This is a genomic window from Hansschlegelia quercus, assembly GCF_004310425.1.
In the GTDB taxonomy this organism is placed as follows: Bacteria; Pseudomonadota; Alphaproteobacteria; order Rhizobiales; family Methylopilaceae; genus Methylopila; species Methylopila quercus.
The window spans coordinates 222,842-444,179 of sequence record NZ_SIUB01000003.1 but is presented as its reverse complement, the minus strand read 5'-3'; the positions used below and the strand labels follow the sequence as shown (position 1 = coordinate 444,179).

The 221,338-nt window shown below is 68.0% G+C and carries 216 protein-coding genes, 6 tRNA genes and 1 pseudogene (2 of these 223 cut by a window edge); 100 read left to right on the top strand and 123 right to left on the bottom strand.

Annotated features, from left to right (window positions below):
- The 3 genes from sucD to EYR15_RS09145 all read left to right on the top strand — a co-directional run.
- Positions 1-873, top strand: partial view of a succinate--CoA ligase subunit alpha gene (gene sucD / locus EYR15_RS09155; RefSeq protein WP_131003209.1) — the 3' portion only. Its footprint begins 27 nt before the window's first position; the window shows 873 of its 900 coding nt (coding positions 28-900); its start codon lies off the left edge, out of view; the stop codon is at positions 871-873.
- 121 nt (positions 874-994) lie between these two features.
- Entirely contained in the window at positions 995-3,775 is a 2,781-nt protein-coding gene (locus tag EYR15_RS09150; RefSeq protein WP_131003208.1) for a phosphoenolpyruvate carboxylase, read from the top strand.
- 295 nt (positions 3,776-4,070) lie between these two features.
- Positions 4,071-5,048, top strand: coding sequence for an HpcH/HpaI aldolase/citrate lyase family protein (locus tag EYR15_RS09145; RefSeq protein WP_131003207.1), 978 nt, complete (start codon positions 4,071-4,073; stop codon positions 5,046-5,048).
- 92 nt (positions 5,049-5,140) lie between these two features.
- Here EYR15_RS09145 and EYR15_RS09140 read toward each other — a convergent pair whose 3' ends face one another.
- Both EYR15_RS09140 and EYR15_RS09135 read right to left on the bottom strand, forming a co-directional pair.
- The gene (locus EYR15_RS09140) at positions 5,141-5,413 is read right to left on the bottom strand and encodes a hypothetical protein (RefSeq protein WP_131003205.1); all 273 of its coding nucleotides are present in this window, start codon (positions 5,411-5,413) and stop codon (positions 5,141-5,143) included.
- Positions 5,414-5,537: 124 nt separating this feature from the next.
- A complete protein-coding gene (locus EYR15_RS09135) occupies positions 5,538-6,989 on the bottom strand; it encodes an amino acid permease (protein WP_131003203.1) in 1,452 nt (483 codons plus the stop codon).
- A 137-nt stretch (positions 6,990-7,126) separates the two neighbouring features.
- On the opposite strand from EYR15_RS09135, the gene EYR15_RS09130 reads away from it, so the two are divergent.
- From EYR15_RS09130 to EYR15_RS09115, 4 genes are all read left to right on the top strand, one after another.
- Positions 7,127-7,558 carry a DUF1810 domain-containing protein gene (locus EYR15_RS09130; protein ID WP_131003202.1) on the top strand — a complete coding sequence of 144 codons (432 nt, stop codon included), beginning with the start codon at positions 7,127-7,129 and terminating at the stop codon, positions 7,556-7,558.
- Positions 7,559-7,628: 70 nt separating this feature from the next.
- Positions 7,629-9,128: a CoA-acylating methylmalonate-semialdehyde dehydrogenase gene (locus EYR15_RS09125; protein WP_131003200.1), complete on the top strand. Its 1,500-nt coding sequence runs from the start codon at positions 7,629-7,631 to the stop codon at positions 9,126-9,128.
- 245 nt (positions 9,129-9,373) lie between these two features.
- Positions 9,374-9,673, top strand: coding sequence for a hypothetical protein (locus EYR15_RS09120; RefSeq protein WP_131003198.1), 300 nt, complete (start codon positions 9,374-9,376; stop codon positions 9,671-9,673).
- 467 nt (positions 9,674-10,140) lie between these two features.
- A complete protein-coding gene (locus EYR15_RS09115) occupies positions 10,141-10,332 on the top strand; it encodes a hypothetical protein (RefSeq protein WP_131003196.1) in 192 nt (63 codons plus the stop codon).
- Between the two features lie 706 nt (positions 10,333-11,038).
- Here the strand turns inward: EYR15_RS09115 and EYR15_RS09110 are convergent.
- Positions 11,039-11,115, bottom strand: a tRNA-Arg gene (locus EYR15_RS09110).
- A 214-nt stretch (positions 11,116-11,329) separates the two neighbouring features.
- Here EYR15_RS09110 and EYR15_RS09105 point away from each other — a divergent pair.
- From EYR15_RS09105 to EYR15_RS09095, 3 genes are read left to right on the top strand one after another with little or no spacing between them, the layout of a single operon-like run.
- Complete coding sequence (locus tag EYR15_RS09105; RefSeq protein WP_131003194.1) at positions 11,330-12,217, top strand: cation diffusion facilitator family transporter; 888 nt, start codon at positions 11,330-11,332, stop codon at positions 12,215-12,217.
- 48 nt (positions 12,218-12,265) lie between these two features.
- Positions 12,266-13,063 carry a thermonuclease family protein gene (locus EYR15_RS09100; RefSeq protein WP_131003192.1) on the top strand — a complete coding sequence of 266 codons (798 nt, stop codon included), beginning with the start codon at positions 12,266-12,268 and terminating at the stop codon, positions 13,061-13,063.
- Positions 13,060-14,520: a M48 family metalloprotease gene (locus EYR15_RS09095; RefSeq protein WP_131003190.1), complete on the top strand. Its 1,461-nt coding sequence runs from the start codon at positions 13,060-13,062 to the stop codon at positions 14,518-14,520. The genes EYR15_RS09100 and EYR15_RS09095 overlap by 4 nt, the downstream gene beginning before the upstream one ends.
- A gap of 969 nt (positions 14,521-15,489) precedes the next feature.
- Here the strand turns inward: EYR15_RS09095 and EYR15_RS09085 are convergent.
- Positions 15,490-15,780 carry a GIY-YIG nuclease family protein gene (locus EYR15_RS09085; protein WP_131003186.1) on the bottom strand — a complete coding sequence of 97 codons (291 nt, stop codon included), beginning with the start codon at positions 15,778-15,780 and terminating at the stop codon, positions 15,490-15,492.
- 911 nt (positions 15,781-16,691) lie between these two features.
- Between EYR15_RS09085 and EYR15_RS09080 the strand changes: the two genes are divergently transcribed.
- Positions 16,692-17,573, top strand: coding sequence for an NAD(P)-dependent oxidoreductase (locus EYR15_RS09080; protein WP_131003184.1), 882 nt, complete (start codon positions 16,692-16,694; stop codon positions 17,571-17,573).
- A 15-nt stretch (positions 17,574-17,588) separates the two neighbouring features.
- On the opposite strand, the gene ppk2 is transcribed toward EYR15_RS09080, so the two are convergent.
- Complete coding sequence (gene ppk2 / locus EYR15_RS09075) at positions 17,589-18,545, bottom strand: polyphosphate kinase 2 (protein ID WP_131003182.1); 957 nt, start codon at positions 18,543-18,545, stop codon at positions 17,589-17,591.
- 110 nt (positions 18,546-18,655) lie between these two features.
- Here ppk2 and EYR15_RS09070 point away from each other — a divergent pair, with 110 nt between their 5' ends.
- From EYR15_RS09070 to phoB, 7 genes are all read left to right on the top strand, one after another.
- Positions 18,656-19,963 carry an ATP-binding protein gene (locus EYR15_RS09070; protein WP_131003180.1) on the top strand — a complete coding sequence of 436 codons (1,308 nt, stop codon included), beginning with the start codon at positions 18,656-18,658 and terminating at the stop codon, positions 19,961-19,963.
- 165 nt (positions 19,964-20,128) lie between these two features.
- Complete coding sequence (gene pstS, locus EYR15_RS09065; protein WP_382238431.1) at positions 20,129-21,175, top strand: phosphate ABC transporter substrate-binding protein PstS; 1,047 nt, start codon at positions 20,129-20,131, stop codon at positions 21,173-21,175.
- 141 nt (positions 21,176-21,316) lie between these two features.
- The gene (pstC, locus tag EYR15_RS09060) at positions 21,317-22,312 is read left to right on the top strand and encodes a phosphate ABC transporter permease subunit PstC (protein WP_131003176.1); all 996 of its coding nucleotides are present in this window, start codon (positions 21,317-21,319) and stop codon (positions 22,310-22,312) included.
- 80 nt (positions 22,313-22,392) lie between these two features.
- The gene (pstA, locus tag EYR15_RS09055) at positions 22,393-23,190 is read left to right on the top strand and encodes a phosphate ABC transporter permease PstA (protein WP_382238681.1); all 798 of its coding nucleotides are present in this window, start codon (positions 22,393-22,395) and stop codon (positions 23,188-23,190) included.
- Positions 23,187-24,032 (top strand): phosphate ABC transporter ATP-binding protein PstB, encoded by an 846-nt coding sequence (gene pstB / locus EYR15_RS09050; RefSeq protein ID WP_131003172.1) that lies wholly within the window; start codon positions 23,187-23,189, stop codon positions 24,030-24,032. The genes pstA and pstB overlap by 4 nt, the downstream gene beginning before the upstream one ends.
- Positions 24,033-24,081: 49 nt before the next feature.
- A complete protein-coding gene (gene phoU / locus EYR15_RS09045) occupies positions 24,082-24,786 on the top strand; it encodes a phosphate signaling complex protein PhoU (RefSeq protein WP_131003170.1) in 705 nt (234 codons plus the stop codon).
- A gap of 16 nt (positions 24,787-24,802) precedes the next feature.
- Positions 24,803-25,504, top strand: a complete 702-nt coding sequence (gene phoB / locus EYR15_RS09040) for a phosphate regulon transcriptional regulator PhoB (protein WP_131003168.1) — start codon at positions 24,803-24,805, stop codon at positions 25,502-25,504.
- 97 nt (positions 25,505-25,601) lie between these two features.
- Here the strand turns inward: phoB and EYR15_RS09035 are convergent, their stop codons facing one another.
- Positions 25,602-26,144 carry a GcrA family cell cycle regulator gene (locus EYR15_RS09035; RefSeq protein ID WP_131003296.1) on the bottom strand — a complete coding sequence of 181 codons (543 nt, stop codon included), beginning with the start codon at positions 26,142-26,144 and terminating at the stop codon, positions 25,602-25,604.
- Between the two features lie 422 nt (positions 26,145-26,566).
- Here EYR15_RS09035 and EYR15_RS09030 point away from each other — a divergent pair, with 422 nt between their 5' ends.
- From EYR15_RS09030 to apaG, 4 genes are all read left to right on the top strand, one after another.
- Complete coding sequence (locus EYR15_RS09030) at positions 26,567-27,751, top strand: aspartate aminotransferase family protein (RefSeq protein WP_131003295.1); 1,185 nt, start codon at positions 26,567-26,569, stop codon at positions 27,749-27,751.
- Complete coding sequence (gene argF, locus EYR15_RS09025) at positions 27,748-28,689, top strand: ornithine carbamoyltransferase (protein WP_131003166.1); 942 nt, start codon at positions 27,748-27,750, stop codon at positions 28,687-28,689. The genes EYR15_RS09030 and argF overlap by 4 nt, the downstream gene beginning before the upstream one ends.
- Before the next feature lie 121 nt (positions 28,690-28,810).
- Positions 28,811-29,827, top strand: coding sequence for an Hsp33 family molecular chaperone (locus tag EYR15_RS09020; RefSeq protein WP_205741601.1), 1,017 nt, complete (start codon positions 28,811-28,813; stop codon positions 29,825-29,827).
- 39 nt (positions 29,828-29,866) lie between these two features.
- Entirely contained in the window at positions 29,867-30,292 is a 426-nt protein-coding gene (apaG, locus tag EYR15_RS09015) for a Co2+/Mg2+ efflux protein ApaG (protein ID WP_131003294.1), read from the top strand.
- A 23-nt stretch (positions 30,293-30,315) separates the two neighbouring features.
- Here apaG and EYR15_RS09010 read toward each other — a convergent pair whose 3' ends face one another.
- From EYR15_RS09010 to EYR15_RS08995, 4 genes are all read right to left on the bottom strand, one after another.
- Positions 30,316-31,107, bottom strand: a complete 792-nt coding sequence (locus tag EYR15_RS09010) for a DUF6030 family protein (protein ID WP_131003163.1) — start codon at positions 31,105-31,107, stop codon at positions 30,316-30,318.
- A 251-nt stretch (positions 31,108-31,358) separates the two neighbouring features.
- Positions 31,359-31,778, bottom strand: a complete 420-nt coding sequence (locus EYR15_RS09005; RefSeq protein WP_131003161.1) for a VOC family protein — start codon at positions 31,776-31,778, stop codon at positions 31,359-31,361.
- 5 nt (positions 31,779-31,783) lie between these two features.
- A complete protein-coding gene (locus tag EYR15_RS09000; protein ID WP_131003159.1) occupies positions 31,784-32,158 on the bottom strand; it encodes a response regulator in 375 nt (124 codons plus the stop codon).
- Positions 32,155-34,080, bottom strand: coding sequence for a sensor histidine kinase (locus EYR15_RS08995; protein WP_131003157.1), 1,926 nt, complete (start codon positions 34,078-34,080; stop codon positions 32,155-32,157). The genes EYR15_RS09000 and EYR15_RS08995 overlap by 4 nt, the downstream gene beginning before the upstream one ends.
- 274 nt (positions 34,081-34,354) lie before the next feature.
- Between EYR15_RS08995 and EYR15_RS08990 the strand changes: the two genes are divergently transcribed.
- Both EYR15_RS08990 and EYR15_RS08985 read left to right on the top strand, forming a co-directional pair.
- Positions 34,355-36,775 (top strand): DUF3772 domain-containing protein, encoded by a 2,421-nt coding sequence (locus EYR15_RS08990; RefSeq protein ID WP_131003156.1) that lies wholly within the window; start codon positions 34,355-34,357, stop codon positions 36,773-36,775.
- A 54-nt stretch (positions 36,776-36,829) separates the two neighbouring features.
- Complete coding sequence (locus EYR15_RS08985; RefSeq protein ID WP_131003154.1) at positions 36,830-37,453, top strand: CAP domain-containing protein; 624 nt, start codon at positions 36,830-36,832, stop codon at positions 37,451-37,453.
- A 305-nt stretch (positions 37,454-37,758) separates the two neighbouring features.
- Here the strand turns inward: EYR15_RS08985 and pgm are convergent, their stop codons facing one another.
- From pgm to EYR15_RS08960, 5 genes are all read right to left on the bottom strand, one after another.
- Positions 37,759-39,411 carry a phosphoglucomutase (alpha-D-glucose-1,6-bisphosphate-dependent) gene (pgm, locus tag EYR15_RS08980; RefSeq protein WP_131003153.1) on the bottom strand — a complete coding sequence of 551 codons (1,653 nt, stop codon included), beginning with the start codon at positions 39,409-39,411 and terminating at the stop codon, positions 37,759-37,761.
- A gap of 96 nt (positions 39,412-39,507) precedes the next feature.
- A complete protein-coding gene (locus EYR15_RS08975; RefSeq protein ID WP_245498218.1) occupies positions 39,508-39,999 on the bottom strand; it encodes a retropepsin-like aspartic protease family protein in 492 nt (163 codons plus the stop codon).
- 101 nt (positions 40,000-40,100) lie between these two features.
- Positions 40,101-42,008, bottom strand: a complete 1,908-nt coding sequence (gene cysN, locus EYR15_RS08970; protein ID WP_131003151.1) for a sulfate adenylyltransferase subunit CysN — start codon at positions 42,006-42,008, stop codon at positions 40,101-40,103.
- Positions 42,008-42,916, bottom strand: a complete 909-nt coding sequence (gene cysD, locus EYR15_RS08965) for a sulfate adenylyltransferase subunit CysD (RefSeq protein WP_131003149.1) — start codon at positions 42,914-42,916, stop codon at positions 42,008-42,010. Before cysD ends, cysN begins: the two co-directional genes overlap by 1 nt.
- 106 nt (positions 42,917-43,022) lie before the next feature.
- Positions 43,023-44,027 (bottom strand): RluA family pseudouridine synthase, encoded by a 1,005-nt coding sequence (locus EYR15_RS08960; protein WP_131003147.1) that lies wholly within the window; start codon positions 44,025-44,027, stop codon positions 43,023-43,025.
- On the opposite strand from EYR15_RS08960, the gene EYR15_RS08955 reads away from it, so the two are divergent.
- Entirely contained in the window at positions 44,026-44,412 is a 387-nt protein-coding gene (locus EYR15_RS08955; RefSeq protein ID WP_131003145.1) for a DUF6476 family protein, read from the top strand. The genes EYR15_RS08960 and EYR15_RS08955 overlap by 2 nt on opposite strands.
- A gap of 76 nt (positions 44,413-44,488) precedes the next feature.
- Positions 44,489-44,564, top strand: a tRNA-Glu gene (locus tag EYR15_RS08950).
- A 33-nt stretch (positions 44,565-44,597) separates the two neighbouring features.
- Here EYR15_RS08950 and EYR15_RS08945 read toward each other — a convergent pair.
- The 3 genes from EYR15_RS08945 to EYR15_RS08935 all read right to left on the bottom strand — a co-directional run bounded on the left by EYR15_RS08945 (position 44,598) and on the right by EYR15_RS08935 (position 47,152).
- Complete coding sequence (locus EYR15_RS08945) at positions 44,598-45,248, bottom strand: alpha/beta hydrolase (protein WP_131003143.1); 651 nt, start codon at positions 45,246-45,248, stop codon at positions 44,598-44,600.
- 49 nt (positions 45,249-45,297) lie between these two features.
- A complete protein-coding gene (locus EYR15_RS08940; protein ID WP_131003141.1) occupies positions 45,298-46,242 on the bottom strand; it encodes a ring-cleaving dioxygenase in 945 nt (314 codons plus the stop codon).
- 109 nt (positions 46,243-46,351) lie between these two features.
- On the bottom strand, positions 46,352-47,152 hold the full coding sequence (locus EYR15_RS08935; protein ID WP_245498216.1) for a L,D-transpeptidase family protein: 801 nt from the start codon (positions 47,150-47,152) through the stop codon (positions 46,352-46,354).
- A 136-nt stretch (positions 47,153-47,288) separates the two neighbouring features.
- Between EYR15_RS08935 and EYR15_RS08930 the strand changes: the two genes are divergently transcribed.
- A complete protein-coding gene (locus tag EYR15_RS08930) occupies positions 47,289-48,551 on the top strand; it encodes a DUF763 domain-containing protein (RefSeq protein ID WP_131003139.1) in 1,263 nt (420 codons plus the stop codon).
- On the opposite strand, the gene EYR15_RS08925 is transcribed toward EYR15_RS08930, so the two are convergent.
- Genes EYR15_RS08925 through EYR15_RS08915 form a run of 3 tightly spaced genes read right to left on the bottom strand, consistent with a single transcriptional unit; the run spans position 48,529 to position 50,077 of the window.
- On the bottom strand, positions 48,529-49,260 hold the full coding sequence (locus tag EYR15_RS08925; protein ID WP_131003137.1) for an LrgB family protein: 732 nt from the start codon (positions 49,258-49,260) through the stop codon (positions 48,529-48,531). The two genes, EYR15_RS08930 and EYR15_RS08925, sit on opposite strands and share 23 nt — an antisense overlap.
- The gene (locus EYR15_RS08920) at positions 49,257-49,640 is read right to left on the bottom strand and encodes a CidA/LrgA family protein (protein WP_131003136.1); all 384 of its coding nucleotides are present in this window, start codon (positions 49,638-49,640) and stop codon (positions 49,257-49,259) included. The genes EYR15_RS08925 and EYR15_RS08920 overlap by 4 nt, the downstream gene beginning before the upstream one ends.
- Positions 49,641-49,660: 20 nt before the next feature.
- Positions 49,661-50,077, bottom strand: a complete 417-nt coding sequence (locus tag EYR15_RS08915; RefSeq protein WP_245498233.1) for a CopG family ribbon-helix-helix protein — start codon at positions 50,075-50,077, stop codon at positions 49,661-49,663.
- A gap of 147 nt (positions 50,078-50,224) precedes the next feature.
- Here EYR15_RS08915 and EYR15_RS08910 point away from each other — a divergent pair, with 147 nt between their 5' ends.
- Genes EYR15_RS08910 through EYR15_RS08900 form a run of 3 tightly spaced genes read left to right on the top strand, consistent with a single transcriptional unit; the run spans position 50,225 to position 53,103 of the window.
- Complete coding sequence (locus EYR15_RS08910) at positions 50,225-51,208, top strand: ABC transporter substrate-binding protein (RefSeq protein WP_131003132.1); 984 nt, start codon at positions 50,225-50,227, stop codon at positions 51,206-51,208.
- Between the two features lie 3 nt (positions 51,209-51,211).
- A complete protein-coding gene (locus EYR15_RS08905) occupies positions 51,212-52,219 on the top strand; it encodes an ABC transporter permease (protein WP_205741600.1) in 1,008 nt (335 codons plus the stop codon).
- Positions 52,216-53,103, top strand: coding sequence for an ABC transporter ATP-binding protein (locus EYR15_RS08900; protein ID WP_131003128.1), 888 nt, complete (start codon positions 52,216-52,218; stop codon positions 53,101-53,103). The genes EYR15_RS08905 and EYR15_RS08900 overlap by 4 nt, the downstream gene beginning before the upstream one ends.
- A gap of 30 nt (positions 53,104-53,133) precedes the next feature.
- Here EYR15_RS08900 and mepA read toward each other — a convergent pair whose 3' ends face one another.
- From mepA to rsmI, 4 genes are read right to left on the bottom strand one after another with little or no spacing between them, the layout of a single operon-like run.
- Positions 53,134-54,051: a penicillin-insensitive murein endopeptidase gene (mepA, locus tag EYR15_RS08895; protein WP_131003126.1), complete on the bottom strand. Its 918-nt coding sequence runs from the start codon at positions 54,049-54,051 to the stop codon at positions 53,134-53,136.
- Entirely contained in the window at positions 54,048-54,992 is a 945-nt protein-coding gene (gene gshB, locus EYR15_RS08890) for a glutathione synthase (protein ID WP_131003124.1), read from the bottom strand. Before gshB ends, mepA begins: the two co-directional genes overlap by 4 nt.
- Before the next feature lie 12 nt (positions 54,993-55,004).
- Entirely contained in the window at positions 55,005-55,370 is a 366-nt protein-coding gene (locus EYR15_RS08885) for a YraN family protein (RefSeq protein ID WP_131003122.1), read from the bottom strand.
- Entirely contained in the window at positions 55,370-56,329 is a 960-nt protein-coding gene (gene rsmI, locus EYR15_RS08880) for a 16S rRNA (cytidine(1402)-2'-O)-methyltransferase (protein ID WP_131003120.1), read from the bottom strand. Before rsmI ends, EYR15_RS08885 begins: the two co-directional genes overlap by 1 nt.
- 104 nt (positions 56,330-56,433) lie before the next feature.
- On the opposite strand from rsmI, the gene EYR15_RS08875 reads away from it, so the two are divergent.
- Positions 56,434-57,678: a penicillin-binding protein activator gene (locus tag EYR15_RS08875; protein ID WP_131003118.1), complete on the top strand. Its 1,245-nt coding sequence runs from the start codon at positions 56,434-56,436 to the stop codon at positions 57,676-57,678.
- Positions 57,679-57,693: 15 nt separating this feature from the next.
- On the opposite strand, the gene EYR15_RS08870 is transcribed toward EYR15_RS08875, so the two are convergent.
- From EYR15_RS08870 to dapB, 3 genes are all read right to left on the bottom strand, one after another.
- A complete protein-coding gene (locus EYR15_RS08870; RefSeq protein WP_245498215.1) occupies positions 57,694-58,824 on the bottom strand; it encodes a TraB/GumN family protein in 1,131 nt (376 codons plus the stop codon).
- Positions 58,825-58,883: 59 nt separating this feature from the next.
- Entirely contained in the window at positions 58,884-59,525 is a 642-nt protein-coding gene (locus tag EYR15_RS08865; RefSeq protein ID WP_131003116.1) for a 2,3-bisphosphoglycerate-dependent phosphoglycerate mutase, read from the bottom strand.
- A gap of 89 nt (positions 59,526-59,614) precedes the next feature.
- Complete coding sequence (gene dapB, locus EYR15_RS08860; RefSeq protein WP_131003291.1) at positions 59,615-60,421, bottom strand: 4-hydroxy-tetrahydrodipicolinate reductase; 807 nt, start codon at positions 60,419-60,421, stop codon at positions 59,615-59,617.
- Between the two features lie 280 nt (positions 60,422-60,701).
- Between dapB and hemA the strand changes: the two genes are divergently transcribed.
- Both hemA and metX read left to right on the top strand, forming a co-directional pair.
- The gene (gene hemA / locus EYR15_RS08855; RefSeq protein WP_131003114.1) at positions 60,702-61,928 is read left to right on the top strand and encodes a 5-aminolevulinate synthase; all 1,227 of its coding nucleotides are present in this window, start codon (positions 60,702-60,704) and stop codon (positions 61,926-61,928) included.
- A 60-nt stretch (positions 61,929-61,988) separates the two neighbouring features.
- Positions 61,989-63,161: a homoserine O-acetyltransferase MetX gene (gene metX, locus EYR15_RS08850; RefSeq protein WP_131003112.1), complete on the top strand. Its 1,173-nt coding sequence runs from the start codon at positions 61,989-61,991 to the stop codon at positions 63,159-63,161.
- A 16-nt stretch (positions 63,162-63,177) separates the two neighbouring features.
- On the opposite strand, the gene EYR15_RS08845 is transcribed toward metX, so the two are convergent.
- From EYR15_RS08845 to EYR15_RS08835, 3 genes are all read right to left on the bottom strand, one after another.
- On the bottom strand, positions 63,178-64,326 hold the full coding sequence (locus tag EYR15_RS08845; RefSeq protein WP_165455464.1) for a polysaccharide biosynthesis/export family protein: 1,149 nt from the start codon (positions 64,324-64,326) through the stop codon (positions 63,178-63,180).
- 157 nt (positions 64,327-64,483) lie between these two features.
- Positions 64,484-65,950 carry an LTA synthase family protein gene (locus tag EYR15_RS08840; RefSeq protein WP_131003108.1) on the bottom strand — a complete coding sequence of 489 codons (1,467 nt, stop codon included), beginning with the start codon at positions 65,948-65,950 and terminating at the stop codon, positions 64,484-64,486.
- Positions 65,947-67,488: a capsular polysaccharide export protein, LipB/KpsS family gene (locus EYR15_RS08835; RefSeq protein ID WP_245498214.1), complete on the bottom strand. Its 1,542-nt coding sequence runs from the start codon at positions 67,486-67,488 to the stop codon at positions 65,947-65,949. The genes EYR15_RS08840 and EYR15_RS08835 overlap by 4 nt, the downstream gene beginning before the upstream one ends.
- 213 nt (positions 67,489-67,701) lie before the next feature.
- Here EYR15_RS08835 and EYR15_RS08830 point away from each other — a divergent pair, with 213 nt between their 5' ends.
- The 3 genes from EYR15_RS08830 to EYR15_RS08820 are packed head-to-tail and all read left to right on the top strand — an operon-like array spanning position 67,702 to position 71,482.
- On the top strand, positions 67,702-69,024 hold the full coding sequence (locus tag EYR15_RS08830) for a capsule polysaccharide biogenesis protein (RefSeq protein ID WP_131003106.1): 1,323 nt from the start codon (positions 67,702-67,704) through the stop codon (positions 69,022-69,024).
- Positions 69,021-69,809, top strand: coding sequence for an SDR family NAD(P)-dependent oxidoreductase (locus EYR15_RS08825; protein WP_131003104.1), 789 nt, complete (start codon positions 69,021-69,023; stop codon positions 69,807-69,809). The genes EYR15_RS08830 and EYR15_RS08825 overlap by 4 nt, the downstream gene beginning before the upstream one ends.
- Positions 69,806-71,482 carry a thiamine pyrophosphate-binding protein gene (locus EYR15_RS08820; RefSeq protein ID WP_131003102.1) on the top strand — a complete coding sequence of 559 codons (1,677 nt, stop codon included), beginning with the start codon at positions 69,806-69,808 and terminating at the stop codon, positions 71,480-71,482. Before EYR15_RS08825 ends, EYR15_RS08820 begins: the two co-directional genes overlap by 4 nt.
- Here EYR15_RS08820 and EYR15_RS08815 read toward each other — a convergent pair.
- Positions 71,458-72,501, bottom strand: coding sequence for a DUF2125 domain-containing protein (locus EYR15_RS08815; RefSeq protein WP_165455463.1), 1,044 nt, complete (start codon positions 72,499-72,501; stop codon positions 71,458-71,460). The genes EYR15_RS08820 and EYR15_RS08815 overlap by 25 nt on opposite strands.
- Positions 72,502-72,622: 121 nt before the next feature.
- On the opposite strand from EYR15_RS08815, the gene EYR15_RS08810 reads away from it, so the two are divergent.
- On the top strand, positions 72,623-73,165 hold the full coding sequence (locus EYR15_RS08810) for a gamma-glutamylcyclotransferase (protein WP_131003098.1): 543 nt from the start codon (positions 72,623-72,625) through the stop codon (positions 73,163-73,165).
- Here EYR15_RS08810 and EYR15_RS08805 read toward each other — a convergent pair.
- From EYR15_RS08805 to ftsE, 5 genes are all read right to left on the bottom strand, one after another.
- A complete protein-coding gene (locus EYR15_RS08805) occupies positions 73,066-73,563 on the bottom strand; it encodes a hypothetical protein (protein ID WP_131003096.1) in 498 nt (165 codons plus the stop codon). The genes EYR15_RS08810 and EYR15_RS08805 overlap by 100 nt on opposite strands.
- 59 nt (positions 73,564-73,622) lie before the next feature.
- On the bottom strand, positions 73,623-74,423 hold the full coding sequence (locus EYR15_RS08800; RefSeq protein ID WP_245498213.1) for a lysophospholipid acyltransferase family protein: 801 nt from the start codon (positions 74,421-74,423) through the stop codon (positions 73,623-73,625).
- A 14-nt stretch (positions 74,424-74,437) separates the two neighbouring features.
- Positions 74,438-75,142: a YdcF family protein gene (locus EYR15_RS08795; protein ID WP_131003094.1), complete on the bottom strand. Its 705-nt coding sequence runs from the start codon at positions 75,140-75,142 to the stop codon at positions 74,438-74,440.
- A gap of 75 nt (positions 75,143-75,217) precedes the next feature.
- Positions 75,218-76,237 (bottom strand): cell division protein FtsX, encoded by a 1,020-nt coding sequence (locus tag EYR15_RS08790; RefSeq protein WP_245498212.1) that lies wholly within the window; start codon positions 76,235-76,237, stop codon positions 75,218-75,220.
- Positions 76,234-76,893, bottom strand: coding sequence for a cell division ATP-binding protein FtsE (gene ftsE / locus EYR15_RS08785; protein WP_131003092.1), 660 nt, complete (start codon positions 76,891-76,893; stop codon positions 76,234-76,236). Before ftsE ends, EYR15_RS08790 begins: the two co-directional genes overlap by 4 nt.
- 133 nt (positions 76,894-77,026) lie before the next feature.
- Here ftsE and EYR15_RS08780 point away from each other — a divergent pair, with 133 nt between their 5' ends.
- Genes EYR15_RS08780 through EYR15_RS08755 form a run of 6 tightly spaced genes read left to right on the top strand, consistent with a single transcriptional unit; the run spans position 77,027 to position 81,688 of the window.
- Entirely contained in the window at positions 77,027-77,740 is a 714-nt protein-coding gene (locus EYR15_RS08780) for a zinc-ribbon domain-containing protein (protein WP_131003090.1), read from the top strand.
- 19 nt (positions 77,741-77,759) lie between these two features.
- Complete coding sequence (hpt, locus tag EYR15_RS08775; protein ID WP_131003088.1) at positions 77,760-78,296, top strand: hypoxanthine phosphoribosyltransferase; 537 nt, start codon at positions 77,760-77,762, stop codon at positions 78,294-78,296.
- A gap of 23 nt (positions 78,297-78,319) precedes the next feature.
- A complete protein-coding gene (locus tag EYR15_RS08770; protein WP_131003086.1) occupies positions 78,320-78,706 on the top strand; it encodes a response regulator in 387 nt (128 codons plus the stop codon).
- A 15-nt stretch (positions 78,707-78,721) separates the two neighbouring features.
- Complete coding sequence (locus EYR15_RS08765; RefSeq protein ID WP_131003084.1) at positions 78,722-79,507, top strand: ABC transporter permease; 786 nt, start codon at positions 78,722-78,724, stop codon at positions 79,505-79,507.
- A 10-nt stretch (positions 79,508-79,517) separates the two neighbouring features.
- Positions 79,518-80,192, top strand: coding sequence for a P-loop NTPase family protein (locus EYR15_RS08760; RefSeq protein ID WP_131003083.1), 675 nt, complete (start codon positions 79,518-79,520; stop codon positions 80,190-80,192).
- Positions 80,189-81,688 (top strand): KpsE/RkpR family capsule polysaccharide export protein, encoded by a 1,500-nt coding sequence (locus tag EYR15_RS08755; RefSeq protein WP_131003081.1) that lies wholly within the window; start codon positions 80,189-80,191, stop codon positions 81,686-81,688. Before EYR15_RS08760 ends, EYR15_RS08755 begins: the two co-directional genes overlap by 4 nt.
- An 11-nt stretch (positions 81,689-81,699) precedes the next feature.
- On the opposite strand, the gene EYR15_RS08750 is transcribed toward EYR15_RS08755, so the two are convergent.
- Together EYR15_RS08750 and EYR15_RS08745 are read right to left on the bottom strand one after the other, a co-directional pair.
- On the bottom strand, positions 81,700-82,953 hold the full coding sequence (locus EYR15_RS08750; protein ID WP_131003079.1) for a glycosyltransferase family 4 protein: 1,254 nt from the start codon (positions 82,951-82,953) through the stop codon (positions 81,700-81,702).
- A gap of 43 nt (positions 82,954-82,996) precedes the next feature.
- Positions 82,997-83,083: transfer RNA gene (locus EYR15_RS08745), tRNA-Leu, on the bottom strand.
- Positions 83,084-83,321: 238 nt separating this feature from the next.
- Here EYR15_RS08745 and EYR15_RS08740 point away from each other — a divergent pair.
- Both EYR15_RS08740 and EYR15_RS08735 read left to right on the top strand, forming a co-directional pair.
- Positions 83,322-83,903: a YqaA family protein gene (locus EYR15_RS08740; RefSeq protein WP_131003077.1), complete on the top strand. Its 582-nt coding sequence runs from the start codon at positions 83,322-83,324 to the stop codon at positions 83,901-83,903.
- A gap of 5 nt (positions 83,904-83,908) precedes the next feature.
- Positions 83,909-84,382 (top strand): disulfide bond formation protein B, encoded by a 474-nt coding sequence (locus EYR15_RS08735; protein WP_342635539.1) that lies wholly within the window; start codon positions 83,909-83,911, stop codon positions 84,380-84,382.
- A gap of 4 nt (positions 84,383-84,386) precedes the next feature.
- Here EYR15_RS08735 and upp read toward each other — a convergent pair whose 3' ends face one another.
- The 4 genes from upp to cdd all read right to left on the bottom strand — a co-directional run bounded on the left by upp (position 84,387) and on the right by cdd (position 88,038).
- A complete protein-coding gene (upp, locus tag EYR15_RS08730; RefSeq protein WP_131003073.1) occupies positions 84,387-85,016 on the bottom strand; it encodes a uracil phosphoribosyltransferase in 630 nt (209 codons plus the stop codon).
- 73 nt (positions 85,017-85,089) lie between these two features.
- Positions 85,090-86,307 (bottom strand): phosphopentomutase, encoded by a 1,218-nt coding sequence (locus EYR15_RS08725; RefSeq protein ID WP_131003072.1) that lies wholly within the window; start codon positions 86,305-86,307, stop codon positions 85,090-85,092.
- Positions 86,304-87,620, bottom strand: a complete 1,317-nt coding sequence (deoA, locus tag EYR15_RS08720; RefSeq protein WP_131003287.1) for a thymidine phosphorylase — start codon at positions 87,618-87,620, stop codon at positions 86,304-86,306. Before deoA ends, EYR15_RS08725 begins: the two co-directional genes overlap by 4 nt.
- Before the next feature lie 7 nt (positions 87,621-87,627).
- Entirely contained in the window at positions 87,628-88,038 is a 411-nt protein-coding gene (gene cdd, locus EYR15_RS08715) for a cytidine deaminase (protein ID WP_131003070.1), read from the bottom strand.
- A gap of 168 nt (positions 88,039-88,206) precedes the next feature.
- Here cdd and EYR15_RS08710 point away from each other — a divergent pair, with 168 nt between their 5' ends.
- The 8 genes from EYR15_RS08710 (at position 88,207) to pheT (ending at position 95,212) form a co-directional block, all read left to right on the top strand.
- Positions 88,207-89,052, top strand: coding sequence for a DUF1194 domain-containing protein (locus tag EYR15_RS08710; RefSeq protein ID WP_131003068.1), 846 nt, complete (start codon positions 88,207-88,209; stop codon positions 89,050-89,052).
- 60 nt (positions 89,053-89,112) lie between these two features.
- On the top strand, positions 89,113-89,913 hold the full coding sequence (locus EYR15_RS08705) for a TSUP family transporter (RefSeq protein WP_131003066.1): 801 nt from the start codon (positions 89,113-89,115) through the stop codon (positions 89,911-89,913).
- A 94-nt stretch (positions 89,914-90,007) separates the two neighbouring features.
- Positions 90,008-90,214 (top strand): TOBE domain-containing protein, encoded by a 207-nt coding sequence (locus EYR15_RS08700; RefSeq protein ID WP_131003064.1) that lies wholly within the window; start codon positions 90,008-90,010, stop codon positions 90,212-90,214.
- Complete coding sequence (locus tag EYR15_RS08695; protein WP_131003063.1) at positions 90,214-90,702, top strand: hypothetical protein; 489 nt, start codon at positions 90,214-90,216, stop codon at positions 90,700-90,702. The genes EYR15_RS08700 and EYR15_RS08695 overlap by 1 nt, the downstream gene beginning before the upstream one ends.
- A 191-nt stretch (positions 90,703-90,893) precedes the next feature.
- Positions 90,894-91,091: a 50S ribosomal protein L35 gene (gene rpmI, locus EYR15_RS08690; protein WP_131003061.1), complete on the top strand. Its 198-nt coding sequence runs from the start codon at positions 90,894-90,896 to the stop codon at positions 91,089-91,091.
- Positions 91,092-91,145: 54 nt separating this feature from the next.
- The gene (gene rplT, locus EYR15_RS08685) at positions 91,146-91,508 is read left to right on the top strand and encodes a 50S ribosomal protein L20 (RefSeq protein ID WP_131003059.1); all 363 of its coding nucleotides are present in this window, start codon (positions 91,146-91,148) and stop codon (positions 91,506-91,508) included.
- A 195-nt stretch (positions 91,509-91,703) separates the two neighbouring features.
- Positions 91,704-92,795 (top strand): phenylalanine--tRNA ligase subunit alpha, encoded by a 1,092-nt coding sequence (gene pheS / locus EYR15_RS08680; RefSeq protein ID WP_131003057.1) that lies wholly within the window; start codon positions 91,704-91,706, stop codon positions 92,793-92,795.
- The gene (gene pheT, locus EYR15_RS08675) at positions 92,792-95,212 is read left to right on the top strand and encodes a phenylalanine--tRNA ligase subunit beta (RefSeq protein ID WP_131003055.1); all 2,421 of its coding nucleotides are present in this window, start codon (positions 92,792-92,794) and stop codon (positions 95,210-95,212) included. Before pheS ends, pheT begins: the two co-directional genes overlap by 4 nt.
- Before the next feature lie 4 nt (positions 95,213-95,216).
- On the opposite strand, the gene EYR15_RS08670 is transcribed toward pheT, so the two are convergent.
- From EYR15_RS08670 to dnaK, 6 genes are all read right to left on the bottom strand, one after another.
- Positions 95,217-95,849 (bottom strand): response regulator transcription factor, encoded by a 633-nt coding sequence (locus EYR15_RS08670; protein ID WP_131003053.1) that lies wholly within the window; start codon positions 95,847-95,849, stop codon positions 95,217-95,219.
- Positions 95,850-96,000: 151 nt separating this feature from the next.
- Positions 96,001-96,696 (bottom strand): orotidine-5'-phosphate decarboxylase, encoded by a 696-nt coding sequence (gene pyrF / locus EYR15_RS08665; protein WP_131003051.1) that lies wholly within the window; start codon positions 96,694-96,696, stop codon positions 96,001-96,003.
- Entirely contained in the window at positions 96,693-97,268 is a 576-nt protein-coding gene (locus tag EYR15_RS08660) for an NADPH-dependent FMN reductase (RefSeq protein WP_131003049.1), read from the bottom strand. The genes pyrF and EYR15_RS08660 overlap by 4 nt, the downstream gene beginning before the upstream one ends.
- A gap of 13 nt (positions 97,269-97,281) precedes the next feature.
- The gene (locus EYR15_RS08655) at positions 97,282-97,905 is read right to left on the bottom strand and encodes a class I SAM-dependent methyltransferase (protein WP_131003047.1); all 624 of its coding nucleotides are present in this window, start codon (positions 97,903-97,905) and stop codon (positions 97,282-97,284) included.
- 89 nt (positions 97,906-97,994) lie between these two features.
- Entirely contained in the window at positions 97,995-99,119 is a 1,125-nt protein-coding gene (dnaJ, locus tag EYR15_RS08650; protein ID WP_131003045.1) for a molecular chaperone DnaJ, read from the bottom strand.
- Between the two features lie 120 nt (positions 99,120-99,239).
- Positions 99,240-101,420 carry a molecular chaperone DnaK gene (gene dnaK, locus EYR15_RS08645; protein ID WP_280987207.1) on the bottom strand — a complete coding sequence of 727 codons (2,181 nt, stop codon included), beginning with the start codon at positions 101,418-101,420 and terminating at the stop codon, positions 99,240-99,242.
- Positions 101,421-101,505: 85 nt separating this feature from the next.
- Between dnaK and EYR15_RS08640 the strand changes: the two genes are divergently transcribed.
- Together EYR15_RS08640 and EYR15_RS08635 are read left to right on the top strand one after the other, a co-directional pair.
- Entirely contained in the window at positions 101,506-102,099 is a 594-nt protein-coding gene (locus EYR15_RS08640; RefSeq protein WP_131003044.1) for an alpha-ketoglutarate-dependent dioxygenase AlkB family protein, read from the top strand.
- A gap of 139 nt (positions 102,100-102,238) precedes the next feature.
- A complete protein-coding gene (locus tag EYR15_RS08635) occupies positions 102,239-102,997 on the top strand; it encodes a hypothetical protein (RefSeq protein ID WP_131003042.1) in 759 nt (252 codons plus the stop codon).
- A gap of 348 nt (positions 102,998-103,345) precedes the next feature.
- Here EYR15_RS08635 and EYR15_RS08630 read toward each other — a convergent pair.
- The 12 genes from EYR15_RS08630 to EYR15_RS08575 all read right to left on the bottom strand — a co-directional run bounded on the left by EYR15_RS08630 (position 103,346) and on the right by EYR15_RS08575 (position 110,979).
- A tRNA-Phe gene (locus tag EYR15_RS08630) sits at positions 103,346-103,421 on the bottom strand.
- An 87-nt stretch (positions 103,422-103,508) separates the two neighbouring features.
- Positions 103,509-103,697 carry a DNA gyrase inhibitor YacG gene (locus tag EYR15_RS08625; RefSeq protein ID WP_382238483.1) on the bottom strand — a complete coding sequence of 63 codons (189 nt, stop codon included), beginning with the start codon at positions 103,695-103,697 and terminating at the stop codon, positions 103,509-103,511.
- The gene (locus tag EYR15_RS08620; protein WP_131003041.1) at positions 103,694-104,314 is read right to left on the bottom strand and encodes a Maf family nucleotide pyrophosphatase; all 621 of its coding nucleotides are present in this window, start codon (positions 104,312-104,314) and stop codon (positions 103,694-103,696) included. The genes EYR15_RS08625 and EYR15_RS08620 overlap by 4 nt, the downstream gene beginning before the upstream one ends.
- Positions 104,315-104,338: 24 nt before the next feature.
- Positions 104,339-104,557, bottom strand: a complete 219-nt coding sequence (gene infA, locus EYR15_RS08615) for a translation initiation factor IF-1 (protein ID WP_131003039.1) — start codon at positions 104,555-104,557, stop codon at positions 104,339-104,341.
- A 191-nt stretch (positions 104,558-104,748) separates the two neighbouring features.
- Entirely contained in the window at positions 104,749-105,216 is a 468-nt protein-coding gene (locus EYR15_RS08610; RefSeq protein ID WP_131003037.1) for an arsenate-mycothiol transferase ArsC, read from the bottom strand.
- A gap of 7 nt (positions 105,217-105,223) precedes the next feature.
- The gene (locus tag EYR15_RS08605) at positions 105,224-105,697 is read right to left on the bottom strand and encodes a UPF0262 family protein (RefSeq protein ID WP_131003035.1); all 474 of its coding nucleotides are present in this window, start codon (positions 105,695-105,697) and stop codon (positions 105,224-105,226) included.
- Between the two features lie 5 nt (positions 105,698-105,702).
- The gene (hisD, locus tag EYR15_RS08600) at positions 105,703-107,001 is read right to left on the bottom strand and encodes a histidinol dehydrogenase (protein WP_131003033.1); all 1,299 of its coding nucleotides are present in this window, start codon (positions 106,999-107,001) and stop codon (positions 105,703-105,705) included.
- 2 nt (positions 107,002-107,003) lie between these two features.
- The gene (locus EYR15_RS08595) at positions 107,004-107,444 is read right to left on the bottom strand and encodes a DUF2948 family protein (protein ID WP_131003031.1); all 441 of its coding nucleotides are present in this window, start codon (positions 107,442-107,444) and stop codon (positions 107,004-107,006) included.
- 83 nt (positions 107,445-107,527) lie between these two features.
- Positions 107,528-108,820, bottom strand: coding sequence for a UDP-N-acetylglucosamine 1-carboxyvinyltransferase (gene murA, locus EYR15_RS08590; RefSeq protein ID WP_131003029.1), 1,293 nt, complete (start codon positions 108,818-108,820; stop codon positions 107,528-107,530).
- Positions 108,821-108,927: 107 nt separating this feature from the next.
- Positions 108,928-109,200, bottom strand: a complete 273-nt coding sequence (locus EYR15_RS08585; protein ID WP_131003027.1) for a hypothetical protein — start codon at positions 109,198-109,200, stop codon at positions 108,928-108,930.
- A 60-nt stretch (positions 109,201-109,260) separates the two neighbouring features.
- Positions 109,261-110,202: a diacylglycerol/lipid kinase family protein gene (locus EYR15_RS08580; RefSeq protein WP_131003025.1), complete on the bottom strand. Its 942-nt coding sequence runs from the start codon at positions 110,200-110,202 to the stop codon at positions 109,261-109,263.
- 45 nt (positions 110,203-110,247) lie between these two features.
- Positions 110,248-110,979 (bottom strand): RluA family pseudouridine synthase, encoded by a 732-nt coding sequence (locus EYR15_RS08575; protein ID WP_131003023.1) that lies wholly within the window; start codon positions 110,977-110,979, stop codon positions 110,248-110,250.
- A gap of 57 nt (positions 110,980-111,036) precedes the next feature.
- On the opposite strand from EYR15_RS08575, the gene EYR15_RS08570 reads away from it, so the two are divergent.
- From EYR15_RS08570 to EYR15_RS08560, 3 genes are all read left to right on the top strand, one after another.
- On the top strand, positions 111,037-111,321 hold the full coding sequence (locus EYR15_RS08570) for an antibiotic biosynthesis monooxygenase (RefSeq protein WP_131003021.1): 285 nt from the start codon (positions 111,037-111,039) through the stop codon (positions 111,319-111,321).
- Positions 111,322-111,336: 15 nt separating this feature from the next.
- Positions 111,337-112,281: a glucokinase gene (locus EYR15_RS08565; protein WP_131003019.1), complete on the top strand. Its 945-nt coding sequence runs from the start codon at positions 111,337-111,339 to the stop codon at positions 112,279-112,281.
- A gap of 61 nt (positions 112,282-112,342) precedes the next feature.
- Complete coding sequence (locus EYR15_RS08560) at positions 112,343-112,660, top strand: hypothetical protein (protein WP_131003017.1); 318 nt, start codon at positions 112,343-112,345, stop codon at positions 112,658-112,660.
- A 55-nt stretch (positions 112,661-112,715) separates the two neighbouring features.
- On the opposite strand, the gene EYR15_RS08555 is transcribed toward EYR15_RS08560, so the two are convergent.
- Positions 112,716-113,498, bottom strand: coding sequence for a 3-hydroxybutyrate dehydrogenase (locus tag EYR15_RS08555; RefSeq protein ID WP_131003015.1), 783 nt, complete (start codon positions 113,496-113,498; stop codon positions 112,716-112,718).
- A 61-nt stretch (positions 113,499-113,559) separates the two neighbouring features.
- Between EYR15_RS08555 and EYR15_RS08550 the strand changes: the two genes are divergently transcribed.
- Positions 113,560-114,120, top strand: a complete 561-nt coding sequence (locus EYR15_RS08550; protein ID WP_131003013.1) for a transcriptional repressor — start codon at positions 113,560-113,562, stop codon at positions 114,118-114,120.
- Positions 114,110-115,390: a flavodoxin-dependent (E)-4-hydroxy-3-methylbut-2-enyl-diphosphate synthase gene (ispG, locus tag EYR15_RS08545; protein ID WP_131003011.1), complete on the top strand. Its 1,281-nt coding sequence runs from the start codon at positions 114,110-114,112 to the stop codon at positions 115,388-115,390. The genes EYR15_RS08550 and ispG overlap by 11 nt, the downstream gene beginning before the upstream one ends.
- A gap of 135 nt (positions 115,391-115,525) precedes the next feature.
- On the opposite strand, the gene EYR15_RS08540 is transcribed toward ispG, so the two are convergent.
- Genes EYR15_RS08540 through sdhC form a run of 4 tightly spaced genes read right to left on the bottom strand, consistent with a single transcriptional unit; the run spans position 115,526 to position 118,971 of the window.
- Positions 115,526-116,308, bottom strand: coding sequence for a succinate dehydrogenase iron-sulfur subunit (locus EYR15_RS08540; RefSeq protein ID WP_131003009.1), 783 nt, complete (start codon positions 116,306-116,308; stop codon positions 115,526-115,528).
- Between the two features lie 23 nt (positions 116,309-116,331).
- Positions 116,332-118,170, bottom strand: coding sequence for a succinate dehydrogenase flavoprotein subunit (gene sdhA, locus EYR15_RS08535; RefSeq protein ID WP_382238496.1), 1,839 nt, complete (start codon positions 118,168-118,170; stop codon positions 116,332-116,334).
- Between the two features lie 4 nt (positions 118,171-118,174).
- Positions 118,175-118,549 (bottom strand): succinate dehydrogenase, hydrophobic membrane anchor protein, encoded by a 375-nt coding sequence (gene sdhD / locus EYR15_RS08530; protein ID WP_131003007.1) that lies wholly within the window; start codon positions 118,547-118,549, stop codon positions 118,175-118,177.
- A 14-nt stretch (positions 118,550-118,563) separates the two neighbouring features.
- Positions 118,564-118,971, bottom strand: coding sequence for a succinate dehydrogenase, cytochrome b556 subunit (gene sdhC / locus EYR15_RS08525; RefSeq protein ID WP_131003005.1), 408 nt, complete (start codon positions 118,969-118,971; stop codon positions 118,564-118,566).
- A 193-nt stretch (positions 118,972-119,164) separates the two neighbouring features.
- Between sdhC and EYR15_RS08520 the strand changes: the two genes are divergently transcribed.
- Positions 119,165-119,887 carry a TetR/AcrR family transcriptional regulator gene (locus tag EYR15_RS08520; protein WP_131003003.1) on the top strand — a complete coding sequence of 241 codons (723 nt, stop codon included), beginning with the start codon at positions 119,165-119,167 and terminating at the stop codon, positions 119,885-119,887.
- A gap of 20 nt (positions 119,888-119,907) precedes the next feature.
- Here the strand turns inward: EYR15_RS08520 and EYR15_RS08515 are convergent, their stop codons facing one another.
- Entirely contained in the window at positions 119,908-120,951 is a 1,044-nt protein-coding gene (locus EYR15_RS08515; RefSeq protein ID WP_131003001.1) for a MaoC family dehydratase, read from the bottom strand.
- A gap of 230 nt (positions 120,952-121,181) precedes the next feature.
- Between EYR15_RS08515 and EYR15_RS08510 the strand changes: the two genes are divergently transcribed.
- Positions 121,182-121,946, top strand: coding sequence for a hypothetical protein (locus EYR15_RS08510; RefSeq protein WP_131002999.1), 765 nt, complete (start codon positions 121,182-121,184; stop codon positions 121,944-121,946).
- On the opposite strand, the gene EYR15_RS08505 is transcribed toward EYR15_RS08510, so the two are convergent.
- Both EYR15_RS08505 and EYR15_RS08500 read right to left on the bottom strand, forming a co-directional pair.
- On the bottom strand, positions 121,927-122,133 hold the full coding sequence (locus EYR15_RS08505) for a DUF1737 domain-containing protein (RefSeq protein ID WP_131002997.1): 207 nt from the start codon (positions 122,131-122,133) through the stop codon (positions 121,927-121,929). The genes EYR15_RS08510 and EYR15_RS08505 overlap by 20 nt on opposite strands.
- Before the next feature lie 4 nt (positions 122,134-122,137).
- Complete coding sequence (locus tag EYR15_RS08500; RefSeq protein WP_131002995.1) at positions 122,138-123,172, bottom strand: aspartate-semialdehyde dehydrogenase; 1,035 nt, start codon at positions 123,170-123,172, stop codon at positions 122,138-122,140.
- A 185-nt stretch (positions 123,173-123,357) separates the two neighbouring features.
- Here EYR15_RS08500 and EYR15_RS08495 point away from each other — a divergent pair, with 185 nt between their 5' ends.
- Positions 123,358-123,648, top strand: coding sequence for a hypothetical protein (locus EYR15_RS08495; protein WP_131002994.1), 291 nt, complete (start codon positions 123,358-123,360; stop codon positions 123,646-123,648).
- 80 nt (positions 123,649-123,728) lie between these two features.
- Here the strand turns inward: EYR15_RS08495 and leuB are convergent, their stop codons facing one another.
- From leuB to EYR15_RS08470, 5 genes are all read right to left on the bottom strand, one after another.
- Positions 123,729-124,844 carry a 3-isopropylmalate dehydrogenase gene (leuB, locus tag EYR15_RS08490; RefSeq protein WP_131002992.1) on the bottom strand — a complete coding sequence of 372 codons (1,116 nt, stop codon included), beginning with the start codon at positions 124,842-124,844 and terminating at the stop codon, positions 123,729-123,731.
- Between the two features lie 154 nt (positions 124,845-124,998).
- Positions 124,999-125,394 (bottom strand): VOC family protein, encoded by a 396-nt coding sequence (locus EYR15_RS08485; protein WP_131002990.1) that lies wholly within the window; start codon positions 125,392-125,394, stop codon positions 124,999-125,001.
- Between the two features lie 177 nt (positions 125,395-125,571).
- Entirely contained in the window at positions 125,572-126,129 is a 558-nt protein-coding gene (locus EYR15_RS08480) for an HNH endonuclease (RefSeq protein WP_131002988.1), read from the bottom strand.
- A 71-nt stretch (positions 126,130-126,200) separates the two neighbouring features.
- Positions 126,201-126,884 carry an alpha/beta hydrolase gene (locus EYR15_RS08475; RefSeq protein ID WP_131002986.1) on the bottom strand — a complete coding sequence of 228 codons (684 nt, stop codon included), beginning with the start codon at positions 126,882-126,884 and terminating at the stop codon, positions 126,201-126,203.
- Positions 126,881-127,561 (bottom strand): DNA-3-methyladenine glycosylase family protein, encoded by a 681-nt coding sequence (locus EYR15_RS08470; RefSeq protein WP_131002984.1) that lies wholly within the window; start codon positions 127,559-127,561, stop codon positions 126,881-126,883. Before EYR15_RS08470 ends, EYR15_RS08475 begins: the two co-directional genes overlap by 4 nt.
- Positions 127,562-127,643: 82 nt before the next feature.
- On the opposite strand from EYR15_RS08470, the pseudogene gluQRS reads away from it, so the two are divergent.
- Together gluQRS and EYR15_RS08460 are read left to right on the top strand one after the other, a co-directional pair.
- Positions 127,644-128,530 (top strand): annotated as a pseudogene (gluQRS, locus tag EYR15_RS08465) (tRNA glutamyl-Q(34) synthetase GluQRS).
- Between the two features lie 57 nt (positions 128,531-128,587).
- Complete coding sequence (locus EYR15_RS08460; RefSeq protein ID WP_131002983.1) at positions 128,588-133,390, top strand: NAD-glutamate dehydrogenase; 4,803 nt, start codon at positions 128,588-128,590, stop codon at positions 133,388-133,390.
- 19 nt (positions 133,391-133,409) lie between these two features.
- On the opposite strand, the gene EYR15_RS08455 is transcribed toward EYR15_RS08460, so the two are convergent.
- From EYR15_RS08455 to htpX, 5 genes are all read right to left on the bottom strand, one after another.
- Positions 133,410-134,186, bottom strand: a complete 777-nt coding sequence (locus EYR15_RS08455) for an SGNH/GDSL hydrolase family protein (RefSeq protein WP_131002981.1) — start codon at positions 134,184-134,186, stop codon at positions 133,410-133,412.
- A 152-nt stretch (positions 134,187-134,338) separates the two neighbouring features.
- Positions 134,339-135,925: a bifunctional phosphoribosylaminoimidazolecarboxamide formyltransferase/IMP cyclohydrolase gene (gene purH / locus EYR15_RS08450; RefSeq protein ID WP_131002979.1), complete on the bottom strand. Its 1,587-nt coding sequence runs from the start codon at positions 135,923-135,925 to the stop codon at positions 134,339-134,341.
- A gap of 76 nt (positions 135,926-136,001) precedes the next feature.
- Complete coding sequence (locus tag EYR15_RS08445) at positions 136,002-137,750, bottom strand: heparinase II/III family protein (RefSeq protein WP_131002977.1); 1,749 nt, start codon at positions 137,748-137,750, stop codon at positions 136,002-136,004.
- Between the two features lie 92 nt (positions 137,751-137,842).
- On the bottom strand, positions 137,843-139,159 hold the full coding sequence (locus tag EYR15_RS08440; RefSeq protein ID WP_131003283.1) for an RsmB/NOP family class I SAM-dependent RNA methyltransferase: 1,317 nt from the start codon (positions 139,157-139,159) through the stop codon (positions 137,843-137,845).
- 53 nt (positions 139,160-139,212) lie between these two features.
- The gene (gene htpX, locus EYR15_RS08435; protein WP_131002975.1) at positions 139,213-140,154 is read right to left on the bottom strand and encodes a zinc metalloprotease HtpX; all 942 of its coding nucleotides are present in this window, start codon (positions 140,152-140,154) and stop codon (positions 139,213-139,215) included.
- Between the two features lie 117 nt (positions 140,155-140,271).
- Between htpX and EYR15_RS08430 the strand changes: the two genes are divergently transcribed.
- The gene (locus EYR15_RS08430; protein ID WP_131002973.1) at positions 140,272-140,463 is read left to right on the top strand and encodes a DUF1674 domain-containing protein; all 192 of its coding nucleotides are present in this window, start codon (positions 140,272-140,274) and stop codon (positions 140,461-140,463) included.
- 97 nt (positions 140,464-140,560) lie between these two features.
- Positions 140,561-141,175, top strand: a complete 615-nt coding sequence (locus EYR15_RS08425) for an extensin-like domain-containing protein (protein WP_245498211.1) — start codon at positions 140,561-140,563, stop codon at positions 141,173-141,175.
- A gap of 7 nt (positions 141,176-141,182) precedes the next feature.
- Here EYR15_RS08425 and EYR15_RS08420 read toward each other — a convergent pair whose 3' ends face one another.
- Positions 141,183-141,689 (bottom strand): L,D-transpeptidase, encoded by a 507-nt coding sequence (locus EYR15_RS08420; protein WP_131002969.1) that lies wholly within the window; start codon positions 141,687-141,689, stop codon positions 141,183-141,185.
- 228 nt (positions 141,690-141,917) lie between these two features.
- Here EYR15_RS08420 and EYR15_RS08415 point away from each other — a divergent pair, with 228 nt between their 5' ends.
- Complete coding sequence (locus tag EYR15_RS08415; protein WP_205741599.1) at positions 141,918-142,436, top strand: thermonuclease family protein; 519 nt, start codon at positions 141,918-141,920, stop codon at positions 142,434-142,436.
- Between the two features lie 17 nt (positions 142,437-142,453).
- Here EYR15_RS08415 and EYR15_RS08410 read toward each other — a convergent pair whose 3' ends face one another.
- The 6 genes from EYR15_RS08410 to tsaD form a co-directional block, all read right to left on the bottom strand.
- A complete protein-coding gene (locus tag EYR15_RS08410; RefSeq protein ID WP_131002966.1) occupies positions 142,454-143,251 on the bottom strand; it encodes a GGDEF domain-containing protein in 798 nt (265 codons plus the stop codon).
- A 102-nt stretch (positions 143,252-143,353) separates the two neighbouring features.
- Positions 143,354-145,309: an acetate--CoA ligase gene (gene acs / locus EYR15_RS08405; protein ID WP_131002964.1), complete on the bottom strand. Its 1,956-nt coding sequence runs from the start codon at positions 145,307-145,309 to the stop codon at positions 143,354-143,356.
- A 136-nt stretch (positions 145,310-145,445) separates the two neighbouring features.
- Positions 145,446-146,138 (bottom strand): class I SAM-dependent methyltransferase, encoded by a 693-nt coding sequence (locus tag EYR15_RS08400; protein ID WP_131002962.1) that lies wholly within the window; start codon positions 146,136-146,138, stop codon positions 145,446-145,448.
- Entirely contained in the window at positions 146,099-146,518 is a 420-nt protein-coding gene (locus EYR15_RS08395) for an EVE domain-containing protein (RefSeq protein ID WP_131002960.1), read from the bottom strand. The genes EYR15_RS08400 and EYR15_RS08395 overlap by 40 nt, the downstream gene beginning before the upstream one ends.
- Before the next feature lie 14 nt (positions 146,519-146,532).
- The gene (locus tag EYR15_RS08390; protein ID WP_131002958.1) at positions 146,533-147,504 is read right to left on the bottom strand and encodes an NAD(P)H-dependent glycerol-3-phosphate dehydrogenase; all 972 of its coding nucleotides are present in this window, start codon (positions 147,502-147,504) and stop codon (positions 146,533-146,535) included.
- A complete protein-coding gene (tsaD, locus tag EYR15_RS08385; protein WP_131003282.1) occupies positions 147,501-148,556 on the bottom strand; it encodes a tRNA (adenosine(37)-N6)-threonylcarbamoyltransferase complex transferase subunit TsaD in 1,056 nt (351 codons plus the stop codon). Before tsaD ends, EYR15_RS08390 begins: the two co-directional genes overlap by 4 nt.
- Positions 148,557-148,669: 113 nt before the next feature.
- Between tsaD and hemC the strand changes: the two genes are divergently transcribed.
- The 6 genes from hemC to EYR15_RS08355 all read left to right on the top strand — a co-directional run bounded on the left by hemC (position 148,670) and on the right by EYR15_RS08355 (position 154,339).
- Positions 148,670-149,599: a hydroxymethylbilane synthase gene (gene hemC, locus EYR15_RS08380; protein WP_131002956.1), complete on the top strand. Its 930-nt coding sequence runs from the start codon at positions 148,670-148,672 to the stop codon at positions 149,597-149,599.
- An 11-nt stretch (positions 149,600-149,610) separates the two neighbouring features.
- Complete coding sequence (locus EYR15_RS08375) at positions 149,611-150,360, top strand: uroporphyrinogen-III synthase (protein ID WP_131002954.1); 750 nt, start codon at positions 149,611-149,613, stop codon at positions 150,358-150,360.
- Between the two features lie 57 nt (positions 150,361-150,417).
- A complete protein-coding gene (locus tag EYR15_RS08370) occupies positions 150,418-151,962 on the top strand; it encodes a COG4223 family protein (protein WP_131002952.1) in 1,545 nt (514 codons plus the stop codon).
- A gap of 12 nt (positions 151,963-151,974) precedes the next feature.
- Complete coding sequence (locus tag EYR15_RS08365) at positions 151,975-153,609, top strand: heme biosynthesis protein HemY (protein ID WP_131002951.1); 1,635 nt, start codon at positions 151,975-151,977, stop codon at positions 153,607-153,609.
- 52 nt (positions 153,610-153,661) lie between these two features.
- Positions 153,662-153,737, top strand: a tRNA-Thr gene (locus tag EYR15_RS08360).
- A 125-nt stretch (positions 153,738-153,862) separates the two neighbouring features.
- On the top strand, positions 153,863-154,339 hold the full coding sequence (locus tag EYR15_RS08355; protein WP_131002950.1) for a tellurite resistance TerB family protein: 477 nt from the start codon (positions 153,863-153,865) through the stop codon (positions 154,337-154,339).
- 275 nt (positions 154,340-154,614) lie between these two features.
- Here the strand turns inward: EYR15_RS08355 and EYR15_RS08350 are convergent, their stop codons facing one another.
- The gene (locus tag EYR15_RS08350; RefSeq protein WP_131002949.1) at positions 154,615-155,307 is read right to left on the bottom strand and encodes a YggS family pyridoxal phosphate-dependent enzyme; all 693 of its coding nucleotides are present in this window, start codon (positions 155,305-155,307) and stop codon (positions 154,615-154,617) included.
- Between the two features lie 139 nt (positions 155,308-155,446).
- Between EYR15_RS08350 and leuS the strand changes: the two genes are divergently transcribed.
- Together leuS and lptE are read left to right on the top strand one after the other, a co-directional pair.
- Complete coding sequence (leuS, locus tag EYR15_RS08345) at positions 155,447-158,041, top strand: leucine--tRNA ligase (RefSeq protein WP_131002948.1); 2,595 nt, start codon at positions 155,447-155,449, stop codon at positions 158,039-158,041.
- Entirely contained in the window at positions 158,028-158,576 is a 549-nt protein-coding gene (lptE, locus tag EYR15_RS08340) for an LPS assembly lipoprotein LptE (protein ID WP_131002946.1), read from the top strand. Before leuS ends, lptE begins: the two co-directional genes overlap by 14 nt.
- A 107-nt stretch (positions 158,577-158,683) precedes the next feature.
- On the opposite strand, the gene ppa is transcribed toward lptE, so the two are convergent.
- Positions 158,684-159,211: an inorganic diphosphatase gene (gene ppa, locus EYR15_RS08335; RefSeq protein ID WP_131002944.1), complete on the bottom strand. Its 528-nt coding sequence runs from the start codon at positions 159,209-159,211 to the stop codon at positions 158,684-158,686.
- Between the two features lie 73 nt (positions 159,212-159,284).
- Between ppa and hrpB the strand changes: the two genes are divergently transcribed.
- Positions 159,285-161,756: an ATP-dependent helicase HrpB gene (gene hrpB / locus EYR15_RS08330; protein ID WP_131002942.1), complete on the top strand. Its 2,472-nt coding sequence runs from the start codon at positions 159,285-159,287 to the stop codon at positions 161,754-161,756.
- A 4-nt stretch (positions 161,757-161,760) separates the two neighbouring features.
- On the opposite strand, the gene EYR15_RS08325 is transcribed toward hrpB, so the two are convergent.
- Positions 161,761-162,696 carry an AEC family transporter gene (locus EYR15_RS08325; RefSeq protein WP_131002940.1) on the bottom strand — a complete coding sequence of 312 codons (936 nt, stop codon included), beginning with the start codon at positions 162,694-162,696 and terminating at the stop codon, positions 161,761-161,763.
- 112 nt (positions 162,697-162,808) lie between these two features.
- Between EYR15_RS08325 and EYR15_RS08320 the strand changes: the two genes are divergently transcribed.
- Positions 162,809-163,933: a response regulator gene (locus EYR15_RS08320; protein WP_131002938.1), complete on the top strand. Its 1,125-nt coding sequence runs from the start codon at positions 162,809-162,811 to the stop codon at positions 163,931-163,933.
- A gap of 21 nt (positions 163,934-163,954) precedes the next feature.
- Here the strand turns inward: EYR15_RS08320 and EYR15_RS08315 are convergent, their stop codons facing one another.
- The 4 genes from EYR15_RS08315 to EYR15_RS08300 all read right to left on the bottom strand — a co-directional run bounded on the left by EYR15_RS08315 (position 163,955) and on the right by EYR15_RS08300 (position 167,908).
- The gene (locus EYR15_RS08315; protein ID WP_131002936.1) at positions 163,955-165,925 is read right to left on the bottom strand and encodes a protein meaA; all 1,971 of its coding nucleotides are present in this window, start codon (positions 165,923-165,925) and stop codon (positions 163,955-163,957) included.
- A gap of 103 nt (positions 165,926-166,028) precedes the next feature.
- Positions 166,029-166,766, bottom strand: a complete 738-nt coding sequence (locus EYR15_RS08310) for a cell wall hydrolase (RefSeq protein ID WP_417448568.1) — start codon at positions 166,764-166,766, stop codon at positions 166,029-166,031.
- 331 nt (positions 166,767-167,097) lie between these two features.
- Positions 167,098-167,439, bottom strand: coding sequence for a YkvA family protein (locus EYR15_RS08305; protein WP_131002932.1), 342 nt, complete (start codon positions 167,437-167,439; stop codon positions 167,098-167,100).
- Between the two features lie 46 nt (positions 167,440-167,485).
- Positions 167,486-167,908, bottom strand: a complete 423-nt coding sequence (locus EYR15_RS08300) for a metallopeptidase family protein (RefSeq protein ID WP_131002930.1) — start codon at positions 167,906-167,908, stop codon at positions 167,486-167,488.
- A 303-nt stretch (positions 167,909-168,211) separates the two neighbouring features.
- On the opposite strand from EYR15_RS08300, the gene EYR15_RS08295 reads away from it, so the two are divergent.
- The 4 genes from EYR15_RS08295 to EYR15_RS08280 all read left to right on the top strand — a co-directional run bounded on the left by EYR15_RS08295 (position 168,212) and on the right by EYR15_RS08280 (position 170,005).
- A complete protein-coding gene (locus EYR15_RS08295; protein WP_131002928.1) occupies positions 168,212-168,502 on the top strand; it encodes a hypothetical protein in 291 nt (96 codons plus the stop codon).
- Positions 168,503-168,744: 242 nt separating this feature from the next.
- Positions 168,745-169,092, top strand: a complete 348-nt coding sequence (locus tag EYR15_RS08290; protein ID WP_131002926.1) for a hypothetical protein — start codon at positions 168,745-168,747, stop codon at positions 169,090-169,092.
- Positions 169,093-169,307: 215 nt separating this feature from the next.
- Positions 169,308-169,625: a hypothetical protein gene (locus EYR15_RS08285; protein ID WP_131002924.1), complete on the top strand. Its 318-nt coding sequence runs from the start codon at positions 169,308-169,310 to the stop codon at positions 169,623-169,625.
- A gap of 107 nt (positions 169,626-169,732) precedes the next feature.
- Positions 169,733-170,005 (top strand): hypothetical protein, encoded by a 273-nt coding sequence (locus tag EYR15_RS08280; protein WP_131002922.1) that lies wholly within the window; start codon positions 169,733-169,735, stop codon positions 170,003-170,005.
- 4 nt (positions 170,006-170,009) lie between these two features.
- On the opposite strand, the gene EYR15_RS08275 is transcribed toward EYR15_RS08280, so the two are convergent.
- Together EYR15_RS08275 and leuC are read right to left on the bottom strand one after the other, a co-directional pair.
- Positions 170,010-170,474, bottom strand: coding sequence for a GNAT family N-acetyltransferase (locus EYR15_RS08275; protein WP_131002920.1), 465 nt, complete (start codon positions 170,472-170,474; stop codon positions 170,010-170,012).
- Positions 170,475-170,619: 145 nt separating this feature from the next.
- Positions 170,620-172,056: a 3-isopropylmalate dehydratase large subunit gene (gene leuC, locus EYR15_RS08270; RefSeq protein ID WP_131002918.1), complete on the bottom strand. Its 1,437-nt coding sequence runs from the start codon at positions 172,054-172,056 to the stop codon at positions 170,620-170,622.
- Between the two features lie 343 nt (positions 172,057-172,399).
- Between leuC and EYR15_RS08265 the strand changes: the two genes are divergently transcribed.
- The gene (locus tag EYR15_RS08265) at positions 172,400-173,011 is read left to right on the top strand and encodes a LemA family protein (RefSeq protein ID WP_131002916.1); all 612 of its coding nucleotides are present in this window, start codon (positions 172,400-172,402) and stop codon (positions 173,009-173,011) included.
- 234 nt (positions 173,012-173,245) lie between these two features.
- Here EYR15_RS08265 and EYR15_RS08260 read toward each other — a convergent pair whose 3' ends face one another.
- Together EYR15_RS08260 and EYR15_RS08255 are read right to left on the bottom strand one after the other, a co-directional pair.
- Entirely contained in the window at positions 173,246-173,668 is a 423-nt protein-coding gene (locus EYR15_RS08260; protein ID WP_131002914.1) for an OsmC family protein, read from the bottom strand.
- A gap of 115 nt (positions 173,669-173,783) precedes the next feature.
- Complete coding sequence (locus EYR15_RS08255; RefSeq protein ID WP_131002912.1) at positions 173,784-174,710, bottom strand: YihY/virulence factor BrkB family protein; 927 nt, start codon at positions 174,708-174,710, stop codon at positions 173,784-173,786.
- A 143-nt stretch (positions 174,711-174,853) separates the two neighbouring features.
- Here EYR15_RS08255 and EYR15_RS08250 point away from each other — a divergent pair, with 143 nt between their 5' ends.
- Both EYR15_RS08250 and EYR15_RS08245 read left to right on the top strand, forming a co-directional pair.
- On the top strand, positions 174,854-175,795 hold the full coding sequence (locus EYR15_RS08250) for a DMT family transporter (protein WP_131002910.1): 942 nt from the start codon (positions 174,854-174,856) through the stop codon (positions 175,793-175,795).
- Positions 175,796-175,838: 43 nt separating this feature from the next.
- Complete coding sequence (locus tag EYR15_RS08245; protein ID WP_131002909.1) at positions 175,839-177,518, top strand: acyl-CoA dehydrogenase family protein; 1,680 nt, start codon at positions 175,839-175,841, stop codon at positions 177,516-177,518.
- Here EYR15_RS08245 and EYR15_RS08240 read toward each other — a convergent pair.
- Together EYR15_RS08240 and EYR15_RS08235 are read right to left on the bottom strand one after the other, a co-directional pair.
- Positions 177,515-178,288: an aminoglycoside phosphotransferase family protein gene (locus tag EYR15_RS08240; protein ID WP_131002907.1), complete on the bottom strand. Its 774-nt coding sequence runs from the start codon at positions 178,286-178,288 to the stop codon at positions 177,515-177,517. The two genes, EYR15_RS08245 and EYR15_RS08240, sit on opposite strands and share 4 nt — an antisense overlap.
- The gene (locus EYR15_RS08235; RefSeq protein ID WP_131002906.1) at positions 178,285-179,688 is read right to left on the bottom strand and encodes a glutamine synthetase family protein; all 1,404 of its coding nucleotides are present in this window, start codon (positions 179,686-179,688) and stop codon (positions 178,285-178,287) included. The genes EYR15_RS08240 and EYR15_RS08235 overlap by 4 nt, the downstream gene beginning before the upstream one ends.
- A 375-nt stretch (positions 179,689-180,063) precedes the next feature.
- Here EYR15_RS08235 and EYR15_RS08230 point away from each other — a divergent pair, with 375 nt between their 5' ends.
- From EYR15_RS08230 to EYR15_RS08215, 4 genes are all read left to right on the top strand, one after another.
- Positions 180,064-181,170, top strand: a complete 1,107-nt coding sequence (locus EYR15_RS08230) for a polyamine ABC transporter substrate-binding protein (RefSeq protein WP_131002904.1) — start codon at positions 180,064-180,066, stop codon at positions 181,168-181,170.
- Between the two features lie 146 nt (positions 181,171-181,316).
- Positions 181,317-182,486, top strand: coding sequence for an ABC transporter ATP-binding protein (locus EYR15_RS08225; RefSeq protein ID WP_131002902.1), 1,170 nt, complete (start codon positions 181,317-181,319; stop codon positions 182,484-182,486).
- A 46-nt stretch (positions 182,487-182,532) separates the two neighbouring features.
- Complete coding sequence (locus tag EYR15_RS08220; protein WP_205741605.1) at positions 182,533-183,471, top strand: ABC transporter permease; 939 nt, start codon at positions 182,533-182,535, stop codon at positions 183,469-183,471.
- The gene (locus EYR15_RS08215) at positions 183,468-184,289 is read left to right on the top strand and encodes an ABC transporter permease (RefSeq protein ID WP_131002898.1); all 822 of its coding nucleotides are present in this window, start codon (positions 183,468-183,470) and stop codon (positions 184,287-184,289) included. Before EYR15_RS08220 ends, EYR15_RS08215 begins: the two co-directional genes overlap by 4 nt.
- Positions 184,290-184,305: 16 nt before the next feature.
- On the opposite strand, the gene EYR15_RS08210 is transcribed toward EYR15_RS08215, so the two are convergent.
- Entirely contained in the window at positions 184,306-185,970 is a 1,665-nt protein-coding gene (locus EYR15_RS08210) for an AsmA family protein (RefSeq protein ID WP_131002897.1), read from the bottom strand.
- A gap of 226 nt (positions 185,971-186,196) precedes the next feature.
- Between EYR15_RS08210 and EYR15_RS08205 the strand changes: the two genes are divergently transcribed.
- Both EYR15_RS08205 and EYR15_RS08200 read left to right on the top strand, forming a co-directional pair.
- Positions 186,197-188,161 (top strand): acetoacetate--CoA ligase, encoded by a 1,965-nt coding sequence (locus EYR15_RS08205; protein ID WP_131002895.1) that lies wholly within the window; start codon positions 186,197-186,199, stop codon positions 188,159-188,161.
- A gap of 110 nt (positions 188,162-188,271) precedes the next feature.
- Positions 188,272-189,270: an aldo/keto reductase gene (locus tag EYR15_RS08200; protein WP_131002893.1), complete on the top strand. Its 999-nt coding sequence runs from the start codon at positions 188,272-188,274 to the stop codon at positions 189,268-189,270.
- A gap of 7 nt (positions 189,271-189,277) precedes the next feature.
- Here EYR15_RS08200 and EYR15_RS08195 read toward each other — a convergent pair whose 3' ends face one another.
- From EYR15_RS08195 to fabA, 4 genes are all read right to left on the bottom strand, one after another.
- Positions 189,278-190,540 (bottom strand): beta/alpha barrel domain-containing protein, encoded by a 1,263-nt coding sequence (locus EYR15_RS08195; RefSeq protein ID WP_131002891.1) that lies wholly within the window; start codon positions 190,538-190,540, stop codon positions 189,278-189,280.
- A 16-nt stretch (positions 190,541-190,556) separates the two neighbouring features.
- Positions 190,557-191,393 carry an enoyl-ACP reductase FabI gene (fabI, locus tag EYR15_RS08190; RefSeq protein WP_131002889.1) on the bottom strand — a complete coding sequence of 279 codons (837 nt, stop codon included), beginning with the start codon at positions 191,391-191,393 and terminating at the stop codon, positions 190,557-190,559.
- Positions 191,394-191,530: 137 nt separating this feature from the next.
- Entirely contained in the window at positions 191,531-192,748 is a 1,218-nt protein-coding gene (gene fabB / locus EYR15_RS08185; RefSeq protein WP_131002887.1) for a beta-ketoacyl-ACP synthase I, read from the bottom strand.
- Between the two features lie 82 nt (positions 192,749-192,830).
- Positions 192,831-193,355 (bottom strand): 3-hydroxyacyl-[acyl-carrier-protein] dehydratase FabA, encoded by a 525-nt coding sequence (fabA, locus tag EYR15_RS08180; protein WP_131002885.1) that lies wholly within the window; start codon positions 193,353-193,355, stop codon positions 192,831-192,833.
- Between the two features lie 239 nt (positions 193,356-193,594).
- Between fabA and irrA the strand changes: the two genes are divergently transcribed.
- Entirely contained in the window at positions 193,595-194,086 is a 492-nt protein-coding gene (gene irrA / locus EYR15_RS08175; RefSeq protein ID WP_131002884.1) for an iron response transcriptional regulator IrrA, read from the top strand.
- A 252-nt stretch (positions 194,087-194,338) separates the two neighbouring features.
- Here the strand turns inward: irrA and EYR15_RS08170 are convergent, their stop codons facing one another.
- On the bottom strand, positions 194,339-194,881 hold the full coding sequence (locus EYR15_RS08170) for an SH3 domain-containing protein (RefSeq protein ID WP_205741598.1): 543 nt from the start codon (positions 194,879-194,881) through the stop codon (positions 194,339-194,341).
- 174 nt (positions 194,882-195,055) lie between these two features.
- On the opposite strand from EYR15_RS08170, the gene EYR15_RS08165 reads away from it, so the two are divergent.
- Positions 195,056-196,051, top strand: a complete 996-nt coding sequence (locus EYR15_RS08165) for a 2-hydroxyacid dehydrogenase (RefSeq protein WP_131002882.1) — start codon at positions 195,056-195,058, stop codon at positions 196,049-196,051.
- 124 nt (positions 196,052-196,175) lie between these two features.
- Positions 196,176-196,529 carry a hypothetical protein gene (locus EYR15_RS08160; RefSeq protein ID WP_245498209.1) on the top strand — a complete coding sequence of 118 codons (354 nt, stop codon included), beginning with the start codon at positions 196,176-196,178 and terminating at the stop codon, positions 196,527-196,529.
- 3 nt (positions 196,530-196,532) lie between these two features.
- Here the strand turns inward: EYR15_RS08160 and EYR15_RS08155 are convergent, their stop codons facing one another.
- Positions 196,533-197,342, bottom strand: coding sequence for a HesA/MoeB/ThiF family protein (locus tag EYR15_RS08155; protein ID WP_131002880.1), 810 nt, complete (start codon positions 197,340-197,342; stop codon positions 196,533-196,535).
- 127 nt (positions 197,343-197,469) lie between these two features.
- Between EYR15_RS08155 and EYR15_RS08150 the strand changes: the two genes are divergently transcribed.
- Positions 197,470-198,459, top strand: coding sequence for a TraB/GumN family protein (locus EYR15_RS08150; protein WP_131002878.1), 990 nt, complete (start codon positions 197,470-197,472; stop codon positions 198,457-198,459).
- 3 nt (positions 198,460-198,462) lie between these two features.
- Here EYR15_RS08150 and EYR15_RS08145 read toward each other — a convergent pair whose 3' ends face one another.
- Positions 198,463-199,197, bottom strand: a complete 735-nt coding sequence (locus EYR15_RS08145) for a type 1 glutamine amidotransferase (RefSeq protein WP_131002876.1) — start codon at positions 199,195-199,197, stop codon at positions 198,463-198,465.
- 76 nt (positions 199,198-199,273) lie between these two features.
- Here EYR15_RS08145 and EYR15_RS08140 point away from each other — a divergent pair, with 76 nt between their 5' ends.
- Entirely contained in the window at positions 199,274-199,600 is a 327-nt protein-coding gene (locus tag EYR15_RS08140; RefSeq protein ID WP_131002874.1) for a DUF167 domain-containing protein, read from the top strand.
- On the opposite strand, the gene EYR15_RS08135 is transcribed toward EYR15_RS08140, so the two are convergent.
- From EYR15_RS08135 to EYR15_RS08120, 4 genes are all read right to left on the bottom strand, one after another.
- Positions 199,591-200,364 carry a M48 family metallopeptidase gene (locus tag EYR15_RS08135; RefSeq protein WP_131002872.1) on the bottom strand — a complete coding sequence of 258 codons (774 nt, stop codon included), beginning with the start codon at positions 200,362-200,364 and terminating at the stop codon, positions 199,591-199,593. The two genes, EYR15_RS08140 and EYR15_RS08135, sit on opposite strands and share 10 nt — an antisense overlap.
- Positions 200,365-200,447: 83 nt before the next feature.
- Positions 200,448-201,200, bottom strand: coding sequence for an alpha/beta hydrolase (locus EYR15_RS08130; RefSeq protein WP_131002871.1), 753 nt, complete (start codon positions 201,198-201,200; stop codon positions 200,448-200,450).
- A 135-nt stretch (positions 201,201-201,335) separates the two neighbouring features.
- Entirely contained in the window at positions 201,336-203,540 is a 2,205-nt protein-coding gene (locus EYR15_RS08125) for a xanthine dehydrogenase family protein molybdopterin-binding subunit (protein WP_131002869.1), read from the bottom strand.
- 2 nt (positions 203,541-203,542) lie between these two features.
- Complete coding sequence (locus EYR15_RS08120) at positions 203,543-204,010, bottom strand: (2Fe-2S)-binding protein (RefSeq protein WP_131002867.1); 468 nt, start codon at positions 204,008-204,010, stop codon at positions 203,543-203,545.
- Positions 204,011-204,226: 216 nt separating this feature from the next.
- Here EYR15_RS08120 and EYR15_RS08115 point away from each other — a divergent pair, with 216 nt between their 5' ends.
- Entirely contained in the window at positions 204,227-205,144 is a 918-nt protein-coding gene (locus EYR15_RS08115; protein WP_131002865.1) for a ketopantoate reductase family protein, read from the top strand.
- Positions 205,145-205,147: 3 nt separating this feature from the next.
- Here the strand turns inward: EYR15_RS08115 and EYR15_RS08110 are convergent, their stop codons facing one another.
- Genes EYR15_RS08110 through EYR15_RS08100 form a run of 3 tightly spaced genes read right to left on the bottom strand, consistent with a single transcriptional unit; the run spans position 205,148 to position 210,179 of the window.
- Positions 205,148-208,282 (bottom strand): efflux RND transporter permease subunit, encoded by a 3,135-nt coding sequence (locus EYR15_RS08110; RefSeq protein ID WP_131002863.1) that lies wholly within the window; start codon positions 208,280-208,282, stop codon positions 205,148-205,150.
- Positions 208,279-209,550 (bottom strand): efflux RND transporter periplasmic adaptor subunit, encoded by a 1,272-nt coding sequence (locus EYR15_RS08105; RefSeq protein WP_131002862.1) that lies wholly within the window; start codon positions 209,548-209,550, stop codon positions 208,279-208,281. The genes EYR15_RS08110 and EYR15_RS08105 overlap by 4 nt, the downstream gene beginning before the upstream one ends.
- The gene (locus EYR15_RS08100; RefSeq protein WP_131002860.1) at positions 209,547-210,179 is read right to left on the bottom strand and encodes a TetR/AcrR family transcriptional regulator; all 633 of its coding nucleotides are present in this window, start codon (positions 210,177-210,179) and stop codon (positions 209,547-209,549) included. The genes EYR15_RS08105 and EYR15_RS08100 overlap by 4 nt, the downstream gene beginning before the upstream one ends.
- Positions 210,180-210,401: 222 nt before the next feature.
- Here EYR15_RS08100 and EYR15_RS08095 point away from each other — a divergent pair.
- A tRNA-Thr gene (locus tag EYR15_RS08095) sits at positions 210,402-210,476 on the top strand.
- A 73-nt stretch (positions 210,477-210,549) separates the two neighbouring features.
- Complete coding sequence (locus EYR15_RS08090) at positions 210,550-211,746, top strand: multidrug effflux MFS transporter (RefSeq protein ID WP_131002858.1); 1,197 nt, start codon at positions 210,550-210,552, stop codon at positions 211,744-211,746.
- 22 nt (positions 211,747-211,768) lie between these two features.
- Here the strand turns inward: EYR15_RS08090 and trmB are convergent, their stop codons facing one another.
- From trmB to miaB, 8 genes are all read right to left on the bottom strand, one after another.
- On the bottom strand, positions 211,769-212,458 hold the full coding sequence (trmB, locus tag EYR15_RS08085; RefSeq protein WP_131002856.1) for a tRNA (guanine(46)-N(7))-methyltransferase TrmB: 690 nt from the start codon (positions 212,456-212,458) through the stop codon (positions 211,769-211,771).
- Positions 212,459-212,480: 22 nt separating this feature from the next.
- On the bottom strand, positions 212,481-213,650 hold the full coding sequence (metK, locus tag EYR15_RS08080; RefSeq protein ID WP_131002854.1) for a methionine adenosyltransferase: 1,170 nt from the start codon (positions 213,648-213,650) through the stop codon (positions 212,481-212,483).
- A 129-nt stretch (positions 213,651-213,779) separates the two neighbouring features.
- Complete coding sequence (locus EYR15_RS08075) at positions 213,780-214,202, bottom strand: helix-turn-helix domain-containing protein (protein ID WP_131002852.1); 423 nt, start codon at positions 214,200-214,202, stop codon at positions 213,780-213,782.
- A gap of 146 nt (positions 214,203-214,348) precedes the next feature.
- Positions 214,349-215,950, bottom strand: a complete 1,602-nt coding sequence (lnt, locus tag EYR15_RS08070) for an apolipoprotein N-acyltransferase (protein WP_131002850.1) — start codon at positions 215,948-215,950, stop codon at positions 214,349-214,351.
- A 32-nt stretch (positions 215,951-215,982) separates the two neighbouring features.
- On the bottom strand, positions 215,983-216,975 hold the full coding sequence (locus EYR15_RS08065) for a hemolysin family protein (protein WP_131002848.1): 993 nt from the start codon (positions 216,973-216,975) through the stop codon (positions 215,983-215,985).
- Positions 216,976-217,002: 27 nt separating this feature from the next.
- A complete protein-coding gene (gene ybeY, locus EYR15_RS08060) occupies positions 217,003-217,515 on the bottom strand; it encodes an rRNA maturation RNase YbeY (RefSeq protein ID WP_131002846.1) in 513 nt (170 codons plus the stop codon).
- 10 nt (positions 217,516-217,525) lie between these two features.
- Positions 217,526-218,581, bottom strand: coding sequence for a PhoH family protein (locus tag EYR15_RS08055; protein ID WP_165455460.1), 1,056 nt, complete (start codon positions 218,579-218,581; stop codon positions 217,526-217,528).
- Positions 218,578-219,963, bottom strand: coding sequence for a tRNA (N6-isopentenyl adenosine(37)-C2)-methylthiotransferase MiaB (gene miaB / locus EYR15_RS08050; protein ID WP_131002844.1), 1,386 nt, complete (start codon positions 219,961-219,963; stop codon positions 218,578-218,580). The genes EYR15_RS08055 and miaB overlap by 4 nt, the downstream gene beginning before the upstream one ends.
- A gap of 144 nt (positions 219,964-220,107) precedes the next feature.
- Here miaB and EYR15_RS08045 point away from each other — a divergent pair, with 144 nt between their 5' ends.
- Entirely contained in the window at positions 220,108-221,175 is a 1,068-nt protein-coding gene (locus tag EYR15_RS08045) for an FUSC family protein (RefSeq protein WP_131002842.1), read from the top strand.
- Between the two features lie 6 nt (positions 221,176-221,181).
- On the opposite strand, the gene EYR15_RS08040 is transcribed toward EYR15_RS08045, so the two are convergent.
- Positions 221,182-221,338: the final stretch of a dihydrofolate reductase gene (locus EYR15_RS08040; RefSeq protein WP_131002840.1), read on the bottom strand. 254 nt of this gene lie beyond the right edge of the window; 157 of the gene's 411 nt are visible here — the last part of the coding sequence; the start codon falls outside the window, past its right edge — the gene reads right to left on this strand; it ends in the stop codon at positions 221,182-221,184.

Sequence of the window (221,338 nt, the reverse complement as noted above, 5' to 3'; positions counted from 1 at the left end):
CCGATCATCGTCCAGGGCATTACGGGCGACAAAGGCGCGTTCCACGCTCGCGAGATGATCGAGTACGGCTCGAACGTCGTGGGCGGCGTCACCCCGGGCAAAGGCGGGCGGAGCCATCTCGGCCTCCCCGTCTTCGACACGGTAAAGGACGCCGTGCGCGAAACCGGCGCTGCGGCCTCCATCGCCTTCGTCGCTCCGCCTTTCGCCGCGGACGCGATCATGGAGGCCGCCGACGCCGGGCTAAAGCTCGTCTGCTCGATCACCGACGGCATCCCCGCGCAGGACATGATGCGCGTGAAGCGCTACCTCTACCGCTATCCCAAGGAGAAGCGGACGATGGTGGTCGGCCCGAACTGCGCCGGGATCATCTCGCCGGGCAAGGCGATGCTCGGCATCATGCCCGGACACATTTACCTCCAGGGCAAGGTCGGCGTCATCTCGCGCTCCGGCACGCTCGGCTACGAGGCGGCGAGCCAGATGAAGGCGCTCGGGATCGGGGTCTCGACTTCAGTCGGCATCGGCGGCGACCCGATCAACGGCTCGTCTTTCATCGACCACCTCGCTCTGTTCGAAGAGGATCCGGAGACCGAGGCCGTGCTGATGATCGGCGAGATCGGCGGCCCGCAGGAGGCCGAGGCCTCCGCCTGGATCAAGGAGAACTTCTCAAAACCCGTCGTGGGGTTCGTGGCGGGGCTGACCGCGCCGAAGGGCCGTCGCATGGGCCATGCCGGCGCGATCATCTCGGCCGTCGGCGACAGCGCGGCGGAGAAGGCGGAGATCATGCGGTCCTATGGCTTGACCGTCGCGCCTGACCCGGGCTCCTTCGGCGCGACCGTCGCCGAGGTGCTGTCGTGCGGAAGGAAAGCCGCCTGAGCGCGACAGTCCCCGTAACGCATCGATACTGTCCACTAGCCCGGCCCGATTCTTGCCGGGCCTCGTCGTCCGTCCTTCCGCATTTGGGCGCGGGCGGCGCCCGAAAAGCTGGTGACCTCCGATGACCCCCGTACCGCACGCGGTTCCGAGCGAGAACGACACGATCTTCGCAGCCCCCGTCATCACCGGCACCTCCGGCGACGAGGCGACCGACATCCTGTTCCAGTCACTGATCGACGTCTGCCGGCGCCACCAGCCGGAGCTCGAGAGGGTGCTGCGCGGCGAGGCCAACATCTCGGAGCTGACGCCCGAGCTGATGGCGCGCGCGCTGCAGGTGCAGGGCATCTGGTTCCAGCTGCTGTCGATCGCGGAAGAGAACACCGCGATGCGCCGCCGCCGCCACACCGAGAGCACGCGCGGCCGCGCCGAGGTGAAAGGCACGTTCGCGAACGTGCTGGCGCAGGCGGTCGAGGCCGGCATCCCCGCCCACGAGCTGCACGCGCTGCTGAAGGAGCTGCGCATCCGCCCGACGCTGACGGCGCATCCGACCGAAGCCAAGCGCGTCACGATGCTGGAGAAGCTCCGCCGCATCTACCTCGTGCTGCGCGAGCTCGAGCTGCCGCGCTGGACCGAGCGCGAGCGCAACGCCCTGGTCGCCGATCTCCGCGACCAGATCGAGCTGATCTGGATGACGGGCGAGCTGCAGCTCGAGAAGACCACCGTCGTGCGCGAGGTGTCCTGGGGCCTGCACTTTTTCGACGAGTCGCTTTTCGAGACCCTGCCGGAGGTCCTGTATTCACTGGAGGAGACGCTCGCCGAATACTATCCGGACGAGCGCTTCGAGGTTCCGGCCTTCTTCCAGTTCGGCTCATGGATCGGCGGCGACCGCGACGGCAACCCCTTCGTCACCTCGGCAGTCACCCGCACCACGCTGAAGCGCAACGCACGCGCCTCGATGCGCCGCTACCGGACGCGGCTGATGGACCTCGGCCGCAGGCTCTCGATCACCGAGCGCGCGCTGCCGACCTCCGAGGGCTTCAAGGCCGAACTCGCGGAGCGGCTGGCCGCGAGCGGCGACGGCGACGCGATTGCCGGGCGCAACCCGGGCGAGCCCTACCGCCAGTTCCTGACCTGCGTGCTCGGCAAGCTCGACGCCACGATCGAGCGCAACAAGGAGGAGCCGGTCGTCCTGCCCGGCCCCTTCTACACCAACGCCGACGACCTGATCGACGACCTCAAGGCGCTGGAGCGCGGGCTCGACGGGGCCGGCTGCCGCTCGCTCGCGGTCAACATGGTGCGGCCGGTGCGCCGGATGGTGGAGATCTTCCGCTTTTCGACCGTCAGGCTCGACCTGCGCGAAAATTCGACGCGCACCACCAACACGCTGCGTGAAATGTGGGCGCTTTCGAACGACGCCAAGCCGGACGACGCGCCCGACGTCGCGAGCCGCGCGTGGCGGGACTGGCTCTCCTCCGAACTCGCGACGCCCCGCACGCCGACCCTCCCGCCGCGCAATCTCAAGGAGCTTTCCGAGGACGCGCAGGAGACGATCGCGACCTTCGCCCTGGTCGCCGAAATGCGCGCCCAGATCGACCGCGAGGCGTTCGGCGCCTTCATCCTGTCGATGACGCGCTCGGTGAACGACATCCTCGGCGCCTATCTGCTCGCGAAGGAGGCCGGCTGCTTCCTCGACGGCGCCGGCGTCGAGATCTGCCAGCTGCCGATCGTGCCTCTGTTCGAGACCATCGAGGACCTTCGCGAAGGCCCCGCCATCATGCGCGAGCTGCTGGCGATCCCGGTCGTGCGCCGCTCCACCCGCTGGCAGGGCGAGGTGCAGGAGGTAATGATCGGCTATTCGGACAGCAACAAGGACGGCGGCTATTTCGCCTCCAACTGGGAGCTCTACAAGGCCCAGGCCAAGCTCACCGAAGTCGGCCGGCAGGCCGGCGTGCCGATCGCCTTCTTCCACGGCCGCGGCGGTTCGGTCTCGCGCGGCGGCGCCCCAACGGCCCGCGCCATCGCCGCCCAGCCGCCGGGCTCGATCCGCGGCCGCTATCGCGTCACCGACCAGGGCGAAATCGTCTCGTTCAAATATTCCAACCGCGGCACCGCCGCCTACCAGATGGAGCTCACCGCCTCCTCGGTGTTCGAGCACGCGCTGATGTCGGAGCGGGAGACCCCTCGGTCGAGCCGCAACGAGTTCGACGACGCGCTCGAGGCGCTCTCCGGCGCATCGCGGGCGACCTACGGCCAGCTGATCTCCAACGAGCACCTCGTCACCTACTTCCAGCACGCGAGCCCGCTCGAGGAGCTCTCGTTGCTGAACATCGGCTCGCGGCCGGCGCGGCGCTTTGGGGCGCGCTCGCTGTCGGACCTCCGCGCCATCCCGTGGGTGTTCGCCTGGGCGCAGAACCGGCACATCATCACCGGCTGGTACGGCATCGGCTCGGCGCTGAAGAACTTCATCGAAGTCCGCGGCGAGGTCGGCGAGGCGCTTCTGCGGCGCATGTTCGAGGAATCCAAGGTGCTGCGGCTGGTGCTCGACGAGGTCGAGAAGACCCTGCGCATGGTCGATCTGTCGATCGCGCGCGAATACGCCACCCTCTGCCCCGATCAGACAGCCGTCGACACGATTTTCCCGATGATCGAGGCGGAATACGCGCTGACCTGCGAGATGGCCTTGCGGGCCAGCCGCGGCAAGGAGATCGCCGAGCGCTATCCCGCCTTCCGCGAACGCCTCGCCCAGCGCCTGCCGGTCATCAACCAGGTGAGCCGCGAGCAGGTCGAGCTTCTCCGCCGCTTCCGCGCCGAGACCGATGAGGCGCGCCGCGAGGACGACATCAAGCCGCCGCTGCTGCTCTCCATCAACTGCATCGCCAACGGGTTCGGGGCGACGGGGTGAGGCGCGCAGACATCGATTGCTGAGACGTACTGCGTGCTTAGAGACGCCAGCTGAAAGCGGGCTCCTCGGCATGAGGAAATCTCGCCAACTCAACGCTCCTCATGCTGAGGAGCGCCGAAGGCGGGTCTCGAAGCGCGCACGCCGCATCCGTCGCCTGCGGCGCAGGCGCGCATCAGACTAAGTGACAGACATATTTCACCGGCCCTAGTCCTGACGGCGAATAGTCAAGTGAACGCGATCCGTCGATTAAGTCCGTACGCCGCCGTCAGCAGGTTTTTCGACTGAGGAGAACGACATGAGCTTCACCCTGATCCAGCAGGCGACCCCCCGCCTGCATCGCTCCGAGTTGGCCGTGCCGGGCTCAAACCCGACCTTCATGGAGAAGTCGGCGCAGTCGAAGGCCGACGTCATCTTCCTCGACCTCGAAGACGCGGTCGCGCCCGATGACAAGGAGCAGGCGCGCAAGAACATCGTCCAGGCCCTGAACGAGATCGACTGGGGCACGAAGACGATGATGATCCGCATCAACGGCCTCGACACGCATTACATGTACCGCGACGTCGTCGACATCGTGGAGCAGTGCCCGCGCCTCGACATGATCCTGATCCCGAAGGTCGGCGTGCCGCAGGACGTCTACGCGATCGACGTGCTGGTCACCCAAATCGAACAGGCCAAGAAGCGCGAGAAGAAGCTCGGCTTCGAGGTGCTGATCGAGACCGCGCTTGGCATGGCGAATGTCGAGGCGATCGCGACCTCGTCGAAGCGCCTCGAGGCGATGTCCTTCGGCGTCGCGGATTACGCGGCTTCGATGCGCGCGCGCTCGACCGTGATCGGCGGCGTGAACCCGGACTATGCGGTGCTCACCGACAAGGACGACAGCGGCGCCCGCGAGACGCACTGGCAGGATCCGTGGCTCTACGCCCAGGCCCGCATGATCGTCGCCTGCCGCGCCTACGGCCTGCGGCCGATCGACGGCCCGTTCGGCGACTTCTCCGACCCCGATGGCTACGTCTCGGCCGCCCGCCGTTGCGCCGTGCTCGGCTATGAGGGCAAGTGGGCGATTCATCCGAGCCAGATCGAGCTCGCCAACGAGGTGTTCACGCCCTCGGAGGCGGAAGTCACCAAGGCTCGCCGCATTCTGGAAGCCATGGAAGAGGCGGCGAAGGCTGGCCGCGGCGCCGTCGCGCTCGACGGACGCCTGATCGACATCGCGTCCATCCGCATGGCGGAAGCGCTGATTGAGAAGGCCGACGCGATGAAACAGGCGGCCTGACTGTAAGGCCGCCTCAGACGCCGCGCGCCCATCTTTCGATAGGACGGGCGCGCGGTTCTAATTGCGTAATGCTCAGAGTGACGAGGGCGCGCCTAGGCGCCTTTGCGGACCGACTTGAGCTTGGCCACCAGGGCGCTCATGACCTCGGATCCCGACCCTTGGCCCGAACGCTCATCCTGCTCGAGCGATGAGACGAGCTCGGACAGGTAGGCGTCTCGGTCGACGCCAGGCCTCGCCAGAACAGCCTCCACCCCGGACATGAACCCGTCGATATGGGCATCGAGGTTGGATCCTCCGTCCTCCTCATAGGCCGCCTGGACGTTCCTCGCGGCCTCGACCGCTTCCTTCGGTTCAGTCGTCAGCATGCTGCTCCTCCCGTTCCGGCGGACCGGACCGGCCCGCCTTCATTGCCCCGAACGTCTGGAACTGAGGCGGAGCGGCGAAAGGGGAAGATCGCCATTTAAGCCGACGGCCATCTTCGGCTGACGTCTACGCTGTTCCCGCATGTCGCTGCGCGATGGAGCGGCGGCGGCCGTAGCCGAAGTAGACGACGAAGCCGATCACCATCCAGATCACCAGCCGCAGCCAGGTGTCGAGCGGCAGGCCGGCCATCAGCGTCAGGCAGAACAGGATGCCGAGGATCGGGACCACCGGCACGCCCGGCACGCGGAACGGGCGGCGGATGTTGCCGTCGCTGCGGCGGAGGTAGATCACCGCGCCGCAGACCAGGATGAACGCGAACAGCGTGCCGATCGAGACCATCTCGCCGAGGATCGAGATCGGCAGCACGCCCGCGATCAGCGCCACGATCGAGCCGATCATGATCTGGCTGACATAGGGGGTCCCGTAGGTCGGATGCACCTTCGAGAACATCGGCGGGATCAGCCCGTCCTTCGACATCGTGAAGAAGATCCGGGTCTGCCCGTAGAGCAGCACCAGCATGACCGTGGTGAGCCCCGCAAGCGCGCCGAACTTGATGACGGTCGAGAACCAGCCGAGGCCGATCGCGTCGACGCCCTTGGCGATGGGGTCCGGCACGTTGAGGTCGGCGTAGGGCACGATGCCGGTCAGCACGCCGGCGACGAGGATGTAGAGCAGCGTGCAGATCGCAAGCGAGCCGAGGATGCCGATCGGCATGTCGCGCTGCGGCTTCACCGCCTCCTGCGCCGTCGTGGAGACCGCGTCGAACCCGATATAGGCGTAGAACACCACAGCCGCGCCGCGCAGGACGCCGCTCCATCCGAACTCGCCAAAGGCGCCCTTGTTCTCGGGGATGAACGGCTTCCAGTGCGAGGTGTCGACATAGGCCGCGCCGATCACGATGAAGGCGAGGACGACGGCGAGCTTCACCGCCACCATGATCGTGTTCAGCCGCGCCGATTCATGCGTGCCGCGGGCGAGCAGGAAAGTGAGCAGCAGCACGATGATGGCCGCCGGCACGTTGAAGATGCCAGTCGCCATCGTCCCGTCAGCGAGCTTGACCGCTGTTCCCGTGGCGTTGGCGAATTGCGGAGGAATGTAGATCCCGACGTCGGCGAGCAGGCTGACCATGTAGCCCGACCAGCCGACCGAGACCGTCGCGGCGCCCATCGCGTATTCGAGGATCAGGTCCCAGCCAATGATCCAGGCGAACAATTCGCCCAGCGTCGCATACGTGTAGGTGTAGGCCGAACCCGAGACCGGGATCAGCGAGGCGAGCTCCGCGTAGCACAGTCCCACGAAGGCGCAGGCCACCCCGCCGAGAATGAAGGACAGGACGATGCCCGGGCCGGCGTAGTTCGCCGCGGCCGTCCCTGTCAGCACGAAGATGCCGGCGCCGATGATCGCGCCGATGCCCATCGCCATAATCGACAGCCAATTTAGCGACTTCGTCAGTTTGTGCTCGCCGTCATCCTCCGCGACGATCTCGTCGATACTCTTGCGAAGCATCAGATCGGTCATAGGTCCCGCTCCACCCGCGACCCCGCACGTTCACGGGCTCGTCATTTGACGTTCTTGCGCTGGAGAAGTTTTGGGCAAGAGCGAGGAGCGCCGCTTCTTTGGGCGAGTGGAGCGCAGAAACCGACCGGGAGGCCGCCATGCCCCACGATCCGCACCGCCTCGAACGTTTCATGGAGGCGCAGCGCCCCGTATTCGAAGCCGCGCTTGGGGAGCTGAAAGCAGGCCGAAAACGCAGCCACTGGATGTGGTTCGTCTTCCCTCAGCTCCGCGGGCTGGGCTCGTCCGGGATGGCCGACTTCTACGGGATCGCCTCGCTCGCTGAGGCGCGCGCCTATCTCGCGCACCCCGTCCTGGGCCGCCGCCTGCGCGCAGCGACCGAAGCCGTGCTGGCGATCGAAGGGGCCGACCTCCGAACGGTCTTCGGCTCGCCGGACGACATGAAGTTCCGCTCGTCGATGACGCTGTTCGAAGGCGCAGCGGACGGAGATGAAACGTTCGGCCAGGCGCTCGAGCGACTCTGCGGCGGCGTCCGCGACGACCGGACGCTCGCCTTACTCGAACAGAGTTGAGGCGCAGGCTTCCTTTCGGCGGTCGAGATGGGCCATAGCTTGCCCGCAAGACCGCGACGACGAGGGCCCCATGCCGACCGAGATTCGCCACTTCATCGCCGGCGCCGAGACGCCGGGCCGCTCGGGCCGCTTTGCGCCGGTGTTCAATCCCGCGACCGGCGAGCAGACCGGCTCGGTTGCGCTCGCGAACGGCGCGGAGGTCGATGCGGCCGTCGCCGCCGCCAAGCGCGCCTTCCCGGATTGGGCGAAGACGCCGCCTCTCCGGCGCGCGCGCATCCTCAACAAGTTCCTCGGGCTGCTCGAAGCCAACATCGACACGCTCGCTGCGGCCATCACCGCGGAGCACGGCAAGGTCCTCTCGGACGCCAAGGGGGAGATCCAGCGCGGCATAGAGGTCGTCGAGTTCGCGACCGCAGCGCCCCAGCTGCTCAAGGGTGAGTTCACCGAGAATGTCGGCACGCGCGTCGACAGCCATTCTCTGCGTCAGCCGATCGGCGTCGTGGCCGGCATCACGCCGTTCAACTTCCCGGCCATGGTGCCGATGTGGATGTTCCCCGTCGCGCTCGCGGCGGGCAATTGCTTCATCCTCAAGCCTTCGGAGCGCGACCCGTCCGCCTCGCTGCTGATCGCGGGCTGGCTGAAGGAGGCCGGCTTGCCGGACGGCGTGTTCAGTGTCGTCCAAGGCGACAAGGAGGCGGTCGACGCCCTGCTCCACCACCCCGACATCCAGGCGGTGAGCTTCGTCGGCTCGACCCCGATCGCCCGCTACATCTACCAGACCGCCGCGCAGACCGGTAAGCGCGCCCAGGCGCTCGGCGGCGCCAAGAACCACATGATCGTCATGCCGGACGCCGATCTGGATCAGACGGTCGACGCGCTGATGGGGGCGGCCTACGGCTCGGCCGGCGAGCGCTGCATGGCGATCTCGGTCGCGGTTCCCGTCGGTGAGAAGACCGCGGACGCGCTGATCGAGCGGCTGATCCCGAAAGTGCGCGCGCTCAAAGTTGGGCCCGGAACGGACCCCGAGGCCGAGATGGGCCCGCTCGTCACGGCCCAGCACCGCGACAAGGTCTCGTCCTACATCGACAAGGGCGTCGCCGAAGGCGCCGAGATCCTCGTCGACGGCCGCGGGCTGAAGCTGCAGGGCTATGAGGACGGCTACTTCCTCGGCGGCACGCTGTTCGATCGCGTGACCGAGGACATGACGATCTACAAGGAGGAGATCTTCGGCCCCGTGCTCTGCGTCGCCCGCGCGGCGGACTACGCGAGCGCCGCGCGCATGATCAATAGCCACGAGTTCGGCAACGGCGTCGCGATCTTCACCCGCGACGGCGACGCCGCGCGCGAGTTCGCCCACGACATCCAGGTCGGCATGGTCGGGATCAACGTGCCGATCCCGGTGCCGATGGCGTTCCACTCCTTCGGCGGCTGGAAGGCGTCGCTGTTCGGCGACCACCACATGCACGGAATGGAAGGCGTCCGCTTCTACACGCGCCTGAAGACCATCACGAGCCGCTGGCCGACCGGCATCCGCGCCGGCGCGGAGTTCATCATGCCCACGATGAAGTAAGGGGAGTCCAACCTCACGTCTCCGTGACCGCTCCTAATGGCCGGCGGTCGAGGCCAGCGTTCAAGGTCCGGAAATGGCGAGATCTTCCGCGCGGTCTGGACCGCCCGGCCCCTCCGCAGAAACGAGCAGAAGATGCGTACGGGGCGATCCTAAGGACTCTTAAGTCGAAGCCGGGAACTAATTCCCGGCTTGGGTCATTTACCTCGGCAAGCGCGCCCTGACGCGCGACACTGGGAGGACACTGCATGAAGTATTCAGCTGCACTGTTAGCCGTCTTGCTTTCCACCGGCGCCGCGTTCGCCCAGACCACGCCGTCGACCGTCGATCCGCCTGCGGCCGCAGGTAAGGACCCACAGTCCGATCCGAAGCAGACGTCTCCCGGCGCGACCGGAGCGATGCAGCACACCGCGCCGACCATCGCCACGAGCCCGCAGGAAGTGCGCGAGCAGAACAAGGGCACTGGCGACGCCGGAAAGGGCGCGACTTCGCCCGGCACGGTCGGCGCGACCCCGGGCGACGACCCGGCCCAGCCGAAGCCGAAGTAACCGCCTAGCGGGTTACGTAGCACCGGTAGCTTATGCAAGCGGCCCCATTCGTGGGGCCGCTTTTCGTTGTGCGAGCGGGCGGGGGCCGCAAAGAGAGGCCTACGAGCCGCACAGGCTCCAAACAAGCTTTTGGTTGTGCAATAACGTTTTAGCAACTCTTAATTGCGCACCCTATCGGCATGTGTCAGCGTATCTGTCACCCCGCAGGGACCGGATCATGGACACTTCGATCAACGCCCTCTTGGCTCCGATCCGCTTCCGTTTCGGGCGGCAGACCCCTCCCAGGGATGGCCGCTGGCACAGATACGATCCTCTTCTTCCCGTCCGACTGACGACGGGCAAGCTGTCGGCCTCTCGAGGAAAGGTCTTCTGCCGGTTCGACCCGATCGGGAGACGCTGGGAATACCAGCAGGACCCGGAGACGCTCGAAGACGTTCTCGATCGGCAGTGGTGAGGCGGGCCCGCCAATGTCGACGCACTTTCACCCAAGCCCTTCGGGCCGATCGAACCCACGCAAGCTCCGCACGCACGCCGCTCCTGAGATCGCCTCATACTCGAAGGCGACAAACGGCCAGATGCCCGGCGTGGTGAGCGCCGTCCTCATGCTTCTTGCGATGAACGGCGCGCTCATCTTTTTCGCGATCAAATACGCCGCCTGACGCAAAAGCCTCCGCGTAGGCGCGCGGAAGATGGCGCGGAGCCTGACGCGACCGAAGCCCCGGAAAGGATGGCGTCGCGAACTTCAGAAGGCTGTCTTCAGCAAGATTGCATCCATTGCGGATACAATCGTCAGCCGTCCTGAGGCTCCTACCTTCCAGGGCAGCATGTGCGCTCTGACGCTCGAATTTATTTGGCTGCTCGACGTAAGATTAGAAATCCATTGGAGATCGCCTCGGCTGAGAGCTGGCGATCCATTATACCTGCACTCGGCTCCGCCAAAAATATCAAGGTTCGCCGGCGGCATTGGCTGGAGGTTGCAGGTGCGCTCGACGAGCGCCTTCGTCAGCTCGCAGATCGCGGCCCGGCCTTCGTGAGGCTGTAGAGGTTGCACAATCTTCGCAGTTTTTGAAATTTCTAAGGGATTTCCCCTAATTCTGTGGGACACAACCTATGCGATCGTCGCGGCAACCGAAGCTGGCGGACGCGATGTTACAAATATCACCCGAGAGTGACCTTTTTTCTCAAGCATTGGAGGAGCTAGCAGGGCAGGCTCAAGAGCAAGGACACAGATTGCTCGCCTACCTGCTAGGGATGGCCGCGCTGGAGGCCGCCAATATCGAGCGCGCGGTAGAGACAGAGGTCGTCGCGCACTAGGCGGCGCTATTGGTCGGGAAACCCAGCAACTTTAAAGGCGGAAAATTCCGCTGGCGTCCCGGAAGGGATTCGAACCCCTGACCTACGGTTTAGGAAACCGTTGCTCTATCCTGCTGAGCTACCGGGACGTAACGACGCGCGATCCAGAACAAGCCTCAAATCGCGCCGCGCGCAAGTCGAAAAAATTCGTCGTGGCGCAGGTTCCGTCCGCTCCTTCGGCGCAGTCTCGCCCATTGCGATTGCAAGCGCTTCGCAGGGGCGAAGATAGCGGTTGCGCCAAGGCCCCGCTGCGGGATAACCGCTGCCGGCTCGAGGGGACGACGGGCTTACGAGGCGGGGGTCATGGACAGCATTCAGCGCCTCGCGCTCGGATCGATCGTCGTCGGGATCGTGGTGCTGGCGCTCAAGGCGGCGGCCTATCTGCTGACGGGGTCGGTCGCGCTCTATTCGGACGCGGCGGAGAGCGTCGTGAACGTCGCTGCGTCGATCGCCGTGTTCGTCGCAGTGCGCGTCGCCTCCGCGCCGCCGGACCGCGACCACCCCTACGGCCACCAGAAGGCGGAATACGTCTCCGCCGTGCTCGAGGGCGTGCTGATCGTGGCGGCCGCGGGCGCGATCCTCAACGAGGCCTGGGGCGCTTTCCTCCACCCGCGCGAGATCGACCTCACCCCGCTCGGCCTCGGCGCCAACATTCTGGCCAGCGTGATCAACGCCGCCTGGGGCCTGCTGCTGCTCCGCCGCGGCAAGGCGATACGCTCGCCCGCGATCAAAGCCGACGGCGCGCATCTGATGACGGACGTGGTCTCCTCGATCGGGGTGCTGATCGGCCTTGGGCTCGCGCTCGCGTTCCGTCAGCCCTGGCTCGACCCGGCGATCGCATGCGCGGTCGCGATCAACGTGCTCTGGTCCGGCGCGCGGCTGGTGCGGTCGTCGCTCGGCGGGCTGATGGACGAGGCCGCCTCCCCCGAGACCCAGACGCTCATCCGCCAGACCATCGCAAAGCAGGCCGAGGGCGCGATCGAAGCCCACGATCTCCGCACCCGCCATGCCGGCCGCCTGACCTTCGTGGACTTCCACCTCGTCGTCGCCGGCGACATGCGCGTCGCCGAGGCGCACGAGATCTGCGACCGCATCGAGCGCGCGCTCCACGCCGAAGACGCCGACATGCTGGTAACGATCCATATCGAGCCGGAGGACAAGGCCGAACATTCCGGCATCGTCGTGCTGTGACGCCCGCGCGTTAACCTCCCGTTCGCCAAACCGGCGCGAGGCTCGGCCGTGCGCCTGTTCATCCTCCCGACAATCCTCGCCATCTCCGCTCAAGCAGCGGCCGCCGGCCCGTGCATCCTTGCGGCGAAGCCCGAGGCCGTCGCCATCGAGCGCGCGATCGACGGCGACACCCTGCTGCTCGACGACGGCCGCGAGGCCCGGCTCGCCGGCGTCGCCGCCCCCAAAGCGCCGCCGGGGATTGCAGCCGCCGACTGGCGGATCGGGGAAGCCGCGCGCGCCGCGCTCGACAAGGCCGCCGCGGGCCGCGTGCTCGAGTTCCGGCCGGCCGCCAGCGGGCAAGACCGCTACGGCAGGCTCGTCGGCTTCCTCGCCGATTTCGACGGGGCTGATCACGCCGGCGTCTCCGCGGAGCTCGCCATGCAAGGGATGCTGCGCGTCACGGGGCGAGAGCGTGACTGCGACGCCACGCTGAAGGCAACCGAGGCCCGTGCGATCGCGCTTCGCCTTGGTTTGTGGTCCGAAACCGATTACGAGGTCCGGTCCGCGGCGGACGGCGCATCGCTCGCCTCCGCCGCGGGACGCTTCGTTGTCGCGGAGGGCCGCGTGGCGAGCGTTCGGCAGGCCGCCGGACGGCTTTATGTGAACTTTGGGGCGCGCTGGCGCGACGCGCTTTCGCTGACCCTTTCGGAGGCGGCGCTGCGCAGATTAGGCGGTCTCAACGCTCTCGACATCAAGCCCGGCGCGCTTCTGCGCGTGCGCGGGGTTGTCGACGCGCGCCGCGGCCCCGTCATCGCGATCACCGATCGCGGGCAGATCGACCGACTCGACGACGAGGCCGCCCGATGAGCGGCCTCCCCCGGCTTCTCGGCGCGTTCGGGCTGGCGGCCTCGCTCGCCGCCTGCGGCAGCCTCGGCGGCGGCGACAAGCCGGTCCCGCAGCCGCTCGTGCCGGCGGAGGCGCCGAAGGTCGCGCCCGCCCCGCCCACCGCCGTCACCGAAGAGCAGCAGCGCATCGCCGGCGCCTATGGCGGCATCTACCTCAAGCCGAACCTGACGACCCTCCTCAACGGGGTGGCCGACCGGCTCGCCGCGGCCTCCGAGCGCCCGGACCTCCGCTACAAGGTGGTCATGCTGAACTCCCCGCTGGTGAACGCCTTCGCGCTGCCGAACGGGAGCCTCTACGTCACGCGCGGCCTGCTTGCGGTGGCGAACGACTCGTCCGAGCTCGCGGCGGTGATCGCGCACGAGATGGCGCATGTCTCGGCGCGCCACGCGATCCAGCGGGCGGACGAGGAGCGCAAGGCCGTGCTCGTCTCCCGCGTCGTCTCCGACGTGCTGCAGGACAGTCAGGGCGGCGCCGTCGCGCTCGCCCGCGGAAAACTCTCGCTCGCCTCGTTCTCGCGCGCGCAGGAGCTCGAGGCCGACCGCATCGGCGTGCAGACCATCGCGCGCGCCGGCTTCGACCCCTACGGCGCCTCGCGCTTCCTGCTCTCGATGGGCCGCCAGACGGAGCTGCGCTCCGCGACGCTCGGCCAGCAGCCGCAGCAGCCCGGGCTCGACTTCCTCGCCACCCACCCCTCGACGCCCGAGCGCGTGCAGCTCGCGGTGCAGGCGGCCCGCGCGATCGGCGCGCCGGGCATCGGCGAGCGCGGCCGCGAGGCCTATCTCGACGCCGTCGACGGCATGGTCTACGGCGACGACCCCTCTCAGGGGTTCGCGCGCGGGCGGCGTTTCCTGCATCCGCGGCTCGGCTTCAGCTTCGTCGCGCCGGAAGGCTTCACGTTCGAGAACGGCGCCGACGCGCTGCTCGGCGTCGCGGCCGACGGGCGCGCGCTCCGCATGGACGCCGCCAAGCTCAGCGCCGGCCAGACGCTCGAAGGCTATATCCGCGAGAACTGGATCGAGGGCGCCGAGCCCGGCCCGGTGGAGACGCTGGAGATCAACGGCATGCCGGCGGTGACGCTGGTCGCGAAAGGCCGCGACTGGACCTTCCGCTTCGCCGCGATTCATTTCGGCACGGATGTCTACCGCCTGATCTTCGCGACGCGCGACCTGACGCCGGAGATCGACCGCGGTTTCCGCGACTCGATCACGAGCTTCCGCACGCTGAACCAGTCGGAGATCGACGCCGCGCAGCCGCTGAAGCTCGACATCGTGAGCGTGAAGCCGGGCGACACGGAAGCGGTGTTCGCCAACCGCATGGCCCTGCCGGACAGGGCGGTGGACAGGTTCGCCGTGCTGAACGGGATCGCGCCCGGCGAGCCGCTGGTGGCGGGGATGCGGGTGAAGGTGGTGGACGAGTGAGGAGCCTACGCGAGCCTTGCGCTGGCACCTGCGATAAAGATCTCGTAGCGCATCGGATTATATGAGCGCTTCTTTATGTCTTTATGACTTAGCTTCGTTTGTCAAAGACGAAAATGGACTCGCGCTGCTGCCGCGAATCAAAATACATCTCATGGTTGATCTAAGCTGATGACGGCCGCCAAGGGCTTAGGACCCCTTGACGACCGTCTTCAGACAATCCGCGCCCAACGAGTCAGGCGGCGGAAGTGGCGTGCAAGCCGAGTGGGAGGAGACTCCCGAAGGTGCCTCTGGTCAAGCCTGACTCTTGCCAGAGGAGCTATTTCAATGGCCCTGTATCAAGATGGTCAGCATCTGACCCATCAAACCCATAGTGCTTTTGACGCGGATCATTCGCCTGGGACGGTTGTGTCTAATTCAGGCGTCTACAGGTGCATCCACTGCGGTGATGAGATCGCCGCTAACAAAGGGAACCCCCTCCCTCCTCAGAACCACCACCAGCACCGGGGCGGACAGCCTATCCGGTGGAGGTTACTGGTCTGCACCGTCCAGCAATCTTAGCGCTGGCGATAATCACGGCGGCGCAGGCTGGGAGTTGTTATAGTCTGCGCCGCTCAAGTAGTCTCTGAGCATAAGTGAGCGCGTCGGCATTCAGTTGCACCGCCCAACTCCGCATCGCGAGGGCAGACGATCATATTTTATCGTCCGGTCTTAGGATGAAGTTCCTTGAAATTCCGCCCCTCCCGTGCTCACTCCGCTGACTTCTCCCTCTAGGGAAGGCGTGTTCGGACCAGCCGGCCGTACGGGGATGTAGGCGGCGCCTCCGCCGTCATGCCCGCGGCAGCCGGGTATCCACGGCTTGGAGCGTCGAGGGGCGGCAGGGCCGGCAAGTCGTGGATACCCGCGAAGGCGGGCATGACGGCGGAGGTGGCCGAACCGCGATGGGACTATCATGCTTGGCGAAGAGCGCGCCTAGCCTGAAATTTCAGGCCACAGGTCGCGCCAGTCCGGATTGTCCCGAAGGATCAGCCGGGCCTTTTCCGCGCGGGTTAAATGCTTGATCGCCTTCTCGCGGGCGATCGCGACGGCGATGTCCTCATGCGTCTCGAACCAGACGAGCGTCTTCAGTCCGTAGCGCTTGGTGAAGCCGGGAGCGGCGCCGGCGCGATGTTCGGCGACGCGGCGGACAAGATCGGTCGTGACGCCGCAATAGAGCACGCCGTTCGGCCGGTTCGTCATGAGGTAGACGAAGGAGAAGCGCATCGCCGAATGCTCGGAAGAAGCCGAGGTCTTGGCAAGAGGCGTGACAAACGACGCTCACCCGTCATGCCCGGCGGCAGCCGGGTATCCACGTCTTGGAGCGTCGAGCGGCGGGGAAGGAAGTCGTGGATACAAGCGAAGGCGGGCATGACGGTGGAGGGTGAGGCGCCGGCCGAGGGCGTCCCAAAGCGGGATAGGATCAAATTCCTTGACATTCCTTTCCTCCCATGATCCACTCCGTTGGCTTCTCCCCGTCGGGAAGGCGTGTCCGGACCGGCCGGCCATGCGGGGATGAAGGCGGCGCCTGCGGTCGGGAGGCCGGAACTTCCGATCCCGGGGCGTCGGTCGCGGGGCCCGCGCGGCTCGGCCGTTCCTTGAGAGTGAGGGCGGTTCAGGCTGCGCGCGTTAAGAGGACCGCCGGCACTAAGACCGGCGCGCCTTTCGTGGCGTCAGGGGCGCATGGCGCCAGTCTTCCGCGTCCGGCTCCGAAGGCCGGGAGATGCGGGGGCCGGCCCGAAGCGGGACTGTTGCGTTCGCCCGCGGGAACCTATGAGCGCCCTAAGAATCCGTCTGCGATCGCACGCGAAATGCCGTGCGTGGAGCGCCGGGCGACCGGCAACTACTCTACCCCCTGACGGTGGCCCGGCGCTCCCGCGCTTCCCCCGCCTAATGAGCTTCGCTGTTTGACCAGAGCGGGACTGACGCGATTTCCGGGCGACCGGAGGATGCCGCGCGTCCGTATCGCCGCGCTGCGCCGTCATGCCCCGAAGGGGTATCCACGACTTAGACGCCGAGCGGCGGCGGCAAGGTCCGTCGCGGATGCCCTAAGAAGGCATGGCGGCTATGCCGACGCGCCGCGCTTCGAACCGGCGCCGCCCCTTGGCGTTTCCCCAACCGGAATAAGGAGCAGCGCCATGCATGTCGGACTGATCGGCCTCGGAAACATGGGCGCGGGGCTCGCGCGCAACCTCATGAAGGGCGGGCACGAACTCACCGTCTGGAACCGCTCGCCCGGCCCGGTCGAGGCGCTTGTCGCCGAGGGCGCCACGCGGGCGGAAAAGCCGGCCGACGCGTTCCAGACGGACGTCACGCTGTCGATGCTCTCCCAGGACGAGGCGATCGAGGAGGTGGTGGTCGCCTCCGGCGCGCTCGACGCGGCGAAGGCCGGCTGCGTCCACGTGAACCTCTCGACCGTCTCCGTCGCCTTCGCCGACCGCATGGCGGCGCTGCATGGCGAGAAGGGCGTCGGCTATGTCGCGGCCCCCGTCCTCGGCCGGCCGGACGCGGCGGCCGCCGGCAAGCTCAACGTGCTCGCGGCGGGCGCGGCGGACTCGCTCGCCAAGGCGCGGCCGCTGCTGGAGCTGTTCGCGGCGAAGGTGTGGGAGTTCGGCGAGAAGCCCAGCCGCGCCAATGTCGTGAAGCTCGCGGTCAATTTCTCGCTCGCCAGCATGATCGAGACGCTGGGCGAGGCAGGATCGCTCGCCGAGGCCTACGGGATCGGCCGCGCCGACCTCTACGAGCTGATGACGAACACGCTGTTTTCCGCGCCCGCCTACAAGACCTATGGCGCGTTGATCGAGGACGGGACGTTCGAACCGGCCGGCTTCAAGATGACGCTCGGCCTGAAGGACGTGCGCCTCGCGCTCGCAGCCGGCGAGGCGCAAAGGACGCCGCTGCCGATCGCCTCCGTGCTGCGCGACGGCTTCATCGAGGCGATCGCCGCCGGCGACGGCGAGAAGGACTGGTCGGGGCTGGCCGGCGGCGCCTTCCGGCGCGCGGGCCGGCCATTGGGGTGAGGCGCTCCGCGCGCCCTACTCCTCCCCGCCCTCGGCCAAAAAGGCGTCGGCCCGCATCACGATCTGCTCGTCCTCGCCGCCGATCGCCGTGAGGTCGCGGCCCTTGTAGGGCACGGCGAGCAGGACATGGCGCAGCGCCGCGAGGCGCAGGCGGCGCTTGTCGTTCGCCTTGATCACCGTCCAGGGCGCTTCCGCCGTGCTGGTGACGTCAAGCATGCGCTCGGCGGCCTCGGTGTAGGCGTCCCAGAGGTTGAGGCCGGCATAGTCGATCGGCGACAGCTTCCAGCGCTTCAGCGGGTCGTGCCGGCGGGCGTGCAGCCGCTCGAGCTGCATCTCGCGGCCGACTGTCAGCCAGAACTTGAACAGCCTGACGCCGTCTTCGACCAGGAGGCGCTCCAATTTCGGCGCCGCGTCGAGGAACTTCAGCGTTTCGGCGGGCGTGCAGAAGCCCATCACCGGCTCGACGACCGCGCGGTTGTACCAGGAGCGGTCGAACAGCACGATCTCGCCGGCCGAGGGGAAGCGGCTGACATAGCGCTGGAAGTACCATTGCCCGGCCTCCGCCGGCGACGGCTTCGACAGCGCGTGCACAGTGACGCTGCGCGGGTTGAGGTGCTCGGTGAAGCTGCCGATCGTGCCGCCCTTGCCGGCGCCGTCGCGGCCTTCGAAGACGATGACGATGCGCTCGCCGGTCTGCTTCGCCCAGGCCTGCAGCTTGAGCAGCTCGATCTGGAGCGGAACGAGCGCCTTGTCGCCCGCCTTCTCGTCCATCTTCTCGTCATAAGGGTAGCGACCGCTGCGGAAGGCCGCCTTTCGGATCGCCTTCGGCAGCTCCAGATCGTCGAGGTCGACCTCGACCCCGCCGATCATCACGGCGGGCGCGTCCTCCATGCCCTCGGGGAGCGCAGGCTGGGACTCATCCCCGCGCGCCTTGTCTCCGCCGTTCTTCGCCGAATCCGCTTTCTGCGCCATGATGTCTCCCTGGGCCGCGGCCGGACGGCCTTCGTGTCGCAAAGGTGTCGCCGAGCGCGCGTGATGTGGCGAATCTCGATCTCGGAACCGGCAGGACCACCCCTAGAAGCATGAGCGACGACGAAAAACCCGAAAGCCGCGCGGCGGTGACGGAGCCTAGGCTGGAGCGCTTGGCCGCCGCGCGATGGCCGCTCGCCGCCGCGGTCGCCGCTCTCCTGCTGTTCTGGTTCAAAGGCGCCATCGGCCCCTGGGGCACGGTCTTGGCGATCGTCTTCGTCCTGTTCGCCGCCGCCTTCGCGCCGGGCCGGCGGCAGTTCGAGAGCCTCGCCCGCCCGAACGAAGGCGAGGACGTGGTCTCGCAGGAAGCGCTCGCGCTGCTCTCCGGGCTGCCGGAGCCCGTGCTGATCCTGGACCGCCGCGGCACGGTGCTCGCCTTCAACGCGGAGGCGCGGGAATGGCTCGGCGGAATCCGCAATGGCGACCCGATCTCCTTCGTGCTGAGGACGCCGGAGGTGCTCGACGCCGTGCGCGCAGCAGCGACGGGCGCTTCCGCGACCGTGCTCTATTCGGAGCGGACCCCGGTCGAGCGCTGGCGCGAGGCGCATGTCGCGACCGCCCGCGCGAACCCGGACGCAGCGCTCCACATCGTCGTCAGGCTCCGCGACCTCACCGAGCAGCGCCGGTCGGAGCGCATGCGCGCGGATTTCGTCGCGAACGCCAGCCACGAGCTCCGCACCCCGCTCGCCTCGCTGCTCGGCTTCATCGAGACCCTGCAGGGTCCTGCGAAGAACGACACGGTCGCGCGCGAAAAATTCCTCGGCATCATGCGCACGCAGGCGAACCGGATGGCGCGGCTGATCGACGACCTGCTCTCGCTCTCGCGGATCGAGCTCAAGGCCCATGTGCGGCCGGACGCGCTGGTGGACCTCGCGGCGCTTGCCGGCGGCGTCGCCGACGCCTTGGCGCCGCTTGCGGCCGAACGCGGCGTCGAGATCGTGGTGTCCGCGCCCGAGCCGCTATTCGTGCGCGGCGACCGCGACGAGCTCATTCGGGTGGCCGAGAACCTCGTCGAGAACGGCATCAAATACGGCCAGTCCGGCAAAAAGGTCGACGTGACCGTGAAATCCGGCGGCGGCCGCGAAGGCGCGCTGTTCGTCGTGCGGGACTACGGGCCAGGGGTGGCCCCCGAACATCTGCCCCGGCTGACCGAGCGCTTCTACCGCGTCGACGTCGCCGACAGTCGCGACAAAGGCGGCACGGGATTGGGCTTGGCGCTCGTCAAACACATCCTGCAGCGGCATGGCGGGCGGTTGCTGATCGACAGCGCGGCCGGCGACGGCGCCACCTTCACCGTGGCCCTTCCAGCGGCATCCGTTAACGAGCAGCCCGCCGCAGAGGGCTACAAGAAGGCCGGATAACAACGAAATCAGCGGCTTACGCCGTCATACGAGCTTCATGGCAGCGTCATAGAAGAGCGTCGTCGGACAGGTACTTCCTGTCATGGCCCTGGATCGCGCACAGCATGCTGCGGCTCCCGGAGCGCACCGATCACCGACGCAACGACGTTAGCCCAGGAGCTGCTCGTGAAGCCCTTCCGTTTCCTCGCCATTGCGGCCGCCGCCGCTCTGATGGCGACCCCCGCCCTCGCCATCGACATCTCCGGCGCCGGCGCGACCTTCCCCTATCCGGTCTACGCCAAATGGGCCGAGGCCTATAAGAAGGAGACCGGCAACGGTCTGAACTACCAGTCGATCGGCTCCGGCGGCGGGATCAAGCAGATCCAGGCCAAGACCGTCACTTTCGGCGCCACCGACGCTCCGCTCAAGGGCGAGCAGCTCGAGAAGGATGGCCTCGTCCAGTTCCCGATGGTGATGGGCGGCATCGTGCCGGTCGTGAACATCGAAGGCGTGGAGCCTGGCAAGCTGGTCCTCGACGGCCCGACCCTCGGCAAGATCTTCCTCGGCGAGATCAAGACCTGGGACGACGCCGCGATCAAGAAGCTGAACTCGGGCCTCACGCTGCCCTCGACCGCCATCGCGATCGTTCACCGTTCGGACGGCTCGGGCACCACCTTCAACTTCACGAACTACCTCTCCAAGGTCTCGCCCGAGTGGAAGGACAAGGTCGGCTCCGCGACCGCGGTCGAATGGCCGACCGGCCTCGGCGGCAAGGGCAATGAAGGCGTCGCCAACTATGTCGCGCAGACCAAGGGCGCGATCGGCTACGTCGAATACGCCTACGCCAAGCAGAACAAGCTCAGCCACGCCGCTCTCGTGAACAAGGACGGCAAGACCGTCCAGCCGGTCACCGCCTCCTTCCAGGCGGCCGCGAAGAACGCGGACTGGTCCTCCACGCCGGGCTTCGGCGTCATCCTGACCGACGAGCCGGGCGCCGAGAGCTGGCCGATCACCGCCGCGACCTTCATCCTGATCCACAAGCAGCCGCAGGATCCGGCGGCCGCGACCGAGGCGCTGAAGTTCTTCGCCTGGGCCTACAAGGGCGGCGCGCAGATGGCCGAGACGCTCGACTACATCCCGATGCCGGAGAAGGTCGTCGCCGACGTGCAGAAGGTCTGGGCGAAGGACATCAAGGGCGCCGACGGCAAAGCCCTCTACTCTTTGTCGAACTGACATCTTGATCTGAGACATGACGAACGAGCCGGTGACCCCCGCCGGCTCAACTCGGGGCGCGGCGGCGCATCCTGACGGACGCGTCGCCGCCCCTATCCCTTCCGACAGCCCTTTTCGCTTTTGAGCAGAGAACCCGTCCGGATGACCGATCTGTCGCTTCAGGCACCCTCAGGCCTTTCCGCGGCCGCCGAGGCGCGAGCTTCCAAGCTGCGGTCGTTCCGGATCAAGGACGGCGCGTTCCGCAACATCACGCTGGCCTCGGCCCTGCTGGTCCTCGCGATCCTCGGCGGCGTCATTCTCGCCCTCGTCATCGGCTCGGCGCTCGCCTTCTCGACTTTTGGCTTCGACTTCTTCGTCACCCAGGCCTGGAACCCGGTCACCGAGAAATTCGGCGCGCTCTCGCCGATCTACGGGACGCTGGTGACGTCGCTGATCGCCATGCTGATTGCGGTGCCGCTCGGGCTGGGCATCGCTATCTTCCTCACCGAGCTCTGCCCGCCGGTTCTCCGACGCCCCATCGGCGTCGCGATCGAGCTGCTCGCGGGCATTCCCTCGATCATCTACGGCATCTGGGGCCTCTTCGTCTTCGCCCCGCTCCTTCAGGAGACGGTGCAGCCGTTCCTGATCTCGGTCTTCGGCCACGTGCCGGTGCTGTCGACCCTGTTCGCCGGCCCGCCTTACGGCATCGGCATCATGACCGCCGGATTCATCCTCGCGATCATGGTCTTGCCCTTCATCACCTCGATCTCGCGCGACGTCTTCGAGACCGTCCCGCCGGTGTTGAAGGAAGCGGCCTATGGCGTGGGCTGCACCCGCTGGGAGGTCGTGCGCCAGATCGTGATCCCGTTCACCCGCGTCGGGCTCGTCGGCGGCGTGATGCTCGGCCTCGGCCGCGCGCTCGGCGAGACGATGGCGGTCACCTTCGTGATCGGCAACGCCCACAAGATCTCAGGCTCGATCCTCGCGCCCGGCACGACGATCTCGGCCTCGATCGCCAACGAATTCACGGAAGCCGTCGGCGACCTCTACACCTCGTCGTTGATCGCGCTCGGTCTGATCCTCTTCATCATCACCTTCATCGTCCTGTCGATCGCGCGGCTGATGCTCATGCGGCTCGACAAGAAGGCGGGAGTCTGAGCGCCATGACCGTTCTGGAGCCCAGCAAGCACACCGCGGACGCTCCGCTCTACCGCCGCCGTCGCGGCAAGAGCGTGCTGATGATGTCGCTGTCCTTCGCGGCCGCGTTCGTCGGTCTCGCCTTCCTCGTCGTCATCCTGCTGACGCTGCTCATCAAGGGTTTTGGCGGTCTGTCGCTCGCCGTGTTCACCGAGAACACGCCGCCCCCGGGCTCGCAGGGCGGTCTGCTGAACGCCATCGTCGGCAGCCTGATCATGACCGCGATCGGCGTGGCGCTCGGCACCCCGGTCGGCATCCTCGCCGGCACCTACATGGCCGAATATGGCAAGCACGGTAAGCTCGCCTCGATCGTGCGCTTCATCAACGATATCCTGCTCAGCGCGCCCTCGATCGTGGTCGGCCTTTTCGTCTACGAGGTGGTGGTCATCCACATGGGGCATTTCTCCGGCATCGCCGGCGCGCTGGCGCTCGCGATCATCGTGGTGCCGGTTGTCGTCCGCACCACCGAGGACATGCTGAACCTCGTTCCCAGTCAGCTTCGCGAGGCGGCCTCCTCCCTCGGCCTGCCGCGCTCCACGGTGATCCAGCGGATCTCCTACAAGGCCGCGCAGGCCGGCATGATCACCGGCGTGCTGCTCGCCATCGCCCGCGTCTCGGGCGAGACTGCGCCGCTGCTGTTCACCGCTTTGAACAACCAGTTCGGAAGCACGGACCTTAACGCCCCGATGTCGAGCCTTCCGGTCGTCATCTTCCAGTTCGCCCTCAGCCCCTACGCCGACTGGCAGGCGCTCGCCTGGACCGGCGCGCTCATCGTCACTTTCGCAGTCCTTGCGCTCAGCATCGGGGCTCGCGTCCTCTCAGCCGGAGCCCAGAAATGACCAGCATCGATTTGGCCCGCTCAAACCCGGCCGAACCCGGCCAGATCAAGATCGCCCCAGGCGCGCGGCCGATGGCCGGCGCCGGCCTTTCGGAGAAGATTTCGGTCCGGGGCCTCAAGTTCTTCTACGGCGACTCGCTTGCTCTGAAGGGCGTCGATCTGCCGATCTACGAGCGCAAGGTCACCGCCTTCATCGGACCTTCTGGCTGCGGCAAGTCCACGCTGCTGCGCATCCTCAACCGGATGTACGACCTTTATCCGAAGCAGCGCGCCGAGGGTCAGGTCCTACTCGACGGCGTCGACGTGCTGTCGCCGAAGCTCGACCTCAACCTGCTGCGCTCGCGCGTCGGCATGGTGTTCCAGAAGCCGACGCCGTTCCCGATGTCGATCTACGACAACATCGCCTTCGGCATCCGGCTCTACGAGAAAATCTCGAAGTCCGAGCTCGACGGCCGCGTCGAAGCCGCGCTGCGCCGGGCGGCGCTCTGGAACGAGGTGAAGGACAAGCTCGACGCGTCTGGCCTCTCGCTCTCCGGCGGCCAGCAGCAGCGTCTGTGCATCGCTCGCACCATCGCAGTGCGGCCCGAGGTCATCCTCCTCGACGAGCCCTGCTCCGCGCTTGACCCGATCTCAACTGCGAAGATCGAAGAGCTGATCGACGAACTGAAAGCCGACTACACGATCGCAATCGTCACGCACAACATGCAGCAGGCCTCGCGGACGTCGGAGTTCACGGCGTTCATGTATCTCGGGGAGCTCATCGAGTTCGGCGAAACCCAGCAGATCTTCATGAGCCCCCATGACCGACGCACGCAGGACTACATCACGGGCCGCTTCGGCTGAGCTGTTGAGGCGAGCGGGCTTCAACATGACGGATGAAAGCGAGAAGGCCATGACTGACCATATTGTCTCCGCGTTCGACGCGGACCTGAAGGAGCTTGGCGACAAGCTCGCCGAGATGGGCGGCCTCTGCGAAAAACTCGTCGCGGAATCCGTCGACGCGCTGCTCAGGCGCGACATCGCCCTCGCCCGGCGCGTGATCGACTGGGACCTCTCGATCGACCGGCTGCAGGCCGCGATCGAAGAGAGCGCCATCAACACGATCGCCCGCCGCGCGCCGGTCGCGGTCGATCTCCGCGAGGTGGTCGCGGCGTTGCGGGTCGCGAACGATCTTGAGCGGATCGGCGACCTGGCGAAGAACATCGCCAAACGGGTCGTTGCGCTCGAGGGCCAGTTCCAGCCCCCGAAGCTCGCCGGCGGCGTGGCGCACATCGCAGACCTGACCCTCGGCCAGCTCAAGGACGTGCTCGACGCCTACACCCGTCGTGACGAGGAGCGGGCGATGGACGTGTGGAACCGCGACGGCGAGATCGACGCGCTCTACAATTCGCTGTTCCGCGAGCTGCTGACCTACATGATGGAGGATCCGCGCAATATCGGCTTCTGCGCGCATCTTCTGTTCTGCGCGAAGAACATCGAGCGGATCGGAGACCACGCGACCAACGTTGCGGAGACCGTCTACTACCTCGTCCATGGCGTCGCGCTCGCGGAGGAGAGGCCGAAGGCCGACCTCATGAGCACGGCCGCCGGGCTTTGATCGGAGACGCCGAGCCATGAAGCCCCGCGTCATGATCGTCGAGGATGAGGAGCCGCTGATCATGCTGCTTCGCTACAACCTCGAGGCCGAGGGTTACGACGTCGACAGCGTCTCGCGCGGCGATGAAGCGGAAATCCGCCTTCAGGAAGGCGCGCCCGACCTCATCCTGCTCGACTGGATGTTGCCGGGCGTATCGGGCATCGAACTCTGCCGCCGGCTTCGGGCTCGCCCCGAAACGGAGCAGTTGCCGATCATCATGCTGACCGCCCGCGGCGAGGAAGGCGAACGCATCCGCGGCCTCGCCACCGGCGCCGACGACTATGTCGTCAAGCCATTCTCGGTGCCCGAGCTCGTCGCGCGCGTTCGCGCCCTGCTCCGGCGAGCGAAACCCGAGCACGTGTCGAAGACCTTGAGGGCCGGCGACATCGAGCTCGACCGCGAGAACCGCCGCGTGCGCCGCCACGCCCGCGAGGTGCATCTCGGCCCGACCGAGTTCCGCCTGCTCGAGTTCCTGATGCAGTCCGCAGGCCGCGTATTCTCCCGCGAGCAGCTGCTCGACGGCGTCTGGGGCCGTGACGTCTATGTCGACGAGCGCACCGTCGACGTCCATGTGGGCCGCCTGCGCAAGGCCATCAACCGCGGCCGCAAGCCCGACCCGATTCGCACCGTGCGAGGCGCGGGCTACTCGTTCGACGAGACGTTCTCACAGGCTATGTGAGATCACTTTTATCCGCGGACGAAGGTCCGGCCTTCGACGCACGAACTACAGAAACAAAAAAGGCGTCCCACGGGACGCCTTTTCTTTTCGGAAACTGTCAGTGCGCGATGGCCGGCCGGCGATCGCGGCGGCGGTCGTTAGCCGGCTGGTAGGCGATCTGCGCGTGGTGCGAGCAATAAGCGTCGCCCGGCGAGGAGCGACCGCCGCAGAAGCGGAAGTCGGTCTGGCTGGGATCGCCCAGCGGCCAGCGGCACATGTTCTCGCGCAGCTCCATGATCGTCACGCGCTCGCAGGCGAACTGAGTCTCGACGAGCTCGATCGGCGTGACCCGCGGCTGCGGCATGACGCGGGCCTGGGGCTGGGCGACGGCTTGCAGCGCGGCGCCGCCATGGCTGGCATAGACGTGTTCGCGCGGGGCGGAGGGGGCGCCGCGGCGCGCTGTCGTCGGGGCCGGTTTGACGCGGAGGCGGGCGACGCCGCTCGGCTGCGCCTTGACGCGGCCGGACAGGCCGAGGCGGTGAACCTTGCCGATGACGGCGTTGCGCGTGACGCCGCCGAGCTCGGCCGCGATCTGGCTTGCGCTCAGGCCGTCAGCCCAGCGCTTCTTGAGGAGCTCGACCCGCTCATCGGTCCACTGCATCGCATCCTCCAGTCGTGCCGTCGCCGGAATCCACGATCGTTCGCCGCGACGCGTGCTATCGCGTCGGGCGGCGAGGCCGCCGGGATTACTGGTGACAAACGTGAGCACGGACGTCGTGCTTAACGGTTCGTAAAGTACGATATGCCGCGACTCAGCGTAAAGAGTCCGAAATGCAACACGGGCGTTTTCAACAGGTCCGTGCGCGAGCGTTTTCCACACGCCGTCCACATCGCGTTCTTCGCGGGAAAACGTTGAAGACCGAGGCGCCTCAGCGTTGACATAGGCCGCGTCTTTAGATTATTGCCCGCGCACGAAGAGCCGCCCCGGCCGGAGCGGCTCTTTTCTTTTTTTCACCGCCCGATCGGTCAGCAACCGCGGGCTTCGCCGAAGGGTCCGCCCTCGTGACCGACGCCTCCGCGCTGATGCCAGTCTTCGCCCGCGCTCCGCTCGCCTTCGAGCGCGGAGAGGGCTGCTGGCTGATTACGGACGATGGCGAGCGCTATCTCGATTTCGGCTCCGGCGTCGCCGTCAACGCGCTCGGCCACGCCCATCCGCATCTCGTCGAGGCGATCCGGGCCCAAGCGGAAAAGCTCTGGCACGTCTCGAACCTCTACCAGATCCCCGACGGCGAGCGGCTTGCCCGCCGGCTGACGGACGCCAGCTTCGCCGACGTGGTGTTCTTCGCCAATTCCGGCGCCGAGGCTGTCGAGGCCTCGGTCAAGGTCGCGCGCAAGCATTTCCACGCCAAGGGCGAAGGCGAGCGCTTCCGGATCATCACCTTCGAGGGCGCCTTCCACGGCCGCACGCTCGCGACGATCGCGGCCGGCGGCCAAGCCAAATACATCGAGGGCTTCGGTCCCAAGGTCGACGGCTTCGACCAGGTTCCCTTCGGCGACCTCGAAGCCCTTAAGGCCGCAATCGGCCCCGAGACTGCAGCGATCCTGATCGAGCCGGTGCAGGGCGAAGGCGGCGTCCGCGTGGTCCCTCCCGCCTTCCTGCGCGCGCTCCGCGAGATCTGCGACGAGCGCGACCTGCTGCTGATCTTTGACGAGGTGCAGACCGGCGTCGGGCGCACCGGCACGCTGTTCGCGCATCAGCATTCGGGCGTCGAACCCGACATCATGGCGCTCGCGAAAGGCCTCGGCGGCGGCTTCCCGCTCGGCGCGTGCCTCGCGACGCGCGAAGCGGCGTCCGGCATGACCGCCGGCGTCCATGGCTCCACCTTCGGCGGCAATCCGCTCGCCATGGCGGTCGGCAACGCTGTGCTCGACGTCGTGCTGGCGCCCGGCTTCATCGAGCACGTCGCCGAGATGGGCCTGCTGCTCCGCCAGCGGCTTGCGGCGATCGTCGACGCGCATCCCGAGACTGTCGCCGAGATCCGTGGCGAGGGCCTGCTCACCGGCATCCGCTGCAAGGCGCCGAACAGCGAGGTCTCGGCCGTATTGCGTGACGAGAAGCTGCTGACGGTCGCCGCCGGCGACAATGTGGTGCGCCTGCTGCCGCCGCTGATCGTGACGGCGGACGAGATCGGCGAGGCCGTCGCGCGCATCGACAGGGGCCTTGTCGCGCTCGAGCGGAAGATGATTGGCGCCCGGGGGGACGCATGACGCACGGAACGCACGGGAGCGGGATCCGCCACTTCCTCGACATCGGCGATTTCGACGGCGGCACGCTTCGCGCGATCGCCGACGCCGGCGCCGCGATGAAGGCGCGCCGGCGTACGCCCGACGACGTCAACGACAAACCGCTCGCCGGCCGAGCCATCGCCATGGTGTTCGAGCAGCCCTCTTTGCGCACCCGCATGTCGTTCGACGTCGGCATCCGCGAGCTCGGCGGCGAGCCCGTGATGGTGACGGGCAAGGAGATCGAGCTCGGAGAGCGCGAGGCGATCGCCGACACCGCGCGCGTGCTCTCCCGCTTCGTCGACGCGATCATGATCCGCATGCTCAAGCACGATGCGCTGGTCGAGCTTGCGACCTACGCGACGGTGCCCGTTATCAACGGGCTCACCAAGAAATCGCACCCCTGCCAAGTCATGGCCGATCTGCTGACCTTCGAGGAGCGCAAGGGCCCGATCCGCGGCCGCACCGTAGCCTGGGTCGGCGACACCAACAACGTGCTCGCGTCCTGGATCCATGCGGCGGCCCGGTTCGATTTCCGGATCAACGTCGCGACGCCAAAAGAGCTCGCGCCGGGCGCGGAGATGCTGGATTGGGCGAAGCGGGAGCGCGTGGCGCTCACCCTCGGCAACGACGCCGAGGCCGCCGTGCGGGGCGCCGACGCTGTCATCACGGACAGCTGGGTCTCGATGGGAGACGCCGACGGCGAGCGCCGCCACAATCTGCTGACGCCCTTCCAAGTGAACGAGCGCCTGATGGGATCGGCCGCTCCGGACGCGATCTTCATGCACTGTCTCCCCGCCCACCGCGGCGAGGAGGTCACCGATGACGTGATCGACGGTCCGCAGTCGGTGGTGTTCGACGAAGCCGAGAACCGGCTGCACGCCCAGAAAGGCGTGCTGGCGTGGTGCTTCGGGGCGGTGTGATCGCCGCTGGATCCCGGGACAAACCGGGGGACGGCGGCATCCATCGCGAGCTGAAGAGCCGCAACCGGGCCATGCCGCCGCAAACCTTTCGCGATCCGCCTGCGGTCACTAAATAGCGATCATGACCGACATCTCTTCTTCCAGCCTCCGCGAGGACGGCGACGACCGCGTCCTGCCGTTCCAGATCGAGGCGCTCGACGTGCGCGGGCGCGTCGTCCGGCTCGGGCCGTCGATCGACAGGGTGATCGAGCGCCACGCTTATCCGCCGGCGGTCTCCAAACTGCTCGGCGAGGCCGTGGCTCTGACGGTGCTGCTTGGCTCCTCGCTCAAGATCGACGGCCGCTTTCAGCTGCAGACGCGCTCGGACGGCCCCGTCGGCATGCTGGTCGTGGATTTTGAGGCGCCAGACCGGGTGCGCGCCTGCGCGCGCTTCGATGAGAGCCGGCTCTACGACGTGCGGGGGACCGGCGCGCTGCTCGGCCACGGCCACATGGCGCTGACGATCGACCAGGGGCCGGAGATGTCGCGTTATCAGGGCGTGGTCGCGCTCGACGGCGGCTCGCTGGAGGACGCTGCGCACGCCTATTTCCGCCAGTCCGAGCAGATCCCGACCAAGGTACGGCTCGCGGTCGCCGAAACGCTCGCGCCCGGCGCCGCCCATTCCTGGCGCGCAGGCGGCCTGCTCGTGCAGTTCCTCCCCGAGGCGCCCGATCGCATGCGGATGCCTGACCTCGATCCCGGTGACGCGCCGGCCGGCTTGGAGATGCCTGAGGGCGAGGAGGACGACGCCTGGGTCGAGGCCCAGTCGCTCGTCGGCACGGTCGAGGATCATGAGCTGATCGATCCTACGCTCGAGCCCGAGCGCCTGCTGATCCGCCTGTTCAACGAGCGCGACATCCGCGTGTTCGAGAGCCGCGCCGTGCGCGAGGCCTGCCGGTGCTCGCGCGAGCGGGTTCTCGGCATGCTGAAGAGCTTCTCGCCCGAAGAGCGGCGCGACATGCGCGCGGATGACGGCTCAATCGAGGTCACCTGCGACTTCTGCTCGACGCGCTACGCCTTCTCCGTGGAGGAGGCGACGGCGATCGATGCGGAAGACGAAGAGGACGGCGAGACGCGTCAGGCGGGCCCAGCCGCTTGACGGCGCGTGCGCGCCCCGTCTTATGATTTGCGCATGACGATGGCGGCGGCTCCCGAAAAGCTCGACGGCGGTTCCTGGACCGCCACCACCCGCGCGATCCGGGTGACGGTCGCCCCGCGCTATCTCGCCGACGAATCTGCGCCCGATGAGGACCGATTTATCTTCGCCTACACGGTCGAGATCGTGAACGAGGGCGAGGAGACCGTGCGGCTGATCGCCCGACACTGGCGCATCACCGACGGACAGGGCCGCACGGAAGAGGTTCGCGGACCGGGCGTGGTCGGCGAACAGCCGACGCTCAAGCCCGGTCAGTCGTTTACCTATACATCGGGCGCCCCGCTGCCGACGCCGTCGGGCATCATGGTCGGCGACTACCACATGCTGACCGACGCCGGTCAGCCCTTCGTGGTCGCAATCCCGGCTTTCGCGCTCGAAAGCCCGCATATGGTTCGCACGCTGCACTGAGCTGACGGATGCGACTGTGCCGGCTAGGGGCGGAAGCTCGGCAGGATGCGTATGCCTTCCGGTTTCTCGATAAAGCGAGCCTCGCCGCCGTCGCCCAGTTGCTGTGGGAAGACGACGAGCAGGTTGGCGCGACGCGGGTCGCCGAACTCCTTCTTCAGCTCATAGGTCACGCCGCGATCGACCACTGCGACGTTGACGCCGAAGTTGATCGCTTGGAGCACCCGCTCCGGCGCTACGCCTCCGAACACGGCGAGCATCTGCGTCAGCACGTCCTTCGCCTTCTCGCGGGCGAGCGGCGCAGTGGCGGGATCGATAAGGTTCAGCTTGATGCGCAGCGACGAGAGCCTGTCGGCAACCTCGCCGCGCACCGTCACGAACAGGCTGGAGACGACGGATTCAGCGCCGTCGACCGGCTTCAGCATGTCGGGCACGCAGGTCCAGCCATGCGAAGGCACGGTCAGGCGCTGGAAGACCGGTTGGTTGAGGCCCGTGTTCTGGAGGGAACGGCAGAAGGTCTCGCCATCCGCCAACGCAAGGGTGATGAACTCGGTCGGGGCGTCCGGATCGGGGGAGAACGGATCACGCAAGACGATGGGCTGCGGACCCGCAGCCGGCGCCGCGTCCGGCGCGACATCGGGATCTTTTGTTTCTGGCGCCAGCTCCGGCGCGTGCGGGGCGGCATCGCCCGACAGCCACTTCGCCGCTCGCATCGGCAGTTCGGACAGCCGCAAGCTCTGTATTTCGGGCGTCGCTATAAGGCGCCTCGCCGTCTCCGTAGCGATGACGCCCGCTGCGGCGAGCGCGACGACGGCCATGGCATAGGCCGCGAGAGAAGGCAAAGTCCGCAGGAGGGTCGTCCTTGAGGCGCTACGATTTGGACCGTCGGCCGCATGCTGTCCGGGGCGACGCGATCGTAGAAGCTCTCTTCCCTGTGCGCGAGATCGATCAGCAGCGCGCAGGGCGTAAATCGCAGGAGCAGCCGACCTGCCCAGCCAGGATGCGCCTGCCTTACGAGCAGCGCCACTGGCCATCGCGTCTTGCCCGGCAGCGTTGACGCTGGACGCGCTTATGCGGCGAAGATAGCCGCGTCGTCGGCGAAGGCCTTGAACTCGAGCGCGTTGCCGGACGGGTCCATCACAAACATCGTGGCCTGCTCGCCGGGCTCGCCTTCGAACCGGATCTTCGGCCGAAGACGCCAGTCAGTGTCGGAATCAGACTCGAGCCGGGCGGCCAACGCCTTCCAGTCCGCCATCTCCAGGACCACGCCAAAATGCGGGATCGGCACCTGATCGCCATCGACGCCGCCCGAGGCGGCCGCTTCCGGCGCCGCCGGCCGCAGATGCGCCGAGAGCTGGTGCCCGAAGAGGTCGAAGTCGATCCAGCAACCGGGGCTCTCCCGGCCGATCCGGCAGCCCATGACGCCGCCATAGAAGCTGCGCGTCGCTTCGAGATCCGTCACGGGGAAGGCGAGATGGAAGGGACGCATAATGATCAAGCCCGTGCTGCGAGTCCGAGTTCGGAGAGCGCCCGTTCGAGGTCGCTCGTCACGAACGGCTTCTGCAATGTCGGCGCATGGGGATAACGGTCGCGGACGCCCGCGCCGCCATAGCCCGTCACGAACACGAAGGGAATGCTGCGCTCCTGAAGCGCGTCGGCGACGGCGAAGCTCTGCTCGCCGCCGAGATTGACGTCGAGCAGAGCGCCATGGATCTCCTCGCTCGCGATCGCGTCGAGCGCGGTCTTCACGCCGCTCGCCGGGCCGACCACGACGGCGCCGCTGTCGAGCAGCACGTCCTCGAAAAGCATCGCGATCATCGCCTCATCCTCGACGAGGAGAATCCGCAGTCCGTTAAGCGCTTCGCTCATGGCGTCATAATCTTCTCAGACAGCGGTAATTGGAAGGCGCAGGCGAGCCCGTTGGTTGCGAAATCCATAATCGCGTGTCCACCGAGTTCGCGCGGCGCGCCGCGTTCGATCAGGCGGAGGCCGAAGCCGCGCCGGCGCGGCGCGGAGACCGGCGGTCCGCCGCACTCCCGCCAGTTCAGCTCGACCGCGCCGTCGCCCCGCGCGGCGTCGACCGACCAGGTGACCACGACCCGACCCTCGGGCCGCGACAGCGCCCCGAACTTCGCGGCGTTGGTCGCAAGCTCGTGGAAGGCGAGGTTGAGCGTCACCGCCGCAGTCGGCGACAGCCGGATTTCGGGCCCGCCGAGGGTCACGCGCGAAAGACCCTCGATCTCATAAGGCGCAAGCGTGCCGGCGAGAAGATCGGAGAGCGCGGCCGACGCCCAGGTCTCGCGCATCAGCACGTCATGGGCGCGCGACAACGCCATCAGCCGCGCGTTGAACACCCGCTCGAACTCGTCGCTCGAACTGGTCGTCAGCTTGGTGTGATGGGCGAGCGACTGCACGGTGACGAGGTTGTTCCTGACGCGGTGATTGAGTTCCGCGAGCAGCCAGCTTCGGATACGCTCCTGTTCCTTGCGCTCGCCGACGTCGGTCGTGACCGCGAAGAAACCGGAGACGAGACCGGCAGCGTCAACGACGGGCGTCACGTTGGTGACGGCCCAGAACGACGATCCGTCTGGCTTGAGGTACCGCTTTTCGATCGTGTACGGCTCGCCGGTCTCCGCGCCGCGAAGGATCTCGGCGCCGGTATCGTCGACATCCTCGGGATGAGTGACGTCGGCGACGCTCATGCCGACGATGGATTCCGGGGAGCGATCGAGCAGCCGGCCCATGCTGTCGTTGACGCGCGTGAACCGACCGGCGCGATCCACCTCGGAGAGGCCGACCGACGCCTGCCCGAACAGCAAAGCGAACCTCTGCTCACTCGCCCTCAGCCGGATCGAGGCCTCCGCACGGTCGCTCGCTACCCAGATGCGTTCCGCGACGTCGCGGGCGAGTTCGGCGTCGCGCCCTGTCCAGCGCCGCGGGCCGATCGTGTTGAAGAAGATGAAGGAGAGCACACGTCCCGCCCGCACGAAGGGCGCGACCATCTGCGCGCCAACGCTGTAGGATGCGTAGCGCCTGCGCTCCTCCTCGCCATAGCGCGGGTCCGACGCGATGTTCGCGCTCGAGATCACCTCGCCGCGGAGCAGCGTCGCCATCTCCTCGGCGCCGAACTCATCAAGGGTAAAACGCTTCGCCGTGGTGTCCTCGAGCCTCGGCGTGCTCCAGGAGCGCACGACAGTCGCGACGCCGTCCTCAACCGCGGCGTAGCCGACGCGGTCGAGCCTTAGATGCGCGGCGAGCGCCTCGACCGCGCTAGCGAGCGCGCCGGCCTGGCCGTCTTCCGTCATGTCGCGGAGGCGGTCGCCGAAGGCGAGCAGGAAAGACTGGTCGCGTGATTTCAGGACGCTCTCGGTGATCTCCGCGCCCTGGTTGAACACGCCCGCGACGCCGCCGGACGCGTCGAAGATCGGCGTCAGCGAGTAGTTCCAATAGGTTTCCTCGGGAACGCCGTCACGCTTGATCGCAAGCATCTGGCCATCCGACGAGACGCCCCTGCCGCGCCCGAAAACCTCCTCGAATTGGGGACCGACAACCGGCCAAATGTCCGCCCACACCTCCTTGGCCGGGCGGCCTACGGCCCAGGGGTGACGGTCGCGCGGCACCGAGGACCACGCGTCGTTGTAGAGGAGGCGGAGCTCGGGCCCCCAATAGATCGCCGTCGGCAGGCTTGAATGCATGCAGATGCCGAGGGCGGCCTTCAGTTCGCCCGGCCACTCCTCAGGAGGACCGAGCGGGTGCCCCCTCCAGTCGAACGCCCCCAGCCGGGACGCCATCTCTCCGCCGCCGGTGAACAGACCTTCACCCTTCGTCGATCCAAGCCGCGCGCAGTCGGCCGCCGGCCGGTCGCTGCGGTTGCATTTATGGGCCCGGAGCGCTTGATGAATAGTGATCGACAGACAATCCGAGGAGGGTGCGACTTTTTTTCAACGCTGCGGCTCTGGAAGACGGCGCCCCGATACCCTGTCCGCTACTTTCACCGATAAACGCCTGCGCTTGGCCGCATTCCTTGTCGATGGAAAGGCGCCCCCTTCGAATCGAACGGCCGCAATGCTCAAGACCCTGCTTCGCATCCTGCTCCTCGCCCTAGCCCTCTCGGCCGTCACGTTGGCGCGCGCGCAGGAGGACGCGTTCAGCATTGTGGACGCCGCGCGCGCCGAGCTGGACCGCATGAAGGCGACGCTCGCCGATCCGAAGGCCGATGATCGCGACCTCGCCGGGCTGCGCGAACGCATCGACCCGCTGACGCTGAAGATCGAGGCGGCGATCGCACAGCTTGCGCCGCAACTGGAAGCGGCCGATCAGCGGCTCGCGCAGATCGGCGCCAAGCCCGCAGCCGACGCGGCCCCGGAGAGCGCCGACGTCACGCGCGAGCGCGACGCGCAGACGGCGACGCGCCAGAAGCTCGACGACACCATCAAGCGCGGCCGCCTGATCGAGGTCGAGGCGCGGCAGACCGGCGACGAGATCACCCAGCGTCGCCGCGGCCTGCTTGCGCAGAAACTGTTCGAGCGCTCCCGCTCGGTGCTCGATCCGACCCTCTGGCGCGACGTCGTGTCAGAGGCGCCGCGCGACGTCGCGAGCGTCGGCGCGCTCGGCGCGAACTGGTCCGCCGTCGTCCAGCGTAACGCCGATCCTTCCTCGCTCGCGATCGTCGCTGCTTCGCTGGTCGCGGCCTTCATCCTGCTGTTCCCTGCGCGGCGGACGCTTGCGACGCTGGGCGAGCGGATCGTCGCGAAGCAGGCGCCGAAATCCCGCCTCAGACGCTCGGCGACAGCGCTCTTCCGGGTCTTCGCGGCCACCGTTGCGCCGCTGCTTGCGGCGCTTTGCGTGTTCTGGGGCCTGAAGACCGCGGGCTGGATGCCGCTCAATCTGGAGCGCAACTTCGTCGGCCTCATCTGGGCGTCGGGCTTCCTAGGCTTCGCGCACGGGATGATGCGCGCTCTGCTCGCGCCGGGACGGCCGAGCTGGCGGCTCGCGAATTTCTCCGACGCGGCCATCGCAGAGATCAAGAACCAGCCCTTCTGGTGCATGCTGATCTTCGTGGTCGGACGGCAGGTCGACCGCTTCAACGAGACGATCGTGGCGAGCCTCTCCGCCTCGATCGCGACGACAGGGCTGTTCGCGGTCCTGAACGCGATCGCCTTCGCCATCGCGCTTCGCCGGTTCCGCGCCGCGCGGCGGGTGGAGGCCGCCGAGAAGACTGACGGCGAAGCGGTCTCGCGGCCCTGGCTCAACATCGCCCGCGGGCTAGCCGCGATCGCCGTCTTCGTCGTCCTGGTCGCGGCGGCGACCGGCTATGTCGCGCTCGCCCAGTTCCTGGCGAACCAGGTCATCTGGATCTCGTCGGTCCTTTCGCTCGCTTATCTCCTGCTGATCGTCATCGACGACCTGATCACAGCCGCCTTTTCGTCAGGCACCGGCATCGGCCGCTCGCTGAGCGAGGGCATGGGCGCCCGCCCGGAATCGCTCGAACAGATCGGCGTCGTTCTGTCCGGCCTCATCCGCGTGATCCTGATCGCGGTGGCGGCCTCCTTCGTGCTCGCGCCGTGGGGCGTGGAGTCGACCGATGTGTTCGGCTGGCTGCGCTACGGCGTCACCGGCGTCCAGCTCGGCGGCATCACCATCTCCGTCGCCGGGGTTCTTGGCGCCATCGCGCTCGTCGTGATCGGCGTCGCGCTGACCCGCGGCGTGCAGCGCTGGCTCGACCGCGACCTGCTGCCGAAGACGCGCATGGACGTCGGCCTGAAAGCCTCGATCTCGACCGGCGTCGGCTATCTCGGCGGCGTCGGCGTGATCGTGATCTCGCTCGCTTATCTCGGCTTCAGCCTCGACCGTCTGGCGATCGTCGCCGGCGCCCTCTCGGTCGGCATCGGCTTCGGCCTGCAGGCGATCATCTCGAACTTCGTGTCCGGGATCATCCTGCTCGCCGAGCGCCCCATCAAGGCGGGCGACTGGATCGTCATCGGCTCGGATCAGGGCAACGTCCGGAGGATCTCGGTGCGATCGACCGAGATCGAGCTGTTCGACCGCTCGACGTTGATCGTGCCGAACTCGGACTTCGTGACGAAGAGCGTGAAGAACGTCACCCACGGCGCTCCCACCGGTCGCGTGCAGATCGACCTCGCGGTCTCCTCGGCGATCGATCCGGCGCAGGTGAAGCGGGTCGCGATGGAGGTGGCCAAGGGCCATCCCGCGGTGCTGGGATTCCCCGAGCCGCAATTGCTGTTCAACACGCTCGGCGCTTCGACCAACAACTTTTCGTTGTTCTGCAATGTGCAGAGCCCGCGGCAGGTCGGCAGCGTGAAGAGCGACCTGAACTTCGCGCTCGTGAAAGCGTTCGCCGATGCGAAGATGCCGCTCGGAGGGCCCGACGCTCCGAGCATGGTCGACGCCGTCGATCGGGTCGCGGAAGCGCTCAAGGGCGTCGCGCTGCTCGCTCCTCCGCCCCCGGCGTCAATGAACCGTTAACCGTCGACCCGACCATTGTCGGCCGTCCAATTGTTGCGATCCCGGAGCCTGCCGATGAAGAAGCCATTCGCCCGCGCGCTTGGCCCCGCGCTGCTCGCGGCGGCGCTCGCCGGCTGCTCGACCTCGCCCACCGCACCAGTGGTTTCGACGACGCCCAGCCTCTATCAGAGCCAGTCCGCGCCGGGCGCCCGGCTCGACAAGCGAGCGGCGGCCGAGATGGTCAGCGAATATCGTCGCGGCAAGGGTCTGGGGCCGGTGACGCTCGACCCGACGCTGAATGCGATGGCGGAGGCGCAGGCGGCGGCCATGGCGCGCAACGACAAGCTCAGCCACGAGGCGGGCGGCACGTTCAAGAGCCGGATCGCAGCCTCCGGCTACCGCAACGGCGGTATGTGGGAGAACATCGGCGCCGGCCACGACACGCTGGCAGATGCCTTCACCGGCTGGCGCTCCTCGCCTCCCCACGCGAAGAACATGGCGCAGCCGAAGGCGGCCCGCATGGGCATCGCCGCCGTGCGCGCGCCGGGCTCGCGCTACGAAGTGTTCTGGGCGATGGAGCTTGCCGATCCCAACGACCCGCGGCCGATGCCCGGATCTGAGGAAGCCGAAGCCGCAAGGACCCGCGCGGCCGCCAACGCGATCCCGCTCACGATCGGCGCGCCCGTCGGCGTCCGCTGACGGCAACCAACATGTTCAGCTTTCTTTAGGATTCGCGCCGGAGCCGGCGTTCCCCTTCCGCCCCGGGGAGAACGAATCGGACGCTGCCGGTTTGTTCTCAGCTGAGCTTTGCCTCGCGCTGACGCGTCCGCGCCAGCAGGCGTGTCGAAGCACGCCGACCGGCGCCGTGCGGCCACGCGGGCGCCGGATCTAGAGCACTACCTCGTTCACTTTCCTTTAGGATTCGCTCCGAAGCGCGCGTTCCTGCTCCACCCCTGAGAGAACGAATCGAGCGCTGCCGGTTTGTTCTCTCAGGCGCCCGCCTGCTACCCGCCTAGCGCCTTCGACACGATATCCTTAGCCTCCGTCTGGATCTGAGCCAGATGGTCGGCGCCGATGAAGCTTTCCGCATAGATCTTGTAGACGTTCTCGGTGCCGGACGGCCGCGCCGCGAACCAGCCGTTCTCGGTCGAGACCTTCACCCCGCCGAAGTCGGCTCCGTTGCCGGGCGCTTTCGTCAACCGCTCACGGATCGGCTCGCCGGCGAGTTCGTCGCCGGGAATCTGCTCCGGCGACAGCTTCTTCAGCACCGCCTTCTGCTCCGGCGTCGCGGGCGCGTCGATGCGTGCGTAGATCGGGGCGCCGAGTTTTTCGGTGAGGCCGAGATAGACCTGGCCGGGGTCTTGGCCGAGTACGGCGGTCATCTCCGCCGCCAGCAGCCCGAGGATCAGGCCGTCCTTGTCGGTGGTCCAGACGCCGCCGTCGCGACGGAGGAAGGTCGCCCCGGCGCTCTCCTCGCCGACGAAGCCCAGCGAGCCATCGACGAGGCCGTCAACGAACCATTTGAAGCCGACCGGGACCTCCATCAGCGGCAGGCCGAGCGAGGAGGCCAGCCGGTCGATGATCGAACTCGAGACCAGCGTCTTGCCGATCGCGGGACGCGACCTCCAATCCGGCCGGTGGCCGTAGAGATAGGCGATCGATGCCGCCAGATAGTGGTTCGGGTTCATCAGCCCGACGGAGGGGGTGACGATCCCGTGGCGGTCGGCGTCGGGGTCGTTGGCGAAGGCGACGTCAAACCGGTCTTTCAGCCCGATGAGGTTCGCCATCGCGTAAGGCGACGAGCAGTCCATGCGGATCTTCCCGTCCCAGTCCGCGGTCATGAAGCGGAAGGTCGGATCGACGACCTCATTCACGACGGTGAGGTCTAGCCCGTAGGCCTCCGCGATCGGCCCCCAATATTCAAGCCCTGCGCCGCCCAGCGGATCGACGCCGATGCGGACGCCCGCGGCGCGGATTGCCTCCATATCGACGACCTGGCCAAGATCGCCGACGTACGACGCGACATAGTCGTGTTCTCTCGTGGTCGAGGCCTTCAGCGCTTTCTGGAGCGGCAGCCGGCGGACGTCCCTGAGGCCGTCCTCGATCAGCGCGTTCGCGGTCTTCTCGATCCAGCCGGTCGCGTCGCCGCCAGCCGGACCGCCGTTCGGCGGATTGTATTTGAAGCCGCCGTCCTCCGGCGGATTGTGCGACGGCGTGATCACGACGCCGTCGGCCAGCCCGCCCGCGCGGCCGCGATTGTAGGTGATGACCGCATGGGACACGACGGGGGTCGGAGTGAAACGGGCGTTCGAGGCCGAGACCCGGACTTCGACGCCATTGCCCGCGAACACCTCGAGCGCGGTCGCGAAGGCGGCCTCCGACAGCGCGTGCGTGTCCTTGCCGACGAACATCGGCCCATCGATGCCCGCTTTCGCGCGATGGAGGCAGATCGCCTGCGCGCTCGCCGCGATGTGGCTTTCGGTGAAGACGCCGTCCAGCGACGTGCCGCGGTGGCCGGAGGTCCCGAAGGCGACGCGCTGGGCGGCCTTGTCCATCTCCGGCTTGTTCAGGAAGTAGTCGGTGATCAGCCTCGGCACGTCGACGAGGCGGGCGGGATCGACGGGATGGCCGGCGAGCGGACTGACGTCGTCTGACATATGGGCTTTAGGCTCCGTTGGCGTCGCCTCCGATCTAGCAGGTTCAGCCGGAAGGCTCGCGCAAAATGGCGCGGCGCGGCCGATCGGCCAGCGGGATCAGCGCTCCAGCACCATCCGGTCACCCGAGGTTTCCATGCGGCGCAAGCGGCCAAGAAAGCTCATGCCGAGCAGAGCGCCGTCCATCGCGCCCTCGCTCAGCACCACCGCCGTCACGTCCTGGATCTGGACGGAGCCGACGCGTAGGTCGCGCAGCACGACGCGCTTCGCGCCGACCGTTCCGTTCGCCGTCGAGACCCGCAGATCGAAACGGTCTGCGCCGGAGATCAGGCCGAGGTCGCGCCCGTTCTCATAAGACAGCGCGACCACCGTCGCGCCGGTGTCGACCAGCATCGGCGCGCGCCGGCCGCCGATCGTAGCGTCGACGCGGAAATGACCATCGGGATCGGCGCGCAACACCACGCGGCCGGGCGTTTGCTGCTCGGGCTTCGGGGCCGGACGATTGACAGGCGCCGCCATGCGAGCGAGATCGCCGGCAAGCCAGGCTCCGCCGATCGTCAGAACGGCCGCAATGAAAGCAAGCTTGATCACGTCCGAAACGCACCCACGCCACCAGTGGGGACAAGGTGCGGCCAGCCGGTGTGTGGCCAGTTAACGCGTTAACTCCGAAGCGTCTCGCGGTTAACCCGCGGTCAAATCACCGGATCGTCGAAGGACTCGATGAAGCCCCGCTTGAGCAGCGCCTCAACGACGCGTTCGGCGAGCGCGTCGACATCGGCGTCCGCGGTCTTAAGCACGAGCTCGGCGTTCTGCGGGGCCTCATAAGGCGACGACACGCCCGTGAAGTTCGGGATGTCGCCAGCGAGCGCCCGCTTGTAGAGGCCCTTAGGGTCGCGGGCGATGCAGGTCTCGAGCGGGGTGTCGACGAAGATCTCGATGAACTCGCCTTCGCCGACGAGGTCGCGCGCCATCCGCCGCTCGCTCTCGAAAGGCGAGATGAAGCTGCAGAGCACCAGCGTGCCCGCCTCGACAAAGAGCTTTGCGACTTCGCCCACTCGCCGGATGTTCTCGACGCGGTCGGCGTCGGTGAAGCCGAGATCCTTATTTAAGCCGAACCGCACATTGTCGCCGTCGAGCAGCATGGTGTGCTGGCCGCGCCCGACGAGCATCTGCTCGACCCGGTTCGCGACGCTCGACTTGCCCGAGCCCGACAACCCCGTGAACCACAGGATCGCAGGCTTCTGGCGCTTGAGCCGCGCCCGCGCGGCCCGGTCGACCGTGGTCGCGTGGCGATGGATGTTCGTGGCGCGACGCAGGCCGTGCAGGATCATGCCCGCCGCCGCTGTGGCGTTGGTTTCGCGATCGATGAGGATGAAGGCGCCGGTCTCGCGGTTCTCGGAATAAGGATCGAACGCGATTGGCGAGGCGGTCTCGATCGTCGCCTCGGCGATCTCGTTGAGGCTCAGCGTCCTGGCCGCGAGCTCGTCGAGCGTGTTGACGTCGATCTTGTGGCGGATCGCGACGACGCTCGCGGGCGTCGTCCGGGTCGCGAGCTTGAGCAGATAGGAGCGGCCCGGGATCAGTTGCTCCTGCTCCATCCAGATGATCCGAGCGGCGAACTGGTTCGCGACCGTTGGCCGGTCGGTCGGAGGCGCCAGCACGTCGCCGCGCGCGACGTCGACCTCATCCGCCAAGGTCAATGTCACGCTGTCGCCGGCCTGGGCGAGGTCGAGATCGCCGCCCATCGCGACGATGCGGGCGACCTTCGTCGTCTTTCCCGAAGCCGCGACCGTGACCTCGTCGCCGGGCCGGATCTCGCCGGAGGCGAGCGTGCCCGCAAAGCCGCGGAAGTCGAGGTTCGGCCGGTTCACCCATTGCACCGGAAAGCGCATCGGCCGGTTCACACGGTCGGCCTCGACCGTGATCTCCTCGAGATAGGAGAGCAGCGTCGGCCCGCGATACCACGGCAGGTCAGGCGACGGCGCGGTGACGTTCGCGCCGGTCAGCGCCGACATCGGGATTGGCGTGATCGAGGCGAAGCCCAGCTTCTCGGCGAATTCACGATAGGCTTGCTCGATCTCGGCGAAGACCACGTGGCTGTAGCCGACGAGGTCGATCTTGTTCACCGCCACCACGACGTGACGGATGCCGAGCAGCGAACAGATGAAGGAGTGCCGCTTGGTCTGCGTCAGCACGCCCTTGCGGGCGTCGATCAGGATCACCGCGACGTCGGCGGTCGAGGCGCCGGTCGCCATGTTGCGGGTGTATTGTTCGTGGCCGGGCGTGTCGGCGACGATGAAGGTCCGCTTGTCCGTCGCGAAATAGCGGTAGGCGACGTCGATCGTGATGCCCTGCTCGCGCTCGGCCTCAAGTCCGTCGACGAGCAGCGCAAGGTCGATGCCGGGGCCGGTCGTGCCGTATTTCTTCGAATCCTTCTCGATGGCCGCGAGTTGGTCGTCGAAGATCAGCTTGGTGTCGTAGAGCAGCCTTCCGATCAGCGTCGACTTGCCGTCGTCCACCGACCCGCAGGTGATGAAGCGCAGCAGGCTCTTTTCGGCGACAGATTCCGCGAGCGCGGCGGTGGAGACCGGCGCGTTCATCAGAAGTAGCCCTCGCGCTTCTTCTTCTCCATCGATCCGGCCTCGTCGCTGTCGATCAGCCGGCCCTGCCGCTCCGAGGTCGTCGAGGCCAGCATTTCCGAGATGATGTCGTCGAGATCAGTCGCGTCGCTCTCGATCGCGCCGGTCAGTGGGTAGCAGCCGAGCGTCCGGAAGCGGACGCGGCGCATCTCCGGAACCTCGTCGGCTTTCAGCGGCAGCCGCTCGTCGTCGCGCATGATCAGCGCGCCGTCACGGGTCACCACCGGGCGCTCGGCCGCGAAGTACAGCGGGACGACGGGGATGTCCTCCGCCGCGACATACTGCCAGACGTCGAGTTCGGTCCAGTTCGACAGCGGGAACACGCGGATCGACTCGCCCGGCCGGACGCGCGTGTTGTAGAGGCTCCAGAGCTCCGGCCGCTGGTTGCGCGGATCCCAACCATGGTTCTCGGTGCGGAACGAGAACACCCGCTCCTTGGCGCGGCTCTTCTCCTCGTCGCGGCGCGCGCCGCCGAAGGCCGCGTCGAACTTGTACTTGTCGAGCGCCTGGCGAAGCCCTTCGGTCTTCATCACCTGAGTATGGACGTTGGAGCCCGACGCCACCGGCGAGACGCCGCGGCGCACCCCGTCCTCGTTGATGTGCACGATCAGGTCGATCCCGAGGCGCTTCGCCGTCTCGTCGCGGAACGTGATCATCTCCCGGAACTTCCACGTCGTGTCGACATGGAGCAGCGGGAACGGCGGTTTGGCCGGATAGAACGCCTTCATCGCGAGATGAAGCATCACCGACGAGTCCTTGCCGATCGAGTACAGCATGACCGGGTTTTTGAACTCGGACGCCACCTCGCGGATGATGTGAATTGACTCCGCTTCGAGCCGCTTGAGATGGGTCGACAGGCGCGTGGACATTCGGCTGGCCGCTATTCTACAATTAATTGCTGTATTGACTTATATAGTCACAGCCGAGGCCGGATTAAACGCTTTCCAAAACGCCCGCAAGGTAAGCGCCGTAAAGTCAGCCGAGCAGCGCCGCGATCAGCCGGGCCATGTCCGGCGGCGGCGCGCTTTCGAACAGCACGGTTTTGCCCGTTACGGGATGAGCGAAGCCAAGCTCGGCGGCGTGCAGCGCCTGCCGGCCGAGCGCCGAAAGCGCCTCCGCCGCCTCCGGAGCGAGCTTCGACGCCTTGGTCCGATGTCCCGCGCCATAGACCTCGTCGCCGAGCAGGGGGTGGCCGATATGGGCCATGTGGACGCGGATCTGGTGCGTGCGCCCTGTCTCCAGCCGGCACTCGATCAGGCTTGCGATCTCGAAGGTCTCGAGCGTTTCCCAATGGGTGATCGCCTCACGCCCGCCTGAGGAGACGGCGATCTTCTCGCGGTTCTTGACGCTGCGGGCGAGCGGAGCGTCAACCACGCCGCGCGGCCGGTCAGGCGCGCCCCAGACGAGCGCGAGATAGGCGCGGCGCAGTGGCCCGGTGCGGCCGTGATCGGCGAACTGCGCCGAGAGCGAACGATGCGCGGCATCTGTTTTCGCGACCACCATCAGGCCGCTGGTGTCCTTGTCCAGGCGGTGCACGATCCCCGGCCGCGCGACGCCGCCGACGCCCGAAAGGCTCGCCCCGCAATGGGCGATCAGCGCATTCACCAGCGTGCCGTCGGCATGGCCGGCGGCCGGATGCACGACGAGGCCCGCCGGCTTGTCGATCACGATCAGCGCGTCGTCCTCGAACACGACGGTGAGCGGGATCTCCTGCCCCACCGGCTCGGCCGCGACCGGCGGCGGCAGATCGACCGTGATCTCGCCCGCGTTGACCCTCGCGGAGGGGTCCTCTAGCGTCCGGCCGCCTTGGCGGACCGCGCCCTGGCGCATGAGCGCCTGGACGCGCGCCCGCGACAGCTCCGGCAGCCTGGCCGCCAGGAACTTGTCCAGCCGCTCGGCGGAATCTTCCGGGCCTGCGGCGACGACGAGCGCCGCCCCGGCGGCGGCCACGGCGGGAACTTCAGAGGACGACGAGGACATGACGGCGCAGATCGGCTCTCCCGGCCCATCGCTCGACGAGGTCGCGGACGACGAGGATCCGCGCATCCGGCGGGTCTACGCGCGTCTCAGGCGCCTGACGGTCGTCGGCGCGGTGACCATGGGCGTGGGCTTTCTCGCGCTGGTGTCGGTGATCGCGTACCGGGTCGTCAAGTCGAGCGCGCCTTCCGGCCAGATCGTCGAGCGCACGCTGGCGCTTCCGGCGGGCGCAAGAATTATATCCACGACTGCAGATAGCGGCCGCCTGATCGTCACCGTCGAGGCGGAAGGCCGCGCCACGATCCACATTGTCGACGCCGCGACGCTGGCGGAGACCGGTCGCCTGTCGCTCGCGCCCGGCGGCGCCTCCGTCCCGCCGCTGCGCTGAGCGGCCGCCGCCAAAAGACCGCCGAACCGGCTTGAAGCGAGCGCCCAACGCCGCTATACGGGCGCACCGCGCACACGCTCCCATCGTCTAGCGGTCTAGGACGTCGCCCTCTCACGGCGAAAACAGGGGTTCGAGTCCCCTTGGGAGCGCCACGGTCTCCGAACCCGCCGATCGCTTTGTTTCCGCTACGATCCGGTTTCGCCCACGGCGTCAGCGTCCGCCAGGCCGGCATACCATTCCGTCGCCGAAATGAGATCGAGACGCGTCAGGCCATGGCTCGCGGGGATCGCCTCATGCGTCACCGCCGCGCCCGAACGGCGCAACAGGGCCTCCAGTCGCGCGACGTTGTCGGGCGGCGCGACGGGGTCCGCGACGCCGGACAGGATCAGCACCGGCTTGCCCGAGAGCCGCGCATCCGACGGGCTCGACAACGGAACCATCGGCCGCAACAGAGCTGCGCCAGCGAGCGCATCAGGATGGAGCAACAGCGTGGCCGCGGCGATGTTCGCTCCGTTGGAGAAGCCGAGCGCGATCGGCGGCACGATCCCGTAGACCGCCCGCGCTTCTCCCACGAAGCGGGCGAGGTCGCGCGCGCGGCGGACGACATCCGCCTCGTCGAAGACGCCCTCCGCAAGACGACGGAAGAAGCGCGGCGCGCCGCCTTCCATCACCTGGCCGCGCGGTGAGAGCAGCGCCGCCCCCGGCGCAAGCGCTTGGCCGAGCGGGATCAGATCGCTCTCGTCACCGCCCGTGCCGTGGAGCAGAAGCAGCGGCGGAAGGCCGGCCGTAGTCGCCGGCTGGAAGACATGCACGAACGAAAGGCTGCGCGCGCTCATGGCGTCGCTCCCTCAGGTTGACGTGAAGGAAGGAGAAGTAACCCGCGCATCAGACGAGCGCGGGCAGCCCCTCCTCGATGCGGGACCGCAGGGCCTCAAATTGGGCCGGCAGCTTCAGCGCCTGGCCGAGGGTGTCGGCCGGCTCGTCGACCGCGAAGCCGGGCTGGTCTGTCGCAATCTCAAACAGAACGCCGCCGGGCTCGCGGAAGTAGACGGACCGGAAGTAATTGCGGTCCTTCTGCTCCGTTACGCCGATGCGGTGCTCGGCGACCAGCTTGCGCGCCATTTCGGCCTGCGCGGCGTCGTCGGCCGCCCGGAAGGCGACGTGATGCACGCTGCCGCCGCCCAGCCGACCGGCCAGGAAGTCGCCCGCGGCGTGCAGATCGACGTAGCGGCCATAGGCCTCTTCGCCCGCTTCAAACCGCGTGACGGCGCCTTCGCGAGCGATCTTGCGCTGGCCGAACACGTTCGACAGGATTTCGCCCGTCGGGACTGCGTCGCGGAGAAGCAGCGTCACGCCGTGGAAGCCGCGGATGGCGTGTTCGGCGGGCACGTTCTCGCTCGCCCAAGCGGCCTCACCTTCAGCGCCTTCGACGCCGACGAGGGCAAGTGAGAGGCCGCCAGGATCTTTGAAGGCGAGCGTCGCCTCGCCGAAGCGGACGAACGGCGCCTTATGGGCGACGGCGGCCTCGACGAAGCGCTGCGTCCACCAGCCGATCGAGGCGCGGGGCACGCGGAACGAGGTCCGCGACGTCTCGCCGACGCCGAGCCGGCCGGGCGCGACATGGTCCCACGCGAAGAAGGTGAGGATCGAGCCGGGCCGGCCGGCCTCGTCGCCGTAATAGAGGTGATACGTGCCGGGATCGTCGAAGTTGACGGTCTTCTTCACCAAGCGAAGCCCGAGCACGTTCGTATAGAAGCGAACGTTGCGGGCCGCCGGGCCGCTGATCGCGGTGACGTGGTGGAGGGCGGAAACAGGCGCGCTGGCGTTCATAGCGATGACCTTCGGGCTCCAACGGTGAATTCGTTAAAGCGAAGGTACGATCTGCATGAGATCTCAGAAGAGAAACGATCGAAACTGACCGTTTCTGAATCTGGGCTTCTTAGTAGCGGGCTTCGTTGCGCGCGACCGCAGCTGCAGCCTCGCAAATCTCGGAGTCCTTCGCGTTCTGCCAGCGAGGGTCGGAGGTGAACTGGTAGCCGTCGGAGCAAGGCGCCGCCCGGCCGGGACGGTTCGCGCGCGAGAACACGTCATAGCCGACCTTCAGCATCTCCCAGAACGGCATGTTGGGGTCGCCGGCGTGGCGCGCCATGTTCTCGTTCGTCATGCGGAAGGGGAACGCCTGGACCGGGATCGATTCCTGGCCCGACAGCAGCGCCTCGCGCACGAGACCGTAGATCTCCTCCATCCGCGGATGGGTCATGGCGTAGCAGCCCACCGACTTGCAGCCGCCGTGGACCATCAGGTTGCTCCCGGTCCGGCCGAGCGCGCGGTCATAGGCGTTCGGAAAGCCGATGTTGAAGGCGAGATGGTTGCGCGAGAACGGATTGAGGCTCGACTTGTCGATCTCGTAGAAGCCTTCCGGCGCCTGCCGGTCGCCCTCATACTGCTTCGGGCCGAGCCGCCCTGAGAACTTGCAGATCTCGTAGGTTCGGAGCAGCCCATACTGGCCGTTGCGCTCCTGCTTCCAGACCTCAAGCACCGCTTCTTCCTTGAAGACGCGGATCATGATCGGCGCGGCGCGCGGCATGTCGAGCTTCGACATCAGGCTGACGGTAGCCACCGAGACCGAGCCGGTCTTCACCCGCGCCTGGCGGCCGGACGAGCAGGCGGCGAGCGCCAGCGCCACGATGATGATCAGCGCGACGCCAAAAGGACGCGCGCACAGCGACGATGTACTCATATCGCCGACCTCTTCCACACATCGGCCCAATACAAAGGCCGTCCGGAAGATTGCGCCCGACAATCATAACGGGGCGTGAACGGATCGGAGGGCGGTTTCGAATCGGCTAGCGTCGGACGAATCGAGCGAGGGAACGATGGCGAGACGAACCGGCGGGGCGGACCTGCCGCTGCATGGCGGACGCGTGCCGGCTTGGCTCGGCCAGCGGATGACGCGGCTTGGCGCCGTGATGGCGGAAGCGATCGTCATCCATTACGGGCGAGACGAGCTGCTCCGACGGTTGGCGCATCCCTTCTGGTTCCAGTCCTTCGGCGCCGTGATGGGCATGGACTGGCACTCCTCCGGCGTCACCACCAGCGTCGTCGGAGCGCTCAAGCGCGGTCTTGCGCCGCTGTCCTCGGAACTCGGAATCCATGTCTGCGGCGGCCGCGGCGCGCAGTCACGCAAGACGCCGGCGGAGCTCGGCCTGATCGGCGAGCGGATCGGGATCGATGCGGAGCCGCTGACGAAAGCGAGCCGTCTGGTCGCCAAGATCGACAGCGCCGCGGTCCAGGACGGGTTTGATCTCTATCTCCACGGCTTCTTCGTCACAGACGACGGGAATTGGACCGTGGTCCAGCAGGGCATGAACGGCGACAACCGCACGGCGCGGCGCTACCACTGGCTCTCGGAAGGGCTGGAAAGCTTCGTCGACGATCCACACGCCGCGATCGACGGCGAAGCGCAGGGCCGGATCGTCAACCTTGCGGACTGCCGCGCGAAGTCGTCGCGCGATGTCCAGCTCGACCTGTTGCGAACCGTGTCGCCGGACAGGATCGCAGCGGAAGCGATCGCGCTGGAGCGTCCTTCGGTCGAGAAGACGCCCGACGCGCAGCCGATGCTGCCGCATCTCGTCATGCCGGCGCATCACGAGGTGCGTCGCCAAGACGTCGTCGAGCGGAGGCTGCAGGGCGCGATCGCAGCGGCCGCCGAGCGCGGACCGCAGGATTTTCCGGACCTGCTGCTGACGCCGGGCGTCGGCGCGCGCACGGTCCGCGCGCTGGCCCTGGTCGCCGAAGTCGTTCACGGCGCGCCCTGCCGGTTCAGCGATCCCGCGCGGTTCTCCTTCGCGCATGGCGGTAAGGATCGGCATCCCTTCCCCGTGCCGACGCGGGTCTATGACGAGACGATCGGCGTGCTGCGATCGGCCGTGGGCCGCTCCAAGCTCGGCCTCGACGACCGGCTTGACGCGCTGAAGCGGCTCGACGCGGAGGCCCGCAGGCTTGAGCGCGTCGCGACCGGACCATCGGTCGAGGCGGTGATCGCCGAGGAGCGGGCGCGATCGTACGATTATGGCGGGCGCAGCACCTTCGGCTGGGAGCCGGCGGCGCCAGCCTCTACGGAGCGAGCCAGCCGATGATCGTCGGGGCGACGAGCGCGGTGACGACGGCGTTGAGCGCCATCGCCAGCCCCGCGAAGGCGCCGGCCACGCCGTCCACCTGAAAGGCGCGCGCGGTCCCGATGCCATGCGAAGCCAGGCCCACGGCGAAGCCGCGGGCGGCGAAGTCCTTCACCCCAAGCGCGTTCATGACGGGGGTAACGAGGATCGCCCCGCTGATGCCGGTCGCGATCGCGAACACCGCTACCAGGCCGGGATCGGCGCCGATCTGGCCGGCGATGCCGAGCGCGATGCTCACCGTCACCGATTTCGGCGCAAGCGCTGTAACGATCTCGGGCGGCAACGCGAGCGCGCGGGCGATCAGGACAACGGAGACGCAGGCGACGATCGCGCCCACGACGAGCGCGGCGGCGATCGGGGCCGCGTCATGGGCGACCAGCGCCCGGTTGCGGAACAGCGAGACGGCGAGCGCCACGGTCGCCGGCCCGAGCGCGAAATGCACGAACTGCGCGCCGTCGAAATAGGTCCGGTAGTCGGTCTCGGTCACCCGCAACACGACGACGATGGCGACAATGGCGATCAGCACCGGATTGACCAGCGGGTGACGCCCCGCCGCCGCTGCAATTTGCTGCGCCGCGAGGAATGCGCCGATCGTGACGGTCAGCCAGAGCAGCGGGCTGGTGGAGAGAAAGACCCAGAGTTCGAAGAAGCGCTCGGGCGACGGCTTCATCGCGCGGCCCTGCGTTCGATCGCGCGCGCGACCAGCCGGAACACAGCGACGGTCGCGACCAGAGTTATCGCCGTCGAACCGATCAGCGCGACGGCGACGCCGAGCAGGTGACCTTGCAGCGCGTAATAGCTTTGCGCGACGCCGACGCCTGCCGGCACGAACAGCAAGCCGAGATGGCTCAGGAGCCCGTCCGCTGCCTGCTCAACCGGGAGAGGCCCTTCGTCAGGCTTCCGCATGGGCTTGAAGCGGGCGCTTAGCATGAGGGCGGCGAATAGCAGCATCACGCCGATCACCGGTCCCGGCACTGGCAGCCCCAACCCTCGCGAGATCGCCTCGCCGACGAGTTGGAACAGCAGCAGGATGAAAAGGCCCTTGAGCATGGCCGCCTCCGACCTTGGGCTCAGCGGATAAAGGGATGGATCTGCGGCATGATCGCTGCGACCACCTGCAGCCGTCCCGAGATCACCCCGCGAACGGTGATCATTTCATCGGCAATCGCCTGCAATTTGCGCGCGGGTCCTTGGAGCAGAACCACCTCCAGTGTCCTGTTTTCGTTGAGGTGCACGTGAAACGAGGCGATCACCTCGTCGATATTCGCCCGCTGGAGATCGCCCAGCCGCTGCTCGACGCCGGCCGAGGGCTGACCGTAGAACAAGGTCAGCGCGCCGCACATCACTTCGTCGCCGAACTCGCTACGATCGTCGACGAGACCGCGGTGCAGGAGCTCCGCCACGGCCTGCGAGCGGCTGGCGAAGCCGCGCCGCGCAACCGTCGCGTCGAGTTCGGCGAGAACGGTCTGCGGCAGTGAGACCGTCATGCGCTCCACGTTGAAGCGCTGGCCGCCTCCGGTCCCCGCTTTCGTCGCCGCGCTTCGAGCCATCGACGCCTCCATCTGGCATGCCTCGTGCATCGAATAGCCGTATTACGAATGTGTCAAATCGTAATACTCAGGCAGGAGATCGGCATGCGGTCCTTCCGGAAATTCATCGGCGCTGCGGCGCTGGCGCTCGCGGCGTTCGCCGCTCCCGCCTCTTCCACGCTTGCGGCCGAGCCGCTCAAGGTCGGCTATAGCGACTGGCCGGGCTGGGTCGCCTGGCAGGTCGCGATCGACAAGGGCTGGTTCAAGGAAGCCGGCGTCGACGTGCAGTTCGAGTGGTTCGACTATTCGGCCTCGATGGAGGCCTTCGGCGCCGGCAAGATCGACGCCGTGACCGTCACCAACGGCGACACGCTGGTCATGGGCTCGTCGGGCTCCAAGGGCGTGATGGTCATGCTGACGGATTACTCCAACGGCAACGACATGATCATCGGCAAGTCCGGCGTGAAGAAGCTCGCCGACCTCAAGGGCAAGAAGATCGGCCTCGAGAGCGGTCTCGTCGAGCACCTGCTGCTGCTCAACGGCCTGAAGAAGGCCAACATGAAGGACACCGACGTCGAGATCGTCAACGTCAAGACGAACGACACGCCGCAGGTGCTCGGCGACGCCGCCATCTCGGCGGTGGGCGCGTGGCAGCCGGTGGCCGGCCAGGCGATGAAGGGCTCCCCCGGCGCCCGCCCGCTCTACACCTCCGCCGATCAGCCCGGCCTGATCTACGACGTCGTGACCGTGTCGCCGACGAGCTTCGCGTCCCGCAAGGACGACTGGGCCAAGATGCTCAAGGTCTGGGACAGGGTGGTCGCCTATATCGACGACCCGAAGACGCAGCCCGACGCCGTGAAGATCATGGCGGCGCGCAGCGGCGTGCCGCCGGAGGAATATGTCCGCTACCTCAAGGGCACCAAGCTGCTGAGCGCGGTCGAGGGGGCCAAGGTGTTCAAGGACGCCGAGGGCTTCGGATCGCTCTACGGCTCCTCGCGTTACGCCGACGACTTCAACGTCAAGGCGGGCGTCTACAAGGACGCCCAAGACGTGAAGGCCTATATCGATCCGTCGATCGCGGCCAAGTAAATCTTGGAGGCGAAAGTCGTCGCGACCCCGCCGCCGACTCGGCGGCGGGCTCTCACAGCGCGGCGCCTGTTCGCCGTCGGGCGGCCGCCGGCGCCGCGCGTTCGCGCCGTGCTCGGCGTCCTCTCTTTTATTCTTCCGCTGACGCTCTGGAGTGCGATCTCCTACGCGCCTTTCCTGTGGCATCCGCTGGTCGAGATCACCGATCCCGGCGATGTGAGCTATTTCTCGGCCGGCATGCGCGCTCCGGCGGACGCCTTCGCCGAGGAGGTCGAAGCGATGACCGCCGCCGGCCAAGCGCCGCCAAGGGGCGTGCCGGCGAACCCCGTCTATCTGCCCGCCCCGCATGAGGTCGCGATCGCGCTCTGGCATGCGGCGACGCCTGCCGCCGACGCGCGCGAAGAGTTCCGGCTGAGCTCCAGCCTATGGCACTCGATCCAGATCATCTTCTGGGCGTTCCTGATCTCGTCAGCCGTGGGCGTGCCGCTCGGCATCCTGTGCGGGTCGTTTTCCGCGGTCGGGCGCCTGACCGAGCCCTTCATCGAGTTCTTCCGCTACCTGCCCGCCCCCGCCTTCGGCGCGCTTGCGGTCGCGGTGCTCGGCATCTACGACGCGCCGAAGATCGCGATCGTCGTCATCGGCACGTTCTTCCAGCAGGTGCTGATCATCGCGACGACGACGCGGCGGGTGGAATATGCCCTGCTCGAGGCCGCGCAGACGCTCGGCGCCCGCAATCTGAAGCTCGTCCGCAGGGTCGTCGTCCCCGCGATCCTGCCGGACCTCTACAACGACCAGCGCATCCTGCTCGGCTGGGCATGGACCTATCTGATCGTCGCCGAACTGGTCGGCACCTCGTCGGGGATCACCTTCTTCATCACCCAGCAGGCGCGTTACCAGCATTTCGAGAACGTCTACGCCGCGATCCTCGTGCTCGGGATCGTCGGCTTCGGCTCGGACCTCCTGCTCGCCTGGCTGGGCCGCTGGCTCTTCCCGTGGAAGAGGACCAGCGCATGAGCGATCCGTCCGCCATCGAACACCAGGTCGCCGCGCGCCTCGACCGGCTCAACGCCCGCGAGGCGATCCTTGACGTGCGCGGGCTGGTGAAGACCGTCCCGCACGGCACCTCCGAGCGGACCATTCTCAACAACGTCCACCTCAAGGTCCGCCGCCGCGAGTTCCTCTGCGTCGTCGGACCCTCCGGCTGCGGGAAGTCGACCTTGATCCGCACGATCGCCGGACTTGAGGAGGCGCAGGGCGGGGACATCCTGGTCGACGGCAAGCCCGTGCACGGCCCCGGGCCCGACCGCGCGATGGTGTTCCAGGGGTATACGCTGTTTCCGTGGCTCACCGTGCTCGGGAACGTCATGTTCGGCCTGCAGATGGCGAACAAGCCGAAGGACGAGGCGGCGCGCGAGGCGCGGCAATGGCTCGACCTCGTCGGCCTGGAGCCCTATGCCGACGCCTATCCTCACCACCTTTCCGGCGGCATGAAGCAGCGCGTCGCGATCGCCCGCGCGCTCGCGATCCAGCCGCGCATCCTGCTGATGGACGAGCCGTTCTCCGCGCTCGACGCCCGCACCCGCGCGCGGATGCAGGCCTACCTCATCGACATCTGGCGCAAGATCGACGTCACCATCGTCTTCATCACCCACGACCTCGACGAGGCCCTGCTGCTCGCCGACCGCGTGCTGGTGCTGAAGACCAATCCCGGCGAAGTCGTCGAGCTCATGGACGTGCCAGCGCTTCCCGGCGCCCGCGACCTTGATTCTCCCGCCCTCAAGGCGGCGCTGATCCGCCTCGAAGGCTTCATTCACGCGCAGGAGCAGGCGCAGGCGGCGGAGGATGAGCCGGTGACACCGATCGTCCGGCTCGCGCCGATAAAGGACGGGATCGACTGAGACTGCGGGCTGCGTGGCGCCGCCGACGTTCTACGGCGCGTTGAGCACCGCGGCGCACTCGCCGGGTAGCTTCGCGACCGTGAAGGGTGGCGGCGCCTTCGAAGGCTTCTTAGGCGAGGGATCCGGAAACAGGATCGCCCTCTGGAACCAGTAGTCGAGCTCCTTGCCGCAGCCTTCTCCCGGCACGACGTCGCGCTGAGGGCGGCAGGACTTCTCGCCGCCGCAGCCGATGCGAACGTGCATGTGATAGTCGTGGCCCCAGTTCGGGCGGACCTTCTGCAGCCATGACCGATCGCCCGTGGCCTGACGGCAGATCGCGCGCTTGATCGCCGGGTTCACCAGCACGCGCTCGACCTCCGGATCGGTCGCCACCGCCTTGATCGCCCCCAACGTGTCGGGCGTCCAATATCCGTTCACGTCGATCCGGTTTTGCGCGACGACCATCGACGACATGATCGTCTCGCGCTGCGCCATCGGGATTTCCTGGGCCGGCATCTGCCGCAGCCAGATGTCGACGTCGAGGCCGATCTGGTGCGACCCGTGCCCGCCCAGCATCGGCCCGCCGCGCGGCTGGGCCATGTCTCCGATCAGCAGGCCGGCCCAGTTCGTCTGAGCGGCGACCTTTTTCGACACCCTCTGGATCATCGCGATCAGCCGCCGCCGGCCGTAGAAGCGGTTGCGGCCGGGGCGCATGACCTGCCAAGTCGGGCCGGTCAGCGGTAGCGCGACGCCGCCCGACATGCAGCCGTTGGAATAGAAGCCGATCGAGCGGTCGGGACCTGCGTTCGGGCGCTGGACGCGCCCGAACAGCTCCTTCGCGGGCGTCATGGGCGTCGCGACCATCGGCGGCAGCGAGAAACCCGCCGGCCGGACGTCCTGGGCGTGCGCGAGGCCCGCTGAGACCCCTAGAGCGAAGAGCACGGAGACGAGCAGACGCATCGGCGTCATCCCACTTTGGCCTCGATGGCGTCCCACGTCGCGACGGCGACATCAGGCCCGCCGAGCCGCTTGATGGCGCGGATCCCGGTCGGCGAGGTCACGTTGATCTCGGTGAGGAAGCCGTCGATCACGTCGATCCCGACGAAGATCAGCCCGCGCTTCGAGAGCTCCGGCCCGATCGTCTCGCAGATCTCGTGCTCGCGGGCGCTGATCTCGGTGGTCTGCGCCGCCCCGCCGCGGATCATGTTGGAGCGCAGATCGCCCGCCGCCGGCACGCGGTTGACGGCGCCTGCGAACTTACCGTCGACCAGCAGGATGCGCTTGTCGCCCTCGGAGACCTTCGGCAGAAACTTCTGCACCATCCATGGTTCGCGGAAGCTCGTGGAGAAGAAGTCGATCAGCGACCCGTAGTTGAGGTCGTCTTCCGTGAGCCTGAAGACAGCCGCGCCGCCATTGCCGTAGAGCGGCTTCACGACGATGTCCTGATGCTCCGCACGGAACGCCGCGATCTCCGCCTTGTCGCGGGTGACAAGCGTCGGCGGCATCAGCTGCGGATATTCGAGTACGAAGATCTTTTCCGGCGCGTTCCGGACGCTCGCCGGATCGTTCACCACCAGCGTTTTGGGGTGGATGACCTCAAGCATGTGGGTCGTCGTCACGTAAGCCATGTCGAAGGGCGGGTCCTGCCGGAGCAGCACGACGTCCGCTTCGTCGCCGAGCGAAATCCGCGTCTCCTCGCCGAAAGTCACATGGTCGCCCGCGATGTCGCGCACCTCGACGGGGCGGACAAAGGCGAACACCTCGCGGCCGATCTGCGACAGGCGTTCGGGCGTATAGACGGCAAGCTCATGGCCTCGCGCCTGCGCTTCCAGCATAAGCGCAAAGGTCGAATCGCCGGCGATGTTGATCCGTTCGATGGGATCCATCTGCACGGCGACGCGAAGCGGCATGGGAGTGATTCTCTAGAGGCCGAAAGCGTTTGCAAGGTGCTGCGGCAGGCGACGCGGCGCAACCAGGATCACGTCGAACGTCACGACATATCCCGCATAAGCAGGCCTGCGCGCAAGAAAGGCTTCGGCGCCGCGACGGATGCGCGCCTGCTGTCGCGGCGTCACCGCCTCGATCGCGCGGGCGAAATCAGCGCGCGCCTTCACTTCCACAAAGGCGAGCGTGCGGCCTCGCACGGCGATCACGTCGACCTCGCCCGTGCCTTCGGTGAAGCGGCGGCCGAGAATCGACCAGCCTTTCAGCCTCAGAAGCCAGACCGCGATGGTCTCGGCGCGAAGGCCAAGCCGGAACGCGCGGAGGCGCGCGCCTGCGGCCGCCATCAGATTTTTGCCTTCGAAGAATCTTGAGCCTTCGAGAGTTCCAGGGCGCGGGCATACACCTCGCGCCGCGCGACGCCTGATGCGGCCGACACCTCCGCCACCGCGTCCTTCACCGAGGCGCGGGCGAGCGCGGCCGCGAGCAGCGCGTCGATGTCGTCCGCGGACGGCGCGGCCTCGACCGGCGGCCCGATGACCAAAACGATCTCGCCCTTCGGGTCCGGCTCGCCGGCGAGTTGAGCCGCGAGTTCGTCGAGCGGCCCACGCCGAACCTCCTCGAAGCGCTTGGTCAGTTCGCGGGCGATCGCCGCCGGCCGGGACCCAAGCCCTTCCGCAAGGTCGGCGAGCGCGTCGGCGAGCCGGGGGCCGGTCTCGAACAGCACGAGCGTCGCGGGGATGCGGGCAAGCTCCGCCGCGCGCGCCTGCCGGGCGTGGCGCTTCGGGGGCAGGAAGCCCTCGAAGAAAAAGCGGTCGGTCGGCAGTCCCGAGACCACCAGCGCAGTCAGCACCGCGGACGCGCCAGGCGCCGCGACGACGTGAACGCCCGCCTCGACCGCGTCGCGCACCAGCTTGAAGCCCGGGTCCGAGACCAGAGGAGTCCCGGCGTCGGAGATCAGCGCGACGCGCTGCCCCGCGCTGAGCCGCGCCATCACCTTCGGCCGCATCTCGGAGGCGTTATGCTCGTGATAGGCGGTGAGCGTCGCCGAGATTCCGTAATGCGAGGTCAGCTTGCGGGATACGCGCGTGTCCTCGCACAGGATGAGGTCGGCGGCGGCCAGCGTCTCCAGCGCGCGGATCGTAACGTCGGCAAGCGCCCCGATCGGCGTCGCGACAACGTGAAGGCCCGGCGCGAGCGGCGGCGCGACAAGACGCTGCCCGGCGAGGACGTAGGAGCGCCGTCCATCGACGATCTCGTCGGAGGGGGTATCCTGAGGATGTTTCTGGCGCTCCGCCCTTGGCATGCATCGGCTCGTTGGCTACTGATCAATAAACTCTATCGAGGCGCGACCCTCTCGCAAAGCGGCCCTGCAGGCCGGCGGCCTTCGCGCCAGACACGGTGAACGTCATGAACGTCCTCCCGCGGACCATCCGCAGCGCGATATTGGTCGCGGCGGCGGCGTTTGCGCTTTCCGGCTGCGACACCCCGGACAGCCCCTCCCAGGCGAAGCTCGACCCTATGCAGGGCGTGCCGACGCCGCAGGTCGAGCAGGCGCCGCTCGGCGCGCCGACGGGCGCCGCCGACATGCTCGGTCAGGGCTCGGTGAAGGTTGCGCTGGTGCTGCCGACTTCGGCCTCCGGGAACGCTGGGATGGCCGCTCAGTCCATGAAGCGGGCCGCGGAGCTCGCGATCTCCGAATCCAACGCGCCCGACATCCAGTTGGTGGTGAAGGACGACGGCGGCACCGCGCAGGGCGCGCAGGCGGCGGTCTCCCAGGCGACTGACGAGGGCGCGAAGCTCGTCATCGGGCCGCTGTTCGCCCACACCGTCGCGAGCGCCGGGCAGGTCGCGCGTCAGAAGGGCGTGCCCGTGCTCGCCTTCTCGACCGACGCCAACGTGGCCGGCCCGGGCGTGTACCTCCTGAGCTTCTTGCCGGAATCCGACGTCCAGCGAGTGGTCTCCTATGCCGCCTCGCAGGGTAAGCGGTCGTTCGCGGCGCTGCTGCCGGAAAACGGCTACGGCTCCGTCGTCGAAGGCGCCTTCCAGCAGGCGGTCGCCAAATCAGGCGGCAGGGTTGTCGGGCTGGAGCGCTACGCCGCCGACAAGACGAAGATGGCGGAGGCCGTCACCAGAATCGCCTCCGCGCTGCCCCAGGCCGACGCGCTGTTCATCCCGGCCTCCGCAGGCGACGTCCAGACGCTGATCGGCCTGCTCGCGACCAACGGCGTGAACCTCAAGCGCGTGCAATTGCTCGGAACGGGCTTGTGGGACGATCCCGCGCTCGCCCACGACGCGAGCCTCGCCGGCGCATGGTACGCCGCGCCCGACGATAGCGGCTACCGCAGCTTCGCCGCCCGCTACCGCGCCAAATACGGCGAGGACCCCGTCCGCACGGCCTCGCTCGCCTACGACGCGACCTCGCTCGCGGCGGCGCTGGTCAAGGCGCAGGGGGCAGGCGCGTTGAGCGATCAGACCTTCTCCAGCCCCTCCGGCTTCGCAGGCGTCGATGGCGCGTTCCGCTTCAAGTCGAACGGCGCCAACGAGCGCGGCCTCGCAGTCTACGAGATCGGCGGCGGGACGCCGCGTATGGTCAGCTCGCCGCCGAAGAGCTTTGGCGGACAGACCGCGCAGGCGGCGGCTCCCGCCAACTAACGAGTGAATGCTCCGTCACCAGATCCTCGACACGGCGAAGCCCTGACGACGGATCAGTTCGACCATGCCTTCCTCGCCAGGAAGGTGCAGCGCCCCCACCGCGACGAACGCTCCTCCTTGCGCGAGGATCGGCGTCGCGCGGGCAGCCATGGCGTGGTTGCGTCTGGTGATGAACGACCCGACGAAGGCCGAGATGAAATCGGCATAGCCGTCGCCGTCGAGCACGCCCGCCCAGTTCTGCCCGCGCATCGCGAGCAGATAGCCGATGCGCCGGGCCGAATAGAGCCCGGTGATCGTGCTCTCGAAGTCCTCGGGACTGACGCGCCGCTCGGCCGCGTCCTTCAGCATCCTCAGCGCGACCTCGTCCGGCACCGAGGCCAAAGCGTCGACCTGCTCGGCGGGTGTCTCCAGGCCGAGCACGGTCGCGCCCTGCTCCAGCGCGAGCCGCTCGATCCGCGCGTCCGCGGTCTCCTGCGGCGCCCCGCTGCGCGCGGCGGTCGCCGAGCAGTTCGAGCGCGAAAGCGATAAAGCGAGGAACCAGGGCTGGAGCTGCGACGCGACCGCGTGCGAGATGCCGATCGAGGCGAGCCGGCTCTCGACCGCGACCCGCGCGCTGTCCGGCAGGGCGTCGAGCGAGCCGCCCTGCGGCCGGAAGGAGCGCGCGCCCACGAGGCGGCGCAGTTCGTTTGCGATGCGCCGCGTGCTGGCGCCGGGCAGTTCGGTCGCGACCAGCTTAGAGCGCGACAGCGCGCGCAGCACGAGGTCGTCGAACGAGCTCGCAAACGCCTCACTCGAGTGCATGGTCCCGAAGAGGTAGGACGGCTGCATCCCCGGAGCGTCGACCCGCCACAGCAAGCCCGCGCCATTCACCACCATGCGGGCGGCGCTGTCGAACCGCTCGAAGCTCGCGGGATCGCTGACCTGAAGCGCTCGGACCAGATCGACCCCGCCGCAGAACGCCGCCTGCTTCGGCGCATCGTCCTCGGTTGGCCGTGGAGAAGGAGCTTCGGATGTGGGGCTGGACGAACCGGCCTGAGCAGCGGCGCAAGGCGTCAGGGCGAGCGTGGCTGCGATGGCCCCGACCCCAAGTGCGCCGCGCCAACCGCCAACAGCCGAATGCGCCATATGGCCAATGATGCGCCGCAAACGCCGCGACGCCAATCACATATTACCGCCGCGACCCTGTCATGCGGGCAGGTCGGAGGTCATTGGACCTTTTTTGTCGCAGGTCCGGCGAGGTCGCGGAACGAGGCGATTGTCGAGTCCGCATTCATTTCGTAGATCACCGGCGCGCCGGTGAACAATTCGCGCTTGAGAAGCTGGTCCGGCGTCAGCCGCTCAAGCGTCATGATGAGCGCGCGAAGCGAGTTGCCGTGCGCCGTGACGAGCGTTGTGCGCCCGCTCAACACATGCGGCAGGATTTCACGGACGAAGTAAGGAAGCGCGCGCGCGACGGTATCCTTCAGGCTCTCGCCGCCGGGGGGCGGCACGTCATAGGAGCGGCGCCACAACAGCACGCGCCCCTCGCCCCATGTCTTGCGAGCCTCGTCCTTGTTGAGGCCGGTCAGCTCGCCATAGTCGCGCTCGTTCAGCGCCTCGTCCTCGATCGTCTTCACGCCGCGTTGGCCGAGCTCCGAGAGGATCAGCTGGTTGGTGCGCTGGGCGCGGATTAGCTTCGAGGTGAAGGCGATGTCGAAGTTGACGCCTTCGGCCTTCAACCGGCGACCTGCCTCCTTCGCCTCCTCGACGCCCTTCTCCGTCAGATCGGGATCCTTCCATCCTGTGAACAGGTTCTTCAGGTTCCACTCGCTCTGACCGTGACGGACGAGGACGAGGCGACGGCTCATATGACGAACTCTCTCGGCAGGTCTCGGCGCCACTGGCGCGGGATCGATCCCTTACCCCAGCAGCGGACCGTTTGCACCGCGGCTTTTCCTCACTGGCCGGCGAAACCGAGCACGTCAGCCATCGAATAATGGCCGGGCTTGCGACGGTAGCCCCAAAGCGCCGCCTTCACCGCGCCGCGGGCGAAGATCATGCGGTCCTCTGCGCGATGGCTGAGCTCCACCCGCTCGCCAGAGCCGGCGAGGATCACGGTGTGGTCGCCGACGACGCTTCCGCCGCGCAACGTGGCGAAGCCGATCGTCCCCTCCGGCCGTGCGCCGGTATGCCCGTCGCGCGAGCGGACGGAGTGTTCCGCGAGCGATATCTTGCGCCCCTCGGCCGCCGCTTCGCCGAGCAGCAGCGCGGTGCCCGACGGCGCATCGACCTTGGCGCGATGATGCATCTCCAGGATTTCGAGATCCCAGTCCGGCCCGAGCGCGGCGGCCGCCTGACGGACCAAAGCCGCCAGCAGATTGACGCCGAGGCTCATATTGCCGGAGCGGACGATCACGGCGTGCCGGGCTGCGGCGTCGAGCCGGGCGAGGTGTTTTTCCTCCAGCCCCGTCGTGCCGATGACGTGGACGATGCGCCCCTGCGCCGCGAGTTCCGAGAGCGCGACGGTTGCGTCCGGCGTCGTGAAGTCGAGCGCGCCGTCGGCCGAAACGACCAGCGACAGCGGGTCGTCCGAGATCGCCACGCCGAGCCGTCCGACGCCCGCAAGTTCGCCGGCGTCCTGACCGATCGCCGGACTCCCCGGCCGCTCGAAGGCGCCGGAGAGCTCCGCGCCCTCGGTCTCTACGATGGCGCGGGTAAGCGCGCGGCCCATCCTGCCGGCCGCCCCCGCCACGATCAGACGCATCGACGCCATCAGCCTTCTACCCGCTTGCTTCAGTGGATCGAGCGAGCGGTCATATCAGGCGCCCCGCCGAAGATGAAACAGCGGTGACGGCGCTCGTATCATCCTGGTCGAGCTCATCCCGATCGCGGTGCTCGCCCGCGCGACTGGCCGGGCGTCCCGCGCTCTCTAGCGACCGCAAAAAGACATCCCAGCCCAGACGCGGCCTTCTGTCGCTTTCCTTTCCGAGGGAGGCGACATTTGGTCCTAGAATGATTATCAAGTGGGCGGGATGAGACGCCACATGACCTATGACGACGTTTTCCGCGGCGCGGTCGAGCAGCTTCACTCAGAAAAGCGCTACCGTGTCTTCGCTGACCTCGAGCGCCGTGCGGGAGATTTCCCGCATGCGACGTGGCATGCGCCCGAAGGCGCGCGCGACGTCGTGGTCTGGTGCTCCAATGACTATCTCGGCATGGGCCAGCATCCCAAGGTGCTCGCCGCCCTGACCGAGACCGCGATGAAGGTCGGCGCTGGCGCCGGCGGCACCCGCAACATCGCCGGCAACAATCACCCTCTCGTCCTGCTCGAGCAGGAGCTCGCTGACCTCCATGGCAAGGAAGCGGGCCTCGTCTTCACCTCCGGCTACGTCTCGAATGAGGCGTCTATCTCGACCATCGCGCGGCTGCTGCCGAATTGCGTGATCCTATCCGACGCGCTCAACCACGCCTCGATGATCGCCGGCGTCCGCGGCTCAGGCTGCGAGCGCAGGATCTGGCAGCACAACGACCTCGAAGACCTCGAGCGCCTGCTGATTGAGGCCGGCGACCGACACAAGCTGATCGCGTTCGAGAGCGTGTACTCGATGGACGGCGACATTTCGCCGATCTCGGCGATCTGCGACCTCGCCGACAAATACGGCGCGATGACCTATCTCGACGAGGTCCATGCGGTCGGCCTCTATGGCCCGCGCGGCGCAGGCATCGCCGAGCGCGACGGCGTGATGGACCGCTTGACCGTCATCGAAGGCACGCTCGCCAAGGGCTTCGGCGTGATCGGCGGCTATGTCACGGCGTCGAAGCCGATCATCGACGCCATCCGCTGCTATGCGCCGGGCTTCATCTTCACCACCGCGATACCGCCGGCGATCGCGGCCGCGGCGCGCGCCTCGGTCGCGCATCTCAAGACCAGCCAAGTCGAGCGTGACCGGCATCACCGCCAGACGGCGGAGACCAAGTTTGCGCTGGCCTCGATCGGCCTGCCTGTGATGCCGTCCGAGACGCATATCGTCCCGGTCCTCGTCGGCTGTCCGGAAAAGGCCAAGCAGGCGACCGACATGCTGCTCACGCAGCACGGCATCTACATCCAGCCGATCAACTACCCGACCGTCCCGCGCGGCACAGAGCGGCTGAGGATTTCACCGTCGCCATTCCACGACGACGCGCTGATCCGCGAGTTGACCCAGGCGCTCGACGCCGTGTGGCGCGCGCTCGACCTGCCCCGCCGCTACGAGGCTCTCGCCGCCGAATAAGCCGGGGCGCAAGCCCTGATTGTTGACAGCGGCGCGCGACAGGTCTTCACCCTCAGGCCCATGAACGAGGCGACGATCGAACTGTCGGTGAATGCGGCCGCGCGACGCGAGGCCGATAATCCCCGTTCGCTCGTCGCCGCCATCGGCAAGCCGCTCAAGCTTGAATCCGGCTCGACGCTGGCGCCGCTGCGGATCGCCTACCAGACCTACGGCGTGTTGAACCGCGATCGCTCGAATGCGGTGCTGGTCTGCCACGCGCTGACCGGCGACCAACATGTCGCGAACGTGCATCCCGTCACGGGCAAGCAAGGCTGGTGGTCGACCATGGTCGGCCCCGGCCGGCCCGTCGACACCGACCGCTTCTTCGTCATCTGCTCGAACGTCGTTGGCGGCTGCATGGGCACGACCGGGCCGGCCTCGACCGATCCCGCGACCGGCGAGCCCTATGGCCTGTCGCTGCCGCTCGTCACCATCCGCGACATGGTCGACGCGCAAGCGCTGCTGCTCGACCATCTCGGCATCCCCGACCTGTTCTGCGCGGTCGGCGGATCGATGGGCGGCATGCAGGTGCTGCAATGGGCGGCCCGCCATCCTGACCGCGTGTTCTCGGCGCTGCCGATTGCGACCGCCGCCAAGCATTCCGCGCAAAATATCGCCTTCCACGAGGTCGGCCGGCAGGCGATCACCGCCGACCCGGACTGGCGCGACGGCCGCTACCTTCTGGAGGGTTCGATCCCGCGGAAGGGGCTCGCCGTCGCGCGCATGGCGGCGCACATCACGTACCTCTCCGAGCCCGCGCTCCAGACCAAGTTCGGCCGCAACCTGCAGGACCGCGACCGGCGCACCTTCGGCTTCGACGCCGACTTTCAGATTGAAAGCTATCTGCGCCATCAGGGCGCAAGCTTCGTCGAGCGGTTCGACGCGAACTCCTATCTCTACGTCACCCGCGCGATGGACTATTTCGATCTCGGCGCTGACCATGGCGGCTCGCTTGCGGCGGCGTTCAAGGGCACGAAGACGCGCTTCTGCGTCGCCTCCTTCACGTCCGACTGGCTGTTTCCGACGGAAGGCGCGCGCCAAGTCGTCCATGCGCTGAACGCGGCGGCGGCGAATGTCAGCTTCGTCGAGATCGCGACCGACAAGGGCCACGACGCCTTCCTGCTCGACGTGCCGGAGCTGTTCGCGACGACCAAGGGCTTCCTGGACGCCGCCGCGAAGGTGCGCGGGCTCTAGGCCCGCATCGCCCCGATCAGTACGAAGAAGCGCGCTGCGCGAGATAGGCCGTCGACGCGACGTCGCGGGCGCCCGCCAGGATCTGCAGGAACTTCTGAAGCTCCGAGAGCTGCGCATTGGCGACGTAGAGCACGTCGCGGTCGCGCATGATGAAGTTCCGCGCGTAGAAGTAGGCCTGCGGATCCCGCAGGTTGACGCGGTACACCACCGGGACCTTCTCGCCGAAGCGGCCGTTATAGCCCGGGCTGATGGACTGCACGGCGGAGGCCGGCTCGTAGCGGAACAGGAAGAACGCGCCCGGGTCGGAGCGCTGGTCGATCAGGCCGCCGGCCTTGCCGACGGCTTCGAGCAGCGAGATCTTCTCCAGGCCGAAATCGATCGGGCCGGGCTTTGGCACCGCGCCGAAGGCCAGGAAGATCTCGGGATCGCGTGTGACGTAGATCCGGTCGTTCGGCTGCACATAGACGTTGTCAGCCTGATTATCGATCAGGTCCTTCATGATCGCGGAGCCCTGCGACGAGCCGCGCTGCAGCGTGATGCGGGTCGAGAAGGTCTCTTCCTTCGAACCGCCCGCAGTCGCGAGCACGTCGAGCACGCGGTCGCCGGCGGCCGTGATCGGGTAGCGGCCAGGCCTGTTGACCTCGCCGTTGACGACGAAGCTGCGGCTCACCGTTTCCTTGATCTGAACCAGCGCCTGAGGCTGGATGGCGCGGCCCTCTAGCGCAGAGACGATGCGGCGCTCCACCACTTGCGGCGCCTCGCCTGCGGCCTTCACGCGGCCGGCATAGGGCACGCTGATCGTTCCGTCGGTGTCGACCCGCTGCTCCAGCGCGACGCGCGAGCCGTAATCGCTGGAGAACAGACCGCCCTGGCCCGCCTCGAACACGGTGATCGAGAGCACGTCGCCGGCGCCGACGATCTGGCCGGGGGCCGGACGCGGGGCCGCGAAACGCCTGGCGAACGGCGCGACGCGATACTGCGAAAGGACGTCGACGACGGGCTGGCTGAGATCAACCAGCACGTAATCCTTGAGAGAATCGCGGTTGACCGTCGGAGGCGCAATCTCTTGCGTCGAGGGACCTGTGCCCGGCAGGGTCGAACAGCCCGGCAGAACTCCGATCGAAGCGCTGATGAGCGCCACGCCGAATACGCGCCTGGCCGGCATGAAACCTCGCATACGCAATCCCCTGGAGGTCCGGTTAGCATTGAACCTCTTAGCTGCCAACTAACGTGACCCCCACGGGTTCACGGGCCACAATCCTGCCGCCGCTTGATGAGGGCTCTGCGACGTTTTGGCCACAGAAGCGCTCCCAGCAGGCCTTCTAGATCCGCGACCGAAGAAGCCGCCCAAGCGCATCGATCGGCAGATCGCGCGCAGACGTCCGTGTCTGCTCGCCCCTCGAGTCCCAGAGCACGTAATCCGCACAGTCGCGGTCGGGCAGTTCTGGATGCAGCGTGCGCGCCGGCGCGTGGTCGCCATAAGCGCAGAGCACGCCGCCGCCCGGCTTGCGCCGCAGCGCTTCGGCGACCCGGCCGACCATCCGGTCGGCGCTTTCGAGGTGGAGCGCGTATTGCGCGGCCGGCTCGTCCACGCCAGCGATCCGGCCCGGACCCCAAGGCCCATGGTTCTCGATCGAGACAGCAAAGATGAAAAGCGGCTCCCGCGCCGCCTCGATCTCCGCGACGATCACGTCGGCGAGCGCCGCGTCCGAGACGTAGGGCCCGAGGCGCTCGGCGTCTTCGAAAGCCTCGCCATAGATCATGCGCTCGAAGCCGAGCGCCATCATCACCCGTTCGCGCTCGAAAAAGCGCCGGTCGTAAGGGTGGATGAAGAGCGTGCGGCGGCTGCCCTCGACACATCGCCGCGCAATCGACGCCTCTGCATAAGGCTCGGCGGTCAGATAAGGGTCGAAGCCGTCGAGGCCGAGCGCGTCGTTGGGAAGGCCGGTAAGGAAGCCGAATTCGCTCCGCATCGTATAGGCGCCCTCGGCCGCCGGAACGCGGACTTTGCCCCAGGCGGCTGCGCTTTCTCTCATTTCCGTCCAGAGAGGAAGCGCTGGCCCCCGCAGTCCCCGTGCGGCGAGGTCGACGAAGCTCTCGCACTGGATTGCGACCACAACCGCGGGCCTTATCGCGCTCGGGGTTGCCGGCGTCTGGGCCATCACGACGCGCGCGGCTTCGGAGGGCCGCTCCTTTCTCCGCCAGGCCAGCCAGTGCAGCAGCATCGCGGCGCCGAGGCCGAACCGTTCGACATCCTTTTCCGGGAGAGGATGGTCGCCGACGATCCTTTGAGCGACGCGCGAGGCGCCGGCCGTGCGGGCGGCCACAAGGAGCAGCGCGGCCAAGGCGGGCGGCGCAAGCAGCAGCCACGGCGCACTTGGCGGCAGGATGGTCGGCTCGATCCAGAACCAGGCGACGGTCGCGAGCACCACCGCCGCCAAGACGGCAAGCACCTTCGGGCTTTTCAGCCGGTCGGCGTAGTAGAGGCGCGGGTGCCGGATCGCGAGCCGGACCAGCGCGAAATCGGAGAACAGCAGCGGCTCGCCGAGAATTCGCCGCTTGGTCGCGTCGCCCGCGGCGAACAGCCCCGCAAGCGCGACCGTCACGAACCCCGCGTGGAACGGGCGCCACGACAGCGCGAAAAAGGCCGCGAACAGAAAGAGGTGCAGCGCGAGCCGGGCGAGCAGCGCCGGCCCAGCCATCCTGACCAGCCCAGAACCGGGCGGAACGCGCTCGAGGACGAGCGACAGCGCGAAGGACGCCACGAAGGACAAAGCCAGCGCGCTCACAGCCGCCCCTTGGCGAACGGGCCGAGCAGCCGGTGGCGGGCAAGCGCATAAGCATGGCGCACACGCGCGGCGAGCCGGCCGCCGGCGGCGGAAGCGGCGCTCCGCGCCTCCAGAATGCGCTCGAGCGCCGTCTCCGGCCCGCACGGCAGGCCGGACGCCGGATCCACGTAGAGCGGGTAGAGGATGAGGGCGGCGGCCACCAGTTCGTCGAGCGCGCGCGCGCGGCCGCGACGGGGCGACGGCGGGGCGAGATCCTCGGTGAGTCCCCAGCCCGCATAGAAGGGCTGCCCATGGGTGGTGACCTCCAGCCCGCGTAGAAGGGCCTCGAAGCCCGTGAGCGAGGTCATGGTCTCGACGCTCGAGCATTGCGGATAGAGGTCCGCGATCGAGCCTTCCGTCACGACGGCGTCGGCAATCCGGGCGATCTCCGGATCGGCCGGCGCGCCCCTCCTGTAGCCGGCGACCACGTCCGGATGCGGCTTGTAGACGATGAAGGCGTCCGGCCTGCGCGCCCGCACGGCCGCGACCAGCGCCAGGTTGGTGCGCACCGCGCCCGCGCCGCGCAGGATCGAGGCGTCATCTTCGACCTGGCCGGGCACGAGAACGCCCACCCGGCCTTCCGGGACCACGCGCCGCCCGCTTGCGCCCACATTGTATTTGGTGGCGCCGGCCTCGACGATCCGGCGCCGAAGGGCTGCCGCGCGCGCGATGAGCGGCGCCGGCAGGTCCACCTCACGCAGAAGTTTCTCGAGGTCGCTCGCCGTTGAGGGGTCGTAGTAGATTCCGCTCTCGTCGAGCACGAGCGACGCAGGCCGAACGAAGGCGGAGCCGAGGCCAACCGAGCGGAGAAAGCCGTCCTCGAGGCGCGCGAGCGGCGCGCCGGCCTCGCGCGCCGCTTTCTCAACCTCCTCACTGCGGCGAGACGCCCAGACGACGATCCGGCCCGACGCCGCCTTTGCGCCTGCAGCGGCATCGCCTGTATCGGCGAAGACGGGGCTTCCATTCGGTCCGTCAAGGAACGCGCTTACGGCGTCCCGTTTCCAGCGGGTGATGCCGACCGCGAAAGAGCGGCGGGCGGTCCGCGCCCGATGGCGCAGCGCGTCGCCCGCAATGTCGATCGCGCGAGCCGCGGAGATCCGCCGCCGGGTATACGGGCAGAGCCAAACGATTGATGGATCCGCCGGGTCAAGGTCGGCTTCGATACGGATTTCGCCCGGCGGGGCGATAGCCAAAAGGCCCGAGACGGCTACTTTCAGGCCGCCTGAAGCAGCCTCGTCGACCGGCGGGCCCTCCAGGCCCGTCACGCGGTAGCAAAGCGGCCGGCGGGCGCGCTCGAAGATTGAGATTGCGAGCGGAGCAGGCGCAAAGACCGCGAGCCCGGCGCCTGCGTTCCGCGCCTTCGCCTCGGCCGTCGCCATATGCGGATCGCCGCTTGTCGTTGCGACAATGATCACAGGACCGGCGCCGGAGACGGTCAAGCTCGTGACGGCCTCGACATCCGCGCGACGGCTTTCCAGCCGCCGCGAGACGATTGCCACCCTGCCGTTCCTATGTTTCAACTGGGCATCCGAGGTATAGCGCTCCGGACCGGCGCCAAGCGCTAGCTGTCGGTCATGCCGCTTGCAACGTCAAAGCCGCGCCGATCGCGGCGGTCCTCGCCGCATAGGCTTGAATGCGGCGGTGATTCTTCCAGAACGTCGGTCAGGGTGGAGACGGGGACCGCCTATTCGAGACATCCCCGCAGGCGACCGATGACAGACCGCGGACATGCCGATCACCCCCGGCCGGCGCGCACCTTCCTGTTTCTGCAGGGCCTTGCCTCGCCATTCTTCAGGCGCCTCGGCGGCGCGCTCCTGGAGCGCGGCTTCAACGTCACGCGGATCAATCTCAACCTCGGCGACGAACTGTTCTGGCGGCTCGGCGGCGCCGTCGCTTATCGCGGCCGGTTGTCCGCTTGGCCTGACTTCCTCTCCAACTTCATCGAGGAGCGCGGCGTCACCGACCTCGTGCTGTTCGGCGACGGCCGGCCCTATCACCGCGCCGCAATCGAGACTGCGCGGCTGCGCGGCCTCGACGTCCATGTGTTCGAGGAAGGCTACTTCCGACCGAACTGGATCACGCTTGAGACCGGCGGCGTCAACGGCTTCTCCCGCTTGCCGCGAGATCCGCAGGCGATCCGCCAACTCGCAGCCGAACTGGCGGAGACCGACCTAGGGCACGAGCACATCCGCGGCGACATGCGGCTCCGGACGCTCTGGGACGTGACCTACAATGTGGCGAACGTCGCGCTCCCCTATTTCTACCCGTTCTATCGCCGGCATAGGCCGCAGCACCCTTTGATCGAATATGCCGGCTGGCTCGGCCGCTTCATAAAGGGGAAGGCGGAGAAGCGTCGCGCGGCCGAGGTCGAGGCGCAGCTCGCGACCGGCGAGGGACGCTATTTCCTCCTGCCGCTTCAGCTCGACAGCGACTACCAGATCCGCCTGCACTCCCCCTTCAGCGCGATGACGGAGGTTGTGGACTTCGTCGCGCGCTCGTTCGCCATGAACGCGCGTCCGACCGACCGGCTTGTCGTGAAGCTGCACCCGCTCGACAACGGCCTGGTCAACCGCCGCCGCCTCACGGGCATCACCGCGCGCAAGACCGGGCTCGGCGAACGCCTGCTCTATCTCGACGGCGGCCATGGCCCGTCGCTGCTCGACGGCGCGGCGGGAGTCGTGGTGGTCAACAGCACGATCGGGACGCTCGCCGTCAGCCGCGGCCGGCCGACGATCGCGTTGGGCCAGGCGATCTACGACATGCCCGGCCTCACCCATCAGGGCACGCTGGAGAGTTTCTGGCGGGAGCCGACGCCGCCCGATCCGGATTTCGCGCAGGATTTCCGCCGCGTCGTCACAGCGCAGACCCAGCTGAACGGCGGGTTCTACTCGAAGCAGGCGATCGATATCGCCGTCTCCCTCGCGATCAAGCGGCTGGAGGTGCGGCCGCCATTGCCAGCCCGCCTCGTCGCGACCGGCTGGTCGAGGCCGGAGCGGCATTACGGCGGCGAGCGCGTGGTCGCCCCAGGCGAATGAGCAACGCCCCGAAGTCGATCGTGGTGACCGGCGGCGGCCGCGGCATTGGCGCCGCGCTCGCCCGCGTCTATGCCGGCCCGGGCGCGACGCTGCTGCTGATCGGCCGTGACGTTGCAGCGCTCGAGGCGGTCGCGAGCGAGTGCCGCTCGCGCGGCGCCGAGGCCGAGACCGCGTCGATCGACGTCTCGGACTCAGCGGCGCTGGCGGGCGCGCTGCTCGCCTTCGACGCCGCGCATCCTGTCGATGTGCTGATCGCGAACGCCGGCGTTTCCGGCGGCCTAGAAGCCGGTCGGCGGATGGAGACCTTCGCCAGCGCGCAACGGCAAATTCGCGTCAATCTCGAGGGCGCTGTCGCGACCGTCACCCCGCTCGTCGAGCCGATGCGCGCCCGTAAGGAGGGCCGCATCGTGCTGATGAGCTCGCTCGCCGCCCTCCAGCCGATCGGCGACACGGCCGCCTATTCAGCCTCCAAGGCTGGAATCCTCACCTGGGGCGAAGCGCTCGGTGATTTCCTCGCGCCGGACGGCGTCAGCGTCACCGTCGTCTGCCCCGGCTTTGTCACCAGCGACATGAGCGCGCGCTATCTCGGGCCAAAGCCCTTCGAGATGTCGGCGGACGCCGCCGCCGCGCTGATCCGTCGGCGCGTCGAGCGCAGCGCGTCGCTGGTCGCTTTCCCCTGGCAGATGGTGGCCGCCATCCGCGTCGGCCGCCTGCTCCCGCGACGGCTGCTGCGCTTGATCCTCGGCCGCGTGCCGGTCACGATCGCCGACGATCCGCGCAAATGACGGAACCGCGGACCGGCGCGGAGATCCTGGTCGACGCGCTCTTGGCGAACGGGCTGACGCTCGGCTTCGGCGTGCCCGGCGAGAGCTACCTCGCCGTGCTCGACGCCATGCGTTCGCGCGCCTTCGACTTCGTCGTCTGCCGTCAGGAAGGCGGCGCCGCGATGGCGGCCGACGCCGCGGGACGGCTGACCGGACGGACAGGCCTGTGCTTCGTCACGCGCGGACCAGGCGCGGCGAATGCGATGAGCGGGCTTCATGTGGCCTCGCAGGACTCGACGCCAATGATCCTGTTCGTCGGGCAAGTCGCCCGCGGCATGCGCCATCGCGAGGCCTTCCAGGAGCTCGACTATCGCGCCGTGTTCGGCTCGGTCGCGAAGTGGGTCGTCGAGATCGACGATCCCGCGCGCATCCCGGAATTCGTCGCGCGCGCCATCCGCACGGCCTGCCAGGGACGGCCCGGCCCCGTGGTCATCGCGCTCCCCGAGGACATGCTGACGGAGACGGCGGATGTCGAGGACGCTCCGCCTGTCGTCGCGGCCGAGACTTGGCCGGGGCTCGCCGACATGGCGCAGCTCCAGAAGATGCTCTGGGCGGCGAAGCGTCCGATTGCGCTCATCGGCGGCTCGCGCTGGAGCCAGGCCGCGGTCTCCCGCGTCGAGCGCTTCGCGAGCCGCTTCCAGCTGCCGACCGCGGTCACCTTCCGCAGACAATCGCTCTTTTCGGCCGATCACCCCTGCTACGCCGGCGATTTCGGCATCGGCCCGAACCCGAAGCTCCGCGCGCGCGTCGACGAGGCCGACCTCGTCCTGCTGATCGGGGGGCGCCTGTCGGAGGCGTCCGCCCAAGGCTACGAGGCGCTCGCCGTGCCAACGCCGCGGCAGGCGCTAGTCCATATCCATGCCGACCCGGAGGAGCTCGGCCGCGTCTATCAGCCGGCGCTCGCGATCAACGCCTCGCCGGCGGCCTTCGCCGCTGCGCTCGAAGCCGTCCAGCCGCCGCAGACGATCCCCTGGGAAGGCGAGGCGGAGGCCGCTCACGCCGCCTATCTCGAATGGTCGGAGACCGTCCCGCCCCACCCCGGCGACGTGCAGATGGCGGAAGTGATCGACGCGCTGAGGGCGCTGCCGCAGGACGCGATCGTCGCGAACGGCGCCGGCAATTATGCGATCTGGCTTCACCGGTTCCACCGCTTCCGCGCTTACGGGACGCAGGCTGCGCCGAACTCGGGATCGATGGGCTACGGCGTGCCGGCCGCGATCGCCGCGAAGCGCCTGCATTCAGAGCGCATCGTGGTCGCGCTCGCTGGCGATGGCTGCTTCCTGATGACCGGGCAGGAGATGGCGACCGCCGTTCAACACGAACTCGCGATCGTCGTCGTGGTGATCGACAACGGCCAGTTCGGCACGATCCGCATGCATCAGGAGCGCGAATATCCCGGCCGATCGTTCGGCGCCACAGTGACGAGCCCGGATTTCGCCGGTCTCGCGCGCGCCTATGGCGCGGAGGGTTTTTCGGTCACGGAGGCCGGCCAGTTCGCCGGAGCCTTCTCGACAGCGCTGGCGTGCGGACGGCCGGCGCTCGTCCACGTCCGGCTTGATCCCGAGGCTGTCACGCCGACCGCGACGCTATCGTCGATCCGCGAGGCCGCTCAGAAGACCGGAGGCAGCTTGTAGACCTTGATCGGCCCAACCGCGACGCGGCCCTTCTCGATCCTTATGCGATAGCTCATGGCGTCGGCCCCATCGAGCTTCGCCGGCGAGCCCAGCATCTGGACGCCAACGCCGAGCAGAGCAGCCAGCCCCTTCTTGCCGTCGTCGGGAAGCAGAGCGCGCACAAGGTCGTCGGCGCCGCGCGCGACGAAATCGCCGGAGCCTTCGATGCGGCCCTGCTTGTCGAGGGCGAGATCGCCGCGCGCCTCGGCCGCGACATCGCCGCGAACGAGCTTCGCCAGCGACACGTGCACCGTCCCTGCCGCTTCCGCGAAGGCTCGGAGGCGGTCCGCCGGCGATTTTAGCGTCGTCGAATCGTCGACGCCGCGCGCTTCGGCCTGGAGTTGCAGCGACACGGGGCCTTGCCCGATGGGCAGCATGCCAAGCAGCGGCGCGTCGGCTTCGTCGAGCGTGAGCGCGACGTCGTAGGCGCCCGCCTCGCCGCCCGGCACGCGGCGGACATGGGCTTCGAACGCCTTGGCGGCCCCGACCTCGTCCGGCCCCTCCCTCAGGCGCGGAGCGTCGACGACCAACGAGCCGCGATCGAAGCGACGGTCGGCGATGCCGAGGCTCGCCTGTGCGAGCTGGTAGCTAAGCGCGAGGGTTCGCCCGTCGGCCGTGGTGAGCGACACCGGCCCGTCGAGCTCGGCGATCATGCGGTTCGGGTCGTAGACCTGCGCCACCGCCTTGAACCGCGGCGCGGAGGCGCGCACTTCGCCGCCGGTGGTCGCGATCACGGCGCTCACGCCGTCGCAGGTCAGTTCCGCGCGGAAGGGGAAGCCGCCCAGCGCGCGCTTCTCGCAGGCATAGGCCCGTCCACGCGCGGCCTCCTTGGCGAGCCAGTCGTCGATCGCCGCATCGGCGCGGCCGGCCGCATAGAACCAGAAGCCTGACCAGCCAGCCGCAAGCACTGCCACAAGAATGAGGGGAACGAACAATCCCCACAGCCCGCTTCGGCTGCGCGACGCGATTTCGGGGGCCATGCTCATCATGCCTCACGGCTTATTTGTTGCGCCGCGGCGCCCGCCCTTGCGGGGGTTCGGCGAGGCTGCTACCCGACGCATGAGCGTGACGCGTCGTCAAGCCAGTCGTTTCGGACAGACTATGATCCCGACCGACGTCGACCTCTGGGTGTTCGCCTACGGTTCGCTGATGTGGCGCCCCGGCTTCGAGGCCGCCGAAATGACGCCCGCCGAGGTGGACGGCTATCACCGCGCGCTCTGCATCGAATCCCACCTCCATCGTGGCACCCCGGCGAATCCGGGCCTGGTCTTGGGGCTCGACGAGGGCGGCTCCTGCAAAGGCGTGGCGTATCGCGTAGCGGCCCCGCGCGTGCCGGCGACGCTCGACTACCTTCGGGAGCGAGAACTCGCCACCAACGTCTATCTGGAGAAGATGCTGCCGACGACCCTGCCCGATGGGCGCGTGGTTCCGGCGGTCGCTTACGTGGTCGATCGCGCGCACAGACAGTATGTCGGTCTTCTGTCGCCGGAAGAGACGCTGTCGCGGATCGTCGGCCGGGTCGGTCTCGCCGGCCCGAACCCGGATTACGTGGTCAACACCGCGCGCGAACTCGAACGGCTCGGCGTGGTGGACCCGACCCTCGCATGGCTGGCCGCAGCCCTGACGGTCAGCACCGACGAATAGCCTTGCGCGCCGTTGATGAGATCGGCCAGCACCGTGGCGCGCGTGTCGGCGTCGGTCGCAAGCAGGTGGACGTGGGCTTCGATGCGCGCGCCGGCAGCGATGACCAAGCCCGGCAATGACGATCCGCTCTCGCCAGCCCACAGAATTTCGCGGCCGCCGTCCGCGGCGTAAGCGACCAGCATGACGATGGCGTTCTCAACGCGCATCGCCTCGTCCAGCGGCATCACGGTTACGACGTAGCGCCTGTGGGATCGCCCGCGCCACACGCGGTAGCGGTTGCCGATCCCGCTCTCGCGGGCGACCATCGCTAGCCCATCATCTTTTGCCGACGCCGGAGCCGCCCCCGAAGAGATGCTGTCCAGCAGTTCGCCGATTTCGGCGATGTCGAGCTTCGCCATAGCGAATCACCTCGCGCATTCTCAGCACAATAGGGGTTTCTGCATACTCCCTTGTCAAGCTAATCGATCGACGAGAAGACAAGAACCTCTTGGTCTCCCTGCGCTTCCGCCGCAAGCGCCGCGCTCGCCTGTTCGATCCGAGACTGGAGCAAGCGCTCGAAATCGTGCCGGTCAAGCCCCGGCGGGATTGGTTCGAGAAATTCGATGACGGCCCGACCGCGCCGCCAGACTGGCGCCTTCTTCGGCCAGAACACGCCGGTGTTGATCGCGACCGGCACGCAGGCGACATCGAGACGCTTGTAGAGCAGCGCGACCCCGGACTTGTAGTCCGGCGGGGCGCCGATGGGCCGCCGCGTGCCCTCGGGATAGATCACCACCTGCCGCCCCAGAACGGTCGCCTTCTGCGATTGGAGAAGGAGGTCGCCAAGCGCTTTGGAGCCGGCCGCCCGATTGACGGCGATCACGCCGATCCGCTGCAGGAACCAGCCGAACAGAGGAAGTTCGAGCAGTTCGCGCTTGAGCACGAACGCCGGGTCCGGAAGCTCCGGCATCAGGGCGAAGGTCTCGAGCGCCGACTGATGCTTGACCGCGATCAGCGCGCCGCCCTGCGGGATATGCTCGCGTCCGCGGATCTCGAGGCTGATGCCGACGATCGCCCTCAGCAGCTTCAGGTTGGTGCGCGCCCACCAGCGCGCGACCGCCCGCGTCCGCTCCTGGGGCAGCACGATCAGCGCAGGTCCCGCGACAAGCGCGGTCACCGCGACAAGCGCGCCCATCGCGGCGTTGAAGACATAAGGGCGCCAGCGAGCGACAGGGCGGGCGCGCGTGTCCTCGTCGGATGGCCGGTCGGCGCTCTGCAAGGATGCCGGACTTGTCAGGAGCGGGAGTCGGGCGCGTCCGCCCGTCCCTGCACGACGGCTTCCGCCCTCGCCAGTCTCGGCGCGAGCCGGATCCTCACCAGCGCCGCGACATACTTCACGTACTCGCCGACGATCAGCCGCGCCGTCGGCCAGTCGCGCCACCAAGGCTCGCCGCGCAGGCGATCGGTCACGACGGCGTAGGGGACGAGCGCGACGTCAGGCATCTCGCGGGACAGCTCCATCAATGTACGGGGCATGTGATAGCCCGAAGTCACGACGATGAGCGAGTGGAAGCCGTGGCTTTCCGCCCATCGCCGCGTCTCCACGGCGTTTCCTGCCGTGTTCAGCGCCCGACGCCCGAGGTCGATGCAGCAGCGCGCGAAAGGCTCGTAATCGGGCTGGGCTCGCGCGAGCTCCGCCTCGGTCGTCCCCGGATGGACGCCGGAGATCAGCAGGCGCCGCCCTCGGCCGGAAGCGAGCAGTCGCAACGCGTCGGACAGGCGCTCCGCCCCGCCGGTCAGCGCGACGATGCCGTCGCTCTTCGCAGGCGCGGCCTGCTCGCCTTCGGGCACGACCGACAGAAATTTGAGGAAGCCAAGGCCGAGCAGCAGTCCGACGGCGACGCATACGAACAGGATCGGCCGCAGCGCTCCGAAGCCGCCGCCCACCCGCCGCTGGGACGCCGTTTCGCGACGCCCGATGTCCGCCGGAGCTCGCATCTCAGCCGCGCCGGTTCCGCCAAGAACGCCGCGTTCGCAGCGGCGCCGCATGCAGAGCAAGCATCGGGCGCGCGCTCATCCCATCGCCCTCAAGGTCCGGTAGACGGTCACCCTCGACGTGATCGAGGTGAGCGCCGCGATGATCAGCACGATAGAGAGCACGCCCGCATAGGCCGACGCGCCGACCTCGAAGCGGCCGAACAAAGCGTCGACCTGGTCGACCGCCGCCGTACCCACTCCTTGATCGGCCATGAGGCCTGCAGTCAGGAATGTCGCGATCGCCGCCGCGCCCCCGGCGCACCCGCCCTTCAGGCCCAGCCGCAGGAAGCGACGCTGGAACTGTCCGGCGATGTAGCCGTCGCGCGCGCCGACGAAATGCAGGACCTGCACGATGTCGCGGTTGCCCGCCATTGCGCCCCGCGTCGCGAAGACGACGGAGAGCACGGTCGCCGCAAGCATCAGCGCGAGCACCCCCACCCCAAGCCACACGATGGTGCGCGCCATTGCGACCAGCCGGTCGAGGAAGCGCCTGTGGTCGTCGAGCGTCGCGCCCGGGGCCTCCCTTTCGAGTTTCGCCTGCATGGCGACGGCGTCGAACTGCGTCGCGTCGGACAGCTTGAGCACTACGAGCCGCGGGATGGGGAGGTCGTCGAAGGAGAGGCCTGAGCCGAGCCACGGCTCAAGCAGCCGCGCCGTCTCCGCTTTGGAATAGGGCCGGACCTCCGACACCCCGCGGGTCCCCCGGGCGATCTCGGAGACGCGCGCGACGGAAGCGTCCATGTCGCGGCCTTCGGCTGGGCGGATCTGAATCGTCGTCTCGCGCACGATGTCTCGCGCCCAATCGTCGGCGGTCGCGCGCACGAGATCGACGCCGCCGACCGTCAACCCCGCGAGATAGGTCATGATCGCGATCACCATGACGAGCGTGGTGCCGGAGACCGAGGAGGCTGGGACGATCGGACCGAGCCTGCGGCCGGGACCCGCCGCCGGGCGGGACTGGGCGCGCAGATCACCTCCCCGCGGCGACTGCGTCTTCGCAGGAGCCTCATCATCTTCGCGCCTTCCGGCCGGCGCGGCGCCGTTTCGCCCGCTCATTCGTAGACGTGCAGCCTGCCTTCGTGGAGCACCAGCCGACGCGCGTCGTACAGGTCCATCAAGGCGATGTCATGGGTGGCGATGACGACCGACGTACCGGATTTGTGCAGCTCCACGAACAGCCTGAGGATGCGACGCGCGAGCTGCGGATCGACGTTGCCGGTCGGCTCGTCCGCGAGCAGCATCTCCGGCTGCGCGACAAGCGCCCGCGCTATCGCCGCGCGCTGCTTTTCGCCGCCGGATAGCACGGAGGGAAAGGCGTCCAGTCGCTCCCCCAGCCCGACCCAGCCAAGCAGTTCTACAACCTCCGCCCTATAGCTCGACTCCTCGCGACCCGCGACGCGAAGCGGCAGAGCGACGTTTTCGTAGGTCGTCATGTGGTCTAGCAGCCGGAAATCCTGGAACACGACGCCGATTCGGCGCCTTAGGCCCGGCAGTTCGCGCGGCGGAAGCGTGAGGATGTCGCGCCCGAACACCCGCACCAACCCACGCGTAGGTTTCAGCGCCAGGAACATCAGCCGCAGCAGCGACGTCTTCCCGGCGCCGGACGGACCGGTAAGGAACTGGAACGAGTTCGGCTCGATCGCGAAGCTCAGGTCGCGGAGCACTTCCGCGCCTAGCCCGTATCGCAGGCCGACATTCTCGAAACGAAGCATGGCGCATCCCTGGCCGCCCGGGCCCGCGTCCTATACTTGTGGCGGCGAGCTTTTAACGAGCCATTAACGATAAAAGCGCGAGAGTTCCACGCACCCGCGGCCGTTGCGTCGATCAGAGCGAACCGGACGCCCCATGCTCGTCACCTGCCCATCCTGCCAGTCCTCCTACCGTTTCTCAGACGAAGCGATCGGCGAGGGGCGGATGGTGCGCTGCGCGCGCTGCACGACGCAATGGTTCGCAGGGCCGCCGCCCGAGCCGATCATGGCTCTCGACGACGCCGCGCCGGTCGAGGCCTTCGATGAAGAACCGGCCGCGCAGACCGTCGACGATCAGGCTTCCACAGAGACCCGCCGGAAGACGTCGCGCGCGCGAAAACAATCGGGCGCCCGGCGCTGGCCGCCGATCAAGCCTAAGTTCGCCCTCGTGTTGCTGGGTCTCGCGGCCCTCGCCTTGCTCCTCATCCAGCGCGTCGAGGTGGTAAAGCTTGCGCCTTCGCTCTCTTCGCTTTACGGCGCGCTTGGGCTCGATGTGAACATCCGCGGTCTCGACCTGCGTGAGGTCCGGTCGGCCGAGCAACTCGAAGAGGGTTCGCCGCTCCTGCTGGTGACGGGCGCGATCGCGAACGTCACGAAGAACGCGGTCGCCGTCCCTCGCCTCAGGCTCGCCGTGATGGCGGACGATGACCGGGAGCTGTACGCTTGGACGACGGTTGCGGCCCGCGGCGAACTGGGTCCCGGCGAGATCGCACAGTTCCGTGCGCGCCTGGCCTCTCCGCCCGCGGAAGGCCAGAGAGTTGCGGTCCGGTTTCTGAACCGACGGGATATCATGACGCGCCCGGGCTTTTGAGCGCGCTAAAGGAGAACGAATGACCCGCCGTATGACCGTGCTGCACAGCGCGGAGGCGATTGCCGCGCGCAACGCCGAACTCGCCGACGTCATCGCTCAGGCCGCTCCCGAGCGCCTGCTGGTGGTCGCGGTGCTGAAGGGCAGCTTCGTATTCGCAGCCGACCTGATCCGCTCGCTCCACTCCGCGGGGCTTGAGCCGGAGGTCGAGTTCATCACGCTCTCAAGCTATGGCGAAGGGCAGAAGTCGAGCGGGCAGGTCCGGGTCGTACACGACATCGAGAGCGAGGTCGCCGGCCGTGACCTGGTGCTGGTCGACGACATCCTCGAGTCCGGCCGTACGCTGGCTTTTGCGCGCGATCTGATGCTGGAGCGCGGCGCGCGGCGCGTGCTCACCTGCGTGCTGCTGAACAAAGGCGGCAAACGCGCCGTTTCGATCGACGCCGATCTGGTCGGATTCGAATGTCCGGACCATTTCGTTGTTGGCTACGGCATGGACGCCGCCCATGCCTATCGCCAGTTGCCCTTCGTGGGGATCGTCTCCGAAGACGGGGCCTGAGCGAACGGAAGGAGCTTCTCCCAATGGCGAGAATCCTGCTGACGGACGACGAGGAGGCGGTGCGCGGCTTCGTGCGTCGCGCGCTCGAGATGGACGGGCATGATGTGACGCCCGCCTTCGACGGAGCTGACGCGCTCGACAAGCTGAACGAAGCCGACGGCGCGTTCGACCTGCTGCTCACCGACATCCGCATGCCGATGATGGACGGCATCGCGCTCGCGCTCTCCGCCGCCCGCGACTATCCGGACGTCACGATCCTGCTGATGACGGGCTACGCCGACCAGCGCGAGCGGGCGGCCGGGCTCGACGCTCTGATCCACGACGTCGTCACCAAGCCGTTTTCCCTCGATCAGATCCGCGCCGCCGTCGCAGACGCGCTCCGGGCCGGTGAAAACCGCCTGAGAGCCTGAGCCAAGGCCACTCCCTTGAACCTCTCAGCCTCGCTCTCGCTGCAAGCCCGATCGGTCTTCGCGCTGATGCTGCGCCGGGTGCGGACGCGTTATGCGGGTTCGCGCGCCGGTTATATTTGGGCGATCGTCGAGCCGATCTGCTGGGTTTTTATCCTAAAATTCTCGCTGCGCGGCGCCGCAAGCCACCATCCGCCGGTCGGCACGAGCTACGAGGTCTTCTTCGCCACTGGCGTCATCATCGCGCGGACGTGGCGCAAGACCTCGCCGAGCATCGCCGGAACGCTCCGGAGGCGGAAGCGCGAGGGGCTGACCGCCCTGCACCGGCTGGACGCGGCCTACGCGGTCTGGATCCTCGAGATCGTGACCGGCCTCGTCGCGATGAGCATCGTGCTCTTCATCCTCGGCGTGTTCGGCTTCGACGTCGTCCCCGCGGATCCGTTGACCTGCCTCGCCGCCTTCGTCGCAATGGCGTTCTATACGCTTGGCTTCGCGTTGCTCTGGTCTCTGCTGACGAGCCTTGCGCCAGGACTTCTGCATTTTCAGGGCATCCTGATGATGGCTCTGTTCCTGAGTTCGGGCTTTCACATGATCATCGATCGGGTGCCGCCGGTGATCCGGGAGGTCTTTCTCTGGAATCCGATCCTGCATTGCGTTGAATGGTTCCGAGAGGGCTTCTATCCGGGCTATGTCTGCGCCTCTCTCGATCGCGGTTACCTGCTCACCGTGACCATCGTCTTCATAGCCATTGGTCTCGCCGGCGAACGCGCGCTCCGCGACCACAAGGCGGCCAGGAAGAAGTAGTTCCGCGCGAATGCTGCTCCTCAAGGACGTGTGGAAGGGTCATGTGGTGCGCGGCAAGCAGCGCTGGCCACTGAAGGAGGCGAGCGCCATCGTGCCGGCTAGGCGGCGTGTAGCGCTGTTCGGGCCGGACGCGGCCGCCAATGACCTCATCATCCAAACGCTGTCCGGCGCGGAGCCCGCCGACAAAGGATCTATTCGCCGCGTCGGACTTCCCTGCTGGCCACTGGGCTCCGCCGCGTTCCTTGACGGAAAATCAACGCTGCGCGAGAACGCGGCTTTCTTGGGACGGGTCTACGGGCTCGATGCGGCGGACATCGCGACAATCGCCGTCGACCTCAGCGGCGTGAAGCTGAGACGCGGCGTCAATATCCGGCGCTATCCCCTCACCGACCGACGCATGCTCGCTCTTGGCCTGACGCTCGCCATCCAATTCGATTGGTACTTCATCAATCAGGCGCTTCCACGCGCGCCGCTGGACAGGATGGCTGCGATCGACGGCGCCCTCGCTGACCGGATCAGCCGCGCAGGCGTAGTCTGGGCGACCACCGACCCCACAACCGTGGCGGGCTATTGCGATTGCGGCCTGGTGCTCGACCAGGGGCAGCTCGCGTTCTATGATACCCTTGATGGGGCAGTTGAAGCCTATTCTGCAGTAGTCGAAGCGGGGACCAGAAAGCCGACATGAGCGACCATCACGCTTCGCGCGGCCGCGTCGACGTCCAGCTCGGGGCTCGAGCCCGATCGATCCTCAGTTCTCTGGCCTCCGCGAGGCCTAAGCTTAAGGCCGAGGCTCCGGCCGCGCCCGAACGGGCGGAGAGCGCCCCCACCTATCCGACGCTGGTGTCGTCTCGTCCAAGCAAGGCTGAGCGGGTCGCCGCAAGGCGCGCCGCGGCCGAGAACAGGGCGAAGACAGCGCCCGCAGGCGTCGAGCCATCGCCTGCTCCGTCGAACACTGTCGTACCCCTCCCGCAGCGCGTCCTGCCGCGCCGGAAGGTTCTTCCGCAGCCCCCGGCCGACTTCGTCGTTCCGTCCGCCGCGCGCCGAGCCGGCGCCAAGCGCAAGCGCAACGTCGTCCGCATCTCTGCGATACTCGCGATCGCGCTGCCGACCGGGCTCGCGACGCTCTATTACGGCGTCATCGCCGCTCCGCAATTTATCGCCGAGGCGCGCTTCGCCGTCCGAGGCCCCGCAGACATTCCGAGCCGGGGCGGAGACGGAATTGGCGCGCTCGCCGGCATGGCCGCGAGCCCGCTCGCGATGATCTCGGACAGTTTCATCGTCGCCCAGTTCATCCAGAGCGGGCAGCTCGTCGGCAACATGCAGCGCTCGCTCGACCTGCGCTCGATCTACACGAACGACAAGGGCGACTTTGTCGCGAAGTACCGACCCTACGGCGCCGAAGACACGATCGAGCACCTCACGAGCTACTGGAACACTGTGTCGTGGGTCTATTTCGAGCCGGTGACGGGGATCATCACCTTCACAGTCCGCTCCTTCTCCCCCGAAGAGTCCCTGAAGGTCGCGCGTGAGACCGTGCGAGAGAGCGAGCGGCTGGTGAACCGGCTCTCCGACCGGGCGCGGGAGGATTCGGTCCGCCTCGCCAAGCAGGAGCAGTCGCGCGCCGAACTCAGGCTGAAATTCGCCCGCAAGGCGATTCAGGAATATCGCGACCGCCGCGGCGCTCCGGACGCGCAGAGCGTCGTCGCCGCGCAGTTCAAGATCGTGTCTGATCTCGAGGGCGAACTTGCCAAGCGAGAGGCGGAGCTTGGCGCGAGCGCGGGTTTCCTGTCCAAGGACTCGCCCTCCGTCCGAGTGAAGCAGACCAACATCGACTCCCTGAGGTCGCGCATCGCAGCCGAGCGCGCGAAGATCGGCTCGCAGACGCCCAATGCGAACGGAGGACCGCTGCTCTCCGCCTCGATGGCCGAGTTCGAGAACCTCGAGACTGAGCGCAGCTTTGCCGAGAAGGCGTATGAATCTGCGAGTCAGACGGTGGAGGGGGCGCGCGTCAACGCCGAACGGCAGTCGCGCTATCTAACGACCTTCGTCGAGCCGTATCTTCCTGAGGATTCGCTCTACCCCGCCCGGCTGAAGATGATTCTGCTGGTGTTCGTCTGCTCGGCGATCGCCTGGGCCGTCGGCGCGCTGATCTTCTACGGCATCCGCGACCACAGCGCCTGACGCTCCCGGCCTTAGAGGCCGCCCGTGGCTTCGGCGACGGCGGCGAAATGCGCCGCCCATGACGGCGGCGCGAAGCATTCTGCCCGCGACAGCGCCGCGTCGCGCCGCGCGGGGTTCCGGCCGGAATAATCGAGAATCGCGTCCTCCCAAGCGCCGGCGTCGAGCGGATCAAAGCGTTCCGCGGCGTCGCCTGCGATCTCCTGGAAAACATCGAGGTCGGACGCCAGCGCCGGCGCGCCGAGCGCCAACGCCTCCGCGAGCGGCAGGCCAAAGCCTTCCGAAAAGCTCGGAAACAGCAGCGCGCGCGCTCCCCTGACGAGGGCGGTCAGCGCCTGATCCGGCAAATCGTTGGCCTCGACGACATGGGCGAGGACCGCGGGACACCGCTCGAGCAGATCGAGCACCATCTCGTTCTCCCATCCGCGGCGGCCGACCAGGACGAGCGTCGGGGTCTCGCTCCCCATCCGCTCCGCCAACCGCCGCCAGACATGGAGCAGGGTAAGGTGGTTCTTGCGCGGCTCGATGGTCCCGAGCGACACGAAATAGGGTTTTGGCGCGCCGAGCGGCGCGACCCCGGCCGCAAAGGCGGACTCCACGCCGAGCGGCGCGACGACAACGGGCGGCGACTGGAGACCCCGCTCCCTCCCGAATGCGGCGAGGTCGCGGGCGGTCGCTTGCGAGTTGGCGATCAGCGTCGTCGCGCAGCCGAGCGCGGTTGTCATGCGTCGCGCATGACGCTCGTCCTCGCCCGGCCGGCCGTATTCGGGAAAGCGGATCGGGATCAGGTCGTGGACCAGGACCGTCAGCCGCGCCCCCGAGCCGCGCAGGCGCTCGAACGGTTCCGGACGGTCGAGCCGGATGTGCGAGACGTGGACGTAGACGTTGCCGGGAGCGACCGCCGGTCGGCCCGCACGCGCGATCGCCGCGACCCTCAGGCGCCAGGCGAGATCGCGCGCTTTGTTCGGCGCCGCCGGGGTGGGGCTCTCCGGCAGCAGCGCGCCTAGACGCTCGGCCAGCCGGCGGGCGGCGTGTCCGTCGCCGGCGCCCTCGCGCCATTTGGCGTCGAGCGCCTGGAGAAAGGCTTCAACGGGCGCGCGGCGGAGCGGCGCGACGCGTTGGCCGACGATCGCAGCGAAGCCGGCCTCGGCGTCGCTTTTGCCGAGGATCCGCTTTGCGTAGGCGAGTTCGACGCGGTCGACACCGGTCGCCACGGAATGGCTCGACCGGGTCAGCAGGCGGGTGAGGTCGAGGATGGTGCGGGCCATCGTCTCGGCGGAGGCTCCGGCTGCGGGCGATGCCCGAAAGATGTGGTGCGGGCGGTCGGGCTCGAACCGACACTCTGTCTCCAGAACCGGATTTTGAGTCCGGCGCGTCTACCAGTTCCGCCACGCCCGCGCCGGAAAGCCTCGCGCTGGCGGCGCGAGCGGCGCGCACGATGTCGACAGGCCCCGCGCCTGTCAATCGTGAGCGTCGGCGCGCTCCTGCGCGCTTGCGTCGAGGTCGCTGAAACTCTAGGCCTCGTGACGCGGGACTTTACGGCGCGTTCACAAACCGGACGCGCATAGTGGTCCACAAGTCGTCCCCCATCCGGCTGCGTGATCCTCGCGCCGGCGCGCTTTCCGAAAGGCCGGGAATGCTCAGACGTCTTTACGCCTGGACGCTGTCGCTCGCCGCGGGCAAGCACGCCGACCGCGCTCTCTTCGGAGTGGCCTTCGCGGAAGCCTCGTTCTTCCCGCTCCCGCCCGACATCCTGCTCGTGCCGATGACCATCGCACGGCCGGAGCGCGGCTATTACCTCGCGCTCCTCTGCGGGCTCGCGTCCACGATGGGCGGCGCGCTCGGCTACGCGATCGGCGCGCTGCTCTATGACAGCGTGGGGCTATGGATCATCAATCTCTACGGCTACGGCGACAAGATGGAGGCTTTTCGGGAGACCTATGCCCATTACGGGCTGTGGATCATCCTGCTGAAGGGCCTGACGCCGATTCCCTACAAGCTGGTCACGATCACATCGGGCTTCGCAGGCTACAATTTCTTCCTCTTCATGGCGCTATCGGCCGTGTCGCGGACGCTGCGGTTCCTGGTCGTCGGGTGGCTGCTCAAGCGCTACGGCGAGCCCGTCCGTGAGTTCATCGAAAAGAGGCTCGAACTCGCGACGATCATCCTGCTGGTGTTCGTGGTCGGCGGCTTCGTCGTGGTGAAATACGTGGTCTGATCCGCGTGTCCGCCGTCCGCATCGCCGGTCTCGCCATTGGGGTGCTCGCCGCAGCGACCGTCGGCGGCGCGCTCGTCTTCGAGCACGGCTTCGGCTACGTGCCCTGTATGCTCTGCCTGTGGGAACGCTGGCCGTACTACCTCGGCGTTCCGCTCGCGCTTTTCGCAGCCGGGCTTGGACCGAAAGGCCGCGCGCCGCTGGCGCTGGCAGGCCTGTTGTTTGCTGGCGGAGCCGTGCTCAGCGCCTATCACGCCGGCGTCGAGTGGAGTTTTTGGCCGGGACCGACGAGTTGTGCGGGCGCTGACGCGGCGCCGACTTCGGCGGGCGGCCTGCTCGAGCAGATGCGGACCACGCGGATCGTGCCCTGTGATCGCGCGGCCTGGCGGCTGCTCGGCATATCGCTTGCGGGCTACAGCGGGCTGATTTCGGCCGCGCTCGCCGCGATCGCCATCTGGGGCGTCCGCGGAAGACGGGTCTGAGACCTCACTTCGTGCCGTAGAGACGATCGCCGGCGTCGCCGAGGCCGGGCTCGATATAGCCGTTCTCGTTCAGTCGGTGGTCGATCGCGGCGGTGAAGATCGGCACGTCCGGATGGGCAGCGGACAGCCGCGCGACGCCTTCCGGGGCCGCGAGCAGGCACAGGAAGCGCAGGTCGACCGCGCCCTCCGCCTTCAGCGCGTCGATCGCGTCGGTCGCGGAATTGCCGGTCGCGAGCATCGGATCGACCACGATGACGATGCGCTCTCCGAGATCCGCCGGCGCCTTGAAGAAGTAGCGCCGCGCCTCGAGCGTGTCGTGATCGCGATAGATGCCGACGTGAGCGACACGCGCGGAAGGCACGAGATCGAGCATGCCATCCACGAGCCCGTTGCCGGCCCTGAGGATCGAGGCGAAGACCAGCTTCTTGCCCGCCAGCATCGGCGCCTGCATCGCCTTCAGCGGGGTCTCGATCTCCACGAGTTCGACCGGCAGGTCGCGCGTCACCTCATAAGCGAGCAGCAGCGAGAGCTCGCGCAGCACCTGCCGGAAGTTCGCCGTCGACCGATGCTTTTCGCGCAGCAGCGTCAGCTTGTGCTGCACGAGCGGGTGGTCGCAGACAGTGACTTCGGCCATGCCCGCGAGGCTCCCAGGATGATTTGCGTGTGACGCCAACGTCGTACCGGAGCGGGTTTGGCGGAACAAGCGGCTATCCCAGCCACGAAGCGCCATGCGGCCCTGGCCCCAGGCCGAGATGCGCGCCGAGCGTCGCGCCGATGTCTGCGAGGGTCCTGCGCAGCCCGATCGTCCCCGCCTCCACATCAGGCCCGAACGCCAGCACCGGCACGCGCTCGCGAGTGTGGTCGGCGCCGAGCCAGGTGGGGTCGCAGCCGTGGTCCGCGGTGATCACGCAGAGATCGCCGGGAAAGAGCGCTGCGCGGATGTCGGGTATGCGCGTGTCGAAGGCTTCGAGCGCGGCGGCGTAGCCGGCCACGTCGCGGCGATGGCCGAACTCGGTGTCGAAGTCGATCAGGTTGACGAACGCCAGGCCGCCATCAGCCAAGCCGCGGAAGGCTGACAGGGCGGCGTCGAGCAAAGCGGCATTGCCGGCCGCCTTCACTATCTGGCCCGTGCCTTCATGCGCGAAGATGTCGCCGATCTTGCCGACCGAGACGACCTCGCGTCCGGCGGTGGTGGCGCGAGCGAGAAGGGTCGGGCCGGGCGGCGGCACAGCGTAGTCGCGGCGGTTGGCCGTGCGTCGGAAGCTCGCGGCGTCGGCGCCGAGGAACGGTCGAGCGATCACGCGGCCGACGCGGCGGTCGAGCAGGCCGCGGGCGGTCTCGCAGAGCGCGAGCAGCCGCTCGAGGCCGAAAGCCTCTTCGTGCGCCGCGATCTGCAGCACGGAATCGGCGGAGGTGTAGACGATTGGCTTCCCCGTCCGCACGCTCTCCTCGCCGAGCTCCGCGATGATCGCTGTGCCGGAGGCGTGACGGTCCCCGAGGATGCCCGGCAGATCGCCCGCCGCGATCAGCGCGTCGGTCAGCGCCTTCGGGAAGCTTGGCTCGGTCTTCGGGAAATAGATCCAGTCGAAGGGCACGGGCTGTCCGGCGATTTCCCAATGGCCGGAAGGCGTGTCCTTTCCGGAAGACACCTCTTCCGCCGCGCCCCAGAGCCCGGTCGTCGCCCCGCCTTCGAGGCCGGGCGGCGTGCGGCCGGTCGCGAGCCGGCAGGCCTCGCCGAGGCCGAGAGCCACGAGGTTCGGAACGCGGAGCGGCCCCTTGCGAAGACCGTCACGATCGCCCCGACCTTCCGCGCAGGCCTCGGCGATGTGGCCGACCGTGTCGCCGCCCTCGTCGCCGAAGCGCGCGGCGTCCGGCGCTCCGCCGATCCCGACCGAATCGAGCACGATCAGCAGCGCGCGGGTCACGCGATGCGCTCCTGGATCAGCTTTGCGCGCGACGGCGTGGCGCCGGCGTCGGCGAGCGCATAGGCGTCGCGGACGGCGGCCGCGGCCCGCTCGGCGCCTGCCTCGTCCCGCGCATGGACGATTGCGAGCGGCCGGTCCGGACCGACGGCGTCGCCGACGCCGGCCAGCCGGTCGAGGCCGACGGCGGAGTCGATCCTATCGTCCGCCCGGGTGCGACCGCCGCCGAGCGCCACGACGGCCAGACCGAGCGTCCGCGTGGCGACTTTGGCGACGACGCCCTCGGCTTTGGCGAAGACCTCCAGCACGATCGGCGCCTCCGCGAGATGGTTGCGCGGCCGCTCGACGATGTCGGCAGGCCCGCCGAGCGCGGCGCACATGCGGCCGAAGCGCTCCGCCGCTTCGCCGGAGGCCATCGCCCTGGCGATCATCGTCCGGCCCTCCTCCGCATCCGCCGCAAGCCCTCCCAGCGCCAGCGCCTCGCCCCCGAGCGCGACCGTGGCGTCCACGAGCCGCGCGTCCTGCCGCCGGCCGGCGAGCAGCTTGATCGCATGCAGCGTCTCGAGCGCGTTGCCGGCGACGGGGGCGAGCGGTTCGTCCATGTCGGTCAGCAGAGCGACCGTCTTCAGGCCGGCGCCGTTCGCGACCTCGACGATCGAGCGCGCGAGCTCAAGGGACAAAGCGTGCGTCGGCATGAAAGCGCCCGATCCGGTCTTCACGTCCATCACGAGGCCGAACAGCCCGGCGGCGAGCTTCTTCGACAGGATCGAGGCGGTGATCAGCGGGATCGATTCAACCGTCGCGGTGACGTCGCGGACGGCGTAAAGGCGCTTGTCGGCCGGCGCTACGGCGGCGGTCTGCCCGACGATGGCGCAGCCGGCCGCCGCTACCGCCTTGCGCAAGGTCGCGACGTCCGGCTGCGTGACGTAGCCCGGAATGGCGTCGAGCTTGTCGAGCGTGCCGCCGGTATGACCGAGGCCGCGCCCGGCGATCATGGGCGTCGTCGCCCCGCAGGCGGCGAGCGCGGGGGCGAGCAGCAGGCTCACCGTGTCGCCGACGCCGCCCGTCGAATGCTTGTCGAGCACGGGGCCGGCGGCATCCGGCCAGTCAAGCGTTTCGCCCGAAAAGGTCATGGCGCGGGTGAGCGCAACCGTCTCGTCGCGGTCGAGCCCTTTCAGGAAGGCCGCCATGGCGAAGGCGCCGACCTGCGCATCGGTGAGGCGGCCGGAGACGATCCCGTCGACGATCGCGTCGATCTCGGCAGGCGTCAGAGCTCCCCCGTCGCGCTTGGCGCGGATGATCTCCTGCGGCAGCAGGCCCGCCTCAGCCACGCGCCAGATTCTCCGGCCCAAAGCTCACGGGCAGCAGTTCGCCCAGCGTAAATCGGCGGCGCACGCCCTCGGGCCCTGCGACGATGATCGGCGTATCCTCGGCCCCGAACTCGCGGATGCGCTGGCGGCAGGCGCCGCAGGGCGTACACAGGCCCTCCCCGTCGCCGAGCACGAGGATCGCCGCGATCGCGCGGCTGCCGCCGGCGACCATCGCGGAAATGGCGCCGGCCTCCGCGCAGGCGCCGACGGGATAGGCGGCGTTCTCGACGTTGCAGCCGGCGTGGACCGCGCCGTCCGGCGTGACGAGCGCAGCGCCGACGGCAAAGCGGGAATAGGGCGCATAGGCATGAGCGCGGGCAGCCTCCGCCGCGCGGAACAGGGCGTCGATCGCGTCGTCGGTCATGCGGGTCCTTCGTCTGGCGAAAGCGACGATAGCGCGGCGGACGGCGCCGAAGGAAGCGGCGGCGGCGCCCACTCTATCCGCTGGCGGGCCGATCGCCCTTGCGTCATCGTCTGGTCAGCTAATTGTCGGGCGCTCTTGGGCGCACGGCGAGCGAGAGGGAGGCCGGCCATGTCCGCAACCCCGATCGGCCGAAGCGCCGCGCTGAGCGCGGTCGCGGCGCTCGCCATCGCGCTTTTCGCCGTCCCCTCTTTCGCTGATGCGCCAAAGGCCGCGCCGGAGGTCGACCTCGAACTCGTGCTCGCGGTCGACGTCTCCTACTCCATGGACACCGAGGAGCAGAGGGTGCAGCGCGACGGCTATGTCGCGGCCTTGACCTCGCCTCCGGTGCTCGACGCCATCCGCGACGGCGTGACGGGGCGCATCGCGCTCGCTTATGTCGAGTGGGCCGGCTCGGACGAACAGCGCGTCCTCGTGCCCTGGACGCTGATCGACGGCCCGGAGACCGCCGCGGCCTTCGCGAACCGCCTTGCGGGCGAGCCGCTCAGGCGCGCCTACCGCACGTCGATTTCGAGCGCTCTGCTCTATGGCGCGAAGATGTTCGAAGCGAGCGGGTTCAAGGCGATGCGCCGGGTGATCGACGTTTCCGGCGATGGCCCGAACAATCAGGGCCCGCCGATCGAGGCCATGCGCGACGAACTGATCGACGGCGGCGTCGTCATCAACGGCCTGCCTTTGATGCTGAAGCGCCCGATGCTCGGCGTCTCCGACATCGGCGACCTCGACGTTTACTACCGCGACTGCGTCATCGGCGGGCCCGGGGCCTTCGTGCTGCCGGTGCGGTCCGTCGCGCAGTTCCCCGACGCGGTGCGCTCAAAGCTCGTGATGGAGATCGCCGGGCCGGGTTCCGAGACGCCATTCCCGCCTGGCGCTCCGAACGCGCTGCCGGCCGCGGCTCAACCGAAAGCGGACTGCCTCGCTGGCGAGGGGCTCTGGCGCGACCGATTTGGCAACTGAGGTGGCGCAGGCGGCGAAAGCCGCTAAGAGCAGGCTCCTATTTCGAGACCCGCGCCGCCAGTGTCCCTCTCCATCGAAGCCCTCCTGCTCTTCGCGGCCGTCGGAGTCGTCGCCGGCGCGGTCGACGCCATCGCGGGCGGCGGCGGGTTGATCACCGTGCCGGCGCTGCTGCTCGGCGGCCTTGATCCCACCGCCGCGATCGCGACCAACAAGCTGCAGGGCGCGCTCGGCCTCGTCGTCTCGACGTCGCGCTTCGCCAAGGCCGGCATGCTCGACCTGCAATCGAAGTCGATCTGGCTTCTGGCGATTTCGGCGTTTGTGGGCGCGGCGACCGGCGCCGCCCTTGTGGCGGTCGCGCCGGTCGAGGCGATGCGGACCGCGCTGCCCTTCCTGCTGATCGGCGTCGCGCTCTACTTCGCCTTCGGCCCGCAGATGTCCGACGTCGACGCCCACGCCCGCCTGGGATCAGGCGCGTTCGCGGCGTTCGTGGGGTTTCCGATCGGCGTCTATGACGGCCTGTTCGGCCCCGGCGCGGGCTCGTTCTACATGATCGGGCTGGTCGCCTTCCTCGGCTTCGGCGCTGTTCGCGCGGTCGCGCACACCAAGCTCCTGAACCTCGCCTCGAACCTCTCGGGCCTTCTGGTCTTCATCCTCGCCGGCTCCGTCGTCTGGTCGGCCGGCCTCGCTATGGCCGCCGGCACGATGATCGGCGCCCGCATCGGCTCGGGGCTTGCGCTGAAACACGGGGTGCGGCTGGTGAAGCCGCTGCTCGTCGTCGTCGCGCTTGCGCTTGCGCTGCGGCTCATGCTGGATCGCAGCCATCCGGTCGGAGCGGCTTTCTGGGCGATGGTCGCCCGTTAGGTCCAAGCGGCCGACCCGCGTCGATGGACGCTTTGGACGGTTCGCCCGCCTGGTCGCGGGCCCCTCCCCCCATTCTCGATAAGGATCGCCAGCCATGAAGATCAGCGCGCGCAACCAGCTCAAAGGCGTCGTCACCGAAGTCTCGAAGGGCGCCACCACCGCCCATGTGAAGGTCGACATCGGCGGGCAGATCGTGACCGCCTCCATCACCAACGCAGCCGTCGACGATCTTGGCCTCGAGCCGGGCAAATCGGCCTACGTCGTGATCAAGGCCTCCGACGTTCTGGTCGCGGTCGAGTGATGCGCTGGCGCCTCGCCCTCGCCGCTATCCTGATCGCGACGCCGGCCGCCGCCGCGGAGACCGGCGGCTGCGGCGCGTTCAAATGGCCGATCGCGGCGGACATCGCTCTGCTGGAAGCCGCGAATTGGCAGGACAGCGGCGCCACCATCGCGCTCGACGGTCCTGTCGGCCTGCGGCTGAAGCTCGGACCGCTCGACGCGGCCGGCTTCGCGCTCCCGCCGGAACGCGCGCCGGCGACGGCGGCCCAGAACGGTTCGCTGCGTTTCGAGGCGAAGGCCGGGACCTACCAGGTCACCCTGTCCGAACCCGCCTGGACCGATCTGGTGCAGGATGGGGCCGCGCTGAAGCCAGCGGCGTTCTCCGGCGTGAAGGACTGCGAGGGCGCGCGCAAGTCGCTGCGCTACGAGTTGAAGGCCGGTCCGGTGACGCTTCAGATCAGCAACGCTCCCGGCCGCAGCGTCGGCGTGGCGATTACGCCGCCGCAATAGGACGACCTGCTCCTTCGGCGTTGCAAATCGGAGGGGGTCCGACTATAAGCCCGGCTTCCGCGCGGGCCCGGCCGGTTATGGGCTGCCGTGGCGCGCGTAATGCTCAGGCCCCTCGAGCCGACCCCCGCCAGCCGCTCAAACGGCTGGAGGATGGCCGACCGACGGGGCCTCTTCAACGTTCGGAGAGCGAAATGCCCAAGATCAAGTCGAAGTCGGCGGCGAAGAAACGCTTCCGCTTCACCGGGACCGGCAAGGTCATCTCGGCTCAGGCCGGCAAGCGCCACGGCATGATCAAGCGCACCAACAAGCAGATCCGCAACCAGCGGGGCACGACCATCCTGACCCCGCAGGACGCGCGGATCGTCAGGACGTTCCTGCCTTACGGCTGAGTTCAGACCGCTTAGCGCTTCATCCCCACCATTCAGACGCTTGAGAGATAGACCATGGCTCGCGTGAAACGGGGCGTTACGTCCCACGCCAAACACAAGAAGACGCTTGATGCGGCGAAGGGCTTTTACGGCCGCCGCAAGAATACGATCCGCGCGGCGAAGGCCGCCGTCGATCGGTCGATGCAGTACGCCTACCGCGACCGCAAGAACAAGAAGCGGACGTTTCGGGCTCTCTGGATCCAGCGCATCAACGCCGCCGTGCGCGAGCATGGCCTGACCTATTCGCGCTTCATCGCGGGCCTCTCCCTCGCCGGCATCGAAGTCGACCGCCGGATGATGTCCGAGCTCGCGATCGCCGAGCCGGCGGCCTTCGCTGCAATCGCCGAGAAGGCCAAGGCCGCGCTTCCCAGCGCGTGAGGTCTTGCGGGACGCCGCATGGCGCTCCCAGTAATCCGCGACGTCGTCCCGGCCGAGGCGCCGGGGCCCATTTCCGCAGTCGACGCCGGACTGGACTGACCGTGGAGGAAATGGATTCCGGGACAAGCCCGGAATGACGGCAGGGGGCGCTTGGCGCCCCTTTTTCGTTTCGGCGCTCGGGCGTATCACCTTGCGATGACCGACATCGACCATCTTAACGCCCTCGAAGCGGACGTGCTCGCAGCCGTCGAAGCCGCGGTCGACGAGGCTGCGCTCGAAGCCGTGCGCGTCGCGGCGCTCGGCAAGAAGGGCTCCGTCTCGGAGAAGATGAAGACGCTCGGCGGGATGGACCCCGAGCAGCGTAAGATCGTCGGGCCGGCGCTGAACGCGCTTCGCGATCGGGTCACGGAAGCGCTTACGGCCAAGAAGACCGCGCTCGCCGACGCCGCGCTCGACGCGCGGCTGAAGGCCGAGACGCTCGACGTCTCTCTCCCCTTGCGCGAGAGCGGGCTCGAGACCGGCCGTATCCACCCGGTCTCCCAAGTCACGGACGAACTGATCGCGATCTTCTCCGCGATGGGATTCTCGGTCGCGGAAGGCCCGGACATCGAGACCGACGACCTGAACTTCACCAAGCTGAACTTTCCCGTCGGCCACCCCGCACGGGAAATGCACGACACGTTCTTCCTGCCGCAGAAGGAGAACGGCGAGCGCCTGCTGCTGCGCACGCACACCAGCCCTGTGCAGATCCGCACCATGCAGGACAAGGCGCCGCCGATCCGCGTGATCTGCCCCGGCCGCACCTACCGCTTCGACATGGACCAGACGCACACGCCGATGTTCCACCAGGTCGAGGGTTTGGTGATCGACCGCGACGCCAATCTCGGCCAGCTCAAATGGGTGTTGGAGGAGTTCCTCAAGACCTTCTTCGAAGTGCCGTCGGTCGAGCTGCGCTTCCGGCCGTCCTTCTTCCCCTTCACCGAACCGTCGATGGAGGTCGACGTCCGCTGCCGCAAGTTGGCCAACGAGATCCGCATCGGCGAGGGCGACGACTGGCTGGAGATCCTCGGATGCGGGATGGTGCATCCGAACGTGCTGCGGAACTGTGGACTCGATCCTGACGCGTGGCAGGGCTTCGCCTGGGGCATGGGGATCGACCGCATCGCGATGCTGAAATACGGCATGCCGGATCTGCGCGATCTGTTCGCCGCCGACGCCCGCTGGCTCTCCCATTACGGCTTCCGCCCGCTCGACGTGCCGAGCCTCGCCGGGGGATTGTCGTCGTGAAATTCTCCCTCTCCTGGCTTAAAGAGCATCTCGGCGGCGACGCCGATCTGGTCGCGGTCACCGAGACCCTGACCCGCGTCGGGCTTGAGGTCGAGCATGTCGACGACAAGGCCGGAGAGCTCTCGGCCTTCGTCGTCGGACACATCCTTGAGGCGAATCGGCACCCGAACGCCGACAAGCTGCAAGTCTGCATGGTCGATGTCGGCCGCGGCGCGCCTTTGCAGGTCGTCTGCGGCGCGCCGAATGCGCGGGCGGGACTGAAGGTCGTGTTCGCGGCGCCGGGCACCGTGATCCCCGCCAGCGGCGTGAAGCTCGGCGCGTCCGAGATCCGTGGCGTCCCTTCCGCCGGCATGCTGTGCTCCTCGCGGGAGCTCGGGCTCGGCGACGAGCATGACGGCATCATGGAGCTGCCCGAGGGCTCGCCCGTCGGACGGCCGTTCGCGCCCTTCGTCGGCCTCGACGACCCGGTCATCGAGATCGCTGTTACGCCGAACCGGCCGGATTGCCTCGGCGTCCACGGCGTCGCGCGCGACCTGCACGCCGCCGAGATCGGCGAGCTGCGTGATCCGCTGACGGCGGTGATCCGCGGCGAGTTCCCCTGCCCCGTAAACGTCCGCTTCGATTTCGGCGACACGGAGCCGCTGTCGCCGTTCTTCGCGCTGCGGATGGTGCGCGGCGTGAAGAACGGCCAGTCCCCAGAATGGCTGCGCCGCCGGCTGAAGTCGATCGGCTCGAAGCCGATCAACGCGCTGGTCGACGTCACCAATTATCTCGCCTTCGACCGCGCCCGGCCGCTCCACGTGTTCGACGCGGCCAAGGTGAGAGGCGATCTTGTGGTTCGGCGCGGGCGTGCCGGCGAGACGCTGGCGGCGCTCGACGGCAAGACCTACGCGCTCGATGAGACGATGTGCGTGATCGCCGACGACAGCGGCGTGCTCTCGATCGCCGGCGTGATCGGCGGCGCAGCGACCGGGTGCGACGAGACCACGACCGACGTGCTGATCGAGAGCGCGTTGTGGGACCCGCTGGCGATCGCCCGCACGGGACGCGCTCTCAACGTCAACACCGACGCCCGCCACCGCTTCGAGCGCGGCGTCGATCCGGAATTCGCGCTTCCGGGCCTCAACGTCGCGACCCAGTTCATCCTCGACTTCTGCGGCGGCGCGCCGTCGGAGGTCGCGACCGCAGGCGAGGTCCCGGCGCGCGACCTGATCATCGATTTCCCGATCTCCGAGGTGACGCGCCTCACCGGTCTCGCCGTCACGCCGGCGGAGGTGAAGACGCCGCTCTCGATGCTCGGCTTCTGGGTCACGGGCGTGGGCGACCGGCTCAAGGTCTCGGTCCCGAGCTGGCGGCCCGACGTCGAGGGCAAGGCCGACCTCGTCGAGGAGGTCATCCGCATCGTCGGTCTCGACCGGGTGGAGGCGAAGCCGCTGCCGGCCATGACGAGCGCCGCCGGAGCGCGCCTCGGGATCGTGCAGCGCCGCGCGCGCAACGCCCGCCGGACGCTCGCCGCCCGCGGCCTCGTCGAGGCGGTCACGTGGTCGTTCGTCTCGAAGGCGCAGGCCGAAGCCTTTGGCGGCGGCGCGGCCGAGCTCGCGCTCGCGAACCCGATCTCCGCCGAGCTCTCCGACATGCGCCCGAGCCTGCTGCCGGCGCTTATCGCGGCCGCGCAGCGCAACGCCGACAGAGCTTCAAGCGACGTCGCTTTGTTCGAGGTCGGCCAGACCTTCCTTAGCGACCGACCGGAGGATCAGCGCATGGCGGCGGCCGGGGTTCGTCGCGGGACGGCCAAGGCGCGCGGCGCAGGCCGCCATTGGGGTGAGGCGACGCTTCCCGTCGACGCGTTCGACGCCAAGGGCGACGCGCTTGCGGTCCTCGCGGCCCTCGGCCTCGCCGCCGGCGCGGTGCAGATCGCGCAAGGCTCGGCCCCTTCATGGTTCCACCCTGGCCGCTCGGCCGCGCTCCAGCTCGGCCCCAAGCTCATCCTCGGCGCGTTCGGCGAACTTCATCCGCGTACGCTTCAGGCGCTTGGCGTTAGCGGGCCACTCGTCGGCTTCGAACTGACCCTCGACGCGCTGCCGCAGCCGAGGGCGAAGCCGACCCGCGCCAAGCCGCCGTTCGAGGGCTCCGCGCTCCAGCCGCTCAACCGCGACTTCGCGTTCATCGTCGGCCGCGAGGTGCCTGCAGCAGAACTGATCCGCGCGGCGCTGGCGACGGACCGCAAGCTCGTGACCGAGGTCACGCTGTTCGATCGTTATGAGGGGCCGGGCGTTCCGGAGGGTAAGGTCTCCCTCGCCATCGCCGTCACCCTCCAGCCGCGCGAGAAGACGCTGACGGACGCCGAGATCGAGGCGATTGCGGAGAAGATCGTCGCGCACGTGACGAAGGCGACCGGAGCGACGCTGCGCGGCTGACGCTTTAGCGCTGGTCCGAGGCCGACATCACGATGCGCACGAGGTCGGCGGCGTTCTTGGCGCCGAGCTTCTCCATGATGCGCGCGCGGTGGACCTCGATGGTGCGCGGGCTGATGCCGAGTTCACGCCCGGCCTCCTTGTTCGACTGACCGGCGGCGATCAGCACCAGGACCTCGCGCTCGCGCGGCGTCAGCATCTCTGCGCCCGCCACTTCGTCGGCGTTGCGGCTCTGGTCGCCGGCCGCTGCGCGAGCGCCTGAAGCGGCGAGCGCTTCCCCCACCCGGCCCACGATGGCGAAGGGATCGAACGGTTTCTCGATGAAATCCAGCGCCCCGTGGCGGATGGCGTCGACCGCCATCGGGATATCCGCGGAGCCGGAGATCATGATGACGGGCGCGCCCGCGCTGCGCCCGCTAAACTCTTTCAGCACGTCGAGGCCGGATTTACCCGGCATCAGAACGTCGAGCAGCACGCAGGCGGGCGGGACGTCGAAAGAATAAGCGAGAAAGTCTTCGCCGCTCTCGAAGACGGAGACGCCGAACCCCTCCGCCCCGAAGATGGTGGCGAGGACTTCGCGAATCGTCTCGTCGTCATCGACGACACAGACTGTCCGGCGCAGGTCCTCTTTACCCGGCATCCGCGTTCCTCCACGCGAGCGCCGCCATACGTCTAAACTCGGATGGCTAGCGGGCCACTACTGCGCGATGCGGTTTGATCACGCAAGCATCCGGCCTACGACCCTATTAAATTCACGGCGACTGAGGTTTTGCCGCCGCAGATTTGCAACCTCAGCCCGCAGCCGCGATCTCTTCTACGATGGCTTCCGCCGCAGCACGAGGGTCCGCCGCGGCGATGATCGGCCGCGCGACGACGAGCCTGTCGGCCCCGGCGCGAATGGCTTCGCCAGGCGTCGCTACGCGCTTCTGGTCGCCAAGAGCCGTGCCTGCGGGCCGCACTCCCGGCGTTACGGCCAGAAACGGGCTCGGCGCGATCTTGCGAACGACGGCCAGGTCGGTCGGCGCGCAGATCACGCCGTCGACGCCGGCGTCGTGAGCGTGCCTGACGCGGCGCGCGACCAGCTCTTCGGGGCTCTCGGAGAAGCCCGCCTCGCGCACGTCTTCGGCGTCCCACGAGGTCAGCACCGTGACCCCCAGCACCTTGAGCTCGCTGTCGCCGCGCCCCTCCGCCGCCGCGCGAAGAGTCTGCGGATAAGCGTGGACGGTAAGGATCGACGCGCCCAGCCGGGCGACGTTACGGGTCGCCTTTTCCACCGTGGCGCCGATGTCGTGGAGCTTGAGGTCGACGAAGACCTTCTTGCCGGAATGAGCGAGCTTCTCGGCGAGCACCAAGCCGCCTGCGACCGCGAGCTCGAAGCCGATCTTGTAGAAAATCACGGAGTCGCCGAGCCGCTGGACCAGCGCTTCGGCCTCCTCGGTGGTCGCTACGTCGAGGCCGACGATCAGCCTGTTACGAGGGTCGCTCATGCCATGCGTTCCGAGACGTCAAGAAGTGAGGTCAACACCGCGTCGAATACGCCGGCTGTTCGGGGGTTAGCGAAGCGTCCTCCCTCGTCGAAGGCCTCGGCCGCGTTTGGAACCACCGCCATCTGCGGCAGCACGAGCGCGCCGAGGCCGAGCTCCATCATCTGGCGAAGCTGCGTCAGGCCGCGATAACCGCCCATGGCGCCGCTCGTAACGGCGCCCAGCGCGAACACGCGGCGCTTGAACGCGGGCAGAGGAGGCAGGCCCTCGCGATTCTCACGCGACATCCAGTCGAACGTGTTTTTCAGAAGCGGCGCGAAGCTCGCATTGTATTCGGGGCTTGCGACGAATACGCCCTGATGGTCGAGGAACAGGTCGACCAGCCGCTTTGCGGCGTCGGGCACGCCGGAGCGCGTCTGAAGATCGGCGTCGTAAAGCGGAAGCGCGTAGTCCTTCAGCGAGATGTGCGAGACATCCGCGCCCTTCTCAGCGAGCGCACGGGCCGCGGCCGCGGCGAGCTTCTCGTTCCACGAGCCGGCGCGAACGGAGCCCGCGAGAACGACGATCTTTGGCATGGGATAATCCGGCTCACACGGGCCGGCGGTAGATCCAGACGCGCGCCGGCGGCAGGTTCAGCCAGACGCGCGGAGAGCCGACTGCGGTGGTCAAGCCAATCGCTTCGCGTGGGATCGGCGGGGTCAGCCCGTATGTGAACTGGATGAAGGGAGCGCCCGGCCGGGAAATGTCGAAACAGTCGTCCAACAGACGAACACGTTGGCGCACGGGCTTGGTCAGCAGCGGCAGGCTCGAAACCGTCGCCGTGAGCGGCTGGTTGAGTCGTCCGGCAAGCGTCTGGCTCGCGGCGTAGGCGTCGCCCTGAATGACCGTGACGCCCGGAAAGCGGCGCTGCAGGAGCGGCACGAATTCTTCGTTGAATTCGACGAGGACCAGTCGCTCCGGCGGCACGCCGCGCTCGATCAGCGCTTCGGTCACGGGGCCCGTGCCAGGGCCTATCTCAAGGACGAAACCCGGTTCCGCTGGATCGACGTAGCGCGCCATCATCCGCGCCAGCGCCTTGCCGGACGGGCTGACCGCCCCGGTGACGAGCGGCTTATCGAGCCATGACTTGAGGAATCGAGCCTCGTCCGTGAAGTCGATGCCCTTCTGCCGCCCAACCCGGCGACGTGAGGTCGGTCTGACAGGCTCGAGCATCGCGGGCGCAGGCTCCGGTGGAGAGCTTTGGCGGGATCGTCAAAAACGACGATGGTCAGGAACTTATACGCCCGACAAGAGCGGGAAAGTCACGCTCCGCCAAAAAACTCCTTCACCCGGCTGAGGAAGCCGGTTGATTCCGGATGGTTCGCCTCCGAGGCCCCTGAGGCGAACTCCTCCAGCAACTCCTTCTGACGACGCGTCAGCCGCTGGGGGATCTCGACAGTCGCCTGAATATACATGTCGCCGAAGTCGCGCGAGCGAAGCACCGGCATGCCTTTGCCCTTGAGGCGGAACTGGGTGCCCGACTGCGTGCCCTCGGGAATCTTCACGCGCGTGCGGCCGCCGTCGATCGTCGGCGCTTCGAACGAGCCGCCGAGCGCAGCCGTCGTCATGGCGAGCGGGACGCGGCAGTAGAGATCCGCGCCGTCGCGCTGAAACAGCGGGTGCGGCTCCATCGACAGGAAGATGTAGAGGTCGCCGGCCGGCCCACCGCGCATCCCGGCCTCGCCTTCGCCGGAAAGGCGGATACGCGTGCCGTCTTCGACGCCCGCGGGGATCGCGACCTCGAGCGTCCGCTCGCGCGTCACGCGGCCGGCGCCCGAGCACGCCTCGCACGGATCGTCGATCGTCTGGCCGCGGCCCTGGCAGCTCGGGCAGGTGCGCTCCATCAGGAAGAAGCCCTGGCTGGAGCGGATCTTGCCGGACCCGCCGCAGGTCGCGCATTGCCGCGGCTTGGAGCCCGGCTTCGCGCCGGTGCCCGAGCACGGCTCGCAGGCGACGCTGGTCGGAATGCGGATCTGCGCCGTCTTGCCGGCGTATGCATCTTCGAGCGTGATCTCCATGTTGTATCGGAGATCGGCCCCGCGCTCGCGGCCGCCGGGGGCGCGCTGTCCGCGCCCGCGACCGTCGCCGAAGAAGCTCTCGAAAATGTCCGACATGAAGTCGTTCATCTCCGGACCGCCGCGCGGCGCGCCGCCCATGCCATTCTCGAAGGCGGCGTGGCCGAACCTGTCATACGCCGCGCGCTTCTGCGGGTCCTTCAGGCAGTCATAGGCCGCGTTCAATTCCTTGAAGCGCGCTTCGGCTTCGGCGTCGCCGGGATTCCGGTCGGGGTGCCAGCGCATCGCGGCCTTGCGATAGGCGGACTTGAGCTGCCCGTCGTCGGCGGAGCGTTCGACCTCGAGCGTCTCGTAAAAGCAGGTGCGGGACATGGATTGGGAGGCTTCCGGCGCGTTTGACGGATCAGGCCCGGCGACCGCGGTTCAGGGACTGGGACGGGCACGCCCCCGCGCCATTCGCAGCGCAGGGGCGGTTTCGAGACAACCCGCTGGTTAGGCGGACTTCTTCTTGTCGTCGACCTCTTCGAAGTCGGCGTCCACCACGTCGTCCTTTTCGGTGCCGCTATGCGTCTGGCCGGCGCCCTCGCCGGCGTCGGCACTGTCGCCCTGACCCTGCTGGTACATGGCTTCACCGAGCTTCATCGAGACCTGCGCCAGCGCGTTGATCTTGGCCTGAATGTCCTCGACATCCTCGCCCGCAAGCGCAGTCCTGAGCTCGGCCACCGCCGCCTCGATCGCCGCCTTGTCGCCGGCCGGAGCCTTGTCGCCAAGGTCGGACACCGTCTTCTCAGTCGAGTGGATCAAAGCCTCGCCCTGGTTCTTGGCCTCGACCAATGCGCGGCGCTTCTTGTCGGCGTCGGCGTTCGCCTCGGCCTCCTTGACCATCTTCTCGATGTCGGCGTCGGAGAGACCGCCGGACGCCTGGATTCGGATCTGCTGTTCCTTGTTCGTCGCCTTGTCCTTGGCGGACACGTTGACGATGCCGTTGGCGTCGATGTCGAAGGTCACCTCGATCTGCGGCACGCCACGCGGCGCCGCCGGAATGCCGACGAGATCGAACTGCCCGAGCATCTTGTTGTCGGCCGCCATTTCGCGCTCGCCCTGGAACACGCGGATCGTCACGGCGGACTGCGAGTCTTCGGCGGTCGAGAAGGTCTGGCTCTTCTTCGTCGGGATCGTAGTGTTGCGATCGATCAGGCGCGTGAACACGCCGCCGAGCGTCTCGATGCCGAGCGACAGCGGCGTCACGTCGAGCAGCAGCACGTCCTTAACATCGCCCTGCAGCACGCCCGCCTGGATAGCGGCGCCGATGGCGACGACCTCATCCGGGTTGACGCCCTTGTGCGGCTCCTTGCCGAAGAACTGCTTCACGACCTCCTGGATCTTCGGCATGCGCGTCATGCCGCCGACCAGAACGACCTCGTCGATCTGACCGGCCGACACGCCGGCGTCCTTCAGAGCGGCCTTGAGCGGCCCGACCGTACGCTGCACGAGATCATCCACCAGGCTCTCGAACTTCGCGCGGGTGAGCTTCAGCGCGAGATGCTTCGGACCCGAGGCGTCGGCCGTGATGTAGGGCAAGTTGATGTCGGTCTGGCTCGCGGACGACAGCTCGATCTTGGCCTTCTCGGCGGCTTCCTTCAGCCGCTGAAGGGCGAGCTTGTCGTTGCGCAGGTCGATGCCCTGCTCGCGCTTGAACTCGTCGGCGAGGTAGCCGACCAGACGCATGTCGAAGTCTTCGCCGCCGAGGAAGGTGTCGCCGTTGGTCGACTTCACCTCGAACACGCCGTCGCCGATCTCAAGCACCGAGATGTCGAACGTGCCGCCGCCGAGGTCGTAGACCGCGATGACGCCCGAGGATTTCTTGTCGAGGCCGTAGGCGAGCGCCGCCGCCGTCGGCTCGTTGATGATGCGCAGCACTTCGAGGCCGGCGATCTTGCCGGCGTCCTTGGTGGCCTGACGCTGGCTATCGTTGAAGTAGGCCGGAACCGTGATGACGGCCTGGGTGACGGTCTGGCCGAGATGAGCCTCCGCCGTCTCCTTCATCTTCTGCAGGGTGTAGGCGGAAATCTGGCTCGGCGAGTGCTTCTTGCCGTCGGCCTCGACCCACGCGTCGCCATTGTCGCCCTTTACGATTTCGTAGGGGACGAGCTTCTTGTCCTTCTCGACCATCGGGTCATCAAAGCGGCGGCCGATCAGGCGCTTCACCGCGAAGAAGGTCTTGTCCGGATTGGTGACCGCCTGGCGCTTGGCCGGCTGGCCGACGAGGCGCTCGCCGCCATCGACGAAAGCGACGATCGAAGGCGTGGTGCGCGCGCCCTCCGCGTTCTCGATCACGCGCGGCTGCGAGCCGTCCATGACCGCCACGCAGGAATTCGTGGTTCCGAGATCGATGCCGATAACCTTGCCCATGCGATGAACCCTCGTCTCTCTAAGCGGACCGGATGGCCCCGAAGCGGCCTGCGCGGAACCGCCCAACGGCGACCCGCATCCCTTCGGTCCCTTGATAATCCCGCGCTCTCGCGGGGTCGGCGGGTATATAAGGACGGCGTTTTCAGGCCGCAAGACGAAGGATGACGCAGCCGTGAGGACCGCCGGCCGGCCGACGCTCGATGCGGCGTCCCGACGCTCGGCTTGCGGGGGCGTGCGCTCCAACGGCGATCGCGCGCTCACGGAGACCCGTTTCGGTCTCCCTCTCCAGCGCCATATCTACGAACGCGGCGGCGCTCCCGCCGCCAAACCCGCGTCCGAGCCCCGCATGAAGTTCAGCCCTGGATATCTGTCGCGCGACGAGCAGTCCTCTCTGCTCGAGGCGCTGCGCGCCGCGCTCGTCGAGGCGCCTCTGTTCACGCCGACCATGCCGCGCACCGGGAAGCCGTTTTCGGTGCGCATGACCAATTTCGGGCCGCTCGGCTGGCTCTCCGACCAAGAGGGTGGCTATCGCTATCAGGCGACGCACCCAACAACCGGTCGGCCCTGGCCCGCGATGCCCGACATTCTGCTGCGCGTGTGGAACGAGATCGGCGGCTATCCCGCGCCGCCGGAGGCGTGCCTCGTGAACTGGTACGAACCGACGGCGCGGATGGGCCTGCATCAGGATCGCGACGAGCAGGATCTCGCCGCGCCGGTGGTTTCGCTCTCGCTCGGCGACACCGCTTTGTTCCGGATCGGCGGCGCCAAGCGGACCGACCCGACGCGTTCCTTCCGCCTGTGCTCCGGCGACGCCATGGCGCTCGCAGCCGAAAGCCGACTGTCGTTCCACGGCGTCGACCGGATCTATCCCGGCACGTCGACGCTGCTCGCCAGTGGCGGCCGCATCAACCTGACCTTGCGGCGCGTGACGAAGCCTTGATCTGCTGACGGCGCCGCCGCGACGATCGAGTTTCGCGGCGCGTTGAACTGCGATAATTACGTCGCAGCCAGACTGACGACGCTTTGCGGCGCGGTGGCCGATCTCTGCGGCCGGGCCAAGGGGATTCGGGGGAACGCTGATGTCCGGACCGATCAAGATCGATGATCTGGCGATGACTTACGCGCCATATCCTTTTGGCGTCATAGCGCCCGTCTTTGACGAGAAGCTCTACGACGAACTACTCTCGACATTCCCCAAGATGGAGCTCTTCAAGTTCCACTCCCAACATGGCGCCAAGTATTCGCTGTCCGAGCGCAGCAATCGGGAGCAGTACGAGAAATTCATTGCTTCCCACGCCGCTTGGCGAGAGGTCCACGCTTTCATCAAGAGCGACGACTTCATCTTTACCGTGCTCGACGCTCTGCGCGATCACGACGTCGATCTTGGGTTCAAGCGTTCGCAACAGTCCCGTGGCAAGCGGATCAAGAAAGCGGCGCGCAGCCTCATGCGTGGGCGGCTCCCTTCCGTGGAGGCGCCGCTTTACTCACGGTTCGAGTTCTCCGCCCTGCCGGCTCACGGCGGCGTCGTGACGCCCCACACCGATGCTCCCGAGAAATTCGTCACGATCGTCTTCTCGATGGTCCGGCCGGGCGAGTGGCAGGACCAGTGGGGCGGCGGCACCGACATCTTGCTCCCGAAGGACGAGACCAAGAGCTTCAACTACATGAACAAGCAGGTTCCGTACGACCAGACCGAGATGACTGCGTCAGTGCCTTACAAGCCCAACCAAGCCATGATCTTCGTCAAGACGCACAATTCTCTTCACGGGGTGCGCCAGATGGTCGGGCCTGAAGGTGCGATGCGGCGCACGCTGACCGTCGTCATCGAACGCGGCTGAGCGACGCTCTTGAGGATCGGGGGCTGCGATTAGCCTCCCGCGTCTTCGCGCTAGCGAGCGAAGATCTTGGCCGCGTCCCGGTTGTGCCCGACCGCTCCGGTCGAGGCCAACAGCTCAGGCGACCTTTCAGTCTTGGAGGGCGCCGCACCGCGATGGGCGGCGGCGATCGCGAGATGGAGGTCGAAAGGTCAGAGGTTCGAATCCTTCATCCTCCGCCGCGTCTACCGCAGCAGCCATCAAGCACGCCCTCGCTCAGGCGAGGGGATGCGCGCAGGATCCGTGATCGGGGGTCGATCACATAGAGAAATGGGAGGAAATGGCGAGCCGACACTCAGGGCTTGCCGAGAATGGTGCCCGGGGGCGGATTCGAACCACCGACACGCGGATTTTCAGTCCGCTGCTCTACCAACTGAGCTACCCGGGCGGGCAAGGCGACCGTTCCAGCCGCCCGAAGCGGGCCGCTTATAGGGTGCGGCGCAAACCCTGTCCAGCCGCCTGGACTTTCGCGACCTCAGTTCCCGCGCGGCGGCTCCGGCTGGTCCTTATCGTCCTCGTCCTGCGCTTCGGCCGGAACGGCGTAGACGCCCGAAAACCAGCGCGACAGGTCGACGTCGGCGCAGCGCTTGGAGCAGAACGGCCGGTATTTCTCGACCATCGGTCGCCCGCAGATCGCGCAGGGTTTGGCCTCCGGATCGTTCACGGCGCCCAGCCGGCGCTGACGGGATAGCCTTCGCCTGCAAGCATCCCCGCGGTCTCGTAGAGCGGCAGCCCGACGACCGCGCCATAGGAGCCGGAGAGCTTGGCCACGAAGCAGCCGGCGAGGCCCTGGATGGCGTATCCGCCGGCCTTGCCCTGCCATTCGCCGCTTTCGAGATAGGCCTCGATCTCGGCCGAAGACAGCCGCTTGAAGCGCACGCGGGTCTCGACGAGGCGGCTCTTCGGCGTTCCCTTGCCCCGCGCGAGCGCGATCGCTGTCGAGACGCGGTGCGCGCGGCCGGAGAGCAGCCGCAGGCAGTCGCCCGCTTCCTCCGCAGTCTCAACCTTCGGCAAAATGCGGCGCCCGACGGCGACTACCGTATCGGCGGCGAGGATCAGCGCGCCTTTCAGCGCGGGGTCCTGGTTCGAGAGCCGCACGCCTGCCTGCGCCTTCTCCTCGGCGAGGCGAAGGGCGAGCGTCCGCGGGCGTTCATTACGGTGAGGCGTCTCGTCGAGCGAGGCCGGCAGCAGCGCGTCGGGCGAGACGCCAATCTGCTCGAGCAGCGCGAGCCTGCGGGGGCTCGCGGAGGCGAGGACGAGTTTCGGCGGTTCCCTGGACATTGCTGTAGCGTCCGGGCCCGCGGCTTACTTGAAGCGGTAGGTGATGCGGCCCTTGGTCAGATCGTAGGGCGTCATCTCGACGAGGATCTTGTCGCCAGCCAGAACGCGAATGCGGTTCTTGCGCATCCGGCCCGCGGTGTGGGCGATGATCTCGTGGTCGTTCTCGAGCTTCACGCGGAACGTCGCGTTCGGAAGCAGTTCGACGACGGTGCCCGGAAATTCGAGCAGTTCTTCTTTCGACATGTGGTCCTGGCAGGTGGAAACGGCTGAGCCGCCCGAAACGCCGGGCGGCGCGCGCGTCGCGATCTCGAAGAACCGGCGTGATACCGGAAAGGAGGTCTTCGCACAACCGAGGAGCCCCGACCGCCCCGAGACGTTCTGCCCCGCCCCTCCCAACTGCTTGAGTGGACCCCTGTGGTCCGCCCGTAATGCGCTTACTTCAGCCGCGCGTTGCCGGCGAACTTGAAGCGCTCGCGGATACGTTGCGCGAGGCTGTCGCGCACGCCGCGATAGGCGTCCAGCACCTGGTCCCGCGACCCCTGCGTCGCCGTCGGATCGATCGTCGGCCAATACTCGACCTCCACCGGCAAGCGGGAGGTCAGGTCGAGCGCCGCGTGGTGAGCTTCCGGCGCGAGCGTGACGATCAGGTCGAAGTTGAGATCTTCGAGATCCTCCAGCGTATGCGGGCGATGCTTGCCAAGCGTCAGGTCGATCTCGTCAAGCGTGGCGGCCACGAAGGGGTCGTTCTCGCCCGGCCGAACGCCCGCGGATGCGACATAGAGCGAGCGGCCGAAATAATGACGGGCGAGCGCTTCGGCGATCGGCGAGCGGACCACATTCTGTCCGCACATGAAGAGCACGGACTGGGGGCGAGACGGGTTTGCGTCGCCGCCGTCGGCCATGCAGGCGTCAGCCCTTCCAGCTCAGCGCGGCGATCAGCGTGAAGAGGCGACGGGCGGTGTCGTGATCGAAACGGATCTTGCCTTTCAGCCGCTCGCTGAGGACCTGCGCGCCCTCGTCGTGCAGGCCACGACGGCCCATGTCGATCGCCTCGATCTGCGACGGGCTCGCGGTGCGGATCGCCGAGCGGTAGCTCTCGCAGATGAAGAAGTAGTCCTTGAGGATCTTCATGAACGGGGTCAGCGAGAGCAGGTGGCTGATCACCTCCTCGCCGCCCTCGCGGCGGATCATCAGGCCGAGCTTCTTGTCGACCAGCGCGATGTGGAGCCTGTAGGGCCCTCCCTCGTCGCCTTCGGGCGAAAATTCGTTCTGCTCGACGAGGTCGTAGATCGCGACCTGCCGCTCCTGTTCGACATCGATGTTGCCGCGACCGATCGATGCGGCGTCGAGTGTGACGGCGATGAGCCGCCTATCCGCCGCCATGCCGCTCAGCCGCCCGGATTCATGCGGATCGCCACCGACCGCGCATGGGCCTCAAGCCCTTCCGCGCGGCCGAGCGCGATCGCGGCAGGGCCGATCGCGCGAAGCTGCTCCGGGCCGCAGCGCAGGATCGACGTCCGCTTGACGAAGTCGAGCACGCCAAGCCCGGAGGCGAAGCGCGCGGTGCGGGCGGTCGGCAGCACATGGTTCGACCCGCCGACATAATCGCCGATCGCTTCCGGCGTGTGGCCGCCGATGAAGATCGCGCCTGCGTGGCGGATCGCGGCGACAAGCGGCTCGGGATCGGCGGTGATAATCTCCAGATGCTCCGGCGCAACCTGATCGGACAGGGGGACCGCGGCGGCGATGTCTTTCACCACGACGATCGCGCCGTAATCCCGCCAGCTCGCGGCGGCGATATCCTTGCGCGGCAGCGTCGAGAGCTGGCGCTCGACCGCCTGTTCGACGGCGTCGGCGAGATCGGGATCGTCGGTGATCAGGATCGACTGCGCGGACGCGTCGTGCTCGGCCTGCGCCAGCAGATCGGCGGCGATCCAGTCGGGATTGGCGGTTCCGTCGGCGATCACGAGCACCTCGGAAGGGCCGGCGATCATGTCGATGCCGACCGTGCCGAACACCCGCCGCTTCGCCGCCGCCACATAGGCGTTGCCGGGTCCGACGATCTTCGCAACCGGCGCGATCGTCTCGGTGCCATAAGCGAGCGCGCCCACGGCCTGCGCGCCGCCGACGCGGAACACCTCGTCGACGCCCGCGAGTTCGGCCGCCGCCAGCACAAGCGGCGCCAGCTTGCCCTCGGGCTGGGGCACGACCATCGCGAGACGCTTCACGCCCGCGACCTTGGCGGGAACCGCGTTCATCAGCACCGAGGAGGGATAGGCCGCCGTGCCCCCCGGCACGTAGAGGCCGACCGAATCGAGCGGTGTCCAGCGCGAACCAAGCTCGACGCCGATCAGGTCGACGTAGCGCTCATCCCTGGGCAGTTGCTTGGCATGGTGCGCCTCGATCCGGTCGCGCGCGAGCGAGAGCGCCGCAAGCGCCTCAGGGTCACACTCGGTCTTGGCCGCCGCGATCTCTTCAGGCGTGACGCGGATGCCGAGGATCGACAGGTCGACCCGGTCGAAACGGTGGGAATAGTCGATCAGCGCCTCGTCGCCGCGCTTGCGGACGTCGGCGAGAATGCCGGCGACCACATGGTCGACGTCTTCGGAAACCTCGCGCTTGGTCGCAAGCAAGTCTGCGAAGGTCTTCGCGAAATTGGGATCGGCGGCGGAAAGGCGAGCGACCAAAGTCAGGCGTCCTCGTCATGCGCGGGTTCGGCGCGCGCGGCCCAGACGGGACCGAGATCGGCCACCTGCGCCTCGATGCATTCGACGTCGAGCCTCAAAGCCGCGCCCCCGGAGAACAGAAACTCGACCGCGCCGCTCGGCTCCTCCGCCTGGGTGAAAGCGATCGTGAGAAGGTTGAGCACGACGTCCGGCGTGGACCGATCCAGCCCGCGAACCGAAACCTTCAGCACCCGGTCGAAGTGTCCAGCCGCGCGGCGGCGGCGTGTCTCGCCTTCCACCCGCCGATCGACGCGGTTGCCGACAAAGGCGAAGCGCTTTTCGCGGGGCAGGAAGACCAGGTCGCCGGTGCGGACGACGAAATCCTGCAGATGCGCCGAGATCACCTCGAGATCCTCGGCGTCGAGGGCCGCCAGTCTCAGGGGATCGTCGGAGGACACGGACATGCGGGGCGAAGCCTGAGGTGCTCGGTCGAAATGCTTATCGCAGAGGTAGCTGGCGGCGAGGCCGAGAGCAACGCTCGGGCTTCCTAACCCGCGACCCGCTCGATCGTCGCGCCGCAGGCGGAGAGCTTGTCCTCCAGCCGCTCAAAGCCGCGGTCGAGGTGGTAGACCCGGTTGACCATCGTCTCACCTTCCGCGGCCAAGCCTGCGATCACGAGCGAGACGGAGGCGCGCAGATCAGTCGCCATCACCGGCGCGCCGGTCAGCTTCTCGACGCCGTCGATCGTCGCGGTGTCGCCGTCGAGGTGGATCCGGGCGCCTAGCCGCGCGAGCTCCTGCACATGCATGAAGCGGTTCTCGAAGATCGTCTCGGTGATCGTCGAGCGTCCCTTTCCGCGGCAGGCGAGCGCCATGAGCTGGGCCTGCAGATCGGTCGGGAAGCCAGGATAAGGCGCGGTCGTGACCGTGACCGGCGCGATGCCGTGGCCGTTGCGCGTGACGCGCACGCCCTCATTGGTGGCGGTGACTTCGGCGCCGGCCTCGACGAGAACGTCGAAAGCGGACTCCAGCAGGTCGTAGCGCGCGCCCTCGAGCAGCACGTCGCCGCCCGCCATCGCGACGGCGATCGCGTAGGTGCCGGTCTCGATGCGATCCGGCAGAACCGAGTGGCGCGCGGCCGACAGTGCGTTCACGCCCTGAATGCGGATCGTGGACGAGCCCGCGCCCTCGATCTTCGCGCCCATCTTGATCAGGCAATCCGCGAGGTCGACGATTTCGGGCTCGCGGGCGGCGTTCTCGATCACCGTCTCGCCACGGGCGAGCGTGGCCGCCATCAGCACCGTATGCGTCGCGCCGACCGAGACCTTCGGGAACACGACGCGGCCGCCGATGAGACCGCCGGCCGGCGCCTTCGCGACGACATAGCCGCTGTCGATGTCAATCGAGGCGCCGAGAGAAGCGAGGCCCGTCAGGAAGAAGTCGACCGGCCGGGTCCCGATCGCGCAGCCGCCGGGCAGCGAGACGCGCGCCTCGCCCATGCGCGCCAGCAACGGCCCGATGACCCAGAAGCTCGCCCGCATCTTCGACACGAGGTCGTAGGGCGCCGTGGTGTCGACGATCTCGGCGGCGGTGAGCCGGACGGTGTCGCCGAGGAAAGGATCCTGCGCGGCGCGCCGACCCTCCACGGTCACTTCGGCGCCGTGATGGCCGAGGATGCGCTTGAGCTGGGCTACGTCGGCGAGGCGCGGCGTATTTTCGAGCGTCAGCGTCTCGGACGTCAGCAGGCTCGCGATCATCAGCGGCAAAGCGGCGTTCTTGGCGCCGGAGATCGAGATGCGGCCGTTGAGCGGCGCGCCGCCGACGATGCGGATGCGGTCCATGAAGGGACCTCCGAGAGGGGCGACGCAGCCTCAGAAACTGCGCGAGCCGAGGGGAAAACCGGGGTCTATCGCAGCGGAGGCCAGGGCACAACGAAAGCCGGCGGACTTCAGGCCCCGCCGTCGTTTTCCGGAGCGCGCTTCGGAGGAGCAGCCGCCTTGCGCTTCCTGAGGTTTTCGCGAAGCGCCGCCGCCGACCGCTCACGCCGTTCCACCTCGCGCGCCTCGACTTCAGCCGAGCGGCCGGTCTTGGGCTTCTGCGGGGGCGAATCGGAGGGCGGCATGGCTGCTGATGCTAGAACGTTTGCAAGCACGCCGACATCACCACGACCGTTATGCCCATCTTCGGACATCCACGACTTGACCGTTGCGCTCTCGCGCAACGGTCAAGTCGTGGATGTCCGAAGATGGGCATAACGGCAGTGCTTCCGAGCTCGGGCCCCTCAGGCAGGCGGCGCCTCGGCAGCGCCGCCGCGCGGGGTGATCGGCGTCAGCATCAGGGCGGCGCCCGGCATCGCTTCGTAGCGGACGGGGGAGTTCTCGCGCGTCAGTTCGCCGTCGGTCGCCACCCAGACGCGGCGGCGGCGGAGTTTGTCGACCTCGACCGTCGTCGCGCGAAAACTCTCGATCAGCGGATTGTCTCGCCAGCGCCCGCGGATCACGTCGTAGCCCAGCCTCAGGCGCTCGCGCATCGTGCCGGCATGGGCGACGATCACCTCGATCTTGCCCTCGTCGAGCCGGGCGCGCCGCCAGCCGCTCTCGAAGGCGTTGTTGGTGACGAGCACGGCCGTCGCATCCACGTGGCGGGGCGAGCCGTCGATCACGAGTTCGTAACGCGACCGGCCTGAGCGGAAGAAGGCGCGGAAGGCCGCCACCGCAAAGCCTGTGAACCGGCCGAGTCCCTTCAGACCTCGCGCCGCCTCGCGCGCCTGCGCCATCTGCGCGAAGAAGCCGAGGCCGGAGATCGAGTGGAACGCCCGCCCGTTCACGGAAGCGAGGTCCACTCGTCGCGGCTCCGAGCGCGCGAGTGCAGCGATCGCCTCCTTCATCTCCGCCGGCACGCCCAGATCGCGGGCGAGCAGGTTCATCGTGCCGAAGGGCAGCACGCCGAAGGTTTTGCGTGACGCGAGCAGCCGGCCGAGCGAACGGGACAGCGAGCCGTCGCCGCCGCCGACGATGATCTCGTCATGATCATCGCCATGCTCGATGTCCTTAAGCGCGGAGGAGAGGTCGCGCGGCGGGACCATCCGCACGTCGACCGCCTTGCCGGCCGCGCCGAACTCGCCGGCCACCAGCTCCGCCGGGCTCTCATGGCTCCCGGCCTTGTTTGCAAGATCCTTCAACGTGCCCGCCCGCGGGTTCAGCAAAACGAGGCAACGGGCCATCAGCGGCGAAACCTCGGTGTGAACAGGAAAACGGAAGCGGGGCGTTCAGATCGTTATAGCGCCCATCGGCTCGAGAGGAATCGTTTCGTCCCATCCCATAGCCGTGAAGGTCGCCGCCATGTGAGGGGGAAGCGGCGCAGAGACTTCCACGGACGGGCGGTTGTTGCTGATCGGGATCGTCAGCGAGCGCGCATGAAGGTGGAGCACGGCCCCGCCGGCGGCCTCAGCTCCGTAGATCGGGTCGCCCAGCAATGGCATGCCGACATGCGCCGCATGGACGCGGATCTGGTGCGTGCGGCCAGTCAGCGGGCGGAACTGGACGAAAGCGAGGCCCGCGCCGCGCGCCAGCACCCGCCATTCAGTCGATGAGGGAAGGCCAGCCGGATCCACCGCCATCCACCAGCCGCGCGTCGGGCTCCGCTTGGCAAGCGGCGCGTCGATCAACCCGGCATCATTGGACGGCGCGCCGCGCGTCACCGCCCAATAGGTCTTGTCCACCCGGCCCTGTGAAAACAGCTTGCCAAGTTTCGCCAAGGCCTTGCGGTGACGCCCGAGCACCAAGCAGCCGCTGGTGTCCTTGTCGAGCCGGTGCGCCAGCGCGGGATTGCGCGGCAGGCCAAACCGCAAGGTCTCGAACATCGCCTCGAGGTTCGCGCCGCCTTTGGGACCGGCATGGACCGGCACGCCGGCCGGCTTGTCGATCACCAGCATCTCCCCGTCGCGGTGCAGCACACGGGCGGGAAGGTCGTCGGGACCGAAGGGCAGGCGCGAGGTCATCGTCAGGGTCTTTACGGCGAGGATGGGCGACCGGTCTCTCCGCACTATGTCGCGGGCATGAAACTCGTCTCCACCGTCTTCGAGGTCGAACCGGAACATGCTTCGGCTTTTCGGGCCGCCGTGTTCGCCAATGCGAACGCCGTCGAGCGCAGCCAAAGCGGCTGCCGCGGCGTGGCGATCGCCGAAGATCCGGACGCGCCCGGCATGTTCCTGACTTCCGCGCTCTACGAGGACGAGCAGGCGGCGGCGGCGCGCCACGCCTCGGAGGCCGCCCTCGCCTTCCAGGAGGCGGTGCGCGGCTTCGTGAAACTGCAGCGCGAGAGGCTGCTCGATATTGACTGAGCGGCGGAGGCGCCCGTGACGCTGCTGGTGGGCGACATCGGTGGGACGAATTCCCGCTTCGGCCTCGCCGGAGGCGACGATCACCGCCCCTACGACATGGAGATCGAACGCGGCGACGACCACGCGACCTTTGAGGACGCCGTTGCCGCTTATCTTGAGAAGCGCGACGCGAGGCCAGACCGCGCCGTCTTCGCGATCGCGGGGCCTGTTGCGGGGCGCGCGGCCCGCCTCACCAATCGCGGCGCGTGGTCCTTCGACGCCGACGCGCTGGAGAAGCGCTTCGGCTTACAACGCGTCGACCTCGTCAACGACTTCGTCGCACAGGCCGCAAGCCTGCCTTATCTAGACGCCTCCGAACTCGCCGCGATCGGCGACGCGCAGCCCACCGACGCGACCAAGGCGGCGCTCGGCCCCGGCACTGGCCTCGGCGTCGCCGGTCTGATGCGGGATGGAGAGCGCTGGATTCCAATCCCAAGCGAAGGCGGCCATATCGAGCTCGCTGCGACGAACGAGCGGGAAGCCGCGATTGTCGCCATCGTCCGCCGCTCGATCGACCGGGTCTCGGCGGAGACGCTGAACTCCGGCATTGGCATGCCGCGTCTGCATGCGGCGCTCGCCGAACTCGACGGCCGCGCTGTGGACCATACGGAAACGCCGAAGATCGTCGCGGCAGCGCAGGCCGGCGAGCCGGCGGCTGTCGAGACGGCGACGCTCTTCCTGACGATGTTCGCGCGCTTCGCCGGGGACATGGCTCTGGTCTTCGGCGCGCGCGGCGGGGTCTATGTCTGTGGCGGCGTGGTCCCACGGCTGAAGGCCCTGATCGACCCGGCCGCCTTCCGCGCCGCCTTCGAGGCGAAGTCGCCGCACGAGGCGATGATGCGCGAGATCGCGACCATCCTCGTCTCATCCGACGTTTCCGGCCTGATCGGTTGCGCCGCCACCGCTCGGAATGGTCCGTAACGCGTTCTCAAACGTAGTCACTCCGAGCAGCCAAACACGGCTGCAGACAGGGAGTGACGAGATGATCTTCAAATCTTTACGCGTGGCGGCGCTTGCGGTCGCATTCGTCGGATCCGCCGTCGCGGCTCAGGCGGCTGAAACCGGAATGATGGACAAGCCTGTGGTCGGGCAGAACACGACGACGACCTCGCCGGACACCGGTGGCCCGATGCAGAAGGCCGGCGCGACGAAGCACAGCTCCATGATGCACAAGAAGACCAAGAAGCCGAAGAAGCGCCCCATGCATCACATGAAGCCGATGTCCGAGAACGGCGATATGCAGAAGACCGGCGGCCCGGGCGGCAAGGGCGAGCCCAAGACCGGCAAGACCCCGATGTAACTGGCCTCTGGCGCTGCGGCGGCAGGACGCCCGCGTTCGTCGTCGCCGCAGCCCCTCAGGCCGCCGTCCAGCCGCCGTCCATCGACAGCAATGCGCCGGTGATCTGGGCGGCGGCGTCCGAGCACAGGAACACGGCGAAGGCCGCGACCTGCTCGGGCGTCACGAACTCCTTGGTCGGCTGCGCCGCAAGCAGCACGTCGCGCTTGACCTCGTCCTCCGTCATGCCACGCGCCTTCATCGTGTCCGGGATCTGACGCTCGACGAGCGGCGTCCAGACATAGCCGGGGCAGATGGCGTTCACGGTAATCTTCTGTTGCGCCACCTCGAGAGCACAGGATTTCGTGAAGCCGGCGATGCCGTGCTTGGCCGCGACATAGGCTGACTTGTACGGCGAGGCGACGAGCGCATGCGCCGACGCCGTGTTGATGACCCGCCCCCAGCCCTTTTTCTTCATGCCCGGCAGCGCCGCCTTGGTGGCGTGGAAGGCGGCGGACAGGTTGATCGCGATGATCTGGTCCCACTTGTCGTCCGGGAACTCGTCGACCGCGGCGACGTGCTGGATGCCAGCGTTGTTGACGAGGATGTCGACTGCCCCGAAGCGTTCCGCCGCATCGCGCACCATGCGGGCGATATCGGCGGGCTTCAGCATGTCGGCGCCGTCGTAAGTCGCAACGACGCCGTGCTCCGTCTCGATCTCCGCGCGGATTCCCTCGATCTCGTCCTTGTCGCCGAGGCCGTTGATCACGACGTTCGCGCCTTGGGCAGCGAGCGCCTTTGCGATGGCGAGGCCGATGCCGCTCGTCGATCCGGTGACGAGGGCGGTCTTGGATTTCAGCATGGCTGTGACCTCAGGGCCTTTGCGCAAACGACGCGCGCTTCGTGCTAAGAGAGAGCGCAAGATGACTCACGCGCACGTCCACGGCCACCACCATCACCACGACCATGGCGAGGCGGCCTTCGCAGCTCCCGGCCATGACCACCGCGCCTGCGCGCGCGACGTGCTGGCCCGCGCCGAACGGCTCTGCGCCGAACGCGGCGCGCGCCTCACCGACATGCGCCGCCGCGTGCTTGAGGCGCTTGCCGACAGTCACGCGCCCGCCGGCGCCTATGAGGTAATCGAGCGCGTGACGCTCGAAGGCGAGCGCCCGCCCGCGCCGATCACCGTCTACCGCGCGCTCGATTTCCTGCAAGAGCAGGGCTTCGTCCACCGCATCGAGAGCCGCAACGCCTTCGTCGCCTGCAGCCGCGATCATGGAACGGCCGCGAGCGCGCCGGTGGTGTTCCTGATCTGCGAGAAATGCGGCGCAGTCGGCGAGGCCTCGACGGAGGCCTTTGGCGCGGCGCTGACGGCGCTGGCGCAGGGTTCCGGCTTCAGCCCGCGCGCGCCGGTGATCGAGATTTCCGGCGAATGCAGCCACTGCCGCGCTCGCCGCGCAGCCGGAGAGCACGATGCAGCCTGACTGCTTTGTCGTACCGGTGAGCGTCCCCGGCGCGCTGTCGGATCGGCGACGGACCCAGAGCGTGAAGGTTGGCGCCGTAACGGTCGGCGGCGGCGCGCCGGTCGCCGTGCAGTCCATGACGAACACCGACACGGCCGATATCGAGGGCACCATCGCGCAGGTCGCAGCGCTGACGCGCGCGGGCTCCGAACTGGTGCGGATCACCGTAGACCGAGCGGAGGCGGCGGCCGCCGTCCCGCATATCCGCGACGGGCTCGCGCGGCGCGGCGTCGACACGCCTCTCGTCGGCGACTTCCACTATATTGGCCATACGCTGCTCGAGCAGCATCCGGCCTGCGCCGAGGCGCTTGCGAAGTATCGCATTAACCCCGGCAATGTCGGGTTCGGCGTCAAGCGCGATCGGCACTTCTCGCAGATCATTGAGATCGCTGCCCGATACGACAAGGCGGTGCGGATCGGCGGCAATTGGGGCTCGCTCGACGCCGAAATGCTTGCCCGCCTGATGGACGAGAACGCCGCCGCCGCGCAGCCCAAGGAGGCGCGGGAGGTGACGCGCGAGGCGTTGATCCGCTCCGTGCTGCTCTCCGCCGCGCGCGCCGAGGAGCTCGGCCTCGGCCGCGACCGGATCATCCTGTCGGCCAAGGTCTCCGCGGTGCAGGATCTGATCGCCGTCTATGTAGAGCTCGCCCGCCGCTCGGACTACGCGCTCCATCTCGGCCTGACCGAGGCCGGCATGGGCTCGAAGGGCATCGTCGCCTCCTCCGCGGCGCTTGGCGTGCTGCTGCAGCAGGGGATCGGCGACACGATCCGGATTTCGCTCACCCCCGAGCCCGGCGGCGACCGCACGCTCGAGGTCAAGGTCGCGCAGGAAATTCTGCAGACCATGGGGTTCCGCACCTTCATCCCGCTTGTCGCCGCCTGCCCCGGCTGTGGACGCACGACATCGACCGTGTTCCAGGAGCTCGCCCGCGACGTCCAGAACCACATCGTCGCGCGCATGCCGGAATGGAAGGCGCTTTATCCCGGCGTCGAGACGCTGAACGTCGCGGTGATGGGCTGCATCGTGAACGGGCCGGGCGAGTCCAAGCACGCCGACATCGGCATCTCGCTGCCAGGCACGGGCGAGGTGCCGGTCGCCCCGGTTTATCTCGACGGCCAGAAGGTCGCGACGCTTCGGGGAGACAACATCGTCCCCGAGTTCAAGGCGATGGTGGAGGATTATGTCGCCCGCCGGTTCGGCGGCGGGGCGGACCGAGACGCCGCGGAGTAGCACGCGCTCAGGCGTTCTGCGTGGTTCGAGACGGCCGCTGAAGCTGCCTCCTCACCGTTGAGGTGTTGTCGGAACCTCCTCATGCTGAGGAGCGCCGAAGGCGCGTCTCGAAGCGCGCAGTCCGTCAAAGCCCGATCAGAACTTCCGCTGCACCATCATCGACTTGATCTCGGCGATGGCCTTTGCCGGGTTCAGCCCCTTCGGGCAGGCGTTCGCGCAGTTCATGATCGTGTGACAGCGATAAAGCTTGAAGGGATCCTCGAGGTCATCGAGGCGCTCGCCCGTGCGCTCGTCTCTGGAGTCGATCAGCCAGCGATAGGCCTGCAACAACGCGGCCGGGCCGAGATAGCGGTCGCCGTTCCACCAGTAGCTCGGGCACGACGTCGAGCAGCAGGCGCACAGGATGCACTCGTAGAGTCCGTCGAGCTTCTCGCGGTCTTCGCGCGACTGCTTCCACTCCGCGCCGGGCGCGCGGGTGTCGGTCTTGAGCCACGGCTCGATCGAGGCATGCTGGGCGTAGAACTGCGTAAGATCAGGGACGAGGTCCTTGATCACGGGCATGTGCGGCAGCGGGTAGATCTTCACCGTGCCGCCTGAGGCGCAGTCGTCCATGCCCTTGGTGCAGGCGAGCGTGTTGACCCCGTCGATGTTCATCGCGCAGGAGCCGCAGATCCCCTCGCGGCAGGAGCGGCGATAGGCGAGCGTCGAATCGACCTTCGACTTGATCCAGTTCAGCCCGTCGAGAACCATCGGGCCGCAGTCGTCGCGGTCGACATAAAAGGTGTCGACCCGCGGGTTCTGCCCGTCGTCCGGATTCCAGCGATAGACCTTGAACGGCGTGACGTTCCCGGCCGAGGGCTTCGGCCACGTCTTGCCTTCGGTCACGCGCGAGTTCTTGGGAAGGGTGAGCTGAACCATTTCTCGAAGCTATCCGCGCCGCCTCAATACACCCGGGCCTTGGGCTCGATGTATTGGATGTCGTTCGTCATCGTATAGGTATGCACCGGGCGGTAGTCGATCGAGACTGTCCGCGCCGCCGTGTCCGCCCAAGCAAGCGTGTGCTTCATCCATTCCTTGTCGTTGCGGTCCGGGAAGTCTTCGCGGGCGTGGGCGCCGCGGCTTTCCTGGCGGTTGACCGCGCTCTCCATCGTCACCACGGCCTGGGAGATCAAATTGTCGAACTCGATGGTCTCGATCAGGTCGGAGTTCCAGACGAGCGAGCGGTCGGCGATCCCGACGTCGTCGGTGCCTGACCAAACGTCGTGGATCAGGTCCTTGCCCTCCTCCAGCACCTCGCCGGTGCGGAACACAGCGCAATTTGACTGCATGACCTTCTGCATCTTGAGTCGAAGCTCGGCCGTCGGCGTAGCCCCGGAGGCGTGGCGCAGGCGGTCGAGGCGGGCGATCGCGACGTCGGATGCGCCCTTCGGCAGTTCGGCGTGCTTGGAGTCCGGCTCGACGGTCCGGATGCAACGGTCGGCGGTCGCGCGGCCGAACACGACGAGGTCGATCAGCGAGTTGGAGCCCAGCCGGTTCGCGCCGTGGACCGAGACGCAGGCCGCCTCCCCGATCGCCATCAGGCCTTGAACGACCGCGTCCGGGTCGCCGTTCAGCTTGGTCAGCACCTCGCCGTGAAAATTCGTGGGGATGCCGCCCATGTTGTAATGCACGGTCGGCAGCACCGGGATCGGCTCCCGCGTCACATCCACCCCTGCAAAAATCTTCGCGCTCTCCGAGATGCCCGGCAGCCGCTCGTGCAGGATCTTCGGGTCGAGATGATCGAGGTGCAGGTAGATGTGGTCGCCGTCCTTTCCGACGCCGCGGCCTTCGCGGATCTCGACCGTCATCGAGCGTGAGACGACGTCGCGCGAGGCGAGATCCTTCGCGGAGGGGGCGTAGCGCTCCATGAAGCGCTCGCCTTCGGAATTGGTGAGATAACCGCCCTCGCCACGGGCGCCTTCGGTGATGAGGCAGCCCGCGCCATAGATCCCCGTCGGGTGGAACTGCACGAACTCCATGTCCTGCAGCGGGAGGCCTGCGCGCAGAACCATGGCGTTGCCGTCGCCGGTGCAGGTATGGGCGGAGGTCGCGGAGAAATACGCCCTTCCGTAGCCGCCGGTCGCCAGAATCGTCCGCTTGGAGCGGAAGCGATGCAAAGTGCCGTCGTCCATCTTGAGGGCGACGACGCCGATGCAGGCGCCCTCCTCGTCCATCATCAGGTCGATCGCGAAATACTCGATGAAGAACTGCGCCTTGGCCTTCAGCGCCGCGCCGTAGAGCGTGTGCAGGATGGCATGGCCGGTGCGGTCGGCCGCGGCGCAGGTGCGCTGCGCGGTGCCCTTGCCGTAATGGGTGGTCATGCCGCCGAACGGGCGCTGGTAGATCTTGCCCTCCTCCGTGCGGGAGAAGGGCACGCCCCAATGCTCGAGCTCGTAGACCGCGGCCGGCGCGTTGCGCACGAGGTACTCGATCGCGTCCTGGTCGCCGAGCCAGTCGGAGCCCTTGACGGTGTCGTACATGTGGAAGCGCCAGTCGTCCTCGCCCATGTTGCCGAGCGCCGCCGAGATGCCGCCCTGCGCTGCGACGGTATGCGAGCGCGTGGGGAACACCTTGCTGATGCAGGCGGTCTTCAGGCCCGCTTCCGAACAGCCGACCACGGCGCGCAAGCCCGCGCCGCCCGCGCCGACCACCACGACGTCGAAAATGTGGTCGGTGAAGGGATAGGCCCGGCCGTTGATCGCCGGTCCCGCTCCGCTCTGACCGTTCGAGATGCCCGCCACGCGCTCAGACTCCGAAGCTGATCTTGAGAAGCGCAAAGGCGCAGGCGAGGCCGACTGCGATGCAGAAGAACGTGTTCGCCATCAGAGCCAGCATCTTCGGCACTTCGCCGTGGACATAGTCCTCGATGATCACCTGCATGCCGATCCGCATGTGCACGGCGACGGACAGGATGAGCAGCAGAAGCGGGATCGCGACCCAGGGCGCGCCGAGCAGCGCGGTCGCGGAAGCGTGGCTCGAGCCGGCGAGCGTCGCGACGATGCCGACGAAGAAGATGGTGAGCGGCAGGTTGGACACGGCGGTCATCCGCTGCGTCCAGAAGTGTTCGGTGCCGGCCTTCGCCGCGCCCATTCCCCGAACCTGGCCGAGAGGCGTCCTCATGGCTTCGTCTCCGCTCAGGCGCCGCGCAGCAGAAGGGCCGCGATCCAGACGACGATCGTCAGCGTGATCGAGCCGCCCAGCGTCAGGCGGTAGAGGAACTCGCGCTGCTGGAGCTCGAAGCCCCGCCCGGTGTCCCAGATCAGATGACGGACGCCGCCGAGAGCGTGGTGGATCAACGTCCACGTGTAGAGAAACAGGATCAACTGCCCGATGATCGAGCCGTAGACCGTCTGCGCCATGGCGAAGGCGGACGGCCCCGAGGCCGCCGAGACGAGCCAGATCGCGACCAGCGCCGTCCCGCCGTAAAGCGCAGCGCCGGTGATGCGATGGACGATCGACATCACCATCGACAGCACGGGTCGATAAATCTGGAGATGCGGCGAAAGCGGGCGCGCCCGAGGGGCGGCTTTCGGGGAGTCCATCGTGTTTGGACCTTTTCGAACTTCGCGCGGGATCAGCAACTAGCGGATGGTGCGCCGCAGCGCAACGCCGCGTAGCAGGATAGACCAAAGTCGCGTGGCGGTTTGTCGCTACGCATTCGTCCTAGCTATCAAGCGGTCGACCTCCTTCGACATCATCGGTCAGTTGAGATTCGGCGCGTCGGGGAGTTAGGCCGTGACTTGCAGCGTTCAGCCGTTTGAGACAGCTCGTCGTCGCGCGCCGCGTCTTGCCGGCGACGCTCGACGCCAGCAGATCGTGCTCGCGGCCTGCGAATTCTTCGCCGATCACGGCTTCAGCGGACCGACGCGCGACCTCGCGGCGTCGATCGGCGTCACGCAGGCGCTGCTCTACCGGTACTTCGACAGCAAGACCGCCCTGATCGACGCTGTCTTCACCGAGGTGCTGCGCAGCTACTGGGCCGGCGACGCGCTCGAGATGTTCCGCGCCTCGGCCGGTCAGCCGATGGTCAACCGCATCGCCGACGTCTACGGCCGCCTGCTGCCGGAGCTGACGGGTATCGCCACTCGCCTGTTCTATCGCGCGGGTCTCGACCAACATGCTGGCCCGGTGCATCGCGGCGCGAGCCGCAACTGGCCGCTCTGGACGGAGATGCTCGAGGAGTGGCGCAGCGAGGAGGGCCTGCTGAGCCTCTCGATCAAGCCGATGCTTGAGGGAGAGCGCTCGCTGCTGCTCGCCATGCACAATGCGATGTTCACGATCCGCGTCCGCGAGCACGTGCTGCGCGTCGCCCGCACCCTCAGTGACGCCGACGACATCCGCCAGGTCGCCGAGGTCTACGACGCCGGCGCCCGCGCGGTCATGAAGAAGCTTCATCGCGTGGACGCCAGCGGTCCGCGCGCCGAATTCGCCGAACCGGCCAAAGACATCGCCGCCTGAGCAGGTCGCACGCGGAGCGCTCATCGCGGCAGCAGCAGCCAGAGGTCTAGGTCGAGCACCACGTTCGGGTGGTCCTTGCCGTCCTCGAGCTTTCGGGGAAAATCGGTCGGGGCGCAGTCCTTCAGCCCCGTGATGCGCACCCGCAGCGCGCCGACGTCGTCACGGCCCGGCAGCGGCTGCTTGTCGACGATCTCGGACCAGGCATAGAGCGTGTCCCCCGCGAAGATCGGCGCGACATGGCGGCCGCCATTGATTCCCGCGATGTGGAAGGCGTTCTCCAGTCCGTTGAAGGTCAGCCCGCGCGCGAGGCTGATGACGTGGCCGCCATAGACCAGCCTCCGGCCGATCTTGCTCGACTTCTGGGCGTATCCGTCGAAGTGGACGCGCGCTGTGTTCTGCCAGAGCCTGGTCGCAAGCTGGTGCTCGGCCTCCTCGACCGTCATGCCGTCGACATGGTCGATCTTCTCGCCGATCTCGTAGTCGTCGAAACGCCGGACGCTGCCGGACAGCGCGTCGTCCCAGGCGCTGCGATCGATGATCGGGCAGGCCGAACCTAGATCGGCCGGGTCGACCGCCTCGGGAAGAGCCGGCACGACGGTCTCCGGCATCGGGCGGCCGCCTTGAACCTTGACGAGCACCCAGCGGACGTAATCAAGGGCGAGCTCGCCATTGTCGAGCCAGCCGCGGGTGCGCACCCACACCACGCCGGCGTCGCCCTTCGAGGTCGGCCGCACGCCGATGACTTCGGAGGTCGAGGACAGCGTATCGCCGGGATAGACCGCCTTGAGGAAGCGGCCGGAGGCGTAGCCGAGATTGGCGAAGGCGTTCAGGGACACGTCGGGGACGGTCTTGCCGAACACCACGTGGAAGGTGACGAGGTCGTCGACCGGACCTCTCGGATAACCCAGAGCCCGCGCGAAGGCGGCTGAGGACTGGACCACGAAACGGCCGCCATAGAGCGCCTGATAAAGGGCGATGTCGCCCTCGGTCACCGTTCGCGGCGTGGCGTGCCTGATCACGTCGCCGACCACGAAGTCCTCGAAGAAGCGTCCCGCGCCCGCCATTCACGCATGCTCCGGCCTGTTGTGCGGCGCAGTATTTCGCACGCGCGGAGGCCTTCGACGACCACGACGTTCGTCGCCGGGGAGGCGCGCGCAGGGCCTTTCCGATTGGTGAAGAGGTTCGGTCGTTTTCGCCCGCGCCGCTTCACCCGCCTTCAAGCCGGCCGTGTCATTGCTTTTGATGACGGCCGATCTCCGCGAGGGGGGGCCGCGATGGCATCGAGGATCTTCCCATGGCGTTTGGCGACACGCTCGGACTGCTCAAGGACGCGACTGACCGCGAGATCGTGGCTGAAAGCGCCCGCCGCGCTCTGGCCTACGAGCGGGCCGGTCGTTTCCGCGACGCCTGGCGCGCCTGGGAAGACCTGCGCACGACCTATCCCGGCCGCTCCGACTGGAACGCGCCGCTCGCCGCGAGCTATCTCCGCTTCGCCTTCGCGTGGACTGCGGACGGCTCCGAGGGCTCGCTCCGCGAGGCGGAGGAGGCGCTGCTGCGCGGCGTCGCCATATTGACGATCGACGTCGCCCGTCGGCGCGACGACGTCACCGGCCTGCTGCTGATCGCCCGCGCCTGCGAGCAGCGCTGCATCCTGCGCGCCTTCGGCGAGGGCTGGACGAAGGCCGCGCGCGACGCGCTCGAAGCCGGGATCGCGCCGCCGGTCGTCGGCGACGCGCGCCAGGTCGAGGCCGCAGGCGCCGCGGCCGCCTCAGCGCTCGATCTCGTGGTCACAGCCGCGCCCTCGCTCGCGCCGCTCGCAGGCGACCTCGCGCAGAGCTGCCTGCGCCTCGCCACCACCCTTCAGGCGGTCGGCGCAGAAGTCGAGGCGCATGATCTTTTGATGCGGGTCGAGGCGATGCTGCGCGGCCCCGAGCCGGCGGAGTTCTACGAACCTGCTCCGCGTGCTGTTCTGTTCGCAATCGAAGGCGGCGCGGCGGAAGGTGAAACGACGCCCCCGCGCCGGCCTCAGCTGTCGATCGTCACCAGTCAGACAGCGTGACATCGTCGGCCCACTCGACGCCGGGCACGTCCTTCTGGATCGGCTGCCCGCAGATCACGGTGTTCTTGACCGGATCATAGGTCAGCGAGGCCGGACCCGCGAGGGTCCAGCCCTTGTTCAGCGCGGCCGACACGCGCTTGCAGAACGCGTTGTCGTCGGGCCCGGTGAGGAAGCGATAGAGCTTCATCGCCTTACGCGGCCTTCTTGAGCATTCCGCGGTTGGCGAGGCACTCAGCGATCTGGACCGCGTTCAGCGCGGCGCCCTTGCGCAGATTGTCGGAGACGATCCACATCGCGAGGCCGCTGTCGACGGTCGGGTCCTCCCGGATGCGGGACACGAAGGTCGCGAAATCGCCGACGCACTCGACGGGCGTCACGTAGCCGCCGGGCTCGCGCTTGTCGACGACCAGGATGCCCGGGGCCTCACGCAGAATGTCGCGCGCCTCATCCGCCGAAAGCGGCTTTTCGAACTCGATGTTCACCGCCTCCGAATGGCCGACGAACACCGGCACGCGCACCGCGGTCGCCGTCAGCTTGATCTTCGGGTCGAGGATCTTCTTGGTCTCCGCGACCAGCTTCCACTCCTCCTTGGTGTAACCGTCCTCCATGAAGACGTCGATGTGAGGAATGACGTTGAACGCGATCTGCTTCGGGAACTTGCGGTTCTCGTCGCCTTCGGGCGCCTGGTTGACGTAGATGCCCTTGGTCTGGTTCCAAAGCTCGTCCATCGCGTCCTTGCCCGCGCCGGACACTGACTGATAGGTCGACACGACGACGCGCTTGATCTTGGCGGCGTCATGCAGCGGCTTCAGCGCGACGACGAGTTGGGCGGTCGAGCAGTTCGGGTTCGCGATGATGCCCTTCTTCGTGTAGCCGGCGACCGCGTCCGCGTTCACCTCAGGCACGACGAGCGGCACGTCGGGGTCCATCCGCCAGACCGACGAGTTGTCGATCACGATCGCGCCTTGAGCCGCGATCTTCGGCGACCACTCCTTGGACACGGCGCCGCCGGCTGACATCAGACAGATGTCGGTTTTCGAGAAGTCGAACGTCTCGAGCGTCTGGCACTTCAGCACGCGGTCGCCGAACGAGACCTCAGTCCCCTGGCTGCGGCGCGAGGCGAGCGCCACGATTTCGTCGACCGGGAACTCCCGCTCTTCGAGAATGCTCAGCATCTCGCGGCCCACGTTGCCCGTGGCGCCGACGACGGCGATCCGATAGCCCATGTTCAGCTCCATCGGCAGGCCGTGGCCTGCCGTCTACTTGTCGTCAGCGGCTTCGCGCCGCGGCGTTCCAATGACCCCAAACGCACGAAAATTCAACGGCTGACGCGAGAGAGCCGCCATGCAACCGTTTTGCTGCGCCTGCGTTCTCGAAATATGGCGATCAGGCGCCCGGAGGCCAATTCCCGATGACCACGTCCGTCCCGCGTTCTTTCGTTTTCGCCGCGGCGGTCGCCGCGCTTCCGCTACTCGCCGTTCAGGCCTCCGCCGAACCCTACAATGTCTCGGGTCGGAATGACGGCGTGACGGTGACGATTACCAAGCAGTCCAACTATCTGAACACACGGACGACGCCGCGGCCTCTGAGCCAGGCGAGCTACCGCACCTCCGCGGTGTATCAACCGTTCTATCAGCAGACGAACTCGATCAGCTTTTATCGCGGAGCCCTGCCGCGGCCGTTCGACATTCCTGGCTTCTGACAGCCCAAGCGCGCTCAGGCAGATTCTCTCAAACAACCTCGCCGCCACGCGTGAGAGGCGTGGCGGCGACCGTACTCGGTTTACGCGGAAACCAGCGTCTCGAACTTCTTGAGCACCGCGCTTCCCATTTCAGACGTGCCGACTTTGCTCATCCCGTCTGTCCAGATGTCCCCAGTGCGGTAGCCATCGTCCAGCGTTCGGGCGATCGCCTTGTCGAGCAAGTCCGCGAGCTCGGGCTTTCCAAGCGAGTACTTCAGCGCCATCGCGAGGCTTGCGATCATCGCGATCGGGTTCGCGAGACCCTTGCCGGCGATGTCGGGCGCCGAGCCATGCACCGGCTCGTACAGCGCCTTGCGTTTGCCGGTCGTCTTGTCTTCGGCGCCGAGCGAGGCCGACGGAAGCATGCCGAGCGACCCCGTCAGCATCGACGCGACGTCGGACAGGATGTCGCCGAACAGATTGTCGGTGACGATGACGTCGAACTGCTTCGGCGCGCGCACCAGCTGCATGCCGAGCGCGTCGGCCAGCATGTGGTCGAGCTTGACGTCCTCGTAGCCCTGGCCGTGCGTCCTGGTGACGACCTGGTTCCAAAGCAGGCCGGACTTCATGACGTTGCGCTTCTCGGCCGAGGTCACGCGGCCGCTGCGGACGCGGGCAAGCTCGAACGCGACCTTGGCGATGCGCTCGATCTCGTAGGTCTCGTAGACCTGCGTATCAACGGCGCGCTGCTGGCCGTTGCCGAGATCGGTGATCTCCTTAGGCGACCCGAAATAGACGCCGCCGGTAAGCTCGCGGACGATGACGATGTCGAGCCCGTCGACCAGCTCGCGCTTGAGCGCCGAGGCGTCGGCGAGCGCGGGATAGCAGATCGCGGGGCGGAGATTGGCGAACAGCTCGAGCTCCTTGCGGAGTCTGAGCAGACCGGCCTCGGGCCGCTGGTCGTATTCGACGCCGTCCCACTTCGGCCCGCCGACCGCGCCGAACAGAATGCAGTCCGCAGCCTTCGCCTTCGCCATCGCCGCATCGGTGATCGCGACGCCATGCGCGTCATACGCCGCGCCGCCGACGAGATCCTCGTCGATCTCGAAGGACAGAATGCCCTTCTGCTCGATGAAGGCGACGATGCGCCGGACCTCCGCCAGCACCTCGACCCCGATGCCGTCGCCCGGCAGCAGAAGGAGTTTTTGGGCGGCCATGGCGGTTCCTCGGGCTATCGTTTTCGCGGGGGTGTTTAGGCGCGGCTGAAGGGGATTGGCAAGGGAGACGGCCAAGCGTGCTTAGAAACACCGGCTCGCGTCCCGGCCTTGAGCCGGTCGAGTTCCCGGCGCTCCTCACGCCACGCTCGGAGCGTCACTCGAACCGGCCGCCCCGCTGCAACACCTCGATCTTGTAGCCGTCGGGGTCGGCAATAAAGAAGAACCGTCCGAAGGGCTTGCCGTCGCGGTCCATCTGCTTGAGCGCGCCGGGATTAAGCCCGGCCGCCTCGATCCGCGCATGCTCCGCGTCGAGATCGTCGACGGAGATCGCAAGATGTCCGTAGCCGTCGCCGAGCTCATACGGCTTGTCTCGGTCGCCGTTGACGGTCAGCTCCAGCTCGAACCCGCTCTCGGCGTCGCGAAGATAGATCAACGTAAAGCCGTCGAACGGGTAACGATCGGCGACGGTGAGCCCGAAAGCCCGCTCGTAGAAAGCGACCGAGCGCGCCTCGTCGGTCACGCGGATCATCGAATGGATCATCTTCGCCATGGTGTTTTTCCTTTTTTGTTGGCCACCGAGGAGAGCGTGGCTCGCTAAAGCACTTCGCCGTCACGCCCATCCCTGGGCGTCCACGACTTTGTCGTAAGGCGCGCCGCGCGAAAGGGGGCGTGGACGCCTGACGACGAGGTCCGGGCGCTTGGAGCGGAAGGCGATCGCCTGGGCCTTTTACGGCTCCAGCTCGCTGTCCCAGTAGAGATAGTCCAGCCAGCTGTCGTGGAGGTAGTTCGGGGGGAAGGCGCGGCCGTTGCGGTGGAGGTCGTGCACCGAGGGTTGGAACGGCGGCTGGGCGGGCCACATCCCGCAATCGGCCGGCATATGGCCGCCCTTCCGGAGGTTGCAGGGCGAGCAGGCCGCGACGACGTTCTCCCACGTCGTCTGCCCGCCGCGCGAGCGCGGGGTGACGTGGTCGAAGGTGAGTTCTTCGCGCGTGCCGCAATATTGGCAGGAGAAGCGGTCGCGCAGGAACACGTTGAACCGCGTGAAGGCCGGGTTGCGCGACGGCTTCACATAGGTCTTCAGGCACACGACCGAGGGCAGCCGCATCTCGAAGGTCGGGCTGCGGACCTGGCGGTCGTAATGCGAGATCACGTTTACGCGGTCGAGAAAGATCGCCTTGATGGCGTCCTGCCAGGACCACAGCGACAACGGATAGTAGCTGAGCGGACGATAGTCCGCGTTAAGCACCAGTGTTGGGCACGCATCAGGCGAGACGGCCACCGTCACCACGCACTCCCGACAAGCGCGCGAGGCGGCTCAAGGCCCGCGCTCCTGCTGCATAGTCTATAACCCCTGCGTCATCCTTGTGAAGCCGTCCGAAGGGTCATCTTCTTCGGTTTCAGGTTGCTCGCGAGAAACGCCGCGCCTTGCCGGAGGCCTTCGCCGTCGATGCCGTGGCCGAGTCCGGCCGCAAGGTGCCATTCGACCGGGATCTCCGCCGCGCCCAGCGCATCGGTCGCGGCGAACAGAGCGTCGACAGGGATGACGTCGTCGCGGTCGCCATGGACCAGCAGGATCGGCGGCTTGCCGGTGGCCTCGGAAAGCGTCTCGGGCGAGACCAGCATGCCGGAATAGCCGAGGATCGCGGCCGGCGGGGTCTTGCGGCGCAAGCCCGCATGCAGCGCCATCATCGTGCCCTGGCTAAAGCCGACGAGGGCAAGCCTGTCGGAGCCAAGGCCATTCTTCGCGAGTTCGGCGTCGAGGAAGGCGTCGAGGCCTGGTCGGGCGGCGAGCACGCCGCGGCGACGCTCGTCGGGATCGCGGAACGTCAGCGGAAACCACTGCCGCCCTTGCGGCGAAGCCATGCAGCGCTCCGGCGCATGGGGCGCGACGAAGGCGGCGTCCGGCATCAGCCGCCGCCACTCGCGGGCGATCGCGATCAGGTCGTTCCCGTCCGCGCCATAGCCGTGCAGGAACACGACGAGCGAAGTCGCCTTGCCTGAGGCGGCGGGAAGCCTTGGTCCATCGATCGCAGGGGTCACGTCGTCTCCTCCTCGGGCGCGGGTTCGGCCGGCGCGGGCGCGCCGTCCCGGCCGCCGCGCTTGCGCAGGTAATAGGCCCAGAGCAGTTGCGCCGCCACTCCGCGCAAGGGTCGCCAAGCTTCCGCCATGCGCTCGGCTTCTCTCCTGTCCGGACGCCGATCAAGCGCGAAGACCTCCTTCAGCGCCGTCTGCACGGCCACGTCGCCGCCGGGGAAAGCGTCGGCCCTTCCATGCGCGAATAACAGGAAGATATCCGCCGTCCAGGGACCGATTCCGGGGATAGAAACCAACCGCGCCCGCGCGTCCTCCTCCTCGAGCGTGGCCAATCCCGCGATGTCGAGACCGCCATCGATAGCGTGGCAGAGCGCGCGGACAGTCTTGAGCTTTCCGCGCGAGACCCCCGCCGAGCGAAAAACCTCGTCCGGCGCAGCCGAAAGCGCCGCATGGTCTAAGACCCCGAGCGCGGTTTCGACGCGGCCGTGGATGGCCCGGGCCGCCGTGACGGAGATGAGCTGCGAGTTTACGATCCAGACGAGCCCCGCAAGATCGGGCGAGAGCGTCCTCAGTGGCGGCTCGGGGGCGTCGGCGCGCAGCTTCGCCATGCGAGGGTCGAGCGCGCACAGCGCGTCGAGCGCCTGGTCGAGCTGCTCTTTGGTAAGAATGCGCAGATGCGTCACGGGGCGAAATTAAGAGCCCCCGCCCCATGCGCCAAGCGCTCCATCGGATAGGACGTACTGTGCGCTTCCCTATGCAGTCCCGATGATCCCAATCTTCCGCTTCGCCCCCTCCCCCACCGGTCTGCTCCATCTCGGGCATGCGCTCTCGGCGACGTGCGTGTGGCGGGCGGCGGATGAGGCGGGCGGGCGCGTGCTCCTCAGGATCGAAGACATCGATCCCGTTCGCGCCAAACCCGAATTCACCGCCGCGATCGAGGAGGATCTGGCGTGGCTCGGCTTCCGCTGGGAAGGCGAGGCGGTCCGTCAGTCCGCGCGGATGAGCCTCTACCGGGCCGCGCTCGACCGGCTGACTGCGATGGACCTGACCTATAAGTGCAGTCTCACCCGGTCGGAACACGCCGCCGGGGTCGCGAAGGCCGAAGCGCGCGACGGCAAGCGTGGCCGCGCGATCCCGACGGCGCGCCGCGCCTGCCGCTCGAAATCGTCGGCGTCATGGGTGGTCCGGCGGCAACGCGGCTGCGCATGGCGGAGGCGGTAAAGCTCATAGGCCCGCTCACGTGGCACGAGCTCGGCGAGGGTCCGACCGGCGAGACCGGCCGCCTCCCTGCGGCGCCCGAGATTTGGGGCGATGTCGTGCTCGCTCGCAAGGACGTGGCCACAAGCTATCACCTTTCCGTGGTCGTCGACGACGCAGCGCAGGGCGTGACGGAAATCGTCCGTGGACAGGACCTGTTCCACGCGACGGCCGTGCACCGCCTGTTGCAGCAGCTGCTCGGGCTTCCGGAGCCGCGCTACCGGCACCACCGGCTGATCCTGGCGGAGGACGGCATGAAGCTCGCGAAGACCCGCGGCTCGCCCTCACTGAGGTCGCTCCGCCAGCGTGGATGGACTCCGGCCGACGTATTCCGGACGTTAGAACCCTTTCTTCCCACCCCGAACGCCGTAAAACCCACGGCCAATACAGTATAAGAACGCGGCGGCCGCCGTCGGCTCTCAGCCGATCGAAGGCCGCCAGGGGAGGACATCATGGCCGACGCCGCGCCGCGCGACGCGCTCATCAGCGAAGCCGCCGCTCGCGCCGGAGTGAGGGCGGACGGCCCGCCCCGACCCTTCGTCGAGGCGCTGTTCGTACGAGCCTCCCGCGAAGACCTCGCGCCGTTTTCGGCCGCGGCGCTCGCTGATCTCGCCTATGGCGCGTGGGCGCACCTGCAGCATCGCTCGCCGGGAGAGCCCGACATCCGCCTCGCCGACCACGATCTTGCGGATGTCGGCGAGATCACCGCGCTTGAGATCGCGAACGACGATATGCCGTTCCTGCTCGACAGCGTGCGCGGAGAGCTGACGGAGCGCGGGCTCGAGATCCGTTTCGTCGTTCACCCGATCTTTGCTCTGACGCGGAACGCCGACGGCAAGCTGACGAGCTTCGAGGGCGACGCGGACCGTGCCGAGTTCGAGCACGCGCCGCGCGAAAGTCTCATCCACATCCATCTCGAGCGGATCGACGACGCAGCCGCCCGGGAGGACCTCGTCGCCGCGATCCGCACGACGCTCGGCGAGGTCCGCGCGGCGACGGAGGACCACGACGGCATGGTCGCCGCCGCCGGCGAGGCGGCCGGGGCGCTCGCAGCCTCTCCGCTCGACTGGGAGGCGACGGCGGAGGCCGCCGCGTTCCTGGCCTGGCTCGCGAATGGCGACTTCATCTTCCTCGGCGCACGCGAGTACAGGCTGGTCGGAGAAGGCGACGACGAGCGCCTGGAGCAGATTTCCGAGACCGGCCTCGGCGTGCTGCGCGACCCCGCGACCCGCGTGCTCCGCCGCGGCGGCGAAATGGTGGTGCTGACGCCCGAGATCCGCGCCTTCCTGCATGAGAAGCGGCCGCTGATCGTCACCAAGGCCAGCGTGAAATCAAAAGTGTTTCGCCGGCTCTATATGGATTATATCGGCGTTAAACGCTTCAATTCTGAGGGAGAACTGACGGGCGAACTACGCATCGTCGGCCTGTTTACGGCATCGGCCCTTATGGAGCCGGTGCGCGAAACGCCGCTGGTCCGCGCCAAGGCGGAAGCGGTGAAGGAGCGCGCGGGCTTCGACCCGGAGAGTCATTCCGGACATGCGCTCGCGGGCGTGCTGGAGGCGCATCCCCGCGATGAAATGTTCCAGGCCGACGAAGGCGCCCTGTTCGACGCGGCGATGGAGATCATCGCGCTTTATGAGAGACCGCGGGTGAAGGCGCTGACGCGCGCCGACCGCTTCGGCCGTTTCATCTCCGTGCTCGTCTATGTTCCCCGTGAGCGCTACGACTCCGACGTACGCGCAAAGATCGGCGCGCATCTCGCGGAGCGCTTCGGCGGCCGCGTTTCCGCCTATTATCCGGCGTTTCCGGAAGGCCCGCTCGCGCGCGTCCACTTCATCATCGGCCTCGACCGGGACGCCAAAACGGTGGACGCGAGGACGCTTGACCTCGAACTCGCGGATCTCGTCCGGAACTGGGGCGACCACCTGCGCGTCTCGCTCGCCCGCGACGTCTCCGGCGCTGCGGCCCGCACGCTCGGCGCGCGCTACGGCGCCGCCTTCGGCCCGGCCTACGAGGCGCGCGTGCAGGCGAACGACGCGGTCGTCGACATCGCGCATATCGAGGGCCTGACCGACGCGAAGCCCTTCGCGGTCGACTTCTACCGGCCGGCCGACGAGCCCGAGACGCGGCTCAGCCTCAAGGTGTTCTCGCGGCGCGACCCGATCGAGCTGTCGTCGCGCGTGCCCATCCTCGAGAACATGGGGTTCCGCGTCATCGCCGAGCGGAGTTACCGCATCGAGCCTACCGCGCGATCCCGCGTTTGGCTGCACGACATGGTTCTGGAGCGCGCGAACGGCGGCGCGATCCAGCTTACCTCCGAACTCGACGAGCGGCTCGAGGCGACGCTGGTCGCGACCCTTTCCGGTCAGGCGGAAAGCGACGGCTACAACGCGCTTGCCCTCGAAGGCGGCCTAGAATGGCGCGACGTCGCGCTGCTGCGCGCGCTGTCACGTTTCCTCCGCCAGACGCGCGCGCCTTACGACCAGGACTATCTCTGGCGCACGCTCGTCCGCCATTCCGCGCCCGCCGCGAAGATCGTCGCTCTGTTCCACGCGCGCTTCCACCCCGCGGCCGAAGGCGACCAAGGCGCCCGCGAAGAGGCGATCGCAGCCGAGATCGACGAGGCGCTCGACGCCGTCGACAATCTCGACGAGGACCGCATCGTCCGCCGCTTCATGAATTTGGTCCGGTCGGGTCTTCGCACGAACTTCTACCAGCGCGAGGAGGGCGGGAGCTTCCGTCCGACGATCGCGATCAAGTTCGACAGCCGCAAGCTCGAGGACCTGCCGGCCCCGCGGCCGCTGTTCGAGATCTTCGTCTACAGCCCGCGAGTAGAAGGCGTGCATCTTCGCTTTGGCAAGGTCGCGCGCGGCGGCCTGCGCTGGTCGGACCGCCCGCAGGATTTCCGCACTGAAGTGCTCGGCCTGGTGAAAGCCCAGCAGGTAAAGAACGCGGTGATCGTTCCGGTCGGCGCAAAAGGCGGCTTCGTGCCGAAGCAGTTGCCCGCCGGCCCGCGCGAGGCGTGGTTCGCTGAGGGTACGGAAGCCTACAAGCTCTTCATCAACGCCCTGCTCGACGTGACCGACGATCTCGACGGCGACACGGTCGTCCCGCCGAAAAATGTCGTCCGTCACGACGGCGACGACCCGTATCTCGTGGTGGCAGCCGACAAGGGCACGGCGACCTTCTCCGACACCGCGAACGGTATCGCGATCGAGCGCGGCTTCTGGCTCGGCGACGCCTTCGCGTCCGGCGGCTCGGTCGGCTATGACCACAAGGCGATGGGCATCACTGCCCGCGGCGCCTGGGAGGCGGTGAAGCGCCACTTCCGGGAGATCGATGTCGACATCCAGACCACGCCCTTCAGCGTCGTCGGCGTCGGCGATATGTCGGGCGACGTGTTCGGCAACGGGATGCTGCTGTCCCGCAAGATCCGGCTGATCGCTGCCTTCGATCACCGCGACATCTTCATCGACCCGAACCCGGATGCGGAGACCGCGTTCGAGGAGCGGAGCCGGCTGTTCGGCCTCGCGCGGTCGAGCTGGGCGGATTACGACCGGGGAAAAATCTCGGCCGGCGGCAGCGTGTTCTCGCGCAGCCTCAAGTCAATCCAGCTGTCATCGGAGGCGCAGGAGGCGCTCGGCCTCCAGAAATCCGCTGCGACGCCGCAGGAGGTGATGCGCGCGATCCTGGCCGCGCCCGCCGATTTGCTCTGGTTCGGCGGCATCGGAACTTACGTCCGCGCAAGCTTCGAGACTGATGACCAGGTCGGCGATCGCGCGAACGACGCGATCCGCGTCACCGCGCAGGACCTTCGGGCGAAGGTGGTCGGCGAGGGCGCCAATCTCGGGCTGACGCAGAAGGGCCGCATCGAGGCCACACGGCGGGGTTTAAGGCTCAACACCGACGCGATCGACAACGCGGCCGGCGTCAACACCTCCGACGTGGAGGTGAACATCAAGATCGCCTTCGCCGGTCCGTTGCGCGACGGGTCGCTCTTGGTCGAAGACCGCAACGCCACGCTCGCCTCGATGACCGACGAGGTTGGCCGGCTCGTTCTGCGCAGCAATTACGACCAGACGCTCGCCGTCTCGCTCGCCGCCAGACAAGCGGCGGAGGAGGCCGGCTTTCATTCGCGGCTGATGCAGACGCTGGAGGCCCGCGACCTGCTCGACCGAACTGTCGAGACGCTGCCTGACGACGCTACGCTGTCGGAGCGCGTGCGGTCTGGAGAGGGACTTTCGCGCCCTGAAATCTCGACTCTGATCGCCTGGGCGAAGATCGCCTTGTTTGACGACCTTCTGGCCTCGACGGCACCGGACGATCCCTACTTCCGTGATAACCTGACCCGCTACTTCCCCGAGCCGATGCGCGAAAGGTTCGGCGAGGCGATCGCCGGCCACCGGCTGAAGCGGGAGATCGTCGCGACCGCAATCGCGAACGCCATGGTCAACCGCGGCGGGCCGGCGATCGCGGTTCGCCTCGCCGACCAGACGGGCGCAGGCGCGGCCCGCGTGGCCGCGGCCTTCGCGGTGGCGCGCGACGCTTTCCGGATGGACGAGATCCACGGCGAGATCGACGCGCTGGACGCGCGCATTCCCGGCGCCCTGCAGCTCGAACTCTACGCCGCGATGCAGGAACTCCTGCTCCACCGCATGGTCTGGCTGCTGCGCAACGTCGATCTCGACACGGGGTTGGAGCAGATCGTCGCGCGCTTCCGCGACGGCGTCGACGCGGTCTCGGCGTCGCTCGAAGAAGCGCTGGGCTCGGACGCCGCCGAGCGGCGCTCTGCGCGCGCCGCCGCATTGGTGCGCTCCGGTCTCCCGGAAGCGCTCGCGGCTCGCTTCTCCGCCATGCTCGCGATCGAGGGCGCGACCGACGCCGTGCTGATCGCCGAGAAGACCGGGCGGCCGGTCGATCAGGCGGCCACCGCCCTGTTCGCCATCGCCGAGCGCTTCCGCATCGGCCAGATCGTGCGGGCCGCGCAGGGGATGACCGCCGCCGACTATTACGAGCGCCTCGCGATCGACCGAGCGCTCGACCAGATCGGCGTCGCCGCCCGCGCCATGGCGATCGCCGCGCTGAATGCCTCCGACGCCGGCGGCGCGGAGGCGGTCGCGGCGTGGACCGAAGGCTCGCTCGACGTGGAGCGCGTCAGACGCGCGGCGTCCGAGATCGCGGGCTCGGGCTTGACGCTCGCCAGGCTGTCGGTCGCATCGAGCCTACTGGGAGATCTCGCGCGCGAGACGGGGTAAGGGCCAGAAGCGGCGCTTCTTACGACTGCCGGCCCGTCTCGGCGATCGCCGGCGGCAGCGGGGCGAGCTTGCGGTCGAGGGCCTCCGCTAGGAAGGCACCGACGCAGGCGTGGCCGTAATCGTTCATGTGGAGGTTGTCGCGGGTGATCATGCCCGCGGCGCCGGCCTTCGCCAGCGCTCGCATCGCGTCGAAGCGGTGAGCGACCGGCACGCCGGTCGAAGCCGAGACCGCATTGATCACGTCGAGGTAGGGAGCGAAGGCGGCTTCGTCCTTCGGCACGTATTGCGGGTCGAGCAGCGCGACGTCGACGCCGGCGGCCGCGATCTCCGACAAACCCTCGGTCGCGAGCGCCTTGAACTTCACGAGGTCAATGCGCCGCGCCGCGTCGTTCGTGCCGATCTGCCAGAGCACCAAGTCCGGCTTAACCGTCGCGATTTCCTTCGGCATCCGCGCTTCGGCCCCCTCGGCGGTCTCGCCGCCGACGCCGCGCGCGATCACCTCGACGTCGACGCCCGGAAGCCGGCGCGTCATCTCGTCCTGAAGGCGCGCGGTATAGGCTTTGTCCGGCGAGGTCGCCCCCACGCCTGCCGTGGAGGACGAGCCGACGACGAGGATGCGGAACGGGTCCTTGTCCTTCAGCCGGGCCGCCGCGCGGTCGAGCTTGCCGTTCATGGCGAGGTATCGCTCTGAAACGGTGCAGGGGGCCTTGAGGGGTTCGCTCGTTGCGGCAAAGGCGCCGACTAATGTGCAGACGCCGAGAACGACGCCGGCGCAGACGAGACGGGCGAACGCCATGAAGGGACCTCTGTGCGTGTGACCAGCGCGGTGTGGAGCTACTCCCCCGCGAGTGATCAAGCTATTAGCACGGACCTAAATCGTCGTCAGCTGAGTGATAACCCGTAGTCTGAACGCTTGGTGAATGGCCGCCATGCGCCGACATCCCGACCTCAGTGCCGGAAGTGGCGCATTCCGGTGAAAACCATGGCGAGACCGGCCTCGTCGGCGCGCGCGATCACCTCGGCGTCGCGCATCGAGCCGCCGGGCTGGATGACGGCGGTCGCGCCAGCCTCGATGGCCGCGTCAAGGCCATCGGCGAAGGGGAAGAACGCGTCAGAGGCGACGACCGAACCTCGAGTCAGCGGCTCGGTCGACCCCGACGCCTTCCCGGCGTCGAGGGCCTTCTGCGCCGCGATCCGCGCGCTGTCGACGCGGCTCATCTGGCCCGCGCCGACGCCGACCGTCGCGCCCGCCTTTGCATAGACGATGGCGTTCGACTTGACGTGCTTCGCCACGCGGAAGGCGAACCTGAGATCGGCGAGTTCGGTCTCGGTCGGCGTGCGCTTCGTCACGACCTTGAGCTCGAGATCGTCGACCACGCCGGCATCCCTGTTTTGGACGAGGAAGCCGCCCGCGACCGTCTTGAAGGCGAGGCCCGCCGCGCGGGGGTCGGGCAGACCGCCGGTCACCAGCAGGCGCAGGTTCTTCTTCGCCGCGACGATGGCGCGGGCCTCGTCGTCGGCGTCGGGGGCGACGATCACCTCCGTGAAAATCTCGACGATTCTCCGCGCAGCGTCCGCGTCTAGAATCCGGTTCAGCGCGACGATGCCCCCGAAGGCCGAGACCGGATCGCAAGCGAGCGCTCGCTCGTATGCCTCGCTGAGGCTCGCGCCTTCCGCGACTCCGCAGGGATTGGCGTGTTTGACGATGACGCAGGCGGCCGTGCGAGCGGCGTCGAATTCGCCTACGAGTTCGAAGGCCGCGTCGGTGTCGTTGATGTTGTTGTAGGACAGCTCCTTCCCCTGGAGCTGGATCGCTGTCGCGACGCCGGGCCGAACGGCAGGCGTGCGGTAGAAAGCCGCCTGCTGGTGCGGGTTCTCGCCATAGCGCAGTCCCTGCGCGAGCGTTCCGCCAAGCGCGCGGAACGCCGGCGTCTCGTCGCCCGCCTCGCCGGAAAGCCACGTCCCGATCGCGGCGTCATAGGCCGCGGTGCGTGAAAACGCCTTGGCGGCGAGCCGCTTGCGAAGCGCGAGCGTCGTCGCTCCGTCGTTCGCCGCCATCTCGTCCAGCACGGCGGCATAATCCGCAGGCTCGACCACGACCGCGACATGGGCATGGTTCTTGGCCGCGCCGCGGATCATCGCGGGGCCGCCGACGTCGATGTTCTCGACCATGTCGTCGTAATCCGCCGCGCGCGCCAGCGCCGCCTCGAACGGGTAGAGGTTCACGACGAGCAGGTCGATCGGCTTAATTCCATGCTCCGCCATCGATGCCTCGTGGCCGGCATCGCCACGGATCGCGAGCAGCCCGCCATGGACCTTGGGGTGCAGCGTCTTGACCCGCCCGTCCATCATTTCCGGAAAGCCGGTCAGCCCCGAAACGTCCACCACGTCGAGGCCAGCCTCGCCGAGCGCTTTCGCGGTCCCGCCGGTCGAGACGAGCGCGACGCCGCGCGAGACCAGCGCCCGCGCGAAATCGATCAGGCCGGTCTTGTCGGAGACCGAGATCAGGGCGCGGGAGATCGGGCGTTCGGTCATTGCAAAGCCGTCCGGTGGCGTGAAGCCCCGCCCGGTAGCATCTCCTGCGGCTCGGCAGAAGGGCTTCCGCCGCCAGTCAGGCGTCCTCGAACAGGGTCGCCGCCTGCGGAGGACGGCGACCGCGCGGGCGCGGCTCGTCGAGCGCCTCGAAGCTCCAGGCGATCCGCCGCGCGGCATGAAGCCGGGTTTCGATGACGATCTGCTCCGCCCGCCGCGGTCCGCGATGGCCAGACAGAAACACGCTTTCCGCGAGAGTCACCGCAAAGCCCGGCGCGGAGAAGCTCCACGCCCCACCGCCCGGCAGCGCCAGCAGCACGCCTTGCCCGTCCTGCCGCGCGCTCGCCTTCACCGCGGGGTGCAGGTGGAAGCGCAATGCGAGCGGAGCATCCTGCTCGCGCCGTCGCGGCCGTTCCGGCGCGCGGAACACGTCTTCGCCGGAGAGCCTGCGCCCGTCGGAGGACAGTGCGAGCGAACGCTCGTGGATGATGTTGAAGCGCGGCGCATAGCCGTCGTGGCTGGTGACGACGCGCACGCCGGCCTCGTTCCGCTCGCGACGCGCCGTGACGGTCCGCGGCCCCTGGACCACCGGCGCGCCGATCAGCCGGTGGAGCCAGGCCGGCGCGAACTGGCAGGAGGAGGCGTCGCCGATCGTCGCCGTCGAATGTGCGGCCGTCGCTCGCGCCGCGCTCGCCCAGTCCGCCCGGCCGAAGCGGGGCGCGCCGCAATTGACGACGATCCGGTCGGTCTCGGCGGAGAACTCGAAGGACAGGCAGCCGGCATGCGCCTCGCCCGAGAGTGCGCCCGGCGGCGGCGGCCCGACGTCCATGATCGCGAAGGCCTCACCGCCCAGGAGTCGCTGGTACCCGGAATGGCTGGCGTTCTCGACAGGCTCGCCGCGCGTGTCGTCATGGGCAAACACTGTGGCGACGAGATCGCTCGGCGTCGGGCCGGCGCCGTTGAATTGCGCGAACTCGCCGTCCGGATGCCGGAAGAAGCGCAGCATCGGCATCATCCGATCGATCGCGCCGAGCAGCGCCTGCGGCGGCAGAAGATCGCGCGACGCAAGGGCCTGTTTCAGCGGCAGCAGATCGACCAGCCCATAGACCAGCGCCGCCGGGTTGCGGCTCGCATGTCCGCCGTCGGCAAGGATCTGCCGGTCGAGCTCGGCGGCCAGCGACTTGATCGCCGCCTTCAGCAGCCGGCCCTCGCCGGAAAGGCATAGGCCGGCATAGACGAGGGCGACATGCACGGTCAGGCGGGGCATGCCGTCAGGCGCGGCGCCGGCCTGCCGGTCCAGCCGACGGGTCTGCCGCGCGATGCTCCTGAGGAAGCGGCGGAAGAAGGCCTTATCGGCGCCGTCGAGAATCAGCGGCGCGTGGCAGAACCACGAGATCAGCCGCCTCGCCGTCACGTCCGGCCGGCGCGCCGCGGGATCCCGGCCGCCGTTCAGCGTGATCCACTCGTCGACCAAAGCGCGGGCGTTGGCGCGGGCGAGCGTCGTGTCGGCCGCCCTGAGATGCCGCAGCCAGCCGAAGCCGTGCAGCGTCTCCGCCCAGTCCTGGGAGGGCGGCGTCGCAAGGAAGGGCGAGCCGCCCTGCGTGTTCAGCGACTTGTGAGCGAAGGCGAAGATGCCGGCGTAGATCTCAGCCGCGCGCGTGGGGTCGCAGGTGCGCAGATCCTGCGACGCGATCAGCAGTTTTTCCGGCGCACGGCGCGCGAAATCCGCCGGGACGCGGACACACGCGATCGCGCGCCGCGCCGCCGCGCGAACGGCGAAGGCGAGAGAAAGCCCGGCGAGCCGCGTCTTATCCCCGAGCGCCGCCAAGCGCCATCGACCTCCAACCGAGCGGGCGAACGCCCCACCCGCTCAACGAGTCTTGCACAGCGTCTCGCCGCTGTCGCGATTCGCAGCCGCCGTCAGGCGACCGAAAAGCGCGCCGCGAAGAAGCCGTCGAGCCCTGCGAGCCGCGGATCCTCGTTCGGCAGATGGCTTGGCAGGGTCCGCAGATAGCCCTCGGAGGTCACTGCTTCGGGAAGGCCGGGCAGTTCGTCTTTCTCGACAGGATCAAGCCGAAGGCGCGGATTGCGCGCGAGCAGGCTCGCGACCTGCCGTTCGCCCTCCTCAGGCTCCAATGAGCAAACGCAATAGACGAGTTTACCGCCGGGCTTCACCAGCCGGACGGCCGCGTCCAGCAGCGTGGCTTGGAGCTTTGCGAGGCTCGTTACCTCGTGCTCGCGCTTCATCCATGCGACGTCGGGATGGCGGCGGATCGTGCCTGTCGCGCTGCACGGCGCGTCGAGCAGCACGGCGTCGGCGGGCTCGAACGGCATGGTCGCGGCATCGCCCACTCGGCATGTGGCGGACAGGCCGAGCCGCGCGAGATTCTGCGACAGGCGCGTCAGCCGCTCGGCGGACTTGTCAACAGCCACAACCTCAGCGCCGGCCGCCGCGAGCTGCGCGGTCTTGCCGCCGGGGGCAGCGCAAAGGTCGATGACGCGCTGATCCCTGATGTCGCCAAGCAGCTTTGCGGGCAGGCTGGCGCCCGCATCCTGCACCCACCACGCGCCCTCGGAAAAGCCGGGAAGCGCCGTGATGGAGCCGTGCGTCAGCAGCCGGACCGTCCCGTTGGGCAGCGCGACGCCGCCCAGCCGCTCGGCCCAGAGCGCGGGATCGGATTTGACGGTGAGGTCCAGCGGCGCTTCGAGCGTAATGCTCTCGGCGATCCGCTCAGCTTCTTCCGCCCCATAGGCGCGTGTCCAGCGCGCGTAGAGCCAGGGCGGGACGTCGGCGCCGGGAATCTTGTCGGGCGCGCCCGCTCCGACGATGCCACGGAGCACGGCGTTGGCGAGGCCGGCGAAATGACGCGCTTCGGGGTCGGCCCGCGCGCAGGCGACCGCGAGGTCGACCGCCGTGTGGACCGGGACCTCCATGAACAAAGCCTGCGCCGCGCCGGTCGCGAGGATCGCCTCAAGCGGGCCGGCCTTCTTCGGCAGGCCTTTCTCCAGTTTCGCCGCGATCAGGGACCGCAGCGTGCCGAAGCGGCGAAGCGTGACGCCAGCGATGGCGCGGGCGAGCGCCCGGTCACGCTCGGGAAGCGCCCGGAAGCCGGACGGATCGTGCTCGGCCTCTAGCGCTCCGTCGAGAGCGCGGGTGCGGGTGAGCACGGCGTCGACCAATTTTGCCGCGGCGCGGCGCGGCGCGAGGCCCGGAGGCTCGGGCGCCGGCCGCGACATGCCGCCGGACTGCGGGCGGCGTCCCTGCGGGGCGCGGCCGCCCGGACGATCGTTCAACCCCACGGGCCGCTGCGCATGCCCGAGGACGCCCCCCACGGCCCAGAGCCGCGCGGCGTTTCCGGCGCGGCCGTAAGGCCGCCACTGCCACCCATCGTCTGCGCGAGCCGCATCAGGGCGGCGATCCGGTTTTCGGTGGCCGGGTGGGTGGAGAACAGATTGTCCATACGCTCGCCAGACAGAGGATTGATGATGAACATATGCGCGGTGGCGGGGCTTCGTTCCGCCGCGAGATTGGGAATGCGCGCTGCAGCTCCCGCGATCTTGCCGAGCGCGGAAGCAAGCCAGTCCGGGCGCCCACAAATTTCCGCGCCAAGCTTGTCCGCCTCATACTCCCGCGAACGGCTGATCGCCATCTGCACCACCATGGCCGCAATCGGCGCGAGGATCATCATGGCGATCGTGCCTACGACGCCGAACGGCGCTTGGTTCTCCCGGTTGTTGCCGGAAAAGAGAAACCCAAAATTTGCGATCATCGAGATTGCGCCGGCGATCGTCGCCGTGATCGTCATGGTCAGCGTGTCATGGTTCCTGACATGCGCCAGCTCATGCGCCATGACCCCCGCCACCTCTTCGCGGGTCAGCGAATTGAGCAGGCCGGTCGTGGCCGCGACCGCGGCGTTCTGCGGATTGCGGCCGGTCGCGAAGGCGTTCGGCTGGTCCTCCTCCATGATGTAGACCTTGGGCATGGGCAACTGCGCGCGCCCTGCGAGTTCGCGGATCATGCCGTAAAACTCCGGCGCCGTGCGCTCGTCGACCTCCTGCGCCCCGTGCATGCGGAGCACCATCTTGTCGGAGTTCCAGTAGCTGAAGAGGTTCATCGCGAGCGCCACGACGAAGGCGATCGCGACGCCGCCTTTGCCGCCGATCAGGAAACCGACGCCCATGAACAGCGCGGTCAGCCCAGCGAGCAGGATGGCCGTACGGAAATAGTTCATCGACGTCTCTTCTCCTCGATCAAAACCGCTCCTAGCGGCGCTGCGAACCCTATATGTGGAGCGGCCCGCCGCTCCGCCACGAACGGCGCGCTCACGTTCTCAACAGGTCATGACGCCATGGCGGATACCCCCGAAACCAAGCGCAGACAGGCCGCCGAGCGCGCGCTGGCCGAAGCCGCCGAACGCCGTGCGGCTTACGAGCGCGCCGAGGCCGAACTCGCGGAGAAGCGGGAGATCGACGGACGCGGCGGACGCGACCCCGTTCGTTACGGGGACTGGGAGAGGAAGGGGCTGACCAGCGATTTCTGACGCGCCGCCGACCAAGCCGCGCCGGTCGATCCTGCCGCGCCTGATCGGGCGGGGCCTTCTTGGCCTCGTCCTGGTCCTTGGCGCGACGGCCGCAATCGTGCTCTCGGACCTCGACGGATGGTGGCCGCTCGACCTGCGAGACAGGCCGGGCGCCCTCACGCCATGGCGGCTGCGGCTGCTCGCGGCCGATGAGAAAAGCTGCCTTGCGACGCTCCGCCGGTCAGGGATCGCGCCGCTCACGGTTTCCCAACGTCCGCTCGTCAACGGCTGCGGCTATACCGACGGCGTCGCACCCGCGGCCTTCGCGCTCGCGCTCGACAAGCCGCCGGTGATGCGCTGCGCGCTCGCCGCGACCTACGCCGCCTGGGAGCGCCACGTGGTGCAGCCTGCGGCCAAACGGCGTCTCGGCTCGGAGGTCCGCGAGATCAGCCATTTCGGAGCCTATTCCTGCCGCGACATCCGCGGCAGGCCCGGGCGGCGATCGCAGCACGCGACCGCTAACGCGATCGACATCTCCGGTTTCACGCTTGCCAACGGCCGCCAGCTCACGCTCTCACGGGATTGGAAGGACGACGGCGCCGAAGGCCGCTTCCTCCGGGAAATCCGCGACGGCGCCTGCGGCCTCTTCGTCGGCGTGCTGTCGCCCGACTGGAACGCCGCCCACGCCGATCACTTTCACCTCGACATGGGACGGTTCGGGGTGTGTCGGTGATGGCCGATCAGGGAACCACCGTCACCCGCGCGCCGACCCTTACCTTCTCGAACAGGTCCACGATGTCCTCATTGCGCATCCGAATGCAGCCATACGAGGCGTAGGTGCCGATTGAGTTCGGCCGGTTGGTGCCGTGGATGGCGTACTGGTCCCGGTCGAGCAGCAGCGCGCGCGGACCCATCGGGTTCGTCGGACTGCCGCCGGCGATGAGGTTCGGGAGAAACGGCTTGTCGCGCTTCACTTCCGCGGGCGGCGACCAGGCGGGCTGCACGAATTTGCCCTTGATTTTGGCCGTGCCGAGCCACCTCTTGCCGTTCTTGCCGACCGCGACCGGGTAGCGCCAGGCGCGGCCGTCGCCGAGCACAAGATAAAGCTTTCTCTGCCCGTTGCTGACAAGAATCGAGCCTGCGCCATAATCGCCGGCGTCGAACGGCACGATCTCGCGAGCTGCGGCCGGCGCGACGCCGAGAAAAAGCGACAACGCGAGCGCGGAAACGCGGCGAACTCTAAACATCGCTAGAGACCTCGAAAACCGAAGCCGGATGGCCCGGACCAGACTGTGACTGCGGCATCATGCGCAGACGCCGCTGAAAGCCAGGTTTCGGCGAGGCTGCAAAACCATGGAGCCGGATTAGGAGAGTCTTTATCTATGCCACAACCTCAGATTGAGTTACGTCTGGTGCGCTCCTGACGAGCTGAAATCGATTCGTATGGTATGTCTTTATTCCTTTATCCGAGATTGATGCTCCATTATCGTAGGATCATGATCCTTGATCAGCCATTTTCGGCCCGGTTGGCCCATCTCGCTTGCGGCGCTTTGGCGGGCGTCGTCGTCGGGGCTGGCGCAACCCTCGCCTCGATCAAGCGAGAGCCCGCGCCCCACGGGCACGTCGAGCGGCCGACCAGCAGCGCCGCAGTTGCGGCGTCCGCGCTCGCGGTCATCGACGGCGATACGCTGGAGGCGCGGATAGCAGTCTTCCCAGGTCAGGAGATCGTAACCCGCATCCGCCTCGCAGGGGTCGATACGCCGGAGCGCCGCGGCCGATGCGCGGGCGAACGCGACGCTGCTGAAAAAGCGACGCGCGCTCTCAAGGCTCTGGTGGAGGGCCGCAGGCTCAGCCTTACGGATGTGCGCGGCGACAAATATTTCGGCCGTGTTGTCGCCCGCGTCGCCAATGAAGACGGCGATGTGGCGGACGCCCTGATCTCGGGCGGATATGGGCGGCCTTATGGAGGTGGGCGGCGCGAGGGCTGGTGCTGAATTCGGTGTGTGCGGCGTCAAGCGGCGGCGAACTGCTCGGCGGCGCCGTTCGCCTCGCCCTCGCCCGCCAGACGAAGCTGGTTCCGTCCCGAGCGTTTCGCGTCGTAAAGCGCGCCGTCGGTCTCGGCGTAAAGCTGGTCGAACGGATCTGAGGCGCGGCGTGTCGCGAGGCCGATCGAAACGGTGACGACGATCGCTCGGTCTCCGACGACGATGGGCCGGTTCTGCAACGCCTTCCGGAACGCTTCGATCGAGCCTGTAAGGCGCCGGAGACTGCGATGGTCGGCAAGCAGCGCGAACTCCTCGCCGCCGAGGCGGCCGACGAGCGCCATCCCTTCGAAGCGCGCGCTCATCATCCGGCCTATCGTCTCGATCACCCGGTCGCCCGCCTGATGGCCATAGGTGTCGTTGACGCGCTTGAAATGGTCGATGTCGACGATCGCCATGAGAGTCGCGGCGTCGGGCTCTTGCTCCGCGGCTTCCATCAACGCGCGGCGGTTCAGCATGCCGGTCAGCATGTCCGTGCGGCTGAGACGCTCCACCAGCAGCTTGGCTTGATAGAGCTCGCGCTGCGGCAGACCCATGAGCAGGCTGACGGGTATGGTCACGACAAGAACGATGACGGTCGTCAGCGTCCAGTTCCGGAGCGTGACCTCCCAGGAGACGAAGAAGATCATCTGCTGAGCGCCGTCGAGCGACAAGGCGGCGACCAGCGCGATAGCGGTCACCATCGCGACGTAGCGACGGAGCTCGCGGTCCGTCGTGATGCGCGGTCGAGCGACCGGCTGCAGCAAAGTGGCGAGTGCAGTCCGCAATGCGCCCCCCGGCGGGTCATGTGCTCAAGACCTGCCGGAGATACTTGCCGCAAACCTTGAGGAATCCGTCAACGAGCGGCAGGAGCGCAAGAAGCCCGACGGTTAGGCGGCCTCTCCCTTCTTCCGGTTCTGCCGATGGTCGATGAGATCGTCGACCACGCCGGGATCGGCGAGCGTCGAGGTGTCGCCCAAAGCGCCGAACTCATCCTCGGCGATCTTGCGCAGGATGCGGCGCATGATCTTGCCCGAGCGCGTCTTGGGCAGGCCGGGCGCGAACTGGATGAGGTCGGGGGACGCGATCGGCCCGATATCCTTGCGCACCCAGGCGACCAGCTCCTTGCGGAGCTCGTCTGTACCCTCGACGCCGGCGTTCAGCGTGACATAGGCGTAGATGCCCTGGCCTTTGATGTCGTGGGGGTAGCCGACGACCGCGGCCTCCGCGACCTTCTCGTGCGCGACCAGAGAGCTTTCGACCTCGGCGGTGCCCATGCGATGGCCCGAGACATTGATGACGTCGTCGACGCGCCCCGTGATCCAATAATAGCCGTCCGCGTCGCGCCGACAGCCGTCGCCGGTGAAGTACTTGTTCGGATAGGCCGAGAAGTAGGTCTCCTCGAAGCGCTTATGATCGCCGAAGATGGTGCGCATCTGCCCGGGCCAGGATTGCGCGATGACGAGGTTGCCCTCGGCCGCGCCGCCCAGAACCTTGCCCTCCGCATCGACGAGCTCAGGCTCAACACCGAAGAACGGGGTAGTGGCCGAGCCCGGCTTCAGATCCGTCGCGCCGGGAAGTGGCGTGATCAGGATGCCGCCGGTCTCCGTCTGCCACCAGGTGTCGACGATCGGACAGCGGCCGTTGCCGACGACGCGGTAATACCACTCCCAGGCTTCCGGATTGATCGGTTCGCCAACTGAACCCAGCAGGCGCAGGCTCGCCCGCGATGTCTTCTTCACGGCCTCCTCGCCGCCGCCCATCAGGGCGCGGATCGCGGTCGGCGCGGTGTAGAAGATGTTGACCCCGTGCTTGTCGACGACCTCCCAGAAGCGGGAGGAGGATGGATAGTTCGGCACGCCCTCGAACATCAGCGTGATCGCGCCGTTCGCGAGCGGGCCATAGACGATGTAGGAGTGGCCGGTCACCCAGCCGACATCGGCCGTGCACCAGTAAACGTCGCCCTCGTGATAGTCGAAGATCAGCTCGTGGGTGTACGAGGCATAGACCAAATAGCCGCCGGTCGTGTGCAGAACGCCCTTCGGCTTGCCGGTCGAGCCTGACGTGTAGAGGATGAACAGCGGATCTTCCGCGTTCATCGCCTCCGGCTCGCACTCCGCCGCAGCGTTCTTCACGGCGTCTTCGTAGCGGACGTCGCGGCCTTCCTTCATAGGCACGTCCGCACCGGTCCGGGTCACCACGAACACGGTCTTCACGCCGCCCACCTTGTCGATCGCGGCGTCGGTGTTTGCCTTCAGCGGGATCTTGCGTCCGCCGCGCAGGCCCTCGTCCGCCGTGATCACGCAGGTCGAAGCGCAGTCCTCGATGCGACCGGCGAGACTGTCCGGCGAGAAGCCGCCGAACACGATCGAATGCACCGCGCCGATGCGCGCGCAGGCGAGCATCGCGTAGGCCGCCTCGGGGATCATCGGCAGATAGATCGTGACGCGGTCGCCCTTTTCGACGCCGCGCTCCTTCAGCGCGTTGGCGAAGCGGCAGACATGCTTATGGAGCTCGCGATAGGTGATCGCTTTGGAGTCCTTGGGATCGTCGCCTTCCCAAAGGATCGCCGTCTGGTCGCCGCGCTTCTCGAGATGGCGGTCGACGCAGTTCGCCGAGACGTTGAGCGCGCCGTCCTCGTACCACTTGATCGAGACGTTCCCCGGCGCGAACGAAGCGTTCCTCACCTTGGTGAACGGCTCGATCCAGTCGAGACGCTTGCCGACGTCGCCCCAGAAACCGTCCGGATCGTCGATCGATCGCGTGTAGTCGGCATTGTACTTGGCGGCGTCGGCGTGGGCGCGCGTCTTCCAGTCCTGAGGAACGGGATAAACCTTCTCGGACATCGTCTTCGCTCCCGGCCTGTTCGTCTCGCCCGCTCGTGATCGCGGCGGCGCTGGTGAGCCAGTCTACGGCGCGGCGGCCAACCTCCTCAAGCGCTCGGCGCTTTGAACTTTGCGCGCATGCGGCGCGAGACCGAGCTCAGATCTCTTGCGACCTGAGGCGCCACACCGTCGTGCGCTTGATGTCGGAATCCTCAAGCTCGCGCGTCACCGGCACGGCGTAGTCGGCGAGCGGCGCCAGCCGATCCTTCGGCAGGTAGGAACGGCCGGGATCGCCGATCAACACGGGAACGCCGCGCGCCGCGAAGCCGTCGAGCCAGGCGAGCAGGCGCTGGGCGAGGTCGCGCTCGTAGAACAGGTCGCCGACCGTGACGATCTCAGCCTTCGGGAAGCTGCGGCCGATCGGATCCTCGCCGGATGTCGAGATCGCGACGCCGTTCGCCGCGGCGTTCGCCTCGATCGCAGCGAGCGCGAACGGATCGATATCGACCGCCAGAACGGACGACGCGCCGGCCTTCATCGCGGCGATCGCGACAAGCCCCGAGCCCGAGCCGACATCGAGAACCCGCCGGCCGCGCACGGTCTCGGGGGCGTCCATGAGATAACGCGCAAGCGCTTGCCCTCCGGCCCAGGCGAAAGCCCAGAACGGCGGCGGCAGGTCGTCGCGCTCGAGCTCTTCTTCCGTCTTCGACCAGAGCGGCACGGCCTCGTCGGCGACGTGGAGCGCAATCTCGGGGGCGTGCGGCACGGGCCGCAGCCGCGTGTTCGCGCGGACGAACTCCGCCGGGTCGCTCAGTCCTTCAGCCCGCCCATGCGGCGGACCTCCGCCCACTCATCGTCCGTCACCGGTTGCACGGAGAGGCGCGACTTGCTCACCAGCGCCATGCCTTCGAGCTTCTGGTTCGCCTTGGCGTCGGCGAGCGTCACGGGATTCGGCATGTCTTCGACCGCCTTCAGGTCCACGCATTCCCAGGCCGGATCGTCGGCGGTCGAGTCGTGATGGGCCGTCTTGACCACCTCGACGATCCCGACGACCGCCTTGCCCTCGTTGGAATGGTAAAAGAATCCGCGATCGCCGACCTTCATCGCGCGCATGTTGTTGCGCGCCTGATAGTTGCGGACGCCGGACCATTCCGCGCCCTTCGCGCCAGCCGCCTTCTGGTCGTCCCACGACCATGAATCGGGCTCGGACTTGAACAGCCAGTAGGCCATGAAAGCTCTCCGGTTCAGACTTCGGCGCGCAAGGGCCGAGCGAGCAGGTTCGCGACCGCGGCCCCGACGCTGACGCGCTCGGCCAGCACGTCGGCGACGGCGGAGGAGATCGGCATGTCGACGCCGTGCTCCGCCGCGAGCCCGATCAGCGCCTCCACAGTCGCCGCGCCCTCCGCGAGCTTGTTCGGCCTCGGCTCGCCGCGCCCCAGCGCGAGGCCGAGCGAAAAGTTGCGCGATTTGGTGGACGATGTCGTGAGCACTAGGTCGCCGAGGCCGGACAGCCCGGCGAGCGTCTCGGGACGGGCGCCGAGCACGAGACCGAGCCGGGCGAGCTCCGCAAAGCCGCGCGCGACCATCGCGGCGACCGCGCTCAAGCCGAGGCCGCGGCCGGCTACCGCGCCGGCTGCGATCGCGAGCACGTTCTTCGCCGCCCCGCCCAGCGCCGCGCCGACGACATCGTCCGACCAATAGGGCCTGAAGGTCCGCGTCGCGAGGCTCTCGGCGATCCTGGCCGCGGCGTCGGCTTCGACGCAGGCGAGGGTCACCGCGGTCGGCAGGCCGAGTGCGACGTCTTCCGCAAAGCTAGGCCCGGAGAGGATGGCGTGGCGCAGTCCCGGCAGCGATTCCGCCAGCACCTCGTGCGGCAGCTCGAGAGTGCCCTGCTCCACGCCCTTGCAGCAGGTGACGGCGATGGCGTCGCGGCGCACGAGCGGGGCCAGTTCGGCCGCGACCTGTCGCAGCGCCTGGGTCGGCGAGACCAGCAGCACGATGTCGGCGTCGCGGACGACATCGTGATCAGCGGTCGGAAGGACCTTCGGGTGCAGCCTGATGTCCGGCAGCCGCTCGGCGTTGACGCGGGTCTCGGCGACTTCCGCCATCCGCCCGGCGTCTCGGCCGAGAAGCGGCGTCTCGCGGTCGGTCGCCTCCGCCGCGACATTGGCGAGGGCCGTGCCCCAGGCGCCGGCGCCGACAACGACGACCCTCACGCCTTGGCTCCCGGCAAAGCGGCGGCTGCGTCCAGCGGCCAGCGCGGGCGCGGCGCGAAATCAAGGCCGTCTTCAAGGCCGAGCGCCAGCCGCTCCGCGCCGGCCCAGGCGATCATCGCGCCATTGTCGCCGCAGAGGTTGAGGGGCGGCGCGATCAGGCGCAGGCCGAGCTCGCCTGCGAGCCGCGTCAGCGCAAGGCGGATCGAGCCGTTCGCCGCGACGCCGCCCGCGACGACCAGCGCGCTCGGCTGGCCGAAACGCTGGATGAAGAGGCGCGCGGCGGCGCGCACGCGGTTCGCGACGACGTCGGTCACCGCCGCCTGGAAGCCGGCGCAGAGATCGTCGACGTCCTGCTCGGAAAGCGGCGCCGCCTTTTCGGCTGCAAGCCGCACGGCGGTCTTAAGGCCCGACAGCGAGAAATCGGGCTGCTCCCGGCCGAACATCGGGCGGGGAAAGGCGAAGCGGACGGGATCGCCCGTCTCCGCGCGCCGCTCGACCTGCGGACCGCCGGGATAACCAAGCCCGAGCATCTTCGCGACCTTGTCAAAGGCCTCGCCCAGCGCATCGTCCACCGTCGTGCCGAGCCGGACGTAGCGTCCCACGCCGAGCGCCGCAACGAGCTGCGTGTGCCCGCCGGACGCGAGCAGCAGCAAATAGGGGAAAGGAACCCCGTCCGTCAGCCGGGCGGTGAGGGCGTGCGCCTCGAGGTGATTTACCGCCACGAACGGCCTCTGGGCGACCAACGCCAGCGCCTTGGCGGCGGTCAGTCCCACGATCACCCCGCCAACGAGGCCCGGGCCGGCCGCCGCCGCGACGCCGTCGAGCTCCGCGAGTTCGACGCCGGCCTGCTCGAGCGCCGCCTCGACCACGCCGTCGAGCGCCTCCACATGGGCGCGGGCGGCTATTTCCGGCACCACGCCGCCGAACGCGGCATGCTCCTCGACCTGCGCGCGCACCACGTTCGACAGGATCTCGCCCGGCCCCTCGCCCGTGCGGCGCACGATCGCGGCGGCGGTCTCGTCGCAAGTCGTTTCAAGGCCGAGGACGAGCATCGATGCGGGCGTTCCGAGCATGGAAGCCGCGAGACATAACGGGCTCCGTCCCACAGCGCCAGCGCTGGAAAAAACGCTCGGCAGCGTCGCGATCGCCTGATACGCCGCTCCCGATGACCACGCCCCTTCTCCGCATCGGCACCCGCGGCTCCCCCCTCGCGCTCTGGCAGGCCAATCGCGTGCGCGATGGTCTGGTGGCGGCGCTCGGCGGCGATGAGGCCGCGGTCGAGATCGTCGCGATCCGCACGACAGGCGACGCGATCCAGGATCGGCCGCTGTCGGAAGCAGGCGGCAAGGGCCTGTTCGTCAAGGAGATCGACGAGGCGCTGCTCGCCGGCCGCGTCGACCTCGCGGTGCATTCCGCCAAGGACCTGCCGACCGAACTCGCGCCGAACACGGTTCTCGCCGCGACGCTGCCCCGCGCCGACGTGCGCGACGCCTTCATCGGCGGCGGCGCCGCTACCCTCGACGCGCTGCCCCGCGGCGCGATCGTCGGCACGGCGTCGCTCCGCCGCGGCGCGCTCGTGAAGCGGCTCAGGCCCGACGTCGAGGTCGTTTCCTTCCGCGGCAACGTGCAGACGCGGCTCGACAAGCTCGCCCGCGGCGAGGTGCAGGCGACGCTGCTCGCGCTCGCCGGACTTGACCGTCTCGGCCTCGCCGCCCATGCGACCGAAATCCTCGATGAGGAGGCGTTCCCGCCGGCGCTTGGCCAAGGCGCGATCGCGGTCACCGCGCGCCACGACGATGAGCGGACGCATGCTGCTCTGAACGCGCTGAACTGCGTGGATACCGCCGCTGCCCTGGTCTGCGAGCGCGCGTTCCTCGCGGTGCTCGATGGCTCCTGCCGCACGCCGCTTGCGGGTCTGGCTCGGGTTACAGAGGGGGTCATGCGCTTCCGCGGGATGGTCTTGTCGCTCGACGGGTCGGAGGTCGTCGAAGGCTCGGTTGCGGGTGACGCGAGCGAGGCCGCTGCGCTCGGCGCGGAGGCCGGACGCGACGTGAAGGGGCGGACGCCCGCCGCCCTGCTCGCAGCCTTCGGCTGAGAGGCGATGCGATGAGGGTGCTGGTCCTCAGGCCCGAGCGCGCGGCGGTCCGCACCGCCGAGGCGCTGACCCGCATGGGCCATGAGCCGATCCTCGCGCCCGTTCTGACGATCGAGGACCTCGAGTCGCCGATCCCTGACATCAGCTTCGACGCCGTGCTGGCGACCAGCGCGAACGGCCTGCGCAAACTTCGCGGACGCGCGGAGATCGCCGCGCTCTCAAGCCTGCCGCTGATCGCGGTCGGCGACAGAACGGCGCAGGCCGGCCATGAGGCAGGGTTCGCAACCGTGTACGTCGCGGAGGGGGACGGCCGCGCGCTCGTCGCCGAGGCGAAGGCCCGTTTTCCAAAACCGGGGCGCTTCCTGCACGCCGCCGGGGCCGACCGCGCCTTCGATATCGCGGGCGCGCTCGAGGCCTTCGGCCATCACGTGAGCGTGGTCGAGCTCTATCGCGCGACCGCCGCGACCGCGCTCTCTGAGGGCGCACGCGCGGCGCTGGCGGACAGCGCCGTCGACATCGTGCTGCATCATTCTGGACGGATCGCCGAAACCTTCCTCGCGCTCGCCGATCGAGCGGGCCTCGGCGACGCGGCGCGGACGACGGCGCACGCCGCGCTCGCAGGCCGCATCGCCAAGACGCTCGCAGAGTTCGGCTGTTCGCGCGTCGTGATCGCCACGCGGCCGGACGAGGCCGCTTTGTTCGAGGCGATGGCGACGGTCGCGCCTGCCGGCTCGCCTTCCGGGAGCGGCCGTTCTAGTTAAGAAGGCCGAGCCGCTGGATCGGCGGCGCGCAGCTTTTTCGAGCGAGGGATGAGGCCGATGGCGGACCCGAAAGGACCCGAGACCGGACAGGCGGGCGGTTACAGCGCCCGCCCGAAGCCCGCCACCCTCGACCTTTCGGCGACGGAGGTTTCGAAGCCGGCCCAAGAAGCGCCAAAGCCGGAACCGGTCGTGGATCCCCGCAAGGCGCCGCCCGCGCCCCCGAAGCCATCAGAGGCTGCAAAGCCTTCCGAGCCCTCAAAGCCCACGGAGACGACCAAGCCATCCGCCGCGGCTCCTGCGTCCGAGGCGGCGAAGTCGGACGCACCGGGCCAGTCGGAACCGTCGACCAGCGTCCCGCCATCGGCCGCCAAGTCCGACGTGAAATCTTCGGACACTGCGTCTGGCGGTCCGCGCGCTTCCGCCGCGAAGCCGGCAGCCGACAAGCCGTTCGACTCGCCCGCCACCAGCATGCCTTTGCAAACGCCCAAGGCGCGGAGCGGGCCGGGGTACGGGTCCGTGATCGCGGCGGCGCTCGGCGGCGCAGCCCTCGCTGTTCTTGCGATCGCCTTGTTTGGCCGCGACCTCATTCCGGCGGCGACGGTGGATGACAGCCGGGTTGCGGCCGCCGAAGCGAAGCTCGACGCGATGAGCGGCGACCTCGCCGGGATTCGCGGCCAGATCGGCCAGTCCGCGCAGTCGAGCGACACCGGCGCGCTCGCCAAGCAGCTCGAGGAGATCGGCCAGACCGTCACCACGACCGGCGGCCGAATGGACGCCGTCGAGGGCCAGGTGAAGCAGATCGCCGAAAAGGTCGCTCAGCCCGCCGTCGATCCCGCTTCCGTGGCCATGCTCGCCGGCAGGCTCGACGGCGTCGACGTACGCCTGCGCGACGTCGCGACCGCCGACGCCGTCGGAGCGCTGCAGGCGCGCGTCGCCGGCGCCGAAACCAAGGCGGACGCCGCGGCGTCCGCGCAGCAGATCGCCGCCATCGAGGCCCGGGTCGCCAGCGTCGACAAGACGGTGTCTCAGGCCATCGAGCCGTTCGACAAGCGCCTCTCGGCAATCGAGTCGATGCTGAAGGCCCGGCCTGTCGGCGATCCCGTCGCACGTCAGGTCGTCGCGCTTGCTGCGCTCGAGCAGGCTCTGGAAGCCGGCCGGCCCTTCCCGGCCGAGTTCGCGGCGGTGAAAGCCTCTTCCGACCTGGGCGAGCTTGCGGCGCTGGAGCCCTTCGCCGCCTCCGGCGCGCCGACCCGCTCGGCGCTCTCCGCTCAGCTCTCTTCGATCCTAGCCGGCCTGCCGGCGGAGAAGCCCGCCGAGGGCGCAAGCGTCTTCAGCCGCCTCGTCGCGAATGCCGGCGGCATCGTGAAGGTCACGCCGAAGGAGAGTCCCGGCGCCGGTTCAAGCGACGCCCGGTCCCGCCTCGCGGCGCTCGCCGCCTCCGGGGACCTCGAACAGGCGCTCGCCGCCCGCGAGAGCGCCGACGAAACCGTCAAGGCCGCGACGGCGGACTGGGCGAAGACAGCCTCCGTCCGCCTCGCCGCCGAAACAGCGCTTACGGGCGCCCGCGGCGCCGCTCTCTCCCGTCTCGCCGCGATCGACTGAGGGGCCGCGTTCATGGTTCGCGTACTGATCTACCTCGCCCTCGTCGCCATATTCGCCTTCGGGGCGATCTGGGTGGTGGACCGCCCCGGCGAACTTGTCATCGACTGGCAGGGCTATCGCGTCGAGACCAGCGTGGCCGTTGCAGCCGCCTTCGTCGCGGTCGTCGCTGGCGGCGCGGTGGTCCTCTGGAACGTCATGCGCTGGATTCTTGCGGGGCCTGAGGCCTTCGCCCTGTTCCGCCGTAACCGTCGCCGCTCGAAGGGTTACGAGGCGATCGCGCGTGGCGTGGTCGCCGTCGGCACCGGCGACGCCCGCCGCGCCGGCAAGGAAGCCGACGAAGCCCGCCGCCTCCTGGGACGGGAGCCGCTGACGTTGGTGCTCGCCGCGCAGGCCGCACAGCTGTCCGGCGACCGCGCTGGCGCCGAGGCCGCGTTCCGCGCCATGACCGATCAGCCGGAGACCCGATCGCTCGGTCTGCGCGGCCTGTTCATCGAAGCCGAGCGCCGAGGCGACCGGTCGCAGGCCAAGCAGATCGCCGAGGAGGCCGCCCGTCAGTCGCCGGACGCGCCGTGGGCCGGGCAGGCGCTGTTCGACTTCCAGTGCGCGGAGCGCGATTGGGCGGGCGCGCTCGCCACGCTTGAGCGGTTGTCCGCCAACCGGCTGATCGAAAAGCAGGATGTCCGCAGGCGCCGCGCCGTGCTGCTCACCGCGCAGGCCGGCGACGCCGCTGCTTCGGACGCGCCGCTCGCCATCCGCGAGGCGCGCGAGGCGCACGGCATCGCGCCCGACTTCGTCCCCGCCGCCGTTCTTGCCGCGCGGCTGCTGGCCGAGCAGGGCGACGCCAAGAAGGCGATGAAGATCGTCGAGACGACATGGAGCAAGACGCCTCATCCCGATCTCGCGGAGGTCTACGTCCACGCCCGGACGGGCGATCCCGCGCGCGACAAGCTGAAACGGGCGCGCACGCTGTCCGAGCGCTCGGGCAACGATCCGGAAGGTCTCTATGCGGTAGCCCGAGCTGCGCTCGCCGCGCGCGAGTTCGAAACGGCCCGCGGCGCTGTCGACCGGCTACTCGGCATCCGTCCGACGGTCCGCGCCTGCATGCTGATGGCTGAGCTGGAGGAAATTCAGGGTGACGCCGGGCGCTCGCGCGAATGGCTCGCCCGCGCGCTTCGCGCGCCGCGCGATTCCGCTTGGGTCGCCGACGGCGTCGCAAGCGAGATCTGGGCGCCGACCTCGCCCGTCACCGGCCGGCTTGACGCCTTTGTCTGGAAGATGCCGGTCGAGGAGACTCGGCCGAAGCTCGCGGCCGACGCCTGGCTCGACGAGGCTCCCGCCGAAATGCGGCCGATCGAGGCCGGCGCGACGCCTGCGCTGCCCCGCGAGATGCCGGCGCTCAGCGACCCTGCCGACGCGCCCGCGCCCGCGCCCGAGCCGGCTAGCGCGCCGCCGAAGCCCGCGACCGTGATCGACGCGAAGCCGACCGCAGCGCCTGCTTTGTCGCTGAAACCGGCGTCCGCCCCGGCAAAGCCCACCGCCACCGTGTTCCCGCTGTCCCGCGCGCCGGACGATCCAGGCACGAACGGAGCGGAACCCGCCGACGCGGCCTCCGGCAGCCGGAACTTCCCGCCCCGCGCGGGCCTCTGACGGCGCGCACGCCTTGCATCCGACGCGCTCTTTCGCTAGAGGGAGCGCCGTCGCCGCAATAGCTCAGCTGGTAGAGCACGTCATTCGTAATGACGGGGTCGGGGGTTCGAGTCCCTCTTGCGGCACCACGCCCTTCTGCGCCGGACCTTCAGGGCGTCTGACTGTCCAATCACGCTAGAACTTTCAAGCTCACCCGCGTTCGGGCGCAGGGACAACCTTTCGACGCCACTTAAGCCCTGGAGACGATAGATCGATGTTCGACGCCCTGCGCCACTTCTTGGGCGATCTCGCCGGCGTCGGCGAAGCCGATCATTTCGCGGTGGACGACTATCGCGTGGCGGCGGCGGCCCTTCTCGTGAGCATCGTCAACATCGATGGAGTCGTCGAGGAGTCCGAGCGGGCGGCGCTGCACGACGTGCTGAAGACGCGCTTCGGGCTCGACGAGCGGCAGACGGCGGAGCTGATCGAAGCCGGCCGTAACCGCGAGGCCGAAGCCGTCGACATCTACGCCTACACCAGCGTGCTGAAGCGCTCGCTCGATGCGGCCGGCCGGGCCGAGATGGTCGAGATGATGTGGGAGATCGTATTCGCCGACGGCGCGGCGCATGAGCTCGAAGACAACGTCGTATGGCGGGCGGCGGAGCTTCTTGGCGTCTCAACCCGCGAGCGCGTGGATCTCAAGCGGCGGATCGCGGCTCGACCCCGCCCGGTCGGCGCCGTCGAAGGCTGACGCCTTTCCCTCTCGCAAAATGCAACCCGCTCCCAGAATGCGACGCGCATTGCGGGCTGGCGGATTGGCGATCGCTATATGCTGAAGGTCGCCTCGCTATAGCCGCCATATGTTGTGTCACAGCCGCAGAATAGCGGTTGGCAAGGCGCTTGCGATCTTGTGATCAGCCGGATCTGGTTCTGCGTACCGGCATCGGTTCGGACGGGAGAGGGGCTTTTTCGACCCTCGGTCTCTCTCCCGCTTCCGGGCGCGCGTCGCCCTCGACTTCCCTGCCGTCAGGCGGTCCGCGGCCGCGATCCGAAGATCGCGCTGCCGACGCGGACATGGGTCGCGCCGAAAGCCGCGGCTTCCGCGAAGTCGGCGCTCATTCCCATCGACAGTCCCTTGAGCCCATTGCGCCGCGCGAGCTTGTCCAGCAGCGCGAAATACGGGGCGGGCGGTTCGTCGGCCGGCGGAATGCACATCAGACCCTCGATCTCGAGGCCGATCTCGTCGCGCATCGTGGCGACGAAGGCATCGACCTCGCTTGGCGCCACGCCGGCCTTCTGCGGCTCCTCGCCGACATTCACCTGCACGAAGAGGCGCGGCCGCTTGTTCTGGAGCGCCATCTCTTTGGCGAGCGCCTCCGCGATCTTTGGCCGGTCGACCGTGTGGATCACGTCGAACAGAGCGACGGCCTCGGCCGCTTTGTTCGACTGGAGCGGCCCGATAAGATGCAGTTCGACGCCGTTATAGCGCTCGCGGAGATCGGGCCATTTGGCCTTCGCTTCCTGCACGCGGTTCTCGCCGAACAGACGTTGGCCGGCGATGAGCGCAGGTTCAATCTCGTCGCCCGAAAAGGTCTTCGATACGGCGATCAGCGCGATCTCGCCCTCGGTTCTCCCGGCCGTCCGTTCTGCCCGGCGCAAAGCGTGGCGCACGGCTTCGAGGCGGGCGGGAATGTCGTCTTCGGCGGGCATGTCGCTCATTCCCGGCTCATAGCACGCCGGCGCGGACGGGGAAGCGCCTCTTCGGTTGACCGGTTCCTGCGTTCGCGCCAAGGTCCGCGCGTTTTCGCGGGCCGGTTCCGGCCTCCGCGCGACCCTTGCAGGATACGGCAAATCTCTCATGACGACTGAGCGCTACAACGCGCGCGAGGCTGAGCCGCGCTGGCAGGCTGAATGGGAGAAGCGCAAGCTCTTCGAGACTGCGGCGACGAGCGAGAAGCCGCCTTATTACGTCCTCGAGATGTTCCCCTACCCGTCCGGCCGCATCCATATGGGCCACGTCCGCAACTACGCGATGGGCGACGTGGTGGCCCGGTACAAGCGCGCCAAGGGATTCGACGTCCTGCACCCGATGGGCTGGGACGCGTTCGGCCTGCCCGCCGAGAACGCCGCGATGGAGCGCAAGGTCCATCCCAAGGCCTGGACCTACGAGAACATCGCGACCATGCGGAGCCAGCTCAAGTCGATCGGGCTGTCGCTCGACTGGAGCCGCGAGATCGCGACCTGTGACCCGGACTATTATGCGCAGCAGCAGGCGCTGTTCCTCGATTTGCTGGAGGCGGGCCTCGCCTATCGACGCAAGTCCAAGGTGAACTGGGACCCCGTCGACAATACCGTGCTTGCGAACGAGCAGGTGGTGGACGGCCGCGGCTGGCGCTCGGGCGCGCTCGTCGAGCAGCGCGAACTGACGCAGTGGTTCCTGAAGATCACCGACTTCGCCGAGGACCTGCTGGGCGCGCTCGACGATCTGCCGCGCTGGCCGGAAAAGGTCCGGACCATGCAGAAGAACTGGATCGGCCGGTCCGAGGGACTGCTGGTCCGCTGGGCGCTCGCCAATCCCGCCGACGCGACAGAGATCCAAGTCTACACGACGCGGCCGGACACGCTGTTCGGCGCGAGCTTCCTCGCCGTCGCAGCCGACCACCCGATCGCCGCCGCGCGCGCCCAAAGCAACCCCGCTCTGCAGGCCTTCATCGAGGAATGCCGGCGCGCGGGCACGAGCGCGGCGGCGCTCGAGACGGCCGAGAAGATGGGCTACGACACCGGCCTCAAGGTCCGCCATCCGTTCGATCCCGCGATCGAGGTTCCGGTCTACGTCGCGAATTTCGTGCTGATGGACTACGGCACGGGCGCGATCTTCGGCTGCCCCGCCCACGACCAGCGCGACTATGATTTCGCGTCAAAGTACGGCCTGCCGATCGTTCCGGTCGTCGCGCCGCAGGGCGCGGACGCGCAGGCCCTGGTCGCGACGCACGCCTATGACGGCGACGGCGTGATGATCAACTCGCGCTTTCTCGACGGGATGACCACCGACGCCGCCTTCGAGGAGGTGGCTCGTCGGCTTGAGTCCGCGACGCTCGGGAATGCGGCCGTCGCGGAGCGCAAGGTCAACTGGCGCCTGCGCGACTGGGGAATATCGCGACAGCGCTATTGGGGCTGCCCGATCCCCGTGATCCACTGCGAGTCCTGCGGACCGCAGCCCGCGCCGCGCGACAGCCTGCCGGTGTTGCTGCCCGACGACGTGAGCTTCGACCAGCCGGGCAACCCGCTCGACCGGCACCCGACATGGCGCGACGTCGCCTGCCCCGCCTGCGGCGGACCGGCGCGGCGCGAGACGGACACGATGGACACCTTCGTCGACTCGTCCTGGTACTTTGCGCGCTTCACGGCGCCCCGCGCCAAGACGCCGACGGAGAAGACCGTGGCCGGCCGCTGGCTGCCGGTGGACCAGTATATCGGCGGCGTCGAGCACGCGATTCTGCACCTGCTGTATTCGCGCTTCTTCACGCGCGCGATGAAGACGACCGGGCATGTCGGCGTCGACGAGCCGTTCGCCGGCCTCTTCACGCAGGGCATGGTGGTCCACGAGACCTACAAGGATGCGGCAGGCGAGTGGATCGCGCCGGCGGAGATCGCGATTACCGAAGCCGACGGCGTTCGACGCGCTGCGAAGATCGGATCGGGCGAGCCGATCGAGATCGGCGCGATCGAGAAAATGTCGAAGTCCAAGAAGAACGTCGTCGACCCCAACGACATTCTGGAGACCTACGGCGCCGACACGGCGCGCTGGTTCATGCTGTCCGACAGCCCGCCCGAGCGCGACGTGATCTGGACCGAGGCCGGCGTTGAGGGCGCCAGCCGCTTCGTGCAGCGCGTCTGGCGACTCGCGAACGAGGCCCCTATGGCCCCGGTCGAACCCGAAGCGTTTGGCGACGCCGCGACGGCGCTGCGCCGCATATCCCACGGCGCGCTTGCCCGCGTCGGCGAGGACATCGAGCGACTGCGCTTCAACCGCTGCGTGGCGGCGGCGAACGAGCTCGCCAACGCGCTCGGCCAGTCGCTGGCGAATGCGCCCTCGCCTGAATCTGACTTGGCCTTCGCGCAACGCGAGGCGGCCGAGCATCTCGTGCGGATCGTTTCGCCCTTCATGCCGCATCTGGCCGAAGAAGCCTGGGCTGCGCTTGGGCATGAGACGCTGATCGCCGAAAGCGCGTGGCCCAAGGCCGACCCGGCTTTACTCGCGACCGACACCGTGACCCTGCCGGTTCAGGTCAACGGCAAGAAGCGCGACGAGATCGTTGTCTCCCGCGAGGCCGACTCCGCGTCGATCGAGAAGATCGTGCGCGAGCTCGCGGCGGTCACGAGCGCGATCGGCGACAAGCCCATCCGCAAGATCATCGTGGTTCCCCAGAGGATCGTGAATGTCGTCGCCTGAGCCCCGCCGCCTCGCGCGCCTCGGCGCGGCCTTCGTCTGTTCGCTCGCCCTCGCCGGCTGCTTCCGCCCGGTCTATGGCGGCGGGGCCGCGACTGTGACTGCGGACAAGACCGTCTCCGGCGACGTCGAGACGCGGATGAAGTCGGTCGACGTGAAGCCGATCGAGGGCCGCGTGGGCGGTAAGCTCCGCAACGAGCTGATCTTCCTGCTGCGCGGCGGCGCGGCCAAGGGCGCGACGGCTTACCGGCTTGAGATCTCGCCGCTGATCGAGGATGGCCAGTCCGCCGTCGTCGACCCGCTGACCAACGTGCAGGAGACCCGCACGATCTCGCTGCGGGCGACCTTCAGGCTCTATCCGGCAGGCAGCCTCGACCCGATCTTCACCGCCGACACGGTTGCGATCGCCACCTATTTCTCCGGGCTCCAGCGCTTCGCCAACGTGCGCGCGGCCCGCGACGCCGAAGACCGCGCCGCGACCCAGATCGCCGAGCGCATCCGCACCCGCGTACAGGGATACTTCGCTGCGGGACGGTGATCGTCGGACGTCATGGTCCGGCTCGACCGGACCATCGATATTCAGCGTAGAGCTCGACGCCCAAGATCATCCTCCGGCCGAGCCGGAGGATGACGGCCTTCAGGCCGTCACTTCTTCGCGCGCTCGATCGCTTCGAGGATCATCCTGTGGGCTTCGGAGATGTCGCCCCAGCCGAGCGCCTTGACCCACTTGTCGTGCTCGAGATCCTTGTAGTGCTCGAAGAAGTGCGAGATCTGCTCGAGCGTGATCGGCGGCAGGTCGGAATAGTTCTTCACGCTGTCGTAGCGACGGGTGAGCTTGGACGACGGCACCGCGAGGATCTTCTCGTCGACGCCCTTTTCGTCCTCCATCTTGAACACGCCGACCGGCCGGCAGCTCATCACGGCGCCCGGCGCGATCGCGCGGGTGTTGACGATCAGCACGTCGATCGGGTCGCCGTCGTCGGACAGCGTGTGCGGAATGAAGCCGTAATTCCCGGGATAGCGCATCGCCGTGTAGAGGAAGCGATCGACGACCAGCGTGCCGGCTTCCTTGTCGAGTTCGTACTTGATCGGCTCGCCGCCCAGCGGCACTTCGACGATCACGTTGACGTCGATCGGCGGGTTGGAGCCGATGGAAATGGCATCGATACGCATGGACGTCCTCAATTGGCGCGGCCCCGTCTCTCTAGCCGAGCGTGCTCTCCGCAGGCAACCATAAGACGAACGGATGGTTAGTTCTGCGGGCGACACTCTACCGGTCGAGGAAGCGCTGCCGGCCCTGCTGACGGCGCTCGATGCGGGAAACGCCGCCGTGCTCGTCGCGCCGCCCGGCGCCGGAAAGACCACACGCGTTCCGCTTGCTCTTCTCGACGCCGGTTGGCGCGGAGACGGCAAGATCCTCGTGTTGGAGCCGCGACGGCTCGCCGCCCGCGCCGCGGCGAACCGCATGGCGGAGACGCTCGGCGAGCGCGTCGGCGAGACGATCGGCCTCAGGGTTCGGCTCGGCTCCAAGATCGGGCCGCGGACCCGGATCGAGGTGGTCACCGAAGGCGTTTTCGCGCGGCTGGTGATCGCCGATCCCGAACTGACCGGTGTGGCGGCGGTTCTGTTCGATGAGTTCCACGAGCGCTCGCTCGACGCGGATCTCGGCTTGGCGCTCGCGATCGACGCGCAAAGCGCCTTGCGGGAGGACCTCCGCATCCTCGTGATGTCCGCTACGCTCGACGGCGCACGGGTCTCGCGATTGCTTGGCGGGGCGTCCGTGGTCGAGAGCGCCGGGCGGGCCTACCCTGTCGACACCCGCTACGTCCCTCGGGACCCGCGCAGCCGGATCGAGGATTCCGTCGCGGCCTGCGTGCGGCGCGCGCTGGCCGAAGAGCGGGGCGGCGCACTGGTGTTCCTGCCTGGCCGCGGCGAGATCCGTCGCGTCGCCGAGCGGCTGGAGGACCTTGGCCCCGGCGTCGAAATCGTCGAGCTTCATGGCGGCCTCGATCCGCGCGCGCAGGACCGGGCCGTAGCCCCGGCCAAGCCGGGCATCCGCAAGGTCGTGCTTGCGACGTCCATCGCGGAGACCTCGCTGACGCTTCAGGGCGTCCGCATCGTCATCGACAGCGGGCTCGCCCGCGAGCCGCGGCACGAGCCGGCGCTCGGACTGACGCGGCTCGAAACGGTGAAGGCCTCGCGCGCAGCAGTCGACCAACGCCGCGGCCGCGCGGGCCGCACGGAGCCGGGCGTCTGCTACCGGCTCTGGGAGGAGGCGGCGACCGCCGGCCTCACGCCCTTCGCGCGGCCAGAAATCCTGTCGAGCGACCTCGGCGGCTTCCTGCTCGACCTCGCGGCCTGGGGCGTGACCGACCCCTCCTCCCTGTCTTTCCTGGATCAGCCGCCGGCGCCTGCGATCGCCGAGGCGCGGAACGCCCTCACGACGCTGGGCGCGCTCGACGCTGAAGGGCGGATCACCGCGCGCGGCCGCGCCTTGCGCGACATTCCACTGCCGCCGCGGCTCGCCGCCATGCTGGTCGACGGCGTTGCGGCGGGCGACGGTCCGCTCGCCGTCGAAATCGCGCTGCTCGCGGTCGAACGCGGACTCGGCGGAGATTCGCCGGATCTCGGGGAACGGCTCGAGCGCTTTTCGCGCGAGCGCGGACCACGAGCGGAGGACGCGCGGCGGCTGGCCCAGAACTGGCTCCAGACCGCTGGTGGCAAAACCGGCCGCGCCGACCACCACCGGGCGGGAGCGGTCGTCGCGCGCAGCTTTCCGGACCGGATCGCCAAGGCGCGCGGCGGACGCGCCGGCGCCTTCCTGCTCGCGAACGGCCGCGGCGCCGCCCTTGACGGCGCAAGCCCGCTGTCCCGCTCGGCGTTCATCGCGGTGCTCGACATGACCGGCGTGGCGCAAGAGGGTCGTATCCTCCTCGCGGCGGCGCTTTCCGAGGAAGACCTCGCCGAGGCGGCGGGCGACCGGATCGAGGAACGCGTCGAGACGGCCTTCGACCCAGCCTCAACGGCGGTGCGCGGCCGCAGCCTGCGACGGCTCGGCGCGCTGACGCTCGCGGCGCATCCTGTTCCGGTGACGCCCGGCCCAGAGACCGCGGCGGCGCTCGCCGAAGGGATCGCCGCGCTCGGCCTCGACCGGCTGCCCTGGAGCCGGGCCGCGCTCGCGCTGCTCGCCCGTGTGCGGTTCCTGAGCTCCGCCGAGCCCGAGGGCGACTGGCCGGACCTGTCGGAGACGCGCCTGCGCGAGACGGCGCAAGACTGGCTGGCGCCCTTCATTCCCGACGCGACCGCGCTTCGTGACCTCATCGAGGACCAGGTCGTCGCGGCCGTCGAGGCGCTCGTGCCGTTTGCGCTCCGCCGCCGGCTCGACGCAGAGGCGCCGACCCACTTCGAGACCCCCGCGGGCTCGCGCCTGCCGCTGGATTACGAGGGCGAAGACGGGCCGGCGCTCGACGTGCGGGTGCAAGAGTTGTTCGGGCTCGCCCGTCACCCGGTCATCGCCGGCGGCCGGTTCCCTCTGACGCTGCGGCTGCTGTCGCCGGCCCACCGGCCGATCCAGGTGACGCGCGACCTTCCGGGCTTCTGGCGCGGCTCCTGGCGCGAGGTGCGCGCGGAGATGCGCGGCCGCTACCCGCGCCATCCTTGGCCGGAGGACCCGGCCGCCGCGCTGCCGACGACGCGGGTCAAGCCGCGCGGGACCTGACGCGTCAGGTCACACCGAGCACAAACAGCCAGAACGAGACGCTGACGACCGACAGCGCGGTCGAAACCGCGACCGCGGCTGACGCCGTGGCCTCCGCGACCCGGTAGCGGGCGGCGACGAGATAGGCGTTGATGCCCGACGGCATGGCGGCGAACAGCACGGCGACGCCGGCCCAGACCGGCGGCACGTCGAGCGCGTGGAAGGCGAGAATCCAGACAACGAGCGGGTGCACGATCAGCTTCAGCGCCGAGATCGTCATCACCGCCTTCAGGTCGCTCATGAAGCCGAAGCGCTTGAGCGCAAGGCCCATCGCGACCAGCGCGCAGGGGCTCGCTGTCGCGGCGAGCTGGTCGACCACCGACCTCAGGGCGCCGGTCGGCTGCAGATCGAACCGCTGGGCAGCAAGACCGGCAAGCAGCGCCAGCACGATCGGATGAGTGGCGATCGTCGTCAGCAGGCGACGGGCGACGGCGAGGGATACCCCGCCGCCTTCGGCTGTCTCGATCAGCAGCGTCGCGACCGACATCATGATCGGCAGATGGATCGCGAGCAGCAGGAACAGCGGCGCGGCGCCCGCGTCGCCATAGACGTTGAGGATCAGGGGCACGCCGACGAGCACGGTGTTGGATTGGGCGGCGGAAAAGCCGTGTACCGCGGCCTCTCGCGCGTCGCGTCCGAGCAGTCGGCGGGCCGCGAACATCGCCATCGACCAGGCGACCGCCACGCCGCCGAAATAGGCGATCCAGTAACCCCATGGATCTTCGGAAAGCGGCCGGCCGTCGGAGAGGGTCCGGAAGATGAGCGACGGAACCGCGATCAGGAAGACGTAGTCCGAGAGCCCGTCGCCCGCTCTCTCGCCGAGCAGGCGCAGCCGCCCGGCGACATAGCCGAGGCCGATCAGGCCGAAGGTGGGCAGGACGATTGCGAGCAGTCCGGTCATCATCGGGACGCATGCGGCGCCGCGTCGCGGCGGTCAACCTGATGGCGCGCAGCGCCTGTTTCGGCGCCAGCCTTAGCTGATCTTTAAAGCCCCTCCAGCCACGGTCGAACGCATGACCTCCGAACCCAGACTCCGCGACGGCTCGACCCTAAGGCGTCACGACGGAGCGGTTCGGCCGCTTTCCGCGAGCGAGCGTAAGATCGAGGAAGCCGCCCACGAGATCCGCACGCCGCTCGGCGGCCTGCTCGCGCTCGCCGACCTGCTGCTGGCGGAGGATTTGACCGACGCCGCGCGCGGTCACGCCGAGGCCATGAAGGACGCGGCCCGCCACCTCTTTGGCGTCGCGACCACGCTGCTCGGCGGCGCCGAGACCGGCGCCGCCTCGCTCGGCATGAGCCGGTTCCTCGACCGGACCGTCCCGCCGATCGCCGCGCGCGCCGCCGTGCAGAGCCTGAGCTTCCAGTTGCTCCGCGGTCCAGGCGTGCCGGAACGGGTGACGGCCGACGAGAGCTGGCTTCGGCAGATCATCGACAATCTCGCCGACAACGCCTTGCGCGCGACGCGTTCGGGCGGGATCGAGCTTGCCGTCGACTGCATCGGCGAGGATGCGAACAGCGCGCTCGTCCGCTTCGCCATACGCGACACCGGGCCAGGCCTAGGCGATGACCCGAAGGCGCTGTTCGCCCGCTATGCGCAAGGCGACGAGCCCGGCGCCGCCGGCATCGGCCTGTCGCTGGTGGCGCGGCTCGCCCATCGCATGAGCGGGCGGCTCGAAGCCGCCAACCGTCCCGAAGGCGGCGCCGAAGTCGCGGCGGTGGTGCGCCTCGCGACGCAGTCCGAGCCCGTGCGGCACGCGGGCGCGCAGCTCAAAATCCTGATCGCCGAGGACAACATCGTGAACCAGCGCGTGGTCGCGACGATCCTCAACCAGTTCGGCCACGACTACGACATCGTCGGGGATGGCGAGGCGGCAGTCGCGGCGGCTTCGACGGGCGCCTACGATCTCGTGCTGATGGACGCCGCGATGCCGCACCTCGACGGATTGCGAGCGACGCGACGGATCCGGTCGATGGACACGCCGGCGGCGGACGTCAGGATCGTCGGCGTGACCGCTCGCGCCTTCGCGCACGAAATCGCGGACTTTATCGCGGCCGGCGCGGACGCGGTCGTGACGAAGCCGATCTCGATCGCCGAGCTCTGGCGCGTCATCGGCGCGGACGTCCGCAAGGCCGGCTGAGCGGCGGTCAGTTCCAGCGCTTTATGCCGCCTTCTCGCCGGCGCCTTCCGCGATCCTGACGATGTCGGCCATGATGGCGGTGAGGTCGAAATTCTTCGGCGTATAGACCGCCGCCACGCCCATCGCCTCGAGCTCGCGCTCGTCTTCCGGCGGGATGATGCCCCCGACGATCACCGGCACGTCGTCCATCCCGTCGCGGCGCATCCGGTCCATCACCTCCCGCACCAGCGGCAGATGCGAGCCGGAGAGGATCGACAGGCCGACGACGTGGACCCCCTCCTCAAGGGCCGCGTTGACGATCTCTGCCGGCGTCAGGCGAATGCCCTCATAGACCACCTCGAAGCCGCAATCGCGGGCGCGCACCGCGATCTGCTCGGCGCCGTTGGAATGGCCGTCGAGGCCGGGCTTGCCGACCAGCAGCTTCAGCCGGCGACCGAGCGTGGCCGACGCCGCCTCGACGGAAGCGCGAACTTCCGCAACCCCCTCGCCCGCCGTGACGTCCCGGGCCGCGCGGCCGACGCCGGTCGGCGCGCGGTACTCCCCGAAGATCTCGCGCAAGGTCGCGCCCCATTCGCCCGTCGTGACCCCGGCCTTGGCGGCCGCGATCGACGGCTCCATGACGTTGCGGTCTTCCTTCGCGGCCGCCGCGAGGTCCGCGAGCGCCTTGTCGACGGCCTTCTGGTCTCTGGATTCGCGCCAGGCATTCAGGCGCTCGATCGCCTCCTGCCCGACGCTTTCCGGCACGACCTGGATGGAGCCGGAGCCGGTCGACAGCGGCGAGGGCTCGGTGCTCTGATATTTGTTCACGCCGACGACGATCAGTTCGCCGGACTCGATCGCAGCGAGCCGCCTTGCGTTCGACTCCACGAGCCGGCCCTTCATGTAGCCGGCCTGCACCGCCGCGATCGCGCCGCCCATCTCATCGATGCGGGCAAGCTCCTCGCGCGCTTCGGCTTTCAGCGCCTCCACCTTCGCCGCCATCACCTCGGAGCCGTTGAAGATGTCGGCGTATTCCAGAATGTCGGTCTCATAGGCGAGGATCTGCTGGGCGCGCAGCGACCATTGCTGGTCCCAAGGGCGCGGCAGGCCGAGCGCCTCGTTCCACGCCGGAAGCTGCACCGCGCGGGCGCGGGCGTCACGCGACAGGGTCACCGCCAGCGTCTGGATCAGGATGCGGTAGACGTTGTTCTCGGGCTGGGGCTCGGTGAGCCCCAGCGAATTCACCTGCACGCCGTAGCGGAAGCGACGGCTCTTGGCGTCGGTCACGCCGTAGCGGTTCAGCGTGATCTCGTCCCAAAGATCGACGAAGGCCCGCATCTTGGCGATCTCGGTCACGAGCTTCATGCCCGCGTTCACGAAGAACGAGATGCGCTGCACCGTTGTCGCGAACGTCTCCCCGTCGGGATCGGTCGCCTTGACCTCGTCGAGCACCGCGATCGCGGTGGCGAGCGCGTAGGCGAGCTCCTGCACCGGCGTCGCGCCGGCCTCTTGCAGATGGTAGGAGCAGACGTTCATCGGGTTCCACTTCGGCATCGCCGAAGTTGTGAAGGTGATGACGTCGCGGATCAGCCTGAGCGACGGCGCTGGCGGGAACACGTAGGTCCCGCGCGACAGATATTCCTTGATGATGTCGTTTTGGGTCGTGCCCTGCAGCGTGGCGCGGTCGCCGCCCTGCTCCTCGGCCTGCGCCACGTAGAGCGACAGCAGCCAGGCGGCCGTCGCGTTGATCGTCATCGAGGTGTTCATCTGGTCGAGCGGAATGCCGTCGAACAGCGTCCGCATGTCGCCGAGATGGGACACCGGAACGCCGACCTTGCCCACCTCGCCGCGCGACAGCACATGGTCGGGGTCGTAACCGGTTTGCGTCGGCAGATCGAAGGCGATCGAGAGCCCCGTCTGCCCCCTGGCGAGGTTGGACTTGTAGAGCTTGTTCGACTCGACCGGCGAGGAATGGCCCGCATAGGTCCGGAACAACCAGGGTTTGTCGGCCATGTCGCGCCTTCACGTGAGGAGGGCGCTTGAGGAAGACGCCCGCCCTTCCGTGTTTAGCCGACGTGTGCGGCGCCGCAATGGGCCGATCGTCTGAAGGGCGAGCTCACGACCGCGACCAATGCGAACCTGCTCCGGACGAGGAGTCGCCTTGGCCCTCGAACGGCGCCCAGGCTTGCGCCACGATGATCGCCGCCATCGGAGCGGCGTTCGGCCGGCTCACCGCGAACGGGACGGGCGGACTGGTCCGGAACACCGGGCCCAAGGAGGCCAGAACCGGAGCTGAAGGCGTGATCACGCGCAATGCGGGTTTCGGCGTCGCCATGGCGACGACCGGCGCCGGCTCGCTCGGGAGCGCGTTCGGGCCAATCGCCGGCCCCCGGACGGCGGCGACGATCGCCTCCGTTGCGGCGCGGTCCAGCTTCGCCGCCGCTGTCGCATGGGCGAGCGAAGCTAGATTCGCCTCGGGAGAGCCAGAACGGTTCCAGCCATAGAAGGCGTTGCCGCCCGCGACGAGGACATAGGTCTTGTCGTCGTTGCGGAACTTCACGTTCGCCGTGTGGAAAAAGGCGGCGTCGCCGGCGCCGGGATGACGGCGTCCCGCGAGCACGTCGTCGGCGACGCGCCGCGCCAGTTCCGCGGGCCGCTTCTCCGTCATGCGGCGCGTCAACACGCCCGGCGCGAACTGCAGTCGCTGCCCGACGACGCCGCAGATCGTCGATCCATATCGGCCGGACTCGAGCCGGTTCGCGACCACGGTTCCGACCGCGAGCATGCCGTCCTCGGAGCCGCGCTCCGACTCGAAATACATGGCTCTGGCCAGGCATTCGCGCGCGTCGGCGATCTTCGGCGATTTAGGCGCTCTGACGACCTTGGCGGATCTGGCGAAGTGATGGCGGCCGGCCTGGGCGGCAGGCGCGGCGCAGACGACGAGGGCGATCGCCGCTCCTACGCTCAAATTCGTTCGAAGTCGCAATGAGCCCAGAGCCTCCCGATCTGAAGGCCACGCCAGCTTCGATGAGCGGCGTGGCCAGGAACGGTCGTCAAAGACTCCGGAAGTGATCAGTCAATCAATACGTAGCGACCCTGACCCGCGGCGCCTTACTTTGGCCTCTTCGCGTCGGCCCGAAAAACGAAGCAGCGCTCCGGGCGCCCAAACCTCCGGGCGCCAAACTTCAAGCCAGCCCTTCTTCCGCGAGCGCCCGACGCGCCGCGTCCCGGTGCTTGTCGGTCATGTGCATGCGTATCGAAGCGAGCGCCGCGGCGAGAACGCTGGCGTCGTCGACGAAGCCCGCGACCGGAATAAAATCGGGCACGGCGTCGAACGGCAGGATGAAGTAGGCCAGCGCCGCGACCAGCGTGGCGCGGACGTGGAACGGCGTCTCGCGGTCGAAGGCGCAGTAATAGGCGGCGACCGCGTCCTCGGCGAAGGGCACCGACCGCGCGACGCGCCGCAGCGTCGGCCAAAAATCGCGCTTCACGCGCTCGAAGTTTGCATAGGCGCCGTCAAGAGCCATCGGATCCTCCTAGGGTATCCGAAGGTGGACCCGAAAGTGGGCGCCATCAAGCCTCGGGGGCATCCGCAGCGGCCTCGATCGCCTCCATGTCATCGTCGGACAGGCCGAGATGATGGCCGATCTCGTGAATCAGGACGTGGGTCACGATCGCGCCGAGCGCCTCGTCGTGCTCGGCCCAGTAGTCGAGAATAGGCCTGCGGTAGAGATGGACCACATTAGGCAGTTGGCCGGTGCGGGGCGTCGCCTCTCCTTGCGCAAGACCGATGCCGGTGAACAAGCCGAGAATATCGAACTCGCTCTCGGCGCCGAGTTCGCGACAAACCTCTTCGCTCGCGAAGTCGTCAATCTGGAGCGCGACGCCTCCTGCGAGCTTGCGGAACGTCTCCGGCAAGGCGACGAACGCCTCCTCCGCCAGGCGTTCGAACGCGGCCAGGTCGGGCGCGACGGCGCTGGCCCAATCGATCGACATCTCGCCTCCCAATGCGATTCGCGACCCGCGCGCGGCGTCATATTAGGCTTAAGATGTCGTCGAGGCATGGACGATCACTTTTTTGCGGAACCAATCCAAGTCGAACAGGTTTGATTGGTTACAAGCATGATGTCTAGGTGCGCCAAGTCGTGATTTACCGGGCGGCCACGATCGTCGAATTCTGAATAGTAAACTCGAAGCCGTGGCGCCGCCTGTTCCGTGAGCGAGCGCCCCTTTGTGAACCGGAATGATCGGCGCCGCCGGCGAACACTGGGCGGCGGCCGTCGATAGAGGGAGATACCTATGAAGAACCTGATGCTCTCCACCGCTCTCGCCGCCGGCCTCGGCGCGCTCTCGCTCGCTCCGGCGAGCGCCGCCATGATCGGCAAGGCTCCTGTCGCTGCGGCTCCCGCCATTACGGACGTGGCGTGCCGTACGGTCGAGAAGACCACCATGCGCAACGGCGTGCGCAAGACGGTGACCTCGCGCGAATGTGACGGTGACCGCTACGAGCGCGACCATGACCGCCGTTACATCGACCGCCGCGAGTATCGCGACGAGCGGCCCGGCATCTCTCTGCAGCTGCCGCGCTGATCCGCTTGAACGTTAAGGTCTGATTAACGCCCGGTCCGGAAGGACCGGGGGTTAATCTTGGCCAGACTTTTCGCGCTGCGATGGATCGACTTTGCGCGAACTGCGTTGTGTCGTGCCGGCCCCGCGATCTGCGGGTGAACGCGCCGTGAACGTCCGTCTCACGCTCAGTTCACGATCGGGATGCGACCGTTACGATTAAAGCCGGGGGATCAATGTCCAACCGGCCCACTGAGGAGATGACTATGAAGAAGTTCCTGCTGTCTGCTGGCTTGGCCTTCGGTCTCGGCGTCGTGGCCTTCGCGCCTGCCGAAGCGGCGCCGATCTCGACCCGCGCTGCCGTGGCCGCGCCTGCGTCGACCGCGGACGTGGACTGCCGCACGGTGCGCAAGACCGTCTACCGCAATGGCGTGAAGCGCGTCACGACGACTCGCGAATGCGACCGCGGCTATGGCGACCGCGGCTATGGCGACCGTCGCTATGGCGATCGCTACGACCGTCGCGGCCCCGGGTTCTACAGCGAGCGTCGCGTCGTTCGTCCGGGCTACGGCTACGACCGTCCCCGTCCGGGCCTCAACATCCGCGTTAACTGAACGCAACTCGGCCTTAACAGGCTTTAAAGATTTAAGGGGCTCGCCATCATCCGATGGCGAGCCCCTTTGCTTTAAGACGAGTAAGCTGAATGCTTGTTCATTAAAACTTTTGACTTGTAATCATCTGCTCCGCCTCAGTCCTTTCATTTTTTCGCCATGCATCCACGGGACCGTTCTCAAGAGCGGAACGATCCGCGCCTCTAGGAACGACCGAGATGAAGCTTTTCGCTCTTGGACTGGCGGCGGCGACGTCGGTCGCCGCCGCGCTTGCGGCAACCCCTGCCAGCGCCGGCGGCGTTTATATCGGCGTCGACGACGGCTACGGGTATTACCACCGTCCCCCGCCCCCGCCGATCTACAGGCCGCGCCCCTATTACGCCGCGCCGCGCCCGGTCTACTACGACGCGCCGCCGCGCCGGAGCTACTATGTCGATGAGCGGCCCGCGCGCCGCTGCAAGATCCGCGTCGAGCGCGATTGGGGCAGGTATGGCCCGGTCACCAAGCGCGTCGAGGTCTGCGACGACCGTTGGTGATGCTCCCTGCGACCGCCGCCTGATTCCAGCCGGCGGTCGCAAACGCTTCTTTTCCTGTGACCCTCGCGTTATGGTCCCCTGCGGGCCGGCCACGGGAGGATTGTTCTATGAAGATGCTGCTTGCGTCTGCTGCGTGCCTTGCAGCCCTCGCCGCGCCGCCGGCCTTGGCCGCGGATATGCCCGCCGGCTATCACCAGCGGACCGAACGCCGTGTCCTCTCGGAAGAACGCGTCGTGCGCGTCCTGCCGGTCGCAGGCAGAGCCGACATCCGCACGACGCCCTGGCTGCATTACGACGTTCGTCCGCAGATGATCTGCCGTCTCGCCTGGGAGAGCGACAGGCGCGGGCGCTATCCCGTCGAGGTCTGCGCCCGCTGGTGAACGGTCACCACGAGACGCTGCGGTCGATCGGAATGACGTAGCTTCGCCAAGGCGCGCGCTCGGCGATCCGGTCGTAGAGCGCAGCTGCCGGGTTGTTCTCCGGCACCATCCAGCGAAGGTGCATCCAGCCGCGTTCGACCCCCTCTTCGACAAGCCGCGCGATTAAGGCCTTCGCAACGCCATGCCCACGCGCCGACGGCTCGACGAACAGGTCGTCCAGTTGGCCGGCGCGCTTGCCGGAGATGGCTTCGGGCAGGTCGTAATAGAGGGCGAAGCCTACAAGCCGGCCGTCGAGTTCGGCGCCCGCGACGTTCGCCACAGGCTCGTCGTCCGACAGGAGCTTTCGCGCATAGGCCTCATCGGCCGCCTGGATGTCGCGCCGGAGCAGCGCCGCCGAATAGGCGGTGAGCAGCGGCGCGAAGCGTGGGGCGTCGTCGACAGCCAGCCGAGGGAGGATCACGAGGGGCATGGTGGTGTTTTAGCGCCGACGAGCCTCCTCCACCATGGCTCCGCCATGGTTCCCCTCCTCCGCAAGCGGAGGAGGGTCAAGAAGGAGCGCCCTCTGATCCTCCCCTCGAAGCGGGGAGAGGGAGGGGGCGAACGTTGCTAGACGCTTACCGCCAGTCGCGAATGTCGACGAACTTGCCCGCAATCGCCGCCGCCGCCGCCATGCTGGGCGAAACCAGATGCGTGCGGCCGCGAAAACCTTGACGGCCTTCGAAGTTGCGGTTCGACGTCGAGGCGCAGCGCTCTTCGGGCGCCAGCTTGTCCGGGTTCATCGCGAGGCACATCGAGCAGCCCGGCTCGCGCCAGTCAAAGCCCGCGGCCTTGAAGATCCGGTCGAGACCCTCGGCCTCCGCCTGCTCCTTCACGAGACCCGAGCCCGGCACCACCATGGCGCTGACATTGCCATTGACAGTGTGGCCCTCGACGACCTTCGCCGCTGCCCGCAGGTCCTCGATGCGCCCGTTGGTGCAGGAACCGATGAACACGCGATCGAGCGCGATGTCGGTGATCTTCGTTCCGGCCGAGAGGCCCATATATGCGAGCGCCCGCTTAATCGCGGCCTTCTTGGCCTCGTCTTCCGCGGCCTCGGGATCCGGCACGACGCCGGTGATGGACACGACGTCCTGCGGGCTCGTGCCCCAGGAGACGATCGGCGGCAGGTTTGCGCCGTTCAGCCGGACGATCCGGTCGAAGTGCGCGCCCTCATCGGTCCGCAGCGTGTCCCAGTAGCGGCGCGCGGCGTCCCAGTCCGCCCCCTTGGGAGCCATCGGACGGCCTTCCAGGAAGTCGTAGGCCTTCTCGTCCGGCGCGATCATGCCGGCGCGGGCGCCGCCCTCGATCGACATGTTGCAGACCGTCATGCGGCCTTCCATCGACAGGCCCTCGATGGCCTCGCCGGCATATTCCATGACGTAGCCGGTGCCGCCGGCGGTGCCGATCTCGCCGATGATCGCGAGGATCACATCCTTTGCGCCGACGCCTTCGGGAAGCGTCCCGTCGACGACGATGCGCATGTTCTTGGCCTTCTGCTGGATCAGCGTCTGGGTCGCGAGCACGTGCTCGACCTCTGAGGTGCCGATGCCATGCGCCAGCGCCCCGAACGCGCCATGCGTCGAGGTGTGGCTGTCGCCGCAGACGATCGTCGTCCCCGGCAGGGTGAAGCCCTGCTCGGGGCCGACGACGTGAACGATGCCCTGCCGCTTGTCGAAGGCGTCGTAATACTGGACGCCGAACTCAGCGGTATTCTCGGCAAGAGCTGCGATCTGGGCGGCGCTCTCCGGATCGGGGTTCGGCAGCGAGCGGTTCGACGTCGGCACGTTGTGGTCGACGACGGCGAGCGTCTTGTGCGGCGCGCGCACCTTGCGACCGGTCGCGCGCAGGCCTTCGAACGCCTGCGGGCTCGTCACCTCATGGACGAGGTGGCGATCGATGTAGAGCAGCACCGAGCCGTCCGGCTGACGATCGACGACATGGTCGTCGAAGATCTTGTCGTACAGGGTCTTGGGAGCGGATGAGTCGGGAGCGGGAGTCTCGGCGGCGGCCATAATTCGCCTCGGTTAATCTGGGTGTCCGGGAAAGCTGTTCGATCGCGCGAAGAGGCGCGAAGGCGGTCAGCCCCGGAGTCGGCTCGCGGTCGCCGAAAGGCGGCCATGGAACCGGGACGGCATGCGCGCGTGGTCGGTCAGGGCCGCGAAGCCCTCCGAAGTCAGCGCAAACAATCCCGTGCCTCGTCCGCTCATGCGCCGTCATATAGGTGGAGACCCCAACAAGTTGCAAACGTTGCGGCGAAGATTGGCGGCATTCCAGATCCGCGCGCGGCGCTTGACTTATGCGGCCGGCGCCTGACGTTTGCGCGGACGCTCGAAGACCGAAACGAGGAGACGCGCCATGTCCCACCGGATGACGACGATCGCCGGCAGGCTGCTGGCGGCGCTCGCAACGCTCGGCCTCGCCCTGTCGCTTGCCGGTTGCGGCGTCAACAATGTTCCGACACTGGAGGAACAGGCTAAGGCGCGCTGGTCGGAGGTGCAGAACCAGTATCAGCGCCGCGCGGACCTGATCCCCAATCTCGTCGAGACCGTGAAGGGCTTTGCGCGCCAGGAGGAAAAGGTGCTGACGGAGGTCGTCGAGGCGCGCGCCAAGGCCACGCAGGTCACGATCGACGCTTCGAAGCTGACCGACCCCGAAGCGGTGAAGAAGTTCCAGGACGCGCAGGCCCAGCTGTCCGGCGCGCTCGGCCGGCTGCTCGCGGTATCCGAGAACTATCCCGACCTGAAGTCCAATCAGAACTTCCTTGCGCTGCAGTCACAGCTCGAGGGCACCGAGAACCGGATTACGGTCGCGCGGCGCGACTACATCCAGGCGGTCCAGGCCTACAACACCGAGCTTAGGACCATACCCGGCAAGTGGATCGCGGGCTGGCTCTATCCGGAGGCGAAGCCCATGGCGACCTTCGAGACCACGCCGGAGAACCAGGCGACGCCGAAAGTGACGTTCTGACAAGCGGCCAAGGCCGCTCCTGGAAGCCTTGGCGGATCAGGCTCTAGCGTAAACGGCCGTCGTGCGACGGCGTCTTGGCCGGGCTGGATCCTGTAACGCGGACCCAGCGCCGGCCTTCGATTGGGCCATCAACGTACGATCTGCGGTCGGCTATGCCGCCGGCGCGCGTTCGCCCGCCGCGCCCCAGTTGACCGGCTAAGCGGCCGGCTCTGAGGCTCAAGCGGCCAGCCCGGTTCAGACCAGCTCGGACTGGAAGCTGATCTTGGCGTTCAGAACCTTGGAGACCGGGCAGCCCTCCTTGGCTTTCTCGGCGATCTCCTTGAACTGCGCCTCGTCGATGCCGGGCACCTTCGCCTTCACAGCGAGGTCGATCGTCGTGATCTGGAACCCGCCGCCCTGCTGCTCGATCGAGACCGCCGAGGTTGCGTCGATCTGGTCCGGCGTGAACCCGGCCTCGCCCAGCATCAGAGACAGCGCCATCGAGAAGCAGGACGCGTGGGCGGCGCCGATCAGCTCTTCGGGATTGGTGCCCTTTTCGTCGCCGAAGCGCTTCTTGAACGAGTAGTTCAGCCCGTCGAGCGCGCCGCTCTCCGTGCTGACCTTGCCGGAGCCTTCCTTGACCGAGCCGTTCCAGACGGCGCTGCCGGTACGCTTCATGGGTTTTCTCCGTTTGATTGGTTTTCGGCCCGGCGTGCCGCAGGGCATTTGCAGTCGGACATAGGCCGTAGGCGACTTCCGACCACCCGGCGCCGCGCCGCGACCAGCCTTGCCGCTAAGCCGGTTGCGCCTGCGCTTCGGCCTGAGCCTGAGCAGGGTCCGCGGGCTTTAGCGCCGGGGTCGGAAGCGCAGCCTTTCTGCGGCGACGGTCGGCAAGGGCAGCGTTGAACTCGGCGCCCAGGATGAAGATCGCCGCGCTGACGTTCATGAACACGATCGCCGTCATTGCGCCCGCAAGCCCCGCATAGGTCGAGGCGTAGTTCGCGAAATGGCCGAGATAGACTGAAAAGCCAGTCGCGCCGGCGAGCCAAACCGCCATGGTGAAGACCACGCCCGGCAGAACCTCCCTGACGCGCCGTCGTCCGCCCGGCAGCCAGAGATGCGCCATGACCAAAGCCGAGCCCAGCACGACGACGGTGAGGAGATAGCGCAGCACGTCGCTGGCGAAGGCGAACGCCTCCAGCCAGTAGGCGTAGTAGATCGCGTAGGACCAGACGATCGGCCAGAGCACGATGAACACGGCCACGACGACGAGGCCGACGGCTCCGAGCGCCACGAACCAGATGCTCTGCAGCCGGGACAGCCAGACCGGCTTCGACGTCGGCGAGTGATAGGCGCGGCCGAGCGCGACCCGAACCGCCTCCACCGCCGAGGACGAGACCCACAGCGTCAGCAGCACGCCGATCGTCAGCACGCCGCCGCGCGGCACGGTCAGCACCTTGTCGACCTCGCTCGCGAGAGGCGCCGCGACGCCTGTGGGCCAGGTGTCGAAGATCAGATGCACGATCTGTGTGGAGAGCTGGCCCGCCCCAAGAAACGCGGCGAGCGCGGTCACGAAGATCACGAACGGAAAGATCGCGAGCAGCGCGTTCAGCGCGATATGCGCCGAGATCGCCCAGCCATCGTCTCGTTCGAATCGGCGGAGCGCGTCCCAAGTGACGGGCGCGAAGGTCCGGAGGGCGTCGCGGGGACGTGCGTTCATGCGGCCGAAATCTAGCGCTGCGATGGCGAAGGTGGAGTCTAGGCCCTGCGGTTTCAAAGGTTTCCGCCGCCTTATTCATGGCGGTGATGTCGCCATCAGTCTTTTCGGTTTGCCGAACGGCGTCGCGGAGGCGATGAACGGCGATGATCCGCCTCCTCGCCCCCGTCGTCTTCGTCGCTCTGTGGTCGACCGGCTGGGTCGTGGCGGGGATCGTGATCCCCCACGCCTCGCCACTCGCCTTCCTCATCCTGAGATATGTCTGCGCGATCGCGCTGCTCGCGCCGATCGCCTTCGCTTTAAAGGCTCATTGGCCAAGCGAGGGCCGCGTCTGGGCGCATGCGCTCGTAAACGGGGCGCTGCTGCACGGGGTCTATCTCGGCGGCGTGTGGTGGGCGATCGAGCATGGCGTGCCCTCGGGAGTCTCGGCGCTCATCGCAGCGCTTCAACCGCTGTTCACCGCCCTCGTCGCGGGGCCGCTGGTGGGCGAGCGGTTGGGGCTGAAGAAGGGTCTCGGCGTCGCTCTCGGGATGGCCGGTGTCGCGGCGGTGGTCGCGCCGAAGCTCGCCGGCGTCGACGCGATTCCCGCTTGGCCGGTCGCGATCAACGTGCTCGCCATGCTCGCCGTGACGGCCGCGACGCTCCACCAGAAGCGCTCGCTCGTCGGCGTCGATCTTCGCGCGCTCGCCGTCGTGCAATATCTCGGCGCGCTCGTGTTCACCGTCCCCGTCGCGGCCTTCGCGGAGCCGATCCGCTTCGCGATGACGCTCGAGACCGGATTCGCGCTCGCCTGGTCGGTGATCGCGCTGTCGATCGTGGCGATCTTCCTGATGCTGGCGATGGTCGAGCGCGGCGAGGTGTCGCGCATGTCCGCGCTCATCTTCCTCGTTCCGCCGCTCGCGGCAATCCAGGCCTATGTGGCGTTTGGCGAACGGTTTTCCGCGATTCAGATGGTCGGGATGGCGCTTGCGGCGCTTGGCGTGTTGCTGGTCAACGCGCAAGCCCCGGCCCCGTCAGCCGAAGGGTGCATTGCGGCAAACGGCCTGGACGATGAGGATGGAAGCGAGACGTTACGCCGACAGGCCTGAGGGTCGCCGTTCGGCCGCGCCAGCTTCCGGAGCCTTGATTTCCATGACCGCACAGCCCGCCGCCGCGCCCGGGACATCGTCGCCGGCCGCCCGCCTGCAGGCCGTCCTGCCCGCGCTCGACGCGCTGCTCAACGAAGCGACCGAGGCCGTCCGCCGCAAGGTCGTCGTCAACGGCCGCGTCGATTCCGACGCGCTCGACCGCGAACAGCGCGCCGGCCACGGCCTCGCCTGGCTCGCGACCTACCGCATGGCGCTGCGCGAGCTCTCGCACTGGAGCGAGCGGCTCGCGACCGAGAGCCGCTACGGCGCGATCGAGGAGGCCATTCTGCGCGTCGGCGCGGCGGAGTACCTCGCGCAGATCATCGGCGGCATCCCGATGAACCAGGGCGAGATCGTCCGCGCGGCCGATCTCGGCCTTTCGCCCGATCGCCCGGCCGAACTGCTTGGCGAGGCCGGCCGCGAGTTGATCGCCGACGGCGGCTCGGCGGAAGCGCGCGCCGAACTGGCGGCGCTGGTGCGGGACGCCGATGGCCGCGCCGGCTTCGGCGACAGCGGTCTCGACGAAACCCATGGCCAGTTTCGCGACGAGATGCGCCGGTTCGCCGACGCCGAGGTCACCCCCTACGCCCACGCCTGGCACCTCGCGAACTCGTACATCCCGCTGGAAACGATCCAGAAGCTCGCCGAGCTCGGCGTGTTCGGGCTGACCATTCCGGAAGAATTCGGCGGCATGGGCCTCGGCAAGGAGGCGATGTGCGTCGTCTCCGAGGAGCTCTCCCGCGCCTATATCGGCGTCGGCTCGCTCGGCACCCGCTCGGAGATCGCGGCCGAGCTCATCCTAGGCGGCGGCACCGAGGAGCAGAAGGCGCATTTCCTGCCGAAGCTCGCCGACGGCTCGATCCTGCCCACCGCCGTCTTCACCGAACCGAACACCGGCTCCGACCTCGCGAGCCTCAAGACCCGGGCCGTGCGCGACGGCGAGACCTACAAGGTCAGCGGCGCGAAGACCTGGATCACCCATCCGGTGCGCGCCGACCTGATGACGCTGCTGGTGCGCACCGACCCGAATGAGCCCGGCCATCGCGGCCTCTCCATGCTGCTGGCCGAGAAGCCCCGCGGCACGGACGAGGATCCGTTCCCGGCCGCGGGCATGTCGGGCGGCGAGATCGAGGTGCTCGGCTATCGCGGCATGAAGGAGTTCGAGATCTCCTTCGACGGCTTCGAGGTGCCGGCGAAGAACCTGCTCGGCGGCGTCGAGGGCCAGGGCTTCAAGCAGCTCATGAAAACCTTCGAGAGCGCCCGCATCCAGACTGCGGCTCGCGCGGTCGGCGTGGCGCAGTCCGCGCTCGACATCGGCCTGCGCTACGCCGAAGAGCGCGTGCAGTTCAAGAAGCCGCTCGCCGACTTCCCCCGCGTCGCGGACAAGATCGCGATCATGGCGGCGGAAGTACAGATCGCCCGCCAGATCACCTATTTCGCGGCGCGCGAGAAGGACAGCGACCGCCGCTGTGATCTCGAGGCCGGCATGGCGAAGCTGCTCGGCGCCCGCGTCGCGTGGGCCGCGGCCGACAACGCGCTGCAGATCCACGGCGGCAACGGCTTCGCGTTGGAGTACCAGATCTCCCGCGTGCTCTGCGACAGCCGCATCCTCAACATCTTCGAGGGCGCGGCGGAGATACAGGCGCAGGTCATCGCCCGGCGTCTGCTGGAGGCGGCGGGCTAAGCGGGAGACCGAACCTTCGGATCCTTATGAGCCACGCGCGCCCTGCCTTTCGACATCGTCGATAACGGCCAGCCAAGCCGCGCGCAGACGACGATCCGGTGGAGCGACGCAGCGCCCTTGGCCAAGCGCCGCGTGAATCCCTCGCGCTCACGGACCAGGATCCCGACCAGCACGTGGCTCGACCAGCAGACGTCGGCGACCACCGGCCCGACATAAGCGTCGCTCCAGTCGACGAGGATGGCGCGCCCGGCCTTGTCGATCATCACGTTGTTGGGGTTGAGGTCGCCATGACAGAGACCGCTACGCGCCACCACCGCCTGCGGGAAGCGGCCTGACTGGACATAGGCGATCTCGAGCCTTCGGCGTCTCAGGCTTCCGAACACGGCAGGGTCCGGCGGGGCGATGCGGGCCAGCCTCACGCTCAGCGACGCGAGCGTCAACGCCCCGCGAAAGGCGTCGGGGATGGACCGGCGGATGCGATGCGCAAGCGTCTCGCCCTCGACGCGTTCGCCGAGAATGCACAGCCCGCCGGCGTAGAACGCCAGTTCGTCCACTCTCCAGGCCGGCGCTCCGGCCTCGTATGCGGCGCGCGTACGGCGGAACTCGTTCCTCGCGATGCGGGGCCTCATGCCGGGCGGGTAGGCCTTCAGCGCCCGGCCGTCAGCGAGCGCGAAGATCGTCGACCGTCGGCCCCAAGCGATCGCGCCGAGCACCTCGCTCTCCTCGATGATCCGGATTCCGCCCTTCGTGCGGGAAGGCGCTTCGGTCATACGTTGAGCAGCAGATATTCCCGTTCCCACGGGCTGATGACCCGCATGAAGGTTTCGAACTCGGCGCGCTTGATCGCGCCATAGGTGTTGATGAAGGAGCGCCCGAAGACGTCCTGCAGCGGCTCGCAATCCTCGAACGCCGCGACCGCCTCGAGCAGGCCGCGCGGAAGATCGTAGTCGAGGCCGTAGGCCGATCCGTCGATCGGCTCGGAGGGGGTCAGCCCCTCCATCATTCCGAGATAGCCGCAGGCCAGCGTCGAGGCGATCGCGAGATAGGGATTGGCGTCCGAGGACGGCACCCGGTTCTCGACGCGGCGCGCCTCCGGCCCCGACGGCGGCACGCGGATGCCGGTGGTGCGGTTGTCGTAGCCCCACTGCACGTTGATCGGCGCCGAAGAGTGCCGCGTCAGGCGACGATAGGAGTTCACGTAAGGCGCGAGCAGCGTCATCACCGCGGGCATGTATTTCTGGGTGCCGGCCAGAAAGGCGAAGAACTCGGAAGACGGCTTGCCCTGCTCGTCGGAGAAGATGTTCCGCCCAGTCTTGGTGTCGCGCACCGACTGGTGGATATGCATCGCAGAGCCCGGCTGGTTCGCGATCGGCTTCGCCATGAAGGTCGCGTACATCGAGTGCTTGAGCGCGGCCTCGCGGATGGTGCGCTTGAACAGGAACACCTGGTCGGCGAGCGCCAGCGGCGCGCCATGGCGGAGGTTGATCTCCATCTGCGCCGCGCCCTCCTCGTGGATCAGCGTGTCGATCTCGAGCCCCTGAGCCTCCGAATAGTCGTAGATGTCCTCAAACAGCTCATCGAACTCGTTGACCGCCGAGATCGAGTAGGACTGCCGCCCGGTCTCGGGACGCCCCGACCGGCCGATCGGCGGCTCCAGCGGATAGTCCGGGTCGGTGTTCGGCTTCACCAGATAGAACTCGATCTCCGGCGCCACGACCGGCTGCCAGCCCTTGGTGGCGTAGAGGTCGACCACGCGGCGCAGCAGGGCGCGCGGGCTGACCTCGACGGGGCGGCCGTCGCGGTGGAAGGCGTCGTGGATGATCTGCGCCGTCGGATCAGACGCCCACGGCACGACGGAGAGCGTCGAGAAATCGGGCTCCAGCACGAGGTCGCTGTCGGCGGGGTCGCCGCCGCCGGGCTCGTCCTCGTCGGCGTAGCCGCCCGCGATGGTCTGGTGGAAGATCGACGACGGCATGTTCATGGTCGGCGACTGGAAGAACTTCGCCGCCGGCATGATCTTGCCGCGCGCCACGCCCGCCTGGTCGGGCAGCATGCATTCGAGTTCTTCGATGCCGCGCTCTTCGACCCAGTCGCGCGCCGCTGCCGCGCTTGTTGCGCCGCGCCTGTCGGCGATCGACTCGCGAAGCTCTGAGCGCTTCTTCTTGCCCATTCCGGTCACTCGACTTGGCGTCCGGGACACGGAAAGGACCGCGCCGACGCAGACGGACCCGAGCCGGCGAAAGGCGAACGACGCGGATCAATCCCGGCGTCGTCGCTTGCAGGCGGGCCGCTCCCGGATCGGGTCAAGGGAGGGGATTGGGATAAAGGCGGCCCCGCGGCGGCCGAGGCCGCCGGAGCGCGGGACGAGCCCGCGCCTCTCCTCCAAACTGCCCGAGCCGCGGGCCTTAATCAATGCGGCGCGACTGTCACAGAGGCGGCGCCCTGCAAACAGGCCCGCAAAGATGTTGTGCAGCGCCAAAGGCGGGGCTAGCCTTTTGATCGCTGGCCTCCCGCGCAGGGTCGAGGGGCGTTCTAGGTGTCTCGGATGAGAGTGAAACGGTTGCTCAGCGCCGGTCTCGCGGCGCTTGGACTGAGCTTGGCGGTGGTGGGCGGCGCAGCCGCCGCTCAAAGAGAGGTCCGGGTCTACAACTGGTCCGACTATATCGACGACCAGATCCTCAAGGATTTCGAGGCCGAGACCGGGATCAAGGTCGTCTATGACGTCTTCGACTCCAACGAGATTCTCGAAACCAAGCTTCTGACCGGCAAGACCGGCTATGACGTTGTGGTGCCGAGCGCGACCTTCCTGTCCCGGCAGATCAAGGCCGGCGTGTTCCAGAAGCTCGACAAGTCGAAGCTGCCGAACCTCGTCAACGCCTGGCCCGAGATCTACAAGCGCGTCGCGCAGTACGATCCGGACAACGCTTATTCCATTAATTACATGTGGGGCACGACCGGGATCGGCTACAATGTCGACAAGGTCAAGAAGGCCTTCCCCGACGCGCCGCTCGACAGCTGGGCGCTGGTCTATAACCCTGACAATCTGAAGAAGCTGAAGGGTTGCGGCGTGATGTTCCTCGACAGCCCCGAGGATCTGCTGCCGTCGGTGCTGACCTATCTCGGCCTGCCGCCGGACTGGTCCGACGTCGAGAACGTGAAGAAGGCCGCCGACCACCTCGCCAAACTGAAGCCCTACATCACCAAGTTCCACTCCTCCGAGTACATCAACGCGCTCGCGAACGGGAACATCTGCGTCACGGTCGGCTATTCCGGCGACATCTTCCAGGCCAAGACGCGTGCGGAGGAAGCCAAGAAGGGCGTCAACGTCGAATATTCGCTGCCCAAGGAAGGCGCCCAGCTCTGGTTCGACGAGATGGCGATCCCCGCCGACGCGCCACACCCGGAAGAGGCCCACATCTTCCTGAACTACATGCTCAAGCCCGAAGTCGCGGCGAAGAACTCGAACTTCGTCTCCTACGCCAACGGTAATCTGAAGAGCCAGGAGTTCCTGGACGACGGCGTGAAGGGCAATCCATCGATCTACCCGACCCCGGAGGTCTTCGCGCGGCTCTTCACCGTTCCGACGATCGAGGACAGCAAGACCCAGCGCGCCCTGACCCGCGCCTGGACGAAGGCGAAGAGCGGGAAGTAAGCCCGTGAACCGCTTGGCCGGGGCGACGTGAATCGTCGTCCCGACCAGAACGACGGCGGAGAGCCGGGATCTCCGGCCGGGAATGATGCACTAGAAATGCCTTCCCTTCGTTTCCTTCACCTTCCTCTCCTCCCGGGGCCTTCCCCATGGCGCTAAAACCCGCCCAGAAAGCCCTTGGCCCGATCCGGCGCTCGTTCGCGCCGTGGCTCGATCCTGCGGCGGTCCCGCTGATCCGGTTCGAGAACGTCACGAAGCGGTTCGGAGACTTCACCGCCGTCGACGACGTGTCGATCAACATCCATCAGAAGGAGTTCTTCGCGCTGCTTGGCCCCTCCGGCTGTGGCAAGACGACCCTGATGCGCATGCTGGCGGGCTTCGAGGCGCCGACCTCAGGCCGCATCACGCTTGCCGGCAAGGATCTCGCCGGCGTGCCGCCCTACCGGCGGCCGGTGAACATGATGTTCCAGTCCTACGCGCTGTTCCCGCACATGACGGTGGCGCAGAACATCGGTTTCGGGCTGCGCCAGGAGAGCTACGCCAAGAGCGAGATCGAGGCCCGGGTCACCGAGATGCTGCGGCTCGTGAAGCTCGAGGGGTTCGGCTCCCGCAAGCCGCACCAACTCTCCGGAGGCCAGCGCCAGCGCGTCGCGCTCGCCCGCTCGCTCGCCAAGAAGCCGAAGGTGCTGCTGCTCGACGAGCCGCTCGGCGCGCTCGACAAGAAGCTGCGCGAAGAGACCCAGTTCGAGCTGATGGACCTGCAGCAGGATCTCGGCCTCACCTTCCTGATCGTGACCCACGACCAGGAGGAGGCGATGACGGTCGCCGACCGCATCGCGGTGATGAACCACGGCAAGCTCGTGCAGGTCGCGACGCCGGGCGACATCTACGAGCAGCCGAACTGCCGCTACGTCGCGGATTTCATCGGCGACATCAACATTCTCGAGGCCAAGGTCGCGAGCGTTCAAGGCGGCGCGGCGCGGCTCGCCGTGCAGGATCCGACGGCGGAGATTTCGGTCGCGGTCTCGGAGGCGGCGCCGGCCTCCGGCGCCGACGTCGCGTTCGCGGTTCGCCCCGAGAAGATGCGGATCGCGTTGGAGCCGCCGCCCGAGGGGGCCGCCAACGTGCTCAAAGGCGAAGTCTGGGACATCGCCTATTTCGGCGACTGGACGAAGTTCCTCGTGAAGCTCGACGGGTCGGAGAAGATCGTCCGCGTCAGCCGCGCCAACATGGCGCGCACCGAGGCCGCGCCGATCAGCTGGGACGACAAGGTCCATGTCTGGTTCGCGCCGGACGCCGGCGTGCTGCTGACGGGGTGACCGCGTGACCGACGTCCTCACGCCCGACCCGGAAGCCCCCCGCGCCATCGCTCAGGCGCCCGACGCCAGCCCCGCCGACGTCGGCGGCGGCCGCTGGAAGCGCGCAGCGCTGATTGCCGTTCCCTACGTCTGGCTGCTCGTCCTCTTCCTCGCGCCGTTCTTCATCGTCCTGAAGATCTCGCTGTCCGACACGGTCATCGCGCAGCCCCCCTACCAGCCGGTGCTCGACCTCGCCAACGGCTGGCGGGGCGTGGTCGACTGGTGGAACGGGCTCGATTTTGAGAACTACCAGATCCTGTTCGAGGACGAGCTCTACGTCGCGTCCTACCTGTCGAGCCTCAAGATCGCGACGATCTCGACCCTGCTGACGCTCGCGATCGCCTATCCCATGGCCTACGCGATGGCGCGGGCGCCGAAGTCGATCCGGCCGACGCTGCTGATGGCGGTGATCCTGCCGTTCTGGACCTCGCTGCTGATCCGCGTCTACGCCTGGATCGGCATTCTCAATCCCGAAGGGCTGCTCAACCAGTTCCTGCTGTGGACCGGGATCATCCACGAGCCGCTTTACATCATGAACACCGAGACCGCCGTCTATATCGGCATCGTCTATTCCTACCTGCCGTTCATGGTGCTGCCGCTCTATTCGAGCCTCGAGAAGCTCGACGAGACGCTGCTGGAGGCTGCGGCCGACCTCGGCTCGCCGCCGTGGCGCTCGTTCTGGCAGATCACCGTGCCGCTCTCGCTGCCAGGCGTCGTCGCCGGCTGCTTCCTGGTGTTCATCCCGGCGTGCGGCGAATTCGTGATCCCGGACCTGCTCGGCGGCTCCGAGACGCTGATGATCGGCAAGACGCTCTACAACGAGTTCTTCCTGAACCGCGACTGGCCGGTGTCCTCGGCGATCGCCGTGCTGCTGCTGCTCGTGCTCGTCGTGCCGATCGCGATCTACAACAACATTCAGGCCAAGGAACTCGGGGGCAAGGCGTGAGAAAAGGCCTGTCCTCCGTCAACCTCGTCGCGCTCACCTTCGGCTTCGCGTTCCTCTATCTGCCGATCGTCCTGCTGGTGATCTACTCCTTCAACGCCTCGCAGCTCGTCACCGTCTGGGGCGGGTTCTCGACGCGCTGGTACGTCTCGCTGTTCCACAACGAGCAGCTTCTCGAGGCCGCCTGGGTGACGGTGCGGGTGGGCATCCTGTCGGCCACCGTCGCGACCGTACTCGGCACGCTGGCCGCGGTGACGCTGGTCCGCATGGGGCGCTTTCCGGGCCGCACGCTGTTCTCCGGCATGGTCTACGCGCCGCTTGTGATGCCCGAGGTCATCACGGGCCTCTCGATGCTGCTGCTGTTCGTGGCGATCGGGCTCGACCGCGGCTTCTTCACGCTCGCGCTCGCGCACATCACTTTCTCGATGTGCTTCGTAGCGGTCGTGGTGCAGTCCCGGCTGATCTCTTTCGACCAGAGCCTCGAAGAGGCGGCGCTCGACCTCGGATGCCCGCCGTTCAAGACCTTCATCGTCATCACGCTGCCGATCATCCTGCCGGCGATCGTCTCGGGCTGGATGCTCGCCTTCACGCTGTCGATCGACGACCTCGTGATCTCGCAGTTCACCACCGGTCCCGGCGCGACCACCCTGCCGATGCGGATCTATTCGTCCGTGCGTCTCGGCGTGAAGCCGGAGATCAACGCGGTCTGCACGATCCTGATCGCGATCGTCACGACCGGCGTGATCATCGCCTCGATCGCGACCAAGCGGGCGGAGAACGAGCGGGCGAAGGCCGAACGCGCGGCCGCAGCCGGGCGCTGAAGGAAAGCGGTCCGGCTCAGCCGCCGCTCTTCGGAGCGTCCGTGCGCTGCGCCTCGCCGCGGGGATCGCGGCCCGTAAGGTTCGGCCTCAGCTTGGGCGCGTCGAGCGGGCCCACCACCTTCACCGGCAGCGTCCAGGTTCCGTCGACAGGGCGCACGAAACCGCGGAGCGCAACGTCGCGCTCGACCAGACGGGCGTCCCCGGAGAGCGTGAAGGCGGCGTCCTCGCCGGCGATCGCAAAGTCGTCGATATCGGCGACGCCGCGCGAAAACGTCATCTTCGCCGAGGCATGATCGACGTCCATGCTGCCGCGCAGACCCGCGAGCGCGAGCGTCTTGCTGCGGCCGATCCCTTCGAGCGCGCCGCCGACGACGCGCGCCGATCCACGGCCAGAGAGCGTCGAGACGATCTCGGCCGCCGACGCGCCGACCCCCTCGACCGAGAAATCCGAGGTCAGCGCGCCGGTAAGCCATGGCTGGGCGACGATGTCGGCCAGCGCCCGGCCGAGATCGACATCCGTCGAGGCGGCCTGCAGGCGCATCCGCGTCGCGCCGTGTTCGGGCAAGAGCGAGAAGCGGCCGCCGACGACCCCGCCATAGGCGTCGGCCTCGCCGACCGACAGGTCCATCGCCCCGTCGGAGATTGCGAGCGTCGCTGCCGTCGCGCCAAGCCGCCACGCCCCGAACCGCACCTCGTCCGCGGAGAGCCGGAGGTCGAGGTCGTAGCCGGCGAGCGGCCGGAGATCGAGACGCTTGGGACTCCAGCCGGTGGTTTCGTTTACTGCCGGGGCGATGCCTTCAATGTAGGGCGCAAGGTCGATCAGCGAGGCGTCGAGCGTCGCCTCGACGCTCGGACGACCATGCATAAGCGAGACGCGGCCGGCTCCAAGGAAGCTGCCGCCTTCCAGATTGAGCTCGGCGTCGGCGATTGCGACGCCCTTGCGATCGGCGCTCGCGCGGCCGGCCAGCGAGAAGCCGGTCAGCGGGGACGTGCGGCGCGGCGCCGGCAGGCCGAGCCATTGAAGGGTTTCGCGTAGCGACGCCGCCCGGGCCCGGAGATCGCCGGAGAAGTGCGGGCCACCGTCGACGCGCGCCGTGCCGTCGAAGGTCAGGCGCGCCCCGCCGCCTTCGATCCGCGCGCGGATCGGCGCGGCCTCGCCGCCGGACAGCGCCTTGGCGTCGGAAAGCGTCACCGCGAGTTCGACGGGCCGACTTTCATAGACGCCGTATCCGGAGACCGAGAACGGCCGTCCGCCGCCTGCCCAGGAAAGACCCGCCTCGACCTTGTCGATGACGCCGGCGCCGAAGCTCAGCCGCGCGTCGGTCAGCCGGATTTCCGGCGCATCCCGCATCACGCCGCCGGGGCCGAACAGAGAGCCGAGCGGCGCGCGGTCGAGCGCGATCTGCGCGCCGTCGAGCGTGACCTCGCCGAGAACGATCCGGCCGGCCAGCAGCGCCCCGATCTCCGGCGCGCCCACCACCTTGCGCACCACTGCGAACGGCGGCTCGCCCGATTGGGAGAGGCTGACGGCGGAAATGAGGATGCGCGGCGTCGGCAGCAGCTCGATCTGCGCGCGCCCGTTCGCCGCGACTTCGAGGCCTGTGGCCGCACGGACCGCGTCGAGCAAAGCGGCCTCGGCGCCGTCCGGCGGAACGCGGAAGGCCAAGCTTGCAGCAGCCATCGCCGCCGCCGCGCATAGGGCGACGGCGGCGATTGCGATCAAGCGGCGCATTGCGGTGGGGGAAGCGATGCCGAAAAGTCCTGAAATGCCTGAAAACCGAGCCCAAGAGGGCCATGCTTATAGCTGCAACACGGCCTTGCTCCAAACCGGCCCCTGCAACTTGCCTAATGCCGGTGCGCATGCCCAACGCTTATAAAGGCTTCCACTGTTGTCCGGGGAGCATCACATGACGACGGAAGCCGACGCGCCGCTGTGGACCCCGCCCGCCTCCCGCGCAGCCGCGAGCGCCATGGCGGCCTTCGCGGACAGGGCCTCCGCGCGCTCGGGCCGGCCTCTCAAGACCTATCGCGCGCTGCACGCATGGTCCGTCGAGGACATCGGCGGTTTCTGGGATCTCGTCTGGGACTTCTGCAAGGTCGTCGGCGAGAAGGGCGGCGTGAAGCTTGTCGACGGCGACAGGATGGCCGGCGCGCGCTTCTTCCCCGAGGCGCGGCTGAACTTCACGGAAAACCTGCTGCGCAAGTCCGGCTCGGCGGAGGCGCTGGTCTTCCGAGGCGAAGACAAGGCCGAGGCCCGCCTGTCCTTCGACGAGTTGCGCGCGTTGGTGTCCCGCATCCAGCAGGCGTTTATCGCGATGGGGGTCGGCGAAGGCGACCGCGTCGCAGCCATGATGCCGAACCGGCCGGAAACCGTCGCCTTCATGCTGGCGGCGGCCTCGCTCGGCGCGATCTGGTCGTCCTGCTCGCCGGATTTCGGGGAACGCGGCGTCCTGGACCGGTTCGGCCAGATCGAGCCGAAAGTGTTCGTGACCGTCGACGGCTATTGGTACGCCGGCAAGCGCATCGACATCCTGCCGAAGCTGAGGCCGATCGCGGAACAGCTGCCGACCGTCGAGGCGATCGTCGTCGTGCCCTATCTCGACGGCGCCGAGGAAGCCGCGGCCGCATTGCCGAAGGCGAAGACGCTGGACGCGTTCCTCGACGGCTTCGAGGCGAAGGCGCCGACCTTCAAGCGCCTGCCGTTCGACCACCCGCTGTTCATTCTGTTCTCCTCCGGCACGACCGGCGTGCCGAAGTGCATCATCCACCGCGCAGGCGGCGTGCTGCTGACGCTGCTCAAGGAGCATGTGCTGCAATCCGACGTCCGGCCGGGCGACCGGGTGTTCTACTTCACCACCTGCGGCTGGATGATGTGGAACTGGCTGGTCGTCGGCCTCGCCGCGGAAGCGACGCTGCTGCTCTACGACGGCTCGCCGTTTCACCCCTCGCCTGCCGCGCTGTTCGACTTCGCGCAGAGTGAGAAGATGACGTTCTTCGGCACGTCGGCGAAATGGATCGACGGCGTGCGCAAGGTCGGGCTGAAGCCCCGAGAGACGCACGACCTCTCCAGCGTCCGCACCATGGCGTCGACGGGCTCGCCGCTTGCCGACGCCGGCTTCGACTGGGTCTACAAAGAGGTGAAGCGCGACATCCAGCTCGCTTCGATCTCAGGCGGCACGGATATCGTCTCATGCTTCGTCATCGGCAATCCGCTGGAGCCGGTGTGGCGCGGCGAGATCCAGGGGCCCGGCCTCGGCTACGCCATGGCGACGCTCGATGACGACGGCAAGCCGCTCGCACGCGGCAAAGGCGAGCTCGCCTGCGTAAAGCCGTTTCCCAGCATGCCGCTCGGCTTCTGGAACGATCCGGACGGCGCGAAGTACCACGCCGCCTATTTCGACCGCTTCCCGAACGTCTGGGTGCATGGCGACTTCGCGGAATGGACGAGCCATGGCGGCATGATCATCCACGGCCGCTCGGACGCGACGCTCAATCCCGGCGGCGTGCGGATCGGCACGGCCGAGATCTATTCGCAGGTCGAGAAGATGGAGGAGGTCGTCGAGGCGATCTGCGTGGGCCAGGATTATGACGGCGACGTCCGCATCGTGCTGTTCGTCCGGCTGAAGGACGGCGCCGCTCTCGACGACGATCTGACGAGGCGCATCAAGACCCGCATCCGCGAGGGCGCGTCGCCGCGCCATGTGCCGGCGAAGATCGTCGCCGTCAGCGACATTCCGCGCACCAAGTCCGGCAAGATCGTCGAGCTCGCTGTCCGCGAGGTCGTGCATGGCCGGCCGGTGAAGAACAAGGAGGCGCTGGCGAACCCGGAGGCGCTGGCGCTGTTCGAGAAGCTGGAAGCGCTGCAGGACTAGCGCCGCCTTCTTGCGCGAGGCCCAAACGGGGCGTGCGGGAATGCGCCCTTTATCGGTGGCCGCCGCGGCCCATCTCCCGCGTGCTTTGATCAACGCAAGGAGACGCGATCATGCAGACACGCCAATGGGGCCGGACGCTCAAGGTCTCCGCGATCGGGATCGGCTGCATGGGAATGACCGGCGTCTATGACGGCGGTCAGGACGAGGCGGACGCGATCCGCACGCTGAGGCGCGCGGTCGAGATCGGCGTTACGCTGTTCGACACGGCCGAGGTTTACGGGCCGTTCGAGAACGAGAAGGTCGTCGGCAAGGGGCTGAAGGACGTCCGCGACAAGGTCGTCATCGCCACGAAGTTCGGCTTCCGGATCGGCGAGGAGGGGACCGGGCTCAGCCGCATCGCCGGCCTGGACAGCCGGCCGGACCATGTGAAGGCCGTCGCCGACGCCTCGCTGAAGCGCCTCGGCGTGGACCATATCGATTTGTTCTACCAGCATCGGGTCGATCCGGCCGTGCCGATCGAGGACGTCGCGGGCGCCGTCGCCGAACTCGTGCAGGCCGGCAAGGTGCGCGCCTTCGGCCTATCGGAGGCGAGCGCCGCGACGATCCGGAAGGCGCACGCGGTCCATCCCGTTTCAGCGGTGCAGAGCGAGTATTCGCTATGGACGCGCGATCCCGAAGCCGAGGTGCTGCCCGTCTGCCGCGAGCTCGGCATCGGTTTCGTGCCCTACAGCCCGCTCGGGCGCGGCTTCCTCTCGGGGCAGGTGCGCGACCTCGCGAGCCTGCCGAAGGACGACTACCGCCGCTCCTCGCCACGCTTCCAGGGCGAGGCCTTCGACGCCAATCTCGCGCTCGTGGCCACGCTCGAGGATCTCGCCGGCAGGAAGAACGCGACGGCCGCCCAACTCGCCCTCGCCTGGCTGCTGCATCAGGACGACGCGATCGTCCCGATCCCCGGCACGCGTCGGATCGCGCGGCTGGAGGAGAACGTCGCCGCGGCCGACATCGTCCTGAGCGAAGAAGAGCTCGCCGAGATCGGCGCCGCGATCCCGAGCGGCGCCGTGACGGGCGCGCGCTACACCGAGGCGAACCTCGCGATGCTGGACCGCTGAGGCGCGATCACGCGAGCTTCAGGAACTCCCGGCCCGCCTTGACGAGGTCGAAGGCCTTCCACCCGCCGACGCCGTCCGGCAGCTCGTACCGGACGATGTCGGCGGTGGCGTAGGTGCGCGACAGGCGGGACGGCAGGAAGGAGCCGGTGCCGACGACGTCGACCGGGACCGACAGATTGCCGAACACCCGGCACTTCAGCGTGTCGAAGCCCGACGACACCACGATGCGCGGCTCGCGGAAGCCCGCATCGTCGAGCGCCTTGCGGAAGAAGATGGCGGCGGCCGCCGTCACGCCGGTGCCGAACAGGAACTTGTCGCGCACCTCATCGGCCGACATGCCGCCGAGTTCTTCGTAGTCGAAGCCGGTCAGCGCGAGCTTGGCGACCTCGCCTGGCGTGTGCCGGTGGGTCCAGCGGAGCAGTGTGCGGACGCTCTCCTCCCAATCGAGCCCTTCGAGGTGCCGGCCGCCATGGGTGTCGAGGCGGAAGGCGAGCCGTCTGCCCTGTTCGGCCGGACCGCCCGCACCGTAGAACCAGCGGCAGACGGCAAGCGCGTCCGAGATTTCACGGCCGTCATAGTCGTTGAGGACGGTGACGCTCGCCTCGTCCGTAAACTGCGCGCAATAGAGTTTGGCGGCCTCAAGCGTCGCGCTTTCGGCCTTCGGATCGCGGCCTTCGGCCAGCATCCGCGCCTTGGCGTAGCCGATCAGCGAATGCGGCATGGTGCCGAGGCCGTGCTCGGTCTCGAACAGCGGGGCCGCGATGTCGGTCGAGGTTCCGATGAAGCCCTTCGCGCCCATCAGCTTCGCAGTGCGCGAGCCGACCGCCGCGCCGTAGGAGCATGAAAGATGCATGTCGTCGCCGGTGGCGTGACGCGCCTCCATGGCGAGGAACTCGGCCTCGGGCAGCGCGAGGCACATCGTAAAGGCGTTAAAGGCCGAGACGCACGGGAAGCCGATGCGCTGCAGCAGCAGCGTCTCGATCGGGGAGAGCGCCACCATAGAGCCCGTGAGATAGGCCATCGGCTTGCCCGAATGGAGCAGCGTGCCCTCGGTGACGGGACGCGAAATCTCCAGCGGGATCGCGGCGGTCTTCGGATAGACCTCGCTCAGGAACTCGAGCGCGCGATCGATCGCGACCACGCAGTCCGTGCGCAGGAACACCGCATAGGTGACGCGCACGTCGCCCTGCGCCGCGACGATCTCGGCGGTTTTCGCGAAATAGGCGTCGGTGCGGCGGGCGACGAAATCCGGGTCGAGAGCGTCGGTCATCGCGCTGAGGACATCCTCACCGCTCCGCCTTCTCCGCCGCCTCGTCGGCGGCCACCGAGCGTTTGAGGCCCTCGGGGCTCGGCATCGAGATGATGTTGTAGCCGGAATCCACGAAGTGGATCTCGCCAGTGACCCCCGATGACAGGTCCGAGAGCAGATAGAGCGCCGCGCCGCCGACCTCTTCGATGGTGACCGGGCGCCGCAGCGGCGAGTGCCGGCGCTGGAAGTCGTACATCAGCCGCGCGTCGGCGATGCCGGCGCCGGCGAGCGTGCGGACGGGGCCGGCGGAGATCGCGTTCACGCGAATGCCCTGCGGCCCGTAGTCGGCGGCGAGGTAGCGCACGCTCGCCTCGAGCGCGGCCTTGGCGACGCCCATGACGTTGTAGTTCGGCATGACGCGCGTCGCGCCGCCATAGGTCAGCGTCACCATCGAGCCGCCCGGGCCCATCATCTCGGCCGCGCGCTTCGCGAGCTCGGTGAAGGAGAACGCCGAGATCACCATGGTGCGCGAGAAGTTCTCGCGGCTGGTGTCGGCGTAGCGGCCCTTGAGCTCGTTCTTGTTCGAGAAGCCGATGCAGTGGACCAGGATATCGAGCCCGCCCCAGCGTTCCTTCAGCTGCGCGAACGTCGCGTCGACCGAGGCGATGTCCTCGACGTCGCAAGGGATGACGATGTCGGAGCCGAGCGTCTCCGCGAGCGGCCGCACGCGTCTGCCGAGCGCGTCGCCCTGATAGGTGAAGGCGATCTCGGCGCCGGCCTGAGACAGCGCCTTGGCGACGCCCCAGGCGATGGAGTGGTCGTTCGCGACGCCCATGACGAGCGCGCGTTTGCCGCTGAGAAGTCCGGCGACCATGGGGCACTCCGATCGTGAATTTCGTCATCCCGGACGAAGCGAAGCGGAGGTCCGGGATTGCGCGCCGGAAATGGCGCTTGAGAAGACAGCGCCCGGATCGGCCGCCCGGCCGTCCAGGTAACGCGCTCGTTTAAGCTTCAGCCCGCGTAGCGCTCGAACACCAGGGTGGCGTTGGTGCCGCCGAAGCCGAAGGAGTTCGACATCACCGCGTTCAGCGTGACGTCGTCCCTGCGCTCGCGCAGGATCGGCATGTCGGCGAAGGCGGGATCGAGCTCCTGGATGTTGGCGCTCTCCGCCATGAAGCCGTTCTGCATCATCAGCAGCGAATAGATCGCCTCCTGCACGCCGGCCGCGCCGAGCGAGTGGCCGGTGAGCGACTTGGTCGCCGAGATCGGCGGGCACTTGTCGCCGAACACGGTCCTGAGCGCCTCGATCTCCCTGAGATCGCCGATCGGCGTCGAGGTCGCGTGCGGGTTGACGTAGTCGATCGGGCTCCGGACTGTCGCAAGCGCCTGTTTCATGCAGCGGACCGCGCCCTCGCCGGAAGGCGCCACCATATCGTAGCCGTCCGAGGTCGCGCCGTAGCCGGTAAGCTCGGCGTAGATCTTCGCGCCGCGCGCCTTGGCGTGCTCGAGCTCCTCGACCACCACGACGCCTGCGCCGCCGGCGATGACGAAGCCGTCGCGGTCCTTGTCGTAGGCGCGGCTGGCGGTCGCCGGCGTGTCGTTGAACTTGCTCGACATCGCGCCCATCGCGTCGAACAGCGCGGAGAGCGTCCAGTCGAGCTCCTCGCAGCCGCCCGCGAACATCACGTCCTGCTTGCCGAGCTGGATCTGCTCCGCGGCGTTGCCGATGCAGTGCGCCGAAGTCGAGCAGGCCGAGGAGATCGAGTAGTTCACGCCCTTGATCTTGAACCAGGTGGCGAGCGTCGCCGACGCCGTCGAAGACATCGCCTTCGGCACCGCGAACGGCCCGATGCGCTTCGGCCCCTTCTCGCGAGCGATCTCGGCGGCCTCTACGACGGTTTTGGTCGACGGACCGCCGGACCCCATGATGATGCCGGTGCGCTCGTTGGAGATGTCGCTCTCTTCGAGGCCCGAATCCAGGATCGCCTGGTCCATCGCGACGTGGTTCCAGGCCGTCCCTCCGGCGTGAAACCGCATGGCGCGACGATCGACGATCGCGCTGGCGTCGAGCGTCGGAGCGCCTTCCACCTGGGAGCGGAAGCCGTGGCTGGCGTATTCCTCCGCCCGAACGATTCCGGAGCGGGCTTCGCGCAGCGAGGCGAGCACCTCTTGCGTCGAATTACCGATCGACGACACGATTCCCATGCCGGTGATGACGACGCGCTTCACTTGGAACGCCTCCATTGCCGCCTGGCGGGCTTTCGCGGGTCGCGCGGGCCCGGGCGGTTGCTGTGCTCAGGCGATCAGGCCGTCAGGCCGACGCCGCTTCCTTATCCTTGAACAGGCCGACCTTCAGGTCCTTGGCCTCGTAGATGGTTTGTCCATCGGCTTTCAACCAGCCGTCGGCGATGCCGAGCACGAGCCGGCCCTTCACCACGCGCTTGAAGTCGACGCCATAGACGACCTGGCGGACAGTCGGCAGCACCTGTCCGGTGAACTTGATCTCGCCCGTGCCAAGCGCCCGGCCGCGTCCCTGCCCGCCGATCCAGCCGAGGAAGAAGCCGGTCATCTGCCAAAGCGCGTCGAGGCCAAGGCAGCCGGGCATCACGGGATCGCCCTTGAAGTGGCAATCGAAGAACCAGAGGTCCGGCTTCACGTCGAGCTCGGCGCGCACGAATCCCTTGTCGGCTGGTCCGCCGGTCTCGGAGATCTCGGTGATCCGGTCGAACATCAGCATCGGCGGCAGCGGCAGCTGCGCGTTGCCCGGACCGAACAGCTCCGCCCGGCCGCAGGCCAGCAGGTCCTCATAGGCGAAGCTCGACTTACGCTCTGTCATATGCCCCTTTTCGTCCCTCACGGGATCAGCGGCGCCGGAAAATCTCTGGCGCTCCGGGAATCCGGGCGCCCTCCTAGCACACAAGCCGGAGCTGCGAAAAGCGTCCCCGGCTGCTGACAGTTGCCCGCTGCGTCGCGAAATTGTATCCTCGCCAGCGCAAAGAGGTTCCCCTCTTCAAACACTTCTTCGTCCGCGGCGCAGCCGGGACCTCAAACGCTTTAAGGAAAGACCGACCGACGATGGCCGAAAGCGCGACCACCGTGACGCCTTCCACGCCTCAGGCGTCGGAGAAGATCCTCGATTGCGGCCTTCGGCCGGCCCTCTGCGTCGCCCGAGACGTTGGCGGCATGCTGCGCGATTCCGGTCTGCGTCCCACCCGTCAGCGCATCGCGCTCGGCCGGCTGCTCTACGCCCGCGGCGATCGCCATGTGACGGCTGAAATCCTGCACGAGGAAGCGATGCGCGCTCGCGTGCCGGTGTCGCTCGCCACCGTCTACAACACGCTGCATCAGTTCACCGAAGTCGGCCTGCTCCGCGAGCTCGCGGTCGACGGCTCCAAGACCTGGTTCGACACCAACGTCAGCGAGCACCACCACTTCCTGATGGAAGACGACAACCGGCTGATCGACATTCCCGGCCGCAGCGTCTCGGTGGACCGCATTCCCGAGATCCCGGACGGCATGGAGATCGCCCGCGTCGACGTCGTGGTGCGTCTGCGCAAGAAGGGCTGAGGTTTCTCCCCAGTCGATTTCAGACGGCCGTCGCGGCGACGCGGCGGCCGTTTTCGTTTGGGCTTCTACGCTGGCGCCCTCTGAGCGGAGGCATTCGGGCGTCCGTCATCCGCCATGAGGCGTCGTGGTCCGGCTTGACCGGACCATCCATCTCGGGCGTGGAGCCTTACGCTGGAGCATGGATCCTCCGGTCAAGCCGGAGGATGACGGCGGAGGGTGAAGGTCCCTGTTGCGCGGTCTCTCCGAGCGGCCCTACTCGAACCGCTCGCCCGGATAGACGCCCCAGAGCCGCTCCTGCTCGATGAAGCCGTCGAAACCGTCGCCCTCGACGCGGCACCAGTTCCCGTCGCACTTGCGGACCTCGACCAGCACCTTGGGCTCCAGCCGGGCCGACATCCGCTCGCCCGCGCCGGCGCGCACATGGATCGGCAGCGCCGACTCCTTCGACCAAGGCGCGACGAGCGCCGTGCGGCGGCCGGACAGCAGCGAGTGCCAGACCCAGCCCTCGGAGCCTTCCGAATCCCGGATCCGCCGCCAATTGTCGTATTCTGCGGTGACCTCCACCGGCTCGCTGGCGCGGCGGTAGATGTAAAGCACCGGGTGGTCCTTGGTGGGTCCGGCCCGCACATACACCTTGCCGGCCTTCAGGCTGACATAGCGCGGAACCGGGAGGCCTGAGACCGGCCCGATCATCACTCCCGCGGCGCCTTCAAGCGCCGCCTGTGCGGAGGCCGGGAGCGACAGCGTGAAAAGCGCGAGGCTCGCGCAGAAAAGGCGAAAAAAGGTGCCGACCATTGCGCCTCTGCGCTCCATCCTTCGTCGCGATGTTGCGTTCCGGGCGTCGTCTGCTAGAGACGGCCTTCAGGTCCCGCGCGGGGGCCGCCGGTCGCGTTGAGGCCAACAATCCCAAGTCGGTATTGACGAGGGATTAACCGTAAAGCCCGATCCGCCAGAAAGGTCTGCGGTCCCATGAAAAAGCGCCCGCTCGTCGTCGTGACCCGACGCCTTCCGGACGTGATCGAGACGCGGATGCGCGAGCTGTTCGACGCGCGTCTCAACCACGAAGACGTGGCCCTCACCGCCGAACAGCTCGTCGAGGCCGTGCGAGAAGCGGACGTGCTCGTCCCTACCGTGACCGACCGCATCGACGCGGCGCTGCTCGCCAAGGCCGGCGAGAACCTGAAGCTGATCGCGAATTTCGGCAACGGCGTCGACAACATCGACGTGCAGAGCGCGCTGAACCGCGGCGTCACCGTCACCAACACGCCCGGCGTGCTGACGGAGGACACCGCCGACATGACGATGGGTCTGATCCTCGCAGGGCCTCGCCGCATCGCCGAGGGCGCCCGCGTGGTGCCAGACGAGCACGATTGGACCGGCTGGTCGCCGATGTGGATGCTCGGCCGGCGCATCTGGGGCAAGCGGCTCGGCATCGTCGGCATGGGCCGCATCGGCCAGGCCGTCGCCCGCCGCGCCAAGGCGTTCGGCCTCTCGATCCACTACCACAACCGCAGGCGCCTGCCGGCGACCGTCGAGGACCAGCTCGAGGCCACCTACTGGGAGAGCCTCGACCAGATGCTCGCCCGCATGGACATCATCTCGGTCAACTGCCCGCACACGCCGGCGACCTATCACCTGCTCTCCGCCCGCCGCCTCAAGCTCCTGAAGCGCGACGCCTATGTCGTGAACACCGCGCGCGGCGAGGTCGTCGACGAGATGGCGCTGGCGCGCATGCTCGAGGCCGGGGAACTCGCGGGCGCGGCGCTCGACGTCTTCGAGAACGAGCCTGCCGTGAACCCCAAGCTCGTGAAGCTCGCGCGCCAGAACAAGGTGGTGCTGCTGCCGCATCTCGGCTCGGCCACGATCGAGGGCCGCGTCGACATGGGCGAGAAGGTCATCGTCAACATCAAGACGTTCATCGACGGCCACCGTCCGCCGGACCGCGTCCTGCCAGCGATGCTGTGACGGCTGGGGCGCGAGCGCATCCTCACCGCCGCTTCGGTAAGCATTCCATCCACGTGGAGCCGCTTGACTCTCAGGCTCCGACGCTATTCTGTTCACGGTACATTCCGTGAACATGGAGGCTGCTATGCGTGGTTGGCTTGTCCTGATCCTGTCGCTCGGCTTCGCGGCTTCGGCCGCGGCGGCGGAGCTCATCGGCCCCAAGGAGCTGGAAGCCGGCTGGTTCGACGGTCGGACGATCTCGACCACGGGACCACGCGGCGGAAAATCGCAGTTCGTCTTCGCCAAGGACGGGAAGGTCACCCGCACCGGCGGCCGGGCAGGATCGTCCGGCGACGGAACTTGGCGGCTCGACGACGACGGCTTCTGCATGAAGCTCGGGCAGGCCAAACGCGAGTCCTGCTACCTCGCGATGAAGGACGGCGATGGCGCGCTGAAGGTCATCCGTCGCTCCGGCGGGGCCTTCACCTGGACGCGTTGAGCGTCAGGCGCGAGCATGGCTGGAGAGATCCCGGATCGTCGGGTTCTCGCCCGTCACCGGGTTCTCCGGATCCCACTCATAGGTCAGCGTCTCGAACCGTGCGGACAGAGCGTCGAAGATCAGCAAACGGCCCACGAGCCCTTCGCCGAAGCCGACGATCTCGCGGATAACCTCGATCGCCATCAGCGAGCCCATCGTGCCGGCGAGCGCCCCGAGCACGCCGGCCTCCGCGCAGGACGGAACGGTTCCAGGCGGAGGCGCCTCGGGAAACAGGCAGCGCCAGGTCGGATTCCGTTTGCCGTCGGCCCTCGTCTCATGGGTCCGGATGGTCGTCAGCGTCCCGTCGAACGTCCCGAGCGAGGCGGTGACCAGCGGCCGCCCGACCAGCGCGCAGGCGTCGGCGACGAGATAGCGAGTCGCGAACGAGTCCGAACCGTCCGCGACAAGATCGTAGGCCGCGATCAGCGCCATGGCGTTGGACGCGTCGAGACGGACGGGGTGCGTCTCCACGACGACATGCGGGTTCACCCGAGCGAGAGCGTCGACCGCCGAGTCCGTCTTCCTGCGTCCGATGTCGCCTGTGCCGTGGAGCACCTGCCGCTGGAGGTTCGACAGCGAGACCTCGTCGTCGTCGACGATCCCGATCGTCCCGATCCCGGCGGCGGCGAGATAGAGCGCGAGCGGGCTGCCGAGACCTCCGGCGCCGACGATCAGCACGCGCGCCGCTTTGAGCTTCTGCTGCCCTGGCCCGCCGACGTCGCGGAGCACGATGTGGCGGGCGTAGCGTTCGACTTCTTGCGGGGAGAGCGCCATGGCGCGGACAATAGGCGGCGCGGCGACGCACGCAAGTTAACCCGGCCTTGCCGGAACGCAGGCGCGGATTAACCCGGCCGTCGCCAATTGATGCTCTGCTGCGGCTGCTCTTAACCGGAATTGTCCGATGCCGCTTCGCCATCTCGTGCTCGCCTTAACGCTCCTCGCCACAGCGGCGCCGGCGGTCGCCGCCGAGTGCGGCGGGCAGGATCTCATCGCCAAGGTGAAAGCGGAAACGCCGGACAAATACGCAGCCTTCGAGACTGCCGGGCAGGCAATCCCGAACGCGGACGGCCTGCTCTGGCGGATCGAGAAGGACGGCAAGCCGGCCTCCTACCTGTTCGGCACGATGCACACGACCGAGCCCGATCTCGTCGCGCTCTCGGAGCCGGTGAAGGCCGCGCTCGCCCAATCCAGCACGGTCGCGGTCGAGATCGCCGACGCCAACAGCGCCGCCTCCCAGGCCGCGATGGTCGCCTATGTCACAAGCAACGGCATCGATCTTTCGGGCGCCGCGCTGAACGGGTTCGCGCCCGAACAGATCACCGAGATCAAGCGGCGCCTCAAAGGCGCCGGCATGCCCGAATCGATCGCGACCGTGCTGAAGCCCTGGTTCCTTGCGCTGACGCTGGAGGTTTCCGCCTGCGAACTGAAGAAGATGAGCGAAGGCAAGCCGACGGTGGACGCGACCGTGGAGGCGCTTGGACGCGCCAAGGGCGCCGAGATTGTCAGCCTTGAGAGCGTCGGCGAACAGCTCGACGCGGTCTCCAGGATTTCCGAGGAGACGGCGCGGAAGATGATCCGCGAGTCCGTCGCAAAGCCGGACGGCGGCGACGACCAGCAGGCGACGACGCTGGCGCTCTACCGGGCGCGCCGCGTTGGCTGGTACTTCGCGATGACCAAGGAAACGTTCGGCGAGGCGATGGACCTGTCGTCCTACGCCGACTTCGTCGAGGGCATCGTCGACAAGCGCAACCGCTTGATGACGGAGCGGGTGAAGCCGCTGCTCGAAAAGGGTTCGGCGCTGATCGCCGTCGGCGCGCTTCACCTGCCCGGCGAAAAGGGCCTCGTCGAGCTGCTTCGGGCCGAGGGTTATACGCTGGTGAAGGTCTGGTGACTCTCAGGCGGCCTTGACCGCCGCCGTCCAGACGCTCGCGAGATTGCGCTCGATCGTCCGCGCAGTCTCCCGGAACTTCGGCAGCCGCTCGATGACCGCGGGCCCGAGCGCTTCGGCCTCCTCAGGCCCCAGCGCCTTATTCAGGCTCGCCCAATATTCTGGAATGCGACGCCAGTCCTCGACTGTCTGGGCGACCACCTCGGGATGGAATTGGAGCCCGTAGGCGACTGGGCCCCAGCGCATCGCCTGAACCGGACAGGCGGCGCTTCGCGCGAGCACCGTCGCGCCCTCCGGCGGGCGAGAAACTTCGGCGCCGTGCCATTGCAGCACGTCGAGCGACGGTCCGAGCCCGGCGAACAGCGGATCGCGAGCGCCGTCTGCGGTCAGCCCTACTTCGTGGAGCCCGACCTCGGGCGTCGCCTTCATCGGCCCGACTTCGCCGCCGAGCGCAGCGCCCAGCAGCTGGTGGCCGAGGCAGATGCCGAGATAGGGTCGGCCGAGGTCCTTCACCCAAGCCCGGATCGCGCTTTTCTCGGCCTTGAGCCAGGGGTGCGCGTCCTCCTCCCAGACGTCCATCGGCCCGCCCATCACGGCCATCAGGTCGAAGCCGTCGAGGTCCGGGATCGCCTCGCCTTCGTCGAGCTCGACCACGCGCTGCTCGAAGCCTGCCTCCGTCCAGAACTCGCCGAACGCGCCGGGGCCTTCGACGTCGAGGTGCTGGAGGACGAGGATGCGCATGGAATGAGGCTCCGTCGCTTGGGCTGCGCTGAGAAGTCTAGGCGGCCCGGCGGCCGCCGTCATGTATCGAAAGCGCATGGACGAGCCGAAACCCTACTCGATCGAGACCGGAACCTTGCGCCTTCGGGTGCGGGTGACGCCGCGCGCTCGGATGGACGCGCTCGGCGGGCTCCATCGCGATGGGGACGGGCGAACCGCGCTGCAGGCCAAGCTCGCGGCGGCGCCGGTCGACGGGGCGGCCAACGCGGCGCTGATCGCGCTAGTCTCCAAGACCCTCAAGCTTCGCAAGGCGGATGTGGTCATCGCTTCAGGCGAGACGTCGCGGTCGAAGACGCTGAGGCTCGACGGCGATCCGCATGATCTCGCCGCCCGGGTCGAAACGCTGATCGCGGCTCAGCCGTAACGGTGCAGCGTCGCGCCGTGAGCCTTCAGCCAGTCCTCGGCGCGGTCGAAATCGGGGATCAGCCGGGCGACGTTCGCCCAGTAGCGCGGCCCGTGATTCATCTCGCGGCGATGCGCCACCTCGTGGGCCGCGAGATAGTCGAGCACGTAGACCGGCGCGAGGATGAGGCGCCACGAGAAGGCGAGATCGCCGACGACCGAGCACGAGCCCCAGCGGCTCTTGGTGTCCTTGATCGTGATGCGCCCGACCGAGACGCCGAGAGCCGCGGCGTGCCGGGAGACAGCCTCGGCCAAATCCTTGCGGGCCTCGCGCTTCAGGAAATCTAGCATCCGGCGCGGCGCGTGGTGCGGTCCGCCATAGACGACAAGGCGCGGCTCCTCTCCACGCAGACCCGGCTCCACCCGGACCACGCCGCGCGCGCCCTCGCGCCAGATGATGCGGTGGCCGACGCCGCGCAACGGAATGGTCTCACCGGCCTCGAAGGGAATGCGCTCGGGCAGCCGCGCGAGCCGCTGCTCGATCCAGCCAACATGGCGCTCGATGAAGTCCTGCGCGCCGGAAATCGAGGCGGCGGAGGGCAGGGTCAGCGTCACGTCGCGGGTCGCCGCGCGCACGCGCAGCGTCATGCGCCGGGCCTGTCCCGAGCGGCGGATCGCGATCGCCACATGGCCGAAGCGCGTCGCCACGACGAACGAATCGTCGCGCAGCCGCGCATCGGGGCGGGAGCGGAAGGCGGTCGCGCGAAGGGCTCGGAACAGGGACATCCGAAAGCCAAGCTCCCGAAGCGACGCCACGAATCAGCGCCGGCTCGACTTTAAGCGTGCCGATTCGGGAATGGCGAGCCCCGTCAGGCGCGCGCCGCTATCCCGTCCACGGCTTCTATCAGCCGGGCGATGTCCTCTTCGCGCGACAGCCTGTGGTCGCCGCCTTTCACGAGCGTGACGACGACGTCGTCCTCCGCGAGCCGCTCGACGACCTTGATCGTGTGCGCCCAGGGCACGTCGACGTCGTCCATGCCCTGCAGGATGTGCACCGGCGCGCCGGCGCGGATCGGTCCGCCGAGCATGAGATGGCGCCGCCCATCCTCGATCAGCGCCCGGGTGATCGGATAAGGCGGCCCATACTCGCTGGGGCGCATCCAGCAGCCGGCGGTCATGATCTCTCCGCGGACGGGTTCGGGGAAATCGGCCCACATCAGCTCCTCCGTGAAGTCGACAGCGGGCGCGATCAGCACGAGGCCGGAGGGCGGCGCCGCCATCAGCCTTGCCGCGAGCAGCGCAATCCATCCGCCCATAGAGGAGCCGACGAGGATCGGCGCCGGCCCGGCGTAACGTTCGATTGCGGCGAGCGTGTCCTCGAGCCAGAGTCCGATCGTGCCGTCCTCGAAGCGCCCGCTCGAGGCGCCGTGGCCGGAATAGTCGAAGCGCAGCACGGCCCGGCCGTTCGCGGCGCCCCAAGCATCGATCGCGCTCGCCTTGGTCGCGGTCATGTCAGAGCGGAATCCGCCGAGCCAGACGACGCAGGGCCCGTCGCCCTCGCGGCGCAGCACCGCGATTTCGCGGTCGCCGACCGTGAAGCGTTCGGAGATGGGATCGGTCATGCGCAGCGCCCTCGGTTCGCGCGAGGCATAGCGGGCGGCGGCTGAGGGATAAAGCAGCGGGGCCTGCTGCGTGCTTCGCCTAAATGAAAAAGCCGGCGCTCTCGCGCCGGCCTTCATCGCAACTCCCAAGCGGCCTCAGGCGATCGTGAACTTCTGGTCGCCGAGGGGCAGGTCGCGAAGGCGTTTGCCGGTGGCGGAGAAGATCGCGTTGGCGAGCGCCGGCGCGAGCGGGGGAACGCCCGGCTCTCCGATGCCGGTGGGCGGCTGCTGCGACACGACGGTGTAAACCTCGACCTTCGGCATGTCGCCCATCCGGAGCGGCTCGTAGCTGTCGAAGTTCGCCTCCTGCACGACGCCGCCGTCGAGCGTGATGGCGTTGCGGAGCGCAGCGCCGAGGCCGAAGCCGACGCCGCCCTCGACCTGGGCGCGCACGACGTCCGGGTTGATCACGGTGCCGCAGTCGACCGCCGCGACCACCCGGTCGACCTTCACGCCGCCATCCTTCTGGATCGTCACCTCGACGACCTGGGCGACGACGGACTTGAAGCTCTCGTGAACGGCGACGCCGCGCCCCTTGCCCTTCTCGAGCTTGCCGCCCCAGCCGGCCTTCTCCGCCACAAGCTTCAGCGCCGCCGTGTGGCGGGGCTTGTCCTTGAGCAGCGCGAGGCGGTACTCAACCGGATCCTTGCCGGCTGCGTGCGCAAGTTCGTCGATCATGGTCTCGACGACATGGGCGGTGTGGGTGTGGCCCACCGAACGCCACCAGAGCACCGGCACGCCTACTTTAAGCGTCGTGAGCTCGACCTTCAGGTTCGGCACGGCGTAAGCGAGGTTCGACGCGCCTTCGACCGAGGTGTCGTCGACGCCGTCCTTGACCGCCATCGCCTCGAGCGCGGTGCCGGCGAAGATCGACTGGCCGGCGATGCGATGCGACCAGGCGACCGGCATGCCGTCCGCTCCGATCGCGGCGCGCACCTTGTGGGCGTAGAACGGCCGGTAGTAGCCGCCCTTCGTGTCGTCCTCGCGGGTCCAGACCAGCTTGACCGGGTTCGCCCCATCGATAGCCTTGGCGATCATCACGGCCTCGGTGACGTAGTCGGCGGTCGGCACCGCGCGGCGGCCGAAGCTGCCGCCGGCCCACACCGTCTCGATCTTCACCTGGTCGGGCCTGAGGCCCGTGAGCGCCGCGACCGTCGGCTGGTCGATCCCCTGGAACTGCGCGCCGTAGATCAGCCGGGCGCCGTCCTTTTTCAGGTCGACGACGCAGTTGAGCGGCTCCATCGGCGCATGCGCCAGATAGGGGAAGGTGTACTCGGCCTCGATCACCTTGGCCGCGCCAGCGAGCGCGCCCTCGGCGTCGCCCTTGTTGGTCGCCGTCGCCACGCCGGGCTTCGACACGGCCTCCTTCGCCATCTTGAGCAGCTCTTCGGAGCCGCGCATCTCGGCGGCGCTGTCGTCCCACTCGACCTTCAGCGCGTTGCGGCCCTTGATGGCGGCGAAGGTGTTCTTGGCGAGCACCGCGACGCCCTGCGGGATCTGGACGACCCGCTCAACGCCCTTGACCTTCTTCGCTTCCGCGTCGTCGAAGCTCTTCACCTTTCCGCCGAAGCGCGGAGGATGGGCGACCACCGCGACCAGCATGCCCGGCAGCTTCACGTCCTGCGTGTAGATCGCCGTGCCGTCGGTCTTCGGGTCGTTGTCGATCCGGTGAAAGCCCTCTTTGCCGATCAGCTTGAACTTTTCGGGCTCCTTGTAGGGCGTCTCCTGGGCCATGCCGGTCGGCGGCGGGATCTTCGAGGCCGCTTCGGCGAACTCGCCATAGGTCCCGCGTTTGCCGGAGGGATGGGTGAGTACGCCCTTGGCGACCGTGATCTCGCCCTGCGAGACCTGCCACTTGTCGGCTGCGGCCTTCACCAGCACGGCGCGCGCGGCCGCGCCCGCCGTCCGGTATTGCTCCCAGGAATTCGCCATCGCGGTCGAGCCGCCGGTGCCTTGCGCCTTGAAGGCGAGGTTGGCGTAGACGACGTTGTCGGCCGGCGCGAACTCGGTGCGCATCTGGCTCCAATCGGCGTCCATCTCCTCGGCGATGAGGGTGGCGAGGCCGGTCGTCGGTCCCTGCCCCATGTCGAGATGCTTGACGACGACGGTGATCGCGCCGTCCGGTGAGACCTTCACGAACGGGTTGAACTGGACAATCCCGCCTGCGGCAGCCTCGGCCTCGGCGGCGAAGGGCTTGAGGCCGACCATCAGGCCGACGCCCGCGCCTCCCGCGATCGCGAGGAAGCCGCGGCGGTTCATGTCGGTGGGCTTGTCGCCCCTGATCCTGTCGAGAACGCTCATGATCAGGCCTCCAGCCTCTTCGCCGCGTCATGCACGGCGGCGCGGACGCGCTGATAGGTCGCGCAGCGGCAGACATTGCCGTTCATCGCGGCAGTGATCTCGTCGTCGGTCGGCTTCTTGTTCTGCGCGAGCAACGAGGCCGCCGACATCATCTGGCCGGACTGGCAATAGCCGCACTGCACGACGTCGAGCGCGCGCCAGGCTGCCTGCACCGCGTGGCCTTCCTTCGAGCCGTCCTTTCCGACGAGGCCTTCGATGGTGACGATGTCGCCGTCGACGTCGCCGATCGGGGTCTGGCAGGAGCGCGTCGCAACGCCCCCCATATGCACCGTGCAGGCGCCGCAGAGCGCGACGCCGCAGCCGAATTTGGTCCCGGTCAGGCCGAGCTCGTCGCGCAGGACCCAAAGAAGCGGGGTTTCGGCGTCGAGGTCGACGGACCTCTCCTGGCCGTTGATTTTCAGTTTGATCATGACGTTCTCCCGTCGGACCCATCGGTCCGCGCTTGAGCGGCGGCTCGCCGGCCGCAGCTGTCTGGAATGCGTCATATGCTAAAGGCGCGATTGGAGCGGTTCCAGACAAGAAGTCTTGCGCGGACGCAATCGTGTCCGGTTGAAGCGCGATCTTGAACGTGCAATCCGGGGCGCGCCGCGCCACCTGCCCCGCCGGGGTTCATCGAGGAGAAATGGATGCGTCTTCTGGTTCTGGGCGCCGGCGCGATCGGCGGCTATTTCGGCGGGCGGCTCGCGGCGGGCGGCGCCGACGTGACGTTCCTGGTGCGCCCCGCGCGCGCCAAACTGCTCGCGAAGAACGGGCTCAGGATCGAGAGCCCGGTGGGCGACGGCGCGACCAAGGTGAAGACGGTCACCGAGGCGCGCGAGACGTTCGACGCCGTTCTACTGTCTTGCAAGGCCTACGACCTCGCGAGCGCGATCGACGCGATTTCGCCGGCTGTCGGCCCCGACACGCTGGTGATCCCGCTTCTGAACGGCGCGCGGCATTATGACGATCTCGACGCCCGCTTCGGCTGCGCACGGGTCGCCGGCGGCCTTGTGCAGATGCCGGGGCAACTCAGGCCGGACGGCTCGATCCTGCACTTCAGCACGATGCAGCGCTTCGTCTACGGGCCACGCGAGCCTGCCCAGAAGGACGTCTGCGAACGGCTGCTGCCGGTCCTCGAGCTCGGAGGATTTGCTCCGGTCCTGACCGACGAGATCGACCAGGCGATGTGGGAGAAATACCTCTTCATCGCGGCGCTCGCCGGCCTCACCTGCCTGATGCGCGCGCCGATCGGCGCGATCATGACGGCTGCCGACGGACGCTCGATCGCGATCGGCTTCATCGACGAATGCGCCGCGATCGCGACCGCGGCCGGCCACGCGCCTCGCGCGGACGCGCTTTCCGAGACCCGCGAATTGCTCACCAAGGAAGGCTCCGCCCACACCGCCTCGATGCTGCGCGATCTTCGCGAAGGCGGACGGACCGAGCACGACCACATCTTCGGCGATATGGTCTTGCGCGCACGCGCTGCGGGGATCGCAGCGCCATACCTGACGCTCGCGCTCGCTCACATGCAGGCCTACGAGGCGCTCAGGTCTGACGCCTGAGCGCTACTCCGCGGCGCGGGCGTAGGCTTGCACGACGGCAGACGACGGCGGCTCTTCCGCCGCCTCGTCGCGGGGTCCGACAAAGCGGCCGAACACCCAGCCGAACAAGCGGCTGAGATCGTCCATGATGGTGTAGACCGCCGGTACGAAGACGAGGCTCAGCACCGTCGAGGCGATCAGCCCGCCGATGACCGCGATCGCCATCGGCGCACGGAACGAGCCGCCCTCGCCGAGCGCGAGCGCCGACGGGATCATGCCGGCGACCATCGCGACCGTCGTCATAACGATCGGTCGCGCGCGCTTGCGGCCGGCGTCGATCAGCGCGGCCGTGCGGGGCACGCCCGCCGCCTGCTCCTCGATCGCGAAGTCGACCAGCAGGATCGCGTTCTTGGTGACGATGCCCATCAGCATCAGGAAGCCGATCACGACGGGCAGGCTGACGGAGTTATTGGTCGCGAGCAGCGCCACGAAGGCGCCGCCGATCGACAGCGGCAGCGCGACGAGGATGGTGACGGGCTGCGCGACATTCGCGAACAGCAGCACCAGCACGGCGAAGACGAGCAGCACGCCGGCGCCCATCGCGACGGCGAAGCCGGTGAACACCTCCTGCATGATCTCGACGTCGCCGGACTCCTTCAGCGTGAGACCGGCGGGCAGCGCGGTCGCAGCCGGCAGAGCCTTCACCGCGGCGAGCGCCTCGCCGAGGGTACGGCCAGGGGCGAGGTCGCCTTCGATCGCCACGCGGCGATCGCGGTCGAAGCGGTCTAGGCTGGTCGGCCCCTGCCCGAAGGAGATCTCCGCCACAGCCGACAGCGGCACCGCGCCGCCGGATCCGGTGCGCACCTTGAGCTGCTCAAAGGTCGTGACGTCGCTGCGCGCGGCCTGGTCCAACTGGACGCGGATCGGCACCTGACGGTCGCCCGCGGAGAATTTCGCGAGGTTCTGAGCGATGTCGCCGATGGTCGCGATCCTCACCGTCTCAGCAATCTGCGCGACCGAGACGCCGAGCTCCGCGGCCTCGTCGAGCTTGGGGGCGATCCGGATCTCCGGGCGGTCCATCGCGGCCGTCGAGATCACGTTCATCAGCGAAGGCACGCGCTCGCGCGTCTGCTTCTCGATCGCGACCGCGGCTCGCTCCACCTCTCCGCCGTCTGCGCCCGAGACGATCAGCGAGAATTGCCGCTGCCCGTTGTCGTTGCCGAAATTGGTGCGGATATCGGGTATTTCCGCGAGAGCGCCGCGGAACTCGCCTTCGAACTTCTTCTGCGACAGAGCGCGCTCGGCCCGCGGCTTGAGGTTCACGATCATGACGAGCTTGCGGACCTCGCCGGTCGCGATCATAGCGCCGCCGACCGAATCCGCGCCGACGGATGCGTAGACGGAGGCGACCTCGGGTCTTTCTTTCAGCATCGCGGTGATCTTCGCGCCGACGCCTTCCGTCTGCGCGAGCGTGGAGCCGGGCGGCAACTCGATCTTGAGAATGGAGCGGGACGTGTCGTTCTCGGGCAGGAAGCCGGAGGGCAGCAGGCCCGACAGCATCACGGAGCCGACGAACAGCGCGACGCCCACGCCCACCGTGACGAAGCGCCAGCGCACCGACGCCGAGAGCAGTTTGAGATAGGCGCGCGTCACCGGCCCGTCTTCCTCCTCGCGCGCGCCGTGGTCGCGCAGGAAGAAGGCCGCGAGCAGCGGCGTGATGAGGCGGGCCACCAGCAGCGAGAAGGCGACCGCCACCGCCACCGTGATGCCGAACTGCTTGAAGTACTGCCCGGCGATGCCGCCCATGAAGCTGACTGGCATGAAAACCGCGATGATGGTGGCGGTGGTCGCGACGACGGCGAGACCGATCTCGTCAGCCGCCTCGATCGAAGCGCGATAGGGCGATTTGCCCATCCGCATGTGGCGGACGATGTTCTCGATCTCGACGATCGCGTCGTCGACCAAGATGCCGGTGACGAGGGTGACCGCGAGCAGGCTGACGGCGTTCAGCGAGAAGCCGAGCCAGTCCATGACGAAAAAGGTGGGCAGGATCGACAGCGGGATCGCGAGCGTGGAAATGATCGTCGCCCGGAAATCCCGCAGGAACAGGAACACGACGACGACCGCGAGGATCGCGCCCTCGATCAGCGTGTGCATCGCCGAACGGTAATCCAATTCAGTGTAGCGGACGGTCGTGTCGATCAGGGTGAGCGTGACGTCCGGATACTGCTTCCCGAGCTCCGCCAGCCGCGCCTTGGCAGCCTCGGCGACGGAGACGTCGGAATGGCCCTTCGCGCGGTAGATGCCGAAGGCGACGATCGGCCGTCCGTCAAGCCGTGCCGAGACGCGCGGCTCCGCCGAACCGTCCGTGACCGAGCCGATCTCGGAGAGCCTGACGTCGCGGCCGCCGGGCAGGATGATGCGCGTCTGGCCGAGCTTCTCGACGGTCAGAGCGCCCGCGAGCGTGCGCACGGTCTGCTCCTGCGCGCCGATCTCGCCGCGCCCACCGGCGAGGTCGACATTGGTGGCGCGGAGTTGGGAATTGACATCAGCGGCGGTAATCCCGAGCGATTGAAGCCGGCCGGGATCGAGCGCGATGCGGATCTCGCGGTCGACGCCGCCTTCGCGCTTCACCTGGGCGACGCCGCCAACTGCCTGCAGCGCGCGCGTCACCCGGTCGTCGACGAACCAGGACAGTTCTTCCGGCGTCATCGAGGGAGCGGAGGCCGCGTAGGTCGCGATCGCCATGCCCTCGACATCGATGCGCTGGATCAGCGGCTCCTCGATCGACTGCGGCAGGTCGGTGCGGATCTTGGTGACGGCGTCGCGCACGTCGTTCACCGCGCGATCGACCTGCGTCTCGAGCTGGAACTCGACGATCGTGGTCGACGAGCCGTCATGCACGGTCGAGGTGATGTGCTTCACGCCCGCGATGCCGGCGACGGTGGTCTCGACCCGCTTCGTCACCTGAAGCTCGAGCTCGCTCGGCGCGGCGCCCGGCTGGTTGATCGTGACCGACACCAGCGGCAGGTCGATGTTCGGCATGCGGGTGATAGGCAGCGACAGGAACGAATAGATGCCGATCGCGATCAGCACCGCGAACAGCACCAGCGGCGGGATCGGCTTGCGGATCGCGCCCGCGGAGACGTTGAGCCTCATGGCGCCGAACCCTGCTGGCCGGCCGCGTCCGCAGTGACCGCCGCGGCCGGCACGGCAGTGATGCGGTCGCCCTCTCGCAGGAAGCCGCCTGCGCGCGCCACGACCTGGTCGCCGGCTACAAGGCCGCTGACGATCTCGACGCCGCGCTCGTCATGAAGCCCGGTCGTGACGAGGCGCTCCGCGACGACGTCGTTCTCGACGACCTGCGTCCGCGCGCCGGACGGGCCGTATAGCACCGCCGAATGCGGGACTGTGACGCCCTCGCGCCGGGCAGTCTCGATAGCCCCGCGGGCGAACAGGCCGGGGCGCAGGCCGCGATCGGCCGGCAGCGAGATCTTCACGATGCCCAGCCGGTTCTGAGGGTCGATCACCGGGGAGACGAGGCGCACCCGGCCTTCGACCGGCTGGTCTATCCCCGCGACCTCGACCCGGACGGATTGGCCGGGCGCAACCGAATGAAGCCGGCCTTCGGTCGCCTGCGCCTCGAGCTCGACTTCGCCGCCGCGCACCAGACGGAACAGCGGCTCGCCCGACATGCCGACGATCTGGCCGACACGGGCGGTACGGCTCGCGACGATCCCGGCCGCCGGCGCGCGGACCTCGGCGCGGGCGATGCGTAGTTCGATCTCGCGCTTCTGCGCCTCGGCGAGCGTGCGCTCGGCCTGTGCGACCTTGAGGTTCTCGTTCTGGGCGCGGAGCCGCGCGTCCGCCACGCGCATCGCCGTCTCGCGCGTTTGCGCGATCTCAAGCGTGACGTCGCCGGTCTTCTTCAGCGTGTCGGCGCGCTTCAACGCGGCCTCCGCGTCGACGCGGGAGGCCTCGGCCTCGGCGATCGCGGCGTTGACCTGCGCGATGGCGGCTTCGGACTTTGCGATCGATGAGGCGTTCTGCGCGAGCTGGACGTCGAGCATGTCGCGGTCGAGCCGCGCCATCACCTGGCCCTTCTGCACCTTGTCGCCGATGTCGACGAGATATTCGTCGAGCCTCAGCCCGTCGATCTGCGCGCCGACCAGGATCTCGTCGCGCGCCACCAGCGTGCCGGTGACGACCAGCGTCTGCGCGATCTCGCGCCGCTCGGCCGCCGCGACAGTGATCGAGGGCGGTTTCGGCGCAGGCGGCGGCGCAGCGGTCTCCGCCTGCGCGACCTCACGAGCCCCGAGCTTCAGCGCGATCTCGTCGCGGAATGCGTAGCCGCCAGCGGCGCCAAGGATCGCAAGCACGACCACCGCGCGCAGCCACACCTTCTTCTTCCCGTTAGCGCCGCTCATGCTGCGACTCCCGCAGGCTTCGGCGCGAGGAAAGCCCGCATCGCGCGCTCGAACATCGGCATCAACCCTACGAGCTCGGCTCCAGGCTCCAACAGGAGCCTCATAAGCACGCCGTCCGTCATCGCCATCAGGAAGCGCACGGCCTCAAGGGCATTGAGGCTTCGGTCGATCTGACCGAGCGTCACGCCGCGCTCGATCACCCGCACGAGAATGTCACGCACCTCATCCTCGCAGCGGTTCGAGATGGCTCTTACCGCGGGATTGCGCACCGCCTCCGCATAAAGCTCCGGAAAGAGCGGCAGGCTATCCGGCTGCAGGGCGCCGGTCATAAAGGCGTGGGCGGCGGCGATCAGAGCCTCGACGACGTCATCGGCTTCCAGCAGGGGCTGCAGCTGTCCTGGGATTACGGCGCGGTCACGCTCGACGATAGCCTCGATGATCGCGTCCTTTGACGGGAAGTAGCGATAGAGCGCGCCCGGGCTCATGCCGGCTTCGGCGCACACCGCCTGCATGCCCGTCGCGTGGAACCCGCCGCGCGCGAAGCAGACGATCGCCGCGTCCAGAATGCGCTTGCGCTGATCCTCCTGCCGGGCGAGCCGCGGATCCCTGACGGGGGAAAGGTCATTCATCGAGTGAGAGCCATAGCACGAGAGCGAACGTTCGTTCGCATAGTACACACGGCCGCTTCTTTGGCAAATCTCCTCCGCAATCCGGCCGCGAGCGCATACTGTTTGAAGCTCGGGCGCCAGCCTGTGCGCGCCTAGCCCTTCGCGCTTGCGCCTCAAGGACCCTTGTGGCAGTTTCCGCGCGCTTTCCGGCTCCTGCTTCGCGGCCGGACGAAAAGCCCCGGCGCTGTGGTAGCTCAGTGGTAGAGCACTCCCTTGGTAAGGGAGAGGTCGAGAGTTCAATCCTCTCTCACAGCACCATTCCGATCGGCGCCGCCTGCGCCATCTAACGCCCCGCCCACCACCGTCGTGGCTAGATCCGATCCGGGGCTCCATGCGTCTGCGTTCCGACACGCTTGCTCTGACCGCCGTCCTGGCCTTGCTGACGGCCGTCGGTCCGCTGGCGATCGACATGTACCTGCCGTCGCTGCCCCATCTGACGCGCGCGCTCGGAGCGAAGCCGGCCGCAGGACAACTGACGCTGTCGGCGTTCCTGGTCGGCTTCGCGGCCGGGCAGATCATCTACGGCCCGCTGTCGGACGCGCGAGGCCGAAAGCCGGTTCTGATCGGGAGCCTGTGCCTGTTCACCTTCGGCTCGGCGCTGTGCGCGCTCGCGCCGACGATCGAGACGCTGATCGTCGCCCGCTTCCTGCAGGCGCTCGGCGGCGCCGGGCCCGTGGTGCTCGCGCGCTCGATCGTGCGCGACCTCTATTCCGGCGCACGCGCCGCGCGCGAGCTCGCCCGCATGGCGACGATCCTCGGCCTCATTCCCGCGATCGCGCCGCTGATCGGCGGCGTTCTGGAAAACGCCTTCAGCTGGCGCGCGACCTTCGTGCTGCTGACTTTCCTGCTGGCGGGCGAGACGCTTATCGTGGCGGTCGGTCTGCCCGAGACGATCCGGGTGCGCGCGAGCTCGATCAGCGTGCGGTCGGTGCTGGCGAGCTATGGCGCGCTGCTCCGGCACAAGGGCTTCCTCGCCTATCTCGGCCTGACGACGATCGCCTTTGCAGGGCTGTTCGCCTACATCTCGACCTCGTCCTTCATCCTACAGACGCTCTACGGCCTGTCGGAGATTGCCTATGGCGCGGCGTTTGCGATCGGGGTGATCGGCTATGTCGGCGGCACGCTGTCGGCTGGGCCGCTGGTGCGCGCGCGGGGCCTCGACGGCGCGATCGGGGTGGGCGCCGCTGCGGTCGCGATCGGCGGCGTGATGATGCTGGCGATGGTGCTTTTCGGACCGAGGACGCCAGCCTCCATCGTCACGCCGATGATGGTCTATCTCTTCGGCGTCGGTCTCGTCATGCCCCAGGCGATGGCCTGTGCGCTGCAGCCCTTCCCGGAGCGGGCGGGCGCCGCCTCCTCATTGGTCGGCTTCTCGCAGATGACCTTCGCCGCGATCATTGGCGTCGCGCTCGGAAGCACGCTGTCGTTTGGCAGCCCGCTGCCGCTGCCAATTGCGGTGTGCTTCTTCGGGGTCTCGACACTGATCATCTTTATCGCGACCCGACGCGCGCGGCGCGCGCTCATCTAACTGCGGACCGGCTCGCGTACCGTCAGCGCCGCCTGAAGGTCAGATAGGTCCCGCGCCGCCCTTCGCGAGTCGCCTTCGCCTCGTAGCGCGTGCCCGGCCAGCCAGGAAACGGCTCCTTCCAATCGCGCGGCCGCTCGGCCGTCCATTCGAAGTCCGCCGAACGCCGGACATGCGCCAGCGTCCAGGAGACGTAGGTGTCGATGTCGGAGGCGAAGCGGAACAGCGCACCGTGTTTCATGACGCAAGCGAAACGGCCGAGGTTCTCGTCGGAGACGAAGCGACGCTTCCAGTGGCGCGTCTTCGGCCAGGGATCGGGATAGAGCAGGTCGATCCCAGCCATCGACGCGTCTGGCAGCCGGTCGAGCAGCTTCATGGCGTCGTCGTCGTAGAGCCGGATGTTCGCAAGGCCGAGGCGGTCGACGCCGGCGACGCCTTTGGCCATGCCGTCGATGAACGGCTCGACGCCGATATAGCCGATGTCGGGGTTTTCCTGCGCCCGGTGCAGCAGGTGCTCAGCGCCGCCGAAGCCGATCTCCAGCCGGACTTCGCGGACCGGGCGATCGAACAGCGCGTGCAAGTCGGCGGGCAAGGCCTCAGGGTCGACCTTCAGCCGCGGCAGCGTCTCCGCGACTGTCGCCGCGCGGCCGGCGCGAAGAGCCTTGCCCTTTCGCCGGCCGAAGAACGAGCCCGTGTGACGCGCGTCGTCTTCCACTGGATACGAACGCGCGTCGGGCTCAGAACGCCGACTTCAGCGCGTCGACGAGGTCGATCTTCTCCCAGGAGAAGCCGCCGTCGGTGTCGGGCTCGCGGCCGAAGTGGCCGTAAGCCGAGGTGCGCGCATAGATCGGTCGGTTCAGCTTGAGATGCGTGCGGATGCCGCGCGGGCTGAGGCTCAGAACCTCGCCCAACACCTTCTCGAGCTTGGCCTCATCGACCTGTCCCGTCTCGTGCAGGTCGACGTAGATCGACAGCGGCTCGGAGACGCCAATCGCGTAGGAAAGCTGGATGGTGGCGCGGTCGGCGAGGCCGGCGGCGACCACGTTCTTGGCGAGGTAGCGCGCCGCATAGGCCGCGGAACGGTCGACCTTGGTGGGATCCTTGCCGGAAAACGCTCCGCCGCCATGCGGAGCAGCCCCGCCATAGGTGTCGACGATGATCTTGCGGCCGGTGAGGCCGGCGTCTCCGTCCGGGCCGCCGATGACGAAGGCGCCTGTCGGGTTCACGTGCCAGGCGGTGTCCTCGGAGATCCAGCCCTCGGGCAGCGTCTGCCGGATATAGGGCTCGACGATGTCACGGATGTCCTTGGACGACTGGTTCTCGTCGGTGTGCTGCGTCGACAGCACGATCGAGGTCACCCCGACGGGCTTGCCGTTGGCGTAGCGCACGGTGACCTGGCTCTTGGCGTCCGGTCCGAGCGTCGACTGCTCGCCGGAATGCCGGACCTCGGACAGTCGCTTCAGGATCTGGTGGGAGTAGTGCAGCGGCGCCGGCATCAGGCTCGGCGTCTCACGCACCGCGTAGCCGAACATGATGCCCTGGTCGCCTGCGCCCTCGTCCTTGTTGCCGGACGCGTCGACGCCCTGCGCGATATGCGCGGACTGGGCGTGCAGGTAACAGGCGATGTCGGCGTTCTTCCAGTGGAAGCCGTCCTGCTCGTAGCCGATGTCCTTGATCGCGGCGCGTGCGGCTTCGATCAATTGCTCGGGCTTGACGCTGTCGGGGCCCCGAACCTCGCCGGCGATCACGACGCGATTGGTCGTGCAGAGGGTCTCGCAGCCAACGCGCGCTTCCGGATCGGCGGCCAGATAGATGTCGACCACCTCGTCGGAGATGCGGTCGCTCACCTTGTCCGGATGACCTTCGGAGACGGATTCGCTGGTGAACAGGTAGTCGGCGCGGGCCATGCGAGCAGTCTCCCGAGTCAAGAACGATCCGTTCGTCAAACCGAACAGATCGTTCTTTTACAATCATGTCCGCGAGGGTCAAGCGCGCGCGGCAGGCCCATTCGAATAACCGAGCCCGCTGCCGACGTATCAGTCCGTTTGGGCCGAGGGAGCCGCGTCCGCGAGCGCTGAGACGAGGTCGACGATCTTGCGCCGGACCTTCGGATCCGTGATCCGCACAAAGCTCTTGTTGAGCTGAAGTCCTTCAGTGGTCGTCAGGAAGTCGACCACGTAGTCCGACCCCCTGGCCTCGCTGAAGCCCCCCGCCCCATCCTTCTCCGAGCCCGGGGCGTCGTCAAAGAAGTACGAGACCGGCACACCCATGACAGTTGCGATCTGCTGCATGCGGCTCGCGCCGATGCGATTGGTGCCCTTTTCGTACTTCTGGATCTGCTGGAACGTTATTCCGAGAGCTTCACCAAGCTTTTCCTGGCTCATTCCAATCAGGACACGCCGCATCCGGACCCGGCTGCCGACGTGCTTGTCGACCGGGTTCGGGATCTTCTTCAGCATCGCGCCGTCTCCTCAGTACAGATCTTGCGACGTAACCGCCGCGATCGCCGTACAGCCCCCGTTAATCCTCTTACGCGCCTCGATCTTCCGAACGGCAGACATCAAAAGACTCGGCGGCTGTAGATGGCCGCCTCGAACTCTATTTGTCAAACAAATCTGCCTGCGGCGAAAGCGAGCGCCACAAAGACGATCGGTAACAGAAGATAAAGTTTACCATCCGTGGACGCGAAGACTGTCGCTGGCGCCGCCGCAGGTAGAAATCCGTCGACAACGCCTCGAATTCCAAGGGGAATTGTGGCGATGACGCGACCGTAGGCGTCCACGATTGAGGAAATGCCGCCATTCGCCGCTCGCACCATGGGCAGTCCCTGCTCCACGGCGCGCACCCGCGCCTGCGCCGCGTGCTGATAAGGTCCAGGCGTACGGCCGAACCAGGCGTCATTCGTGATGTTCAGCAGGAAGTCGGGACGCTCGCCCCCATCGGCCATGACCTCTTCGGGGAAGATCGCCTCGTAGCAGATCAGCGGCCGGAAGCGCGGACCCTGGGGCAGCGTGACCAACGATCGCCGCGAGCCGACCGCGAACCCGCCGCGCTGGCGCGTCAGCGACTCCAACCCCAGAGACTCCAGTACGTTCTGGAGCGGCAGGTACTCGCCGAACGGCACCAGATGGATTTTGTCGTAGGTCGACAGGATCGTCCCGTCATCCCCGATCAGGTGCAGTGAATTCCAAAAGTCCGCTCCGGATCCGTCCGCCCTGCGCTCGCCGCGCACCGAGCCAGTGGCCAGCGTCGCCCCGGGAGCGAGGCTCGAGCCGATGCGCGAAAGCGCGTCCGGCCGTAGCGCAAGAAGGAAAGGAAAGGCGGATTCGGGCCACACGACGAGTTCTGCGTCGGGGAAGCCGCGATGGCCGGGTCCCCGCGCCTCGTCGGACAGCGCGATATAGGCGTCCATGATCGTGGCGCCCGCCGCCTCCTGGGACTTCATGTCCTGCGGAATCTCGGGCTGCACCGCCCGGACGCGGACGCGCGCGTCGATGCCGTCGTCGGCGAAGTAGGTCAGGCGGACGGCGCCGAACGCGACGAGGCCGGCGAGCGTCGTGACCGCTACCCCCAACGCCACGCGGGACGGTCTGGCGTCGGCCAGCGTCGCCGGGGCGGCGAAGATCGCAAGCGCGAGGAAGGTCAGGCCTTCGACTCCGATCACCGAAGCGAACTGTCCAGCCCAGAGCTGGTCGGCGAGCGCGTAACCGAACGAGTTCCAGGGAAAGCCGGAGAGCACGTGGCCGCGCATGGTCTCGGCAAGCCCAAGCGCTGCGGCGAAAGCGAAGATGCGCGCGGAACCCGCCGACCAGAAAAGCCGCGCGAGGGCGAAACCCAGAGCCGTCATGATCGCGAGAAGCGCCGGTAGCCCGGCGACCGCCACCGGGAGGAGCCAACCGAAGACGTCGGGGTCGACCAGAAAGGCGGAGCCGATCCACCAGAGGCCGGCAAGAAAATAGCCGAAACCAAAGAGGAAGCCGGTCCCGGCCGCCGCGAGCGCGCCCCGCGCGCGGCTGCGGCCGTGCGCGCCGTCGATCAGCCAGACCGCGACCGGGAAGGTGAGCGCCAGCACCGGCCATATTCCGAAGGGCGGCATAGCAAGCGCCGAAGCCGCGCCGGCGGCGAAGGCGATCAGCGCGCGCCGCCATCCCGACGAGAGCGTCACGCGGCCTGCGAGGGCGGCCAGTCTGTCGGAACGTATCGTCATGGTTCGCGCGCTCGTCGCGGACGATGACGGGTTCAAGCGGCGTCCGCTGCCTCTTGGGACCTATCCGATTCGCCGGTTCCGCGCTCAGGACGCCCGCCGCCGATGCGGACTTCGATGACGCGACGAGGGTCGGCTTCGCGAACCTCGATGCGGTGGCCGCCGGGTCCCTCCACGATGTCGCCCTGCGCCGGAACGCGGCCAGCCAGCGTCACGATCAAGCCGCCGATCGTATCCACCTCGTCGCGGAATGGGCTGACGTCGAAGGTCGGGCCTACAGCCTCGGCGACCTCATCGAGCGGCGCGCGCGCGTCGGCGATGAAGCCGCCGTCGCCGTCCGAGCGGATCGAGGCGACGGCTTCCGCGTCATGCTCGTCCTCGATGTCGCCGACAATGGTCTCGACGAGATCCTCGATCGTGACGAGGCCGTCGACCCCGCCATACTCATCGACGACCAGCGCAAGATGGATGTGCAGCGACTGCATGCGGGAGAGCAGGTCGGTGGCGGGCATCGACGGCGGCGCGTAGATCACCGGGCGCACCAGATCGAGGTCGCCGACGCGGGCCGTCAGATCCGCGCCCGACGGGTCGAACGTCTGTCCGCCTTCGCCTTGCGCGCCTTGCGCGAACTTCGCCAGCGCGTCCTTCACGTGGATCATGCCCTTCGGCTCGTCGAGCGAGCCCTGGTGCACGGGAAGCCTGGAATGGCCGCCATCCGCGAAGGTGAAGAGCAATTGGCCGAAGGTCATGTCCTCCGACACCGCGACGATGTCGGCGCGGTGGACCATCACGTCATCGACCCGTGTTCCCCTGAGCGCCAGCACATTGCGGAGCAGTGTGCGCTCCTGGGCCGTGACCGAGAGGTCGTCCTCGCCGTCCTCGGAAAGCGCCTCGGCGATATCCTCGCGCACCGTCGGGTGCGCGCCGAAGCCTACGAAGGCGCGCAGGCGCTCCACCCAATTGTCGCGCGCTTGGGCCTCCGCGAGGAAGGCTGCGCCAGGGCGGGGATTGCGAGGAGGGGTCGGCATCGTCTCGGGCTTGAACGGTTGCGGGATTTAGGCGGCTGAAGGCGATGCGAGTTCGGCATATGGGTCGGCGATTCCGAGTCGCGCCAGCGCGCGAGTCTCGATCGCCTCCATCTCTTCCGCCTCTTCGTCATCGAGATGGTCGTAGCCGAACAGGTGCAGCACGCCGTGTACGACGAGATGCGAAACGTGGTCGGGAAGGGCCTTGCCCTCCTGCCGCGCCTCGCGATCGACGGTCTCGAAGGCGATGATGACGTCGCCGAGCATCCGCGCTTCCGCCGTCTCGTCGGGCTCGACGGCGGGGAAGGTCAGCACGTTCGTCGGCTTGTCCTTGGCGCGCCACTCGCTGTTCAGCGAGCGCACCCTGATGTCGTCGGCGAGCGTGACGCTGAGCTCCGCATCGGGGAGGCAGACGAGGCCGGCCTCCGCAAAGACCGCGCCGACGGCCGCTTCAACCAGCGCTTCGGCGTCCGGAAGGGCGTCCCAGAGTTTGCTGTCGCGCACGGTTTCGAGCGCGACGGGGGGAGATCGATCGGGGCTCATCGGCTCGAGTTCATACCGCCGGACTCTCATGCGAGCCTTCGTAAGCCCGCACGATTCTTGCGACGAGTTCGTGACGGACGACGTCGGCGGCCGTAAACCGCGTGACGCCGATCCCCTCCACGTTTTCAAGCAGAGCGACGGCTTCCGCAAGCCCCGACGTCTGGCCGGGCGGCAGATCGATCTGAGTCGGGTCGCCGGTGATGATCATCCGGCTGTTCTCGCCGAGGCGGGTGAGGAACATCTTCATCTGCATGGACGAGGTGTTCTGCGCCTCGTCGAGCAGCACGACAGCATTGGCCAGGGTGCGCCCACGCATAAAAGCGAGCGGGGCGATCTCGATCATGCCGGAGGTCATGCCGCGCTCGACCTTTTCCGGAGGCATCACGTCGTAGAGCGCGTCGTAGAGCGGGCGGAGATAGGGATCGACCTTCTCCTTCATGTCGCCGGGCAGAAAGCCCAGCCGCTCACCAGCCTCGACCGCCGGGCGGGACAGGATGATCCGGTCGGCCTCGCCACGCTCGATCAGGGCCGCGGCCCAGGCAACCGCGATGTAGGTCTTGCCCGTGCCGGCGGGGCCGGTCGCGAACACCAGCTCGTGCTTGCCGAGCGCGCGGATGTAAGCGTCTTGGGCCGCTGTGCGCGCGACGATCGTCTTCTTGCGGGTCGAGACCTGCGAGAAGCCCGGCCGCGGCGCCTCGCTTCCGGCCGGGAAGAGCTGGCCCTGCGACAGCGTCATGCGGATCGCGCCGTCGACGTCGCCGAGCGCGACGGACTCGCCGCGCTTGACGCGGTCGTAGAGGCTTTCGAGCACCTTTTGGGCCTGCTGGCAGGCCTCCGCCGGGCCGCGGATCGCGAGATGGTTGCCCCGAACAGTCGCCTCGACGCCTAGCCTGCGCTCTAGGAAGGCGAGATTCTGGTCGTGTCCGCCGAACAGGCTCGACGCAAGCCGGTTGTCGTCGAAGGCCATCGTGACGTCCGCGGGCGATCCGGCCCGTTCGGATGTCGGACGCTTAGGGCCGGAGCCCCGCAGAGGATCAAACCCGCGCACGATGGTCTCAGCGCTCAACCGGTAGCCTCCGCGAGCTCAGGGATCGCTTCGCGCGCGTCGCCCGCAGGCGCGGCGAACAGGGAGTTCGTGCCGACGCCGGTCACGACGACGTCGATCAGGTCGCCGACCGCCGCGCCGGGCGCGACGAGCTGAACGGGCTGGAGGTATGGCGAGCGGCCCGCGATCTGGCCGGGATCGCGGCCCGGCCGGTCGAGCAGCACGCTGATGCGGCGGCCGATCAGCGAACGGGCGAACGCGGCCTGCTGCTCGGCGATCAGCGCCTGCAGGCGCTGCAGCCGCTCGGACTTCAGCGCCTCGTCGATCTGCCCGTCGCGGTCGGCCGCGGGCGTGCCCGGCCGCGGGCTGTATTTGAAAGTGAAGGCGGAGGCGTAGGCCGCGTCGCGCACGATCTTGAGCGTCGCCTCGAAATCGGCGTCGGTCTCGCCAGGAAATCCGACGATGAAGTCGCCGGATAGCGCGATGTCCGGCTGGGCCGAGCGGATCCGCTCGATCAGCCGGAGATACTCCGCCGCGGTGTGCTTGCGGTTCATCGCCGCGAGAATGCGGTCCGAGCCGGACTGCACGGGCAGGTGCAAATACGGCATCAGCGCCGGCAGGTCGCGATGCGCGGCGATCAGGTCGTCGTCGAAGTCGCGCGGATGGCTGGTCGTGTATCGCAGCCGCGCGACGCCGGGAATTTTGGCGAGTTCGTAGAGCAGGCGGGCGAGCGACCAGACCCGGCCGTCCGGGCCGTCGCCGTGATAGGCGTCGACGTTCTGGCCGAGCAGCGTGATCTCGCGGACGCCGGCGCCCGCCAGCCGTTCGGCCTCGGCGACGATCTGGCTGACCGGCCGCGACGCCTCGGCGCCGCGCGTGTAGGGCACGACGCAGAAGGTGCAGAACTTGTCGCAGCCCTCCTGCACGGTGAGGAAGGCGGTGACGCCGCGGCCGCGGATGGCTTTCGGCGCAGGCGCGACGAGCCGCTCGAACTTGTCCTCGACGGCGAAATCGGTGTCGACCGGCTTGAGGCCGGCCTTGGCGCCGCGCAGCAGCTCCGGCAGGCGCTGGTAGCTCTGCGGGCCGACGACGAGGTCGACGACGGAAGAGCGCTTGAGTATCTCGGCGCCTTCCGCCTGCGCAACGCAGCCAGCGACCGCAACAATCGGCGACCGGCCCGTCTGAGCCTTCATCTTCCGGATGCGGCCGAGCTCGGAATAGACCTTCTCGGCGGCCTTTTCGCGGATGTGGCAGGTGTTGAGGACGATGACGTCGGCGTCTTCCGCGCTCGACGCGGCGACGTAACCCTCGGGCGCCAGCGCGTCGGCCATGCGCTCGGCGTCGTAGACGTTCATCTGACAGCCGTAGGATTTGACGAACAGTTTGGGACTGCTGGCTGTCATTCAGATCAGGTCTTCAGGACTCCTCGAGCGGCGCGCGCCGCCCGTGTCCACAGCATTAGCCCGAAAAGCGCTTGGAGAGAATAGCGCCGCGGCAATATCCCCTTGGCGGCCTCGCGATACCTCTTGCGGAAACGCCCCCTCGCCATGTTCACCCAGCTCGCCGACCGACACGCCGCCGACGTGAAGTTCGCCGTCAAGGTCGCGGTCGCCTCCGTGTCCGCCTTCGTGCTCGCCACGCTGCTCGGGCTGCCGCAAGGCTATTGGAGCGTGATTTCCGCGCTGATCGTGGTGCAGGCGAGCGTCGGCGGCACGGTGACGGCGGCGCAGGAGCGGGCGGTCGGCACCGTGATCGGCTCGCTCGTCGGCGGCGCTGCGGCGTTCTTCCATCCGCATTCGCTGATCTCGACCTCGATCACGTTGACCGTCGTGGTCGCGGTCCTCGCCTTCGCGGCGGCGGGACGGCCGATGCTGCGGCTCGCGCCGATCACCGCAGCGATCCTGCTGGTCGCGACGGCGAACCAGACCAACACGCTCGAGATCGCAGCCGAGCGCATCATGGAGGTGCTGCTCGGCTGCGCGATCGGCGTGGTCGCGACGCTGGTCGTGTTCCCGGCCCATGTCGATCGCGACCTCGCGAAGGAAGCCCGCGCCGTCGCGCACGACATCGCCGCGCTGCTGCGCGGGGCGCCGACCCGCAAGCGCGGCCCGGACGGAGCGCATCTCCTGCTGGGAGCGCAGGATGCGATCCGCCGCAAGCTCGCGGCGCTCGAGAAGACCGTGACCGACGCCAGGCGGGCGCCCGGCGCGCGATCGGGCGCCGAGGCCCGCTCCTCGCTCGCCCGCACGCTCTGGCGGGTGCGCAACGACGCCGTGGCCGTCGAGCGGGCGCTCGCCGCGGCGCCGGACGCGACGCGCCGCATGGTCGGCCCGCTCGCCGACGAGGTCATTCTGGCGGCGGCCGACATGCTCGACGAGATCGCCGCAGGCCACGACGCCGCGATCGCCCGGGCCGAGACGGACGCCAAACTTGCGGCGCTCGACGACGCGGTGGCGCACCTCCGCGACGGCGAGACGGTCCGCCTCATCGATGTCGCGGCCGCCGTGCCGACGATGGGCCTGGTCTTCGCGCTGCGAAATCTCGACGCCAATCTCGGCGATCTCGCCGACCGGCTGGGAGAAGCTCAAGAGCGGGCCCAGGATTCCGCGGACTGACGAAGTTCAGGGCTTTTGCGCGCCGCCCGCGGACAGCCATGCCGGGTCGAACCAGCGGTCGGCCGGGCCGTCATAGGGCAGGCGGTTGATGTCCCAGTGGCGGATAAAGGGCGCGTAGGCGCCCCAGGCGACCGGCCCGCCGCCGATGAAGACGACGCGGTCG

Coding starts and splice junctions, on each gene's coding strand:
- EYR15_RS09150 (WP_131003208.1), top strand. CDS start 995: ATGACCCCCGTACCGCACGCGGTTCCGAGCGAGAACGACACGATCTTC.
- EYR15_RS09145 (WP_131003207.1), top strand. CDS start 4,071: ATGAGCTTCACCCTGATCCAGCAGGCGACCCCCCGCCTGCATCGCTCC.
- EYR15_RS09140 (WP_131003205.1), bottom strand. CDS start 5,413: ATGCTGACGACTGAACCGAAGGAAGCGGTCGAGGCCGCGAGGAACGTC.
- EYR15_RS09135 (WP_131003203.1), bottom strand. CDS start 6,989: ATGACCGATCTGATGCTTCGCAAGAGTATCGACGAGATCGTCGCGGAG.
- EYR15_RS09130 (WP_131003202.1), top strand. CDS start 7,127: ATGCCCCACGATCCGCACCGCCTCGAACGTTTCATGGAGGCGCAGCGC.
- EYR15_RS09125 (WP_131003200.1), top strand. CDS start 7,629: ATGCCGACCGAGATTCGCCACTTCATCGCCGGCGCCGAGACGCCGGGC.
- EYR15_RS09120 (WP_131003198.1), top strand. CDS start 9,374: ATGAAGTATTCAGCTGCACTGTTAGCCGTCTTGCTTTCCACCGGCGCC.
- EYR15_RS09115 (WP_131003196.1), top strand. CDS start 10,141: ATGTCGACGCACTTTCACCCAAGCCCTTCGGGCCGATCGAACCCACGC.
- EYR15_RS09105 (WP_131003194.1), top strand. CDS start 11,330: ATGGACAGCATTCAGCGCCTCGCGCTCGGATCGATCGTCGTCGGGATC.
- EYR15_RS09095 (WP_131003190.1), top strand. CDS start 13,060: ATGAGCGGCCTCCCCCGGCTTCTCGGCGCGTTCGGGCTGGCGGCCTCG.
- EYR15_RS09085 (WP_131003186.1), bottom strand. CDS start 15,780: ATGCGCTTCTCCTTCGTCTACCTCATGACGAACCGGCCGAACGGCGTG.
- EYR15_RS09080 (WP_131003184.1), top strand. CDS start 16,692: ATGCATGTCGGACTGATCGGCCTCGGAAACATGGGCGCGGGGCTCGCG.
- ppk2 (WP_131003182.1), bottom strand. CDS start 18,545: ATGGCGCAGAAAGCGGATTCGGCGAAGAACGGCGGAGACAAGGCGCGC.
- EYR15_RS09070 (WP_131003180.1), top strand. CDS start 18,656: ATGAGCGACGACGAAAAACCCGAAAGCCGCGCGGCGGTGACGGAGCCT.
- pstC (WP_131003176.1), top strand. CDS start 21,317: ATGACCGATCTGTCGCTTCAGGCACCCTCAGGCCTTTCCGCGGCCGCC.
- pstA (WP_382238681.1), top strand. CDS start 22,393: ATGATGTCGCTGTCCTTCGCGGCCGCGTTCGTCGGTCTCGCCTTCCTC.
- pstB (WP_131003172.1), top strand. CDS start 23,187: ATGACCAGCATCGATTTGGCCCGCTCAAACCCGGCCGAACCCGGCCAG.
- phoU (WP_131003170.1), top strand. CDS start 24,082: ATGACTGACCATATTGTCTCCGCGTTCGACGCGGACCTGAAGGAGCTT.
- phoB (WP_131003168.1), top strand. CDS start 24,803: ATGAAGCCCCGCGTCATGATCGTCGAGGATGAGGAGCCGCTGATCATG.
- EYR15_RS09035 (WP_131003296.1), bottom strand. CDS start 26,144: ATGCAGTGGACCGATGAGCGGGTCGAGCTCCTCAAGAAGCGCTGGGCT.
- EYR15_RS09030 (WP_131003295.1), top strand. CDS start 26,567: ATGCCAGTCTTCGCCCGCGCTCCGCTCGCCTTCGAGCGCGGAGAGGGC.
- argF (WP_131003166.1), top strand. CDS start 27,748: ATGACGCACGGAACGCACGGGAGCGGGATCCGCCACTTCCTCGACATC.
- EYR15_RS09020 (WP_205741601.1), top strand. CDS start 28,811: ATGACCGACATCTCTTCTTCCAGCCTCCGCGAGGACGGCGACGACCGC.
- apaG (WP_131003294.1), top strand. CDS start 29,867: ATGGCGGCGGCTCCCGAAAAGCTCGACGGCGGTTCCTGGACCGCCACC.
- EYR15_RS09010 (WP_131003163.1), bottom strand. CDS start 31,107: ATGGCCGTCGTCGCGCTCGCCGCAGCGGGCGTCATCGCTACGGAGACG.
- EYR15_RS09005 (WP_131003161.1), bottom strand. CDS start 31,778: ATGCGTCCCTTCCATCTCGCCTTCCCCGTGACGGATCTCGAAGCGACG.
- EYR15_RS09000 (WP_131003159.1), bottom strand. CDS start 32,158: ATGAGCGAAGCGCTTAACGGACTGCGGATTCTCCTCGTCGAGGATGAG.
- EYR15_RS08995 (WP_131003157.1), bottom strand. CDS start 34,080: ATGGCGTCCCGGCTGGGGGCGTTCGACTGGAGGGGGCACCCGCTCGGT.
- EYR15_RS08990 (WP_131003156.1), top strand. CDS start 34,355: ATGCTCAAGACCCTGCTTCGCATCCTGCTCCTCGCCCTAGCCCTCTCG.
- EYR15_RS08985 (WP_131003154.1), top strand. CDS start 36,830: ATGAAGAAGCCATTCGCCCGCGCGCTTGGCCCCGCGCTGCTCGCGGCG.
- pgm (WP_131003153.1), bottom strand. CDS start 39,411: ATGTCAGACGACGTCAGTCCGCTCGCCGGCCATCCCGTCGATCCCGCC.
- cysN (WP_131003151.1), bottom strand. CDS start 42,008: ATGAACGCGCCGGTCTCCACCGCCGCGCTCGCGGAATCTGTCGCCGAA.
- cysD (WP_131003149.1), bottom strand. CDS start 42,916: ATGTCCACGCGCCTGTCGACCCATCTCAAGCGGCTCGAAGCGGAGTCA.
- EYR15_RS08955 (WP_131003145.1), top strand. CDS start 44,026: ATGACGGCGCAGATCGGCTCTCCCGGCCCATCGCTCGACGAGGTCGCG.
- EYR15_RS08960 (WP_131003147.1), bottom strand. CDS start 44,027: ATGTCCTCGTCGTCCTCTGAAGTTCCCGCCGTGGCCGCCGCCGGGGCG.
- EYR15_RS08945 (WP_131003143.1), bottom strand. CDS start 45,248: ATGAGCGCGCGCAGCCTTTCGTTCGTGCATGTCTTCCAGCCGGCGACT.
- EYR15_RS08940 (WP_131003141.1), bottom strand. CDS start 46,242: ATGAACGCCAGCGCGCCTGTTTCCGCCCTCCACCACGTCACCGCGATC.
- EYR15_RS08935 (WP_245498216.1), bottom strand. CDS start 47,152: ATGAGTACATCGTCGCTGTGCGCGCGTCCTTTTGGCGTCGCGCTGATC.
- EYR15_RS08930 (WP_131003139.1), top strand. CDS start 47,289: ATGGCGAGACGAACCGGCGGGGCGGACCTGCCGCTGCATGGCGGACGC.
- EYR15_RS08925 (WP_131003137.1), bottom strand. CDS start 49,260: ATGAAGCCGTCGCCCGAGCGCTTCTTCGAACTCTGGGTCTTTCTCTCC.
- EYR15_RS08920 (WP_131003136.1), bottom strand. CDS start 49,640: ATGCTCAAGGGCCTTTTCATCCTGCTGCTGTTCCAACTCGTCGGCGAG.
- EYR15_RS08915 (WP_245498233.1), bottom strand. CDS start 50,077: ATGACGGTCTCACTGCCGCAGACCGTTCTCGCCGAACTCGACGCGACG.
- EYR15_RS08910 (WP_131003132.1), top strand. CDS start 50,225: ATGCGGTCCTTCCGGAAATTCATCGGCGCTGCGGCGCTGGCGCTCGCG.
- EYR15_RS08900 (WP_131003128.1), top strand. CDS start 52,216: ATGAGCGATCCGTCCGCCATCGAACACCAGGTCGCCGCGCGCCTCGAC.
- mepA (WP_131003126.1), bottom strand. CDS start 54,051: ATGACGCCGATGCGTCTGCTCGTCTCCGTGCTCTTCGCTCTAGGGGTC.
- gshB (WP_131003124.1), bottom strand. CDS start 54,992: ATGCCGCTTCGCGTCGCCGTGCAGATGGATCCCATCGAACGGATCAAC.
- EYR15_RS08885 (WP_131003122.1), bottom strand. CDS start 55,370: ATGGCGGCCGCAGGCGCGCGCCTCCGCGCGTTCCGGCTTGGCCTTCGC.
- rsmI (WP_131003120.1), bottom strand. CDS start 56,329: ATGCCAAGGGCGGAGCGCCAGAAACATCCTCAGGATACCCCCTCCGAC.
- EYR15_RS08875 (WP_131003118.1), top strand. CDS start 56,434: ATGAACGTCCTCCCGCGGACCATCCGCAGCGCGATATTGGTCGCGGCG.
- EYR15_RS08865 (WP_131003116.1), bottom strand. CDS start 59,525: ATGAGCCGTCGCCTCGTCCTCGTCCGTCACGGTCAGAGCGAGTGGAAC.
- dapB (WP_131003291.1), bottom strand. CDS start 60,421: ATGCGTCTGATCGTGGCGGGGGCGGCCGGCAGGATGGGCCGCGCGCTT.
- hemA (WP_131003114.1), top strand. CDS start 60,702: ATGACCTATGACGACGTTTTCCGCGGCGCGGTCGAGCAGCTTCACTCA.
- metX (WP_131003112.1), top strand. CDS start 61,989: ATGAACGAGGCGACGATCGAACTGTCGGTGAATGCGGCCGCGCGACGC.
- EYR15_RS08845 (WP_165455464.1), bottom strand. CDS start 64,326: ATGCCGGCCAGGCGCGTATTCGGCGTGGCGCTCATCAGCGCTTCGATC.
- EYR15_RS08830 (WP_131003106.1), top strand. CDS start 67,702: ATGACAGACCGCGGACATGCCGATCACCCCCGGCCGGCGCGCACCTTC.
- EYR15_RS08825 (WP_131003104.1), top strand. CDS start 69,021: ATGAGCAACGCCCCGAAGTCGATCGTGGTGACCGGCGGCGGCCGCGGC.
- EYR15_RS08820 (WP_131003102.1), top strand. CDS start 69,806: ATGACGGAACCGCGGACCGGCGCGGAGATCCTGGTCGACGCGCTCTTG.
- EYR15_RS08815 (WP_165455463.1), bottom strand. CDS start 72,501: ATGGCCCCCGAAATCGCGTCGCGCAGCCGAAGCGGGCTGTGGGGATTG.
- EYR15_RS08810 (WP_131003098.1), top strand. CDS start 72,623: ATGATCCCGACCGACGTCGACCTCTGGGTGTTCGCCTACGGTTCGCTG.
- EYR15_RS08805 (WP_131003096.1), bottom strand. CDS start 73,563: ATGGCGAAGCTCGACATCGCCGAAATCGGCGAACTGCTGGACAGCATC.
- EYR15_RS08795 (WP_131003094.1), bottom strand. CDS start 75,142: ATGCGAGCTCCGGCGGACATCGGGCGTCGCGAAACGGCGTCCCAGCGG.
- EYR15_RS08790 (WP_245498212.1), bottom strand. CDS start 76,237: ATGAGCGGGCGAAACGGCGCCGCGCCGGCCGGAAGGCGCGAAGATGAT.
- ftsE (WP_131003092.1), bottom strand. CDS start 76,893: ATGCTTCGTTTCGAGAATGTCGGCCTGCGATACGGGCTAGGCGCGGAA.
- EYR15_RS08780 (WP_131003090.1), top strand. CDS start 77,027: ATGCTCGTCACCTGCCCATCCTGCCAGTCCTCCTACCGTTTCTCAGAC.
- hpt (WP_131003088.1), top strand. CDS start 77,760: ATGACCCGCCGTATGACCGTGCTGCACAGCGCGGAGGCGATTGCCGCG.
- EYR15_RS08770 (WP_131003086.1), top strand. CDS start 78,320: ATGGCGAGAATCCTGCTGACGGACGACGAGGAGGCGGTGCGCGGCTTC.
- EYR15_RS08760 (WP_131003083.1), top strand. CDS start 79,518: ATGCTGCTCCTCAAGGACGTGTGGAAGGGTCATGTGGTGCGCGGCAAG.
- EYR15_RS08755 (WP_131003081.1), top strand. CDS start 80,189: ATGAGCGACCATCACGCTTCGCGCGGCCGCGTCGACGTCCAGCTCGGG.
- EYR15_RS08750 (WP_131003079.1), bottom strand. CDS start 82,953: ATGGCCCGCACCATCCTCGACCTCACCCGCCTGCTGACCCGGTCGAGC.
- EYR15_RS08740 (WP_131003077.1), top strand. CDS start 83,322: ATGCTCAGACGTCTTTACGCCTGGACGCTGTCGCTCGCCGCGGGCAAG.
- upp (WP_131003073.1), bottom strand. CDS start 85,016: ATGGCCGAAGTCACTGTCTGCGACCACCCGCTCGTGCAGCACAAGCTG.
- cdd (WP_131003070.1), bottom strand. CDS start 88,038: ATGACCGACGACGCGATCGACGCCCTGTTCCGCGCGGCGGAGGCTGCC.
- EYR15_RS08710 (WP_131003068.1), top strand. CDS start 88,207: ATGTCCGCAACCCCGATCGGCCGAAGCGCCGCGCTGAGCGCGGTCGCG.
- EYR15_RS08700 (WP_131003064.1), top strand. CDS start 90,008: ATGAAGATCAGCGCGCGCAACCAGCTCAAAGGCGTCGTCACCGAAGTC.
- EYR15_RS08695 (WP_131003063.1), top strand. CDS start 90,214: ATGCGCTGGCGCCTCGCCCTCGCCGCTATCCTGATCGCGACGCCGGCC.
- rpmI (WP_131003061.1), top strand. CDS start 90,894: ATGCCCAAGATCAAGTCGAAGTCGGCGGCGAAGAAACGCTTCCGCTTC.
- rplT (WP_131003059.1), top strand. CDS start 91,146: ATGGCTCGCGTGAAACGGGGCGTTACGTCCCACGCCAAACACAAGAAG.
- pheS (WP_131003057.1), top strand. CDS start 91,704: ATGACCGACATCGACCATCTTAACGCCCTCGAAGCGGACGTGCTCGCA.
- EYR15_RS08670 (WP_131003053.1), bottom strand. CDS start 95,849: ATGCCGGGTAAAGAGGACCTGCGCCGGACAGTCTGTGTCGTCGATGAC.
- pyrF (WP_131003051.1), bottom strand. CDS start 96,696: ATGAGCGACCCTCGTAACAGGCTGATCGTCGGCCTCGACGTAGCGACC.
- EYR15_RS08660 (WP_131003049.1), bottom strand. CDS start 97,268: ATGCCAAAGATCGTCGTTCTCGCGGGCTCCGTTCGCGCCGGCTCGTGG.
- EYR15_RS08655 (WP_131003047.1), bottom strand. CDS start 97,905: ATGCTCGAGCCTGTCAGACCGACCTCACGTCGCCGGGTTGGGCGGCAG.
- dnaJ (WP_131003045.1), bottom strand. CDS start 99,119: ATGTCCCGCACCTGCTTTTACGAGACGCTCGAGGTCGAACGCTCCGCC.
- EYR15_RS08640 (WP_131003044.1), top strand. CDS start 101,506: ATGAAGTTCAGCCCTGGATATCTGTCGCGCGACGAGCAGTCCTCTCTG.
- EYR15_RS08635 (WP_131003042.1), top strand. CDS start 102,239: ATGTCCGGACCGATCAAGATCGATGATCTGGCGATGACTTACGCGCCA.
- EYR15_RS08620 (WP_131003041.1), bottom strand. CDS start 104,314: ATGTCCAGGGAACCGCCGAAACTCGTCCTCGCCTCCGCGAGCCCCCGC.
- infA (WP_131003039.1), bottom strand. CDS start 104,557: ATGTCGAAAGAAGAACTGCTCGAATTTCCGGGCACCGTCGTCGAACTG.
- EYR15_RS08610 (WP_131003037.1), bottom strand. CDS start 105,216: ATGGCCGACGGCGGCGACGCAAACCCGTCTCGCCCCCAGTCCGTGCTC.
- EYR15_RS08605 (WP_131003035.1), bottom strand. CDS start 105,697: ATGGCGGCGGATAGGCGGCTCATCGCCGTCACACTCGACGCCGCATCG.
- EYR15_RS08595 (WP_131003031.1), bottom strand. CDS start 107,444: ATGTCCGTGTCCTCCGACGATCCCCTGAGACTGGCGGCCCTCGACGCC.
- murA (WP_131003029.1), bottom strand. CDS start 108,820: ATGGACCGCATCCGCATCGTCGGCGGCGCGCCGCTCAACGGCCGCATC.
- EYR15_RS08580 (WP_131003025.1), bottom strand. CDS start 110,202: ATGGCCCGTTGCCTCGTTTTGCTGAACCCGCGGGCGGGCACGTTGAAG.
- EYR15_RS08575 (WP_131003023.1), bottom strand. CDS start 110,979: ATGACCTCGCGCCTGCCCTTCGGTCCCGACGACCTTCCCGCCCGTGTG.
- EYR15_RS08570 (WP_131003021.1), top strand. CDS start 111,037: ATGAAACTCGTCTCCACCGTCTTCGAGGTCGAACCGGAACATGCTTCG.
- EYR15_RS08560 (WP_131003017.1), top strand. CDS start 112,343: ATGATCTTCAAATCTTTACGCGTGGCGGCGCTTGCGGTCGCATTCGTC.
- EYR15_RS08555 (WP_131003015.1), bottom strand. CDS start 113,498: ATGCTGAAATCCAAGACCGCCCTCGTCACCGGATCGACGAGCGGCATC.
- EYR15_RS08550 (WP_131003013.1), top strand. CDS start 113,560: ATGACTCACGCGCACGTCCACGGCCACCACCATCACCACGACCATGGC.
- ispG (WP_131003011.1), top strand. CDS start 114,110: ATGCAGCCTGACTGCTTTGTCGTACCGGTGAGCGTCCCCGGCGCGCTG.
- EYR15_RS08540 (WP_131003009.1), bottom strand. CDS start 116,308: ATGGTTCAGCTCACCCTTCCCAAGAACTCGCGCGTGACCGAAGGCAAG.
- sdhD (WP_131003007.1), bottom strand. CDS start 118,549: ATGAGGACGCCTCTCGGCCAGGTTCGGGGAATGGGCGCGGCGAAGGCC.
- sdhC (WP_131003005.1), bottom strand. CDS start 118,971: ATGGACTCCCCGAAAGCCGCCCCTCGGGCGCGCCCGCTTTCGCCGCAT.
- EYR15_RS08515 (WP_131003001.1), bottom strand. CDS start 120,951: ATGGCGGGCGCGGGACGCTTCTTCGAGGACTTCGTGGTCGGCGACGTG.
- EYR15_RS08510 (WP_131002999.1), top strand. CDS start 121,182: ATGGCGTTTGGCGACACGCTCGGACTGCTCAAGGACGCGACTGACCGC.
- EYR15_RS08505 (WP_131002997.1), bottom strand. CDS start 122,133: ATGAAGCTCTATCGCTTCCTCACCGGGCCCGACGACAACGCGTTCTGC.
- EYR15_RS08500 (WP_131002995.1), bottom strand. CDS start 123,172: ATGGGCTATCGGATCGCCGTCGTCGGCGCCACGGGCAACGTGGGCCGC.
- EYR15_RS08495 (WP_131002994.1), top strand. CDS start 123,358: ATGACCACGTCCGTCCCGCGTTCTTTCGTTTTCGCCGCGGCGGTCGCC.
- leuB (WP_131002992.1), bottom strand. CDS start 124,844: ATGGCCGCCCAAAAACTCCTTCTGCTGCCGGGCGACGGCATCGGGGTC.
- EYR15_RS08485 (WP_131002990.1), bottom strand. CDS start 125,394: ATGGCGAAGATGATCCATTCGATGATCCGCGTGACCGACGAGGCGCGC.
- EYR15_RS08460 (WP_131002983.1), top strand. CDS start 128,588: ATGGCCGACGCCGCGCCGCGCGACGCGCTCATCAGCGAAGCCGCCGCT.
- EYR15_RS08455 (WP_131002981.1), bottom strand. CDS start 134,186: ATGGCGTTCGCCCGTCTCGTCTGCGCCGGCGTCGTTCTCGGCGTCTGC.
- purH (WP_131002979.1), bottom strand. CDS start 135,925: ATGACCGAACGCCCGATCTCCCGCGCCCTGATCTCGGTCTCCGACAAG.
- EYR15_RS08440 (WP_131003283.1), bottom strand. CDS start 139,159: ATGTCGCGGCCGGCGCCCGAGCCTCCGGGCCTCGCGCCGCGCCGCGCC.
- htpX (WP_131002975.1), bottom strand. CDS start 140,154: ATGAACTATTTCCGTACGGCCATCCTGCTCGCTGGGCTGACCGCGCTG.
- EYR15_RS08430 (WP_131002973.1), top strand. CDS start 140,272: ATGGCGGATACCCCCGAAACCAAGCGCAGACAGGCCGCCGAGCGCGCG.
- EYR15_RS08420 (WP_131002969.1), bottom strand. CDS start 141,689: ATGTTTAGAGTTCGCCGCGTTTCCGCGCTCGCGTTGTCGCTTTTTCTC.
- EYR15_RS08415 (WP_205741599.1), top strand. CDS start 141,918: ATGCTCCATTATCGTAGGATCATGATCCTTGATCAGCCATTTTCGGCC.
- acs (WP_131002964.1), bottom strand. CDS start 145,309: ATGTCCGAGAAGGTTTATCCCGTTCCTCAGGACTGGAAGACGCGCGCC.
- EYR15_RS08395 (WP_131002960.1), bottom strand. CDS start 146,518: ATGGCCTACTGGCTGTTCAAGTCCGAGCCCGATTCATGGTCGTGGGAC.
- tsaD (WP_131003282.1), bottom strand. CDS start 148,556: ATGCTCGTCCTCGGCCTTGAAACGACTTGCGACGAGACCGCCGCCGCG.
- hemC (WP_131002956.1), top strand. CDS start 148,670: ATGACCACGCCCCTTCTCCGCATCGGCACCCGCGGCTCCCCCCTCGCG.
- EYR15_RS08375 (WP_131002954.1), top strand. CDS start 149,611: ATGAGGGTGCTGGTCCTCAGGCCCGAGCGCGCGGCGGTCCGCACCGCC.
- EYR15_RS08370 (WP_131002952.1), top strand. CDS start 150,418: ATGGCGGACCCGAAAGGACCCGAGACCGGACAGGCGGGCGGTTACAGC.
- EYR15_RS08365 (WP_131002951.1), top strand. CDS start 151,975: ATGGTTCGCGTACTGATCTACCTCGCCCTCGTCGCCATATTCGCCTTC.
- EYR15_RS08355 (WP_131002950.1), top strand. CDS start 153,863: ATGTTCGACGCCCTGCGCCACTTCTTGGGCGATCTCGCCGGCGTCGGC.
- EYR15_RS08350 (WP_131002949.1), bottom strand. CDS start 155,307: ATGAGCGACATGCCCGCCGAAGACGACATTCCCGCCCGCCTCGAAGCC.
- leuS (WP_131002948.1), top strand. CDS start 155,447: ATGACGACTGAGCGCTACAACGCGCGCGAGGCTGAGCCGCGCTGGCAG.
- lptE (WP_131002946.1), top strand. CDS start 158,028: ATGTCGTCGCCTGAGCCCCGCCGCCTCGCGCGCCTCGGCGCGGCCTTC.
- ppa (WP_131002944.1), bottom strand. CDS start 159,211: ATGCGTATCGATGCCATTTCCATCGGCTCCAACCCGCCGATCGACGTC.
- hrpB (WP_131002942.1), top strand. CDS start 159,285: ATGGTTAGTTCTGCGGGCGACACTCTACCGGTCGAGGAAGCGCTGCCG.
- EYR15_RS08325 (WP_131002940.1), bottom strand. CDS start 162,696: ATGACCGGACTGCTCGCAATCGTCCTGCCCACCTTCGGCCTGATCGGC.
- EYR15_RS08320 (WP_131002938.1), top strand. CDS start 162,809: ATGACCTCCGAACCCAGACTCCGCGACGGCTCGACCCTAAGGCGTCAC.
- EYR15_RS08315 (WP_131002936.1), bottom strand. CDS start 165,925: ATGGCCGACAAACCCTGGTTGTTCCGGACCTATGCGGGCCATTCCTCG.
- EYR15_RS08305 (WP_131002932.1), bottom strand. CDS start 167,439: ATGGCTCTTGACGGCGCCTATGCAAACTTCGAGCGCGTGAAGCGCGAT.
- EYR15_RS08300 (WP_131002930.1), bottom strand. CDS start 167,908: ATGTCGATCGATTGGGCCAGCGCCGTCGCGCCCGACCTGGCCGCGTTC.
- EYR15_RS08295 (WP_131002928.1), top strand. CDS start 168,212: ATGAAGAACCTGATGCTCTCCACCGCTCTCGCCGCCGGCCTCGGCGCG.
- EYR15_RS08290 (WP_131002926.1), top strand. CDS start 168,745: ATGAAGAAGTTCCTGCTGTCTGCTGGCTTGGCCTTCGGTCTCGGCGTC.
- EYR15_RS08285 (WP_131002924.1), top strand. CDS start 169,308: ATGAAGCTTTTCGCTCTTGGACTGGCGGCGGCGACGTCGGTCGCCGCC.
- EYR15_RS08280 (WP_131002922.1), top strand. CDS start 169,733: ATGAAGATGCTGCTTGCGTCTGCTGCGTGCCTTGCAGCCCTCGCCGCG.
- EYR15_RS08275 (WP_131002920.1), bottom strand. CDS start 170,474: ATGCCCCTCGTGATCCTCCCTCGGCTGGCTGTCGACGACGCCCCACGC.
- leuC (WP_131002918.1), bottom strand. CDS start 172,056: ATGGCCGCCGCCGAGACTCCCGCTCCCGACTCATCCGCTCCCAAGACC.
- EYR15_RS08265 (WP_131002916.1), top strand. CDS start 172,400: ATGTCCCACCGGATGACGACGATCGCCGGCAGGCTGCTGGCGGCGCTC.
- EYR15_RS08260 (WP_131002914.1), bottom strand. CDS start 173,668: ATGAAGCGTACCGGCAGCGCCGTCTGGAACGGCTCGGTCAAGGAAGGC.
- EYR15_RS08255 (WP_131002912.1), bottom strand. CDS start 174,710: ATGAACGCACGTCCCCGCGACGCCCTCCGGACCTTCGCGCCCGTCACT.
- EYR15_RS08250 (WP_131002910.1), top strand. CDS start 174,854: ATGATCCGCCTCCTCGCCCCCGTCGTCTTCGTCGCTCTGTGGTCGACC.
- EYR15_RS08245 (WP_131002909.1), top strand. CDS start 175,839: ATGACCGCACAGCCCGCCGCCGCGCCCGGGACATCGTCGCCGGCCGCC.
- EYR15_RS08240 (WP_131002907.1), bottom strand. CDS start 178,288: ATGACCGAAGCGCCTTCCCGCACGAAGGGCGGAATCCGGATCATCGAG.
- EYR15_RS08235 (WP_131002906.1), bottom strand. CDS start 179,688: ATGGGCAAGAAGAAGCGCTCAGAGCTTCGCGAGTCGATCGCCGACAGG.
- EYR15_RS08230 (WP_131002904.1), top strand. CDS start 180,064: ATGAGAGTGAAACGGTTGCTCAGCGCCGGTCTCGCGGCGCTTGGACTG.
- EYR15_RS08225 (WP_131002902.1), top strand. CDS start 181,317: ATGGCGCTAAAACCCGCCCAGAAAGCCCTTGGCCCGATCCGGCGCTCG.
- EYR15_RS08210 (WP_131002897.1), bottom strand. CDS start 185,970: ATGGCTGCTGCAAGCTTGGCCTTCCGCGTTCCGCCGGACGGCGCCGAG.
- EYR15_RS08205 (WP_131002895.1), top strand. CDS start 186,197: ATGACGACGGAAGCCGACGCGCCGCTGTGGACCCCGCCCGCCTCCCGC.
- EYR15_RS08200 (WP_131002893.1), top strand. CDS start 188,272: ATGCAGACACGCCAATGGGGCCGGACGCTCAAGGTCTCCGCGATCGGG.
- EYR15_RS08195 (WP_131002891.1), bottom strand. CDS start 190,540: ATGACCGACGCTCTCGACCCGGATTTCGTCGCCCGCCGCACCGACGCC.
- fabI (WP_131002889.1), bottom strand. CDS start 191,393: ATGGTCGCCGGACTTCTCAGCGGCAAACGCGCGCTCGTCATGGGCGTC.
- fabA (WP_131002885.1), bottom strand. CDS start 193,355: ATGACAGAGCGTAAGTCGAGCTTCGCCTATGAGGACCTGCTGGCCTGC.
- irrA (WP_131002884.1), top strand. CDS start 193,595: ATGGCCGAAAGCGCGACCACCGTGACGCCTTCCACGCCTCAGGCGTCG.
- EYR15_RS08170 (WP_205741598.1), bottom strand. CDS start 194,881: ATGGTCGGCACCTTTTTTCGCCTTTTCTGCGCGAGCCTCGCGCTTTTC.
- EYR15_RS08165 (WP_131002882.1), top strand. CDS start 195,056: ATGAAAAAGCGCCCGCTCGTCGTCGTGACCCGACGCCTTCCGGACGTG.
- EYR15_RS08160 (WP_245498209.1), top strand. CDS start 196,176: ATGCGTGGTTGGCTTGTCCTGATCCTGTCGCTCGGCTTCGCGGCTTCG.
- EYR15_RS08155 (WP_131002880.1), bottom strand. CDS start 197,342: ATGGCGCTCTCCCCGCAAGAAGTCGAACGCTACGCCCGCCACATCGTG.
- EYR15_RS08150 (WP_131002878.1), top strand. CDS start 197,470: ATGCCGCTTCGCCATCTCGTGCTCGCCTTAACGCTCCTCGCCACAGCG.
- EYR15_RS08145 (WP_131002876.1), bottom strand. CDS start 199,197: ATGCGCATCCTCGTCCTCCAGCACCTCGACGTCGAAGGCCCCGGCGCG.
- EYR15_RS08140 (WP_131002874.1), top strand. CDS start 199,274: ATGGACGAGCCGAAACCCTACTCGATCGAGACCGGAACCTTGCGCCTT.
- EYR15_RS08135 (WP_131002872.1), bottom strand. CDS start 200,364: ATGTCCCTGTTCCGAGCCCTTCGCGCGACCGCCTTCCGCTCCCGCCCC.
- EYR15_RS08130 (WP_131002871.1), bottom strand. CDS start 201,200: ATGACCGATCCCATCTCCGAACGCTTCACGGTCGGCGACCGCGAAATC.
- EYR15_RS08125 (WP_131002869.1), bottom strand. CDS start 203,540: ATGAGCGTTCTCGACAGGATCAGGGGCGACAAGCCCACCGACATGAAC.
- EYR15_RS08120 (WP_131002867.1), bottom strand. CDS start 204,010: ATGATCAAACTGAAAATCAACGGCCAGGAGAGGTCCGTCGACCTCGAC.
- EYR15_RS08115 (WP_131002865.1), top strand. CDS start 204,227: ATGCGTCTTCTGGTTCTGGGCGCCGGCGCGATCGGCGGCTATTTCGGC.
- EYR15_RS08110 (WP_131002863.1), bottom strand. CDS start 208,282: ATGAGGCTCAACGTCTCCGCGGGCGCGATCCGCAAGCCGATCCCGCCG.
- EYR15_RS08105 (WP_131002862.1), bottom strand. CDS start 209,550: ATGAGCGGCGCTAACGGGAAGAAGAAGGTGTGGCTGCGCGCGGTGGTC.
- EYR15_RS08100 (WP_131002860.1), bottom strand. CDS start 210,179: ATGAATGACCTTTCCCCCGTCAGGGATCCGCGGCTCGCCCGGCAGGAG.
- EYR15_RS08090 (WP_131002858.1), top strand. CDS start 210,550: ATGCGTCTGCGTTCCGACACGCTTGCTCTGACCGCCGTCCTGGCCTTG.
- metK (WP_131002854.1), bottom strand. CDS start 213,650: ATGGCCCGCGCCGACTACCTGTTCACCAGCGAATCCGTCTCCGAAGGT.
- EYR15_RS08075 (WP_131002852.1), bottom strand. CDS start 214,202: ATGCTGAAGAAGATCCCGAACCCGGTCGACAAGCACGTCGGCAGCCGG.
- lnt (WP_131002850.1), bottom strand. CDS start 215,950: ATGACGATACGTTCCGACAGACTGGCCGCCCTCGCAGGCCGCGTGACG.
- EYR15_RS08065 (WP_131002848.1), bottom strand. CDS start 216,975: ATGCCGACCCCTCCTCGCAATCCCCGCCCTGGCGCAGCCTTCCTCGCG.
- ybeY (WP_131002846.1), bottom strand. CDS start 217,515: ATGAGCCCCGATCGATCTCCCCCCGTCGCGCTCGAAACCGTGCGCGAC.
- miaB (WP_131002844.1), bottom strand. CDS start 219,963: ATGACAGCCAGCAGTCCCAAACTGTTCGTCAAATCCTACGGCTGTCAG.
- EYR15_RS08045 (WP_131002842.1), top strand. CDS start 220,108: ATGTTCACCCAGCTCGCCGACCGACACGCCGCCGACGTGAAGTTCGCC.